The organism is Streptomyces sp. NPDC048290 (genome assembly GCF_040652095.1).
GTDB lineage: Bacteria > Actinomycetota > Actinomycetes > Streptomycetales > Streptomycetaceae > Streptomyces.
Map to the genome: position 1 here is coordinate 1 of NZ_JBEZLM010000018.1, position 200852 is coordinate 200852.

The window sequence follows — 200852 nt, forward strand, 5'->3', positions numbered from 1 at the left end:
GGGCGGTGTCCGTGCTGGAGGTAGGCGTGCAGGATGTCGGGGGTGTTGGCGAAGAAGTTGGGCCGCATGTAGGAGGCGGTCTCGCCGGAGAGTTCGGTCAGGTACTCGGTGAGTTCGGCTTTCGAGTTCCGCCAGGTGAAGTAGGTGTAGGACTGCTGGAATCCGGCCTGGGCGAGGGCGTGCATCATCGCGGGGCGGGTGAAGGCCTCGGCGAGGAAGATGACGTCGGGGTCGGTGGTGTTGATGGTGCCGATGACGCGTTCCCAGAAGAGGACGGGTTTGGTGTGGGGGTTGTCGACGCGGAAGATGCGGACCCCGGTGCTCATCCAGTGGCGCAGGACGCGGACGGTCTCGGTGACGAGTCCGTCGAGGTCGGCGTCGAAGGCGATGGGGTAGATGTCCTGGTACTTCTTGGGCGGGTTCTCGGCGTAGGCGATGGTGCCGTCGGTGCGGTGGTGGAACCACTCGGGGTGTTTGTCGACCCAGGGGTGGTCGGGGGAGCACTGGAGGGCGAAGTCCAGGGCAATCTCCAGGCCGAGTTCGCGGCCGGTGGCGACGAAGCGGGTGAAGTCCTCCAGCGTGCCGAGCGCCGGGTGGACGGCGTCGTGACCGCCCTCGGGTGAGCCGATCGCCCAGGGGACGCCTACGTCGTCGGGTCCGGCGGCGAGGGTGTTGTTGGGTCCCTTGCGGTGGGTCGTCCCGATGGGGTGGATCGGGGGGAGGTAGACGACGTCGAAGCCCATCGCGGCGATGGCGGGCAGCCGTCGGGCGGCGGTCGCGAACGTCCCGTGGGGCACCTCGGCAGTGCCCTCCGAGCGGGGGAAGAACTCGTACCAGGAGCCGAACAACGCCCGCTCGCGCTCCACGAGCAGGGGCAGCGGCTCGGAGGCGGTGACCAGGTCCCGCAGGGGATGCCGGGCGAGGACCGCCTCCACCTCCGGCGTCAACGCCCCCGCGAGGCGCTCCAGTACCGGTCGGTCGTCGTCGCGCAGGGAGTGCGCGGCACGCAGCACGGCCGCCCGGTCCTTGCGGTGCGGGACACCGGCCGCCGCGCGCTCATGGAGGTCGGCGCCCTCCTCCAGGACCAGCCCCGCGTCGATCCCGGCGGGCACCTTGATCCGGGCGATCCTGCGCCAGGTGGTGACCGGGTCGCTCCACGCCTCGACGGCGAAGGTCCAGCGGCCCTCGGCGTCCGGGGTCACCTCGGCGCCCCAGCGGTCGGTGCCGGGGGCGAGTTCCCGCATCGGCGTCCAGGGACCGGGGCGGCCCTGGGGGTCGACCAGGACCACGTTCGCGGCGACGGCGTCATGGCCCTCGCGGAACACGGTGGCGGTGACCTCGAACGTCTCCCGCACCACTGCCTTCGCGGGGCGGCTGCCGCCCGCGACCGCCGGTCGGACGTCCCGTACGGGGATGCGCCCGATGGTCGGACTGGTGCTCATGGGTCCTCACCTCCGTCGTGCTCGAAGCCGGGCCATGGGCGGCCCGGCTGGGGGGAACTGCGGTGTGGGAGGACTACCTCCCAGCGCTGGTGGGCAGGGCCGTGGGTGGGCCCCGCCGGGCGGCCCGGCCGATGTGCCGCCGCCCGTTCTGCTCCAGCAGATACGCGGTCAGGGTGGTGCGCAGATAGCGCTCGGCGGCGTCCGCGGCCTCGCGCGCGCACCGCTTGCCCATGAGCACGCACAATGTGTAGCCCGAGTCCTCGAAGACGGCCCGCACCGCGCGATCGGCGGGTGCGGCCAGCATCATCCGTTCCCAGGCCCGGTACCGCCGCAACTGCCGGGTGACCTCGGCCTTGGCGGGTAGCAGCATGGCGCGGTTCACCTTCCGGGCGACGAAGGCACGCTCCCGACCCTCGGGCGCCGCTCGAAGCCTTCACTCATGGTGCACGCGCGGCGACGCAGCGTCTTGTTGGAGCTTCAACGATCTCAGATGTGTATGTATTTGTCTCAAATGTGCGCTCAGATGCGTCGGAGGCGCGCTCGTGTTGCACGAATGGCCTAGCGCGCCCACTGTGGGAGATGACTCAGAAGCGATCGGTGTTCACGCTTCGTGTTCGGGGCCGGGTCCGCGGGACCCGGAGACGCGCGGCCACCGCCGGTGAGGAGCCGACAACGATGAAGACCGCAGTTCCCTGCTACTACCACCTTGACGTGGACATCACCCCGGAACGCGTAGGACAGGTCCAGCGCATCCTGGCGGCCCATCTGCGCCACTGGGACCTCGACCCGCTGGTCGCCCCCGTCTGTGGCAACACCGGACTGCTGCTGGCCGCCATAGCGGCCCATGCCACCGGCACCTCCACCACCGTCGAACTGTGGTGGAACGGCCAGCACCTGATCACCGCCGTCGGCGAGCACGACGACACGCTCCGCCCGGACCAGGAGCTGCGCGGCTGCCTGGAGCGGATCGCCGCGATGAGCGACGGCTGGGGCTGCTGCGCCACCGGCACCGGAAGCAAGGTCATCTGGTTCTCCCAGCGGGCCCGCGACGGCGAGCGCCTCCCCCTGGTGCCGACCGCCCCCGGGCCCCGGCTCCGCGCGGTCCGCCAGGTGCCCCGGTCCGCCCGCCCGGCCACCGCCCTCGCCGCTCCCGCCCCGGGGCGGGGCCGGACGCCGGAGGGGGCGCGGTGACACCGGTGCCGTACCGAGGCGACGGCGACAGCGACGGGGAAGGCGTGCCCGCGTGGAGCGGACACCCCTGTCCACTGGGCGCCACCTACGACGGCGAGGGCACCAACTTCGCCCTCTTCAGCGAGGTCGCCGAACGGGTCGACCTGGTGCTGTACGACGACCAGGGCGGCAGCGAGACCGTCCGCCTGACCGAGACGGACGGTTTCGTCTGGCACACCTATCTGCCCGGCGTCGGCCCCGGCCGCCGCTACGGCTACCGGGTGCACGGCCCCTGGGACCCCGCCTCCGGCCACCGCTGCAACCCCGCCAAGCTGCTGCTCGACCCGTACGCCACCGCCGTCGACGGCCAGATCGACAACCACCCCTCCCTGTACGAACGCGCGGGGGACGCCCCCGACCCCGCCGACAGCGCCGGGCACACCCTGCTCGGGGTGGTCACCGATCCGTCCTTCGACTGGGGCGACGACCGCCCGCCGCGGCGGCCGTACGCGGACAGCGTGATCTACGAGGCCCATGTCAAGGGCCTCACCATGCGCCACCCCGAGCTGCCCCCGGAGCTGCGCGGCACCTACGCCGGGCTCGCGCACCCCGCGATCACCGGGCACCTGGTGTCGCTCGGGGTGACGGCGGTCGAGCTGATGCCGGTCCACCAGTTCGTCCAGGACGGCGTCCTCCAGGACCGGGGCCTGACCAACTACTGGGGCTACAACACCATCGGCTACTTCGCCCCGCACCACGCCTACGCGGCCCACGGCGGCCGGGGTGAGCAGGTCGCCGAGTTCAAGTCCATGGTCAAGGCGCTGCACGAGGCCGGACTCGAAGTCATCCTGGACGTGGTCTACAACCACACCGCCGAGGGCAACGAGCACGGCCCCACCCTGTCCTTCCGGGGCATCGACAACGCCTCCTACTACCGGTTGGTGGACGGCGACTGGGGCCACTACTACGACACCACCGGCACCGGCAACAGCCTGCTGATGCGCCACCCGCACGTCCTCCAGCTGATCATGGACTCACTGCGCTACTGGGTGACCGAGATGCATGTCGACGGCTTCCGCTTCGACCTCGCGGCCACCCTCGCCCGGCAGTTCCACGAGGTGGACCGGCTCTCCGCGTTCTTCGACCTGATCCAGCAGGACCCGGTGATCAGCCGGGTCAAACTGATCGCCGAGCCCTGGGACCTCGGGGAAGGCGGCTACCAGGTCGGCAACTTCCCCCCGCTGTGGTCGGAGTGGAACGGCAGATACCGCGACGCCGTACGGGACTTCTGGCGGGCCGAGCCGCACACCCTCGGCGAGTTCGCCTCCCGGCTCACCGGGTCGTCCGACCTCTACCAGCACAGCAGGCGCCGCCCCCGCGCCAGCGTCAACTTCATCACCGCGCACGACGGCTTCACCCTGCGCGACCTGGTGTCCTACGACACCAAGCACAACGCGGCCAACGGCGAGGACGACCGGGACGGCGAGAGCGTCAACCGGTCCTGGAACAGCGGCGCCGAGGGCGCCACCTCCGACCCGGCCGTACGGGAGCTGCGCGCCCGGCGGCAGCGCACCTTCCTCGCCACCCTGCTGCTCTCCCAGGGCATCCCCATGCTCGGCCACGGCGATGAACTCGGCCGCACCCAGGGCGGCAACAACAACGCCTACTGCCAGGACAACGAGACCTCCTGGATCGATTGGCGGCTCACCCCGGACCAGCGCGACCTGCTGGAGTTCACCCGGCGGCTGATCGCGCTGCGCGCCGCCCACCCGGTGCTGCGCCGCCGCCGCTTCTTCCACGGCGAGACGGTCACCCACGCCGGGCAGCCGCTGCCCGACCTGGTGTGGCTGGCGCCGGACGCCCGGGAGATGACCGAGGCGGACTGGGAGCGCCCGGACGCCCACACCGTCGGCGTGTTCCTCAACGGCGACGCCATCGCCGAGCCCGACCCGCGCGGGCGGCGAGTCGTGGACGACTCGTTCCTGCTGCTCCTCAACGCCTACTGGGAACCCGTCCGCTACCGCCTCCCGGACGCCTCCTTCGGCGACCGCTGGACCGCCCTCGTCGACACCGCCGACCCCCGGGGCGAGCCCGGCCGCACCGGACACAAGGCGGGCGGCGGGCTCACGGTCGAACCGCGCTCCCTGCTGCTGCTCTCACGGGGACCGCTGACTTGAGTGTCCCGCCCGGCTTTGGTGCGGGCGGCTGACATGTGTGTGCCGCCCGGCTTTGGTGCGGGCGGCTGACATGTGTGTGCCGCCCGGTTCTGGTGCGGGCGGCTGACATGTGTGTGCCGCCCGGCTTTGGTGCGGGCGGCTGACATGAGTGCCCCGCCCGCTTTGGCGCGGGCCGCTGACCTGAGTGTCCCGCCCGGCTCTGGTGCGGGCCGCTGACCCGCGACCCCGCCTGGCTCCCGCGCGGGACCTTGGCCCGAGCGCCCCGCCCAGCCCTCGCGGCCCAGCCCTCGCGCGCGGTGCCGACCCGCGCGCCCCGCTCAGGGCGCGCGCTCGGACGTCACCGTGAACTGGGCCCCGTCGGGATCGCGCAGCACCGCGCCCGCGGGGCCGCCGGTGAGGACACTGCCGCCACGCAGCTCGGCCGCCCGGACACAGGCCGCCACATCGGCGACCGCGAAGTGCACCTGCCAGTGCGGGCGGATGGTGGGATCGGGCGCGGCGCCCAGCGCGCCCGACCTGATCCGCGCCACCGCGTGCCCTCCCCGCCGCAGCACCACCTCGTCGCCCTCGTAGTGCACCTCGCAGGAGCCGGGCCGGTCCGACGCCCATTCCAGGACCTCGCCGTAGAAGATCGCCGCGTCGAAGGCGTCCCGGGTGTGCAGCCGGATGAACGCCGGGGCCGAGCGGTGCCACACCTCCCAGTGGCCCACGAGTTCGCCCTCCCACACCCCGAAGGTCGCCCCGTCCCGGTCGGCCAGCAGCGCCGCGCGCCCCGGCGGCAGCGAGATCGGCCCCACGGCCGCCGTACCGCCCCGCTCCTTGGCCCGCGCCACCGCCTGGTCGGCGCTGATCACCGCGAAGTACGGGGTCCAGGCGACCGCCATCTGCCACATCGCCGCCACCGCGGCGACCCCGGCCACCGGCACCCCTTCCACCAGCGCGATCCGGAAGTGGTCGCCGAGGGTGGCGGGCCGCCACTGCCAGCCCAGCACCGCGGTGTAGAACGCGGCCGTCGCGTCCAGGTTCCGGCTGGTCAGACTGACCCAGCAGGGAGTGCCGAAGACGGCCTGCGTGGTGACGAGGTCGGGCGCGGGGCGGGCGGGTGTCGGCTGCTGGTTCATGGGCACGTCCGTCTCTGCTCGGCCGCCGGCCCTCGGCCGTCCGGTTAGACACCAGTCTCATCCGGCAACCGCCACGCGGCCCGCCGAGCGCCCGTCCGGCGGTCACCCCGTTCTCCGGCCGCACGGCCCGCCCCGTACCCCTCCGGCTGTCACCCCGTCTCCGCCAGTACCTCCGCGCGCAGCCGGGCGCAGCACCCGTTCAGCAGCCGGGACACATGCATCTGCGAGATGCCCAGTTGCTGCGCGATCCGCCGCTGGGTCATGCCCCGGTAGAACCGCAGATAGAGGATGGTCCGCTCGCGCTCGGGCAGCGCCCGCAGACACGGCCGTACGGCGGCCAGGTCGACCACGGTGTCGAAGCCCGGGTCGGTGCCGCCCAGGGTGTCGGCGAGGCTGTGGCCGTCGGCGCCGGACGGCTCGGCGTCCAGCGACAGCGCGGTGAAGCACTCCAGCGCCTCCATACCGGCCCGCACCTCCGCCTCGGTCAGCCCGGTGTGCGCGGCGATCTCGGCGACCGTGGGGGAGCGGCCCGGCACGGTCTGCGCCAGCTCGGCCGCCGCCCGGCGCACCTGGTTGCGCAGCTCCTGCACCCGGCGCGGTACGTGCAGGGTCCACAGATGGTCCCGGAAGTGCCGCTTGACCTCGCCGGTGACGGTCGGCACGGCGTACGCCTCGAAGGCGTGGCCGCGTCCGGGGTCGTAGTGGTCGACGGCCTTGACCAGCCCGAGCGCCGCGACCTGGTAGAGGTCCTCCAGGGTCTCGCCCCGGCCCCGGAAGCGGACCGCGATCCGCTCGGCCATCGGCAGCCAGGCCCGCACCAGCTCGTCCCGCAGCTCCTGGCGCGCGGGCCCGTCCGGCATCCGGGTGAGCCGGGCGAAGGCGTCGGCGGTGTCGGGTGCGTCGTGGTGCGGGTGCTGGTTCCTGCCGGTGTCACGCATACGGCGGACCTTTCTCAGCCGAAGCCCCGGGCGGGCACACCTCGGTACCCGTGCGGCAGCACTGACAGGCCGATGCCCGGACAAAACGGTCTCGAAACGAACAAATCAATCATCGAGGAAGGAGCCAGTGCGGGGCCCTCGCTCAAACGGTCGAAACAGGGGCCGTTCTTGACCTCCCCTTGAGGCACTATCTCCTTAGCAGAGCTAACGTTGAAGACATGGATCAGACGGATCAGACGGATCGGATGGATCGGACAGATGGAGCGGGTCTGGTGAATCCGGGCGGCGGCGGACACCTGGACACCCTCCTGGAAGGCCGCCCGGACACGGCACCGGACGGCTTCCCCGAGGAACTCGCCGACGCCCTGGTCGGCGTCCAGCGCCTGATCCGGCGCCGGGTCCGCGCCGAACTGCCGGACGCCCGGCTGCGCGGCGGCGAGGTGGAACTGCTCCGCCTCACGGCCACGCACCCCGGCATCGGCATCTCGGAGGCCGCCCGGAAGCTCGGCCTCGCCGGGAACTCGGTGTCGACCCTGGTCAACCAGCTCGTGAAGGACGGCTGGCTGGTCCGTGAGACCGATCCCGCCGACCGCCGCGCCGCCCGGCTGCTGCCGACCCCGGCCGCCGAGACCCGGCTGGCGGACTGGCGCCGACGCCGCGCCGATGTCGTACGGCGTCAGGTCGCCCGGCTGGACGACACCGACCGGGACGCCCTGCGCGCCGCCCTTCCGGCGCTGCTCCGGCTGACCGACACCCTGCGTGAGGAGGACGCGTGACCACCGACGACGCCGTTTCCTGCACCGGCCTGAGCTACGCCTTCGGGAGCACCAAGGCCGTCGACGGTCTTGACCTGACCGTGCGCGAGGGCGAGGTCTTCGGTCTGCTCGGCCCCAACGGCGCGGGCAAGACCACGGCGATCCGCTGCATCACCACCCTGCTGCCGGTCCCGGCCGGAATGGTGCGGGTCTTCGGACGGGACTCCGCCAGCGACAAGATGGGCGTGCGCCGGATGCTCGGCTATGTCCCCCAGCAGCTCTCCGCCGACGCCGGACTCACCGGACGGGAGAACGTCACCCTGTTCGCCCGGGTCTACGACGTCCCCCGCCGCGAACGCGCCGAACGGGTCCGCCAGGCGCTCACCGCCGTCGGTCTCGCCGATGCCGCCGACCGCCTCGCCAGCACCTACTCCGGCGGCATGGTCCGCCGCCTCGAACTCGCCCAGGCCCTGGTCAGCGCCCCCCGGCTGCTGATCCTGGACGAGCCCACCATCGGCCTCGACCCGATCGCCCGCACCGGCGTGTGGGAGCACATCGACGCCGTACGCGCGGCGACCGGCATGACGGTCCTGGTCACCACCCACTACATGGACGAGGCCGACCAGTACTGCGACCGCGTCGGTCTGATGCACCACGGCAAGGTCCGCGCCCTCGGCACCCCCACCGAACTCCGCCGGGGCCTGGCCGAACGCCGGTCCGGCGCCACCGCCACCGGTCCGCTGCCGACGCTGGAGGACGTCTTCCGGGACGTCGCCGGCGGCGGCCTGGACGACGAGCCAGGAGGTTTCCGCGATGTCCGAAGCACCCGCCGCACCGCAGGCCGTGTCGGCTGACGCCACGCACACCGGCACCACCGGTGACATAGGACTGCTCCTCAAGCCGCCCTCGCCGCGCGCGGGCTGGCGACTGCTGCCCGCCCGGGTCGTCGCGATGTGCGCCGTCGAACTCCAGAAGCTCAGCCACGACCGCACCGAGCTGTACACCCGGGCCGTGCAGCCCGCCCTCTGGCTGCTGATCTTCGGCCAGACCTTCACCCAGATCCACGCCATCCCGACCGGCGGCGTCCCCTACACCGACTTCCTCGCCCCCGGGATCATCGCCCAGTCCGCGATGTTCATCGCGATCTTCTACGGCATCCAGATCATCTGGGAGCGCGACGCCGGAATCCTCAACAAACTGCTGGTCACCCCGACTCCCCGGGCCGCCCTGATCACCGGCAAGGCGTTCGCCTCCGGCGTCAAGGCGCTGATCCAGGCCGCCGTGGTGATCGTGATCGCCGCCCTGCTGGGCGTCTCCCTGACCTGGAACCCGCTCAAGCTCCTCGGGGTCGCCCTGATCGTGATCCTCGGCTCGGCGTTCTTCGCCTGTCTGTCGATGACCATCGCCGGGATCGTCCTCAACCGGGACCGGCTGATGGGCTTCGGCCAGGCGATCACCATGCCGCTGTTCTTCGCCTCCAACGCCCTGTACCCGGTGGCGATCATGCCGGGCTGGCTCCAGGCGATCAGCAAGGCCAACCCGCTGAGCTACGAGGTGGACGCCCTGCGCGGACTGCTGATCGGCACCCCCTCGCATCTCGCGCTCGACTTCGGGGTGCTGGCCGTGGCCGCCGCCGTCGGGATCGCCGCCGCCTCCTCGCTGCTCGGCCGGCTCGCCCGCTGAGCGGACCGCCGACGTGATGTGCAGCACGCACGGACCCCAGCCGCCCCGGCCCGCGCGGGAATCCTCCCTGGGCACGGCTTGATCACCGATCACCCTGGAATATTCCCTGATCACAGCGCCTTCCACCCGTTTGACAGCGTGCCGGACGCACGGATAGGAAGCAGCTCTTGGAGTACGAGGGGTGCAAGGTGTACGAGCCGAACGTGGTCGGGGACTGGCAGGAGTACGACGAGCATGCCGGTCTGCGGGTCCGTGTCCACCGGTTGAACGCCCAGGAACCCCCGCGCGGACGCGACGACGCCGCCGAGGGACTGACGTACTTCACGCTCCGGGTCACCGTCGAGAACCGCGGCTCCGAGCGGTTCGGCGTCCATCTGGAGGACGGCCAGCTCGACATCCGGATCGGCCCCGACGGCGAGAGCGCCTTCGTCGACTGGCGCAACTCCCAGTTCATCGAGGGCTACGACGTCTACCCGCTGCGCCGCGCCACCGCCGTGCTGTTCGCCGCCGGACCCGAGGCCGCGCTCGCCCGGGTCGACGTCCAGGTGCATCTGCGGATCGACGAGGAGTGGACCGACCGCCGGATGTGGTCCGGCGGCCTCGGACTCCAGGAGGACCCGCACGGCACCGGCGGCGGCCCCGCCCGCGAGGGCCTGGCCTGCCAGGTCAGCAACTTCCTGCGCGGTCAGGCCGAGGAGGGCACCGGCTGATCCGCTCGTCCGGACGCTGACGCGGTCGGTGGTGGACCGCCCGCCCCGCCCCGGTCAGTGCGGGATGCCGTCGATGATCTCCCGGGCGCCCTGGCGCAGCAGCGCCACCGCGACCGAGGTACCGAGCGTCGCCGCGTCCAGCCGCCCCGCCCACTCATGGGCGTTCAGCCGGGTCTTGCCGTCGGGTGTGAAGACACAGGCCCGCAGGGAGAGTTCGCCGCCCCGGTCGACCCGCGCGTAACCGGCGATCGGGCTGTTGCAGTGCCCTTGCAGCACATGCAGGAACATCCGCTCCGCTGTGGCCTCCCGGTGGGTGTCCGGATCGCCGAGCGCGCTCACCGCGTCTATCACGTCCGTGTCGCCCTCACGGCACTGGAGGGCCAGCACGCCTGCGCCGATCGGCGGCATCATCGTCTCCGGCGACAGCAGCTCGCTGATCGTGTCCGTGCGCCCGATGCGCTCCAGCCCGGCCGCCGCGAGCAGCAGCGCGTCCGCCTCCCCGGCGGCGAGCTTCTCCAGCCGCCGGTTGGCGTTGCCGCGGAACGGCACACAGTTCAGGTGCGGATAGGTGGCCGCGAGCTGGGCGACCCGGCGCACCGACGAGGTGCCGATCCGGGTCCCGGCGGGCAGTTCGTCCAGGGTCAGCCCGCCCGGGTGGACCAGGGCGTCCCGGATGTCGTCCCGCTTCAGGAACGCGGCGAAGACCGTACCGGCGGGCAGCGGCCGGTCGGCGGGCACGTCCTTCACACAGTGCACGGCGAGATCGGCCTGTCCGGCCACCAGCGCGGCGTCGACCTCCTTGGTGAAGGCGCCCTTGCCGTCCACCTTCGACAGCTCGCCCAGCCACTTGTCACCGGTGGTCTTCACCGGCACGACCTCGGTGCGGACGGCGGGGTGGCGGGCGCGCAGTTCGGCGCGGACCCGCTCCACCTGGGCGAGTGCCATGGGCGAGTCGCGGGAGACGATGCGGATCAGTTCGGGGACCGGCATGGGCCCACGATAGTCCGTCGCAGGACCGCCCACGGCCGGGTCGGCGGGCGGTCCCCCGGACGCCGGAGCGTCAGGCGTTCGGATCGAAGGGGATGCCCGCGGGCTTCGCCGACGACAGATGGGCGGCGAAGGCACTGTCCTTGAGGCCGAAGTTGGCGCTGCCGAAGTTGTACGACACCAGCTTGTCGCGGACACCGGCCGGGTAGCCGTTCCAGCCGACCAGCGGCGGATACTGCCAGGTCCCCCGGTGGTTCTCCGGCGGCTCGTCGCCCGCGCTCGCGGCCCGGAAGCAGTGGGTGCTGATGCCGTCCTTGTGATAGACGATCTTCGGGTGGGTGCCGTCGAAGCGGATCGCCGACGCGTTGTGCACGGTGAACGAGCCGTGGTTGGACGTCGAGACGTATCTCACCTGGTCGTCCTGCACCCACACCACGACATGCTCCCAGTCGTGGCGGTGCCCGCCCAGGCTGACCCCGGGCAGGGCCTGGTCCTTCTCGAAGTACAGCGCGTAGACGATCCCGCACCAGCCGTTGTCGCACTTGTAGCGTGCGTAGCCGTTGGTGTTGTCCAGGTCCCAGGCGTCCCGGCACTGGCCGTTGAGCGCGCCCGTCGGGTTGAGGCCCGGGTTGACCGTGCCGTCGGTGCCGATGGCGGGCGTGGAGTAGCAGCCGTCGGTGTCGTAGTCGTACGCGGGCTGGAACGTCTGCTCGAACCCGTCGGCGTTGGCGGGCAGTCCGGCCGGGGGCGCGGCCTGGGCGGTGGCGGGGTGGACGAGGACCAGCGCGCAGGCACCGGCGAGACCGGCGAGCCAGCGTCTGGCGTGCGGGGCGGACTTCTGCGTGGGCACGGCGGCTCCTTGGGGGGTGCAGCCCAACGGCTGTGGGGGGACGGGGAGTTCAGGGTGCCTCCCGGTCCCCGCCCGCGCCAAGAGCACACGGGCGTCACACGGGTGAAGCGCGGACCAATAGTCGTGGCGACCGCCGAGGGGGGCCGGTCAGCGGAGTTCCTCCGGGAGCAGCGCCGCCGAGTCCTCGGGCGTGACGTCCTGGCGCAGCCGCAGCCACGACGGCTGGCGCAGCAGCCCGGACCGGGTACGGGTGCTGTACCGGACCTCGCCGACCAGCCGGGGCAGCACCCAGTGGACGCCCGTGACCGGCGGCACCGGGTCGAAGGGGCACACCGGGGCGGCGTACCCGGCCAGCAGCGCGGCGAGTTCGGCGCGCTCGGCCTCGTTCCAGCCGGTGCCCACACCGCCGACGTACCGCAGCCGCCCGGTGGCGTCGAACTGGCCGAGCAGCAGGGAGCCGGGCAGTCCGCTCAGCCTGCCCCTGCCGGGCTGCCAGCCGCCCACCACCACGTCGACGCCCCGGGTGTTGCGGATCTTGATCCAGGAGCGGGACCGGACGCCCGGCTCGTACACCGAGTCCAGCCGCTTGCACACCAGCCCTTCGAGACCGTGCTCCCGGGTCGCCCGCAGCGCCCGCTCGCCGTGTCCCACCAGCGCGCCCGGCGTCGACCAGTACGGCCCGGCCAGCTCCAGCGACTCCAGCAGCGCGCGCCGCCGCCGGTACGGCTCCCGCAGCAGCGCCCGCCCCCCGAGATGCAGCACGTCGAACAGCGCCAGATGGACCGGCGTCCCCGCGGCCCGCCGCGCCGCCCGGCCCGGCGCGTGCGCCAGCCCCATCCGGGACTGGAGCGCCTGGAAGTCGGCCCGTCCCTCCGCGTCCAGCGCGAGCACCTCCCCGTCCAGCACGGCCGGGGTGTCCCCGAGCGCCGTACCGAGCCCCGCGAGTTCGGGGTAGGCGGCGGTGATGTCCTCCCCGGAGCGGGCCCGCAGCAGCACGCTCCCGTCACCGGCGAGGTACACCACCGCCCGCTGTCCGTCCTGCTTGGTCTCGTACGCCCAGCGCGCGTCCTGAGCGGCGGACGGCAGCACACCAGGCGTGGCGAGCATGGGGGCGACACGGGGGAGGGACACGCCCACACATGTGGACGGCGTACGGCGCTGTCACGCGCGGGGCGCGACGGTTTCGCCCGAACGGCGGGCAGGGCGCCTTGTGCGGGACCGAGGGGCCCACGTGGTCGGCCCTGTCCCGTGCACATGTCCGCGCCCCGATTTAATTGAGTTAGGCAACGATATGGTAAAGTCGAGGTATGTCCTCGACGTCGCCGCCCACCACCCCCGCCTCCCCGGAAGTGACCGAGATCGAGCGCGCGCTCTCCCGGATCACCTACCTCAGCTCGCGTGCCCGGCAGCACGACCGGCTGATGGCCGTGGCCGGGGTGCCCCTGGACCGCGCCGCCACGGGCGTGCTGCGCCGCATGGCCGACGGCGAACCGCCCCGCCCCGGCGAACTCGCCGCCCGGCTCGGCGTGGAGGCGTCCCATGTGACCCGCACGGTCCAGCAACTGGAGCGCGCCGGATACGTCAGCCGGGTCCCCGACCCGGACGACCGTCGCGCCCAGCGCATCGAGCTGACCGAGGCGGGCCGGGAGGCCATCGCCCGCATCCGGGACGCCGGGGCGCGCGGTATGCAGGTCGCCCTCGCCGACTGGAAACCCGAGGAACTGCGCCAGCTCGCCACGCTGTTCCACCGGATGGTGGATGACTTTCTGGCTCATATGACGGTCGAGGAGGGCGAGGGGGAGGGCGGCGAGGCATAGCCGGACGCCGCGCGTCCGGCGTCGAGCCGTGAGCGGGGCTGCCGTCCGGCCGACCGGCGTCGGGCCATCCACGGGGCTGCCGTCCGGCCGCCCACCCAGCAGCCCTCCGGGTACCCGCCCCGGCGTCAGGATCCACCGGGCTGCCCTCCCCGTACCCGCCCAGCGTCAGGACACCCGCCCAGCCGCCCTCCGGGTACCCGCCCCGCGTCAGCACACCCGCCCAGCCATCCCGGAGGCCCGACTCCGGCTCGCGCAGCCCCTCACCACCGGCAGCACCACCAGCACCATCCGCGGACGCGCCGCAGATGCCCGCCGAGGGCCCGTCCGGTGCCCGCCCCGCGTCAGCACACCCGCCCAGCCACCCCGGGGGCTCCGCCCCAGGCCCGCGCAGCCCCCGCACCAGCAGCCCCCACCACCGGCGGCACCACCAGCGCGCCCAGCGCCGTCCGCAGATGCCTGACGTCCGCGACCGAGCCCAGCGCCGTCCGTCGCCAGCCCGCCACCACTCACCGCCAGCCCCAGCGCGACCCCGCTCGCGCTGCCCAGGTGCCGGGGCGGACGAAGGCGTTCAGCCGCACGAACCCGATCGAACGGCGCACGATCGCCGCCGAGAAGCTCAGGAACGCGAGCCGGTCGCACCCATTCGCCCCGCGGCCGAACAGCCCCCGGTTACCGTCGCGTAGTATCCGCCGCACATTCCCCTCTCCCCTCCGGAGGAAGCCGTGGCTGGACGCGTCGAAGTCGGTGACCGGATCGAGGACTTCGAGCTGCGGGACGAGACCGGTACCGCCCGGCGCCTGTCCGACCTGCTCGCCGACGGCCCCGTCGTGCTGTTCTTCTACCCCGCCGCCCTCACCCCCGGCTGCACCGCCGAAGCCTGTCACTTCCGCGATCTGGCCGCCGAGTTCACCGCGGCCGGCGCCCGTGCCGTCGGGATCAGCGGCGACCCGGTGGAGCGGCAGCAGGAGTTCGCCGGGAAGCACGGCCTCGGGATGCCGCTGCTGTCCGACCCCGACGGCGGCGTCCGGGAACGCTTCGGCGTCAAGCGCGGCTTCAGTCTCGCCCCGACCAAGCGGGCCACGTTCGTCATCGACGGGGACCGGACCGTCCTCGCCGTCGTCCGCAGCGAACTGCGGATGAACACCCACGCCGACCAGGCCCTCGCCGCGCTGCGCGCCCGCCGCGCCTGACGCCGCCCTCAGCACTCCTCGCGGTCGTCCGGATCGCCGCCCCGCCGCCGGTGGGCCGGGGCGCCGATCGCGCGCGGCGTCCTGTGGGAACAGCGGATGCAGCTCGCTCTGGTGCACCGCGGGCAGCACACCCGTCCGACCACGGGTGACCTTCCTTCGACTCGTCAGGCGCCCCGGGCGCCCGGGACCCGGCGGGCCGCCAGGCCGGGGGCCCTGTCGCCGGTGGGTCGCCGCACTGCCACGATCCTCCCAGGGGCCGACACGGAAGACGCGGAAGACGACGACCGACGGAGTGGGAAGCATGACGACAGGGCAGGGCGGGGGCATCGAGGTGCGGCCGGTCGCCGGACACATCGGGGCCGAGATCACCGGTGTCGATCTGGCAGCCGGACTGGACGAGGCGCAGGTCGCGGCCGTCCGGGCGGCGGTACTGCGGTGGAAGGTGGTGTTCTTCCGGGGCCAGCGGCTCGGCCACGAGGCACATGTGCGGTTCGCCCGCCGGTTCGGCGAGCCGGTGGTGCTGCGCCGCCGCGGCGCGGCCTCACCCGCCGGGCACCCGGAGATCGAGACCACCGCGGACCGGCTGGAACTGGGCGGCCGGTACGGCATGGAGCACGACGAATGGCTGCGGCGCCGCCGCCATGTCCCGCTGCGCGGCTGGCACTGCGACCATGGCGCCCGGATCGACCCCCCGGCCGCGACGATCCTGCGCGCCGAGACCGTACCGCCCTACGGCGGCGACACCACCTGGTCCAATCTGGCCGCCGCCTACGCGGGTCTCTCCGGCCCGGTGCGCGCCTTCGTGGACGGACTGCGCGCCGAGCACCGGCTCGGCGTCGGCTACCAGTCCCGCCCCGGCGACGACGCCTACGTCCGCCATCTCCTGGACCATCAGATCGCCAGCCTGCACCCCCTGGTCCGGGTCCATCCGGAGACCGGCGAGCGGCTGCTGTCCGTCAACGGCTACTACGTCGAGCACATCGAGGACGTCTCCCGCGCCGAGAGCAGACTGCTGCTGGAGCTGCTCCTCGAACAGGCCACCCGCCCCGAGTACACGGTCCGGTTCCGCTGGGAGCCCGGCTCCGTCGCCTTCTGGGACAACCGGGCCACCATCCATCTCGCCCCGTCCGACAACGCCCACCTCGGCCATCCCCGGACCATGCACCGGGTGATGCTCGCCGGGGACGTCCCGGTCGGTGTCGACGGCAAGCCGTCCGAGGCACTGGTGGGCAGCGCCCCGGGCCACTGGTGAGCGACGGTCAGGGCGCGGGACGGCCCAGCGCCGGGCCCAGCCTGGTCGCCATGTCGGTGAGGATCTGCGTGTAGTCCTCGGGCTCGAAGTCGAACGGCAGCGCGAACGCCACCTCGTCCACCTCACGGAAGGCGAGGTGCGCGTGCAGCCGTTCGGCGATCTCCTGCGAGGTGCCCACGATGTCCGGCGCGAACAGCAGCCGCGCCGGACCCTGCGGGGCCGCGGTACGGGCGGCGCGCCGGGCCGCGTACGCGCTGTACCTGGCGCGCTGGGCGGGGGTGGCCGAGTCCGTCGGGATCACCACCAGCCCCTGGGAGACCCGGGCCGCCTCGCCGTCCGGGTGCGCGGCCCGGAAGGCACGGATCTGGGCCAGCTGGATCGCCGCGAAGTCCCAGGACCCGGGCGCCATGTCCGGGTCGTCCGGACCTTCGGCCTTGACCACGCTGCTGGTCAGCAGGTTCATCCCGTGCTCGCCCGCCCAGCGGGCGGAGGACAGGCTGCCGCCGCCGTACCACAGCCGTCCGCCCAGGCTGGGGGAGTGCGGCTGCACCCGGTCCGAGTAGACCTCGAACCCCTCGGTGCCGCTGAAGTCGCTGGCGGGCTCGCCCCGCACCAGGTCCAGCAGCCGCCGCACCCGCCCGTACCCGAAGTCCTCGGCGTCGGCGGTGTCCGGGTACAGGGCGTCGCGCACCCGCTCGAAGTGGGTCGGTGTGCCGACACTCACCCCGGGGTTCAGCCGGCCGCCGGACAGCAGGTCGACGGTGGCCAGGTCCTCGGCGAGCCGCAGCGGGTTCTCCCAGCCCAGCGGGATCACCGCGGTGCCGAGGTCGATACGGCGGGTCCGCTGCGAGGCGGCGGCGAGAACGGCGACCGGGGAGGAGATGCCGTACTGGAGGTGGCGGTGCCGTACCCAGGCGCTGTCGAAGCCGAGCTGCTCACCGCGCTCGATGATCTCCAGGGTCGTCTCGTGGCCGCGGCGCGGATCGGCGCCGTCGAACAGCCCGATGGTCAGGAATCCCAGCTTGCGCAGGGGGCGTGGGGTGGGGGGCACGGGTTCCTCCGTCCGGCGGGGGTGGACAGACGTCCGCCGGACGTCAACCGCGCGCGGGACATGGCTGTTCCCGGCGCCCGGGTCACCACTGCCGCGGGGCGGGCGGCTCCCCGAACGGGGCGGCGGCCGTCCCGGCGCCGGTCTCGACGGCGGCGGCCGGGCGGCGGCGGGGCGAACGGGCGGCCGGGCCGGGGCGGTTCCACTCGCCGTCGCCCAGCACCAGCAGCGGGTCGAACATCACCACGACCCCGGCCAGCAGCAGGAACACCACCGGTCCGATCAGCATGGGCAGCGCCAGCGACGAGGCCGAGGCGCCGCTCCAGGACGTGGCCAGCGTGCCGTGCACCTCGACGCTGACCGCGGCCATGCCCGTGTAGTGCATCCCGGAGACGGCGACCCCCATCACCAGGCTGGCGCCGAGGCTGGCCAGGAAGCCGCGGATGGTGACGGCCGCCCACAGCGCGGCGGTCGCGGCGACGATCGCGATCACCACGGACAGGGTCACCGTCACGGCGTCGTAGTGCATCTCACCGTTCATGCGCAGCGCCGCCATGCCCAGGTAGTGCATGGCGGCGACGCCGAGTCCGGTGATGACACCGGCGAGCAGCAGCGTGCCCCGGCCCGCGCCGCGCACCCCGACCAGGAACACGCCGATACCGACCACGACCACCGCGACCAGCAGGCTGAGCAGGGTCAGTCCGGTGTCGTAGCGGATCCAGGTCTCCTGGACGTGGAAGCCCATCATCGCGATGAAGTGCATGGTCCAGATCCCGCAGCCGATCGACGCGGCGCCCAGCGCCAGCCAGCCCGGCCGCCATGTCCGTCCGTCCAGCAGCGACCGGACGGTGCACCGCAGTCCCAGCGCACCGCCCAGACAGGCCATCAGATACGCCGCAATCGGCGTCACCGCCCCATAACGGAAACCGTCCACTGTGCCGTCCATCGCCCCACTCCTCACAGATGTAAATGTTGTGTGGATTATCCATGGGGATGGTGGGGCTGATGAGGGACGGGTGTGTGCTCGCTCGGTGAACTCTTCACCCCGCCGTCCGCCGGACGGGGCCGCGCCCGGAGCGCCGGACCGGTCAGGAGAGCGGGTCCAGCGTCAGCCGGGCCTGCTGCGGGTTCCCGTCGTGCACCAGCGACTCATGGTTGCCGACGTCGTCGAAGGCGAACGCGTACGCCTTGCCGTCCGCCATCCGCTCATGGATGACCCGGGCGTAGTGGTTGGTCACCCCGTCCCGGTAGAAGTTCGCCGCCGACGGGTCCGGCTGGTTGGCGTTGACCAGCAGCGTCGAGCGGTTGAACCCCGCGCACAGGGTGCGGGAGATCGGGCCGCGCACCTGGTCGTTGGGGGCGTCCAGCAGCTTGTGGCAGCCGAAGACACTGTCCGCGTCGGGCTTGCGGAAGCTGGTCACCGTCGCGCCCGCGCCATTGGTGAAGTTCATGACGTCACCCGAGACCCGGCCGAAGTACTTGACGTCCGGCCGGTCCCCGAACGGGGTGACCGTCAGGGTCGTCGTCGAGTACCGCTGCCAGACCCGGTTGATGTAGTCGTCCAGTACGGTCCGGGACAGCCCGCCCGTCTCCATGCCGTACAGCGGGGCCAGCGCGCGCAGCACCGTGCCGTCCGGCCGGGTCTGCACCAGCCCCGACCAGCCGGGCTGGGCCCGCAGCGCCGCGAACACCCCGTTGTAGCCGCCCGCCTTGAGCTTCCCGGTGCTGACGACCCCGCCGTCGGCCCGCTGCACCCCGACCGAGTAGGGCGCGGAGAACATGTCGACCTGGGTGCTGTTCAGCCAGATACCGGCGTCGTTCAGCGTGTACTCGGACCAGTTGAAGAGGATGTTGCGGTTCGGGTCGCTCGGGTTCTGCACGGCGGGCTGCACCAGACCGCCGGTGGTCAGCCGGAAGTCCAGCTTCTGGCCGTAGGAGAAGTAGATCCGGCCCGACAGCTTGGGGATACGGATCGTCTTGGACTGCCCGGCGGCCGGACCCGGGATCGACGCGTCCGGCGCCGGGGTCGGCGGATTGCCCCCGGCGGGCCAGGCATGGAAGGCGCCGGACGCGTCCGCCCAGCCCTGCCGGCCGTCGGGCGCGGTACCGAGCACATAGACATGGACCGCGTCCGCGCGGCCCGAGTTGTTGGTGAGCGACAGCGGGATCGTGGCGGGTACGGCGGCCGTCGCGGGCGCCGGGGAACTCGCGCCGGCCGGTCCGCCGAGCGAGACCAGCGTGACGACCAGCGCGGTCGCCGCCGCGGCGGCCAGGGCGCGGTGCGTGTGGACGGTGGGCACTCTCCACCTCCGTGCGGGTGTGGGGGAAGCGGTGTGGAAGGGGCGTAGCGGGTGGGGGCTGTTCCAAGGTGATCAGTTGGTCCGGACCAGATCTGAGAGCGCTCTCAGATTCTCGCCGCGACGCGGGCATGTCAATGGAGCGGGTGTGGAGAGATGGGGAGCGGAGGGGGAGTGCGGAGACGGGGAGACGGGGTCCCGTCCTATGGGGACCGTCCTACGGGGACCCGCCCTACAGGACCGCCCTACGGGGACCCGCCCTACAGGACCGTCCTACGCGGACCCGCCCTACAGGACCGTCCTACGCGGACCCGCCCTACAGGACCGTCTACGGGGACCCGTCCTACATGAACCCGTCCTACAGGGACCCGCCCTGAAGGGTCCGCCCGAACAGCTCCAGCAGCGCGGCCCAGTGCCGCTCGTCCGCCGCCGCGTCGTACGCCGCGGTGTCCCGCTGGGTGAACCCGTGACCGGCGCCCGCGTACACCTCGCTCCGGTACCGCACACCCGCCGCCGTCAGCGCCTGCTCCAGCCGCTCGATCGCCTCCGGCGGGTTGGAGCGGTCGCCGTCGGCGTGGCCGAAGTACAGCTCGGCCGTGATCCGGTCGGCCAGCAGTTGCGGACTGTCCGGGTCCGTGGACGCCAGGTTCCCGCCGTGGAAACCGGCCGCCGCCGCCACCCGGTCCGGTCGGCTGCCCGCCGTGAACAGGGCCAGCCGCGCGCCCAGGCAGTAGCCCACGACCCCCACCGGCCCGTCCGTGACCGCCGGGTCCTCGGCGAGACGGCGCAGATAGAAGTCGGCGTCCCGCACCGCCCGCTCCGGGGTCAGCGCCCGGATCATCGGCAGGACCTGCTGGAACAGCTCCGGCCGGGCCACCGGATCGATGAACTCCGGCAGCTCCACGACCGGCGCGCGCCCCTGACGGTAGAACACATTGGGCAGCAGGACCGCGTACCCGGCCGCCGCCAGCCGGTCCGCCATGGCGGTCAGCGCGGGCCGCAGCCCGAAGCCGTCCATGTACATCAGCACCCCCGGGTGCGGACCGCCCCCGGCCGGGCGCACCAGATACGCGTCGGCGGTGCCGTCCGCGGCGGGGACGTCGACGTGCGTACTGTGTACGGCGGTCATGGGGATGCCTCCTGTGCGCTCGACGGCGGCGCCCGCGGGCCCGGTGGGGCGGACGCCGGTCATCGTGTCACGGCAGGTGCGCGCGGGCGCCCCGGAGCGTCACTCGAAGCGGGACGTGTCGCCCGCCCCGTACCGGACGATCTCCGCCTCGCCGTCCGAGAAGTCGATCACCGTGGTCGGCTCCGTGTCGCAGTCCCCGGAGTCCACCACCCCGTCCAGCACATGGTCGAGCCGGTCCTTGATCTCCCAGCCCTGGGTGAGCGGCTCCTCCTCGTCGGGCAGCAGCAGGGTGCTGGACAGCAGCGGCTCGCCCAGCGCGTGCAGCAGCGCCTGGGTCACCACATGGTCCGGGATGCGCACCCCGACGGTCTTCTTCTTGGGGTGCTGGAGCATCCGCGGCACCTCCTTGGTGGCCGGGAGGATGAAGGTGTAACTGCCGGGCGTGGACGCCTTGATCGCCCGGAACACATCGTTGTCCACCCGGACGAACTGCCCGAGCTGCGCGAAGTCCTGGCACACCAGGGTGAAGTGGTGCCGGTCGTCCAGATGCCGGATGGCCCGAATGCGTTCGATGCCGTCCCGGCTGCCGATCCGGCACCCGAGGGCGTAGCAGGAGTCCGTCGGGTACGCGATCAGCGCGTCCGCGCGGATGCTGTCGGCGATCTGGCCGATGGTCCGCGGCTGGGGGTTGTCGGGGTGCACGTCGTAGTACTTCGCCATTGGCCGAGCTTATGCCGTGCGGGCACGGACCGGGCGGGCCGCGCGGTACGCCGGACGGGCTCCAGTGGCCCGTGCCACAGCGGCCACCACCGGAGTGTGGGGTACGGTCCCTGGGCGGGACCGGGCCGACACCAGGAACGAGGAGTGGGACGCATGGCCGGCCAGGAAGGGGACGCCAGCGTCCCCGACGGCGACAGAGGCGACAGAGGCGACACAGACGGCGACAGAGGCGACCGCGCGGCACACTGGGCCGGGGAGCTGCTCGACCAGCTACGGCCGGCCGGCCGTGACCCCGCCCGGCTCATCGCCTGGCTCGCGGACGCGGTGGACGCCACGGTGTGCGTCCAGGACGCCCGGGGCAGGCTGCTCGCGGGCCGCCGGGTCCCCCTGGAGCCCGACCTCGCCGCGGCGGTAGCCGACGGACGGCTCGCCTCCGCCGCCCTGGAGGACGCCGGACGCCATCTGCGGCTGGTCCGGGTCGCGCTGCCCCCGCCCGCCGTCGGCGCCGTCCTCGCCGTCGCCCGCACCGCGCCCTTCGACCGGCGTGCCGCCGAGGTCGTCACCCACACCGCGTCCGTCCTGGAACTGCTGCTGCGGGCCCGGGAGTCGACCGTCGCCGGGCGGCGGCTCCAGCGCGCCGCCGCCGATCTGCGCCTCGCGATCCTCCAACTGCTGATGGTCGAGGACATCGTCGCCGCCCGCCGGGTCGCCGCCGGACTGTGGCCCGGCCTCCTCGACACCGACTCGGCCTTCGTCTACGTCGCCGAGAGCCGCCCCGAGGAACGCGACCGGCTCGCCGAGGAGTGTCTGGACGCCACCGGTGAACGGGCCCTGGTGGTGCGCTGCCCCGCCGTCGACGAACATGTGATCCTGGTCGTCCCCGGCGACCCCGAGGTCCGTCAGCTCCGCACCCTCGTCGGCGGCTGGCCCGGCGCCTTCCTCGGCGGCAGCGTCCGCCAGGACCTCGCCCGCACCGCCAGCGCCTACGGCCAGGCGGTCAGTGCGCTCGCCGTCGCCCGTTTCCGCCCCGACCAGGCCGCCGTGTACGCCGAGCGCTCGCACCCCGAACGCCTGATGGACCCGGTGGCGCTGCACGCCTGGTCCACCCGGGTGCTCCGGCCGCTGGACGCGCTGCCCCACCACACCCGCGCCGAACTCCTCGCCACCACCCGGCTCGGCCTTGAGTTCACCGCCGTCAGCGCCGCGAAGGTGCTCGGCGTCAGCCGCAACACCGTGCGCGCCCGCATGGACCGGGTGGAGCAGCTCCTCGGCACCGACTTCTCCGACCTGTCCGTCCGGGCCGCCGTCCATCTCGCGCTGAACAGCCAGGAGGGGCAGCCGCAGAGCACGGCCGACGCACCCCGGCCCGGCCGTCCGCACCTCGGCGACCTGCTCGCCGGGCCCGCGCTGCGCACCTGGTCCCACGACCTGCTGGCCCGGCTCGACGGCGACGGCCGCGATCTGCGCCGCACGGTCCGCACCTGGCTGGCTGCCGGAGCCAACGCCGAGCGCGCCGCCCAACTCCTCGGCGTCCACGCCCAGACCGTCCGCGAACGGGTACGGGGCGCCGAACCCGTACTGGAGCGGCAACTGCTCGCCTCGGGCAGCGATCTGTACGAGGTGGTGCTGTCCCATCTGGCGCTGGGCGAGCTGGTGCCGCCCGCTCTCGACCCGGTGAACTGAAACCAAGAGACAACCCGGGTGCCTGCAAAGTGAAACAAACCGGACTCACCTGTGCACGGTTGAGTGTTCCGGCCGCCCGATCGGGCATCGACACGGTTCACAATCGGCCGGTCGCCGACGTAAGTTCAACAGGCCGTGGACGCCACGACCGGCACGGGGGACCGGTCGGGCGTCCACGGCCCGTATACGGTACGACGCGTTCCGGGGCGCCCCGGACAGGCTCAGCCGCGCAGCCGCACCGGCACTTCCTGCCAGCCGAACGCTATGAACGACGGCACCTGACGCAGCTCCTCGGGCGCCACCGCCAGCCGCATGTCAGGGAACCGTTCGAACAGCGCGGGCAGCGCGGTCAGCGCCTCCAGCCGGGCCAGCGGCGCCCCGATGCAGCGGTGCACGCCGATCCCGAACGACAGATGGTCCTCCGGCCCGCGCGTCGCGTCGAACACCCCCGCGTCCGCCCCGTAGTGCGCCGGATCGAGCCCCGCAGCGGCGTAGGTGGTGATGATCGCGTCCCCCGCCGGAATGGTCACGTCCCCCACCACCAGGTCCTCCACCGCGAACCGCAGCGGCAGCGAGGCGATCGACGGATGCACCCGCAGCGTCTCGTCGATCACCGCGTCCCAGCCGATCTCGCCCGACCGCACCGCCGCGAGCTGCGCCGGATCGCGCAGCAGCGCCACCACCGCGTTGCCGATCAGATTCACCGTCGTCTCGAACCCGGCGCCTATCACCAGCAGCAGCGTGTACAGCAGCTCCTCGTCGCTGAGCCGGTCGCCGTCCTCGTCGCGGACCCGGATCAGCTCGCTGGTCAGATCGTCACCGGGATGCTCGGTGCGGTACCCGATCAGCGCGGGCAGCACCACACCGATCTGCCGCTGCACGGACGCCCCGTGCTCCGGGCTCGGGTCGGAGGTGTCCATGATGGCCGCGATCAGTGTGCCGGTCGCGTCCCGCAGCTCGTCCGGGACACCGAAGAGTTCGCAGATCAGCATCATCGGCAGCGGATGCGCCAGCCCCGCCCGGACATCCACCGTGCCGTCCTGCGCGGCGCCCGCCTCCAGGGCCTCCAGCAACTCCGCGGTGATCGCCTCCACCCGGGGCCGCAGCGCCTCCGTACGGCGCAGGGTGAAACTCGGGGCGACCAGCTTGCGCAGCCGCGCGTGGTCGGCGCCGTACGTGGAGAGCATGTTGACCACGCCGACCCAGCCGAGCACCCACCCCCACGACGGGTGCTCACCGACCTCGGGCCACAGCTTCCAGTGCAGTCGCGGGTCCCGGCTCACCCGCGGGTCGAGGATCAGCTCCTTGAGGACGTCGTAGCCGGTGGGCGCCCAGGCGGGGATGGAGCCGGGCAGATTCACCGGCACCACCGGGCCGCGCTCACGCAGCCGGGCGCTCTCGGCGGGTATGTCGGCCCCGAACGGGTCGAGGTCTATACGGTCGGTCACGGTCACGGCGACTCTCCAGGCTGGTCGGGCGAACGGGGACTGAACCGGACGGGCAGTGCGGTGAGCGAGCGGTGGAACGGGCCGGGACGCCAGGTCAGCCGCTCGCGGGGCAGGACCGGCTCCAGATCGGGCAGCCACTGGGTGAGCCGCTCGATGGCCTCGGTGGTGATCAGCAGGGCGTGCTGTTTGACCGGGCAGGTGTGCGGCCCGGCCGACCAGGACATGTGCGACGCGTCCCGGGGCCGGCCCCCGCCCGTGTCCGCCTGCTCGGCGAAGTGCGCCATCGCCCCGTAGGAGACGACGACCGGCACGGCGGCCCGCACCCAGGTGCCGTGGAAGGTGAGCGCCTTGCGGGCGTAGTGGATGCCGTAGTTGGCGAGCGGCGTCTCGTGGTGCAGCACCTCCACCACCGCGTCCATCACCGGCCGCGCCCCGTTGGTGAGCGTGGAGTAGTACTGCGGATTGCCGAGGATGCGCGACAGCGCGTTGGAGACCAGGTTGGTGGTCGGCTCGTGCCCGGCGCCCAGGGTCAGGAACACCTGCTGGGTCACCTCCTCCGGGGACAGCCCCGCCGGATGCTCCAGCAGCGCGCTCGGCATGTCGTCCCCGTGCCGTCGCACCTTCCCGGCGATCAGCTCCAGCACATACCCGCCGAACTCCTGCTCGCCCTGTGCCGCCTGCGCACCGCCCTCCATCATCTTGCCCAGCGCCGCGTTCAGCCGGTCGCTCTGGCTCTCCGGCAGCCCGAACAGGCTGTTGAACACCAGCGCCATCAGCGGACGGGCGAAGTCCGCCACCAGATCGGCCTCGCCGCGCGGCCCGAACCGGCTCACCAGCACATGCACCGCCCGGTGCACCCGCCCGCGCAGATCGTGCGGCTCGACCAGGTCGAACGAATCGATCAGCGCGGTCCGGTAGCGGACGTGCTCGGCGCCGTCCGCGAACAGGGTGTTGGGCCGCCATCGCATCATGCCCAGCACCGGCGAGTCGTCGGCGACCGTCGACTCCCAGGGCCGGGGATCGTGCGAGAACGTCTCCGTGTCGTGCAGCAGGTCGAGCGCCGCCCGCCGCCCTGTCACCACATACGCCGGCACCCCCGGCGCCAGCTCCGCCCAGCCCACCGGCCCCTGCTTGGCCAGCGCGTTGTAGTAGCGGTACGGGTCGAGCGCGAAGCCGTCCTCCCACAGCCGGACCGGGGCCGACCGCGAGAACGCGTCCTGGGCGGGGGGATAACTGGTGGTCACCGGTGCTCCGCGGGATTGCTGTCGATGAGGTGCTGGACCAGCGAGAGCAGCGCGTCGATCGACGACCCCTGGTCCCGGGCGTCGCACATCATCATCGGGGTGTCGATCTCCAGATCCAGCGCCTCACGCAACTGATCGCCCGAGTAGTGCCGGGGCGCGTCCGGGAAGGAGTTGAAGGCCACCGCGTACGGCAGTCCGCTCTCCTCCACCAGTCCGAGCACATCGAACGAGGCGTCGATACGGCGGCTGTCCACCAGGACCAGCGCGCCCAGCGCCCCATAGGCGATGTCGTCCCACAGCGAACGGAACCGCTCCTGGCCCGGGGTGCCGAACAGATAGAGCACGACCCCGCCCGCCAGCGAGATCCGCCCGAAGTCGATGGCGACGGTGGTCGTCGACTTCTCCCGCACGCCGTCGAGATCGTCGATCTGCGCGGACGCCTCGGTGAGCTGCTCCTCGGTGTGCAGCGGGCGGATCTCCGAGACGGAGTCGATCAGAGTCGTCTTGCCCACCCCGAACGGGCCGGTGACCAGGATCTTGACCAGGTCGCGTGCGGTGTCCGGGAGGTGGATGCCGCCGTCGTGGGCGGTGTCGCTAGTGCTTGAGGGCGCGGAGGCCATCGGCCACTCTCTTCAGCAGATCGGGGGCGAACCGTTCGGCGGGCGGGATCGGCGCACGGGCCAGGACCAGGCCCCGGTCGACCAGACAGGCGGCCAGCACCCGTACGGCGGAGACCGGCAGCCGCAGCAGGGCCGCCGCCTCCACCACGGTGAGCGAGCCCTCGTCCAGGACGTCCAGCAGGGCGAGCTGGGCGGCGGGCAGATCCTCGGGAAGATCCGCTCCGCTGCCCGTGAGCACGGACAGCCGCTCCAGGTGCGGGCGGCTCGGCCGCGCCACACCTCCCGTCGACAGATACGCGGGAACCAGGGGACGGCCGCCGGGGCGGCCCGTCATGCCGGAGTGCCGCCGTCGGTCCCTCGGGGCGCCGCGGCCATCGCCTTCTCACCCAGCCGGGCCACCTGCGAGTGGACCCGGTGGGCGAGCAGGTCGAGCCGTACCTCGGCATCCCCGTACCCGGCGACGACCGTGCCGTGGTCGGTCGGCACGATCAGTACATAGCCGTGCTCCGACTCGATCACGATCTGCCGTACCTCCGCCCGGTCACGGTCGGCGAACGCCGCCGCCGCCGTGCGGGCCGCGCCCTGCACGGTGCTGATGATGGCGGCCACCCGGTCGGCGGACGGCCGGGACAACGCGTCGGTGTATCCGGTCACAAGCCCGTCCCGGGTGAGCAGTACGGCCGCCACCACGTGCGGCACTTCCAGGATCGGTTCCAGCACCCAAGCGGTGTCGCCGGCGTCGCGGCTGGTCATCGGGGTGCTCCCCCTTCATGGTCGGAGTGTTCGGGGTCCTGCCCGGCTGAGCCGTCGAGGTCGTCGGCCGGCTCGCCGTGGGCCGAGGCGCGCGCCGCCGCGGTGCCGGACTGCAGCGCGCCGAGCGCGGCGGCGGCGTCCTCCGGACGGGGCGCGGGCCGTATCGGAGCGGCCGGCTCCCGGCGCGGTGAGCCCTGCGGCGGTACGGCGGGCCGGGAGCGGCGCCTGCGCCGGGGCAGCGCGTCCGGTTCCTCGCCGTCGTGCTCGGCGGCGGACAGATCCAGGTCGCCGCCGTAGCCGTGCGGCAGCCCGTCCCCGGCGAGCGGGTCGGCGTCCCGGAAGTCCAGCGTCTGCCGGTCGGAGCCGCTGCGGGTGGAGCGCGGCGCGCTGGCCGCCGGGGGCTTCTGCTCCGGGTCGATCCGGGTCAGCAGATGGCTGTCGACCCGCAGCACGGCCCGGACCCCGCCGTAGGGCGAGGGCGAGGAGAGATCGACGCCCAGGTCGAACTGGCGGGTGAGCTGGCCGATCGCGGCGAGTCCCATCCGCGGCGGATCACCGAGGTCGGTCAGCAGAATGGGTTCGGAACCGGCCACCAGCCGCTGGGCGCGGACCCGTTCGTCCTGGGTCATCCCGAGCCCGGCGTCGTCCACCGTGATACAGGCACCGTGGTGGACGTGCTCCAGGTTGACGGTGATCTCGGTGTCCGGCGCGGAGTGCCGCAACGCGTTGTCCAGCAGCTCCGCGACGATGATGGCGACCGGCTCCACGGCGTGCGACACCAGGGCCGTGCCCGCCTCCAGATGGTTGTTCACCCGCACCCGGTGATAGCCCGCGATCCGGGACTGACCACCCGTGACGGCGTCCACCACATGGGACTCCTCACGGGCCAGCCCCACCCACGCCCCGCACACCACCGCGGCCACCTGCGCCCGGCGCAGCGACTGCTCGTTCTCGTGGTCGAGGGCGAACAGGGTCTGGGTCAGCTCGGGGTCGTCGTAGCGCTGCTGGAGACCGCGCAGGGCGTCCTGGAGCCGGTACAGCGCCGCCTGGATCTCCCGGGTGGCGCCGCGCATCCCGGCCTGGGCGGCGGCGTCGATCCGGGTGCGCTGCGCCTGCAACTCGATGCGCAGCCCGTTGAGGACGTCCTCCAGGGCGATGCCGAGGGGGGTGCCGGCCGTCTGCGGGCGGGCCGGACCCGGTACGGCGATGTGCGGATGGTTCAGCTGCCGCGCGGCGGACGGCATGCGGTGGTCGGCCAGTTGTTCCAGTTCGGCGATGAACGAGGCCATGGTGTCGTCGAGCCGCCCGCGTAAGGCGGCGATCTCCGCCCGTTGCCGGGCCTGTCTCTTCCGGGACCGCAGCAGGCCGCCGCCGAGGGCGAAGGCGGACAGGGTGCCGGCGGCGAGGGAGCCGACGGCAAGCTCCGGTAGTTCGATCATCTGGGGCGTTCCAGGGAGGTCGGCGCGAACAACGGGCAGGAGCGTGCCGGGGGTTGAGAAGATCCACAACCCCTGTGACGTGATACTCGCAGCACAGTACACAGTGTCATCGGTCGAAATCGCGCACCGGGACGCGACTTCCTGCCGGAATGCCGTCCAGGCCGCCCGGCTCTGCGGCAACTGTCGGAAATGACGGTGAAGTTGAGTGACTTGATGTGTGGAGGTGACAGAGGCTCATTCACGGGCGCGTTGGCCGGAAACACCTCAGTGGGGGATCGTGACCGGTCGGCCGGGACTCAGGGACGACACAGCGTGACCACAGGTCAGGGTCGGTCCCCGTCGAGCAGCCGGGCCAGCCCGAAGGCGAACCGGGCGTCGTAGGAGTCCTGGGCCGGCAGCCGGACCCCGATCCTCGCCAGCGCCGGACAGCCCTCGGCGGCGAGATCGGCGACCGGGAGCCGGACGTCGTCCGCCGGAGCGCTCTGCTCCTCCTGGGTGAGACCGCGCGTGAAGTGGACCAGCGCCCAGCACAGCCGGGCCGCGTCCTCCTCCGGGTGGCCCGCCTCCAGCAGCGCGGCCACCACCACCTCCGCCACCCGCAGGGTGCGGCCCGTCCCGGCGAACGTCCCGGCGACCAGCCGCCCGCCGTCGCGGTGGGCGAGCAGCGCCGCCCGGTAGCGGCCCACGACCACCCGGACCCGCTCGCCGGGGTCGGCGGGCAGCCCGTCCGTGGCGACCGAACCGACCACGGTGTCCGCCATCGGCTCGATCGTCCGTCAGCCGTTCGGCACGATCACCGCGCGGCCGTTGATCCGCCCGTGGTGCAGCCGCTCGTACGCCTCCGGGGCCTCGTCCAGCGAGAACGTCTCCGTGTGCACCGACACCGCGCCCGACCGGGCGAGTGCCAGCACCTCGATCAGCTCGCCGCGGCTGCCCCAGTACGGCGCCGACACCGACACCTCGAACGCCTGCCGTCCGAAGCCCACCGGCAGCGCCCCGCCGCCGATGCCGACCAGCGTGACATCCGCCTCCACGGCCGCCACCGCGCCCGCCGTGGCCACCGTCGGCTCCGCGCCGACGAAGTCGAACACGGCCTGCGCGCCCGTGCCGCCGGTCAGCTCGCGCACCGCGTCCGCCGCGGCGGCGTCCGACAGCACTGTCTCGTGCGCCCCCACCTGCCGGGCCAGCCGCAGCTTGTCCTCGCTCACATCCAGCGCGATCACCCGGGCCGGGGTCAGCGCCCGCAGCAACTGGATCGCCACATGCCCGAGCCCGCCGGTACCGATCACCACGGCCGTCGCACCAGGTGTCAGCTTGGGCAGCGAGCGCTTGATCGCGTGGTACGGCGTCAGCCCCGCGTCGGTCAGCGGTACCGCCGCCACCGGGTCGAGCCCGTCCAGCGGCACCAGATGCCGGGCGTCGTCCACCAGCAGGTACTCGGCCATCGCACCCGGCGTCCCCAGGCCCGGCGGATGGATACCGAGGTCGGCGGCGCGCAGACAGTAGTTCTCCTTGCCCTCCGCGCACTTGGCGCAGGTCCCGCAGCCCCACGGCCCGTACACCGCGACCGCGTCGCCCTCCTGGACACCGGTCACCCCGGCGCCCATCGCCGCGACCGTGCCCACCCCCTCATGGCCGAGGGTGAGCGGCAGGTCGTACGGGAACTGGTCGGCGGGCCAGCTCATCACCGCGATGTCCGAGTGGCACACCCCGGCCGCCGTGACCTTCAGCAGCACCTGGCCGGGGCCGGGCTCGGGGTCGGGGACCGTGACCACCTCGGGGGCGGCGCCTATCGCGCGGTACTGGAGTGCCTTCATGGGTGTCTCCTTCCAGGGCCCGGGGCCCGCTCAGACGGCCGTGTAGCCGCCGTCGACCAGGTGGTAGCTGCCGTGGACGAACGAGGCCCGGTCCGACAGCAGGAACGCGATCAGCTCGGCGACCTCCCCGGCCCGCCCCAGCCGGCCCACCGGATGCAGCCCGACCAGACCGTCGTACGCCGTCCGGTCCATGTTCTTGAGCAGGGGGGTGTCGATGAAGCCGGGGCCCACCGCGTTGACCCGGATGCCCTTCGCCGCGTACTCGGCGCCCGCCGCCTTGGTCAGGCCCAGCACGCCGTGCTTGGCGGCGGTGTAGGCGGGCGAGTGGGGGAAGGCGACCGAGCCGAGGATGGACGCCACGTTGACGATCGCGCCGCCCTTGCCGCCCGCCTCGATCACCGGCAGCTCGTAGCGCAGGGAGTAGAAGACGCCGTCCAGGTTGGTGCGGACGACCCGGTCGTACTCCTCGATGTCGTAGGCGCCGGTCGGGGCGCTGGGGCCGCCGATGCCCGCGTTGTTCACGGCCAGGTCCAGGGCGCCGAACGTGTCGGTGGTGAAGCGGACGGCCGCCTCGACCGACTCGGGGCGGGTCACGTCCAGCGCGGTCGCCGCCGCTTCGACGCCCTGTTCCTTGAGGTCGGCGGCTGCCCTGGCGGCTCCCTCGGCGTTGTGGTCGGCGATCACGATCCGGGCGCCGCCCGCGCCGAGCCGCTGGGCGGTGGCCAGTCCGATGCCGGAGGCGGCGCCGGTGACCAGGGCGGTCCGGCCGGAGAACTCGGTGGCGTAGTCGGTCACGGGAAGGGCGTTCATGGTGCCTCTCGGTGTGCGGTGCGGGCCGCTTCGGCGGCCTCGGCGGTCAGGGCGTCATAGGCCCGCTCCACCAGCGCGGCCAGGTCCGCCGCGCCGGTGTCGTGGTCGTAGGGGCCGCGGACCCACAGGCGGAGCGCGGCCGTCAGGACTCCGGCGGCGGCGTCGGCGAGGACGGCGGGACGGATGTCGTCGGCGCCGCCGAGGCGTGCGGCGAGGATGCGGCTCGACTCCTCCTGGGCGTCCACCCGGATGCGTTCGTACGCGGCGAACAGCGCGGGCTCGGCGTCGAGCAGGGCGAGCAGACGGCGGGTCACCGGGCGGACGTGCCACGCCGGGTCCGTGGTGTCGGCCAGCCAGGTGGCGACCGCGCGGCGGTAGGCGAGCAGCGGGGGCTCGGTGGCGGGGCGGGCGCGCAGCCGGTCGTTGATCCGGCGGCCGTCCTCACGGACGAAGTCCAGCGCCGCGTCCTCCTTGCCGGTGAAGTGGCGGCTGAAGGTGCGGCGGGTGACGTCGGCGCGGTCGGCTATCGCCTCCACGGTGGTCGCCGCGAGTCCGCGCTCCAGGATCAGCTCCAGCGCGGCCGTCGCCAGCGCGTCGCGTGTCCGCCGTGCCTTGCGGCGCCGGCGGTCCGCCTCGGGGGAGGGGGCGGCGATGGCTGCGGGCTCCGTTGCCTTCATGTGTTCGAGGGTACCTGGGAAATGTCCCGAGGGGACATGTGACCCGGTGAGACTTGTGTCCCACCGGGACAGGAGAGTCTCGTTCGTGGGGTCCGTGGGGTCCGTGGGGTCCGTGGGTCAGTGGGTCCGTGCGTCCCCGGGGTCCGTGGGTCCGTGGGTCCGTGGGGTCAGGGTTCCGTGGGGTCAGGGGGCCGCCGGGTCAAGGGGCGATGCCCACGCCGTCGACGCGGCTCCAGGCGCGTTCCTGGGTGGAGGTCAGCGCGGGCCAGGTCAGTCCGCCGGGGCGCGGCAGGACGCGCGAGGCGTACGGGGCCGGACGGTACCCCGGGTCGAAGTGGCAGCCCGTGCCGTGGACCGTGGCGAAGGCGGGGCAGGACGCGGCGACCGAGCGGGCCGTCGGCCGGTGACCGGTGCGCGCCCAGCGGTCCAGCGCGGCGATCGAGGCCGCGTACTCGGCGTCGCTCAGCTCGCTGTGCTCGGTCTCCGTGGTGAACGTCTGCACCAGGTACCGGTCCCGGTGCGCGCCCTTGAGCGTGGCGTGGTACGCCGACTCGTGCTCCACGAACGCGGTCGGGTCACCGATGGCGTGCAGGGTCAGCACCGGGATCGACACCTTGCCGGTCGGATCGCTGTCGTAGGACAGGTCGCGGCGGGCGGTGGGATCGGCGGTGAAGCGCTGGACGCGCGCGTTGAGCGCCTCGTCGTCGTGCGAACCGGAGTAGCGCACCCCGGTGGAGGTGAACGGATTGCGCCCGCCGAGGCGTTCGCTCACGAGGTCGCGGAACGTGAAGGTGGCGAACCGCAGATGGGACTCCAGGGTGCGCTCGGGGATGCCGGTGACGGCGAGGATGTCGTCCAGGTTGCGCTGCTGGAGGGCGGTCCGCTCCGGGGGCGGGGAGGCGAGGCCGGTGCACTCCTGGAGGCGGGCGCGCAGTCCGGCGGCGGTCATCGTGGAGTCGGCGCGCAGGCCCTGCCAGAGCGGGTACTGCGGCTCGGTGGGGCGCGGGTGGTTGCCGCAGTAGTACTGGTGGACGACGCGGAGGTCGACCCGGTGGTCGTAGCCGCGCGAAGCGCCGCCCAGGACGCCGTTGGTCAAGAGCGCGCCGTCGTAGGGGCCGTTGCGGGTGCCGTGGATCTCCGCGACCTTGGCGGCGACGTTCCCGCCCCAGGACTGGCCGTGCACATAGGTGCGGTCGGGGCGGCCGAAGCGGCTGACGAACGCCCGCCGGGCGCTCTCGGTGTCGGCGGCGGCCATCCGGGTCCCATAGCCGCCCCGGCGGTACGAGGAGCCCGCCCACGCGTAGCCCTCCTTCACCATCACCGACCAGCGGGCCAGGTCGTCCTGGCTGCGGGCGGGGTCGGAGGCGGCGCCCAGGTCGGGGCCGCCGTGGGCGTGGACGACCAGGGAGCCGTTCCAGTCCGTGGGGAGCGCGAGGGTGTAGTGGGCTCCGGCGGCGTCCTGGCCGGTGAGGCAGGTGGCCTCGGCCGCCAGGTCGGCGGGGCAGGGGATGGGGGTGGGGGCGGGGGTGGGTGCCTGGGTGGGCGTGGGGTGCGCCGTGGGCGTCGACAGCAGGGTGGCGGCCAGCGCCGCGGCGAGGGCCGGGCCGGTCCGGCGGAGGATGCGTGCACGAGTGGTCATGGCGCCTTTTCCCTTGCGGCTCGCGGGCGCCTCGTCGCGCCTCGGGCAGGGATGCTAGGAACGGGGTCGGCCGTGGGCCACAGGGAAGATCCTTGCGTTCATATTGGTCGTGCCGGTGGGGTTGGTGGGGCGAGTAGGCCGAGTGGGGCCGGTGGGGTCGTCAGTCGAGGTGGTAGCTGTCGCCGTACACCTTCCAGTCGAGGGGGGTGTCGAGGGCGAGGTTGCGGGCGCGCAGGAAGATCCGCTGGGCGGTGTCGACGCGGCTGGTGTCGCTGTGCGCCTCCTCCTGGCGCATCGCCCAGACGCGGGCGTCGAGGAAGGCGTCGAGCCAGCGCACCTCGTCGCCGCCCCGGGCGGGCGGCACGGCCGAGCGCAGAGCGCGGCGGCGGATGCTGCCGAAGCTGGTCGCGTCACCGCCGTCGCCGTGCATCACCAGCGTGTCGTAGTACGCGAACTGGCCGAGGGCCCCGAGCCGGTCCGTCGTGCCCTGGCGGACGGCGGGGTCGAAGTAGACGCGGTCGCGTTCGTCGTTCTGCGCCCGCTGGAACACCCGGTCCTGGGCGGCCCGGCGCCAGTCGCGGGGGTAGTCCGGGTCCAGCCCGGCGTGTGAGTCGGTGCCGTCGACCCGGCGCAGCGCCGGGAGGTAACCGGCAAGAACGTTGCCGGGTTTGCGGCGGGCGTACAGCTCCACCAGGTCCAGCATGTCGCCGGTGCCGGAGCAGAAGCCGATGATGCCGGCCGTGTAGCCCCGGCCGTCGCCGATGTCCTCGATGTACGGGTACTGCGCCGTCCAGTCGAGGGAGGAGTTCTCGGCGCTGGAGACCAGCCGCATGGCGATCTCCTTCTTCACCGGGTCGTCCAGACCGCGCGTTCGCGCCCGCGCGGGGGCCGGGTCGGGGTCGGGGGGCGCCGATGCCGGTGGCGCGGGCTCGCGGAAGGTGAACAGCGGGGCTGTCACCAGCGCCGCTCCGGTGAGGGCGAGGAGGGTGCGGCGGGTGGTGGGGGCGGAGCGGCGGCGGGGGCTCATGGGGTGGGTCACGGGGGCTGGCTCCGAACGGTGGGGGGAGGGGGGTTGGCTGCCTGGTCCGTGGCTCGCGCGGGCCGGGCCCGCGCGAGCCTTCATCGAGAGGGATCGCCAAGGATCGCCAGGGATCGCCAGGGATAGCCAGGGATCGCCTACGGATGCTCTCCGGTGCGCTGCCAGATATCTGATAGGAAAGTTTCCTATCAGGCTGCCCCTGTCGTGCCCACCCTCATGGGCGAGAATTGGCAGGCGCTTTGCCCACCTCCAGCGCTTTGCCCACCTCCAGCCGTGGCCAGTGTGCGAGGTCCGCCGACAGTTGCCGGTCGTGGGTCGCGACCACGACCGCCGCGCTCGTGTCGCGCAGCGCCTGCGTCAACGCGTCGACCAGGGGCGCCGACAGATGGTTCGTCGGTTCGTCGAGGAGTAGCAGTCCGGGCCTTCCGGCCAGCGCCAGCGCCAGGTCGAGGCGCCGCCGCTGTCCCTGCGACAGACGGCCCACCGGAGTGCGCAGCGCCTCGGAGTCCAGCAGCCCGAGCGCTCCCGGCCCACCGCTCTCCACGGCCCCCGGCCCCCCGGCAGCGACCAGCCGGTCCACATGCCGGGCGTACACGTCGTACGCGCTGCGCTCCAAGTCCTGTACGGCGGTCTCCTGGGCCACCAGCGCGACACGGGCGCCCCGCGCGCACCGGACGTATCCCTCGGTCGGCGGCAGCGCGCCGGACAGCACGGACAGGAGCGTCGACTTCCCGGCGCCGTTCGGCCCGGTGACGAGGAGGCGGTCACCGGCGTCCAGGGTCAGGTCCACGGGCGTGGGGAGGCGGCCCGCCACCGTGACGCCGTGGGCGCGGAGTTGCGGGGCGCCGCGCCGGACGCCCGGCTCCGGCCAGCGGGGCACGGGCGGCGGGGGCGGCACGTCCACGGGGTGCGCCGCCAGCGCCTCCTGCTGCCGCCGCAGCGCCTGGACGACGCCGGGCGCGCGGGACTGGCGCTGGTGCTTGCCGGTGCCCTTCTCCGGCCGCCAGCCGGTGGCGAGCCGGTCCTGTGCCTGGGCCACGGCGTCGGTCAACCGGCGGTGCTCGGCCCGCTGTTCCTCGTGGTCCCGCTCCCAGCGCTCGCGTTCGCGCCGCCGCGCCGGGCCCCAGGCGTCGTAGCCGCCCGCGTACAGCCGCGGCCTGCCGTCGCGGGTCGGGTCGAGGTCGAGGAAGCGGTCCGCGACCGCGCGCAGCAGCGCCCGGTCATGGCTGACCAGGGCCAGCGCACCGCTGTGGGCGCGCAGCCGGTGGGTGAGGAAGTCCAGCCCGGTGGAGTCGAGATGGTTGGTCGGCTCGTCCAGCAGCAGGATGTCGTGGTGCGCGCCGAGCAGACAGGCCAGCCGGACCCGGTAGCGCTGACCGACCGACAGGGTGGCCAGCGGGCGGGCGCGGTCCGCGCAGGCGTCCAGCGCCGCCAGCGCCAGGTCGACCCGGCGTTCCGCGTCCCAGGCGTCCAGTGCGGTGGCCGCCTCCAGGGCGACGGCGTACCGGTCGTCGGCCGCCGGGTCGCCGTCGGCCAGGGCGGCGGACGCCTCGTCCAGCGCGGCGAGCGCTGCCCGGGAGGCGGACAGGGCGGCGGACGTCAGTGTGCCGACCGTCTCGCCGTCCTGGACGGTCAGTTCCTGGCGGGCCAGACCGATCGTGCCGGACCGGTGGACGGTTCCGCTGTCCGGTGCGATCAGCCCGGCCAGGATGTGCAGCAGGGTCGTCTTGCCGCGGCCGTTCTCACCGACGACGGCGATCCGGGCCCGCGCGGAGACGGTCACCGACACCGTGTCCAGGACGCGGCGGGCGCCTCGGGTGACGGTGACGTTCTCGGCGCGCAGGTGTGCGCTGCCGCGCGGGGCGGCGTCGGGCGCTGTATTGGATGCCGACGTGGCGGAGGGCAGGGGGGAGGGGTTCAGAGGAGGGGTGTTCAAGGGTGCTCGTGCTCCGCAGCTCGCAGGGAGTCGGGCAGCGGAAAGCGCCGCCCGGCGGGAACCGGGACGGCGAGCGCGAACGCAGAAGCGAGTGGGGCGCCGCCGTCAGCGGGCGGATCGCACCTTCTGGGACCAGATACCTCGTGCCATGCGGATCAGGCTAACAGTGCCCCGAACGTGGCTTCGAGTGATTTTCCGCGGGGTCGGGGTCTGCGGGGTCAAGGGTCTGCGGGTCGGGGTCTGCGGGGTGAGGGGCTGCGGGTCGGGGTCTGCGGGTCGGGGGCCGCGGGGTCAGGGTCCGTGTCCGCCCGGCAGTGGCTGCTCCGCCCAGATCACCTTCCCGGTGGGCAGATAGCGCGTGCCCCAGCGGTCGGCGAGCTGGGCCACCAGGAACAGGCCCCGGCCGCCCTCGTCGGTCATCGCCGCGTAGCGCAGATGCGGGGCCGTGCTGCTGCTGTCGAAGACCTCGCAGATCAGCGTGCGGTCGCGCAGCACCCGGACCCGGATGGGGGCGCCGCCGTAGCGGATGGCGTTGGTGACGAGTTCGCTGAGGATCAGTTCGGTGGTGAACGCGGACTCGTCCAGGTCCCAGTCGCTGAGCTGGCGCAGGACGGCCGCGCGGACCTCGCCGACCGCCGCCGGGTCCGGCGGCACCTCCCACTCGGCGACCCGGTCGGCGCCCAGCGCGCGGGTGCGGGCCACGATGAGGGCGATGTCGTCGCCGGGCCGCTCCGGCAGCCGGGCGTCGACGACCGTGCGGCAGGTGTCCTCGGGGGACGGCCCCGCGTGCTCCAGGGTGGTGCGCAGGATCTCCAGGCCCTCGTCGATGTCCCGGGTGCGGTCCTCGACCAGACCGTCCGTGTAGAGCACCAGCCGGGTGCCCTCGGGCAGTTCGACGTCCGCCGTCTCGAACGGCAGCCCGCCCAGCCCCAGCGGCGGCCCCGCCGGAAGCTCCACGAACTCCACCGTGCCGTCGGGGCGGATCAGCGCGGGCGGGGGATGCCCCGCGCGGGCCATCGTGCACACCCGGGAGACCGGGTCGTACACCGCGTACAGACAGGTCGCGCCGGTCACCGCCGCCGAGCCGTCGGCCGTCTCGTGCTGGTCGATCCGGCTGACGGATTCGTCCAGGAGGTGCAGGAGTTCGTCGGGCGCCAGGTCCAGGGCGGAGAAGTTGTGGACGGCCGTGCGGAGCCGCCCCATCGTGGCCGCCGCGTGCAGCCCGTGCCCGACCACGTCCCCGACGACCAGCGCCACCCGCGCCCCGGACAGCGGCAGCACGTCGAACCAGTCGCCGCCGACCCCGGACTGCGCGGGCAGATAGCGGTACGCGATGTCCAGCGCGTTCTGCTCGGGCAGGGTGCGCGGCAGCAGACTGCGCTGGAGGGTGACCGCCATGGTGTGCTCACGGGTGTAGCGGCGGGCGTTGTCGATGGAGACCGCCGCCCGCGCGACCAGCTCCTCCGCCAGCGCCCGGTCCTCGGCGTCGAACGGCTCGGGCGCCGCGCACCGCCAGAAGTTGACCAGCCCGAGGATCAGCGCACCGGCCCGCAGCGGTGCCGTGATCAGCGAGTGGATGCCGTACTCCAGCACCTGCCCGGTCAGTTCGCGGTCCTGGGCCTGCCAGCCGGGCGCGTCCCGCAGCCGGGGCTCCACCACGGCCTGACCGCTGCGCAGCGCCTGCGCCTGCGGCGACGACGGCACGAAGTGGATGCGCCGGCCCACCGGGTACAGCGGCGCGTCCTTGCGCACCCCGCTGAACGCGGCGCGCCGCAGCTCGGTGCCCGACCCGGGAGGGTCGCCGCCGATCACCGCGTCGAAGAGGTCGACGGAGACGAAGTCCGCGAACCGGGGCACAGCCAGCTCGGCCAGTTCCTCGGCGGTCCGGCCGACGTCCAGGCTGGTGCCGATCGCGACCCCGGCGTCGTACAGCATGTCCAGCCGTTCGCGGGCCACCTCGGCGCGGCCGGACAGGGCCCGCAGCTCGGTGGAGTCGCGCAGGGTCGCGACGCTTCCGGCGGGGCCGCCGCGCAGATCGGTGGGGCGCTGGTTGATGGCGAGCAGCCGGTCGCCGACGAGATGTACCTCGTCCGTCGCGACCCGCCCGGAGGCCAGCAGATCGGCCGTGTCGGGCGCCAGGCCGAGGGCGCTCACATGACGGCCCTCCGCGTCGGCGGGCAGGTCGAGCAGGCGCTGTGCCTCGTCGTTGGCGAGCAGCAGCTCGCCCTCCCCGTCGACGATGGTGACGCCCTCGCGCACCGCGTGCAGTACGGCGTCGTGGTGCTCGTACATCCGGGTCATCTCGCGCGGGCCCAGACCGTGCGTCTGGTGCAGCAGCCGCCTGCTGACCAGCGCGGTCCCGCCGGTCGCCAGGGCCACCGCGACGGCGGCGGCGAACAGCACCAGCGGCAGCTGCTGGTTGGCCGTGCCCCCGACGTGGTCGGTGGTGATCCCGGCCGACACCAGGCCGACGACCCGCCCGTCGGGGTCCTGGACCGGCACCACCGCCTGCACCAGCCGCCCGATCGTCCCGTCGATCTCCTCGGTCACCGGCCGCCCGGCCAGCGCCGGGGCGAAGGTGCCGACGAACTTCTTCCCGATCCGGTCCGGCTTGGGGTGGGTGTACCGCACCCCGTCGGTGTTCATGACGACGATGAAGTCGACCTTGGCCGCCTCGCGCGCCGCCTCCGCCTGTGGCTGGAGCACCGCGGACGGGTCCGGGGCGCGCAGCGCCGCGCGGGTGCCGGGCGCGTTGGCGAAGGTCTGGGCGACGGTCAGGGAGCGGTCGGTGGCCTCACGGGCGCTGTCCATCCGGCCCTGGAGCAGCAGCGCCACCACGGCCGCCACGACCAGTACCACCACGATCGCGACCTGGAAGAGGAAGACCTGACCGGCGACGCTCCGGCCGCTGAGCGCCGAGCGCAGCGCCGCGAGCGGACCGGGCAGCGCGCGGGCCCCCCGGGCGGGACGGCGCGGGGGCGGGGAGGCGGCGGCGGTGCGGGTCACGGGCGGCTCACCGGCTTCCCGGGCAGCGCCGTGGGAACGCTGCGGATGCACTCCGCCGAGGCGACGGGGCGGCCGGGTCTTCGCGGTGCGCCCCAATAGCCGGACCATGTGCCCTGTTTACACTCCTCCGCCCCCTGAGGCGAGAGGTGTCACGCAAGGTCACGGCCCGGGTACGGGTTCTGGTGGAATCACCAGTGCGGGGGGCCGGGGGCGGGGCCGGGGGCCGGTCCGGGGGCGGAGGCGGTCCGGGGGGCGTTCCCGGGCGGGCGCGGTGACACGGGGGCGGGTGGGGGAGCGGGGCGGCGGTCGTGGTGGGGACCGGCGTTATGTGGGCCTTGTTCGGGGGTGGGGGCGGGGTGATGTGGCCGCTGGTCGGGGTCCGGGTCGGGGTGACGAATGCCGCGTTCCGGGTCGGGACCGGCGTCATGTGTGCCCCGTTCGCCGTCGGGGGCGGAGTGATGTGCGCCCCCTTCGCGGGTGGAGTCGGCGTGATGTGAGCCGCTTTTCCGGCCGGGGCTGGCGTCATGTGCGCCCTGTCTCCGGTCGGGCCCGGGTTGGTGTGCGCCCTGTCTCCGGTCAGGCCCGGCGTCATGTGCGCCCCGTCCCCGGTCGGGCCCGGCTTGGTGTGCGCCCCGTCCCCGGTCGCGCCCGGCGTCATGCGCGCCCCGTCCCCGGTCGCGCCCGGCGTGGTGCGCGCCCCGTCCCCGGCCGGGACCGGTGTCATGCGCGCCCCCTTCACGGGCGGGGCCGGTCCTGGGTGCGGCGGGACGCGAGGAGGAGGGCGATGTCGTCGGGGCGGTCCGCGGTGTGCCGGGTCGCCGCGGTGAGTCGGTCGGCGACCGCCGCAAGCCAGCGCGTCCCCGGACGGCTCACCGGGGCGCCGCCCCGCGCGAGGGCGATCCGCAGCGCCCCGATGCCGTCGTCGATGTCCAGGCCGGGCCGCTCGACCAGCCCGTCCGTGTAGAGCGCGAGGATCGCGCCGGGCTCCATCGTCACCTCCGTGACCGGGTAGCGGGCGTCGCCCAGCACGCCGAGGACCACTCCGACCGGGGTGTCCACGCGGTGGGTGCGGCCGTCGGGGCGGCGCAGCAGCGGTGGCGGATGGCCCGCGCGGGCGATCCGGGCCGAGCCGGTCGCCGGATCGAGCCGTACGTAGCAGCAGCTCGCGAACTGTCCCGGGTCCAGGTCGATCAGCAGCCGGTTGGTGCCGTGCAGCACCTCGTCGGGCGGCCGGTCGTCCAGCGCGAACGCCCGTACCGCGCTGCGTAGCTGCCCCATCGTGGCCGCCGCCTGTACGCCGTGCCCCTGGACGTCGCCGATCACCAGCGCCACACCGTCACCGGCCTCCACCACGTCGTACCAGTCGCCGCCCACGTCCATGCCCTGGGTGCCCGGCAGATAGCGGCCCGCGGTCTCCACCCCGGGGTGCGTGGACAGCCTGCGGGGCAGCAGCGCCCGCTGGAGGCCCCGGGCGAGCGCGGCCTCCGTCTCGTAGCGCTGGGCCTTCTCCATGGCGTGGGCGATCAGCCCGGCGAGGGAGGTGAGGACGGTCCGCTCCTCGGTGCTGAAGCGGCGCTCGCGGTCGAAGCCGAGGATGCAGGAGCCGACCCGGCGGCCCGACGCGATCAGCGGGAGGAAGGCGCGGGCGCCCTCCATCGTCTCGACCGGGATGCCCGGGTAGGCGGCGGCGAGTTCCCCCATCGAGTCGAAGAACATCGGCCGGCCGGTGGTGAGGGTCTCGACCCCGGGCAGCCGCGCGTCCAGGCCGACCCCGTCGAACTGGTCGAGGAAGCCGTCCGGGAAGCCGGACTCCCAGGCGAGGTACAGATGCCGGTCCTGGAGCAGATAGATCGCGAGGCGGCGCCCGCCGAACGCGGGCAGCAGCTCCTGCATCACCACCGCTGACACCTGCCGCGCGGTGGCCGCCTCGGACAGCGCGATGGCCAGCACGATCGGCCGGTACACCGGCTCCGCCGGGACGGCCGGACGGACCGCGTCCGCGGACGCCCCCGGTGCCTCCGGTGCGTCCTGTGACGACGGTCCGGCCGGGCTGCCGGTCACCCGGCTGGTCGGTACGACCGTGCAGGTCAGCAGCTCACCGTCGGGGTGGACGGAGAAGGCCAGCCACGCCCCGGCCCCGGCTTCGGTCCCGCTACCGCCGTCGGACGGCGGCCGTTCGACGGGGAAGTGCACCGGGCCCGGCGACAGCAGGGCGGACCGCAGATGGTCCTCGCAGGCGGGCCGGGCCAGCCAGGGCACCGCCTCCCACAGACAGCGCCCGGTGAGCCGGGCGGACGGGACCCCGAGCAGGGCTCCGGCGCGCGGATTGGCGTAGCCGACGACCCCGAGCCGGTCGATGCAGAAGACGCCCTCGGGCAGCCGGTCGGCGGCCTGCTCGGCGGCCGAGCCGCCGTCCGCGACCAGGCCGTGCACCAGCCGTGAGCCGTCCGGCGGCCACAGGTCCACCAGGCGTAAGGAGCCGCCCGCCAGCCGTACGGGCAGCGGCTCGGCGGGCGGTTTGCCGTGCGCCGCGTCCCGCAGGAGCACAGCCAGCCGCCGGGCGTCCGGCGGGGCGAGCCCCGCGGTGAGCGCCGTCTCCGTCTCCGGCGGCGGCTGCGACACCAGCCCCAGCAGGGCCCGTACGCCGTCGTCCGCGGTGACCGCGTCGGTCCGCGGGTCCCAGGTGAACCGGCCGATCCGGGCGGAAGCGGGCGCCTTGGTGGGCGGCCGGGTGCTCAGCGGCTCGCCGTCCCATACGGGAGGCGTCCCCGCGCGGGCCAGGGGACCCAGCCGCCCTCCCAGTTCCTCCGCCAGCCGGGACAGCCGGTCCCGCTCGGTCAGCAGCCCCGTCGCGTCCGTCACCGGCGGCAGCAGCGCGGTCAGCGCGCCGCACACCCCGTCGGTGCCCGGCACCGGCAAGCTGAGCACCCCGAACGGGAACGGCAGCGCCGCCGCGAACTGCGGATAGCGGCGCATCGTCTCGGTGGCGTTGGGCAGCACCACCTGCACCCCGAGCCGGAAGGTGTCCGCGATCGGCACCGGCCGCCCGGCGTGCACCTGCCACCACGGGCGGAAGAGCGGACCGGGGACACCGGTCACGGCGGCCAGCCGCAGGATGTCCGGGTCCGTGGAGCGCAGATACACCCCCACGACCCGCGCGGCCACCGCGCCCGCCGCCTCCGCCGTGACCTCCGTCAGCAGCGCGGGCAGCCGGTCTCGTGTCCCGTGCGGTCGGTCCTCGGCGCTCCCAGTCATCCGGCCCCACCTCGTCCCCGCGCCGCGCAGGCGACACAGCAAGAATGCGCCACCCGCCGCCCTGTCCGCACCCGGACGCGCATCCACGCCCCCCTCGGCCGCACCACGCCGATCCCCCGTCCGCCGCGCGAACGGTAAGGCAGGATAATCCAGCACCGGCGCCGGTGCCGGAAGCCCTGGGACACGGTGAGTGGGAGCGATTCCGCGAAGTACGGAGGGCGGTCCCGGGAGTCTCGGGGAGCGCCGGTGAGGCACCGCGCGGGACGTCCTTCACGCGCGCAGACACGCCCGGACCGCCGACACCGTGCGCCCCGCGTACGCGCGCCCGAACAGCACCACGTGCACCAGCAGCGGGAAGAGCTGGTGCAGCGCGACCCGCCCCGACCAGCCGTCGGCCAGCGGAGCCACCTCCTGGTAGCCGTCCAGGACCGCGTCCAGATGCGGGCAGCCGAACAGGTCCAGCATCGCCAGATCCGTCTCGCGGTGGCCGCCGTGCGCCGCCGGGTCGACCACCCGTACCCGGCCGTCGGCGCCCCAGAGCACATTGCCGTTCCACAGGTCGCCGTGCAGCCGCGCGGGCGGCTCCACGGGTCCCGCCAGTTCCGGCAGCCGGGCGCAGACCCGCTCGACCTCCCGCCCCTCGGCCCCGCTCAGCGTGCCCTGGTCCACCGCGCCGCGCAGATAGGGCAGCACCCGCTCGGCGGCATACCATTCCGGCCAGTGGGCCGCCGGGCTGTTCCGCATCGGAGCCCGTCCGATGTACGCCTCGGACGGTCCGCCGGGCGGCGCGGCGCCGAACGCGGGCGCGCCCGCGCGGTGCAGCCCCGCCAGTTCCCGCCCGAACCGGACCGCCGCCGCGAGGCCGGGCGCCCCTGTGGCGACCCATCCGGTCACCAGCCACTCGGGGTCCTGCCCCAGCACCGACGGCACCCGCACGGTCCCGGCGCCCGCCAGCCACCGCAGCCCCGCCGCCTCCGCGCGGATCGCGTCCGGCGCGTCGCCCCGCTTGACCATCACCGACCGGCCGTCGTCCAGACCGGCCTCGGCGACCGCGCCGGAGACCGGGCGCACCTGCTCGACCCGCCGTCCGGTCAGCCGCCGCGCCGCCTCCGCGAAACCCTCGTCCGCGCTGTCCGCGCTGTCCGCGCTGTTCACGGTCCCGGGACCTCCTTCGCTCGGCGCTCCCGCCCCAGCGTAGGCAGCGGCCGGTACGGGGCTCCATGAACTGCTCCCCCATGCCTTCCGCATCGGGGCGTGCGGGGGGCGGGGGAGGTGTGCCGGGGGCGCCCGGCGCGTCCGGGTCCCTCCCGCGTCGCGGCGAATCCGTCCCAGGGGGTTGCCGGATGTTTGTGTCACCCCTTAAATCATGTTCTGAAGTAAGCCGCGCGGGTGAGGCGTTGCCCCTGCGCGGCGCACCGGCACCCGCACCGAGCACCAGCAATCGCGCACCGGCACCAGCAATCGCGCACCGGCACCAGCAATCGCGCACCGGCACCAGCGATGGCGCACCCGCACCTGTGCACCCGCCCCGTTGAAGAGCACCGCAGAGGAGCCGCATGAGACGCCGTACGAACAGCCCCCCGAGACGCCCTCTCGGACGTGCCGTCAGGCGCGCTGTGAGACATGCCGTCGGGCACACCGTGAGACGTGCCGTCAGGCACACCGTGAGACATGCCGTCGGACACGCCGTCAGACGTGCCGTCAGGCGCGCTGGAGATCCCGCCGCACGCCCCGCCGCCCAACGCCCCGCCGCCACACGCCCCGGCACCAGCCTCAGGCCGCTCGGCTGCCTGGCCGCCGCCCTCGTCGCCACCGCGGCACTGCTCGCCCTGCCCCCCACCGCCGTGGCCGCCGACGCCGTCGCCCCCGCCGTCGCCGCCTGTGGCACCGCCGACGCGGCTCGCGGCCGGCCCGCCTCCGCGTCCTCCGTCGAGCACGCGGGCACCCCCGCGTCCGCCGCCTTCGACGGGGACGCCGGGACCCGCTGGTCCAGCCAGTTCGCCGACCCGCAGTGGGTCCAGGTCGACCTGGGGTCGGTCAAGAGCCTGTGCCGGATCGACCTGACCTGGGAGACCGCCCACGCCAGGGACTTCACCCTCCAGACCTCCACCGACGGACAGGGCTGGACCACCCTGCGGACCGTCACCGGCGCCACCGGCGGGCAGGTGTCGTACGACGTCACCGGGTCCGGCCGCTATCTGCGGGTGCACGGCACCGCCCGCGCCACCGGCTGGGGCTACTCCCTGTGGGACGTCGCCGTGCGCACCACCACGGACGGCACCGGGCCCATCGAGGGCGGCGGCGATCTCGGGCCCAATGTGATCGTCATGGACCCGTCCACACCGGGCATCCAGCAGAAGTTCGACGAGGTGTTCAGCCGTCAGGAGGCCGACCAGTTCGGCTCGGGCCGCTACCAGTTCCTGCTGAAGCCCGGCACGTACCACGGCATCAACGCCCAGCTCGGCTTCTACACCTCGGTCTCCGGGCTCGGTCTCAACCCCGACGACACCCAGATCAACGGGGACATCACGGTCGACGCGGGCTGGTTCGACGGCAACGCCACGCAGAACTTCTGGCGCTCGGCCGAGAACCTCGCCCTCACCCCGGTCAACGGCACCGACCGCTGGGCCGTCGCCCAGGCCGCGCCGTTCCGCCGGATGCACGTCAAGGGCGGTCTCAACCTCGCGCCCAACGGCTACGGCTGGGCCTCCGGCGGCTATATCGCCGACTCGAAGATCGACGGCACGGTCGGCCCGTACTCCCAGCAGCAGTGGTACACCCGGGACAGCTCGGTCGGCGGCTGGACCAACGGGGTCTGGAACCACACCTTCACCGGCGTCGAGGGCGCCCCCGCCACCAACTTCGACACCGGCCCGTACACCACCATGGACACCACGCCGATCTCCCGTGAGAAGCCGTTCCTCTATCTCGACGGCACCGAGTACAAGGTGCGGGTGCCCGCCGAGCGGACCAACGCGCGCGGGGTCTCCTGGCCGGCCAACGCGGGCGGGACGTCGCTGCCGTTGAGCCAGTTCTACGTGGTCAAGCCCGGCGCCACCGCCGCCACCATCAACGCCGCCCTCGCCCAGGGCCTGCACCTGCTCATCACCCCGGGCGTCTACCACCTCGACCGGACCATCCAGGTCAACCGTCCCGACACCGTGGTCCTCGGCCTCGGTCTGGCCACCCTCATCCCGGACAACGGCGTCGACGCCCTGCATGTGGCCGACGTCGACGGGGTGCGGCTCGCCGGGTTCCTGATCGACGCCGGGCCGGTCAGGTCCGACACCCTGCTGCGGGTCGGCGACCCGAACGCGTCCGCCGACCACGCCGCCAACCCGACCACCATCCAGGACGTGTTCATCCGGATCGGCGGCGCGGGCCCCGGCCTCGCCACCGACTCCATGGTCATCAACAGCGACGACGTACTCATCGACCACACCTGGATCTGGCGCGCGGACCACGGCGAAGGTGTCGGCTGGGAGACCAACCGCGCCGACTACGGACTCCGGGTCAACGGTGACGACGTCCTCGCCACCGGTCTGTTCGTCGAGCACTTCAACAAGTACGACGTCTACTGGAGCGGCGAACGCGGGCGCACGATCTTCTTCCAGAACGAGAAGGCGTACGACGCGCCGAACGCCGCCGCCATCACCCATGACGGCATCGTCGGCTACGCCGCCTACAAGGTGGCCGACACGGTCGACACCCATGAGGCGTGGGCGCTGGGCAGTTACTGCAACTACACCTCGGACTCCAGCATCGTCCAGCACCACGGGTTCCAGGTCCCGGTCAAGGCGGGGGTCAGGATGAACCATCTGATGGTGATCTCGCTGGGCGGCAAGGGCCAGTACGCCCATGTCATCAACGACACCGGGGCGCCGACCTCGGGCACCAGCACCGTCCCGTCGAAGATCACGCGCTTCCCGTAGCGGCACCTTCGCGGACGACGTCCGTCCCCGGAACCGCCGATCCGCGCGGGCCCGGGGCGGACGTCAGTGGTGTGAAGCGGACGTCACCGGTGTGAAGCGGACGTCACCGGTGTGAAAAGGCGGCGACCGCGCCTCACCCCCCGGCCGCCAGCACCCCCCGCGCATGTCCCAGGACCGCCGCGAGCCCCACCTCGAACGCCCGGTCCGCGCGGCCCTCGCCGACCGCCGCCAGCACCTCGGCCAGCCGGGGTGTCGGTGTCCGGTCGGACAGCTCCCACATCGCCTCCGGCGCCGCGAGGTCCAGCGCGGAGCCCAGCACCAGGTTCTCCAGGGCGATGACCAGCGGCATCACCGTGTCCGTCGCGAACCCAGCATCCAGCAGCAGGGTCACCGCCCGCTCGTACTGCTCCAGCACCCGCGGTGCCCGCACCGGTGAGGTCATCAGCAGCGGGATCGCCCTCGGGTGCGCGGCGAACGCCGCCCGGTAGGAGCGCGCCCACTCCTCCAGCGCCCGGTCCCAGGGCGTCAGCTCCAGCGCCGCCGCGTCCAGCCCGACGGCCACCCGCTCCCGCAGCAGTTCCACGATGCCGTCCCGGCCGTCCACATGGTGGTAGACCGAGCCCGTCTGCGCGCCGAGCCGCCGGGCGATCTCCGGGACGCTGAAATCGCCCCGCTCGTCCACGAGTCTCAGCGCGGTCGTGGTGATGCGCTCCCGGTCGAGGAGCGGTGTGCGCGGCCGTCCCATGGTCGGCGGTCTCCCTCGTGCTGTCCGATGTGCTGTCGGCGTGCTGTCCGGTGTTCTGTCCGGCGTTCTGTCCGAAGGGGCTTCCCGGATGCCCGAACGGGAGGTTACATTGCGCCAACCGAAAGGCTTTAGGTTTATGGGCCGCGAGCTACCCCACACCGTCGGACCCGACGACCGCATTCCGTGACACCGCAGGTCAGCGCCGCTCTCCCGCGCCGTTCGAAGGGTTCACCCATGTCCGTCCCCGCCCCCGAGGCCGCCGTCCCCCAGGCCGGTTCCGAGGCCGCCGGTTCCGAGACCGCCCCCGGTCTGCGCTCCGGCTCCCTCGGCACCTCCGACATCGCGTTCTTCGTGGTGTCGGCCGCCGCCCCGCTCACCGTGATGGCGGGCGTCGCCCCGCTCGCCCTGGTGCTCGGCGGCGTCGGCGCCCCCGTCGGCTATCTCCTCGCCGGACTCACCCTCGCCGTCTTCGCCGTCGGCTTCACCACCATGAGCCGCCATGTGAAGAGCGGCGGCGCCTTCTACGCCTACATCACCCGCGGCCTCGGCAAGCCCATCGGCATCGGCGCCGCCCTGCTCGCCCTGGTCGGCTACAACGGCATGGAGATCGGCGTCTACGGGCTCCTCGGCACCGCCACCCAGGACACCGTCGCGGCGCTGTTCGGCACGGACATCCCCTGGCTGCCGGTGTCCCTGCTCGGACTGCTGCTGATCGGCTACGGCGGCTACCGCTCCATCGACTTCGGCGCCAAGCTCCTCGGCGTCCTGCTGGTCGCCGAGACCGGCATCCTCGTGCTCCTCGCGGGCGGCGTGCTGATCCAGGGCGGCGCGAACGGGCTCTCGCTCACCTCCTTCGCCCCGGGCAACGTCTTCGTCCCCGGCACCGCCGCCGTCCTCGCCTTCGCGTTCGCCGCGTTCACCGGCTTCGAGTCCACCGTCATCTACCGCCGCGAGGCCCGCGACCCGCAGCGCACGGTCCCGCGCGCCACCTACCTCGCCGTCGGCTTCCTCGGCCTGTTCTACGCCTTCACCGTGTGGATCGTCGTCCAGGCGTTCGGCGACGCCCGGGTCGTCCAGGCGGCCGGGGAGGACCCCGGCGGCCTGTTCTTCGCCGCCATCACCACCTATGTCGGCGGCTGGGCGGCCGACCTGATGCATGTCTTCATCGTCACCAGCGTCCTCGCCTCCCTGCTCGCCTTCCACAACGCCATCAACCGCTACGGCCTCGCCCTCGCCGAGGAAGGCGTCCTGCCTCGCGCCCTCGGCCGTATCCACCCCCGCCACCGCTCCCCGTACGTCGCCGGGATCGCGCAGACCGTGCTCGGCGCGGTCGTCGTCCTCGCCTTCTGGGCGGCCGGCGCCGACCCGTACAGCCAGTTGCTGCTCTGGGTGAACACACCGGGCATGCTGGGACTGATGGTTCTCCAGCTGATCGCCGCGCTCGCCGTGTTCCGCTACTTCCGTACGGTCCCGCACCAGGAGGGCGTCCTGCGCACGGTCGTCGCCCCGGTCGCCGCCGCCGTCCTGCTGACCGCCGCGATCGTGCTGGTCGTCGACCACCTCGACCTCTTCACCGGCGCCTCGCCGCTGGTGAACACCGTCCTGATCGCCGTCGCGCCCACCGTGTTCCTGGCCGGTCTCCCGCTGGCCGCGTGGCTGCGCCGCAGACGCCCGGAGGTGTACGCCGACTTCGCGTCCGAACCGCAGTAACGGCCCCACCGCACCTCGTCCGCGCCACGGCCGTGGCGCCCCACCGCACAAGGGAGTCCCCCGTATGCCCACCGCCGACCTGATCCTCACCGGCGCCCACGTCCGCACCCTCGACCCGGAGCGGCCCGCCGCCACCGCCGTCGCCGTCACCGACGGCCGGATCAGCGCGGTCGGCAACGCACCGGACGTACGCGACTGGCGCGGACCGGGCACGGAGGTGATCGGGCTGGACGGCGCCCACCTCGTCCCCGGTCTGACCGACGCCCACAGCCACCCCGTGTGGGGCCTGGACATGGCCACCGGCACCGACCTGTCCGGGATCGCCGACCTCGCCGCGCTGCGCTCGGTGCTCGCCGGGGCGGTCCGCATCGACGGCTGGGTCATCGGCTTCGGCCTGGACCACAACGCCTTCGAGGGCCGCCCCGTCGACCGGGACCTGATCGAGGACGTCCTCGGCGACGCCCCCGCCTTCCTGCGCCTGTACGACGGCCACTCCGCCCTCGCCACCGGCGCCGCCCTCGCCGCCGCGGGCGTCACCGGGCCGCGTGCCTTCGCCCAGCGCTCCGAGGTCGTCTGCGACAGCGCCGGACGCCCCACCGGCCATCTCGTCGAACACGCGGCGATGGACCTGGTCACCGCCGTGCTCCCGCGCCCGTCCTACGCCGAGCGCCGCACCCGGCTGCTCGACCTGCTCTCCGCGATGGCCGCGACCGGGCTGACCGGCGCCCATGTCATGGACGGCGGCGACCTCGACCTGCTCACCACGGTCGCCGAGGAGACCGTCCTGCCGCTGCGGCTGCGGTTCGCCCCCTGGTGTATGCCCGGCGCCGACGGGGCCGCCCTGGACGAGCTGATCGCCCTCCAGGGCCGCCGCGGACGCCACTGGACCGTCGGCGGCGTCAAGTTCTTCATGGACGGCACCGTCGAGGGCGGCACCGCCTGGCTGGAGCACGCCGACTGCCACGGCCAGGGCACCGAGGCGTTCTGGCCCGACCCCGAGGCGTACGCGGCGGCCGTACGGCATCTGCACACGGCCGGGGTGCGCACCGCGACCCACGCCATCGGCGACGCGGCGGTCCGCAACGTCCTGGACGTGGTGGCGGGCCTCGGCCCCGGCGGACGCGGCGCCCACCGCGTCGAGCACATCGAGACCGTGCCGGACGAGCTGCTGCCGCGCTTCGCCGCGCTGGACGTGGCCGCCTCCATGCAGCCGCCGCACGCCGGGTACACCCGGGCCGACGGCACCGACGAATGGTCCCGGCGGCTGGGCGGAGCCCGCGCGGGACGCGCCTGGCGGCTGCGGGACCTGCGCGACGCGGGCGCCACGGTCGCCCTCGGCTCGGACTGGCCCATCGCCCACTACGACGCCCGTACGGTCCTCGCCACCGCCCTCGCGCCCCGGGGCGCCGCGTCCCGCAGCGCGGGGCTGACCGGCCTTGAGGCGCTGGAGGGCCTCACCACCCACGCGGCCCGCGCGGCGGGCGAGTCGGCCGTCACGGGCCGGATCACCGTGGGCCACCGCGCCGACCTCACGGCCCTGGCGGTCGACCCGGTACGGGCCCCCGCCGACGAGATCACCGACACGGAGGTCCGGCTGACGGTGACGGGGGGACGGGTGATGCACCGGGGGTGATGAGCGGGGTTGTGGGCGGGGCGCTGGGTGGCGGGCCTGTCCTTGACTCCGGCGACTGGGGCGCTGGCTGGTGGGCGGGGCGTTCGCTGCGGCGGCCGGGGTGGCGGGTGGTGGGCGGGTCGTTCGCTGCGGTGGCCGGGGTACTGGCTGGTGGGCGGGTCGTTCGCTCCGGTGGTCGGGGTGGCGGCTGGTGGGTCGGCCGTTCGCGGCGGCGGTCGGGACGCTGGACGGTGGGCGGGCGCTCGCTCCGGCGGCCGGTGCCGCTCGCCGTGGACGGGACCAGCGCCCCGGCGTCCGCGGCGCCGACGGTCAACCGGTCGTTCCCGTAGGCGCGTTGAGTGAGGCTTCCCCCGGCGTTCACCCGGTGTTCGAAACCCGGTTCGCGTCTGTCGGCCGCCCGCCGAGAGGGTCGTCGCCGTCCGTCCACCACCCCAGAAGGGACCGACTGTGACGACGCGTCAGACGCTGCGAGGCACTTGGCTGGTACTCGGCGCGGTGCTGGCCACGGCCTGGGCGACGCCCGCCGGGGCCGCCGGGCCACCCACCGTGCAGCCCCGGGCCGAAACGGCGGCCCTCTACGACGACGAGGCCGGCGGCAACGCCAACGCGGACGACCCGGCGATCTGGCGCAACCCCGCCGACCCGGACCGCAGCCTGGTCGTCGCCACCGCCAAGGAGGGCGGACTGCGCGTCTACGACCTCGCCGCCCGCGAGGTCCAGTCGATCGCCGCCCCGCCCGCGCCCGGCGCGGACGACGCCCCCGGCCGCTTCAACAACGTCGATCTCGTCCTCGGCACCCGGCTGACCGGCGCCCGCGCCGACCTGGCCGTGGTCAGCGACCGGGGCCACGACCGGCTGCGGATCTACCGCGTCGACGGCGACCGCCCCGGCGCCCCGCTCAAGGACGTCACCGACCCGGCCGCCCGCCCCGTCTTCAACAGCACCCAGGACGAGATCAACGAACAGGCCACCGTCTACGGCCTCGCCACCTGGACCGACCCCCGTACCGGCCGCTCCTACGCGCTGGTCAGCCGCCGCAGCCGGACCCAGATCGCGCTGCTGGAGCTGACCCCGGGCCGGGCCGGGACCGTCGGCTACCGCACGGTCCGCACCCTGACCCTGCCGTCCGCCTTCCCCCTCCCCGACGGCACCACCTGGACCCCCTGCGGCGAGCCGGACGAACTCCCGCAGGTCGAGGGCATGGTCGTGGACCCGGCCAACGCCACGCTGTACGCCGGTCAGGAGGACGTCGGCATCTGGCGGCTGCGCGCCGACCTCACCGGACGGCCCGTCCTCATGGACAAGGTCCGTGAGTTCGGCGTGCCCGGCACCTATGACGAGGAGACCGAGGAGTGCGCTCCCGGCGCCGACCCCGGCTTCGGCGGGGCGCATCTGGCGGCGGACGTCGAGGGGCTGACCCTCCTCGACCGGCCCGGCGGCACCGGCCACCTGCTGGCCTCCGGCCAGGGCGACAACACCTTCGTCGCCTACGACCGCCGGGTGAGCACCGGCAACGCCCACCGGGCCGCCTTCCGGATCACCGCCGCCTCCGCGACGCTGGACGGCTCCGAGGTGTGCGACGGGGCCGCCGCGCTCAACGCGCCGCTCGGCAAGCGCTACCCGGGCGGGCTCCTCGTGGTCCAGGACGGCGAGGAGACCCCGGCGGACGGCGACCGCGAGTCCACCGGCTTCAAGTACGTCGACCTGCGGGACGTCAAGAACGTCCTGAACCGCTGACGTACGGGCGCCACGGGGGACCGGTGTCCGTACCGGCACCGGTCCGCCCGCCCCCGCGTTCACGCGTCCGCCGTGATCACCACCTTGCCGACCGCCGTGCCCGACTCCGCGTACCGCAGCGCCTCGGCCGTCTCGCTCAGCGGGAACGCCCGGTCGACCCGGGCCTCGATCCCGCCGGACCGCAGCAGCGCGAACACCTGCTCCAGATCGGTGCGCAGCGCGTCCCGGTAGCGCTCGGGACGGCGGGCCTTCCCGGCCCAGAGATTGAAGAAGTGCGCGCCCCGGCGGTTCGGCAGCGCGTTCCACAGCGCGAGCCGCGCCACCAGCCGGAGCACGGTGAGCGTGCCGTTGCCCGCCCGGTCCCGGGTCGAGGCGCTGCCGTACGCCACCAGCGTGCCGCCGGGGGCCAGCATCCGCCAGGAGTTCCTGACGCTGTCGCCGCCCAGGTGGTCGAAGACCGCCGCCACCCCGTCCGGCGCGAGCGCGCGCACCCGGGCGAGGACATCGCCCCGGTAGTCGACCGGTTCGGCGCCCATCGCGGCCACCGCCGCCTGGTTGCGGGCGGACGCCGTGCCGATCACCCGGACGCCATGGGCGCGGGCCAACTGCACCAGGACGCTGCCCACCCCGCCGTTCGCCCCGTGCACGACCACCGTGTCGCCCGCGCGCACATGGGCCGTGCGGAACAGCATCCGCCACGCCGTCGCCCCGTTGGTGACCAGCGACTCGGCGTCGGCGGGCGCCACACCGTCCGGCACCGGCACCAGATCGCGGCTGTCCAGCAGCATCCGGTCGGCCCAGCCGCCGGTCTTGGTGAGCGCGGCGACCCGGTCGCCCACGGCGACCCCGGGCTGCCCCGGCACCGGCGGGCCCAGCCGCTCGACCACCCCGACGACGTCGTAGCCGGGGACGAAGGGGAAGGGCGGCATGTCGTAGTACTTGCCCCGGCGCATCTGCTGCTCGGCGAACGAGACGCCGCTCGCCTCCATACGCACCAGCGCCTGACCGGGGCCGGGCTCTCCGAGATCGCGCACCCGCACGACGAGCGACTCGGGCTCGCCGACGCCGGGCAGCACGATCTCGGTGGCCTGGGTGACGGTGTTGTCGTTCATGGTGTCCTCCGGAGTTCCGGTCGGGGGAGAAGATGAAGACCATGGATGAGGAGCGGTCATGTGGAGCGGTTGTGAGGAGTGGTCGACCACTCACTCTTTAGGGCTAAGGGAGGGCGACCGTCGGGGGAGGCTGAGCGGTCGCCCGGTGGGCAGGGGGGCGCGGGGGATCAGTAGTGGGTGATGCCCGCCGCCAGCGTGCGGATCCAGGGCGCGTCCACGCCGTCCGCGTCGATCGACACGATCAGATGGCAGAGCATGCCCGTCGCGAAGAAGCCCTGGATCTGCTCGGGGCTGCCGCCGGACGCGCCGCGCACATACTCCACCGCCCGCGCGTATCCGGCCCGGACCGCCTCGCGGACCGTGGGCTCCGAGACCGCGGCGGCCTGTGCGTGCAACTGCACCATCAGCAGATCCTTGTCGCTGATCAGCCGGGCATAGGACTCGCCCATCGAGTCGAGGACCGCCTCCGGCGCGCTGCTCGTGGCCTGGGCCGCGCCCTCCTCCAAGGAGGCCCGCACCCGGGCGAAGCAGTGCTCGACGACCGCCGTGAACAGCGCCTCCTTGTGGGGGAAGAGCCGGTAGACGTACGCCTGTGAGATGCCGGCCGCCTTCGCCACCTCCGAGGTCGTCGTGCCGAAGTAGCCGCGGGCGGCGAACGCCCCGATGGCGGTCCGCAGGACGGTCGCCCGGCGTTCCTCGGCGGTGGAGAGTCGACGCGGTTCCGTGGTCATGTGAGTACTCAACCACTCACACTTTCCGCTGTCAACCGCAGGCCCTCCCGGGACACCGCCCCCGTCCCTGCGTACGGTGGGACGAGGAACCGGCCCCACCCCTGCCAGGAGGCGTGCGATGACGGGTGAACCGAGCTTCTTCGAGATCGGCGTGGCCGACCCCGAGCGGGGACGGGCCTTCTATGGAGCCCTCTTCGGCTGGGAGCTGCGGCCCGGCCCCAGCGGACACGGCCACACGATCGGCACACCGGGGCTGCCCGGCGGTCTGCACGGCGGCGACCAGGGCGCCTCGCCGTATCTCTTCTTCCGGGTGGACGACCTCGACGCGGCCGTCGCCCGGGTCCTCGCCCTGGGCGGCACCGTCGAGGAACTGGGCGACGAGGGGGACGAGTCCACCGACACCGACACCGACACCGACACCGATTCCGAGGCCCGCTTCGGGCGGTTCAAGCTCTGCCGGGACGACCAGGGCTCGGCGTTCGGACTGCACCAGCCGCCCGTCGCGGGATGACCCGCCCCTAGGGGCGATTTGCCGGAACGGCAACATCCTTCGCGCCCGACCGCGCGCCCGGCACAGGATCGTCCCCGGCGGCCCCGACGGGCCGCCCCCGCCCGGCCCTGGAGGAGCGCCCCATGCCGTCCACCGCAGCCCCCACCCCCGACCCCACCCTTGACCATGCCCCCGTCCACCGTCTGGTCCCCACCCCCGCGGGCCGCACCCATCTGGTGGAGCGGGGCAGCGGACCCCTGGTGCTCCTCGTGCACGGCTTCCCCGAGGGCTGGTACTCCTGGCGGCACCAACTGCCCGCCCTGGCCGCCGCCGGGCACCGCGCGGTCGCCGTCGACGTCCGCGGCTACGGCCGCTCCTCGCGCCCCGCCGACCCCGGTGCCTACCGCCTGCTCGACCTGGTGGCCGACGCCGTCGCCGTGGTGGAGGCCCTCGGGGAGCGCGAGGCGGTGATCGTCGGCCACGACTGGGGCGCGAACATCGCCGCGACCGCCGCCCTGCTGCACCCGGCGGTCTTCCGCGCGGTCGGCCTGCTCAGCGTCCCCTACAGCCCGCCCGGCGGACCCCGCCCCAGTGAGATCTTCGCGGCGATGGGCGGCGACGAGGAGTTCTACGTCTCCTACTTCCAGACGCCGGGCCGCGCGGAGGCGGAGATCGAGCCCGACGTACGGGGCTGGCTCGCCGGTTTCTACGCCGCCCTGTCCGCCGGGACCATGCCCGCGCCGGACGCCCCGTCGCCGTACTTCGTCGCCCCCGGCGGCGCGCTGCGTGACCGCTTCCCGGCCGGGACCCGCCCCTCCTGGCTGGGCGCGGCGGAACTGGACGTCTTCGCGGCGGAGTTCGAGCGCACCGGCCTCACCGGCGCCCTCAACCGCTACCGCTGCATGGACCAGGACTGGGCCGACCTCGCCGCGCACTCCGGCGCCCCGGTCACCCAGCCGTCCCTGTTCATCGGCGGCGCCCTCGACGCCTCCCTGACCTGGCTGGCCCCGGCGATCGAGGCGTACCCGACGACCCTGCCCGCGCTGGCGGGGTCCCACATCCTCGACGGGGCCGGTCACTTCGTCCAGCAGGAGCGGCCCGCCGACGTCAACCGGCTGCTGGTCCGCTGGCTGGCGGAGCTGGAGCGCTGAGGGCACCGCCCGCCGCGCCGAGCCACGCGGCCCGTGCCGCGACGGCGTCCGGCAATCAGATCACCCTGGCGCGCCCTTTTCCACGGGCGCCCCTCCACGGGCGAAAAGGGACCAAGCGACGCCCCCCGTCGGGCCCGGAGGCGCCAGGGTTACCATATGAGCGCCTCCTAGCTCGAAAGATACGCCTGTGACTGCGCCTGTGACCGTCAACGACGAGTCGTTCACCAACTGGAAGACCCGCGAGGAGATCGCGGAGTCGATGATCCCGATCATCGGGAAGCTACAGCGCGAGCGGGACGTGACCGTTCTGCTGCACAGCCGCTCCCTGGTGAACAAGTCGGTGGTGAGCCTCCTCAAGACCCACCGCTTCGCCCGCCAGATAGCCGGTGAGGAGCTGTCGGTCACCGACACCATGCCGTTCCTCCAGGCGCTCACCACCCTCGACCTCGGCCCGTCCCAGATCGACCTGGGTATGCTCGCCGCGACCTACCGGGCCGACAGCCGGGGCCTGTCCGTCGCCGCGTTCACCGCCGAGGCGGTCGCCGGGGCGACCGGCGCGAACAAGATCGAGTCCCGTCAGCCGCGCGATGTCGTGCTCTACGGCTTCGGCCGCATCGGGCGTCTCGTCGCCCGGCTGCTGATCGAGAAGACCGGCTCCGGCAACGGACTGCGGCTGCGCGCCATCGTCGTCCGCGACAGCGGCAGCGGCGGCCAGGACCTGGTCAAGCGGGCCTCACTGCTGCGCCGCGACTCCATCCACGGCCAGTTCCACGGCACCATCACGGTCGACGAGGCGAACAGCACGATCATCGCCAACGGCAATGAGATCAAGGTCATCTACGCCGGAAGCCCCGCCGAGATCGACTACACCGAGCATGGCATCGACAACGCCATCCTGATCGACAACACCGGCAAGTGGCGCGACCGCGAGGGCCTCTCCAGCCATCTGCGGCCCGGCATCGACAAGGTCGTCCTCACCGCCCCCGGCAAGGGCGACGTCCCCAACATCGTGCACGGCGTCAACCACGACACCATCAAGCCGGACGAGCAGATCCTGTCCTGCGCCTCCTGCACCACCAACGCGATCGTGCCGCCGCTGAAGGCGATGGACGACGAGTACGGTGTGCTGCGCGGCCATGTGGAGACCGTCCACTCGTTCACCAACGACCAGAACCTGCTGGACAACTACCACAAGTCGGACCGCCGGGGCCGCTCCGCGCCGCTCAACATGGTCATCACCGAGACCGGTGCCGCCTCCGCCGTCTCCAAGGCGCTGCCCGACCTCAAGGCCCGGATCACCGGCAGCTCGATCCGTGTCCCCGTCCCGGACGTCTCGATCGCCATCCTCAATCTCCAGCTCGCCCGGGAGACCACCCGCGAGGACGTCCTCGACCACCTCCGCGAGGTCTCCCTGACCTCGCCGCTCAAGCGGCAGATCGACTTCATCACCGCCCCCGACGCGGTCTCCAGCGACTTCATCGGCTCCCGCCACGCCTCCGTGGTCGACGCGGGCGCCACCAAGGTCGAGGGCGACAACGCGATCCTCTACCTCTGGTACGACAACGAGTTCGGCTACTCCTGCCAGGTCATCCGGGTCGTCCAGCATGTCTCGGGCGTCGAGTACCCGACCTTCCCGGCGGCCGTCACCGCGTAGCCCGTCCCCCGGTATCACCCGCCGGTCCCGCGCGAACCGGCCCGCCTGCGGCGGACCAGTTTGCCTAAAGGTATTAGGCAATTGCATGATGGTCTTCGGTTTCTGAGAGGACGGCCATGGTGCGCGCGGGACTCACGGCGGAACGGCTGACCGAGGCCGGGGCGGAGCTGGCCGACGAGGTCGGCTTCGCCGAGGTCACCCTGTCGGCGCTGGCGCGACGCTTCGACGTCAAGGTCGCCAGCCTCTACTCGCATGTGCGCAACTCCGAGGACCTCAAGGCCAGGATCGCGCTGTACGCCCTGGAGGAACTGGCCGACCGGGCCGCCGCCGCCCTCGCCGGCCGGGCCGGGAAGGACGCCCTGGCCGCCTTCGCCGATGTCTACCGCGACTACGCCCGCGCCCACCCCGGCCGCTACGACGCCGCCCGGCTCCGGCTCAGCCCCGAGGCCGCCGCCGCGAGCGCCGGAGGCAGACACGCCCAGCTGACCCGGGCCGTCCTGCGCGGCTACGACCTCACCGGCCCCGACCAGACCCACGCCGTCCGGCTGCTGGGCAGCGTCTTCCACGGGTACGTCAGCCTGGAACTCGCCGGAGGCTTCAGCCACAGCGCCCCCGACTCCCAGGAGTCCTGGGAACGGATCGTCGACGCCCTCGACACCCTGCTGCGCACCTGGCCCGCGCCCACCCCGTCCCGTCCCGCGAGCGAGGCACCCCGCCCATGAGCGCCCCCACCGGCCCCGGGTGGATCACCACCCCCCTCACCGCCGACCTCGTACGCGGTGCCCTCGAACTGGAGCGCACCCCGCGCGGTCTGCTGCCGCACCGGCTGCCCGCCGCCGCCCGCGCCCAGAGCCCCGACGCCCAGATCGCGCTGGCCGAGTCCCAGCCGTCCGGCGTCCGGCTCGCCCTGCGCACCGAGGCCACCGCCCTCGAACTCGACACCCTCGCCACCAAACGGGTCTACGTCGGCGCCCCGCCCCGCCCGGACGGTCTCTACGACCTGACGGTCGACGGCCGACTCACCGCCCAGGCCACCGCCACCGGCGGCAACACCCTCACCCTCGACCTGGCCACCGGCTCCGCCGACCTCGCCGCCGGCCCGCCCGGCACCGTCCGCTTCACCGGACTGCCCGCCGGGCCCAAGGACATCGAGATCTGGCTGCCCTACAACGAGATCACCGAGCTGATCGCGCTGCGCGGTGACGCGCCCATGGCGCCGCTGCCCGACCGGGGCCGCCCGGTGTGGCTGCACCACGGCAGCTCCCTCAGCCATGGCTCGGACGCCGCGAGCCCCACCACGACCTGGCCCGCGCTCGCCGCCTCGCTCGGCGGGGCGGACCTGGTCAATCTCGGGTTCGGCGGCGGCGCCCTGCTCGACCCCTTCACCGCCCGCGCCCTGCGGGACACCCCGGCCGATCTGCTCAGCGTCAAGATCGGTATCAATGTGGTCAACACCGATCTGATGCGGCTGCGCGCGTTCACCCCGGCGGTGCACGGGTTCCTCGACACCCTGCGCGAGGGTCACCCCACCACGCCCCTTCTGGTGATCTCCCCGCTGTACTGCCCGATCCACGAGACCACCCCCGGCCCCACCGCCCCCGACCTCGACGCCCTCGCCCGGGGCCAGGCCCGGTTCGTCGCCACGGGCGATCCGGCGGAGGTGCCGTTCGGCAAGCTCACCCTGAGCGTGATCCGCGACGCGCTCGCCCGGATCGTCGAGCAGCGGGCCGCCGACGACCCCCATCTCCACCACCTGGACGGCCGTGCCCTGTACGGACCGTCCGACGCCGACGACCTCCCGCTCCCGGACCGGCTCCACCCGGACGCGGCGACCCATCGTGTGATCGGTGAACGCTTCGCGGCCCGTGCCTTCGCGCCGGACGGCCCGTTCGCGCCCGGCGCCTGACGCACGGGGTCCCTCTCCTCCAGGGTCGGGCCGTCAGTGGGACGCGCCGGAGATCGGCAGCCGTTCGGTGAACGTCCGGCCGCCGTCCCGGGACTCGTACACCCCGTCCTGCGTGGCGGCCAGGACGCGGTCGGGGTCGACGGCGGTCAGGGCCTGCGGCGCTCCGCCGGGGACCGTGCCGGACCGGGTCCAGTTCGTGCCGCCGTCGGTGCTGCGGTGCAGGCCGCCGGTCTGGTCGAGGCCGTACAGGGCGTCCTCGCGCGGCCAGGACACGAAGCCCAGGACGGGGGCGGCGCCCGCGCCGAACGTCCGGCCGCCGTCGGTGCTCCGGGCGACCCCGGACTCCGTGGTGGCCAGCACCCGTTCCGGGTCCTCCGGGCTCACCGCGATGTCCAGGGCCGCCAGTTCGGTCCGGGTGTCCCAGGTGGTGCCGTCGGCGCTGACCCGCAGGACGCCGTTGGTGCTGTCGTAGCCGTACACCGTGTCGTGGGCGTACTCCAGGGCGTGGAAGTCGGTGGTGCCGGCCAGTGAGCGGGTCTGCCAGGTGCGCCCCGAGTCGGTCGACTCGATCAGACCTCGGTTGGCGGGGCCGTCGCCGCCCGGCGCCGGATGGCCGCTGCCCAGGAACCTCCCGGGCCCGGCGACGGTGAACCCCATGTAGTCGGCCCGGTCGCTCACCCGCCGGGCGGCGCCGTCCGCGGCGACGGCGACCACGCCCTCGTGTGTCGCCACGTACAGGTGTTCGTCGGACGGGTCGATGCCCAGCCCGTGCACATGGCTGACCGTGACCCCGCCCGGTCCGCCGTCCGCCGGTTCCGGTGCCGTGCCGGTCCCGGACGAGCAGGCGGTGAGGGTGACCGCGAGGGCGACTCCGGCGGCGGCAGCGGCGGCGAGGGAGCGGAGCGGGGTGCGCATGGGGAGGTTCTTCCGGTGGACGGCGGGGGCGGTCCCGGTGGAGGCGGGATCGGTCCCGACATCCTATGTCCTAAGTTAATTAGGAGATGGGGTGGGGGGTGCGGCGGTGCGGGCGGGACGACGGGACAGGCCCCGGCCGCCGGGCGCGTGGCCTGGCTGCCGGGGCCTGTCGGGATGGATAGGGGCGGGTACGGCTGAACGGCGTGCGGGGTCAGGCGGCCTTGCCGCCGGTGCAGGCCGCGCCCGGCTCCGGGGTCTGCGGGCCCTGGACGTACTTCTCCAGGAACTCGTCGATCCGCGCGTCCGACGCCTTCGTCACCTTCAGCTGATGACCCCAGGCGGAGAGCGTGATCGGCGACGCGGTGTCCTCGTACGGGCTGATCATCGTGTACGGGGTGTTCCGCACCTTCTCGGTGAGCGCCTTCACATCGGCGTCCGCGGCGTCGGCGTTGTACGTGATCCAGACCGCGCCGTGCTCCAGGGAGTGCACCGCGTTCTCGTTGGTGACGGCCTCGGTGTAGACATCGCCGTTGCAGTTCTGCCAGACCGCGTTGTGGTCGCCGCCGACCGGCGGGGTCATCGGGTAGTCGACCTGCTTGTCCACATGGTTCTGGCTCAGGTCGTCCCAGCTCTGCTCGCCCTTCACCGGGGCGGCCTGCTCCTGCTCCTGCTGATTGGCGGTGTCCAGCAGCCACCAGCCGCCGCCGATCAGACTCACCACGATCGCCGTGGACACGGTGATGGTGATGATGCGTCCGCGCCGCTCGCGGGCCTTCTCGGCGCGGCGCTGCTCCTCTATTCGGGCGCGGCGGGCGGCGGTCTTGGCCGCCTTGCCGCCGGGCTTGCCCTGGCCCGGCTTCTTGCCGCCGGCCGTGTTCTTGCCGTCGGGGGACTTCTTGCCGTCGTTCGCGTTCTTGGAGGTGGCCGAGGCCATGGTGACGTCCTTTGTGCGCAGCGGAGAGTGACGGATGCCGGTGAGGGACCCGGTGGAACGGTCAAAGCCGTGGGAGAACGGCGTCCGGGATCAGGACCGCAGCACTTGCAGGACATGCAGATCGGGCGGCCGGGGCGGCGGCGCGTACCGGGGCGCGGGTGCGGGCGGCACGGCCGGGCCCAGGAGCACCCGCGCGGGCAGGCCCAACGGCTGGGGCTGGGGGACCGGACCCGTGGTCGGGGTGTCCGCCACCGGGGTTCCGTCACACTGCTGATGGCCCGGGGAGAGACAGGGCAGATCGATGACACGGCCGTTCGCGCCGACGACCTGGCCCCGGGAGCCGTTCGGGTCGGCGGCGAGCCGCCGGGCACCGGGGGAGTCCGGCGCCGGGACGCCGTACACGGCGGCGTGGTCGGCGGACCGCATCTGCGGCGCCTTGCCGGTACCGGCGCACAGACAGGCCACGCCGAACAGCGTGGCCAGGGCCACGAGCAGACCCAGCACCACGGAACCGGAACGCCGCCGCACGCTCATGGCCGGGCGGCCCCTCGGGGGCGGAAGTGACAGAAGGAACGGTTGACCACGCACGCATCATAGGAGCAGGTGGGGCCGAGCGGTGAGGGGGCGGTCGAACAAGTGCGCGTGGGGATGTCATGGGCGTTGCGTGCGGGGGCCGCCATCGGTGGGCGTGCGCTTGCGGTGGCCCCGCCGTCCGGCAGGTGCGGGCTGTGGGTCGCCGCTGTGCCGTCGGGTGCGGGTTGGCGGCAGTCGTCGTCTGTCGGGCGGGTGCTCGCGGTAGTCGTCGTTCGTCAGGTGTGGGCTGTGGGTCGCCGCTGTGTGTTGGGTGCGGGTTGGCGGCAGTCGTCGTCCGTCGGGGGTGTGCTCGCGGTAGCCGTCGTCCGGCAGGTGTGGGCTGTGGGTCGCCGCTGTGCCGTCGGGTGCGGGTTGGCGGCAGTCGTCGTCCGTCGGGCGGGTGCTCGCGGTAGTCGCCGTGCGTCGGGTGACCGCTTTCCGTCGGCGCCGTCCGGCAGGCCCGCACTGCGTCACCGCGACCCCCACCGCCCGCCCCCTCGTACGCCGAGGCACGTACGCGCGCTTACTCCCGCCGTGGGACGACCCGTGACCCCGGGGGCGGGCACGGTGGGTGCGTGAAACTCAGCCGTCCCGCACGCCGGGCCTCCCTCGTCGTCCATGTCGTCGCCTCCGCGAGTTGGCTCGGGCTCTCGCTCGGACTGCTCGCCCTCGGCACCACCGCGGCCGGCACCGGGAACGCGGTGACGGTGGAGGCGTCCGTCCGGTCCATGAAGCTGTTCGCCGACTGGCTGCTGCTGCCCATCGCCCTGCTCACCCTGGCCAGCGGGCTGCTGCTGGCGCTGGGCACGCCCTGGGGACTGGCCCGGCACCGCTGGGTGTTCACCAAGTTCTGGCTGACCCTCGCCACCACCACCGCGACCGTGTTCGCCCTGCGCCCCGGCGTGGACGCCGCCGTCACCGCAGTGGCCGCCGGGCACGCCCTGCCGGACGCCACCGAGGTGCTCGCGGGCCCGGTCGTCTCCCTGACCGCCTATGTCTTCATGACCGGTGTGTCCCTCCTCAAGCCCTGGGGCCTGACCCGCCGGGGACGGCGGCTGCGGGCGGCGGCGAAGAACACACCGGGACCCGTACCGGCCGTTCCCGTGGGGGATGTCGCTCAGCCGGACGGATCGATCTCCACCACCCGCGCCCACGACGGCGGCGCCGTCGGCCGGTAGTCGGGGACCGACTCGTCCACGTCCCGTGGGGGCCGGGGGAACAGCCCGATGACGGTACGGCACGGCGGGCGCGTGCCCGGCCACGGCGTCTGACCGTCGGTCAGCGCCACCACCACGTCCGGCCGGGGCCGCGTCCGCAGCGCCCTGGTGAACCCCGCCCGCAGATCGGTCCCGCCGCCGCCCGTCAGCGCGATCCCCTCCGACCGGCACAGGGTGTGCACCCGGTGCGCCGCCGCGTCGCACGGCACCACCCGGACCAGGTCCCGCCGCCCGCCCAAGGCCCGGCAGATCTCGGCGACCTCGCGCAGCGCGCCGCCGAGTTCACGGTCACTGACCGAACCGGAGGTGTCGATGACGACCGCGACCTGGGGCGGTCTGCGCCGCAGACCCGGCAGCACCACACCGGGCAGCCCGGCCGACCGCCGCGCGGGACGCCCGTACGAGTAGTCCTCCCCGGCACCGCCGCCCGACGCCGCCGCCCGGATCGCCGCGCCCAGCAACTGCCGCCAGGGCTGGGGCGGCTGGAACGCCTCCTCCGCCCACCGCCGCCACGACTTGGGCGTGTTCCCCGGACGGGCGGTGATGCCCTGCGCCACCCGGAACCGCACCGCGTCCCGCTCCCGCGCGCTCAGCCCGTGCGCCCCGTCCGGACCGAATTCCCAGGACCGGTCCAGCCCGTCCGCGCCGCCACCGCAGTCGAGCCACTGGAAGTCCTGGGTCGCCGGGCCCAGCCGGAACAGCCGCAGATACTCCTCCATCAGCAGATCCCCGGGCAGCCGCAGCGCGCGCGGTACGGCGATCCCCTCGGGCACGGCCAACCCATCGCCGTACACATCGTCGTTGATCTCCAGATCCGCCGCGATGTTCATCCGCAGCCGCTCGCCGGGACCGGTCAGATGGTGTTCGTGGGCGAAGCGGTCGCTGCGCCCATGGTGGTCCCGCAGCAGATGGGACACCTCGTGCACCCATACCCCGGCCAGTTCCTCCACCGGGGTGCGGTCCACGAACGCCGGGGACACATAGCAGCGCCAGTGCCGGTCCACGCCCATCGTGGGCACGTCCCGCGACGGGACGACCCGCAGGGCGAACAGCGCGGTGGCGAGATAGGGGCGGACCCGGGCGGCGTGCAGCCGGGCCGTGTAGAGCTTGTCGAAGTCGAGGGCGGGGTCGGGGTCGATCGCCTGGCCGTCCGTGGGTTTCGGTGAGTGGGGCGAAACGGTCATCGGCCCACCCGCCCCGGCAGCGCCGCCGCCGCGATCCGGTCGGCCCGCCGGGACAAGGTCACCACGCCCGTGAGCCGGTCGATCTCCGCCGGGACGTCCCAGTCCGGCTGCCGCAGCGCGGCGAGCGTGGACGCCGGTACGACCAGCAGGTCCGGGGCGCCACCGTCCAGCGCGCGGACCAGCAGCGCCCAGGCCGCGTCCCAGCGTTCCCGGGTCGGCCGGTTGCGTACGGCCTGGACGACCCCGTCGAGCACCGCCTGCCGCAGATCCCCGCGGACGGGCAGGTCGGCGCCCGCCGGGTCGGCGAGCAGCGTCTCGGGGTCGGGCAGGTCCATCCGGTCGACGGCGGCCAGCAGTTCCAGCCCGGGACCGTCCCCGACCGCGCCTCTGACCAGCAAGGACAATACGTCCCGGGAGGAGTCGGCGGCGGTCGCGAAGGCGATGAGCCGCAGCGCCATGTCCCAGCTCCGTGGCGAGGGCCAGGCGCCGCCCCGGCGGACCTCGCCGCCGGGCAGCCGGTGCACCAGCGCGGGCCGTGCCGCGAGGAGCCCGCACACCGCGCGCCGGGCGAAGTCCACGGCGCCGGGCAGCCGTTCGGGGGCGAGCCGGGGCAGAGTGGCACGGGGCCAGACGCCGCCCAGACCCCGGACGACGACCTCGTGGTCATGGACCCACTGGAGGTGCACGAACCGGTTGGCCAGCGGCGGACTCAGCTCCCAGCCGTCGGCGGCCGAGGCGCGGGGGTTGGCGGCGGCCACGATCCGCACCCCGGGCGGCAGCCGCAGCGCGCCGACCCGGCGCTCCAGCACCAGGCGCAGCAGCGCGGCCTGGACGGCGGGCGGCGCGGTGGACAGCTCGTCCAGGAAGAGCAGTCCCCGCCCCTCCCGGACCAGCCGCACCGCCCAGTCCGGCGGGGCCATCGGGACGCCCTGCACCGCCGGGTCGTCACCGACGACGGGCAGCCCGGAGAAGTCCGACGGCTCGTGCACACTGGCGACGACGGTGGTCAGGGGCAGGTCCAGGGACGCGGCGAGCTGCTGGAGCGCGGCGGTCTTGCCGATGCCGGGCTCCCCCCACAGCAGGACGGGCAGATCGGCGGCCACGGCGAGGGTCAGCGCCTCCAGTTGGAGATCGGGCCGGGGCTCGGTGGTGGTGTCGCCGAGCAGCGCGAGCAGCTCACCGGCCACATCGAGCTGACCGGCGGCGGACGGGGGCAGGGCAGGCGTCAAGGTCATGGGGCATCACCAGGGGTGTCGTACCGGGGCACGGCGCGGATCGGCGCCACCGGAGGCGGACGGGGGGTTGGGTGGGGCGGGCTGCTGTGCGGGGGATCAGTGGACCTGCGCGTAGCGCGGACGGCCGCGTGCGACTCTGGGCCGCCGCGCCGGTGACGCGGGAGGGGACGGCGGGGGATGGCTCAGGCCCGCGCGGAACAGCCCGTAGGTGAGCCGCTGCCGGGCCGCCGACTCCAGGGCCTCGCGCAGCGCCCCGTCCCGCAGTGACGCGGCCCGCCCGAGCAGGTGCTCCACCACGGTCAGCGCGCCCTCGGTGTCGCCGTGGCGCAGCCGCTCCCGGACGTCGACCAGACAGTCGGGCCGACGGTGTGCCTGGTCGATGGCCTGGAGACAGGGCAGCGGTGCCCCCGTCAGCGCGGCGAGCAGCTCCTCGCGCCGGATCTCGTCGGGTCCGTGGTCCAGCGGTACGAGCACCCCGTCGACCAGCGCGATCCGGTGCTCGGCGCCCCGGCACGCGACAGGCCGGGGTCCCGTGTCCCGGTCGGGCGGGGCGGGCGACGGCACATGCCCCGGTACGAGCGCGGCGGCGACCAGCGGATGCAGCCGGTCCGGGTCGATCGCCCCGGCGCGCAGCAGCGCCACATCGGGCGCCTCCCAGGTGGCCGCGTCCGGCAGCACCGGGACCCGGCCGCCACCACCCCGGCCCGGTGCCACGGGTTCGGTCCGGCCGTCGGGGCGCACCAGGAACCGGTGCCGGGCACCGGCCCGCACCAGCACCGCCGTCCCGTCCGGCAGTCCGTCGGCGCGGAGCAGCAGCCGGGCCTCGTCAGCCCACCGCCCCACCGCCGGCCGCCGCTCCACCGCGGGCCGCTGCTCCACCGTCGGCCACTGCCCCACCGCCGACTGCCGCCCGCCGGGCGGCACACCGTCGTCCACCGTGCCCGACGCGGACCGGGCAGCCAGCTCATGCGCCCGGCGGGCGTCCCAGAGGTGGCGGTGCAGATCGAGCCGGAAGCGCGGCTGCGGACGGGGATGGGGGTGGGGCGGCTGCCGGGCGGTGTCCGTGGTGCGGGCCGGGTCCCACACGGCGAGGCTGATCCGCTGACCGGAGTCGGCCCAGGCGGGCACGGTACGCGCCACGAGCCACAGCGCGCCCGTACCGTCCCGGGCGGCCGTGCCGTAGCGGGCGAGGGCGACGGTCAGTCCGGGGCGGAGCAGCCCGTCGGGAGCGATCCTCGGCAGGTGCCAGCGCAGCAGATCGGGCGCCAGGTGCCGCAGGTCGTCCCGCAGCCGGGCGGCCACCTCGTGCCCATGGGAACGGGCCACGGAGCGGACCCGCAGATCGACATCGACCCGGGCGGCGGCACAGGCCCCCGCCCAGTCCCCGGCGAGCCGCCGGGCGGTCGCGGTCGCGATCATCGAGGGCGGCACGGCGAACTCGCGCACGCGCGGCCAGAAGACATTCCGGGACTCCTCGTCCACATGACCGGTGAGCATCAGCACTCACCTGGCGTGGACGGGACCCCCGATCTGATAGGGGAGCAAGTAGTCATCGCGGGGAGCCTAGCCCGCCGTGACCGGCCCGGCCACCGAATTGTTGCCTGAAGGAAATCCGCAGGTCAGGGCCGTTGTCAGTGGCCGGACGTAGTATTTCCGGCATGACCAGTCGACCCGCCCCGGACCAGTCCCTGCGGGACCTCGCTCGGCTGCGGAGCGTCAAGGACCGGATAGACCGGGAGTACGCGCGGCCGCTCGACGTCGAGGCCCTCGCGCGGGGTGCGCACATGTCCGCGGGGCATCTGAGCCGGGCGTTCCGCCGTGCCTACGGCGAATCGCCGTACAGCTATCTCATGACCCGGCGGATCGAGCGCGCGATGGCGCTGCTGCGCCGCGGCGACCTCAGTGTCACCGAGGTCTGCTTCACCGTGGGCTGCTCCTCGCTCGGCACGTTCAGCACCCGCTTCACGGAGCTGGTCGGCGTGCCGCCCAGTGTCTACCGGCGCCGCGCGGAGAGCGTGACCCAGGGCATCCCGTCCTGTGTCGCCAAGCAGGTCACCAGACCGGTCAGGAATCGAGAAGCGCCCGTCCCGGCCCGCGGTTAGCGTGAACGCCATGGACATCAGCATTCACGCCACCTTCCTCCCGCACGACGACGCGGACAAGGCCATCGGCTTCTACCGCGACACCCTCGGCTTCGAGGTCCGCAACGACGTCGGGTACGAGGGGCTGCGCTGGATCACCGTAGGCCCGCCCGGACAGCCCGAGATCAACATCGTGCTCTTCCCGCCGGGCGCCGACCCGGGTGTCACGGAGGACGAGAAGCGCACGATCACCGAGATGATGGCCAAGGGCACCTACGCCAGCCTCATCCTCGCCACCGGGGACGTCGACGGCACCTTCGACCAGCTCCAGTCCGCCGCCGAGGTCGTCCAGGAGCCCACCGACCAGCCCTACGGGGTCCGCGACTGCGCGTTCCGCGACCCGGCGGGCAACATGATCCGCATCCAGCAGACGAAGTGAGCGCGCGGGGGGTTCACGGGGTGGCGGCCGGGGTGCCCGGCCGCCGGGTGCGGTTACGCTGACCTACCGATCGGCGTCGGCCGATCCCGTCGCGGGGCGCCGGAGGGGGCGGCACCGTGCGACGCCGGACCGCAGGTGGCGTACGCGTGGTACGCGTACCGGACATGTACCGGGCGTGTACGCCGTACCGGGCACGCGCGCCGTACCCGACCCGCGTGCGACCGTGACCACCCCCCCCCGTGAACAGGACCATCCGCGATCGTGCCCGTGCCGTACCAGGACCGTACGGGCCGCCCGCGTCGACAGTGGGAGACCGAAAGACCATGGCCAAGAGGACGGACTCGCAGTCGCCCGAGTCGTACGCCGCCGACAGCCACGACCTGATCCGGGTGCACGGCGCGCGGGAGAACAACCTCAAGGACGTCACCATCGAGATCCCCAAGCGCCGTCTGACGGTGTTCACCGGGGTCTCCGGCTCGGGCAAGAGCTCGCTGGTGTTCGACACCATCGCCGCGGAGTCCCAGCGGCTGATCAACGAGACCTACAGCGCCTTCGTCCAGGGCTTCATGCCCAATCTGGCCCGGCCCGAGGTCGACGTCCTCGACGGACTGACCACGGCGATCACCGTCGACCAGCAGCGCATGGGCGGCGATCCGCGCTCCACCGTCGGCACCGCCACCGACGCCAACGCGATGCTGCGGATCCTCTTCAGCCGGCTCGGCACCCCGCACATCGGTGGGCCCGGCGCCTTCGCCTTCAACGTCCCCTCGGTCCGGGCGAGCGGCGCCATCACTGTCGAGCGCGGCGGCAAGGCCAAGGCGGAGAAGGCCACCTTCTCCCGCACGGGCGGCATGTGCCCGCACTGCGAGGGCCGCGGCAAGGTCTCCGACATCGACCTCACCCAGCTCTACGACGACTCCAAGTCGATCTCCGAGGGCGCCTTCACCATCCCCGGCTGGAAGTCGGACAACGTCTGGACGGTCGGGGTCTACGCCGCCTCCGGGTTCCTCGACCCCGACAAGCCGATCCGGGACTTCACCGCCCAGGAGTTGCAGGACTTCCTGCACCGCGAGCCGACCAAGGTCAAGGTCAACGGGGTCAACCTCACCTATGAGGGCCTCATCCCGAAGATCCAGAAGTCCTTCCTGTCCAAGGACAAGGACGCGATGCAGCCGCACATCCGGGCGTTCGTGGAGCGCGCGGTCACCTTCACCGACTGTCCCGAGTGCGGCGGCACCCGGCTCGCGGAGGCGGCCCGCTCCTCGAAGGTCAAGGGCATCAACATCGCCGACGCCTGCGCGATGGAGATCCGCGACCTCGCGCGCTGGCTGCGCGACCTGGACGAGCCGTCGGTCGCCCCGCTGCTCGCCAAGCTCCAGCACACCCTGGACTCCTTCGAGGAGATCGGCCTCGGCTATCTCTCCCTGGAGCGGCCGTCCGGCTCGCTCTCCGGCGGCGAGGCCCAGCGCGTCAAGATGATCCGCCACCTCGGTTCGTCCCTCACCGATGTCACCTATGTCTTCGACGAGCCCACCGTGGGCCTGCACCCGCACGACATCCAGCGGATGAACGACCTGCTGCTGCGGCTGCGCGACAAGGGCAACACCGTGCTGGTGGTGGAGCACAAGCCGGAGACCATCGCCATAGCCGACCATGTGGTCGACCTCGGCCCCGGCGCGGGAACCGGCGGCGGCATGGTCTGCTTCGAGGGCTCCGTCGACGGCCTGCGGTCCAGCGACACCGTCACCGGCCGCCACCTGGACGACCGGGCCCGGCTCAAGGAGACCCTCCGCACGCCCAAGGGCACTTTGGAGATCCGCGGCGCGCGCGCCAACAACCTCCAGGACGTCGACGTCGACATCCCGCTCGGGGTGCTCTGTGTGGTGACCGGGGTCGCCGGGTCCGGCAAGAGTTCCCTGATCCATGGCTCGATCCCGGCCGGGGAAGGGGTCGTGTCGGTCGACCAGAGCGCGATCCGCGGCTCCCGGCGCAGCAACCCGGCCACGTACACCGGGCTGCTGGAGCCCATCCGCAAGGCGTTCGCCAAGGCCAACGGGGTCAAGCCCGCCCTGTTCAGCGCCAACTCCGAAGGCGCCTGCCCGACCTGCAACGGCGCCGGGGTGATCTACACCGATCTGGCCATCATGCAGAGCGTGGCCAGCACCTGCGAGGACTGCGAGGGCAAGCGGTTCCAGGCGGCCGTGCTGGAGTACCGGCTCGGCGGCCGGGACATCAGCGAGGTGCTCGGGATGCCGGTCGCGGAGGCCGAGCGGTTCTTCGCCGATGGGGAGGCCAAGACGCCCGCCGCGCACAAGATCCTGGAGCGGCTGGTGGACGTGGGCCTCGGCTATCTCACCCTCGGCCAGCCGCTCACCACGCTGTCCGGCGGTGAGCGGCAGCGGCTGAAGCTGGCCGTGCACATGGCGGAGAAGGGCGGCGTCTATGTGCTGGACGAGCCGACGACCGGTCTCCACCTGGCCGATGTCGACCATCTCCTCGGACTGCTGGACCGGCTGGTGGAGTCCGGGAAGTCCGTCATCGTCATCGAGCACCACCAGGCGGTCATGGCCCACGCGGACTGGATCATCGACCTCGGCCCGGGTGCCGGTCACGACGGCGGGAAGGTCGTCTTCGAGGGCACCCCGGCCGATCTGATCGCCGGGCGCTCCACGCTGACGGGCGAACACCTGGCGCAGTACGTCGGCGGCTGACCGGACGGCGGAACAGGATGAGGGGGCGTACCGGCGTCCACCCCCTCATCCCCGGCCCCTCAGCCGCTGTCTACTTCTGGCAGGTCACATCCCGGCCCGGCAGCCTGCCCGTGTCCAGATAGGTGTTCACCTGCCGGTCGGCGCAGGCGTTGCCGTACTCGCCGAAGATCCCGTGCTGACCGGCCCCGGCCACGGTCACCAGGCGCGACGACGGCCACTGCGCCCGCACCTGCCGGGCGCTCTCGTACCGGGTCCGGGTGTCACCGGTGGCGTTGACCAGCAGCGCGGGCACATCGTTGTCGATCACCGTCGGCCGCTCCACCGGGGCGTCCCAGAACTCGCACGCCGAGATGTTGCGGGCGATCGGCCCGACGACCGGTGACACCGTCCGCGCCGACTGGACGGCCTTCCAGTAGCTGCCGATCCCGCGCCGCTCGGCGACATCCCCGCAGATGATGGCCGTCTGCACACTGGCCGCCGCCGACCCCTGGCCGGTGAGCAGCCCGGTCAGCACCTCCTCCAGCACCGGATCGGGCCGCACGTCGGGCTCGCGGTCGGCGGCCCTGACGAGGGTGACGGCCATGTCGGCGAGCACGGCCCGGTTCTCCGGCAGATCGCTGAACAGCGGGATGAAGAAGACGAGCGGCGCGAAGTGCTCGTCGACGGTGAAGTCCCCGACCCGCAGAGGCTCCTCGGCGGCGGCCCGCAGCACCCGGTCCACCGTGGCCAGCACCTCGGCGCGGGTCGCGCCCAGACCGTAGTCCGCGTCCCGTTCGGCGGCCCAGTCCGCCCAGGCCCGCAGCGCCCGCTGACCCACCCGCTCGTTGCCCGCCAGCAGGGTCTGGCTGTACTGGGCGGCGGACGGCACCCCGTCCAGCACCATCCGGTCGGTACGGCCCGGGAACATCCGGGTGTAGACCTGGCCGAGGTAACTGCCGTAGGAGTAGCCGAGATAGGAGATCTTCCGCTCGCCCAGCGCGCCGCGCAGCACATCCATGTCCCGGGCGGTGTTCCGGGTGGTGACGTACGGCAGGACGTCCCCCTCGGTCCGTTCGCAGCGCTCGGCGAGATCGCGCTGGACGGCGACCGACTCGCGGAACGCGGCCCGGTCCATGCCCGCCGAGAACACGGCCGTACCGATGTCCCAGCCGCAGTCGAGCGGGGTGGAGCGGCCCACGAAACGCGGGTCGACGCCGATCAGGTCGTACTGCTCGGCCACCGCGCCCATCGCCCGGCCGACGGTCAGCGGCATGTCCAGACTGGCGCCGCCGGGACCGCCGTTGTTCAGCAGCAGCGGGCCCACCCGCTCATCGGGGTCGGTGGCGGCGAGCCGGGAGACGGCGACGGTCAGGGTGCGGCCGTCGGGCTCCGTGTAGTCCAGCGGGACGGTGAGTTCGGCGCACCGGGCACCGGCCGCGTCGAGCCGCTGCCCCGTCTCGTCGTCCGGGCCGAGGGCGCACGCGTACCAGTCGAGGTCCTGGGTGTAGTACCGGTCCAGCCCCGTCGGCTCGGCCGCCGAAGCGGGCAGGGCGGCGGCACCGCACACCAGGGCCAGTGCCCCGGCGACGGCCAGTCCGGTTCGCTGTGTCGTTCGCATGAGCCCACGCTAGGCGGCAAGGGCATTCCGGCACTTTACGGGCGCCCCCCGCTTTCCCCTGGGGGCTAACCCCACCACCGGCGGAAACCGGAAGACGCCAAGTCCCCTACCTGAAGCGCTACTTGGGGTCCTCGGTCACCTGGTCGAAGCGGCCCAGGAAGCGGAACCGGCCGCCCTGCGCCCGGTACAGAAAACCGGACTGCTCCAACTGGATCAGATGCGTACCGTCGTCGGTGAACCGCAGCGGCTTCGCCACCCCCTCGTACGACGACACGAAGACCCGCTCCGCCAGTTCGCCCGGCTGGACCGACGCCCGGGAGCCGAACGCGCCGAGCGCCCGCGCCAGCAGCCCCACCGCGTCGTACGCCTCGACCGCCCAGCGGGCCGGTGCCGTGTCGTACCGCTCGCGGTAGGCGGCGGTGAACGACCGCGCCGCCGGTGTGTCCGCCGACTGCGGCTCGGCGTACGACGCCCCGAACACCCAGCCGTCGGCCGCGGCGCCCGCCGCCTGAAGGAACTCCGGCCGCAGCACCGGCTCGAAGGCGACCCGCGCGCCCGTGAAACCGGCCCCGGCGACCGCACGCGCACAGGCCGCCGCCCGCCGCGCCGACGTACCGGCGTACACCACGGCGTCCGCGTCCGCCGCCAGCGCCTCCCGCACGGCGGGCCCGAAGTCGTCCTCGCCCGCCGCGACCTGGTACACCGACACGGTCCCGCCGTCGTCCCCGTTCGGCGCCGCCTCCCCCATGTCCAGCCGCATCTTCCGCGCGACCGCGCCCCCCGCCTCGTCCTCCACCACCGCCGTACGGTGACTGTCCCGCACCCGGGTGAGATAGCTGATCAGCGGCAGCGTGCGGTACGTCGACGGCGCCCGGGTCAGCACCAGGGTCCGGTTCGTCGCCGAGGACAGGCCCGCCTCCTCGGCGTCCGTGGACACCAGGACGAACGGCATGGACGCCGCCTCGAACAGCGGCGCGGCCACCCGCAGCGTCCCGGTGGTGGTCGGTCCGAGCACCGCGCACACTCCGGCGGTGTCCGCCAGGTCCCGCGCCACGGTCCGCGCCCGGTCCGGGTCGCCCCCGTCGTCGTGCACCGCGAGCTTCAGCCGGAACGCGAGTTTCGCACCGGCGTTGTGGGCGGCCACCGCGAGCCGCGCCCCGCGCTCCTGGGCGGTGCCGACGGCCTTCCCGGCGCCGGACAGATCGCCCTGCACCGCGATCAGCCGGGTCGGCACCTCGGGGGCGGCCGGGTCCCCGTTCCCGCTCGCCGGGTCACGCCGCAGCAGCAGTACGGCCGCCGCGCTGCCGGACGCCGCGACCGCCGCCAGCGCCGACCCACCGATGAGCAGCGCCCGGCGCCGGGTGGGATGCCGTCCGGGGTCGTCGTCCCGGTGGGCCGGGGCGGCGGCCGGGGGACGCGGCGGCGGGTCGAGCGCCCGCGCGGAACGGTCGGCGACCAGGCGGACGATGTCGGGGGGCAGCCAGTTGCCTCCGGCGGTGGACCAGGGGGGCGTTGCCGGGCCCTGCGCGCCGGGCGGGACGCCGGGTGGGGCGTCCCGGGGGCTGTCCTGGGGAGTGGCCCGGGGGGCGTCGCTCGGTGTGCCGTCCGGTGTGTCGTCCGGCGCCTTGGCCGGTGCGGTGGCCGGTGCGGTGGGCGGTCCCGGCGCGGGGCGTGCCGCGCCGGGCTCACTCGGGGAGGGCCAGCCTGCCAGGCGCGGGTCGGGTGTTGTCGTGTGTCTGGGGGCGGGGTCGCCTCGCGGCGGGGCCGGTGCGGTGGTGTGTCCGGGGGTGGGGTCGCCGTCGTGCGGGTCGGGTGTTGTCGTGTGTCTGGGGGCGGGGTCGCCTCGCGGCGGGGCCGGTGCGGTGGTGTGTCTGGGGGCGGGGTCGCCTCCCGGCGGGGCCGGTGCGGTGGTGTGTCCCGGGACGGATTCACCGTCGGACGCGTCCGGCCTCCCCGCGCGCGGGTCCGGTGTCCCCGTACGTCCGGAGGCCCGGCCGCCGTCGGCTGGTTCCGGTTCCCCCGTACCCGCGGATACGGTCCTGCCCCCGGCCAGCTTCCCTCCCGCCGTGTCCCCGGACGCCACTCCGCCGTCTGACCCACCGTGTCCCGGCGGGCCGAAGCCCCCTTCCCCCACGCCCCCTTCGGAGACGCCGCCTTCCCCCGCGCCCCGCTCACCCGTCGCCCGTTCGCACACCTCCGCCAGCGTCGCCGCCGTCGGGCGTTCGCCGGGGGACTTGCGCAGGCAGCGCGTGATCGTCGCCGCCAGTTCCGGGGGGAGCGCGGTGTCGAGGCCCATGAGGTCCGGGGTCTCGTGGACCGTGCGGTACAGCACCGCGCTGGGGTCGCCCGTGCCGAACGGGCGGCGCCCCGTCGCCGCGTACGCCAGGACGCAGCCGAGGGCGAAGACATCGCTGGGCGCGGCCACCTCGCCCGCCGAGGCGCGGGCCTGTTCCGGGGCGAGGTAGCCGGGCGTGCCGACCACCGCGTCCGGCGCGGTGAGCGCGGTCGCGCCCGCGCCCTGGGCGATGCCGAAGTCGATGAGCCGGGGCCCGTCCAGGGCGAGCAGGATGTTGCCCGGTTTCACATCCCGGTGCACCAGGCCCGCCGCGTGCACCTCGGCGAGTGCCCGCCCGAGCCGCGCGCCGAGCACGGCTACCGTACGGGCGGGCAGGGCGCCCACCGCGGCGACCGCCTCCGCCAGTTCGGGGCCCGCGACGAACGCCGTGGCCAGCCAGGGTTCGGTGGCCTCCGGGTCGGCCGCCGTGACCGGGACGACCCAGCGCCCGGACAGCCCGCCCGCGAGCCGCACCTCGCGGCGGAAGCGGGCCCGGAACGCCGGGTCGGCGGCGTGCTCGGCCCGGATCACCTTCAGGGCGACGGGCGCCCCGTCGGCGGCCCGTGCCAGATAGACCGTGCCCATGCCGCCGGTGCCCAGCCGGGCGAGCAGCCGGTGCCCGCCCAGGGTCTCGGGGTCCTCGGGCCGTAGTGCGCGCATTCCTCGATCCTCGCCGTGGGTGCCGCTCAGGTGGGCAGTTGCACCGGCCCGACAGGGCGGAACCGTCCGCCGTCGACCCGGTAGTGCGGGATCTGCGTGGCCTCGACGACATGGGTGTCGTCGAACGCCAGCAGGGCCGTGAACCCCTGGTAGCGGGAGGCGGCGAGGGCGTCGGCCAGCTCCTCCCGGCCGCCGTCGGCGGCCAGCGAGGTGAGCCGGTCGGCGAGCAGCCGGGTGGCGTCGTACGCCTCGGCGGCGGTGAGCGCGGGCGCGCTGCCGTAGCGGGCGCGGTAGGCGGTGGCGAAGGTCTTCACCCGGGGGTCGCCCGGGTCGGTGAAGGGGATGAGCGCCTGCCATCCGTCGGCGGCCGGTCCCGCCGCCCGCAGGAAGGTGTCGTTGGCCGAGCCCAGGTCGAGGAACCGCTCCCCGGCGAAGTCCCGTTCGGCCAGGGCGCGGGCCACGGCGGCACCACGCTCGGGGGTGCCGGTGTAGTACAGGGAGTCGATGCCGTCGCCGAGCATGTCGTCCAGGACGGAGGCGGGGTCGGCGAAGTGGGGCACGACCCGGGTGTGGAGGTCCATCGACAGACCACCGGCCGCGCCCCGGGCGAGATGGGTCATCTCGTAGCCGGTGATGCCGCCCGCCCGGTCGATCAGCAGCCCGGGTGCCCGGCCCCCGGCGGCACCGATCGCGAGCATGGTCCCGTAGGCGGTGTACGGGGCGATGGGGACGGTCCGGAAGTACCACTCGGGTGGGGCGACCAGGGCCTGCTGGGAGGCGGCGAGGGACAGTTCGGACACCGTCAGCACGGGCAGCCGGGCGCTCTCGTAGATCGCCATACAGGCCGCCACGGAGGTGAAGCCGGTGGGGCCGAGCACGGCGAGCACCTCCTCGCGGCCGGTGAGCCGACGGGCCGCGGACTCGGCGCGGGCGGCCTCGCCCTTGTCGTCGACCACGTCGAGCACCAGCGTGAACGGCCGGTCGGCGGCGGCGTTGAACTGCTCCACGGCCAGCCGTGCCGCCCGCTCCTGGGCGACGCCCGTCGCCTTCTGCGGGCCGCTGAGGTCCGCGTGCACCCCGATGACCCGGGTGGGTCCGCCGTCCTGCCCGGCGTCGTCGTTCCCGTCGTCGCGGCTGGTCGCCCAGACGACGGTGCCGCCGCCCGCCGCCAGCAGCGCGGCGGCGCCCCCGGCGAGGGCGAGGAACCGGCGCCGTCCGGGGCGCGCGGCGGGCGCGCCGGGACCGCCGGGGACGAGGGTGGGTTCGATGCCGGGCAGGGCGAGGAGCGCCTGGGAGCGCTCGGCGACCAGGGCCACCACCGGGTCCGGCAGCCAGTCGATCGCGCCTTCGGGGGCGTCCTCCACCAGGGCCGCGTCGACCTCGGCGGCGGTGGGCCGCCCGGCGGGGTCCTTGGTGAGACAGTTCCGCAGCAGCCCGGCCAGCGCCTCGTCGGTGACGCCGGTCAGATCGGGCTCGTCGTGGACCGTGCGGTACAGCAGGGCGTCCACCGCGCCGGTGCCGAACGGCGGACGGCCGGTGGCGGCGTACGCGAGGACACAGGCCAGCGAGAACACATCGCTCGGCGGTCCCACGGCATGGGCGCGCGCCTGTTCCGGGGAGAGGAAGCCGGGGGTGCCCACCACCACCCCGGCGGTGGTGAGTTCGGTCGCCTCGGCGGCGGTGGAGCGGGCGATGCCGAAGTCGATGAGCCGGGGCCCGTCCATCGCGAGCAGCACATTGCCGGGTTTCATGTCCCGGTGCACCAGGCCCGCCGTGTGCACCGCGGCCAGCGCCCGCGCCAGTACCTTGCCCAGCACCCGCACCGCCCGCGGCGGCAGCGGCCCGTACGACCCCACGGCCTCCGCCAGCGCCGGGCCGGGGACGAACGCCGTGGCCAGCCAGGGCGACGCGGCCTCCGGGTCGGCGCCGAGCACCGGCACCACCCAGGGGCTCTGGACCTGGCTCGCGGAGGCGACCTCGCGCCGGAACCGGGCCCGGAACTCCTGCTCCTCGGCGAACTCGGGCTGGATGACCTTCACGGCGGCCAGTGCCCCGTCGGCGCCGCGCGCGAGGTACACCACGCCCATGCCGCCCGCGCCGAGCCGGCCGAGCAGCCGATAGGTGCCGAGCTGGGACGGGTCGGTCGGAAGGAGACGCTCCATCACTTGTCCTCCTGCGTCCCGGCGCCGGCGGAGGGCGACGCCGACCCCGACTTGCCCTCGACCGGCCGCCCCAGTTCCTCCTGGGCCCGCTGAAGCATCCTCGGCAGTGCCTGTTCCACCAGCTTCATGAGCGCCCGCTGGTCGTAGCCGCGTCCCCCGCACACCGAGGTCGCCGCGGTCACCGGCCCGAACGTGGCCTGCGACCACCAGTACTCGTAGGGCCCGCCGTGCTCCTCGCTGACGCACTTGCCCATCTCGATCAGCGAGTCCTCGCTGTACAGGTTGTTGCCCTCGCCCCACCGGGAGGCCAGGGAGATCAGCCCCGTCAGCCGCTCACCGTCGGAGAGGACCTGCTCGCCGCAGCCCACCGCCTCCTCCAGCATCGCGGCCTGCTCCCAGCCCGCCAGTTCGGGCGTGCGGTGCACGGTCACGGTGGTGGAGATCCGCACCAGGCCCTTGCCCCCGGCCTCCGGCACCTCGAAGTGCCGGGTGAGGGTGGACAGGACGGTGTCGGGCAGCGGCTCGCGCTGCCATACGCAGTCGTCGCCGAGCACCGCCCAGCGGCTCGGGTCGCTCTCGTAGGGTTCGGCCCGCTGGACCTCCCCGGTGGGGAACAGTTCGGTTCCCGCGTTGAGTTTCCCGGCGAGCGTCCGCGCCTGGGCGGCGGTCTTCGGCTGCCGCGCCGGGTCCGCCTCCTGGAGCTCCGGCGGGGACTCGCGGCGGCTGTCCGGCGAGGCCACCGTCACCCCGCCGCCCGTACCCCCCTTGGTCTCCGCCTCGTCCCCGTCGCCGCCGCCGGTGCATCCGGCCAGCAGCACTCCGCACACGGCCAGGGTCCCCCACCCCAGCCGGGCTTTTCGATACGTCAAGGTCTTCGCCCCCCACGTCCTGTGGTGCACCCCGTGTGCTCCCCCCGTGCGCCCGCGCCCTCGGGCGCCGGTCCGCGCCTGTAGCGATGCTCACCGCACGTCCCACGGTTCCCGCGGAGTGCGCGGCGGGGCCCCCGGACCCCGGCGCCGACGAAATCGTATCCCCGTACGGGCCAACGCTCGCCTTGAGTCCAGCAGTTGGCGGGCGGGTGCGGGGGACAACCGGAATCCGCGCTTCTTCCGCTCGCTGTGAAAAAACTTTCGACTCTTTGTGGACGAAGTATGGACCGTGCGGGCGAAAGTCCCTAGTGTCTCCGCCGAGTCGCCCCCCTTACGCCCCCCGAGCGCCAGGAGGAACCGTGAGAACCCGGCCGTACCGTCGTCTCTCCAGACGCACCGCGAGCGTCGTGCTCGCCCTGCTCGTCGCGGGCAGCTTCGCGCCCGCCGTCGCCGACACCCCCGCCCCCGACAGCCGGGCCCGCGCCGCCGCGGCCGACATCCCGCCCCAGGAACCCGGCGTCACCCTGCGGGTGTTCGACCTCCAGGCCCCCCTGAAGAAGCTCTGCCAGCTGAAGGAGGGCCAGACCCCCAACGTCGACAAGCTGATGCCGGTCGTCGACTGGTCCACCGAGGCCGACTTCGGGCTGGCCAACAACTTCATGTCCCAGGCCCTCGGCTATCTCAACGTCCCCGTCGCCGGGGCGTACGACTTCCGGCTGATCAGCGACGACGGCTCACGGCTGTTCCTGGACGACAAGCTGGTCATCGACCACGACGGACTGCACGGCGCCGAACCCAAGGACGGCACCGCCCAACTGAGCCCCGGCGCGCATCCGCTGCGGATCGAGCACTTCGAGGCGGGCGGCGGCCAGCAGGTCACCCTCCAGTGGAAGCCGCCGGGCGCGAGCGACTACACCCTCGTCCCCACCTCCGCGCTCAGCACCGACGCCGGGGTCGTCCGGGTCACCGCGCCCGGCCGCAAGGAGTGCGTCAGCGGGCAGGACAGCCCCGGCGACGGCCTTCCGCTGGCCGGGGTCCACCCGAACTACACGCTCACCGACCTGCGTCCGGCCGGTTTCGAGCCCAAGGTGTCCGCGATGGACTGGCTGCCGGACGGCCGCCTAGCGGTCTCCACCTGGGGCGAGAGCCAGACCACCGACGGCGAGGTCTACCTCCTCAGCAATGTCACCGGCGCCACCGGCCCCGACAAGGTGAAGGCCAAGAAGATCGCCTCCGGGCTGCGCGAGCCGATGGGCATCAAGTACGTCGACGGCAAGCTGTACGTGTCGGAGAAGCACCAGCTGACCGAGTTGAACGACACCGACCGCGACGAGGTCACCGACACCTACCGCAAGGTCGCCGCCTGGCCCTACGGCGGCAACTTCCACGAGTTCGCCTTCGGCCTCCTCTACGACAAGGGCAGCTTCTACCTCAACCTCTCCGTCGCCATCAACTACGGCGGCGCCACCACCGATCCGCAGCCCGCCAAGGACCGCGGCACCACCATCAAGGTGGACAAGCGCACCGGCAAGGTCAGCTATCTCGCCGGGGGTCTGCGCACCCCGAACGGCATCGGCTGGGGCCCGAAGAACGAGATCTTCGTGACCGACAACCAGGGCGGCTGGCTCCCCGCGTCCAAACTGGTGCAGATCAAGAAGGACGGCTTCTTCAACCACTACACCCGCGCCCAGGACGGCACCGCCACCATCCCGGGCCGCTTCGACGCCCAGCCGGTCACCAAGCCGGTGCTGTGGCTGCCGCAGAACGAGATCGCCAACTCGCCCAGCACCCCGCTCACCCTGAAGAAGGGCCCCTTCGCCGGACAGTTGCTGTTCGGTGACGTCACCTACGGCGGGCTCCAGCGCGCCAGCCTGGAGAAGGTCGACGGCCAGTACCAGGGCGCGGTCTTCCGGCACACCCAGGGCCTGGAGGCCGGGGTCAACCGGATCAGCGTCGGCCCCGACGGCGCGATCTACACGGGCGGTCTGGGCGCCGAGGGCAACTGGGGCCAGGAGGGCAAGCTCCGCTTCGGCCTCCAGAAGCTCACCCCCAACGGCACCAGCGCCTTCGACATGCACTCCATGCGCGCCACGGACGACGGTTTCGTCCTCAAGTACACCCAGCCGCTGTCCCAGGCCACCGTCGACCGCATCGCCCAGAACCTCGCCCAGAGCTACGAGGTCCGCCAGTGGCGCTACTCGCCGACCCCGCAGTACGGCGGCCCCAAGATCGACGAGGAGCCGCTGACCGTCGCCGGGGCGTCCGTCTCCCGCGACCGCACCCAGGTCCGCCTGGAGATCCCCGGACTCCGCGCCGACCGGGTCGTCCACGTCCGCTCCCCGCGCCCCTTCACCGCGGCGAACGGCGAGGCCCTGTGGAGCACCGAAGCCTGGTACACCCTGAACGCCATCCCCGGTGACCGCTCCACCCCCACCGAGTACGAGGCGGAGGAGGCCAAGCTGTCCGGCGGCGCCGGGTTCGACACCGAGCACCGGGGCTACTCCGGCGGCGGCTTCGTCGACAACTACGGCACCGTCGGCGCCACCACCACCTTCCAGGTCGAGACCGCCAAGAAGGGCGCCTACGACGTGGGCCTGCGCTACGCCAACGGCCCCAACCCCTTCACCGGCACCAAGAAGATCAGCGTCTACGTCAACGGGGAGAAGGTCCGCCAGACGGCGCTGCCGTCGACCGGCTCCTGGACCACCTGGGCCACCCACACCGAACGGCTGACCCTGCGCAAGGGCGCCAACACCATCGCCTACCGCCATGACGAGGGCGACGACGGGCATGTCAACCTCGACATGATCCACCTGGGCACCCCGGGCGCCCGGATCGATCTGCTGGACGAGGACGGCAGCCTCTCCCAGTGGCAGCACACCGACGGCCGCGCGGTCGCCTGGCCGCGCACCCCCGAGGGCTCGGTCGAGGTCTGCTGCGGCGACATCCGCACCAAGCGGTCCTTCGGCGACTACAAGCTGCATGTCGAGTTCCGGGTGCCCAAGCTGCCCGACGACGTGACCGGCCAGGACCGCGGCAACAGCGGCGTCTACCTCCAGGAGCGCTACGAGATCCAGGTCCTGGACTCGTTCGGCGTCCCGAAGCTGGCCGCGAACGAGGCCGCCGCGATCTACCAGCAGAAAGCCGCCGACCACAACGCGTCCACGGCCCCGGAGACCTGGCAGTCCTACGACATCACCTTCCGCGCCGCCCGCTACGGCGCAGACGGGCAGAAGACCGAGGACGCTCGGGTGACCGTGGTCTGGAACGGCGTCACGGTCCATGACGATGTGGCGATCACCGGTCCGACCGGTGGCTCCATCCCGGAGGGCGCCTTCACCGGGGCGGTCCGGCTCCAGGACCACGGCAACAAGGTCCGCTACCGGGACATCTGGATCCAGCCCCTGGGCTGACGCCTTCCCTGAGTCCGTTTACCTGGGACCGCTTCCCTGGGACCGCTTACCTGGGACCGCTTCCTTGGGACCGCTTCCCTGGGACCGCTTCCCCGGGTCGCGGTGAGGGCCTCCGGCATCATGCCGGAGGCCCTCACCCATGTGCGGGACGGAGTCGTCCGCGGTATTGCCTGACAGGCGAAATAAATCGCCTCACGGGTTGACCTGGCGTTCCGTGCGGCCGATGCTGTGTGCACTCGGCCCACCGGGGCCGTGACCTGCGGGAGAAGGAGCGAGATGGCGACGTTCGTGCTGATCCACGGTTCCTGGGGCGGCGGCTGGTGCTGGGACCGGATGCGGCCCCTGCTGGAGGACGCCGGGCACCGGGTGCTGACCCCGACCCTCACCGGCTTCGCCGAGCGGCGTGCGGAGGGCGCCCCTGAGGTGGGCGTCAACGCCAACGCGCGGGAGATCGCCGCACTTCTGGCCGAGCGGGACCTCACCGATGTGATCCTCGTCGGCCACAGCTACGGCGGCATGGTCATCACCGGAGTCGCCGCCCTCGCCCCGGACCGTGTCGGACGGTTCGTCTACGTCGACGCGTTCGCGCCCCGCGGCGGCGACTCCGCGTTCGGACTGCTGCCCTGGCTCCAGGACGCGTTCGTGGCCCCCGAGGGCGGCCCCGACTGGCAGGTCGCCCCGCTGGACCCGCGCGCACTCGGCGCCGACGAGGACGGGGCTGCGTGGCTGGAACGCCATCTCGCGCCGATGCCCCGGCACACCCACGCCGAGCCGCTGCTCGCGGGCGCCGACGAGGTGCTGGCGCGCACCCCCGTGACATACATCCACTGTGCGGCACAGCGGTTCTTCGACGGGACCGCCGCCGACGCGGCCGAGCGGGGCTTCGACCTGGTGACCCTGACCGGGGTCGGCCACGCCGAAGTGCTCATCGCGCCCGGCGTGCTGGCCCGCGAACTCCTCGGGCTGGCCTGAGCGGCTCGCGCGCGGCGGTCGGCAGCGGTCGCAGTGGTCGGCAGTGGTCGGCAGTGGTCGGCGGCGGTCAGCGGCGGGTCTTCGCGGCGGGCACCGGATGGTGCATCGGTGTGGTCGCCGCCGTCGAGACGACCAGCACCGTCGCCGGACGGTCGCCCTTGTTGGTCAGCCGGTGCACCTTGGACGAGTCGAAGTGGACGGAGTCCCCGGCGCCCAGCGCGATGTCCGTGCCGGACAGCCGGAAGACCACGTCCCCCGACTCGACATGCAGCCACTCCTCGCCCGCGTGCCGGGCGTCCTTGATGGACTTGCCGGGCTCCACCTCGACCCGGATCACCGCGATCGTCGAACCCGGCCCGCTGAGCACGGTGTAGTGCCCGTCCTGCCCGGGGTGCGACCGCGCGTCCGCGGCGCGGACGAGATGGTGGTCCTCCAGCTCCTGTTCCTGGATCAGCTCGCTGACCGACAGCCCGTACACCCGGGCGATCTGGAGCAGACTCCCGATCGACGGCTGCCGGGTCCCCTTCTCCAGCCGGGACAGATGGGTCACGGAGATACCGGTCTGCTCGGAGAGCGTCATCAGGGTGATGCCCCGCTCACCGCGCAGATCCCGCAGCCGGTGACCGACCCAGGTGTCCACCTCGTTCTCGTGCGCCATGCCCGTAACATACACGTCCCCCAGGCAACACTTCTTGCCGAACTGGCAAACCATCTCAGACCGTGCTCCTCCCTCCTGACCTGCGGAGTTTGACGTTGACACCGGCGTCAGCGTTTAGCGTCGGCGACGGTCGCGCTCACCGGCGTCCCCTCGCGGGGCGCTCATGGCGCGGCCGAACCAGCCGCCGGCTCCAGCGGGCGGCACGTCAGTGGAGGAGTGCGCAGAGATGGTCGTCAACGAGAGGTACCGGCGGTTCGGGGCGGGCCGGGTCCAGGGGGTCGCCGCACTCGCCGTCGGCGTGCTGCTCGTCACCCCGGTGGCGGCGTCGGGCAGTCCGCAGGCGTCCCCGGGTGCGGGCGGCGGACACGGGGCCGCCAAGCCCACCGTCGTCCTGGTGCATGGCGCCTTCGCCGACTCCTCCTACTGGAACGGGGTCGTCGAACGCCTCCAGCGCCAGGGCTATCCGGTCGTGGCCGCCGCCAATCCGCTGCGCGGGCTCCCGGTGGACACGGCGGCCGTGACCAGCGTCCTGGACCAGATCGACGGCCCCGTCGTCCTCGTCGGCCACTCCTACGGCGGCGCGGTCATCAGCGAGGCGGCCACCGGCGACCCGGATGTCGAGGCGCTGGTCTATGTCGCGGCCCTCATGCCGGAGAAGGGCGAGGTGATCAGCGAACTGACCGGGAAGTTCCCCGGCGCCATCCTGGAACCCGCCATGAACCGGGTGCCGTTCCGGACCGCCGACGGCGGCACCGGCTACGACTTCTACCTGGACCCCGACCAGTACCACGAGGTCTTCGGCGCGGACCTGCCCAGAAGGACCACGTCCCTGATGGCCGCCACCCAGCGCCCGTTCAGTGAGGACGCCTTCGACGACAAGGCGACCTCCGCCGCGTGGAAGACCATCCCGTCCTGGGCGATCGTGGCGACCCAGGACCGGGCGCTCGCCCCCGCCGTGATGCGCTTCGAGGCCGAACGGGCGGGCTCGCACACCGTGGAGCTGAAGACCTCTCATCTGCCGATGGTGTCCCGGCCGAAGGAGGTCGCCGACGTCATCGTGGACGCCGCGCGCAGCGAGGTGCCGTCCGGCCGGAACTGACTGTGTGGTTAGGGTGTTCGGGGGGCGACGGCCGCTCCCCGGCCCGGTACGGGCGTGGCGCATGACGAGTGATCCGACGGCGAAGGATGTGCGGCAGATGAGGGTGGGCGAACTGGCCCGGCGCAGCGGAACGTCCACCCGGACCCTGCGCTACTACGAGGCACAGGGCATGTTGATGTCGGCCCGGCTGTCCAACGGGTACCGGGAGTACGACGAGTGCGCCATCGAGCGCGTCGCCCAGATCCGCACCCTCCTCGACGCCGGACTGTCCACCCGGGTCATCAAGGTCATCATCCCCTGCTTCGAAGGCGCCGGACCGGAGCTGACCCCGGTACCGAGCCCCGAACTGGCGGGACGCCTGGCGAACGAACTCGCCGAGATGGACCACCAGATCGCCTCGCTGACCCGCAGCCGTGACACGATCCGCGGCTATCTCGAAGCGGCGCTGCCGTCCGGCGCCCGACCGCGCCCCCCGGCCACCGGCTCCGGGAGCCCGGACGGCCACTCCCGCACCGCCCGGCGCCGGACCGGCCGACTGGCTCCGCTGGCCACGGGGCGGCCGTCCGGTCACTGACCGGGTCCGGCGCCCGGTCGCCCGGGATCGCCGGGTCCTCGCTCAGTCCGGGACCACGGCGAAGCCGTCGACCTCGATCAGCCACTCCGGCATTCCGAGGCTCTCCACGCCCAGGAACGTACTCGCCGACACCGGCCACACCCCGTCGAAGGCCCGTGCCCCCGCGGCGAAGACGGGACCGATCAACTCCGGCCTGTGGCCCACCACATGGATGGTGTTCTTGAGCAGATGCTCCGGGGCGGCGCCCGCGGCCTCCAGGGCGGCCCGGAAGTTGCGGAACGCCTGCTCGGCCTGGGCCGCGTGGTCGCCGGGACCGACCAGCCCGCCGTCCGCGTCGAGCGCGATCTGCCCGGCGATGGCGACCAGACGGCCCCGGCCGGTCGCCGCATGGCTGTAGAGGCCCTGGACCGGGGGAGCGAGGGCGGCGGGGTTCAGGCGCTGGATGGACATGGTGTCTCCGTCTGCGGCGAGGGCGGTACATAGGGCTGGGCGGGGGCGGCCGGACTCATGGCGGCGGCGTCACGTAAGGACGGGCGCCACGTGGGGACCGGCGCCACGTCGGGACGGGCGCCACGTCGGGACGGGCGCCACGTCGGGACGGGCGCGCCGCGTCAGGACCGGCGTCACTTCAGGACGTCCGGTTCCTCCTCCGTCACCAGGTCCGCCAGCAGCGCGAAGTTGTGCCGGGCCATATTGGCGTTGCTGAACTGGCGGTGCGCGAGCCGTACTTCCTCGTCGCTCATGATCCGGGGCGTGCCCGCCGCGTCGGCCAGCAGTTGCATCTGGGCCGCGCGCTCCATGGTGATGAACCACCAGGCGGCCTCCTCGACGGACCGCCCCACGGTCAGCAGCCCGTGGTGGCGCAGGATCGCCGCGCGGGCGCCCCCGAGGCGTTCGGCGATCCGCTCGCCTTCCGCCCGCTCCAGCACCAGCCCCTTGTACTCGTCGAACAGCACATGGTCGCCCGCGAAGGCGCAGGACTCCTGGACGATCGGGTCGAGGAGCTTGTCGAGCGCGGCGAACGCCCGCCCGTGGAGGGTGTGGGCATGGCAGACGGCGGTGACGTCCGGCCGCGCCCGGTGGATCGAGGAGTGGATCCAGAACGCGGCCTTGTTGGTCCGCCGCTCGCCCTCCACGACCCGCCCCTCCTCGTCGATGAGCAGCAGATCGCTCACCTTGATCCGGGAGAAGTGCACGGCGTACGGGTTGACCCAGAAGCGGTCCGGGAACTCCGGGTCGCGGGCGGTGATGTGGCCCGCGATGCCCTCGTCGAAGCCGTAGCGGGCGAAGATCCGGAAGGCGAGGGCGAGTTGTGTCTTGCGGTGCTGCCGCTCGGCCGCCACGGAGTCCTTCGCGTCGGCCAGCCGGGGTATGTCCAGCTCGCCGATGTCGTCCAGATCCTGGGCGTCGGGGCCGTGCGTCGACACGGACATGTGCTCATGCCTCCCTGTCTCGGGGTACCGCCTGCGGACGGAACACGTTCAGCGTGCGCCGGACGGGCGGCGGAAGTCAACCCAGGAGGCAAATCGATGTGCCTACTGGGCAAACTTCCGGGTGGGTGGGGAACCGGCCGCCGGACCAGCGGGTCGCCGTCCGCTCAGCCGTCCCGGCGCCACGCCCCCAGCACCATCAGTGTCTTCGTCCCGATCACCGGACCCGCCCGGCGCAGCCGGTCGATGACCTCGCGCAGATGCAGGACGCCCGACACCCGCACCCGTACCAGCGCGTCGGGGTCGCCCGCGACCGTGAACACCTCCAGCACCTCGGGGACGCTGGTCGCGGCCATGGTGATCAGCTCGACCTCGACGTCCCCCGCGAAGCGCAGCTCCACGAACGCCTCGAAGCCGGAGCCGAGCTTGTCGTGGTCGAGGATCACCGTGTAGCCCGCGATGACGCCGACCCGCTCCAGCCGGTCGATCCGCCGCTTCACGGCCGACGGGGAGAGGCTGACGTGGTCGGCGATCTCGGTGACCGTGCGCCGCCCGTCCTGCACCAGCAGGTCGATGATCATGCTGTCGACGCTGTCGACGTGTTCGGTACCGGGCATGGGGGCCGCCTTGGGGTCGTGGGACGGGCACGCGGATCGCGCAGGGTCCAGGATGCGCGGATTTCCTGCGCGGAAGCGCGGTCCGGCGTCCTGTTCTTTGCGTCCGTGTCAATTTCCGTGCAGCTTAATTGCGGCCTGTCGGAGCGGATGCCGACTGTGGTCGTCCACGGGGACCCGAGGGCGACTGCCCGGAGGGGACCGGCCGGCCGCGTCACAGGCCCCCCACCCCGTGCCCCCGGCCCGGCGCCGGTCGATCACCCGGCCCTGTCCTGCCGGTTCCGGTCGGCCGGCGCCGTCCATCCCGCCGTAGCCGAGAAGAGAGCCGCGATGCCACGAGAGTCAGCCAAGTCCGCCGCAGCCGCCACGGTGGTGGACGGACCGATCCAATTCCTGTCGCCCGAGGGGGTGCTGGAACCCGACGGGCGGCTCGCGCCGCCCACCGGGGCGGATCTGCCCGCCCTGTACCGGGACATGGCCCTGGCCCGGCGGCTGGACGCGGAGGCCATCGCGCTCCAGCGGCAGGGCGAGCTGGCCATGTGGCCGTCCCTGCGCGGTCAGGAGGCGGCCCAGGTGGGTGCCGCGCACGCGTTCCGGGACCAGGACATGGTCTTCCCGACGTACCGGGAGCACGGGGTGGCCCGCTGCCGGGGACTGGACCCGGTCGCCCTGCTCGGGCTCTTCCGGGGCACCACGCTGGGCGGCTGGGACCCCTTCGAACGGCGCTTCCAGCTCTACACACTGGTCATCGGCGCGCAGACCCTGCACGCCGTCGGCTATGCGATGGGCCTGGTCCGGGACGGGGCCGTGGCGACCGGTGACGACAGCCGCGACAGTGCCGTGCTGGTGTTCCTCGGCGACGGTGCGCTCAGCGAGGGCGAGACCAACGAGGCGTTCCTGTGGGCCGCCGCCCAGCAGTTGCCCGTGGTGTTCTTCTGTCAGAACAACCAGTGGGCGATCTCCGCGCCGTTCCGGGTGCAGAGCCGGGTGCCGGTCGCCCAGCGCGCCTCCGGTTTCGGCTTCCCGGGCATCGCGGTGGACGGCAACGACGTACTGGCCTGTCTCGCCGCCACCACCGAGGCCCTCGACCGGGCCCGCTCCGGTGGCGGACCCACCCTCGTCGAGGCCGTCACCTACCGGGTCAACGCGCACACCACCGCCGACGACGCCACCCGCTACCGGCCGTCCAGCGAGGACGAGGAGTGGGCCGCCAAGGACCCGCTGGACCGGCTGCGCCGCCATCTGACCGCGAACGGCCTGGCCGACGACGCGTTCTTCGCCGATGTCGAGCACCAGGAGCGGTCGTTGGCCGAGCACCTGCGGGCCGGGTGCCGTGAACTGCCCGCGCCGGACCCGTCGACGCCCTTCACCCACACCCACGCCACCCTCACCGACGAACTGCGGCGCCAGCTCGCCGACCACCTCGACTCCGTGGCCGGTGGCCAGGAGAGCGGAGCCGTCCGATGAGGATCTCCATGGTCAAGGCCCTCAACAACGGGCTGCGCGCGGCCCTGGACGGCGACCCCAAGACGCTGCTGATCGGGGAGGACATCGGACGGCTCGGCGGGGTGTTCCGGGTGACGGACGGACTCCAGAAGGACTTCGGCGAACAGCGGGTGGTCGACTCGCCGCTCGGTGAGGCGGGCATCGTCGGTACCGCCATCGGCCTCGCGATGCGCGGCTACCGACCGGTGTGCGAGATCCAGTTCGACGGGTTCGTGTACCCGGCCGTCAACCAGATCGTCAGCCAGCTCGCCAAGCTCCGGCACCGCTCGGGCGGCCTGATCACCCTGCCGGTCACGATCCGTATCCCCTACGGCGGCGGCATCGGCTCCATCGAGCACCACTCCGAGTCCCCCGAGGTGTACTTCGCGCACACGGCGGGCCTGAAGGTGGTCACCTGCTCCACCCCGCAGAACGCGTACGACATGCTCCGTCAGTCCATCGCGGACGACGACCCGGTGGTCTTCCTGGAACCCAAACGGCACTACTGGGGCAAGGGCGAGGTCATCGACGGCACCCCGCCGCCGCTGGAGCGGGCGCAGATCGTCCGGCCCGGCACCGACGCCACCCTCCTCGCCTACGGCCCGACGGTCGCCCTGGCGCTGGAGGCCGCCGGGGTCGCCGCCGAGGAGGGCCACAGCGTGGAGGTGGTCGACCTGCGCAGTCTGTCGCCGCTGGACATGACGACCGTACGGGAGTCGGTGCACCGTACCGGGCGGGCGCTGGTCACCCATGAGGCGTCGCTGTCGCACGGCTTCGGCGCCGAACTCGCCGCCCGGCTCCAGCAGGAGGAGTTCCATCACCTGGAGGCGCCGGTGCTGCGGATCACCGGCTACGACACGCCGTACCCGCCCAGTCGGCTGGAGGCCGACTGGCTCCCGGGGGTCGACCGGATCCTCGACGCCCTCGACCACAGCCTGAGCTACTAGAAAGGGGGCCGGTCACCATGGACGAGCATGTCTTCCTGCTGCCCGACGTCGGCGAAGGACTCACCGAGGCCGACATCCTCCAGTGGTCCGTGCGGGTCGGTGACACCGTCGAGGTCAACCAGACCCTCGTGGAGATCGAGACCGCCAAGGCGGCGGTGGAACTGCCGTCCCCCTACGCGGGGGTGGTCGCCGTCCTGCACGCCGCCGAGGGCGAGACCCTCCCGGTCGGGCAGCCGCTCGTCACCCTCGTCTCCCCGGCCGCCGCGCCGGTCGGCGGTGGCGGCGCCGACAGCGACGGGGAGCCCCTGCTCGTGGGCTACGGGCCGCGCGAGGGGAGCGGCGGGCGGCGACGGCGGCGCGGCGCCACGCCCCCGGGGCCGCCGTCGGCCGCCGTGCCGACCGGGTCGGCCACCACGCCCCAGGGGTCCGTGTCCGCCGCCGTGCCGACCGGGCGGGCCGCCGCCAAGCCCCCGGTCCGCAAGCTCGCCAAGGACCTGGGCGTGGACCTCGCCACGGTCACCGCGACCGGGCCCGGCGCCACGGTCACCCGCGACGACGTACGCCGGGCCGCCGCGGAGCCGTCCCCCGTCCCGGCGGAGGGCGGGGCCCCCGCGAGGACCCGGGAGACCCGGGTCCCGATCCGGGGGGTGCGCAAGCACACCGCCGCCGCGATGGTCGCCTCCGCGTTCACCGCGCCGCATGTCACCGAGTTCATCACCGTGGACGTGTCGGCGACCATGCGGCTGCGCGAGACGGTCGCCGCCCGCCGGGAGTTCCGGGCCCTGCGGGTCACCCCGCTGCTGTTCGTGGCGCGGGCGCTGCTGCTGGCGCTGGGCGGCACGCCGGACGCCAACGCGAGCTGGGACGAGGCGGCGCAGGAGATCGTCCTCAAGCACGATGTGCATCTGGGGATCGCCGCGGCGACGGACCGGGGGCTGATCGTGCCCACCATCAAGCACGCCGACCGGATGTCGCTGCGCGAACTGGCCCAGGCGCTGGCCGAGCTGACGGAGACGGCCAGGTCGGGGCGGACCAGCCCGCAGTCGATGACGGGCGGCACGATCACTCTCACCAACGTGGGGGTGTTCGGGGTGGACACCGGAACGCCGATCATCAACCCGGGGGAGGCGGCCATCCTCGCCCTGGGCGCCATCCGCCGGGCCCCGTGGGTGGTGACCGACGCGTCGGGCGCGGAGCGGATCGAGCCGCGCTGGGTGACCCAGCTCGCGCTGTCCTTCGACCATCGGCTGATCGACGGCCGGCAGGGCTCTCAGCTGCTCGCCGACATCGCCGCGGTGCTCCACGACCCGGGTCTTGCGATGCTCTGAACGGACCGTGCTGTTCACATAGTTGAACATCGCGCACATGGGTGTCCATGGTGGCGGTGGGCATGTCAAACTCGCTCGACGTCTCCGTGGCCCCGCCCTGTGGGAGGACACCCATGAGCATCCCCCGACGCACGGTTCTCTCGGTCACGGCCGCCACCACGGCGGCCACCGCCTTACCGGTCCCCGCCGTCGCCGCGGAGACCGGTGAGCAGGCCCCGGCCCCCGCACGGGCCGGGGCCGCCCAACTCGCCGTCCTGCGCTCCGCCGCCGACTACGCGGTGCAGAAACTGCGGGCCGTCGCACCGGGGGTGAGCGCCTTCCCCGTCGGCACCCGGTTCGAGAAGTGGGTCTACTCGCAGAACGGCGACTGGGTCGGCGGCTTCTGGCCCGGCACCCTCTGGATGGCCCACCTCCACAGCGGCGACACCCGCTTCCGGGACCTCGCCGTCGACGCCGCCCGCCGCCTCGCCCCGCGCCAGCACGACACCACCACCCACGACCTGGGCTTCCTCTTCACCCCGTCCTGGGTCACCGCCTGGCGGCTGACCGGCGACCCGGCCTGGCGCACCGGCGCCCTGCGCGCCGCCGACACCCTGATCCGGCGCTACAACCCGCGCGGCCGGTTCCTGCGCGCCTGGGGCGGCCTGGACGATCCGCACAACGCGGGCCGGGTGATCATCGACACGATGATGAACCTCGACCTGCTCGCCTTCGCCACCGGACAGACCGGTGACCGCGCCTACCTGGACATCGCCGTCGAGCACGCGAAAACGACCCAGCGGGTGTTCCCGCGCCCCGACGGCTCCACCCCGCACGTCTATGACTTCAACCCCGACACCGGCGCCCCCATCGGCCCCCAGACAGTCCAGGGCTACAGCCCCACCTCCTGCTGGTCACGCGGCCAGGCATGGGGCCTGTACGGGTTCACCACCCTCTACCGGCGCACCGGCGACCCCCAGTTCCTCACCACGGCCCGCCGCCTCGCCGACTACGCCACCGGCGCGCTGGGCGCCGACCACGTCCCCGTCTGGGACTACCTCGCGCCCCAGCAGCCGTACGACATCAAGGACGCCTCCGCCGGGGCGGTCATGGCGTGCGGGCTGCTCGACCTGGCCGCCGCGACCGGCCGGGACGCCTACCGGCAGACCGCGCTGCGGATCCTCACCGCGCTCGCCGAGACCTGTCTGACCCGCAGATCGGCCCGCGCGGACGCGGTGGTCGCCCGCTGCACCCGCAACCGCCCCGCCGAGGACGGCGTCGAGATCTCCCTGCCCTACGCCGACTACTACCTGCTGGAAGGCATCCTGCGCGTGCTGCGCCCGGACGCCCTCGACCGCGCCATCGACCTGTCCCTGCCCTAGCGCTGACGCCCGGTCACAGCTGTACGACCAGGTCCGCGCGGTGGGCCGTGGCGGTGACCGCTGCGGCGTTGCGCTGGTCGCTGCCCTCGGCCCAGGCGCGGGCGGCGGACGGGGACTTGCCGAACGCGATATGACGCCGGATCAGCCGCGCCAGCCGGACCCCGTCGTCCAGCTGGAGGTACCAGGCCGCGTCCAGCAGGGGGCGCACCTGGTGCCAGGGAGGGGTGTCGAGCAGCAGATAGTTGCCCTCGGTGAAAACGAGGGGGACGGTCGGCGGCACGGCGACCCCGGCGGCGATCGGTTCCTCCAGATCGCGGCGGAAGGACGGCGCGTACACCACATCCGGGCCGGGTGCGCGCAGCCGCCGCAGCAGGGCCGCGTACCCGGCGGCGTCGAAGGTGTCCGGTGCGCCCTTGCGGTCCCGGCGGCCGAGCGACTCCAGCACCGCGTTGCTGAGGTGGAAGCCGTCCATCGGCACCAGGACGGCGGTGTCCGGGCCCAGCGCGCCCACCAGCGCCTCGGTCAGCGTGCTCTTGCCCGCGCCGGGCGGCCCGACCAGACCGATGACGGTACGGGGCGCGCCCTCGGCCAGCGCACGGGCACGGGCGGCGAGCCGCTCGACGTCGCCGTCGGTGGAGGGCGGTTGCGGGTGAGGGCCCGTCATCGGGCCGCGGCCTCCGGGGTCATCGCGGGTCCGGGTCCGCCCGGGTGGGTGCACACCACCGCCACCAGCGTGAACGACGCGAAGAACGGCCCCTGGAAGAGCCCCTCGAACCACCGGCGCCCCCGCTCCCGCGCCACCCGCCCCTCGTCGATCGCCCGCTCCATGTTCCGCCCGAGCCCCAACGCGTAGTCGGCCTCCGCCACATCCGTGAAGTGCGGGGTCTCGGCGAACACGGTCTCCACCTGGAACCCGGCGCCCCGCGCCAGCCGGGGCAGCGCCCGCCCGATCGTGGCGTTCCGCACCGCCACCGACGCCGTGTACCGGGTGAACGCGCGGCTGGTCTCCAGATCGCCGGAGTCCACCACGAGCGTGTCCCAGTCGGGTTCGGCCAGCGCGATCCGCGCCCCCGGCCGGGTCACCCGGTACAACTCGGCCAGCACCTCCGCCGGGTCCGCCACATGCATCAGCATCCGGTCGGTCCGCGCCCGGTCCACCACGCCGGACGCCACGGGCAGGGCGTGCGCGTCGCCCTCGCGGAACTCCACCCCGGCCAGGTCCGCCGTCCGCTCCCGCGCACGGGCCAGCATGACCGGGTCCCGGTCGACAGCGATCACCGTGCCGTCCGCGCCCGCCCGTCCGGCCAGTGCGGGCAGATCCGTACCGGGCCCGCACCCCACGTCGAGCACGGTGTGCCCGGCACGGACGTCCAGCAGTTCGAGCAACCGCGCCTTGTACGCGCGCCCGGCGTCACGCTCGGCGGCCCGCAGCATGTAGGCGGCCTGGTCGGGACGGGACACACCCAGGGAGGAAGACATGGGGACCAGTCAAACATCCCGCGCTCCCTCGCCGTACGGCCTTTCGTCCCGTCCGGTGTCAGGCTCCGGTCGGGCCGTCGATCCGGCGTGCGGTGCGCCGGGTCCGTAACACGCGTTCCTCCGCCGCCGCCCGGTGCAGGGACGTCGGCCAGTGGGGGGTGCCGGGTGGGGGCGGGGAGGCCAGCAGACGGGTGAAGGTGGCCACCTCCGCCCACTGGCGGAAGCGGTGATGGACCGTCTGCCAGGCGCCGTAGCGGGACGGCAGGGTGCGCCAGGGGCTGTTCGTGCGGAACCGCCACAGCACACCGTCGAACTGGGCCCGCAGGCCCCCGGGGTACGGGCCCCGCTCGCCGACCGGGAGCAGCGGTTCGACCGCCGCCCACTGGGCGTCCGTGAGGTCGTCCGCCGGGGGCGGGAGCGGGGCGTCCATACGGGTCAGCAGCGCGCGGACGGTGTCCACCACGTCCCGCACCATCGCGGGGGCCGCGCCCGGCCGGGCGTGCGCGCTCATCCGGATCGCGGGGGAGCGCGGCAGCGCGGGGTACTCCACCAGACCGTCGTAGCCGCGGGCGGTCGCCGCCAGCAGCGCCACCCCGAGTCCGGCCCGGGTCGCCTCCAGCACCCCGGTCAGATAGCCCGCCTCGCAGATCACCGACGCCGGGATGGCGTGCGCCGACAGCACGTCCAGGGCCTGGCGGCGGACCGCGCAGGGCTCCTCGATCGCGGCCAGCGGCACCGGCGCCGGAGCGGGCGGCGGACTCCAGCCGGGCGCCGCGTACCACTTCAGCGGCAGCCCGCCGACCGGCGTACCGTCCACGGCGACCGCCTCCGTGACATACACCGCCACATCCACCGACCGGCGGTCGACGGCCGCCACCAGCCGGGCCGAGCGGTCGATACGGAACCGGACCTGACAGCTCGGCAGCGTGCGCTGCACCGCCTCGGTGACACGGGGCAGGATCTGGTCGGCCACATGCTCCGCCGAGCCGATCACCACGGTCGTGGGTTCGGCGCCGAGCAGCCGCCGGGCCGCCTCGTCGTGCGCCGCGAGGATGCCGCGCGCCTCGTCCAGCAGCAGCCGGCCCGCCGGGGTGAACCGGGTGGCGCGTCCGCTGCGCTCCACCACCGGACGGCCCAGGGTTTTCTCCAGCCGCCGCACATGCTGGCTCACCGCGGACTGGCTCAGGGTCAGGGACTCGGCCGCCCGGCGGAATCCGCCCTCGTCCGCCACCGCCACGAGACTGCGCAGCGCGATGATGTCAAAGACCGGTCTCATGGCCGCAAGCTAACACCAACTGATAAGCAATCACGGTCACTTGGCGCTCGACCTGTTCCCTGTCAAGGGCCCGGCGGGAACACGGGGGGAAGCTGGGGAGGGGCGCCGGGATCTAGGGGTTGGCCGCTTCCCCGGGCGGTGGCAGCGTGCCGTCCACACGCCCCGCCCACCGCAGGAGATCCCATGACCGGCCCCCGCACCGACGACCTCACCCCTGTCCTTGTCACCGGCACCTCCTCCGGGATCGGTCTGGCCACCGCCGTCGGGGCCGCCGTCGCCGGGTACCAGGTCGTCGCCGGACTCCGGGACCCGGCGCGCGGTGATGCCCTGCGGGCCGCCGCCGACGCCGCCGGGGTGAGCGGGCGGCTGCGGACCGTCCGGCTGGACGTCACCGAACCGGAGTCCGTCGCCGCCGCCGTCAAGGAGACCGTCGACACATACGGTCGGCTCGACGCGGTCGTCAACAACGCCGGGGTCGGGCGGCTCGGCACCGTCGAGCAGATCGGCGTGGACGCCTTCCGCGCCGTACTGGAGACCAACTTCCTCGGTGTGGTGGAGGTGACCCGGGCCGCGCTGCCACACCTGCGGGCGACCGGCGGGCGGCTGATCGCGGTGTCCAGCCTCGGCGGGCTGATCGGGCAGCCCTTCAACGAGGCGTACTGCGCCGCCAAGTTCGCCCTGGAAGGGTTCCTGGAGTCACTGGCGCCGGTCGCCGCGCGCACCGGCGTGACCGTCACCGTCGTCGAACCGGGCCCGGTGGCCAGCGAGTTCGTGACCCGGCTCGCCCCGTCCGTGCCCGCGCTCATCGAGCGGGCCGGTCCCTACGAGGCGGCGTTCCACTCCTACCTGGGCGCCACCGCCCAGCTCTTCGAGCAGGCGCAGAGCGCGGCGGACGCGGCGGCCGTCGTGGTGGACGTGCTCGGCGCCGAACGGCCTCCGTTCCGGGTGCAGACCTCCGACGCCGCGCGGTCGCTCGCCGCGCTCAAACTCGCCGACCTCGACGGCTCCGCGGTGCAGGCCGTCACCAGGGCCTGGCTGGACTGAGTGACGGGCGGGTGGGTGCGGTGGGCGTCATGGCGGTGCGGGGTTGATGGGCGGGTGGGTGCGGGGGGCTGTGATGGCCGTGCCATCACCTGCGTGGCGTTGAGGATCGGGCTGTCATGGCGGTGCCATCACCTGCGTGGTGTTTGACGGCTGGGCCGGTGCGGTGGGCCGTCACGGTAGCGCCACCACCTGCGCGGCGTGCGAGAGGCCCGCGCCGAAGCCCACCAGCAGGGCCAGCCCCCGGCTGGGCACCGCGCCCCGGGCGAGCAGCTCCTCCATCGCCAGCGGGATGGACGCCGCCGAGGTGTTCGCCGTACGGACCACGTCACGGGCCACGACGACATGGTCCGGCAGGCCCAGCCGGGCCGCCGCCGCGTCGATGATCCGCAGATTCGCCTGGTGCGGGACGAACGCCGCGAGGTCGTCCGGGGCGACCCCGGCCGCCGACAGCGCGGCGCGTCCCGCCCTCGGCACGGTCTCCACCGCCCACCGGAACACCGCCGGGCCGTCCATGCGCAGCGTCGGGCGGGGGACACCGGGCGCCTGCCAGGGGGCCGAGTGGGCGATCGCCGTGTGCCGCGCCCCGTCCGCCCCCCACACCACCGGACCGATGCCCGGTGCGGCGGCCGGGCCCACCACCACCGCTCCGGCACCGTCCCCGAACAGGAACGCCGTCCCCCGGTCCGCCGGGTCCACGATGTCCGTCATCCGCTCCGCCCCCGCCACCACCACATACCGGGCGTTGCCCGCGCGGATCAGCGAGTCCGCCGTCGCCAGCGCGTGCACGAAGCCCGCGCAGGCCGCGCCGACATCGACGGCACCGGCCGCCGACGCGCCGATCCGGTGGGCGAGCCGGGGCGCCGCCGGGGGCGACTGCTCCAGCACGGACATCGACGCCAGCAGCACCGCGTCCACCGCCCCGGGCGCCACACCGGACTGCGCCAGCGCCTTCAGCGAGGCGCTCGCCGCCATCTCCACCACCGTGTCGTCCGGCGCCGCGAACCGCCGCGTCACGATGCCCGACCGGCGCCGGATCCAGTCGTCGCTGGAGTCGATCGGCCCGGCCACCTCGTCGTTGGACACCACCCGGGAGGGCCGGTAGGCGCCGACGCCGAGAATCCGGGCGCCGGGGCGCGCCGGACCGGCGCCCAGCCTTCCGCGCGCCTCGCCGGTCACCGTCCGGCCGCCGACGCCGCCGCGAACTCGCCCTCGGTGTACCGCCGCCGGGTCTCCCGGCGCTGCACCTTGCCGCTGGAGGTCTTCGGCAGCGCACCTCTCCGCACCACGACGACCGTGTCCGGCTCCAGCCGCTGGCCCTCCCGTACGGCCCGCCGCACCCGGGCGCGCAGTCCTTCCGCGCCCCCGTCGCGCAGGGCGCGGCCGTCGGCCTCGACCACCAGGACGAGGAGTTCGGCGCTGCCGTCGTCCACCGAGAAGGCCGCGGCGCAGTTCGGCCGCAGCGCCGGGTCGGCGTGCTCCGCCGACGCCTCGATGTCCTGCGGGAAGAAGTTGCGGCCCTTGCGGATGATGACGTCCTTGAGGCGGCCGGTGACGAACAACTCCCCGTCGTGCAGGAAGCCCAGGTCCCCGGTGCGCAGCCAGTCGCCCTCGTGCTCCGCGCCGGTCAGCCGGGCCCGGAAGGTGGCCGCGCTCTCCGCGCCGCGACCGTGGTAGCCGTCCGCGACGCATGGACCCGAGACCCAGATCTCGCCCACCGTGTCCTCGGGCAGCGCGGTGCCCGTGCCGGGGTCCGCGACGCGGACCGTCGTCGCCCCCACCGTCGTACCGCAGCCGACCGCGTCCACGACGGACGGGTCCACGACCGACGGGTCCGGACCGGCGGGTGCGTCGTCGACCGGGTGGGCCCGGCCCGTGCGCAGGGACTCCGCGTCGAGGCGGAGCAGTGTGGGCGGGCGGTCCTCACGGCTGCCGGTGGCCTTCAGGGTGTTCTCCGCCAGGCCGTAGCCGGGGCACATGGCCTCGGCGCGGAACCCGGCGGCGGCGAACGTCCGGGTGAACGCCCGGACCGCGCCCCAGCGCACCGGCTCGGCCCCGTTCGCCGCCACCCGCAGCGAGGACAGGTCGAGACCGTCCCGGACACCGCTCTCCGCCGCGTCCCGGACGCACAGCTCGTACGCGAAGCTCGGCGCGGCCGTGTGACTGCCCCGGAACCGGGAGATCGCCTCCAGCCAGCGGCCCGGCCGCCGGATGAACGCCTCCGGGCTCATCAGATACGCCGGAATCCCCGCCCACAGCGGCAGCACCACCCCGAACAACATGCCCATGTCGTGGAAGAGCGGCAGCCAGTTCACCACCGCGCTGTCCGGGCGGCACGGCCACAGCAGATCGGTCTCCGCCACGTTCGCCCGGAAGTTGGCGTGTGTGACCCTGACGCCCTTCGGGTCGCCGGTGGAGCCCGAGGTGTACTGGAGCAGGGCGATGTCGTGGGCGGCGGGCGGAGCGGCCGGTTCCTTGGGCGGTGCGGCTCCCGGTACGTCGGTGGCGACCAGGGTGAGTCCGGTGAGCTGCTCGGAGTCGCCGAACCGCTCCTCCAGATCACGCTGGACGGCGGACGTGGTCAGCACGGTCGTCGTCCCGGCGTCGTCGGCGATCCGACGCAGCCGGGTCAGGCCCCGGGCCCGGGACGGCACCTGGACGGGGGCACCGGCCACGCCCGCGTACATGCAGCCGAGCAGCGCGGCCACGAAGTCGAGACCGGACGGATACAGCAGTACGGCCGCCGGGGCGGCGCCGGTGGTGGACTTCCCGGCGGCCCGTACCGCCGCGATCTCGGGCCCGGTGGCCAGCGCCCGCGCGCGCTCGTCGAGTTGGCGGTACGTCAGTGATCGCTCGGGCTCCTCGCCGTTGCGCAGAAAGACGTACGCGGTGTCGTCGGGGCGGGTGCGGGCGCGGAGCCGCAGTACCTCGGGGAGTGTGGGCAGTGCCGTGGCCGTACGCGGGGCGGTGGACGTGGTGGGGGCGGTCATGGGTGGGCGTACCTCTTCTCGCTGTCCTGGTCTCGCTGTCCTGGTCGTGGGCCGGTCGCGTGGGCTGGTCGCGTGGGCCTGGTCTCGATGGCCGGGCGGGCGCCGGGAGTCCCGGCGCCGTGGTCAGCCCACGGCCACGGGCTGCCGGGGGGACGGGACGCGCAGCGGGCTCAGCCGCTCCTCGCCGAGCGCGGCCCGGGTGCCCGGGTCCGTGACGCCGAGACCGGGGGAGGGGGCCAGCGCGAGCACCCCGACCTTGCCGGTGTGCCGGTTGGTCTGCACCAGGCGTGCCGCCTCGCCCACCTCGGCCAGCGGGAACACCTCCGACAGCACGGGCGCCACCGCGCCCCGCCCGACCAGGCGCATCATCTCGGAGGCCTCGTTGAGGTTCATGCCGTGACTGCCCACGATCCGCTTGAGGTTCATCCAGAAGTAGCGGTTGTCGAAGGAGTGCTCATAGCCGGTGCTCGACCCGCAGGTCACGACCGTGCCGCCGCGCCGGGCCACGATCACGGAGATCCCGAAGGTCGCCCGGCCGACATGGTCGAACACCACATGCGGGTCCTCGCCCAGCTCCGCCCGGATCACCCGGCCCAGCCGCTTGGCCGCCGCCACCGTGTCCGCGCCCGGCGCCACCGGGCCGCCGATCCCGATCTCCGTACGGTCGATCACCACATCGCAGCCGAGCCGCCTCAGCAGCTCCGCCTTCTCGGGCGAGTTGACCACCCCGACCGCGATGCCCCCGCCGTTCTTCACCAACTGCACCGCGAACGCCCCGAGCCCGCCCGTGGCGCCCCAGATCAGCACGATGTCGCCCTGCTTGATCCGAGCGCCCCGGTCACCGACCAGCATCCGGTACGCGGTCCCGCCGCACAGCGGTACGCACGCCGCCTCCTCCCAGGTCAGATGGCCCGGCTTGGCCAGCAGCTGACTGGCCCGGACGACGGTGTAGTGGGCGAGGCCACCGAAGTTGGTCTCATAGCCCCACGCCTTCTGATCGACGCCGAGCATCCCGTCGTGCTGGGTCACCGGGTCCTGGTCGTCCACCACGGCCGCGTTGACCGCCACATGGTCGCCGGTCCTCCAGCGCCGCACCCCGGCCCCGACCCGCACGATCACCCCGGCCGCGTCCGACCCGACCACCTGGAACGGCTGGTCGTGCCGGGCCGCGTACCCCCCGCCGCGCGCGAACCGCTTCAGCGCGCCGAACGTCGACACCGGCTTGAACGTCGCCGACCAGACGGTGTTGTAGTTGATGGAGCTGGCCATCACCGCCACCAGCACCTCGTCGGGCGCCAGCGCCGGCATCGGCACCCGGCCCACCCGCAGCGACCGCCGTACGTCGGCGTCGGCCACGCCGTCGAAGATCCCGACGTCCTCCTGCCGGATATGGGCGGCGACGAAATCCGCCGGAACCGGGATCCGTTCCAATTCCTCGGCGGAGGCGCCCCGCACCACCGCTTCCGTCAATGCGTCCATCGCCTGCTCTTCTCCCTGTGTCCGGCGTCCTGGTGGTGTTTGTCACCGACGCTAGGCGGCGGGAATCGAGCGACGAAACCCCTATGCGGGCGGACTGGGGTGAGGGTGGGGGAGGGGCAGTTCAGTGGGGTGTCGGGAGAGGTGAATGTGCAGGTGGGCGTGGTGGGTTGGGGTTCTAGGGGGAGGGTAGGGGTGGGCCCGGCGAATTCCGTGCGGCGAGAATGGGGATCGGCGCCGGGGAGGTGAGATCCGGTTCCTGTACGGATATCGGCGGCGGTTTTCTTCGGCGGGATGTCTTCCCGGCCGTATTTCATGGAAAGGGGTCGGCGCGAGGCATGAGTATTCCTGTCGCCGTGATCGGAATGGCCTGCCGGCTGCCCGGCGCACCCGACCCGGACGCCTTCTGGGAGCTGCTGCGCGGCGGGGGAAGCGCCCTCGGCCCCGCGCCCGTGGACCGCCTCCCGTCCGGGGGACATGCCGGTGGTTTCCTCCCCGACGTCGACCACTTCGACGCCGACTTCTTCGGTATCGCCCCGCGCGAGGCCGCCGAGATGGACCCGCAGCAGCGGCTCGCCCTCGAACTCGCCTGGGAGACCCTCGAAGAGGCCGGGATCGTCCCCGCCGACCTCTTGGGCACCCGCGTCGGCGTCTACCTCGGCGCCATGGCCCACGACTACGCCCTGCTGCGCCACCAGCCCGACGCCGCCCCCCTCACCCGCCACACCCTCACCGGGCTCAACCGGGGCCTGCTCGCCAACCGGATCTCCTACACCCTCGGCCTGCGCGGCCCCAGCCTCACCGTCGACACCGCCCAGTCCTCCGCCCTGGTCTCCCTCCACCTGGCGCTGCGGGCCGTCCGCGCCGGCGACTGCGCGCTCGCCCTGGCGGGCGGCGTCCAGCTCAACCTCGCCCCGGACAGCACCACGGCCGCCGCCCGCTTCGGCGGACTCTCCCCCACGGGGCACTGCCATCCCTTCGACGCCCGCGCCGACGGCTATGTACGCGGTGAGGGTGGCGGTCTCGTCCTGCTCAAGCCGTTGACCGCCGCGCTCGCCGACGGCGACCAGGTGCACGCCGTGATCCTCGGCAGCGCCGTCAACAACGACGGCGCCACCGACGCGCTGACCGTCCCCAGCGCGGACGCCCAGCGGGAGGTCGTCCAGGAGGCGATCCGCGACGCCGGAGTCACCCCGGGCGAGGTGCAGTACGTCGAACTGCACGGCACCGGCACACCCGTGGGCGACCCGGTGGAGGCGGCGGCGCTCGGCGCGGCGCACGGCGGTGACCGACCGGACGGACGGCCGCTGGTGGTCGGGTCGGTGAAGGCCACCGTGGGCCATCTGGAGGGCGCGGCCGGGATCGCCGGTCTCCTCAAGACGGTGCTCGCGCTGCGCCACCGCGCCCTCCCGCCGACCCTCGGCCATGAGACCCCCCATCCCCGTATCCCGCTCGCCCATCTCGGCCTGCGGGTACCGCGCGTCACCGAGCCCTGGCCCCGACCCGGGCGACGGCTCGTCGCCGGGGTCAGTTCGTTCGGCATGGGCGGTACCAATTGCCATGTGGTGCTGGCCGAACCGCCGTCCCGGGCGCCCCGGCCTCCGGGGGCTCCGGGGGCTCCTGTGACGGAGGCGCTGGAGGCCGGGGTTCCCGGGGCGGAGACCCCGGGCAGTCCCGTCGCCGTCACCCCCTGGCCCCTCTCCGCGACCACCCCCACCGCCCTCCGGGCGCAGGCCGCGCGGCTCGCCGCCCATGTCCGGGCCCGCCCCGGCCTCACCGCCGCCGCCGTCGGCCACGCCCTCGCCACCACCCGCACCCACTTCCCCTACCGCGCGGTGGCCCTCGGCACCGGCCGGGAGGAACTGCTGGACACCCTGGACGCCCTCGCGAGCGGCGCGCCCGCCCCGTCGGCCGTCCTGGGCCATGCGCCGGTACGGTCGCCCGAACGCCCCGCCACCGCCTTCCTCTTCCCCGGCCAGGGCAGTCAGCGGCCCGGCGCCGGACAGGGGCTCTACGCCACGGCCCCCGTGTTCGCGGTGGCGCTGGACGAGATCTGCGACCTGTTCGCGCCCCACCTCGAACGGCCCCTCCGGGACGTGCTGTTCGCCGCCCCCGGTACCCCGGACGCCGCCCTCCTCGACCGCACCCGCTACACCCAGGCCGGACTGTTCGCGCTGGGCACCGCCCTGTACCGGCTGCTCGCCCGGCACCTGCCCGCCCCGGACGCGGTCCTCGGCCACTCCATCGGCGGCCTCACCGCCGCCCATGCCGCCGGGGTCCTCTCCCTCCCCGACGCCGTCACGCTCGTCGAGGCCCGGGGCCGGCTGATGGAGGAGGCCCGTGACGACGGGGCGATGATCGCCGTCGAAGCCACCGCCGACGAGGCGGAGGCCCGGCTCGCGGACCACACCGGACGGCTGTCCCTGGCCGCCGTCAACGGACCGCGCTCGCTCGTGGTGTCCGGGGACGCGGACGCGGCCGAGGAGTTCGCCGCGCACTTCGCCCGGCTCGGCCGCCGGACCCGGCGGCTGACGGTCAGCCACGCCTTCCACTCAGCGCACATGGACAGCGCCGTCGACGCGTTCCGCCGGGTCGCGGCCACCCTCGCCTTCCACCCGCCGACCCTCCCCGTCCTCTCCGACCGGACCGGCCTGCCCGCCACCCCCGCCGACCTCGCCTCCCCCGACCACTGGGCCGAACACCTCCGCCGCCCGGTCCGCTTCCACGACGCCCTGCTGCGGCTGGCCGCGCGGGGCGTCACCCAGTACGCGGAACTGGGACCCGGCTCCGTCCTCACCGCCCTCGCCCGCGCCACCGGGCCCGTGACGGCGGTCCCGCTGCTGCGCGGCGCCGGGGACGAACACCGCGCCCTGCTCACCGGGTTCGCCGCACTCCATGTCGCCGGGACGGACCCGGACTGGACCGGCGGCACCGGCCCGGCCCGGCGGGACCGGGCACCCCTGCCGACGTACGCCTTCCAGCGCCGCCCGTTCCACTTCGCGGGCACGCCTGCCGCCGCGAGCCCGGCGCTGCCTGCGCCGCCGCCTCGGCCCGTGCCCCCGTCCGTGCCCCGGCGCCCCGCCACCGACCCTCTCGCCGACATTCGCGCCACTGTTGCGGAAGTCCTGGGGCTGCCCTCCGGGCAGGACGTCGAGCCGGACCGGACGTTCAAGGCGCTCGGCCTCGACTCCCTGGGCGCGGTGGAGTTCGCGGACCGGCTGTCGCGCGCCCACGGCACGGACCTGCCGCCGACCCTCGTCTACGACCACCCCACCCCGCTGGCCCTCGCCACCCACCTGAGCGCGCGCCCCGACCCGGCCCCGCGGGGAATCGCGCCCGCCGACCCCGACGACGACCCCGTCGCCATCGTCGCCCTGGCGGGCCGCTGGCCCGGTGGCGCCGACACACCCGAACGCCTGTGGCGGCTCCTGGCCGACGGCACCGACGCCACCAGCGGCTTCCCGGTCGGCCGGGGCTGGGACGAGGACCTCTACGACCCCGACCCGGACCGCCCCGGCCGCTCCACCGTCCGGCGCGGCGGCTTCCTCCACGACGCCGACCGCTTCGACGCCGACTTCTTCGGGCTCACCCCCCGCGAGGCCGACGCCATGGACCCACAGCAGCGGCTGCTGCTGGAGACGTCCTGGGAACTCCTGGAACGGGCCGGGATCGACCCCGCGACCCTGCGCGCCACCACGACCGGCGTCTACGTCGGCGCCTCCCAGCAGGAGTACGGACCCCGGCTGCACGAGGCCGACGGCCCCTCCCAGGGCTACCGGCTGACCGGCTCCGGGATCAGCGTCGCCTCCGGCCGCATCGCCTACACCTACGGGCTCGAAGGACCCGCGCTGACCGTCGACACGGCCTGCTCCTCCTCCCTCGTCGCCCTGCATCTCGCGGTCCGGGCGCTGCGCTCCGGCGAGTGCGCGCTCGCCCTGGCGGGCGGGGCGACGGTGATGGCGACGCCCGGCATGTTCACCGAGTTCAGCCGTCAGCGCGGGCTGGCGCCGGACGGCCGCTGCAAGCCGTTCGCCGCCGCCGCCGACGGCACCGCCTGGTCCGAAGGCGTGGGCCTGGTCCTGCTGGAGCGGCTCTCCGACGCCCGCCGTGCCGGACGCCGGGTGCTCGCCCTGATCCGGGGCAGCGCCGTCAACTCCGACGGCGCCAGCAACGGCCTCACCGCGCCCAGCGGGCCCGCGCAGGAACGGGTGATCCGGCAGGCCCTGGCCGACGCGCGGCTCACCCCGGCCGACATCGACGCCGTGGAGGCCCACGGCACCGGCACCACCCTCGGCGACCCCGTCGAGGCCCGCGCACTGCTGCGCGCCTACGGCCGCGACCGGTCCCCGGACCGTCCGCTGCTCCTCGGCTCCCTCAAGTCCGCCCTGGGCCACACCCAGGCCGCCGCCGGAGTCACCTCGGTCATCAAGATGGCCGAGGCCCTGCGCCACGCCACCCTGCCCGCCACGCTCCACGTCGACCGCCCCACCCCGCACGTCGACTGGAGCGCCGGAACGGTCGAACTCCTCACCCGCACCACCCCCTGGCCCGCCGAGCACGGCCGCCCGCGCCGCGCCGCCGTCTCGGCCTTCGGCATCAGCGGCACCAACGCCCACCTGATCCTGGAGGAACCCCCCGCCGAGCCATCCGACGCCGCCGAGGCATCGGACGCCGCCGAGCCATCCGACGCCGTCGAGCCGCCGGAGCCCCATGCCCCCGACACCCGGGCCTCCGACATCCGGGCCTCCGACACCCCGACCCCCGCCGCCCCGCCCCCCGTCGCCTGGGTCCTCTCCGCCCGTACCCCCCAGGCGCTCAAGGACCAGGCCGCCCGCCTCGCCGCCGCCCCGACGGACGCGTTCGACCCCGCCGACGTGGCCCACGCCCTGGCCCGCAAGCCACGCTTCGAGCACCGAGCCGTCGTGGTCGGCCGCGACCCGGACGCCCTGCGCACGGCCGTCCGCGCCCTGGCCCAGGACACCGCCACGGCGCCGGACCCCGCGGCACGGCGCTCCACCGCCCCCGCCCGCCTCGCCTTCCTCTTCACCGGCCAGGGCAGCCAACGCCCCGGCACCGGCCGGGAGCTGTACGCCGCGCACCCCGTCTTCGCCGCCGCCCTGGACGAGATCTGCGCCGCGCTGGACGCCCACCGCCCCGCCACCGCCGTACCGCTGCGCGAGACGCTGCTCGCGCCGACCCCCGCCGCCGCCCGGGAACTGGACCGCACCCGCACCACCCAGCCCGCCCTGTTCGCCCTGGAGGTGGCCCTCTTCCGGCTGCTGGAGTCCTGGGGCGTGCGGCCCGACGTGGTGGCCGGGCACTCGATCGGCGAACTCGCCGCCGCCCACACCGCGGGCGCCCTCGCGCTCGGCGACGCGGCGGCACTGGTCACCGCCCGGGGGCGGCTGATGCAGGGCCTGCCCGGCGGCGGCGCGATGGTCGCGCTGGAGGCCACCGAGGACGAGGTGCGCGCCGCCCTCGACGGACGGACGGCCCGGGTCGGGATCGCCGCCGTCAACGGGCCGTCGGCGACCGTGATCTCCGGCGACGAGGCGGAGGTGCTGGCGGTCGCGGAACGGTTCCGCGACCAGGGCCGCCGCACCCGGCGGCTGCGCACCAGCCACGCCTTCCACTCCCCGCTGATGGACCCCGTCACCGACGAGTTCGGGCGGCTCGCCGACCAGCTCACCGCGCGCCCCTTGCGGATTCCCCTGCTCAGCGCCCTCGACGGGAACCTGTACAGCGCGGACCGGCCGCTCCCGCCCGGCCACTGGGCCGCCCACCTGCGCGGCACCGTCCGCTTCCACGACGTCCTGCGGCGGCTGGCGGCGGACGGGACGACCACCTACCTGGAACTCGGCCCGGACGCGGTCCTCACCGCGCTGGCCCAGGACGCCCTGCCCGCCCCCGCCCCCGCCGACGACCCGCCCGCCCTCGCCGCCGCCCTGCGCCGGGACCACCCGGAGCCGGAGACCCTGCTCACCGCGCTCGGCACGCTGCACGCCCGGGGCGCCCACGTCGACTGGAGCGCGGTCGCGGGTCGTTCGGGCCCGAGCCGGGTCGTCCTGCCGACGTACGCCTTCCAGCGGCGCCGCCACTGGATCGACGCCGCCGCTCCCCGTACCGCACCCGGCGACGACGGGTTCTGGGCGCTGGTGGAGCGCGGGGACACGGCCCCCCTCGCCACCGCGCTCGGTCTCACCGGGACCGGGCAGCGGGCGGCCCTGGACGCCGTACTGCCCGCGCTGGCCGCCTGGCGCGCCGGGCGCGAGGCGTCCGCCGACGGCGGTCGGTACCGGGTGCGGTGGCAGCCGGTGACGGTTCCGGCCGCGCGGTCCGCGCGGGGCCGCTGGCTGCTGTTCGAGCCCGACCGCGCGGACGGCGACGCCCACGACGGGTGGGGGCCGCTCCTGGAGCGGGCCCTCACCGACGCCGGGGCGCACGTCGAACGGGTCCCGGTGGCGGCGGACGGCGCCGACCGCGCCACGCTCACCCGGCTGCTGGCCGAGGCCACCGACCGGTTCCCGGACCGTCCGCCGTCCGGCGCGCTCTCCCTGCTCTCCCTGGACACCGCCCCCGCGGACCCGTCCCTGCCCGCCCTGCCCCGCGCGCTCGCCGCCGCCACGGCCCTCGCCCAGGCCTGGGACGGCGCCGGTGGACGCGGACCGCTGTGGACGCTCACCCGAGGGGCCGTCACCACCGGCCCCGACGACACCGGCCCGCCCGACCCGGACGCCGCCGCCGTCTGGGGGCTCGCCGTCGTCGCCGCCACCGAGACTCCCGGCTGGGGCGGGATCGTGGACCTGCCCGAGCGGGCCGACGCCGACGCCGCCGACCGGGTCGTCACGGCCGTCACCGGGGGACACCGGGAGGCCGAACTCGCCGTACGGCCCGAGGGGCTGCTCGCCCGTCGGCTCGTCCCCGCCCCCGACACTCCGCCCACCGGACGGTGGCGGCCCCACGGCACCGTCCTGATCACCGGCGGCACCGGCGCCCTCGCCCGGCACACCGCCCGCGCACTGGCCCGCGACGGCGCCGACCACCTGCTGCTGATCGGCCGACGCGGCCCCGACGCGCCCGGCGCCGCCGCCCTGCGCGACGAACTCACCTCCCTCGGCGCCCGCGTCACCCTCACCGCCTGCGACCTCACCGACCGCGCCGCGCTCGCCGCGGTGATCGCCGCCGTACCGCCCGAGCACCCCCTGACCGCCGTCTTCCACACCGCCGCCGTCCTGGACGACGCCCCCCTCGACGCGCTCACCCCCGCCCGGCTCGACCGCGTGCTCCGGGTGAAGGCGCTCGGCGCCCGGCACCTGGACGACCTCACCCGGGACCTCCCGCTGAACGCCTTCGTGCTGTTCTCCTCCGCGACCGCCGTCCTCGGCACCCCGGGCCAGGCCAACTACGCCCCCGGCAACGCCTACCTCGACGCCCTCGCCCACCGGCGGCGCGCCGCCGGACTCCCCGCCACCTCCCTGTCCTGGGGGCTGTGGGCGGGCGACGGCATCGCCGGGCCGGACGGCTCGCGGCTGATCGCCCGGCGCGGACTGCTGCCCATGGCACCCGAGGACGCCCTGCGCGCCCTGCGACGGGCCCTCGACGGCGACGAGACCCATGTCGTCGTCTGCCGTGCCGACTGGGCCGCCCTCGCCGCCCTGCGCGCCCATCCGCTCCTCGAAGCGCTCGTCCCGGCGCCCCCGGAGACCGCCCCGCAGGCCGTTCCGCAGGCCGGTCTTGCCGCCGAACTGGCGGCGGCGCGCGACGGGCAGGAGCGGCGCCGCCTGCTGCTGCGGTTCGTCCGGACGCAGGTCGCCGAGGTCCAGGGCGGCCGGGCGGCCGACGCGGTGGACGTCCACCGGGGCTTCAAGGCGCAGGGCTTCGACTCCCTCACCACCGTCGAACTGCGCAACCGGATCAACCGGCACACCGGGCTGACCCTGCCCACCACCGTCGTCTTCGACCACCCCACCCCGCACGCCCTGGCCGACCTGCTGTACGAGCGGCTGGCCCCGGCGGAGACGGAACAGCCGGGCGAGACGGGCGAGACGGGGCAGCTGGGGGAGTCGGGCGCGACGGGTGCGCCAGGGGAGACGGCGGACGTGCCTACGGCGCTGTCCGCCGCCACCGACGACGAACTCATGGACTTCATCGGCAAGGAACTCGGCATCTCCTGAGCCGGCAACGCGCACGAAAGGGTGGACGGATTCATGACCGACAGCCGCATACGGCACCTCCTGGAGCGGGTCACCGCCGAGCTGCACGCGACCCGCGGCAGGCTGCGCGAGGCCGAGGAGAGCGACGGCGAACCCATCGCCGTCGTCGGCATGGGCTGCCGCTTCCCCGGCGGCATCGACTCCCCGGAGGACCTGTGGCGGCTGGTCGCCGACGGCGGTGAGGTCGTCGGTGACTTCCCGGCGGACCGGGGCTGGGACCTGGACGCCCTGTTCGCGCCGGGCGCGGACGGCCCGGCCGCCCCGCACGGCACGTCCAGCACCCGCCGGGGCGCCTTCCTCGACACGCCCGGCGCCTTCGACGCCGACTTCTTCGGCATCTCACCGCGCGAGGCGCTCGCCGTCGACCCCCAGCAGCGGCTGCTGCTGGAGACGGCCTGGGAGACCTTCGAACGCGCGGGCATCCGGCCCGACACCCTGCGCGGCAGCGACACCGGCGTCTTCGTCGGCACCAACGGCACCGACTACGCGCCGCCGCCCGGCCAGGTCCCCGGGGACCTGGAGGGCTACATCCTGCCCGGCAACGCGGCGAGCGTCGCCTCCGGCCGGATCTCCTACACCTTCGGCTTCGAGGGCCCCGCCTACACCGTCGACACCGCCTGCTCGGCGTCGTCCGTCGCCGTCCACCTCGCCGTACGGTCCCTGCGGGGCGGCGAGTGCGGACTCGCCCTGGCGGGCGGGGTCACGGTGATGACGACCCCGTCGACCTTCGTGGAGTTCTCCCGCCAGCGGGGCCTGTCCCCGGACGGCCGCTGCAAGGCGTTCGCCGGGGCGGCCGACGGCACCGGCTGGTCCGAGGGCGCCGGACTGCTGCTGCTGGAACGGCTGTCGGACGCCCGCCGCCACGGCCACCGGGTCCTGGCCCTCGTCCGGGGTACGGCCGCCAACCAGGACGGCGCCTCGCACGGACTGACCGCGCCCAACGGCACCGCACAGCGCCGGGTCATCCGCCAGGCCCTCACCGACGCCCGGCTGACCCCCGCCGACGTCGACGCGGTCGAGGCGCACGGCACCGGCACCCGGCTCGGCGACCCCATCGAGGCCGCCGCGCTGCTCGCCACCTACGGCCAGGACCGGACCGACGGCGAACCGCTCTGGCTGGGCTCGGTGAAGTCCAACCTCGCGCACACCCAGGCCGCCGCGGGTGTCGCCGGGATCATCAAGATGGTGCAGGCCCTGCGCCACGCCGAACTGCCCAGGACCCTGCACGTCGACACGCCCTCGCCGCATGTCGACTGGGAGTCCGGCGCCGTCCGGCTGCTCACCGAGCACCGCCCCTGGCCGCCCACCGGACGGCCCCGCCGGGCCGGGGTGTCCGCGTTCGGCATGAGCGGCACCAACACCCACATCGTGCTGGAACAGGCACCCGAGGACACGGGGGAGACCCCGGCCACCGCGCCCGAGCCCCTCCCGTTCCCCCTCCCGCTTCCCCTGCTGCTGTCCGCCCGCACTCCCGCCGCCCTCACCGCCCAGGCCGCCGCCCTCGCCGCCCACCTGCGCACCTCCGCCTCCCTGCCCGCCGTGGCCCGGGAACTCGCCCAGGGGCGGGCCGCGCTGGAGGAGCGGGCCGTGGTCGTCGGCGCCGACCGCGACACTTTGCTCGCCGGGCTCGACGCCCTCGCCGCCGACCAGCCCGCCCCCGGCGTCGTCCGCGCGGGCGCCGCCACCGACCCGCGCACCGTCCTCGTCTTCCCCGGCCAGGGCTCCCAATGGCCCGGCATGGCCCGCGCACTCCTCGCCGCCTCGCCGGTGTTCGCCGCCGCCGTCGCCGACTGCGCCCGCGCCCTGGAACCGTTCACCGACTGGTCCCTGACGGACGTCCTGCACGCCACCGAGGGCGCCCCCGGCCTCGACCGGGTGGACGTCGTCCAGCCCGCCCTGTGGGCGGTGATGGTCTCCCTGGCCCGGCTCTGGGAGTCGTACGGGATACGGCCGGACGCCGTCGTCGGGCACAGCCAGGGCGAGATCGCCGCCGCCCAGGTCGCCGGGGCGCTGACCCTTCAGGACGCCGCCCGCGTGGTGGCGCTGCGCAGCCGCGCCATCGGGGAACTCTCCGGCGGTGGAGGCATGGTGTCGCTGGCCCTGCCCCTGGACCGGGCCACCGCCCTCATCGCGCCCTGGACGGACCGGATCGGCGTGGCCACGGTCAACGGCCCCGCCGCCGTCGTCGTCGCGGGCGAACCCGCCGCCCTGGACGAACTCCTCGCCGTCTGCGCCCGCGACGACATCCGCGCTCGCCGGATCGCCGTCGACTACGCCTCCCACAGCCCCCAGGTCGCACGCGTCCGCGACCGGCTGCTCACCGACCTCGCCCCGGTCACCCCGCGCCCGGCCCGCGTCCCCCTGCTGTCGACCGTCACCGGCGACTGGCTCGACACCACCACCATGGACGCCGCCTACTGGTACACCAACCTCCGCGAGCCGGTCCTGTTCGAACCCGCCGTCCGACGCCTGGTCGCGGCCGGTCACACCCTGTTCGTCGAGGCCAGCCCGCACCCGGTGCTCACCACCGCCGTCCAGGACACCGCCGAGGCGGCGGGCGCGGCGTCCGTGGCCGTCACGGGATCGCTGCGCCGCGACGACGGCGGCCCCGTCCGCTTCCTCACCTCCGTGGCCCACGCCCACGCGCACGGCGCCACCGTCGACTGGACGCCGGTCCTGCCGCCCGGCGGACCCCGCGCCGACGACCTCCCCACCTACCCCTTCCAGCGCAGCCCCTACTGGCTCGCCCCCACGGGCGGACCGGCCGACCCCGCCGGACTCGGCCTGCGCCCCGGCGGCCACCCCCTGCTCGGCGCGGTCCTGCGCCCGGCCACGGACGACTCCCTCCTGCTCACCGGACGGCTGTCCGCCCGCACCCACCCCTGGCTCACCGACCACACCGTGTACGACCGGACCGTCGTCCCCGGCACCGCCCTGCTCGAACTGGCCCTGCGCGCCGCCGACGAGACCGGCGCGGACACCGTGGACGAACTCGTCGTCGAGACCCCCCTCGTGCTGCCCGCCACCGACGCCGTCCATCTCCAGATCGCGGTCACCGCCCCCGCCGCCGACGGCCGCCGCGCCTTCACCGCCCACTCCCGCCCCCAGGACGCCGACGACACCACCGACTGGACCCGCCACGCCACCGGCCACCTCTCCCACACCGTCCCCGAACCCGCCGCCCCGCCCGGCACCTGGCCCCCGCCCGGTGCCGTCCCCGTCTCCCTCGACGGCCTCTACGACCGGCTCGCCGCGTCCGGCGTCCTCTACGGACCCCGCTTCCAGGGCGTCCGCGCGGTCTGGCGGCGCGGCACCGAACTCTTCGCGGACATCGCCCTCGCCGAGGAGGAACGGGTGGCGGCGGACCGGTTCGGACTCCACCCGGCGCTGCTCGACGCCGGATTCCATCCCTGGGCGCTGCGGGGCGCCGCCGGGTTCCTTTCCGCCGCCCCGGACGCCGGGCCCGGCGCCGCCCCGGACCGCGCCCAGTTGCCGTTCGCCTGGACCGGCATCCGCCTGCACGCCTCCGGCGCGACCGCCCTGCGGGTCCGGCTCGCCCCGACGCCCGACGGCGGACTCGCCCTGGACGCCCACGACCCGGCCGGCGCCCCGGTGATCTCCGTGGCCTCCCTGTCGTACCGCCCCGTCGACCCCGCCCGCCTCACCGGCCCGAGCGGTGTCCGGCCCCTGCGCCTGACCTGGCGCCCGCTGCCGTGGCCCGTAGCGGCCGACACCGCGCCTCCGCCCGTCTTCCTCACCGACGCGCAGGGCCCCGCCCAGGTCGCGGACGCGATCGACGCGGGGCGCCCGGCCCCGGAGACGGTCTGGTACGAGGTCCCCGCGAGCCCTGGAAGCCCTGCGAGCCACGTGAGTCCTGTGAGTCCCGGAAGCCCCGCGCCCCTCGCCGACCAGCCGCCCCCCGACCGCGCCCGGACCGTCCTCCACCAGGTGCTCGCCGTCGTCCAGGACTGGCTGGCCCGCCCCGCGCTGGACGGCGTACGACTGGCCGTCCTCACCACCCGCGCGGTGTCCGTCGACGGCGAGGCACCCGACCCGGCGACTGCCGCCGTCTGGGGCCTGCTGCGCTCGGCGCAGTCCGAACACCCCGGCCGTCTGCTGCTGCTCGACGGCGACGGCACCGACGCGACCCGCGCCCGGCTCACGACCGCCGCGACGGCGGGGGAGGAGCAGCTCGCCCTGCGCGACGGCGCCGCCTTCGTCCCCCGGCTCACCCGGGCGACCCCCGCGCCCGCCCGCGCGTTCACGGCACCCGGCGGGACCGTCCTGGTCACCGGCGGTCTCGGGCTCCTCGGCCGGCTGATCGCCCGTCATCTCGTCACCGCCCACGGCGTACGGCGGCTCCTGCTGACCGGACGGCGGGGCGCGCGGACGCCGGGCGCGGCGGAAGCCGTCGCCGAACTGACCGGGCTCGGCGCCGCCGTCACGGTCGCCGCCGCCGACGCGGCCGACCGGGACGCCCTGCGCGCCGTGCTCGACGCCGTCCCGGCCGAGCACCCGCTGACCGCCGTCGTGCACGCCGCCGGAACCCTCGACGACGGTGTCCTGGCCGCCCAGACCCCGGCCCGGCTGGACGCCGTACTGCGCCCCAAGGCCGACGCCGCCTGGCTGCTGCACGAGCTGACCCGGGATCACGACCTCACCGCGTTCGTGCTGTTCTCCTCGGCGGCGGGCGTCCTCGGCACGCCGGGCCAGGCCACCTACGCCGCCGCCAACACCTTCCTGGACGCCCTCGCCGCCCAGCGCCGCGCCCAGGGGCTGCCCGCGACCTCCCTCGCCTGGGGACTGTGGGAGCAGCACAGCGACCTCACCGGGCACCTGGGCCGTACCGACCACGAGCGCAACGCCCGCCACGGCACCCGCCCCCTCACCACCGCCGAGGGCCTCGCCCTGTTCGACGCGGCCACCGCCACCGACGAGTCGCTGCTCGTGCCCCTCGCCCCGCGCCACGGCGCCGACCCGGCGCACCTCCCGCCCGTCCTGCGCGACACCGTACGGACCCGGCGGCCCGCCGCCCGCGCGAGCGCGCCCGACGACTCCGGCACCCCCCTCGCCGCCCGGCTGCGCGCCCTGGACCCGGATGCCCGCGAGGAGTCCGTGACCGCGCTGGTGCGCGCCGAGGCGTCGACCGTCCTCGGTCGCGACGACCGTACGGCCGTCGCCGCCGACCGGGCCTTCAAGGATCTCGGCTTCGACTCGCTGACCTCCGTCGAACTGCGCAACCGGCTCGCCGCCGCGACCGGACTGCGGCTGCCGCCCACCCTGGTCTTCGACCACCCCACGCCCAAGGCCCTCGCCCGTCATCTGTTGGCCGGGGTCCTCGGTGCGGCCGAGCAGCCGCCGCCCGCCCCCGTCACCCCGCCCGCCCCGGCCGCTGACGATCCGGTCGTCGTCGTCGGCATGGGCTGCCGGCTGCCCGGCGGGGTCGGCTCGCCCGACGACCTGTGGGACCTGGTCGCCGACGGCCGGGACGCCATCACGCCCTGGCCCACCGACCGGGGCTGGGACCACGAGGCGCTCTACGACCCCGACCCCGACCGGCCCGGCCGCACCTACACCCAGCACGGCGGATTCCTGCACGACGCCGCCGACTTCGACGCGGACTTCTTCGGGATCTCCCCGCGCGAGGCGCTCGCCATGGACCCGCAGCAGCGGCTGCTCCTGGAGACGTCCTGGGAGACCTTCGAACACGCCGGGATCGACCCCGCCACGCTGCGCGGCAGCGGCACGGGCGTCTTCGTCGGCGTCATGTACAACGACTACGCCGCCCGGCTGCACACCCTGCCGCCCGAACTGGAGGGCTACCTCCACAACGGCAGCGCCGCGAGCGTCGCCTCGGGCCGGGTCTCCTACACCTACGGCTTCGAGGGCCCGGCGGTGACCGTCGACACGGCCTGCTCGTCGTCGCTGGTGGCGCTGCACCTGGCGGTGCGGGCGCTGCGCGCCGGGGAGTGCGATCTCGCGCTCGCGGGCGGCGTCGCGGTGATGGCCTCGCCGTCCGGCATGGTCGCCACCTCCCGGCACCGCGCGTTCGCCCCCGACGGCCGGGTCAAGGCGTACGCGGCCGGGGCCGACGGCACGAGCTGGGCGGAGGGCGTCGGACTCCTGCTGGTGGAACGCCTCTCCGACGCACGGCGCCGCGGCCACCGGGTGCTGGCCGTGGTCCGGGGTACGGCGGTCAACCAGGACGGCGCCTCCAACGGCCTGACCGCCCCCAGCGCCAGCGCCCAGCAGCGGGTCGTACGGCAGGCCCTCGCGGACGCCGGACTCGACCCGCGTGATGTGGACGCGGTCGAGGGCCACGGCACCGGCACCACCCTCGGCGACCCCATCGAGGCCCGCGCCCTGGTCGCCGCCTACGGCCAGGACCGGCCCGCCGGACGGCCCCTGTGGCTGGGCTCCCTCAAGTCCAACATCGGGCACACCCAGGCCGCCGCCGGGGTCGCCGGGATCATCAAGACGGTCCAGGCCATGCGGCACGGCGTGCTGCCCCGCACCCTGCACGTCGACCGGCCCTCCCCGGACGTCGACTGGGACACCGGCGGGGTACGCCTGCTGACGGAGGAGCAGCCCTGGCGGCCGGCGGCGCCCGGACTGCCGCTGCGTGCCGGGGTCTCGTCCTTCGGTGTGAGCGGCACCAACGCGCATGTGGTGCTGGAGGCGCCGGACACGGTTCCCGAGCCCCAGGAGGCGGGCGCGCCGGTCGCCATGCCGGTCCCCCGGGAGGCTGCCTCGGCGCCCCGGGAGGCCATCCCGGCGCCCCCGGAGGACCCCGCCGCCGACCCCCTCGTCCTGCCCTGGGCCCTCTCCGCCCGCACGCCCGCCGCCCTCGCCGCCCAGGCCGAACGGCTGCTCGCCGCGCTGACGGAACGGGAGGGAGCCGCTGGGGGCGCCGCCGTGAGTGCCGCCGGGGATGCCGTGGTGAGCGCCGCCGGGGATGCCGCCGTTCGCGCCGCCGTGAGTGCCGCCGCCCCCGACGTGGCCCACACCCTCCTCGCCCACCGCCCCCTCTTCGAGCACCGCGCGGTCCTCGTCGCCGACCGCGCCACGGTCACCGAGGGACTCGCCGCCCTGGTGCGGGGCGAGCCCGCCGGGAACCTCGTCCGGGGCACCGCCACCGAGGACATGCGGACGGTGTTCGTCTTCCCCGGACACGGCTCCCAGTGGCCCGGCATGGCCCAGGGCCTCCTGGACACCTCCCCGGTCTTCGCGCGGCGGATCGAGGAGTGCGCGGAGGCCCTCGCCCCGCACCTGGACTGGTCGCTCCTCGACGTCCTCCGGGAACACCCGGGAGCCCCGGGCCTCGACCGCGCCGACATCGCCCAACCCGCCCTGTGGGCGGTCCTGGTGGCGCTGGCCGCCCAGTGGGAGGCGTACGGGGTCCGCCCGGACGCGGTGGTCGGACACAGTCAGGGCGAGGTCGCGGCGGCCTGTGTCGCGGGCGTCCTCACCCTGGAGGACGGCGCCCGGATCGTCGTCGAACGCAGCCGTGTCCTGGCGTCGCTGGCCGGGAAGGGCGGGATGGCCTCCTTGGCGCTGCCCGCGGACGAGGTGGAGGAGCGCCTCGCGGCCTGGCCCGGACGGCTGTCCCTGGCGACGGTCAACGGACCCTCCGCCGTGGTCGTCGCGGGCGACGACGACGCCCTGGACGATCTCCTCGCCCAGTGCGCGGCACGCGGTGAACGCGCCAAGCGGATCAGGGCGGCCACGGTCGCCGGTCACTCCCCGGTGATCGACGAGGCCCGCGCCGAACTCCTCGAACGGCTCGCGTTCGTCGCCCCGCGCGAGGGTCACACACCGCTCTACTCGACGGTCACCGGCGCCCTCGCCGGACCCGGCGAGCTGGACGGCACGTACTGGTACCGCAACATCCGGCACACCGTGCGCTTCGCGCCCGTCGTCCAGGAACTGGTGGCCAAGGGCCGCACCCTCTTCGTCGAGGTCAGCCCGCACCCCGTGCTGACCGGCGCCGTCCAGGACACCGTGGACGCGGCGGACGTCACGGACGTGGCCGTCACCGAGACCCTGCGGCGCGGACAGGGCGGACCGGACCGCTTCCTCGCCTCGGCGGCCGTGGCGCACACCCGTGGAGTGCCCGTCGACTGGACCCCCGCGTTCGGCCCGGCCCGCCCGCGCCGGACGGACCTGCCCACGTACGCCTTCCGCCGCCGCCGCTTCTGGCTCGACGCCGGAACGACCCCGGTCACGGCGGCGCGCACACCGGCCGCCGCCCCGGACGACGGCGAGGTGACGGACCGCTCCCTGACGGCCAGGCTCGCCGCCCTCGCGCCCGCCGAGCGCCACGCGGAACTCGTGGACCTGGTGCGCCGGCAGACCGCTGGTGTCCTGGGCCACGAGGACCCCGCCGAGGTCGGCGCCGACCGGCCGTTCAAGGACCTGGGGCTGGAGTCGCTCACCGCCGTCGATCTGCGCAACCGGCTGGCCGCCGCGCTCGACCGGCGGCTCCCGGCGACGCTGGTCTTCGACCACCCGACCCCCGCCGCCGTCGCCGCCCGGCTCGCGGAGCTGCTGCCACCGCCGCCCGCGTCCGACCCCACCGCCCGGCCCGCCGGGGACGTCCTCGCCCTGCTGGAGCGCGCCGCGCCCGACGCCCCCGACCTGCCCGCCCTCGCCGCCCGGCTGCGCGCCCTGGCGGCCCGCTGGAGCGGCGAACCCGACCTGGATTCCGCGACCGACGACGAACTCTTCGCCCTGATGGACGGCGAGAGGGACGGGACGTACGAGGCCGACGAGATCAGCGAGGCGTACGAGGCCGACGGGACCGGCGGGACGTACAAGGCCGACGAGACCGCAGAGGCGAACAAGACCGACGCGACCGGCGAGACGAGCGGGTCATGAGGCGCCCCGCGCGGGACGCCGTACGTACCGAAGGGACCCACCGTGGCCGATGAGGAGAAGCTGCGCCGCTATCTGCGCCGCGCGCTCGACGAGAGCCGTGCGGCCCGCAGCCGCCTCGACCAACTGGAGTCCGCACTACGCGAACCCGTCGCCGTCGTCGGGATGGCCTGCCGGCTGCCCGGCGGCGCCGACTCCCCCGACGCCCTCTGGGACCTGGTGGCCGACGGACGCGACGCGATCACCCCGTGGCCCACCGACCGGGGCTGGGACCACGAGGCGCTCTACGACCCCGACCCCGACCGGCCCGGCACCAGCTACGCCCGGCACGGCGGATTCCTCTCCGCCGCCGCCGACTTCGACGCCGAGTTCTTCGGGATCTCGCCGCGTGAGGCGCTCGCCATGGACCCGCAGCAGCGGCTGCTGCTGGAGACGTCCTGGGAGACGTTCGAACACGCCGGGATCGACCCGGCCGCCCTGCGCGACAGCGCCACCGGCGTCTACGTCGGACTGGCCGGACAGGACTACCACACCCGCCTCGACCGGATCCCCGCCGAACTGGAGGGCCACCTCGGCATCGGCAACCTCGCCAGCGTGGCGTCCGGCCGCCTCGCCTACACCTACGGCTTCCAGGGCCCGGCGGTGACCGTCGACACGGCCTGCTCGTCGTCGCTGGTGGCACTGCATCTCGCGGTCCGGGCGCTGCGCGGCGGCGAGTGCGAACTCGCCCTCGCGGGCGGCGCGACGGTGATGGCGACGCCTGCCGGGTTCGTGGCGTTCTCCCGGCAGCGCGGGCTGTCCCCCGACGGCCGCTGCCGCGCCTTCTCCGCCGCCGCCGACGGCACGGGCTGGGCGGAGGGCGCCGGACTGCTGCTGCTGGAGCGGCTCTCCGACGCGCGGCGCCGGGGCCACCGGGTGCTCGCGGTCGTCCGGGGCACGGCGGTCAACCAGGACGGCGCCTCCCACGGGCTCACCGCCCCCAACGGCCCCGCGCAGCAGCGGGTCGTGCGCGCGGCCCTGGCGGACGCCGGGCTATCCCCGCACGCCGTGGACGCCGTCGAGGGCCACGGCACCGGCACCACCCTCGGCGACCCCATCGAGGTCCAGGCCCTCCAGGCGGTCTACGGCCAGGACCGGCCCGCCGGACGGCCCCTGTGGCTGGGCTCCCTCAAGTCCAACATCGGGCACACGGCGGCGGCGGCCGGAGTCGCGGGCGTCATCAAGACGGTCCAGGCGCTGCGCCACGGCACCCTGCCCAAGTCCCTGCACGCGGACACCCCCACCACGGAGGTCGACTGGACGGACGGCGGCGTACGGCTGCTCGCCGAGGCCCGCCCCTGGCCCGGCGCGGACCGCCCGCGCCGGGCCGGGGTGTCGGCCTTCGGCGTCAGCGGCACCAACGCCCATGTGCTGCTGGAACAGGCACCTCGGGACGCGGCGCCGGACACCCTGGAGAGGGAGCCGGGCGGGAACGCCGTACCGCCCGGGACGGGGGTCGGTTCGGCTGGGGACCCTGTCCTGCCTGGGTCGCGGGTCGGATCGGTCACGGCCCCTGTCCTGCCCGGGTCGGGGGACGGATCGGCTGGGGACCCTGTCCCGCTCGGGTCGCGGGACGGATCGGTCACGGCCCCCGTCCCGCCCGGGTCGCGGGGCGATTCCGTCACGACCCCCGTCCCGCCCAGTTCGCGGAGCGATACGGCCACGCCCCCTGTCCTGCCCTGGACCCTCTCCGCCCGCTCCCCGCACGCCCTGCGCGCCCAGGCCGACCGGCTCGCCCGGCACCTGGAGGAGCACCCCGGCCACCGTCCCGTGGACGTGGCCTGGTCCCTGGCCACCCGCCGCACCGCCCACCGCCACCGCGCGCTGCTCGTGGCCACCGACCGCGCCGAGGCCCTCGCCGCCCTCCGCGACCTGTCCGCCTCATCCACCTCCTCCGCCCCGTCTGCCCCATCCGCCCCGTCCGCCGCCGAACCGGGCCGCACCGCCTTCCTGTTCACCGGGCAGGGCAGCCAGCGGGCGGGCATGGGGCGGGAGCTGTACGCCCGGTTCCCGGCCTACGCCCGCGCCTTCGACGAGGTCACCGCCGCGCTCGACACGCACCGGACGGCGGTCCCCACGGCCCGGTCCGTACGGGAGGCGGTCCTGTCCCCGGACCACGGCGGGCTGCTGGACCGTACCGAGTACGCCCAACCCGCGCTGTTCGCCGTGGCGACCGCGCTGGTGCGGCTGCTGGAGTCCTGGGGGGTGCGGCCCGACGTGGTGGCCGGGCACTCGGTGGGCGCGCTGGCCGCCGTCCACGCGGCCGGTGTGCTCTCCCTGTCCGACGCGGCCCGGCTGGTCACCGAGCGCGGGCGGCTGATGCAGGCCCGGCCGGAGGGCGGCGCGATGGTGGCGGTGGAAGCCACCGAGGCGGAGGTGCTGGAGGCGCTGGAGGAGGTGCGGCGGACCGTGGCCGTCGCCGCCGTCAACGGGCCGCGCTCGGTGGTCCTGTCCGGCGACGTGGAACCCGTCCTCGCCGTGGCCGCCGGATTCCGCGCCCGGGGCCGCAGAACCGCCCGGCTGCGGGTGAGTCACGCCTTCCACTCCCCGCACATGGACGGGATGCTCGACGCGTTCCGCCACGCCGCCAAGGCCGTCGACTACCGGCCCGCCACGCTCCCGGTGGTCTCCGACCTGACCGGGGCCCTCGCGGACGACACCGAACTGGGCTCCGCCGACCACTGGACCCGGCACGCGCGGGAACCCGTCCGGTTCCTGGACGCCGTCCGCGCGACACAGGCGCTGGGCGCGACCCGGTTCGTGGAGGTGGGGCCGGACGCCGTGCTCACCGCCCTCGCCGGGGACGCCCTGGACGGGACACCGCTGCTCGCCCCGCTGCTGCGCGCGGGCCGCCCCGAGGCGTCGACGCTGCTGTCGGCGGTCGGACGCCTGCACATGGCCGGGACGCCGGTGGACTGGCGGCCCACCTTCGAAGGGCTCGCCGCCCCCCGACCGGTGGACCTGCCCACGTACGCCTTCCAGCGGCGGCGCCACTGGCTCGACGCGACCGTGACCCGGAGCACCACCACAGGCACACCGCCCGCGCCGGACCGGGCGGTTCCCGACCCCGCCCCGGACTGGGCGACCCGGCACGCCGGACTCACCGGCCCCGCCCTCGACGCCGCCCTCCTGGACCTCGTACGCACCACCGCGGCCGGGGTGCTCGGGTACGCGGCGGCCGACGAGGTGGAGGAGGGGCGGCCGTTCGTGGAGGCCGGGCTCGATTCGCTGTCGGCCGTCGAACTGCGCGCCCGGCTCGCCGCGGCCACCGGGCTGCCGCTGGGCGGCGCGCTCACCATCCGCTTCCCGACCCCCCGCGACCTCGCCGCCCACCTGGGCGCACTGCGCCGTGAGCGGCCGGAACCGGGGGAGCGGCAGGGGCCGCTGACGGAGGTGTACCTGAGGCTGTGCGGCGCCGGGGAGACCGGCGCCGCGACCGAGGTGATCGTCGCCGCGGCCCGCGCGCGGACCACCTTCACGGCGGCCGACCGCGCCCGGCACGCCCTCGATCCGGTCGTCCTGGCCCGGGGCGCCGCACCGACGCTGCTGGTCTGCTTCCCCGCGCTCACCGCGCTGTCGGGGCCGCACGAGTACGCCCGCTTCGGCCGGTCCCTGGACGGTCGCCGGGACGTCCTCGCCGTCCCCGCGCCCGGCTACACCCCGGACAGCGGGCTGCCGGACTCGGCGGACACCTTCGTCGCGCTCCAGGCGGACACCGTGGAACGGCTCGTCGGGGACCGGCCGTTCGCGCTGCTGGGCCGCTCCCTGGGCGGCTGTGTCGCGCACGCCGTGACCGAGGAACTGGAGCGCCGGGGGACCGCCGTGCCGTCGGGCCTCGCGATGGTCGACACCTATCCCATGGACACGGCGTCGCTGCCCGGCATGGAGTGGTGGATGCCCGCGATGATCAACGGCATGGTCGCCCGCTTCGACGCGTTCGAACTGGGCCTGAGCGACGACGGCCTGACCACGATGGGCGGCTACCTCCGGACGTTCGGCCCGTGGCGGCCCCGGCCGGTCACCACGCCGACGCTCCTGCTCCGGGCGACCGCGCCGCTGCCCGGCACGCCCGCGGAGCCGGGGGACACCCGTGCGTTCTGGCGGCTGCCGCACACCGCCACCGACATCCCCGGCGACCACTTCTCCGTCCTGGAGGACCACGCGCCCACCACCGCGGCGGCGGTCGAGGACTGGCTCCACGCCCTTGACGGCACCGGGTGAAGAGCCGACGGAAGACCCCTCTCTCCCTCTTGAACCCACCAAGGAGTCACCCCGGCCATGACCACCCCGTCCCGTCCCCTCCATCTCGCCGTCGCCCTCGACGCCACCGGCTGGCACCCCGGCGCACCCGCCCCGGACGGCAACTCCTACGGGCCGGACCACTGGACCGCGCTCGTCCAGGAGGCCGAGCGCGGACTGCTGGACTTCGTCACCCTGGAGGACCCGCCGAGGCGTCCGGCGACCGGGCCGCTGCCGCACCGGCTGGACGCCCTGCTGCTCGCCGCCGCCCTCGCCGGGCGCACCGAGCACATCGGCCTCGTCCCGACCGGCGTCCTCGACCGCGCCCAGCCGCTGCACATCGCGCGGGCCGTGGCCACCCTGGACCACCTCACCGGCGGCCGGGCCGGTTGGCGGACCCAGGTGACCCCGGCCCGGCCGATCCCGCTCGACGCCCTGTTCACCCCCGAGGTGCAGCGCCCGATGGCCGAACTCTTCGAACGGGCCGCCGATCTGGTCCGGGTGGTACGCGCCCTGTGGGACGGCACCGCCGACGAGAAGGAGCTGCGGACCCTGGCCCCCGGCAGGTTCGCCCCGGCCGACCCCGACCCGCACGGCAGCTTCGCCGCGCTCGGACCGCTCGGCGGCGACGCCGGGGACTGGCTCACCCTGGACGGCCCCGCCCTGGCCCCACCCGCGCCCCAGGGACACCCCGTGGTCTTCACCCTCGCCCACATCAGCCTCCCGTTCCGCTACGGCGCCCGCGCCGCCGACGTGGTCTCGGTGACCCCGCACAGCGCCGCCGAGGCCGCCGCGACCGTCGCCGAGATCCGGTCCTTCCAGGACACCGCCGGACGGTCCGCCGAGACCGTGCACGTCTTCGCCGACCTGGTGGTCCTCCTCGACCCCGAGCCGGGCCGGGCCGCCGCGCGCAAGACGGCACTCGACGCGGCCCACGGCACGGAGTACACCTCCGACGCCGAGATCTTCACCGGAACCCCCGCGGAACTCGCCGACCTGCTCCTGCACTGGCAGCGGTCCGGCCTCTCCGGCTACCGACTACGCCCCGCCACGCTCCCCCACGACCTGACGGCGATCACCCGCGCACTGGTGCCGGAACTCCAGTCCCGGGGGGCGTTCCGCACGGCGTACGAGGCGGGGACGTTGCGGGGGTTGCTGGGGCTGGCGTGACGGGCGGGGGCGCTGTCCGGCGAGCACCGGCGGGTGACCGCGCCCCCGCCCCGCCACCCCTACGGCCGTCTCCCCCCACCCCCCGCCCCCGCCGTTTCCCCCGCCCCCCGTTCCACCGTCGTCAGCAAGGACAGCGGGAGGTGCGCGCGGCCCTTCACGCGGAGTTTGCGGTAGGTGTGGGTCAGGTGCTGCTCCACCGTGCTGACCGTGATGAACAGCTTCTCCGCGATCTCCCGGTTGGACAGTCCCGCCACCGCGAGTGCCGCGACCTGTGCCTCCGAACCGCTCAGCCCGCCGGCCCGGCCGACCGTGCCGCGCTCCGGGCGGACCGGGGGTGCCTCACCGGCCGCCGCCAGTCGCCGGGACAGCGGGGCCAGGCCCTGGTCGTCGGCGATGTCCAGGGCCTGCCGGGCCACCATGCGGGCCCGGCCGCGCTGACCCGCGCGGGAGTGCACCTCGCTCAGATCGACCAGCACCCGGGCCAGTTCCAGCCGGTCACCGGCGTCCTCCAGCAGATCCGCGGACTCCCGCAGCAGGGTCGCCCGGCGCCGGGAGTCGGCCACCGACGCCGCCGTGTGCAGGGCCATGCCCCGCGCCCGGCGCTGGCCCGCCGGGACCATTCCCAGCTGCTCCACCGCCAGCCGCCGCGCCTCCTCCGTGCGGCCGAGCCGCAGCAGCGCGGCCACCGCGTCACCGCGCCACGGCACGAACGCCGGGAGGTCGATGTCCCACTCCCGCATCAGCCGCCCGCACCGCGTCAGATCGTCCAGCGCGCCGTGCAGCAGATTCACCGACAGCCGCCACCGGCCCCGGGCGTGCAGATACTGCACCCCGAACCGCGTCTCGAACAGCTGCTCGGGCAGCGCCGCCACCGGCGGACCGCCCGCCTCCGCCCGTCCCGTCGCCGCGGCCACCAGCTCCAGCGTCGCCAGCGGCGACCCGATCAGCGCGCCCCAGCCGCGTACCGACACCAGCCCGAGGGCCTGCCGGGCGCACCGCTCCGCCAGCCGCACATCGCCCTGCCGCAGCGCCGCCTCGGCCCGCAGCGCCGCGAACAGTGCCTGCCAGGTCGGGACGTCCCGCCGCGCGGCCTCCCGCAGCAGCCGGTCGCCCCAGGGCGCCGCGAGATCCGGCCGGTCGGCGTAGACCAGCACCGACAGCGCCTGGTGCACGGCGTCGAAGCTGGTGTCGTCCAACGGGGTTGTCTGGAGGAGCAGTTCGGCGCTGCGTACGGTGTCCGGGGCTGGGCCCGAGCGCAGCAGCCGGTTCAGCACGCCGGGCATGCCCGGCACCGGCCCTTCCGTACCCCGCAGCAGGGCCCTGGGGGAGGGCCGGGTCCGGGGCGCGGGGCGGGGCAGCAGCGCCGGGTGCGAGGCGGACAGCCCGTGCCGTACGGCCTGGTACGCGGCGGTCTGGCGGGCGTCCAGCAGATCCGCTGACCGCTCAAGGCGGCGCAGCGCGAGGGCGATCTCGTCGCTGCCGCCGGTCCACAGCAGCCGCCCCAGCAGGGCCACGATCTGGCAGCCCGACAGCCGTCCCTCACGCAGCGCCGCGACGAGCGGGCGCAGCCGCCGGCAGGCGGTGTCGGGGTCGGTGCGGAAGTCGACCAGACTGCGCAGCACGGTCACCGTCACCCGCCGCTCCTCGTCCGCCGCCGCGGCGGTCACCGGCATCCGCTGTCCCCGCTCCGCCGCGGCCGTCGACGTCCGCCGCCGGTCCTCGTCCGCCGCCGCCTCCGCCACGTCCAGATACGCCTCCGCGCCCGTCGTGTCGTCCCGGCGCAGCGCCTCCTGCGCCGCCTCCAGCGCCACCGCGAACGCCCATGGCTCCGCGCTGTGCCGGGCCGCCGCCAGATGCACGGCCACCACCGGCGCCGGTTCCCCGGCCGTGTGCAGCAGCCGGGCCGCGTCCCGGTGCAGCAGCGCCCGCTCCGCCGCGGGCATCCCGGCCAGTACGGCGGCGCGGGCGGCGGGGTGCCGGAACCGGCCCGCGTCCAGGACCCCGGAGGCGTCCAGCGCCGCGAGCGTCCCGGCCGGCGCGGGCCCCGTACGGCCCGTCAGCCCCGCCAGACGGGCGGCCGAACCCGAGGCGTCCAGCACCGCCAGCGCGCGGGCCGTGTCCCGGAACCCGGCCCCGGCGCGCCGGACACAGGCGTCCACGGCCCGGCCGTACTCCTCGCCCGCGACCGGGTCCGCCGTACCGGGCGGGGCGGTGCCCGGTGCCCGCGCCGTCCGGTCGTGGTGGTCCTCGGCGAGGGCCCGCAGCAGCAGCGGGTTGCCGCCGCTGAGCCGGTGCCAGGACCGGATGTCATGGCCCGGCCCGACCAGTTCGCCGACCAGTTCGCCGGTGCCCGCCGGGGACAGCGGCCGGACCCGCAGCCGGGTGACGTGCCGCTGCCGGACCAGCGCGGTGCGCCAGGACAGCTCCGTGGTGCTCGCCTCCGCCGCCGCGTCCCGCTCGGCCACCACCAGCAGCACCCGGGTGGAGCGCAGCAGCCGGCCCACATAGGTCAGGGTGTCCAGCGAGGCCGTGTCCGCGAAGTGCACATCGTCGACGATCACCACCACCGGTGTCCGCTCCGACAGCGCCCGCAGCACCTGCCAGTGCGCCTGGCTGACCCGCGCCGGGGTCGGCCGGTGGCTGAGCAGATCCGCGTCGCACGCGGCCAGCGCCCCGCCGCCCTCGTACGGGCGCAGCGCCCGCTCCCGGTCGGCGGCGGAGAACTGCTGGTGGCGGAAGATCTGCCCCATCACGCCCAGCTCGACGTCCCGTTCCGAACACCGGGCCGTCGCGTGCAGCACCGCGGCCCCGGCCGCCGCCGCCAGTTCGCCCAGCGTGTGCAGGAGTTCCGTCTTCCCGCTCGCCACCGGCCCGCTCAGCACGGCCACCGCGCCGGTGCCCGAGCGACAGCCCGTCAGCAGCTCGCGCAGTCGCGTCACCTGACTCTCGCGTTCCACCAAGATCACAGCTGGCTCCCCATCCGACCTCGTGCGGTGGTGTCGTACATGGCGCGGAGGGCTGCGCTGACCTCCGCGCCGGGCTTCTGTCAGTGCTCGTGCGGCAGCAGCCGGGAGCGGATCACCGCCGCGATCCGCTCCACCTGGTCCGCGACGAAGAAGTGGCCGCCCTCGAAGGTCAGCACCTCGGTCGGGCCGTCCGTGTCCTCCTGCCAGGCGTGCGCCTCGGCCTCGGTGACCTTGGTGTCCGCCGCGCCGGTCAGGACGGTGACCGGGGCCGAGATCCGCGGGCCGGGACGGTGCCGGTAGCGCTCGATGGCCCGGTAGTCGCCGCGCAGGGTCGGCAGCACCAGCGCCAGCAGCTCGGGTTCGGCCAGCAGCTCCGGCGGAGTGCCGCCCTGCCGGACGATCTCCGCGGTCAGCTCGTCGTCCCCCGCCAGATGCAGCGTCTCGCTCTCCCGCACGGTGGACGGCGCCCGCCGCCCCGACGCGAACAGCGCGACCGGCCCGCTGCCCGTCGTGGCCGTCAGCCGCCGGGCCGACTCGTACGCCACCACCGCGCCCATGCTGTGCCCGAAGAACGCGGTCGGTGTGGCGCCCCAGGCCGGGCCCAGCACCGCCGCGACCGCGTCGGCCAGCGGCTCGATCTCGGTGAACTGCCGCTCGTCCCGGCGCTCCAGCCGCCCCGGGTACTGCACGGCCGCCACCTCCACCCGGGGGTGCAGCAGTTCGGACAGCCGCCGGAAGTACCCGGCGGACCCGCCCGCGTGCGGGAAGCACACCAGACGGATCGCCGCGCCGGGCGACGGATGGAAGTGACGGAGCCAGCGGTCGGTGTCGAGATACGGATACGTCGTCATGTCCGTGATTCTTGTCCTTCCCGCGGCTGTCCGGGGCGGGGCAGCGAACTCAGCAACTCCCGGGTGTAGGGGTGCGCCGGACGGGCGAACACCTGCCCGACCGGTCCCGACTCCACCAGCCGCCCGTCCTTCATCACCACGACCCGGTCACTGACGTGATGCACCACCCCGAGGTCGTGCGAGATGAACAGCAGCGCCACACCCAGCTCCCGCTGGAGCAGCGCCAGCAGATCGAGCACCTGCGCCTGGATCGACACGTCCAGCGCCGACACCGGCTCGTCGCACACGATCAGCCGGGGCCCGGTGGCCAACGCCCGCGCGATCGCCACGCGCTGGCGCTGCCCGCCGGACAGCTCCAGGGGCCGCCGCTCCGCCAGCCGGGCCGACAGCCCGACCTGCTCCAGCAGTTCCGCCACCCGCGCCGCCCGCGCCCGTCCGCGCGGCACCCCGGCCCGCGCCACCGCCTCCGTGAGGACGCGCCGCACCCCGTGCCGGGGATCGAACGACCCCAGCGGGTCCTGGTGCACCACCTGGATCCGGGACCGGCGTCCCCGACGCTCCCGTTCCGGCAGCCCGCTCCACGCCGCCCCCTCGAACCGCACGTCCCCCGCGTCCGGTCGGACCAGCCCCAGCACCATCCGGGCCGTGGTCGACTTCCCCGACCCGGACTCGCCGACCAGCCCCAGCGTCTCCCCACCCGCGATCCGGAACGACACGTCGTCGACGGCCGTGTACACACCACCGTCGGCCGACCGGAAACGCTTCACCAGCCCCCGCACGTCGAGCAGCGGCCCGGCGGTCGGAGCGGCGGTCCCGGTGGGCCCGGCCGCCTTCTCAAGAACGGTGGCGGTGCTCGCGGCGGGCCCGGTGGCCTTCTCCCGGCCCGCGTCCGGATACCAGCACAGCGTCCGGTGGACGTCCGGCGTCGGTGACGGGAGTTCCGTGCGGCAGCGGTCGTCCGCCGACGCGCAGCGGGCCGCGTACGGGCAGCCGTCCGGATCCGCCGCCGCGCCGTCCGGCGGGGCCGGGACCGACAGGGGTGTGCCCTTGGCGGCGAAGGTGGGGACGGCCGACAGCAGGGCCCGGGTGTAGGGGTGCCGGGGGTCCTTGAGGACGTCCCGCGCGGGACCCTCCTCCACGATCCGCCCCCCGTACATCACCGCCACCCGGTCGGCGAGCCGGGCCACCACCGCCAGGTCATGGCTGATCAGCAGCAGGGCCGTCCCGGCGCCGACCAGCCGTGCCAGCAGATCGAGGATCTGGGCCTGCACGGTGACGTCCAGGGCCGTCGTCGGCTCGTCCGCGACCAGCAGTTCCGGCGCCCCGGACAGCGCGGACGCGATCAGCGCCCGCTGCCGCAGCCCGCCCGACAACTGGTGCGGACGCTCGGCCGCCCGGCGCGCCGGATCCGGCACTCCCGCCTCCGTCAGCAGCTCCAGGGCCCGTTCCGCCGCCGCCGCGCCCCGCGCCAGACCATGGGTGGTCAGCGTCTCGCGGATCTCGGCGCCCACCGTCCGCAGCGGGTCCAGCGAGACCAGCGCGTCCTGGAGCACCAGCCCGATCCGCCGCCCCCGTACCGTCCGCCACCCGCGCTCGGACAGGGCGGTGAGGTCGACGCCGTCGAAGGAGAGCCGCCGGGCCGCGACCTGGGCCCGCGCGCCGGTCAGCCCCAGCAGGGTGCGGGCGGTGACGCTCTTGCCGGAGCCCGACTCGCCGACCACCGCGAGGCATTCGCCCCGGCGCAGGCCGAACGACACGTCCCGCACGGCCCTGACGCCCTCGCCCCGCCCGAACGTCACATCCAGGCCCTCCACGTCCAGCAGGGGTTCCTCCACGGCGCTCATCGCGCTGACCTCCGGGTGAAGCGCTCCTGGACATGACGGCCGACCACGTTGACGGCGATGACGGTCACCGTGACGGCGGCACCGGGGAACACCCCGATCCACCACGCCGTCTGAAGGAAGTCCCGCCCCGCCGACAGCAGCGCCCCCCACTCCGGCGACGGCGCCGCCGGACCGAGCCCGAGGAAGCTCAGCCCGGACGCCGCGATCAGGGCCGTACCGAAACCGACGGCGGCCAGAGTGAGCAGCGGCGCCAGCGCGTTCGGCAGCACATGGCGCAACACGATCGTCCGCCGGGGCAGCCCCAGCGCCACCGCCGACTCGACATAGCCGGAGCGCCGCACCACCAGCGCCTCCGCCCGCACCAGCCGGGCGTATCCGGGGACGAACGCGATCCCGATCGCCAGCATCACATTCACCGTGCCCGCCCCCAGCACCGCCACGATCAGCAGCGCCAGCAGCAGCGCGGGCAGCGCCAGCAGGGCGTCCGCCACCCGCATCAGCACCTGGTCGGCGATCCGCCCGCCCAGCGCGGACGCCAGCCCGAACGCCGCGCCCAGCACCACCGACAGCAGCGTGGAGCCGAACCCCAGCAGCAGCGAGGGCCGGGCCCCGTAGAGGACGCGGGTGTACAGGTCGCGGCCCAACTGGTCGGTGCCGAACCAGTGCCCGGCACCGGGGCCGCGCAGCGCGGCCGGTGGGTCGGTCGCGGTGGGCGAACCGCCGGTGAACAGGCCCGGCGCCACCGCCACCAGCACCACGAGCAGCAGCAGTCCGCCCGCCACCAGCACGCTCACCGGCGGCCCGGTCCGGCGCCGCCGCCGCGCCGGGGCGGACACGGCGACGACGGGTCCAAGAGCGGGGTCGGCGTCGGGGAGGAGAGTACGGGTCATGTCACGCGCTCCTGAGCCGTGGGTCGACAACGGGGTACAGCAGATCCACCACCGTGGAGAGGACGACGAACACCAGGGCCGACAGCAGCACCACCCCGATCACCACCGGCATGTCCTTGGCGGTCACGGCCTGGAGCACCAGCGAACCGATGCCGGGCCGCCCGAACACCGTCTCCACCAGCACCGCCCCACCGATCAGCGAACCGGTCAGCCAGCCCGTCAGGGTCAGCAGCGGCAGCGCCGCGTGGCGCAGCGCGTGCCGCAGCCGTACCGCCCACTGGCCGACGCCCCGGGCGCGGGCGGTGACCACGAACGGCTGGGCCAGCGCCGCCTCCAGGCCCTCCCGCAGCACCTGGGCCATCACCCCCGTCAGCGGCAGCGCGAGGGTCACGGCGGGCAGCACCAGCGCCGCGAAGCCGTCGGCGCCGGCCACCGGGAACAGCGGCAGCCGGAACGAGAACGCGGTCAGCAGCACGATCCCCACCCAGTAGGCCGGGGTGGAGGCCGCGACCAGTTCCGCGACCGACGCCAGCGCCCGCAGCCCCGGCCGCCGTCCCGCCGTGGCCACCGCCGACAGCACCGCGAGGAGCACCGCCAGCACCAGTGCCGCCGACGCCAGGTGCAGGGTCGGCACCAGCTGATCCCCGATCAGCGCCCACACCGGCCGCTGGAGCTGGTACGACTCCCCGAGGTCGCCGGTCACCAGCCGCCCCAGATAGCGCGCGTACTGCTCGGCGACCGGCAGATCGAAGCCGTACTCCCGGCGGATCTCCGCCCGTACCGCCGGGGAGCCCGCGTTGGAGGGGCCCAGCAGCACCGACACCGGGTCGCCGGGGACCAGCCGCAGCGCCACGAACACGAGGGTCGCGGCACCGGCCAGCACGGCGGCGGCCGACACCAGCCGGGCCAGCGCGGCACGGGCGAACCGGGCCGCCGCCGACGCCGTCACCGGCCCGGCGGCGGGGCGCCCCGTCACGCGCCGTCCAGCCAGGCGTCGTAGTACGTCAGCCAGTTGCTGGCGCTGAACGTCAGACCGCCCACGGCGGTGTCCGCGCCGACCAGGGAGACCTGGGTGTACAGCGGGACCACCAGCGCGAGGTCGACGGCCCGCCGCTGCGCCTTCGGGTACACCTCGGCGTGCACGGTCTCGTCCAGCGTGGCCCGGCCCTCGTCGGTCCAGGTGTCGAGCTGGGCGTCCTTGACGAAGGTGGCGTTGATGCCGCCCTTCGCCGGGGCGCTGGCGGAGTTCAGGAACAGCCACAGCACGTCCGGGCTGAACCGGGGCCAGCTCAGATCGACGATGTGCGCCTTGCCGCCGTACACCTGGGTGTTGTAGGTGCCGAGGTCGAGGCTGGGCCTGCGGACCTCGACGCCGATCTCCTTCAGGTCCGCCTGGACGGCCTGGCCGAGGACGTCACGGCCCTCCCGGGTCGCCTGGATGGAGAGCTGGGGCCATTCGACGGTGAGCCGCTTCCCGTTCCTGGTGCGGTAGCCGTCCGCGTCCCGCGCCGTCCAGCCCGCCTCGTCCAGCAGTCGCCCGGCCAGCTCCGGGTCATGGGGCCAGCTGTTCTCCAGGGTCTTGTCGTAGTACGGGGTGGTGGGGCTGATGGGGCTCCAGGCGCGCGGGTACTGGCCGAACGTCACCGTCTTCACATCGGTGTCGATGTCGATGCCGCGCTGCACCGCCTCGCGGACCCGCTGGTCGTCGAAGGGGGCCAGGGAGCTGTTGAGCCAGAGGTTGTAGTTGCCGCCCGGGTTCTGCCGGGTGAGCAGCTCGAACCCGGAGTTCGCCTTGAGCGCCGCCACGTTCTGCGGCGGCACCGCCTTGGCGACCTGCACCTGACTGCTGGTCAGCGCGCCCGAGCGGACCGAGGCGGTGGGCAGGAAGCGGAACTCCAGCTTGTCCAGGTGCGCGGGCCCGGTGTGGGCGGCGGTGGCGGGCGCCCAGTCGTAGTCCGGGTTACGGGTCAGCACCGCCGACTGGCCCTTGGTGTACCGGGTGAACAGGAACGGTCCGCTGCCCACGTTGACCGGCCCGCCTGCGGCGAGCCTGCCCGCGTCCGACGCGAGGGTCTTGGGCGAGTAGAAGCCCAGGTACGGCGTGCTGGCGGCCTGGAGGAACGGGGCGAACGGCGCGGAGAAGGTGACCTTCGCCGTGTCCTCGTCGACGACCTCGGTCCCGGTGTAGGGGCCGAGCAGGTTCACCGCGTACAGCGACTTGGTGGAGTCGGCGGTGATGTGGTCGAAGTTGGCCTTCACGGCGGCGGCGTCGAAGGGCGTGCCGTCGGTGAAGGTCACATCGGTGCGCAGATCGAAGGTGTACGTCCGGTAGTCGTCGGACACCTCCCACTCGGTGGCCAGCCAGGGGTGGAAGGCGCCCGAGGCGTCCTGCGACACCAGGGAGTCGACCACCTGGCGCTGGATCTCGGCGGTGATGTCCTGGGTGCTGGCGTGCACGTCCCAGGAGACCGGCTCGGTGTCCACGGCGGTGGTCAGCGTGCCGCCCCGCACGGGAGCACCGGAGCCCGAGCCGCTGTCACCGCCCCCGCCCGACGAGCAGGCGGTGAGCAGCAGCAGCCCGGCGATCCCGGCGGCCAGCGGCCGGACCGTCCGGGACGGCAACCGCTGGGACGGCGACCGGAGGGACGGGAACCGGGCGGACGGCAGCCGCAGGGACGGCAGCCACGGGTACGGCAGCCACGGGTACGGACGGGAGCGCGGGCGCATGACGGGACCTCGGAGTCGGACGCGGCGGAACGGGACGGACGGTCGGCGCGACGCGCCGGAGGGTCGGGGGAGCGGGCCGGAGGGTCGGCGGGACGCGCCGGACGGTTGGGAGAACGCGCCCGACGGTCGGGGAAACGGTCCGGGGTCAGTCATCCGGCGCCTCCGCCGCGAGGGCCGCCGCGCCGATCAGCGGCAGTGCGGCGTCCTCGCCGGGGGCGTGCACCCCGGCCGACTGGATGTCCCGGAAGTGCCGCTCCAGCGGGTTCTCCTGGGCGAGCCCGGAGTTGCCGAGCAGCCGCAGCCCGGTCTCCACGGCACGGGTGACCTGCCGTACGACGACCACCTTCGCGGCGAGCGCGTCGAGCCCGCGGACCGGTTCGCCCCGGTCGACCTGTCCGGCCACCCCGAAGATCAGCTGCTCGGCGCTGGTGAGCAGGGTCTCGATCTCGCCCGCCCCGCGTTCGAACCGGCCGGTGGTGGCCAGCGCACGGCCCAGCGCGGACGGCACCCGGGCGTGGGCGAAGGAGTGCACGGCGCTCTGCGCGGCCCGCGCGACCCCGAGATACAGCGCGGACGACAGCAGCAGCGGCACACTCCCGGGCAGTGTGCCCGGCGGGGGAGCGGCGCCGGGCGGGGCCAGCTCATGGATGTGGTCGGCGGGGATCTCGACGTCGGTGAACGCGACCTCGTGGCTGCCGGTGGCCCGCATCCCGAGCTGCCGCCAGGTGGGCTCGATCTCGATGCCGGGCGCGGTGGCCGGGACGATGAACGTGCCGACGCGCGGCTCGGGTTCGTCCGTCGCCGCCCACACCAGGAACCAGCTCAGCCCCTCCGCGCCGGTGACGTACCGCTTGCGGCCGGTGAGCGACCAGCCGTGCGCGGTGCGCCGGGCGGTGGTCGCGGGCAGCCCCCGGGTGGACGACCCCAACTCCGGTTCCGCGCGGGCGTGGTTGAGCAGCGTGGGCCGTTCCGCGGAGTCCGCCAGCACCCGCCGGTACAGCTCCTCGGGCCAGGGGCTGCGGGGCTGCACCAGATGCGGGACGACGGTCATCCCGGCGATCAGCGCGACCGACGGGTCGCCACGCCCCAGGGCCAGCAGAATGCGGGTGATGTCGGTGAACGACCCGCCGGGGCCGCCGTGGCGGCGGTCCACTCCGGCGGTCAGCAGACCCGCCTCATGGACCAGCCGGAGGGACTCGCGGGGGAAGGCGCCGGTGCGGTCGTACTCCGGGGCGCGGGCCGCGAGGGCGGCGCTCACCTCGTCGAGCCGGCCGAGGTCGAAGCCGGGCAGCCGGGCGGTCGTGGCGGCGGAGGGGGACGGCGGGGCGACGCTCATGACGCCCCCGCGGGAGCGAGGTCGGTCGGGCGGACGGGCACGGGGGCCACAGGCATGGGCGTGTCCTTGGTGTCGGGTGACGCTCCGGCCACCGGGGGTGAGCGGAGCGGGGGACGACGACACGGCCCACCGGAGGCGGCCGGCGAAGGACCGGGCGCGACCGTGGGGGAGCGGCGGGAGAACCGTGTCAGAGAGCGCGGGCGGCGGCCCGCGGTCCGCCCCACGCGTCCCGGCTCACCGTGGCACGGTGGCGGAGCGGGTACGGGGGAGGACGAAGGGGATCGGGATCAGCGACAGCTGGTGGACTTGACTCTGCCGAAGTCCACGACGCGGCACTGCGTCAGACCGGGCGTCAGAAGGTCGTCGCGGCCAAGGAGGAGCGCACCGGCGGCACACCGGCCGGAATCCGTCGCAGTCTCGGGCCCGAACATGCCTTTGAGCATGCAGGATGATCACCGGTCACGTCCAATGCCGATTTCTGATCAAGTCTGATCGCCCGCTGCGATCGATGCGATCGCTCTGCGTCGAGGGCTGGTCCCCTTCGGGTTGGGGGAGCGCGCATGGGGGGATATTTGCGCGATATGTCCCTCACGGATTGCCTTCGGGTGTTCGCGGAGACGGGGGCGGGCCGTGCTCGGGGGCTGTTCCCTGTTTCGATCAAGGGCGCGGCGAGCACGCGAGCGGCAGCGGCGGCGAGGCATCGCGGTGGCACGGGAGGGCCGGAGGTCGTGCTGCATGACGCGCTCGCGGGTCGGCTGGTGCTGACGGGGGTCCTGCTGGGCAGACCGGGGCGCGGCGCCCGGAGCCGGGCACTGCCGTCCACCTCCAGGCGACCGGCGGCGCCGCTCAGTAGACGTCCCGGACGTACCGCTTCTCGGCGGCCAGCCGCCGTACATACGCCGCCGCCTCCTCCGGGCCCATGCCGCCGTGCGTGGCGACGATCTCGTGGAGCGCCCGGTCGACGTCCGCGGCCATCCGCCCGGCGTCGCCGCAGACGTAGAAGTGGGCGCCGTCGCGCAGCCACTGCCACAGTCGCGGGCCGTGCTCGCGCATCCGGTCCTGGACGTAGACCTTGGCGCGCTGGTCGCGGGAGAAGGCCAGGTCGAGCCGGTCGAGATGGCCCGAGGCGCGGTACTCCTCCAGCTCCTCGCGGTAGTAGAAGTCGGTGGCCCGGCGCTGCTCGCCGAAGATCAGCCAGTTGGGCCCCCGGTGCCCGCGCGCCCGGCGCTCCTCCAGGAATCCCAGGAAGGGCGCCACCCCGGTCCCCGGACCGACCATGACCATGGCGGCGGCGGGGTCGGCGGGCGGCCGGAAGTGCGGCGCGCGCCGGACGAACACCTGCACCGGCCCGTCGTCCGCGTGGTCGGCGAGATACGCCGAGCAGACCCCGGTACGGTCCCGTCCCCGGCTGCCGCCGTAGCGGACCACGGAGACGGTGAGCCGTACCTCGCCGGGGTGGGCGAGCGGGCTGGACGAGATGGAGTAGAGCCGGGGCTGGAGGCGCGGCAGCACGTCCGCCCACTCGGTGGCCGAGGCGCGGACCGGGTGTTCGGCGAGGACGTCGGCGGCCTGCCGTCCCCAGCTCCAGCGGGCCAGCGCGTCCTTGTTGTCCGGGCGCAGCAGCCGTTTGAGGTGCTGGCCGCCGCCGCGTCCGGCCAGGAACCTGAGCAGTGCGGTGCCGGTCCGGGTGATGTCGAGGCGGGTGCGCAGCGCCTCTTCGAGGGGCAGTGGCGACGGGTCGCCCAGGTCGACCGGCTCGTCGGGGCCGAGACCGGTCAGCGCGAGCCACTCGGCGACCAGCCCGGCGCCGTTCACCGGCCACACCCCGAGGGCGTCCCCGGCGTCGTAGGCGAGTTCTCCGCCCCGGGTGTCGAAGGCGAACTGCCGGACCTCCTTGCCCGAACCGGGCAGGCTGAGCAGCCGGTTGCCGATCAGCAGGGTGGCGAAGGGGGCGGCCCGGGTGGGCACGGCGGCCGGCGCCGGGGGCCGGGGCGGCGCCTGGGCGGATGCCGGCGGAGCGGACGTCGGTGGGGCGGATGTCGGTGGGGCGGATGTCGGCGGGGGAGGGTCGTCCGGCGTGGTCAGGGCGCCGAGTACCTGGCCCAGCCAGCGTTCGGCGGTCTCGGCGAAGTCGGGTTCGCAGTCGGCGCGTGGGGCGAGCCGGGTGGCCCCGAGGGCGTCGAGCCGTTCGTCCAGCCGCCGTCCATGGCCGCAGAAGTCGTCGTATCCGGAGTCGCCGAAGGCGAGCACCGCGTAGCGCAGACCCTCCAGGCGGGGCGCGTCCGGCGCGGACAGGGCCCGCCAGAAACCGGAGCCGTTGTCGGGGGCGTCGCCGTCGCCGAAGGTGCTGGTGACCAGCAGGGCATCGGTGCCGCCGCCGGTGAGCCGGGCCGGGGTCGCCTCCTCCATCGGCAGCAGCTCGGCGGTCCGGCCCGCGGCGGCGAGCCGGGCTACGGCCCCGGCGGCGAACTCCTCCGCCGTGCCCGTCTGGGACGCCCACATCACCAGCAGCCGCCGGGCGGGCCCGCCGGTGTCCGGCGCCGGGGGAGCGGTCGCCCGGGAGTACAGCCCGGCCAGGACGCCGTCCACCCACAGCGCGTGGTCCGGCGCGAAGGGGGCGCCCGGCGGCAGCACGGGCACCTGCCCCGTGGACGGCGGCGTACGGGCGAGGCCCAGGAGGAACCCGGACAGGTACTGCCGCTCGGGTGCGGTGAGCGGCGCGGGGGCGTGCTCGCCGAGTCCGAAGACCCCGGCGAGGACGGGGACGGGGACGGGGACGGGGGAGTCGGCCGGGGCGTCCTCCCCCATCCCACCGGCCGCGTCCCCCCGCCGGAGGGCCGGCTCCGGCGCGGCGACCGGTGTGAGGGTGACCGCGCAGACCTTGAACTCCGGCTGGAAGGACAGCGGATCGACGGCGTCGCTGGTCACGGCGTTGACGCTGAGATCCGCGCCGAACAGGTCGTTCCAGTGGAAGGGCGCGAAGCAGTCCCCGGGGCGGACCCGGTCGGTGACCCGCGCGGGCAGTACGGCCCGTCCCCGCCGGGACGCGATCTCCAGCCGGTCGCCGTCGCCGACACCGAGCGCGGCGGCGTCGTCGGGGTGGACCTCCACGAACGGGCCGGGGTCCAGCCGGTTCAGCCGGGCGACCTTGCCGGTCCTGGTCAGGGTGTGCCACTGGTGCTGGACCCGGCCGGTGTTCAGGGTGAACGGGTAGTCGTCGTCGGGGAGTTCGGCCGCCGGGAGGTGCGGCCGGGCGAAGAACCGGGCGCGGCCGTCGGGGGTCGGGAAGGCGAGCCGGGGCCGGGTGCCGTCGGCCCGCTCCAGCAGGGTCTGGCTGACCCCGTCGTTGCGATAGCGGACCGGGTTGCGGTCCGGTCCGCCGGGCGCGGCGGGCCACTGGACGGGTCCGGCGCGCAGCCGGTCGTAGTCGATCCCGCGCAGGTCCCAGCCGGTCTTCGGGTTCCAGGCCCGCTTCAGCTCCTCGAAGACCTCCTCGGCGCCGCCGTAGGTGAACGCCTCGGCGAAGCCCAGCGCGCACGCCACCTTGGCGATCAGCAGCCAGTCCGGCAGCGCCTGCCCCGGCGGGTCGACGGCGTCCGGGACGAGGGTCAGGTTCCGCTCGGAGTTGACCATCACCCCCGCGGACTCGGCCCACAGCGCGGCGGGCAGCACGACATCGGCGTACGCGGTGGTCTCGGTGTCGGCGAACACGTCCTGGACGACGACCAGTTCGGCCGCCTCGAGTCCCGCGACGACGGTGGCGCGGTGGGCCACCGAGGCGACCGGGTTGGTGCAGATGATCCAGCACGCCTTGATCTCCCCGTCGGCCATCCGCCGGAACATGTCGACCGTGCCCGTGCCGGTCTCCGTGCGCAGCGATCCGGCCGGAACGCCCCACAGCTCCTCCGTGAACGCCCGCTCGCCGTCGTCCAGTACGGACCGCTGGCCGGGCAGCCCCGGGCCCATGTACCCCATCTCGCGCCCGCCCATGGCGTTGGGCTGACCGGTGAGCGAGAACGGGCCGCTGCCCGGACGGCAGATCGCGCCGGTCGCCAGATGCAGATTGACCAGCGCGTTGGTGTTCCAGGTGCCGTGCGTGGACTGGTTCAGGCCCATCGTCCAGCAGCTCATCCAGTTCCCGGCGGCGCCGATCCACTCCGCGGCGCGCCGCAGATCGGCCTCGGGGACCCCGGTGATCCCGGCGACCCGCTCGGGCGGATAGTCCGCGAGGAAGGCGGGCATCGGCTCCCAGCCGTCGGTGAACTCGGCGATGAAGGCGTCGTCCGTGTGCCCGGCGGCGACCAGCAGATGCAGCAGCCCGTTCAGCAGGGCGAGATCGGTGCCGGGCCGCACCGGCAGGAACAGATCGGCCTTGTCGGCGGTGGCGGTGCGCCGCGGATCGACCACGATCAGCCGGGCACCGGCCGACCTGACCCGCTCCATCAGCCGCAGGAACAGCACGGGATGGCAGTCGGCCATGTTGGACCCGATCACCAGGAACACATCCGCGTGGTCGAAGTCGTCGTACGAGCCGGGCGGGCCGTCCGCGCCCAGCGACAGCTTGTAGCCGGTCCCGGCGGACGCCATGCACAGCCGTGAGTTGGACTCGATGTACCGGGTGCGCACGAACCCCTTGGCCAGCTTGTTCGCCAGATACTGCGCCTCGAGGGACATCTGGCCGGAGACATAGAAGGCGAGCGCGTCCGGCCCGTGCGCGTCCAGCACCGCCCGCAGCCGCTCCGCGACCGCCGCGACGGCGTCGTCCACGTCCGCCGCCACCACGGGGGCGCCCCGCTCGGGCCGGGTCAGCGCGGTGTCCAGCCGTCCCGGCGCTGCCATCATGTCGGCACTGGTCGCGCCCTTGGTGCACAGCCGTCCCGCGTTCGCCGGGTGCGCCCGGTCCCCGGCGGCCCGCGCCACCCGGCGCCGCCCGTCCACCGGGTCCCGGTCCAGCTCCAGCACGATCCCGCAGCCGACCCCGCAGTACGAGCAGACCGTACGGACCCCGCCCTGAGTCGAACCCGCTGCCACTGAACCCCCACCGTGCGGTGCCTGCGCCGTCCCCGGCACCGTACGGAGACCGGATTTCCGTCCCGTCACACTCCGGGAGCGAGAGGAGTTACGGGGCCCGCACCGGTCGTCGGACCGGGGTGTGAGGCGCACGCCCTGCCGCCCGCCCCCTGTGGTTTACTTGTTCTACTTCAATGCGAACAATCACCGTGGATGGCCGATGCCCAGAACCGTCGTCCGCACCCCACCCGAGGCCGGGAGTCCCATGACCGCCATCACCGCGATCCGCAGATACGCCCTGCCCGCCCTCCCCTTCGGCGTCGCCACCGCCGGCTACCTCGGCGTGTTCCTCGCCGGGTACGACCGGCTGCCCGGCCGGATCGCCACCCACTTCTCCGGCGACGGCACCGCCGACCGCTTCCTGGGCCGGGGCGTCGCGCTCGGCGCCGGAGCGGCGCTGCTCGTCCTGCTCGGGCTCCTGTTCACCACGCTGACCGTGGCCGCCCGCGACGGCGGCAGCGCCCGTACGACCGCCGCGCTCGGCGCGGGCACGGCGATCGCCCTCGGCTATCCGCTGACCGTCACCGTGCTGGCCAACCTGGACGCCGGGGACCCGGCGGACGTCCGGCTGCCGCTGTGGCACGTGGCCGTGCTGCTGCTCGCCGGGGGCACCGCCGCCGCCGTCGTCTGGCGGCTGATGGGCGCGGGCCCCGCCCCGGCCCCCGCCCGCCCGGTGCCCGCCCTGCCCCTGGCCGACGGCGAGACGATCGCGTGGAGCCGCACGATCCGGTCCCGCGCCCTGCTCTGGCCCGGCGCCGCCCTGGCGCTGCTGGGCCCGCTCGCCCTGCTGCTCGGGCCCTGGCCGCTCGGTCTGGTGCTGATCGTCGCCGGTCTGGCCGGGGTGGTCTCGGGCACGGTCCGGGTCACCGTCGACCGCCGCGGGGTCACCGTCGCGCCGACCCTGCTGCCCGGACCCCGGCTCGCCCTGCCGCTCACCGACGTCACCGGCGCCACGAGCGTCCAGGTCCACGCCGTCGCCGACTTCGGCGGCTGGGGCTACCGGGCGCGGCCCGGCCGCCGGGGCGTGGTGCTGCGCTCCGGTGAGGCACTGTCGGTACGGACCGGCGGCGGACGCGAGTACGTCGTCACCGTCGACGACACGATCACCGCCGCCGCGCTGCTCAACGCGCTGGTCGAGCGCCGTACCGGGGAGCGTGGCTGAGGATGCTGTTCCGGGTACGGCCCGGCTCGCCGGTGCCGCTGGGCGAGCAGATCGCCGCCTGTGTGCGCGGGGCCATCGCCGACGGCACGGCGCTGCCGGGGGAGCGGCTGCCGCCCGCGCGGGAGGTCGCCGAGTCGCTGGGCGTCAATGTGCACACCGTGCTCCGCGGCTATCAGCGGCTGCGCGACGAGTCCCTGATCGAACTGCGCCGGGGACGCGGGGCGGTGATCACCGCGGCGCCCGACGCCCCGGACCGGGCCCGGCTCACCGAAGGCGTCCGCGACCTGATCGGCCAGGCCCGCGAGCTGGGCCTCACGGACGAGGAGTTCCTCGGCGTCGTCCGCGCCGCACTGAACGGTGGGCCGGAATCCCCCGTGGACCGATGAACGGAAGGCCGGATTCCGGGGGGCCGGTGGCAGAGCTTACGGAATCACCACATAGATTCTCATATCATCACCCGCGCTCGGCCGTCTCTCCCGAGGAGGCCGGGCGCCGTGACGGCGCCGGGTGACCGACCGACGCCGTGACCGCCACAGACGAGGAGACCCCGTGCTGCGCTCAGCCCCCGCCGGCCCGCCCGCCGCCACCGACGGCACCGCCGACGCCTCCCGGGCCGCCCGGCGCCGAATAGGCCGGGCCGCGCTCGTCACGGGGGCTGCGGCCGGGGTCGGCTTCGGCGGGCTCTACCTCGTGGGACTGCTCGCCGCCGGTGACAACGTTCCCGACGGGGTCCGGGTCAGCGGCGTCGACATCGGCGGAATGAACCCCACCGAGGCACGCGCGGCGCTGGAGAAGGGCCTCGCCGGACAGTGGGCCGAGCCGATACCCGTGCGCGTCGGCGAGCGTTCCGCCACCGTCGACGCGCACACCGCCGGTCTCACCCTGAACAGCGAGGAGACCGTCACCGAGGCCGCCCGCTCGGGCAACGACCCGGTCACCGTGATCGGCCGCCTGTTCACCAGCGCCGACCGCGATGTCGCCCCCGTCGTCTCCGTCGACCAGGACAAGACCCGCGCCGCCCTCACCGAACTGGCCAAGAAGCACGACCGCAAGGCCCGCGAGGGCGCCGTCGGCTTCGACCAGGGCGAGACGACCCGGGTCGAGCCGGTCACCGGACAGAAGCTGAACGTGGCCGACGCCGTAGGCGCGCTCTCCTCGGTCACCCCCGGCGCGGTCACCGAACCGGTTCGGCTCCCCGTCGACACCACCGACCCGAAGGTCGGCGCCGACGAGGTCGAGCGGGCCCTCAAGGACTTCGCCGAGCCCGCCATGTCCGGCCCCGTCACCCTCACCACCGACGCCGGACGCGTGGAGATCACCCCGGCCGTCCTCAGCGAGCACCTCACCGTCAAGCCCGACAAGTCGCACCGACTCGTCCCCGCCCTCGACGGCGCCGGACTCCTCGCCGACCCCACCGTCGCCAGCGGCCTCGCCCAGGCCACCGACCAGGCCGAGAACGCCAAGCTGCGCCTGGAGGGCGGCCGGGTCGTGGTGGCCTCCGGCGGCCAGTCCGGCCAGGAGGTCACCGCGAAGGCCCTCAAGGACGCCGTGCAGCCGCTGCTCACCAAGACCGGCACCGACGCCCGCACCGGCCCGGTCGCCGTCGAGGAGGTCAAGCCGAAGCTGTCCGGGGACAACCTCGCCGCCCTGGGCATCAAGGAGCAGATGTCCACCTTCACGGTCAACTTCGAGCCCGAGCCCTACCGGGTCACCAACATCGGCCGGGCCGCCGAACTGATCGACGGCTCGGTCGTCCTGCCCGGCGACACCTGGAGCATGAACGGCACGGTCGGCGAGCGCACCGAGGCCAACGGCTTCGTCGAGGGCATCATCATCAACAACGACCGCTACGAGCGCGCCGCGGGCGGCGGTGTCTCCGCCGTCGCCACGACGATCTTCAACGCGGTCTTCTTCGCCGGGGTCGACCCGGTCGAGCACGGCGCCCACTCCTTCTACATCGAGCGCTACCCGGAGGGCCGTGAGGCCACCGTCGCCTGGGGCAGCCTCGACCTGAAGTTCCGCAACGACTCCGGCAACGCCCTCTACATCGACGCCAAGGCCACCGACACCTCCATCACGGTCAGCTTCTTCGGCACCAAGAAGTACGACGACGTCGAGTCCGTCACCGGCCCGCGCACCAACATCCAGGAGCCCGGCACCCGCGAGGGCGCCGCCGAGAAGTGCGTCCCCCAGACCCCGCTGGAAGGCTTCGACGTCGCCGTCGACCGGGTCTTCAAGAACGACGGCGCCGAGGTCAAGCGCGAGACCTTCAACACCCGGTACACGCCCCGCGACGAGGTGACCTGCGCGGGCTGACCACCGCCCGGATCCGGGAACCGCCCGTCAAGACGGCACATGGACACGCATCACCTGGGCGGGTCCGGGTACGCAACGCCGATGAGGCTGAGTGTGATTGACGCCGGTTCCCACACCGTGCGGCTGGTGGTCGCGGACACCAAGGACGGGGTACCGCTCCCCGTGCACACCGCGAAATGGAAACTGCGCCTGTCCGAACAGGTCGACCCCGACGGCGTGTTCGGCCAGGCGGCCACGGAGCAACTGGCGGACGCGGTCGCCAGGGCCGCCCGGACCGCCGCCCGCTGGGGCGCCCCGCGCCCGCTGGCCTTCGCCACCGCCGTGGTGCGCAACGCCCCCGACCGCGCCGAGGTGCTCGCCGCCGTCCACGCCCGCACCGAGGTCGGAATGCGCGTCCTGCCCGGCGAACTGGAGGCCGAACTGACCTTCCTCGCGGTACGGCGCTGGATGGGCTGGCGGGCCGGACCGCTCGCCCTGTTCGACATCGGCGGCGGCTCCTTCGAGGTCGCCTTCGGACGGGGCCGCACCCCGGAGTTCGCCATCTCCCTGCCGCTGGGCGCCCGCCGGCTGACCGACGAGTTCCTGGCCCGCACCGATCCGCCCGCCACCGCCGAGGTGCTCGCCCTGCGCCGCGAGGTACGCCATCACCTGCGCGACGCCGGGGCCCGCATCCGCTGGGAGCACCCGCACACCGCCGTCGGCACCTCCCGGACGTTCCAGCAGCTGGCCCGGCTGTGCGGCGCCCCGCCGGGCCGCCGGGGCCCGTTCGTGCAGCGCGAGGTGGAGCGCGCCGATCTGCGGTCCGCGATCGACCGGCTGGCCGCGCGGTCCGCCCTCGGCCGCTGCGAACTCCCCGGGATCTCCGCCCCGCGCGCCCGGCAGAGCCTGGCCGGGGCGATCGTCGGCCACACCGCGATGAAGCTGAGCGGTCTGAAGACCCTCACCGTCTGCCCCTGGGCCCTGCGCGAGGGCGTCCTCCTGCGCCACCTGGAGGACGGCCCCGGCTGGTGGACGACCCTGGCGGACCACACCGAGCCCCTGCCGCGGTACGACCAGGTGCCGTGAGCCCCGGCTCGCACCCCGGCGCGGAAACCTTCCTGCACGGAGCGCGCCCACGCGGGGACGGCTCCTCGCGACGCCGGGCGCGAGCCACCCGGGGGGCCGTCCGGCGCCGGGTGCGAGCCACCTGGGGGCCAGTCCGGGGCCGGGCGCGAGCCACCTGGGGGCCCGTCCGGCGCCGGGCGCGGGGGCCGTCCCATGCGGGACATGGCTCACCCCGTGCAGGAACCGCCCTCGCCGGTCTGCCCCACCCTGACGCGGGACCCCCACCCTGACGCGGGAGCCCCCCCCGCGGGAGCCCCCCCCGCGGGAGCCCCCCCCGCGGGAGCCCCCCGTGTGGGAGCCCCCCGTGTGGGAGCCCCCCGTGTGGGAGCCCCCCCGCGCGGGAGCCCCCCCCGGGCGAGGCGCCTCCACGCCCCGCCCCGGGGGGGGCTCCCCCTACCGTCCCCCTCACCCCGTCCCGACCCTCCTCCCCGCCGTTGCCCCCGGCGGCAGGAACGTCACCTGTGGGGACCCCGTGCGGGGATGGATCGTGACCTCGCCCGTCACCCCGTACACCTCGGCCAGCAGCCGGGGTGTGAGGACCTCGGTGGGTGGGCCGGACGCGGCGACGCGGCCCTCGTGCAGGACGTACAGCCGGTCGCAGTAGTACGCGGCGAGGTTGAGGTCGTGCAGGGCGACCAGGACGGTGGCGGGCAGCTCCCGCAGGGTGGCGAGGATCTCCAGTTGGTGGCGGATGTCCAGGTGGTTCGTCGGCTCGTCCAGCACCAGCAGCGCGGGCTGCTGGGCGAGCGCGCGGGCGATCAGCACCCGCTGCCGCTCGCCCCCGGACAGCTCGTCGAAGGGCCGGTCGGTGAGCGCGGACGCGTCCACCGCGTCCAGCGCCGCCGCGACCAGCCGCAGATCGTCCGCCGAGTCCCCGTCCAGGAGCCGCTTGTGCGGAGTGCGGCCCATCGCGACCACCTCCCGGACCGTCAGATCGAAGTCGGCGCCCGCCTCCTGCACCACCGCCGCGACCGTACGGGCCAGCCGCCGCACCGGCAGCGACCAGGCGTCCGCCCCGTCCACCCGCACCATCCCGGCGGTCGGGCGCAGCACCCGGTACACCGCCCGCAGCAGACTGGACTTGCCGCTGCCGTTCGGGCCGACCAGACCGATCACGTCCCCCGGCCCCGCCTCCAGCGACACATCCTCCACCAGCCGTCGGGCGCCCGCGCTGAGCGTGACCCCGTCCACCACCAGTTCGGCCGGGCTCATACCCCTCCTCGATGCGTTCCTCGATCCGTACCGCGCCGGGCGTCCCGGCGCATCAGCCACAGGAAGAACGGGCCGCCGCACAGCGCGGTCAGCACCCCCACCGGGATCTCCAGCGGCGCCGCCACCGTCCGCGCCGCCACATCGGCCCAGACCAGGAACACCGCCCCGCCCAGCGCGGCCGTCGGCAGCACCCGCCGGTGGTCGCCGCCCACCAGCAGCCGCACCACATGCGGCAGCATCAGCCCGACGAACCCGATCGGCCCGGCCGCCGCCACCAGCACCCCGGTGACCAGCGACAGCAGTACGAACATCCGCGCCCGGAACCGGGCCACGTCCAGCCCCATCGTGGTCGCCGCCTCCTCACCGGCCAGCAGCAGATTCAGTTTCCGCGCCTGCGCCAGCAGCACCGCGACGCCGACCGCCAGCGCCGCCACCGGCAGCCACAGCGCGCCCCAGTCGACCCCGCCGAGCCCGCCCAGCGTCCAGGCCAGCACCTCCCGCGCCTGATTGCCCCGGTCCGCGGTGAGCAGCAGCAGATGCATCGCCGCGGTGAGCACGGCCGCGATCGCCACCCCGGCCAGCACCAGCCGTACCGAGGTGATCCGGCCGCCGGTCCGGGCCGTGACGTAGACCAGCATCAGTGAACCCAGCGCGCCCGCGAACGCGGCCACCGGCAGCGACACCGGCCCCAGCACGGTCACCCCGAACACGATCACCACGACCGCCCCGAGCGACGCCCCGGAGGACACCCCGAGCAGATACGGCTCGGCGAGCGGATTGCGCAGCAGCGCCTGCATCGCCGTACCCGTCACCGCGAGCCCCGCGCCGACCACCGCGCCCAGCAGCACCCGCGGCGCCCGGACGTCCAGCACGATGGTCTCCCGCGCCCCCGACCAGTCCGGCACCACCCAGTCCGCGCCGAGCGCGTGGGTGACGATGCCCCACACCTGTCCCGGCGGCACCGGCACCGACCCGATCGCCAGCCCCGCCGTCAGCGAGACCAGCAGCAGCACGGTCAGCGCCAGCAGCGTCCCGGTCGGCGTCGGCCGCCGCCCGCCCGCCCGCCGCGCCACGGCCCCGTCGGCGGCGGACTTCGTGACCGGCAGGGTCACCGGAAGCTCTCCGGGTGCAGCGCGCGGGCCAGGTCCTCCACGGCGTACGCCGACCGGACACCGACCAGCGTGGCGGTCAGCGGCAGCACCACGAACCGCTCGTCGCGCACCGCCGGTACGTCCGCGAGCGCGGGCTGCGCCCGCAGGAACTCCTTCTTCCGCTCGATGCTCCCGGCCCCGGCGTAGTCGTAGATCGCGATGACCTCCGGCCGGCGCTCGACGACCTGCTCCCAGGAGACGTCCCCGAAGACCTCGTCCAGATCGGCGAACACGTTCTCGCCGCCCGCCAGCCGGATCAGCTCACTGCCCAGGCCCTTGCCGCCCGCCGTGAACGCGGACTTGTCGCCGCTGTCGTACACGAACACCGGTACCCGGTCCGCGCCCTCGACCGCCGTGGCCGCCCCGTCGACCCGGCCGCGCAACTCCGCGACCAGGTCGTCCGCCCGCTCCGGCACACCGAAGACATCACCGATGGTGCGGATCTCGTCGTAGGTGTCCCGCATCGTCACCGACTGGTTCGCGGCGCAGTACTCGCGGTTGAGGTAGGTGTCGATACCCGCGTCGGCGAACGCCTCCCGGGAGCGGCCCTCGTTGTCGGCGAACGCGCTGCCGTAGCCGCCGTAGACCAGATCGGGTTCGGTGTCGAGGATCGTCTCGAACGACGGCTCCTTCTCCGCCAGTTCCGGTATCGCCTCGAAGTCCGACCGCAGCGCGGGCAGTACCGCCGAGTCGGGGAACGCGGTACCGACCATCCGGTCCCTCAGGCCCAGCGCGAGCATCAGCTCCGCCGGATGCTGGTGGATCGTCACCACCCGCTCGGGTGGCGCGTCGTAGGTGGTCCGCACCCCGCAGTTCTCCACGGTGAGCGGAAAGCCGTCGGCCGGGGCGGCCGACGGACCGGCGGCCCCGGCCGGGTCGCCGGACCCGCCGCACCCGGCGGCCAGCAGCACCGCCGACAGGGCGAGCGCCGCGGCCAGGCGGCGACGGACGGGGACGGGCAGGGGGGTACGGGAAGGACCGTCGTGCACGATGTGCCTCCTGGGGAGTCCGCGCTCCTCGGAACGGGCCCGCGACAGGCCAGTGTCCTGACTCCCGGAGCGACGCCCGTGTCCGCCTGCCCACGCCGCGCGCCCCGGTCACAGTGGCGGGACCGTGCCGGACTCGCACCGGCTTCCTGATTCCCGTCGCGGTTGATGGGTGACGCGGTGATCCTACGATCCGCGCACCACGGCCAGAAGGCCGCGGACCTCACACCGCGCGGACCGCCCGCAGCACCAGCCGTTCCGCGGTCTCGTCATAGGGCCGTCCGTCGAAACCGCCGAAGACCTCCACCCGGCCGAACCCCGCCTCCTCCACCAGCCGCCGCAACTCCACCGCGCTGTACACGAACCACACCAGCCTGGCCCGGGTCACCCGCTCACCGCGCACCAGCACCCAGTCGCTGCGCAGCCGCGCCCAGTCGTCCAGCACGGTGTCCGTCTGCACCATCAGATCCTCCCCGCGCCGCACCACCTTCGGCGGGCTCACCCGCCCGGCCAGCAACTCCTTGCCCGCGAGATCCAGCACCAGCGTGCCCCCTGGAGCCAGACAGTCGTACATGGTCCGCAGCATCCGCGCGTTGTCGGCCGGGTCCTCGAAGTACCCGAACGACGTGAACATGTTGAGGACGACATCGAAGGCGCCCGGCGCCCGGTACGTCCGGGCGTCCGCCCGCACATGGGTCACCTCGACGCCCGCCCCGGCCGCCCGCTCGCGGGCCCGCTCCAGCATCGGCAGGCTCCGGTCCACCCCGGTCACGGTATGGCCGCGCAGCGCCAGCGGCACGGTGAACACCCCCGGACCGCAGCACAGGTCCAGCACCCGGGAGGCGGCCGGGAAGGACAGCAGCGGTGAGCTGTCCAGCAGTTCGGCGGCCTGGGTGTGACGCTGCTCGGAGAAGAGGAAGTCATGGAACTCGGTCCAGAAGTCGTCGTCCTGGAACCCACCGGTCCGTGTCATCCGGGCTCAGTGCTCCTTCGTGGGGGAGGGTGAAAGGGAGGGGGAGGGGCGGCGCAGGAGGAGCAGCAGTGGGGGCAGCAGGACGCACTGGGCGGCGGCCAGCAGCCAGAACGAGCCGGTGGACCCGGCCTGTTCGCCGAGCCCGTACAGCTGACCGCCCACCACCCCGCTGGCGCACGCGCCGAGCCCCGCCGCCAGCCGCTGCTGGCCGAAGACGACGGCGTCGGAGCGGGAGCTGCGGCCCAGCGCCTCCAGATCGTTCTTGAGGAACAGCACGATGTCCCCGAGCGTGATCAGCGCCCCGCCCGCCAGCAGTGCCGCCCGGCTGCCGACCGCCAGCACCGCGAGACCGGCCGCCAGCCCCGCGAACCCGACCGTGAGGGCGAGCGCGTACGGCATCCGCCGGATCAGCCCGGACGCGAGCGGCTGGACGACGATCACCAGCGCGAAGCACAGCAGCAGCACCAGGCTGTAGAACGCGCCGGACGCCCGTTCCACCGCGTACACCGCCAGGAAGTGCTGGAAGAAGAAATACAGATAGAACGCCAGCAGGTTCGCGGCGAACGGCAGCACCGCCACCCCGGTCAGCAGCCCGCCGGACGTACCCGCCGCGCGCCGCTCTCCCACCGCGGGCAGCCGCGCGTGCCCGAGCGTGACCAGCGCGAACAGGGCGGTCACGGCGACGAACAGCCAGCCCGGCGACGACAGTACGAACGGCCCCGCGATCAGCGGACCCACCGCCATCCCCGCGTTGAGCGCCGCGTTGCCCGCCGACAGGAACGCCGGGCGGCGCTCCTCGGCCACGCCGTGCACGAGATACGCCTTGTTCGCGGGGAGGTACAGCGCCGCGCCGCAGCACGTCAGGATCAGCGCCGGAACCGCCAGCGGCGGCCAGCGCAGCGCCGCCAGCATCCCGGCGAACCCGGTGGTACGGGTCACCAGCGCCCACAGCATGGTGCGGCGCAGCCCGATCCGGTCGGCGAGCGCGCCGCCCGCGATCCCGCCGGAGAACTGCACCAGCGCCGCCGCCGCCAGCACCACCCCGACCGTGCCGAGCCCCATCCCGAGCCGCTCATGCAGGAACACCGACATGAACGGCAGCACCATGAAACTGCCGAGCGGGATCAGGAAGGAGCTGAGCAGCAGAAAGCGGAGCGGTCCGCCGAGTCCGCCGATCCAGCGGGCCGGACCGCCGGTCCGGTTCTCTCCGGGCGCTCGGACTCCGGGTCCGTCCGATGGGTCGGCTGCCGGACCCGCCCGACCTGCTCTCCCCCCGGTCCCCGCAGGGCCGTCGTCGCCTTCAGGCACCGGATGCCCGGGGCGGGAACGGTTCTGTGCGTACGCGGAGCGTGTTCGCCGCGGCCACCGCCCGGTGTGTGGCCAGTTCCGCGGTCTCCGCCTCCGCGTACACGATCCCGGCATAGCCGCGGCTGTCCGCCAGATGCTCGATCGCGTCGCCCGGCGCCTTCACCGGGTACCAGGCGGGCGCCCCCGGCAGATCCGCCAGCCGGTCCAGTCCGGTGACCCCGGTGAAGACACCGGGCGCGGCCGGGTAGCCGAGGACGAACGCCACCGCCGGACCGCCGGGCGGGTCCGTGTCCATGAGCGCGGGACGCCGGCCAAGCGCGGTCTCGACCATCGCCTCGTACACATTGAGCCCGAGCGCCCGGCACAGGCCCTCGCCGACCAGCGCGCCGCCGATCCGGGGGTTGATCTCCACCAGCTCCGGTCCTTCGGCGGTCAGGACGAACTCCACATGCGCGAACCGGTCGGTGTAGCCGACGGCGGCCAGCAGCGCGTCGAGCCAGCCCTCCAGCGACGTCCGCCGCGCCTCGGGGAACGCCACCGGGAACGCGGTGATCTCCTCCCGGAAGTACGGCTCCGGGGACATCAGCCTGCTGGACACCCCGAGCAGCCGGGTCCGCCCCGCCCAGGTGAGGGTCTCGGCGCTGTAGACCGGCCCGGCGAAGTAGGGCTCGGCGAACAGCCGCCCCTTCAGCGGCCGGTCCGCCGACTCGGCGAGCGCGGTGTCGAGTGCGCTCTCGTCCCGCACCAGCCACACGTTCTGGCTGCCGGTGCCCGCCGAGTCCTTCAGCACGGCGGGCAGCCCGATCTCCTTGAGGAGCAGGTCCCGCGCCGCCCCGCCGCCGTCCACCGTCAGCGCCCGGCCCCGGGTCAGTCCGGCGCCGTGCAGCAGCTCCCGCACGGCCGCCTTGTCGCGGGTCAGACGCAGCACGGCCGGGTCGAGGCCGGGGAGTGCGAAGCGGGCGGCCAGTTCGGCGCCGACCAGCGTCCAGGTGTCCGTGGAGCTGATCAGCCCGCGCAGGGACGGCGTGCCGCGCAGCCGCTCCGCGACCCCGTCCACGTCGAAGGTGTCGGTCTCCACCACGTCCAGCGCACCGGACGGCAGCCGCTCCAGCTCGTAGGCGTAGTAGGCGGGGTCGCGGGTGAGCAGGGTCAGCTGCTCGCCCAACGTGTCGGCGGCGCGGACCAGATGACCGAGTCCGAAGGTGAGGGACTCCAGCAGGACGACGCTCACGCGGCCCGCTCCTTCCACGCGGCGGGGCAGGGGGTGCGCTGCCAGGCCATGGTCGACCAGGGCATGGACAGCTCCTCGGGCTGCGCGATCTCCACGGGTTTCAGCGCCGCCGGGTCCAGCGCCTCCCGGTGCCGGGCGAAGACCCGCTCCACATAGCGGTGCCCGGTGTCGGCGCCGATCACCAGATGCAGCCGGTCGGGATGGCGGCGCGCCTCGTGCCCGGCGGCCAGGAAGGCGGCGCCGGTGGACAGTCCCGCGAACACGGCGTGGTCGCGCAGCAGGGCGACCGCCCCGGCCATGGCGTGGGTGAAGTCCAGCCAGTGCAGGGCGTCGTAGAGATGGTGGCGGACATTGTCGAAGACGATGGACGAGCCGATCCCGGCGATGATCGCCTCCGGGTCGTGATGGTCCTGGCTGCCGAAGGTGACACTGCCGAACGGCTGCACCCCCACCAGCCGCACCGCCGGGTCGGTGGCGCGCAGCCGCTCCACCAGCCCGCCGGTGGAGGCGCCCGAGCCGACCCCGCCGACCACGGTCAGTGGCCGGTCCCCGAACGCGGCGGTGATCCGGTCGGCGACCTCGTGGTAGCCGAGGTAGTGGATGTCGTCGTGGTACTGGCGCATCCAGTGAGTGCCGGGCCGGGTGGCGAGTATCTCCCGCACCCGCCGTACCCGCAGCTCCTGGTCGAGTTGGAGGGTGCCGGACGGCCGGACCTGCTCGACGGTCGCGCCGAGCACCTCCAACTGGGCGCGGGTGGTGGTGTCGACGGTGGTGGAGGCGACGATGTGGCAGCGCAGTCCATAGCGGTGGCAGGCCAGCGCCAGCGCGTAGGCGTAGATGCCGCTGGAGCTGTCGAGGAGGGTCTGGCCGGGGCGGATCGTGCCCCGGTCGAGGAGATGGCGGACGGCGCCGAGCGCCGAGTAGATCTTCATCGACTCGAACCGGATCAGCACCAGGCCGTCGGTGAGCCGTACCAGGTCGGGGATCTTCAGGGCGTCGGCGATATGCGGGTGGATCACCCGTAGCCTCCTTGGGCGAAAGAGCACTGGTGGCCGAGCGAGTGGAAGAAGGCGGACAGCTCCGACTTGACGTCGGCGCCGGGGCGGTGCGCGAAGAGATAGCCGATCAGACAGCCGGTGTGGGCGACGAAGACACCGTCGGCGCCGAACCACTCCCGGTGGGCGAGCACGGCGTCGAAGGACGCCTTGGGCAGCACCTCCTGGGAGAGCCCGGCACTGATGGTCGCCGCCTGTGCCACGGCCCGGGGGTCACCTGTGGAGAATCCTTTCAGCAAGGTGTCGAGACCCCGCTCGTAGCGGGGTCCGTGCCGCCGGTAGTGGGTGAGGAGCCGGTCGGTGACGGCGGCGGTGTCCACCGTGCCGGGTTCGGTGATGTACGCGGTGTGGAAGCCGAGGCCGGTGCCGAGCCGGCGCACCACCCGGTGCCGGCCGCTGAGATGGAGCGCGAACTCGTCCAGGAACACGCTGTCGGCCCGCTCGATCCGGGCCAGCACACCGAGCACCACATCCAGGTCGTAGGCCAGCCCGAACAGCCGGAACAGACAGCGCAGGGTGGCCACGATGTCCGCGGTCGAACTCGCCATCCCCACCCCGACCCGCAGATCGGAGTGCACGCTCCAGCGGCCCGGCGGCAGGGTCAGCCCGAACCGGTCGAGAAACAGCCCGGCCGCGGCGGCGGCCTTCGCCCCGAGCACCCCGGGCGCGCCGGGCGCCCCGGACTCCCCGGACGCTCGTGGCTCCCCGAGCACCCCGGACTCCCCGAGCATCCCAGGCGCGTCCTCCTCGGGTGTGAAGTGCACCCAGGAGTGCCGGTCGACCGGGAACGACACCAGCGCGATGTCCGGCACCGGCCCGGCCCGCAGCGGCCCCTGGTACAGCTCGCCCAGCGTGCCGTGGCAGACCCCGGAGACCGTGCGGGTCAGCGGCTGCCGGACGACGTGGACGCCCGGCGTACGGCCCGGAACCGGACGCGGCTGATTCCCCCCGAAAACGGGCACACGTGTGCTCACGTACGGTTCCTCCTGCTGGTCGGAGCCTTGACCGCGACCGGGAGCGAGATGCGGCGGAACGTACGCCGGGCGGCACTCATGAGCGTAAGCGGGTGGATACGGCCGCGTCAGGAGTGCACAGAAGGGTTGACCTGATGCGGTCGGTTGTCCTGATGTGGCGGGTGCCCCTGGGCCTGCCGGTTCCGGTGACACGCCCGTTGACCGGGTGCGGGGTGGGTCGGCGGCGGACGGGAGGGGCGGCGGGGAGGGGCCGGCCGGATGGGGACCCGGCGTTCCGGAGTGGACCGGTCCCACGCCGATGGCTCGGACGACGCGCACGCGCCCCCCGCCCGCCATGGCCGGCCCGCCCCCGGTGTCCTTCGAGCGGGCCGGGCGCGGGGTCAGCGCCGGTGCGCGGAGATGACCTGGAACAGCCTCGGCTGCACATCGGACGCGATGAGCGCGGCCTCGTCCATGTGCACCCGGGCCTCCGGGTCGGCGAGCATCGCCCGGTAGTGCTCCTCGGACTCCCACTGCGCGTAGTTGACGACCCGCTCGCCGTCCTGGGAGGCGTGGAAGTTGGCGCAGAGGAAGCCCGGCCGGTGCTTCATGGTCTCCTCGGTGGCCCGCGCCAGCAGGGCGATCAGCTCGCCCTGCCGCTCCGGGGCGACCGTGAACATATTGATCAGGGTGGCCACCGGCCGGGCGGTGTCGATATACGCGGTAATGGTCATAGACCTAGCTGTCCCCTTACCGCACGGTGGGGATGCGGAGGCGCCCCCGCGTTCCCCCGATCGAAGGAGCGCACACTGGAGCTGGAGGGGGCGACCGAGAAGGAGGCTGAGGCCATGGCCTGGGCATCATGGACCACCCCCGGGGTCTTCAGCGGCCGGGGCGGCGTACACACCGACGAGTCGGGAATCGTCAACGGCGATCTGACCGTGCACACCACCTGGGACGGCGCCGAGGCCGATGTGACCGTCCAGTACACCGGTACGTCGGACTGGTTCACCCTGGTCGGCAGCCCGGTGCGGTGTCCGTCCGAGGAGCACAGCCGGGCCCTGCACCAGGCGGTGGTCGCGGCCGTCAGGGCGGGCGGCGGAGCCACCCTGACCCGGGTCGCGGTGGGCGAGCTGGGCCCGACGGCCCCACCCGCCCGCGCCCTGTGGCCGACCCGCTCGGCACGGATCTGACCACACCCAGACACCCGACACCAGGCGCCGAGGACCAGGCGCCGAGGACCCGACACCAGGCACCCGACACCCGGCACCGGTCAGCGCGGTCCCGCCTCCGGGGGCGGGGCGAACCGGACCGGGGCCCGGAAGCGTGCCCGGCGCGCGGCCCGGCGGAACGTGGTGAGCACCGCCGGGCCCGCGAGCATGATCGCGACGAAGTTGGTGACCGCCCGGCCCGTGTCCCAGCCCAGGGACGTGGCGATGTCGAACGCGATGTACCGCTGCCACTGCTCGGTGAACGGCAGCCCCGGCAGATAGGCGATCGAGCTGTGCGGATCGACGGAGAACGGCCAGAACGACAGATTCAGCAGAAACCCGAAGAGATACCCGGACAGCGCCCCGTACACCGCCAGCAGCAGCACCTCGCGCCGCCCGCCCGCCCGGGGCAGGAACCCCGCCAGCATCCCCACGAACGCACACCCGAACATCTGGTACGGCATCCAGGGCCCGACCCCGCCCGTGATCAGCGCGGACGCGAACAGCGACGTACAGCCGAGGGTGAAGCCGAAGCCGGGGCCGTACACCCGCCCGGCCAGGACCAGCACGAAGAACACCGTCTCGATCCCGGCGGTCCCGGCGCCCAGCGGACGCAGCGCCGCGTTCACGGCGGACAGCACGCCCAGCATCGCCAGCGCCTTGGAGTCGATACCGCCCTCGGCGATCTCGGACAGCACCACGCACAGCACCAGGATCAGCAGCACACCGAAGATCAGCGGAGGTGTGTACTGCGAGCCGAACGTGCCCGGCGCCACCAGGAACGGCCAGAAGAACGCGACGACCCCGAGCAGCGCGGCGAGCGTCATCATCACACCGGCCCGCCCGCTGAGCCGGATGGCGACGGCGCTCACCCGTCCTCCCCGTCCACCGGTACGGCGGTCACCTGATCCACCGTCAGATAGGGCAGTGGCGCGAGGATCTTCGCCGTCTGCGGGGCGAACACCGGCGACGCCACGATGACGTCCGCCGTCGGTCCGTCGGCCACCACGTCCCCCTCGGCCATCACCACCACCCGGTCGGCGGCCCGCGCCGCGAACTCCACGTCATGGGTGGAGATCACCACCGAGGTGCCGTCCGCCGCGAGGGCGTCCACGATCCCGATCAGCGCCGACTTCGCCCGGTAGTCGAGACCCCGGGTCGGCTCGTCCAGCAGCAGCACCCGGGGCGCCGCCGACAACTGGACCGCCAGCACCAGCGACAGCCGCTGCCCCTCGGAGAGATCACGGGGATGGGTGGTGTCCGGGATGCCCGGCGCGAGCCGGTCCAGGATCTCCCGGGCCCGTCCACCGCCGGACGCGCCGGACTCGGCGTCCGCCTGGTCCAGCTCCTGCTTCACACTCTCCAGATACAGCAGGTCGGCGGGGGTCTGCGGGACCAGACCGACCAGCTCACGGGCGCGCGCGGCCGATACCGCGTGCGGATCGATGCCGTCCTTGCCGCCCCCGGCCTCCTTGCCGTTCCTGGCTTCCTTGCCCGCCGTGCCCGGTGGGTCCGTCACCCGTACGCTGCCGCCCGTGCGGGGCCCCGAGCCCTGGAGCGCCCACAGCAGCGACGACTTCCCCGACCCGTTGCGCCCCATCAGCGCCGTGATCTCCCCCGCCCGCAGATCGAGATCGACCTCCCGTACGGCCGGCACACCCTTGTACGTCACCGTCACCCCGCGTGCCCGCAGCAGCCGGGGCCGCTCGACCGCCGGGGCCGGGCGCACCGGCGCCGGGACGTGCCCGGCGAGCCGGGTGCGCAGCGGGGCGGCGGCCCGGCGGGCGTCCCGCACCGACAGCGGCAGCGGCGACCAGCCCGCCGCCCGGCCCAGCTCGACGATCGGCGGGGCGATGGCGGACGTCCTGAGGATCTCCGCGGCCGGTCCGATCCGGGCCCCTCCGTCGCCGGGCAGATGGATGACCCGGTCCGCGTACTGCACCACCCGCTCCAGCCGGTGCTCCGCCATCAGCACGGTCACCCCGAGGTCGTGGACGAGCCGGGTGACGGCGGCGAGCACCTCCTCGGCGGCCGTCGGGTCCAGCGCCGACGTCGGCTCGTCCAGCACCAGCACCCGGGGATGCGCGGTCAGCACCGACCCGATCGCGACCCGCTGCTGCTGCCCGCCGGACAGCTGGTACAGCGCCCGGTGGCGCAGATCCGCAAGACCCAGCAGATCGAGGGTCTCCTCGACCCGCTTGCGCATGGTCGCCGGGGGGATCGCCAACTGCTCCATCGCGTAGGCGAGTTCCTCCTCCACCGTGTCGGTGACGAACCCGTCGGCCGGGTCCTGGCCCACCACGCCCACCACGTCCGCCAGTTCGCGCGGCGGATGGTGGGCGGTGTCCCGGCCGTCGACGGTGACCCGCCCCGACAGCGTGCCCCCGGTGAAGTGCGGCACCAGCCCGTTGACCGCGCCCAGCAGGGTCGACTTGCCGGTGCCGGTGTGGCCGACGACGAGACACAGCTCGCCCTCCTCCACCGTGAGGTCCACGTCCCGCAGCGCCGGTCCGGGTGTGTCGTCGTACTGGAGGGTGACCTGGTCGAAGGTGATCACGGGCGTTCGGCTCTCTCGGTCGTGCGGGGGCGGACCGGCTCCGGGGGCGGTGCCACGAACCCCGCCGTGCCCGCCAGCAGGATCGCCAGGGTCGGGACGAGCGGCAGCTCGGGCCAGCTGAGGGGATAGAACGTCGGATTGAGCTGGGCGGGGTCGTAGCCCAGGCTGCTCAGCAGCAGCACGGCGGCCAGCAGCCCACTGCCCGCGACCGCCCACTCGGGCAGCCGCCACGGATCGGGACGATAGGTGGTACGGGTGACGCGCCGCCCGCCGAGCCGCAGCCCCGCCACACACAGCAGCGCCCCGACCGCCATCGCGGGCAGCCCGAGGAACGCGGGCGCCGTCGCGTCCAGCAGCCCGTACGCCCCCGCGCACAGCCCGCACATGCCGAGCAGCAGCAGCGCCCCGGTGATCCGCCGGGAGCGGCGGGTCGCGGTGCCCGCCCGGCCGTAGCCCCGGGAGTCCATGGCGGCGGCCAGCCGCAGCGAGCGCTCCAGCGCGTCCTCCAGGACCGGCACCACGATCCCGCGCAGCGCCCGCAGCCCCTGGGTCCGTCCGGCCCGCAGTTTCCGGGCCCGCGCCACCCGCTGGACGCTCAGCACCAGTTGGGGGGCGACACTGATCGACACCGTGACCGCCACGCCCAGTTCGTACAGGGCGCCGGGCAGGACCCGCAGGGCGCGCTTGGGGTTGGCGAGGGTGTTGGCGGCGCCGATGCAGCACAACATGCACGCCAGCCGCAGCCCCTCCGTCGCCGCCGACAGCAGCGCCTCCAGCGACACCGGGCCGCCGAGCTGGATACCCGCGTACCAGTCGGGGGTGGGGATGTGCGGCAGCGCGAACAGGAAGTGGTCGGTGGGCTGGATGCCGGTGGCGAAGATCGCCCGGAACACGATCCGGATCGCCACCACGGTCAGCGCGAGATACAGGTAGTACTTGAAGCCGCGCGCCCAGGGCGCCTCCGTGCGGCGCGCGGAGACCACATAGCCGAGCACGGCCAGCACCAGGAACAGCAGCAGCGGATTGTTGGTGCGGCTGGCGGCGGTGGCCAGCGCCAGCGCCCAGATCCACCAGGCGAGCGGATGCAGGATGCGCGGCAGACGGCGCCCGCGCGGGTCCGGGAGGGGATCGGACCCGGCGGGCGCCGCCGCCATGGCCGTCGTACGGGACACCGGGGTCACTCGGTACGACGGCGGCGGGCCGCGAACACCGCGGCGCCGCCCACCAGGACGACCAGGGCCGCGCCGGTGACCACCGGCACGATCGAACCGGAGTCGTGCGGGGCGTCGGCCGCCGGGGCGGCGTCGACCACGGTCGGTCCGGGGCTGGTACGGGGCGCGGCCAGCGCGGGGGCGCTGTCCGACGGACTGGCGGAGGGACTCGGCGTGGGGGACGGGGACGGGCTCTTGGCGGGCCTCTTCGGGCTGGGCTTCGGGGACGGCGACGCCTTCGGCGGCCTCGGCGGGGCGGTGGTGCGCCGCTCGGGCGCCGGTCCGGTGTCCACGCCCGGGGGCAGCGCGGGCGCGTTGTCGTCGCTCGCGGGCGGCGCCGCATTGCCCTGCGGGCGGGTGTTCTTGGCGCGCAACTGGTCGGGGGTGACGGTGGGACGGCCCTCGGTGCCCTCGATGTTCGTGCCGCCGAAGATCCACAGATCGACGCTGCCGGGCTTGGGCTTGTAGAGCATCGCGCCGAGCTGGCTGTAACTCCAGTCGTTCTGGCCCGGGTCGGCGTGCCAGTACGACCAGTACGCGGAGGCGGGCGGGGTCAGGACACAGTCCTCCTGGGCGGCGGTCGGATACTGCCTGCCGTTCTGGTGGCCGCTGTAGCCGATGCGGCAGATGAACGCCGGACCGTCGTGCCCGGTGCCGGTGGTGCGCCAGCCGCCCTGGTTGAGGAGTTCGTAGCCGGTGGTCGGGGTGGTGCCGCAGGACCGCAGGATGGGCCCGCCCCAGTCGCTGAAGTCGACCGCCAGCACCGCCCCGGAGCTGGTGGTGCACCGGCCCATCGGCTGCGGGTCGGCCGCCGCCGGGGCGGTGGTCGCGGTGAGCGCGGCGCCGGTGAGGGCCAGGGCGGCCGTCACCCGGGCCGCGAGCGCCGTCGGCCGCCTCATCGTCCGTCTCCCGTCCCGGCGGTGCGGCGCCGGGCCACCACCACGACCCGCCAGCCCGCCAGCACCAGCAGTGCGGCGATGGCGGCGAGCATGGTGACCTGGACGCCGGTGGAGGCGAGGCCCCCGCTGCCGCCGTCCGCGGTGAAGTCGCCGCCGCCCGTGCCGCCACCGGACTCGCCGGGCGTCACGATGTCCGGGGTGGACCCGCTGGGCCGGGGCGTGGGCTGCGGCGAGGTGCCCTCCAGGGACTGTTCCAGATAGGCGAACGAGATGCCGGTCGCGCCGCCCACCGCCTGGGTGGACGCCCGCAGATCGGAGCCGCGCTGGCCCTCGGCGGCCACATTGAAACCGCCGTCGCCGTTCTGCTGCGCGGCCAGGAACTTCCGGGCCGCCGCGATCTCCTTCGGATAGGCGCCCGCGTCCAGGGACAGCCCCTGGATCGCCAGGGCCGTGGAGTTCACGGAGGTGCCGATCGAACTCTTGAAACCACCGCTGGACTGCTGCTGGTCCGCGATCCACCGCAGCGCCTTGTCGACGGCCGCGTTGTCACCCGCCAGATCCAGCGCCATCGCGGCCATCGCCGTGGAGTCCACGTCCGAGTCGCCCGTGGACGGGATCAGGCTCGGCCAGGCGCCGCTGTCGTCGTGCTGAAGCCCCGCGAGGTACGCGATCGGCTCGGCCGCCGCGTCCTCCTCGCCCGCCCGCAACTGCGCCATGATCCCCAGGGACTGGGAGAACACGGACGTGGCGTACGTGTAGTTGCCCTTCGCGGCACAGGAGCGGTCCGGTGCCGCGCTGGCCTTCGCGCACACCGCCGTCTCCAGCGCGCCGATCAGGTCCTGTCCGGCGAAGTCGCGCGGGTCACGGCCGACGGACTCGGCGAGCAGGGCGGTCTTGCCGATGAAGCCGCCCGAGGCGTACTCGGTGCCGATCTTCATGTAGTCGCGGATCGTGCGTCCCTCGCCGTCGGTGCCCCGCTCGTCCAGGAAGTCGACGATGCCGCGCAGCGCGTCGTTGTCCAGGCCGGTCGCGGCGAGCGCGTAGGCGCCGTCGATGGTCAGCCCGAAGTCGGCGCGGGAGACGGCGGGTCCGGCGGTGTAGTACCGGCCCTGCTTCAGCTGGGCGGCGCTGGTGAGGTAGGCGACGCCCTTCTTCAGGTCGGGGCCCGCGCCGGGCGGCGGGGTCCGGGTCGGGGTGGGCGAGGTGGTGGTGGGCGGGCCGCTGGGCTCCGGCTCCTTCACCGTCAGATCGGCCAGGCTCTTGCCGGTGCCCGCGAGCACCGCCAGCGCCGTCGGGTACAGCTGAGGGTCGGTCTGCGCCTCCTCGAAGCCGAAGCCGCCGCCCTCGGTCTGCTCCCGCGACAGCCACGCCACCGCCGCGTCGGCCTGCTTCTTCATCCCGAGCACCCGTAGCGCCTGCGCGGCGTACGCGGTGGAGATGACGCCCGCGGTGGGGGAGTCGGTGTACGCCGGGAACCCGCCGTCCGCGCGCTGGTTCTTGACGAGATAGGCGAGGGCCTTGTCCACGGCCGCGTCCTGCCCGCCCGCCGTGTGCAGGGCGAGGGCGACCAGACCGGTGGTCCCCGCGTCGCCGTCGCAGTACTCGCCCGGCCGGATGAGGACGCTGGTCACTCCGCCGTCACGGCACTGGAGCTGGGTCAGCCGCTGGACGGTCGCTGCGGGCGGCTCCTCGTCGGCGCGCGCCAGGGCGAGGACGCCCAGCGCCTGGCCCTCGGTGTAGCCGCTGTCCCCGAAGTCGCCCTTGCCGGTGCAGCCGGGGGCGGGACCGGACTCGGGGCCCGCCGGGCAGATGTGCGCCACCAGGTCGCCGATCAGATCATGGCCGCCGAAGTCACGCGGATCGCGTTCGGTGACCGACGCGAGCAGCGCGAGACGGGCCGCGCTGGTGGCGTCGGGCGCCTTGTCCGTGCCGTTGGGGTAGGCGACGGGACCGGCGGCGGAGGCCAGGAAGTCGGTGACCTTGCCGACGGTCTCGCTGTCGCCCTCGGCGGCGGCCAGCCCGAACGCCGTCAGCGCGGTCAGGAACGGATTGGCGTCGGTGGCGCCCTCGTCCACGATCCGTTCGCCGTCGGTGAGACGGCTCTTGAGCCAGTCGGCGGCGCCGTCCACGTCGATCTCGCCGGGCGCGCCGGTCAGCGTCGGACCGGGCGGTGTCGGGGTGGGCCCGCCGCCTCCGGCGCGGACGTCGTCGGGGCTGAACGTGGGACGGCCGGTGGTGCCGCCGACGTCCGTGCCGCCGAACACCCAGGCGTCCACGTCACCGTCGTTCAGCCGCCGGTCCATGGCCCCGTACTGGGAGTAGGACCAGTCGTCGTCCCCCGGCTCGGCCACCCAGTACGACCAGTAGGCGGTGGCGGGCGGGGTCAGGACGCAGGACTCCTTGTCCGGCGTCGGGTACTGGGTGCCGGAGTCGAACGGGCCGTAGCCGATGCGGCAGATGAACGCGGGCCCGTCGTGGTCGGTGCCCGCGGTGCTGAACCCGCCCTCGTGGAGCAGGTCGTAGCCGGTGGTGGGGGAGGTGTCGCAGCCCCGCTCGACCTCGCCGCCGAACGGGCCGAAGTCGACGGCGACGATCGCGCCCTTCGTGGCCGTGCAGCCGTCGATCGGATCGGCCGCCGCGGGCGAGGAGACGGTGAAGAATGTCACGCAGGCCGCGACCAGCACCAGCAGTGCCGTACCGGCCGCCGTCCAGGGCCCCGGTCTGCCGCCCGTGCGCCGCTCTCTTCGCTCTCCGGTCCGCATCGCGGTCCCCCTCGTCCTGTCCCCGCGGGGCCCGGACGTGGGTCGAGGGCCCTCGCGGTACAGGCCGGGCCCGCGCGAGAAGCCGTCGCACCACGCCGTAGTCCACGACGGCGTCTGTTGCTCGATCACGCCCCAGGTGCTCCGGCTCGCCCGGCGCGGCCGGACCTACGGTTGCGGGTCAGCGCCGGAATCCGACCGGCTTCCCCTGGAACTCTTTGCGTATCGACCGGATTTGAGCACGGTTCGCACAGGGCGTCAAGACGCGGCAGAAACCACCCTGCCGGGTGATTTTGGCCCTATGGCGACCGGCACCCCCGTCAGGTACCGTCCCGCACTGCCGAGTGGGGGAACCCGGTGCGAATCCGGGGCTGACGCGCAGCGGTGTGGAACGGCGGGAGGCCGGTCCGAGCCCGAATGCCCACCCCGGCGCCCTTTTCCGGCAGCCCGTTCACGCGTCCAGGACGGCGGCCCCCGCCTCGGCCGTCCGGCCGCGGCGAGGCCGGCGTCCCCTGATCCCTGGAGCACGCCATGGCCCCGCGCCTCGCTCACCGCCGTACCGCACTGCGCCGGCTCACCCTCACCTCCGCCGCCGCCCTCGGCGCCTTCGCCCTCACCACCCTGCCCGCCGCCGCGACCGCCACCCCCGCCCAGATCGCCACCTCCAAGACCAACGGGGTCGCCTACCTCGACAGCCTCCAGGCGGCCGACGGCTCCTACGCCGGGTCGGGGCTGTCCAACGAGTGGGCGTTCAGCGCGTTCGCCGCGGCCGGTACCGCCGCCGTGGACGTCGTACCGGGCACCGACACCAGCAAGAACGCCAGAACCGTCTACCGCAATCTGCTGGCCACCAGCGGCTGGCCGTCCGCCTCCCCGGTCGTCACCGACTACGAGCGCGGCACCCTCAACGCGTACGCCGCCGGGATCGACCCGGCCCGCGTCTCGGCCTCCCGCAACCTGATCGCCGACATCTACCGCTACTGGCAGACCGCCGAACCCGGCTACTTCGGCCCGTCGGCCAACTTCAACGGCACGGTGTTCGCCGCGCTCGCCCTGAACGGCGCCCGCACCCAGGCCGGGCAGATCCGCGTCCCCCAGTCCCTGCGGGACGCCATGGTCACCCGTATCCGGGCCAACCAGCACAACGACGGCGGCTGGAACTTCAGCAAGGCCGAGGGCAACCCGACCCAGCTCGCCGCCGCCAGCGACATCGACATGACCGGCGCCGCGATGGCCGCGCTGTGCGTGTCCGGCGTCCCCAACACCGACCCCGACATCACCCAGGCCAAGGCGTTCCTGAAGAGCAAGCTGGTGTCGAACAGCGGGGCCTTCCTCGCCATGTTCGGGGCGAACACCGACTCCAACGGCTGGGCGGTGTCCGGCCTTAACGCCTGCGGCATCAACCCGCAGACCGGTGACTTCCTCACGCCGATGGGCAAGACACCGGTGGACTTCCTGATCGCCCAGCAGTTCAACCCGGGCGGCGGCTTCAAGTACCTGCCCAGCGACACCGCCCCGTCCGCCTATGCCTCCATCGACGGGCTGCGCGCGGTCGCGGGCGGCGGCTTCACCTCCGCCCCGCCGCTGCCGACGACGGTGGGCGCCCCGCAGTGGGTGGGTCAGTCCACCTTCACCTCCGGCACCGCCACCAAGCTGGCGCTGACGGTCGACGACGGCAGCGGCACCCTCAAGGTCTGCTCGGTCGCGATCACCCCGACCGGTACGACCACCACCCTCGGCGCGGTCCTGGACGCCGCGGCCTCCGCCGCGACCCCGGCGGGCTGTGTCACCTCGGTCACCCCGGCCTCCGGCACCGGCACGGTCACCGCGCTCAACGGCAAGGCCAACAGCGGCTCCAGCACCTGGAAGGTCAGCACCGACGGAGCGGCGTTCACCGCGGCGACCCGGGGCGCCACGGTGAACGTGGGCGACACCCTCGCCCTGCGCTGGGGCGTCTGAGAGGCGCGGGCCGGGGACGCGGTGACGTCCCCGGCCCGCACCGCCGCGCTCTAGAACGTGGTCCAGGTGAAGGCGACCTTGTCCCCCGCGTTCAGCTTGAACTGGCAGCCGCCCACCGGGGTCGGGGTGCCGTTGACGGAGATGTTCCAGTAGGCGACCCCGCCGCCGGTGACGTCCTTGATGGACTCCACGAAGAAGTCCTCGAACGACGGGTACCAGGTGCCGTCCCACGTGAAGTGGTGCTTGCGGGCCGCGTCGTCGAGCGCCGCGGTCGGCGTGGGCACGGCGCTCGGGTGGGCGCCGCCGTTGGTGCCGTCGCATCTGTGGGTACCGCCGGTGGCGGTGGTCACCTCATGCCCCTTGGTCTTGACCTTCCCCTTGAACAGCAGCCCGTCCGGGCCCTGCACGGTCAGGGACACCTTGACCGGGGCGTTGGTGTTGGTGGCGGTGCCCGCGTGGGCGACGGCCGGGGCCGAGGAGAGGGCGAGCCCGAGGGCGGACGCGGCGACGAGGGTCCGGTAGGACCGGGAGACGGTGGATGTGCGGCGCATGGCTGTGCCTTCCTGGTGCGGCGGACCGCCCGCGCGACGGAAGGCACCGGCCACGACGGGTCGGCGCTCCCGGCTTCACGCTGCGGACCATGACAGTGGAAGCGGTATGTCACGCACGCCGGGTGTTCCGACTCACGGCCGCCGTGGGGCCGTTCACGGTTGCAGGCCAGCGCCGGACTTCCACCGGCTTCCCCCGCACGTGCGCCTCTTCGGTTGTGGCGCCCGGCCGCTGGGGACCGGACCCGGTGATGCTACCGGCGCGGGACGGCCGCGGTCAGGGGAACTCCGGGACGGCGGTCGGGAGGACGGGCGGGGGAGGGGGGACCGGGGCGGGGAGGGCGGACCCCGCCGGGGGGAGGGGGACCCTGATATCGCCAGCCCTGACACCACCGCCCCGCCGAAGCCGAGCCGAAGCCGCTGCCGATACCGCGCCTCCGCCGAAGCCGCCGCCCCCGCCGAGAGCGCCCCGCCGAAGCCGCCGCCCCGACCGCCCGCCCCGCCGCTCACGTCCCGTTCAGTGCCACCGTCGGATGCAGCCGTGACGCCCGCACCGCCGGATACAGGCCCGCGAGTGCCCCGATGCACAGCGTCGCGGCGAGCCCGCCCACCGGCGCCCACACCGGCACCACCGGCCGCCAGCCCTGCGCCAGCGCGAACCCCCAGGTGGCGGCCGTGCCCAGCACCGCGCCCGCCGCCCCGCCCAGCGCCGACAGCAGCAGCGACTCCATCAGGAACTGCACCCGCACCGCGCCCCGGGTGGCACCGAGCGCCCGGCGCAGCCCGATCTCCTGACGCCGCTCCAGCACCGAGATCACCATCGTGTTGGCGATCCCGACCCCGCCGACCAGCAGCGCCACCGCGCCGAGCCCCAGCATCAGCGCCGTCAGCCCCCGGTCCGTGGCCGCCTTCGCGGCGAGCGCGTCCGACGGCCGGGACACCTTGATGTACCCCTCCGCCCCCGGGCTCACCGTGCGCGCCAGCACCGCCCGCACCTCGTCGACCGTGGCGTCCGGCGACCGCTCGAACACCATCGAGGGCCGCCCGTCGAACCCGAAGTACCGCTCCGCCGCCGGGAACCCGACCAGCGCCACCCGGTCCAGGTTCGGCACCAGCTCCACCGGCTCCAGGATGCCGACGACCACCATCTGCTCGTCGTCCATCACGATCGTCTCGCCCGGCGCGGTCACCCCGAGCCGTTCGGCGGCCAGCGCGCCGAGCACCGTCACCGGCAGCCGCTCACTGGCCCGGTCCAGCCAGACGCCCCGCGCCACCTCCGCGTTCAGCGCGGTCAGCAGATCGGTGCGGGCCGCCTGCGCGGTCACCCCCGCCGTCCGCTCCTCGGGCACCACGGCGCTGCGCCGGATACGGGCGTCCACCTGACCGGTCGCGGTGGCGTGCTCGACCGGACCGATCCGCTCCACCATCGCCACCGCCGACTTCGGCAGCCGCACCTCCCGCGCCCCCGTGTCCGGGATGACCTCCGCGGTCAGCAGATTGGTGCCGAGCCGGTCCAGGCGGGCCATCAGATCCGCCTTGCTGGACTGCGACAGCCCCACCACCGCGACCATCGTGGCGATCCCCAGCGCGATGCCCAGCGCCGACAGCACCACCCGGGTCCGCCGGGACCGCAGCCCCACCGCGCCCAGCCGCAGCACATCGGCCGGGAGCAGCCGGGACGGCACGGGCGGGCGCGGTCGCCCGGTGAGCGGCCGGGTCCGCCGCACGCTCCTCACCGGACCTCCCCGCGCGAGTCGGCGACGATCTCCCCGTCCCTGACCTGGACACGGCGGGGCAGCGACCGGGCGATCCCCGGATCATGCGTGATCACACAGACCGTGGTCCCGGCCGTGTTCAGCTCCCGCAGCAGCCGCATCACGGTCTGCCCGGACGCGCTGTCCAGCGCCCCCGTCGGCTCGTCCGCCAGCAGCAGTTCCGGCTCCCCGACCAGCGCCCGCGCGATGGCCACCCGCTGGCGCTCACCGCCCGACAACTCGGCGGGCCGATGCCCGAGCCGGTGCCCGAGACCGACCCGCTCCAGCGCGGCACGGGCCCGCGTCCGCCGCTCCCGGCGCGGCACGCCCGCGTACAGCAGCCCGTCCGCCACGTTGTCGACGGCGCCGACGCCCGCCACGAGATGGAAGTGCTGGAAGACGAACCCGATGTGCCGGGCGCGCAGCGCCGACAACTGGGCGTCGCCCAGCGCGCCGACCTCGTGCCCGGCGACCCGGACCGTGCCCGACGTGGGCCGGTCCAGGGTGCCGATCACCTGGAGCAGCGTGGACTTGCCGGAGCCCGACGGTCCCACGATGGCGAGGAGTTCACCGTCCCCGACGGTCAGGCTCACCCCGCGCAGGGCGTGCACCCCGCCCGGGTACGCCTTCGTCACCTCGGACAGCTCCACCACGGGAGCCGGGACGGACGCCGTCATGAGCGGGCCACCCCGACCTTCGTGCCCGCCGCGATCCCGGCACCGCTCACCTCGATCAGCCCGTCCGCCGTCATGCCGGCGGTCACCCGCACCATCCTCGATGTGCTCCCCTCCACCACCTGGAGGCCGTAGCCGCCGTTGGTGCCGCGCAGCGCCACGATCGCCTCCACCGGCACCACCAGCACATCCTCCCGGCGCTCACTGACGAACCGGACACTCGCGCTCACCCCGGTGTCCTCGCCCCGGGCCGCCGCCGCCCCGCCGTCGAGGACGATCTCCACGGTGATGACGTCCTGCCCCACCGGCTCCGCCCCGTCCTCCGGGCGGGCCGTCCCGCCGACCTTCCCGGCCGCCTTCTTCCCGCTGGGCAGGGTCACCTCCACCCGGGTGCCGGGCGCGGCGAGCGCCCCGTCCGCCTGGTCCAGCTCCGCCCGCACCACCGGCCGGGTCGACGCCACGGTCAGGACGGCCGCATCCGGGCCGACCTGGTCGGCGAGCGCCGCGTCCGCGCGCACCACGGTGACCTCCTCCGGCTGGAACACCACGTCCCCCCGGCCCACCCGGCCGCTCGGCGTCCGGTTCAGATCCTCCTGCCAGCGCTTCACCGCCGCCGCGGTGGCCGCGTCGTAGCGCGGATCGACGTACAGGCCCGCGCCATAGCCGAGCGCGACGAGATTGCGCTCCAGTTGCAGCACATCGCTGCCCCGGTCACCCGGCTTCATCTCGCGGAACGCCGGGACTGGACCGTAGAGCAGGGTCACCGGCTTGTCGTCCAGCTCGTACAGGGCCTGTCCCTGGCGGACGGTGGCGCCCTCCTCGGCGGCCACCGTCACCGTCCCCTCGACCGGTGCCTTCACCGGGCGGCGCTGCGCGAAGTCGATCCGCCCGTCCACCGTCTTCGCCTGCTCCAGATCGGTCCGGGCGACCGCGACCGTGTCCGGCGGCAGCGCGCTCGCCGCGCCCCCGCCGTCGTCGCCGCGCCCGCCGTAGGCGACCGCGCCCGCGACGGTCGCGGCGACGGCCACCGCCGCACCGCCGATCAACAGAACCTTGCGTGCCATCTACTGCATCCCGTCCAGACCTTCGAGCAGCTTGTCCTTGCAGGCCCGGCGGGCCTCCTTGTACGCCGGTGAGTCCTGGTCGAACGCCGGGTCGGCGGGGTTGGGGTCGCCGCCGGGCATGACCCCGCCGCCGGACATGGTGGGGTTGGTGAACCGGGACACCCCGTTGTCCCGCATGCACTTGGCGTGCGCCAGCATCGACTCGAAGTCCCGCTGCGGATCGCGCGGCGGCTCCAGGGCCATCGCCGCGGACAGCTCGGGGAAGCACACGGCGTCCTTGCCGCCCTTGTACTCCTCGCCCCCGCCGTTCGGGTCGACGACCTCGTCGATCTTCGCCCAGTCGAGATAGCCGCTCAGCCGGGGATCGGGGAAGTCTTCCACCCCGCCCTTGGTGCGCATGCACTCGACGTAGGTCATCTGCGCGTCGTAGAACGCGCCCTTGCCGGTGTCGGCCGAGCCCGCGGGCGCCGAGGGGTCCGGCGCTGCGGGCGCCGACTCCCCGGCGACCGAGGCGACCGGCTCGTCCGCCGCGCTATCGCCGCCCCCGCCGCACGCGGCGAGCAGGACGAGCAACGGCACCGCGCACGCCCCGGCGAACCGGCGCCGGGAACGGGCGGAGAAGGTGTGGTGACTGATCATGCCGACCACCGTCGGCCCCGCACATGGTGACCCGTCCATCGCCGCATGATGAACACGTAACAAAGCGCCGCCGTCGCCCCCCGGCCCCCCACCACCGCTCTGAGCAGCGCAAACCGTCACGCATAATCGACGCCATGCCCCATGTGCTGCTGATCGAGGATGACGTCTCCGTGCGCGACGGCATGGAACTGGTGCTGCGCCGCCACGGCTACGAGGTCCGTACCGCCGCCACCGGCGAGGCCGGTCTCGCGCTGCTCGCCGACCCCACCACCGTGGAGATCGCCGTGCTCGATCTGATGCTCCCCGGCATCGACGGCTTCGAGGTGTGCCGCAGACTGCGGGCCGCCGGTTCCACCGTCCCGGTCATCATGCTCACCGCCCGCGGCGACGACACCGACATCGTGCGCGGCCTGGAGGCGGGCGCCGACGACTATGTCGTCAAACCCGTCACCGCGCCCGTCCTGGAGGCCCGGATCCGCGCCGCCCTGCGCCGCGCCGAACCCACCCGGGACGCACCGGGCGAGCAGCACGCCGGACTCGTCATCGACCGCGCCGGGCTCACCGTCACCAAGCGCGGCACCTCGCTCGCCCTGCCCCCGACCGAACTGCGGGTCCTGCTGGAGATGTCCGCCGCCCCCGGCCGGGTCTTCACCCGCGAACAGCTCCTGCGCTCGGTCTGGGACCACGGCTTCCTCGGCGACTCCCGCCTCGTCGACGCGGCGGTCGGCAGACTCCGCGCCAAGATCGAGGACATACCCGCCAAGCCCCGCTACATCCAGACCGTGCGGGGCTTCGGCTACCGGTTCGGACCGGTGTGAGGCGCCGCGAGAGGGCCGGGACGCGGCGCGGCGGCCTGGGCGGGCTGCGCGTGCGGCTCGTGGTGGTGTTCGTCCTGGTCGCCGCCGTCAGCGCGGTCACCGCGACCGCCCTCGCCTACCGCGAGTCCCGTACCGCCGTCCTCCAGCGCAAGCAGGACGCCGTCCGCGACGACTTCCGCCACCGGCTCGAACAGGCCGCCGCCGACTTCGACATCCCGCCCGACGAGATCTCCCTCACCCGCCTCGCCACCGGCCTCGCGGACGGACTCGGCAAGGGCGCCGTCGTCGTCGCCGAGTACCGCTCCCTGACCGCCGCCTCCGACGCCCGCGCCGACCCCGGCCGGATCAGCCCCGCCCTGCGCGCCGCGGTCCGCACCGAGAACCGGCTCAGCTTCCAGCGCGTCCAGTGGCGCGGCGACCCCTACCTGGTGCTCGGCACCCCCGTCACCTTCGACACCGGCGCCCCCTCCGGCCTCGACGTCTACGCCATCACCTCGCTGGACGCCGAACGCGACGCCACCGCCGGACTCCTCGACGCCGTCCGCGACGGCCTCGTCCCCGTCCTGCTGCTCGCCGTCGTCCTCGCCCTGCTCGCCGCCCGGACCGTGCTGCGCCCCGTACGGGAGCTGGGCCGCGCCACCCGGCAGCACGCGGCCGGTGACCTCGCCACCCGCGCCCACGTCCGCGGCAACGACGAACTCGCCCTGCTGGCCGCCGACTTCAACGACACCGCCGACGCCCTCGAACGGTCCGTCGGGGAACTCCGCGACCAGGAGGCGCGCGCCCGGCGCTTCGTCGCCGACGTCTCCCACGAACTGCGCACCCCGCTCGCCGCGCTGACCATGGTCGTCACCGTCCTCGACGAGGAGGCCGCGCGGCTCCCCGGGGACGCCGCCCGCGCCGCCCGCACGGTCAGCGCCGAGACCGCCCGGCTCACCCGGCTCGTCGACGACCTGATGGAGATGTCCCGCTTCGACTCCGGCGCCGCCCGCCTCCACCTCGCGGACACCGACCTCGCCGAAGCCGTCCGCGCCACCCTCTCGCTGCGCGGCTGGACCGACCGGGTCCGCACCGACCTGCCCGACGGCGTCCGCGCCCCGGTGGACCGGGTCCGGATCGACGTCACCGTCGCCAACCTGGTCGGCAACGCCCTGCGGCACGGCGCCGACCCGGTGACCGTCACCCTCACCGGCGACCGGGACCGCGACCTGATCACCGTCACCGTCACCGACGAGGGCCCCGGTCTGCCGCCCGACACCCTCGCCCAGGTCTTCGACCGCTTCTACAAGGCCGACAGCGCCCGCACCCGCTCCGAGGGCAGCGGACTGGGCACCGCCATCGCCCTGGAGAACGCCCGGCTGCACGGCGGCACCGTCGAGGCCGCGAACCGCCCCGGCGGCGGCGCGATCTTCACCCTCCACCTGCCTTGGCACCGACCCACCACCGAGGAGCCCACCCGATGATCCGGCCCCGCCGCGCCGAGGAGGCCGCCTGATGATCCGGCCCCGCCCCGCCCTGGCGGCCCTGATCGGCGCCCTCGCCCTCACCGCCTGCGGCGTACCGCCCACCGGCGTACCGCCCACCGGGGTCCTCGACGGCGGCGACCCCGCCGGGGGGCTCACCAAGGGACTGCGCCTCTACTTCGTCTCCCATTCCGGGCGCCTGGAAGCGGTCTCCCGTCCCGGCATCCGCGTGCCCGACGCCGAGAACCTCATCAACATCGTCAAGTACCTCGCGGACCTCACCGACGCGGAACGCGCCTCCGGACTCACCTCCCTGGTGGAGGACGCCGGTGTCCAGGAGGTGACCGCCGGGGACGGGACCGTCACCGTCGACATCGCGGAGCGGTACTGGGACCCGTCCTCCCGCCGGGACCGCAACATGACCGGCCAGCTCGTGTGCAGCATGGCCCGCGCCCGCGCCCTGGCCGACCCCACCGGCGCCACCCGCACCGACGACATCCGGGTCACCGTGCGCCCGGAGAACCAGCCGGGCCGCGAACACGTCTGCTCCGACTTCCTCGGGACGCAGTGAACCCCGTCCCCGCGTACCCTCCGAACCACCACCACGGCACGGACGGGAGCAGGCGATGCTGTTCACCCGGGAAGCACTGGAGAAGATCGCGTCCGGCGAGACCGACCTCGCCTTCCGCCGCTGGCGCAGCCCCGCCGTACGCCCCGGCACCCGGCTGCGCACCGCCGTCGGACTGGTCGAGATCACGGCCGTCGAACCGCTGGACCCCGCCGAGGTGACGGACCGGGACGCCCACCGGGCCGGCTATCCCGACCGGGCCGCGCTGCTCGCCAGCCAGCGCGCGGGCGACGACCGGCGCCTGTACCGGGTCGCCCTGCGGCCCGCCGGTCCCGACCCGCGCACCGCGCTGCGCGAGGACACCGGCGGCCTCACCCCGGCCCGGCTCGCCGAGATCGTCGCCGACCTGGACGGTATCGACGCCCGCAGCACCCGCGGCCCCTGGACCCGGACCGTGCTCCGCCTGATCCACGACCATCCCGCGACCCGGGCCGCCGACCTCGCCGCCCGGGTCCACCGCGACACCCTCCCCTTCAAGGCGGACGTCCGCCGCCTCAAGGAACGCGGGCTGACCGAGAGCCTGGAGACCGGCTACCGGCTCTCACCGCGCGGCGAACGGGTCTGGCGCCATCTCAGGGAACAGGACGGCGGGCCGGGCTGACCAGATGGTGTCCCCTCAGCCCGTCCCGCCGTCCACCTCCACCACACAGTGCCGCAGCTCATAGCTGCCGATGCCGTCGATGTAGCCGATCGCCGGAGGGCTCGCCATCCGCACACCCGGGACCCCGAACAGCCGGGTCAGGAACACATCCGTCTCCAGCAGCGCGATATGCAGCCCCGGGCACTTGTGCGGGCCGTCGCCGAAGGCCAGCCCCGGCGCTCCCGCCCCGTCCCGCATGGCCCGGCCCGGCCGTACACAGCGCGGCCGGGACCCCACGGTCCGCTCGTCGACATTGGTGTGGTCGACGAGGATGTCGATCCGGTCCCCGGCCGGGACCGTCACCCCGGGCAGCTCCAGCGGCTCGGTCGTCCGGCGGCTCAGCCGCCCCACCACCGGCTCCAGCCGCAGGATCTCGCCGAGCACCGCCAGCCGGTCCGGTTCGTCCGCCGCCCGGTAGTGCGCCAGCAGATCCGGCTCCGAGAACAGATGCCAGGCCGCCGCGCTGATGAACTCACGGGTGGTCACCATGCCCGCTGCCGCGAACGTGAGGCACTCGCCCAGGATCTCCGTGGACGAGCAGCCGTCGTCCAGGAGATGGGAGATCAGATCGTCCCGGCGCTCCCGCCGCCGGGCGCGGACGGCCGGGCGCACATCGCCGACGTACACCCGCAGCCAGTTGGCGTTCTGCCGCAGCGTCCAGTAGATGCCGTGCCAGCTGGTCAGCCCCGGCGTGCCGAACCGCTCCGGGAAGAACCGCTCCAGGCGCTCCTTGATGCCGGGGCGGCTCTCCGTCAGCCCGATGACCGCGCACGCCACCTCGATGGCCAGGTCGAAGCTCAGCTCGGACAGCCGGGCCCGGCCGTCGGCCAGCAACCGGTCGACCTGGGCCTGCGCGACCCGGACCATGGTGTCGCGGTAGTGCTCGTCGACCCGGCGCGGGATGAAGAACCGGGCCGTCTGGCGCCGGTGCTCCCGGTGTTCGGGGCCGTCCCGGTACAGGACCGGGCGCCTGATGTGCGACGGCAGCTTCGCCACCATCTCGATCCCCAGCCCGGCCTGCACGGTCGCGGTGCTGCGCAGCACGGCACGCGCCTCGTCGTAGCCGCGCACCTCCCAGATCCCGTCCGTGCCGCGCGCGACCGGACACTCCGCCGACGGCAGTCCCCGCTCGATCCGGCGGAACCCGAACCCCCTGTCCTCCCCGGCCTCGTCCGCCCCGGTCCTGACCGACTCGCCCTCCTCGCCGCCCACGAGCGGCACCTCCCTCACCTCGGTGGGCCGTGCTCCGGGGTTCTTTCCCGCCCCGGCGGGACGGGAAGCGGCGCCCGGGGGGCGCACGGGGAACCGGCCACCGGGCACCGGCACCCCTGGCGCCCCGCCGGGCACCGGGCCCGGCGGAGGGACCCTCAGCGGCTCAGCACTCCGGCACCCCCGGCACCTGGTTCTGCGGCACGCTCAGATAGATGTTGGTCATGTAGCCCCCGTACTGCGGCAGATACGCCCACCAGTCATTGGTGTACGGCGGGACGCTCACCTGCTGGCCGCGCCGCTGGCAGCCGACCAGGACCTCCGCCCCGGCGGGCAGGGTGGTCAGCGCGCCGGACGTGGTGGTCGTCCCGGACCGCACCCGCACCCCGCTGCCCCAGGTGCCGACCCAGGTGCCCGAAGGGCGGGTGGCGCCGGGCACGTTCAGGGACCGGGTCAGCCGCCCGACGTCGGTGTACGCCCGGCCGTAGGCGGTGCCCGCGGGGTGCAGGGTGAGGACGGCGACGATGGTCCGGTCGCCCGTGCCGACCACGCCCGTGGTGTGCAGCGCGGGACGGGCCAGGTCGACGTCCGCGGCGGCGGTCGTGGACGGCTGCCCGGACGCGCCGGGTTCCTCCGACGTCCCGCGCTCTGCGGCCCCGGTGGGCTCTCCGGACGTGGCGGGTGACTGGGTCGCCGCCGCCGCTGCCGTGCCGCAGCCGCCCGAACTGAACCCCGACCAGCCCTGCTTGACCGCCCACGGCCGCTCGAACGCGCCCGGGATGCCGAAGTGCTGGTCGTAGCCGTCGGTGGCGCAGCGGGTCGAGCCGCGCAGATCGCCCATCAGATAGTCGCGGACCGCCGCCGGGGCGGTGTCCAGGATGTACCGGTAGATCGTCACCGTGTCACGCGCGGACAGCGCGGTGTAGCCCCAGTAGCCGGGGTGGGTGGCCGGGGGCCGGGCGGTGTCGGTGAGGCCGAGCCGGGTCACCATCCGGTCGACGATCGCGCCGCCGCCGTTGTTCGCCCAGAACGTGCTGGCCGCCGCGTCGTCGCTGCCGCGCAGCATGGCGTCGACCCGGGCCCGGTCGGCGGCCGGGAGGGCGTCCGGGGTGCGGTTCCAGAGCAGGTCCAGGGCGATCAGCAGCTTCACCACCGACGCCGACCGGAACTGCCCGGCGGAGTTGAGCTGTTCGGTGAAGGTCCCGGTCCGCCGGTCGAACACGGCGACCCCCGCCGTCACCCCGGCCGGGACCTCCGCCCGCGCGGACCGCGCCGATCCGGCGGCGGGGGAGTCGCCGGTGGGGGTGGCGGTGCCGGAGGCGGTGGTGGTGGCGCAGACGAGCGCCGCGAGGGCGGCGGCGCCCACGCTCAGCATCTTCATCTTCATGGTCGTCCTCGGGTCGTGGGGGAGGTGCGGTCGGCGGTACCTCCCCAGGACGGCCGCGCCCGGCCCGCCGTATGAGGCCCTCGTCCCGGTGATCCCGCGCGGCACGGACCTCTCATACGAGCGCCGCGCCCCGCCCGTCCCCCGGGTGCGGAGCGTGTGCCGCCATGCGCGGCGCACGCGTCCCGCACACCGTCCGCCGCCGCCCGGTCCCGGGCCGGCCCTCCAGGGAGCGACCCCACATGGCATCCACCACGTTCCGCCGCGCCGTCACTGTCCTGGCCGTCGGCGCAGCCGCCGTCACGGCCACCCTCACCGCCCCCGCGCACGCGGGTGTGCGGGGCTTCTACGTCTCGCTCCAGACCCAGAGCAACGTCCGTCCGGCGCCCAGCACCCAGAACACCCCCGTCCTCAACACCGGCCCGACCAGGGACCGGTACTACCTCGACGGTGTCTGCTACGTCCATGGCCAGCGGGTGACCGCCGGGGGCTACACGACCGACGTCTGGTACCGGGGCACCGTCCATGACTCCGTCATCGGCTCCGGCGGCCCGTACCGCAACGTGTGGGTGTGGGGCGGCAATGTCAACATCGGCCAGGACCCCTCGGACTCGGTGGGCATCTGCTGAGCCGGCCATACACAGACACGCCCTGGGGCCGGACGGCATCGCGTCCGGCCCCAGGGGCGGTTCAGGAACCGGTCAGCACTCCCGCACACCGGGCAGCCACGCCGCCGGGTGGTCGATGTAGATGTTGCTGACATAGCCGCCCAGGCCCGGGATGTACGCCCAGGCGTCGTTGGTGTAGCCCTCGGCGGTCACCACGTCACCGCGCTTCTGGCACTCCACGAAGACCGGCGTGGGCCCGGTCAGCGTCCGTACCACCGCCGCGTTCAGCCGGGCGTCGGCGCGGACCCGTACCGAGGTGCCCCAGGTGGTGAAGTTGGTGCCGGGTGTGCCACTGCCCGGGGTACAGGGCAGACCCACCCCGCGCTCCGCGAGATACGGCTTGGGGTCCATGCCCCGGGTGCTGGACGTGGAGCTGTGCGCCTCGAAGTGCAGATGGGGACCGGAGGAGTCGCCCTCCGAACCCATCCGGGCGATCAACTGCCCGCTGCTCACCCGCTGGTTCACCGAGACGAGCCGCTCGTACATGTGCCCGTACTCGGTGACCGTGCCGTCGTCGTGGCGGATGCGGATCCACTGGCCGTAGCCGCTGGCGGGACCGGACACGATGACCGTGCCGGGGCCGGTCGAGTAGATGGGCGTGCCCCGGTTGTTGGCGATGTCGACGCCGTCGTGACCGGAGTGCCACCACTGGGTGACCGTCCCGGCCGCCGGACACGAGCCGGCGTACCCGGCGGGCGCCGCCGGGGCGGCCTGGGCGGCACCGGAGGTGAGCGGGACGAGGGCGGTCGCGGCCACGGTGGCGGCGAGCAGCCCGAGGGACAGGGAACGGTTGGCTGAGCGCATGACGATTTCTCCTCCGTACGGAAAAGGGCAGGGAAGTGACGGGCGGGGAAGGGGACGGTGGGATGCCGGTCAGCAGGCCGGGACGCCGGGCAGCCAGGCCGCCGGGTCGTCGATGTAGATGTTGGAGATCCAGGCGCGGTACGCCGGGAGGTAGGACCAGGCGTCGTTGCTGTAGCCCTCGGCCCGCACCAGCTCACCGCGGGCCTGGCACTGCACATCCACCGCGGTCGGCCCGGTCAGCCGCCCGGTCACCGGTTCCCGGGTGTGCGGCTGGGGCCGCAGCCCCACGCCGGTGCCCCAGGTCATGAACCGCTTGGTCCCGGCGGGCGGCTGCGCGCCCCCGGTGATCCGCAGGGCGCCCGCGTACTGCGCGGTGAGCCGTACGTCGCTGACCATCACCAGCGTTCCCGACTCCCGGGCCTCGACCATCCTGCCGCCGCCGAGATAGAGGGCGATGTGGTGGACGCTGCCGAGGTCCGCCGGGTTCGACCCCCACAGCAGCAGATCGCCCGGCTGGAGCGGGCCGAGGCCCTGGTCGCGGGTGAAGCGGGCGGTGGCGCCGCTCCAGCGGGCCTGGTTCCAGGAGCCCTCGGGCAGCGAGATCCCGGCGCCCTGCCAGGCCGCGTACTGCATCAGATGCGAGCAGTCGAAGCCCTTCACCTGGCTGTCATGGGCGCCGGGACCGCCGCCCGGATAGTCCTGGCCGTACGTCGGCCCGTGGATCGAGCCGCCGCCCCAGGAGTAGGGCACGCCGAGCTGTGAGCAGGCGGCGGCGACGATGGCCCGCGCCTGCTCGGAGGCGTCGGTGAGCGGACGGCAGTCGGCGGTGGCCGCCGCCGGGACGGCGGCCGGAGCGGCGGTCGCCGTCCCGGTCGCCGTACAGGTCAGCGCGGCGGCGAGCAGCAGCCCTGAGGCCACCGCCGTCGTGCGGGTGGTGCGGCGCATTACGGGTTCCCCCTGAAGTGGTCCATGTGCGGAACGGTTGACGCCACGGGGCTGGGTGGCCGGAGCGGCGCGGTCACCCGGGACGGTCGGTCGGTCCGGTCCGGGTCACCGCGCGGGCCGCCCGGCCCGGTCGGTCCCTGCCGTCGGGCCGGGCTCCTCGCCCTGCGCGGGGGAGACGGACGGGACGCCCGGTTCGTATGCGTCGAGCACGGCCCGGATCTTGGCGAGGCCGCGCATCCGGTTGCGCTGGACCGTGCCCCGGTGCGCGCCGAGCCGCTCGGCCGCCGCGTCGTGCGTGAGTCCCTCGATGTCGACCAGGATCACCGCCGCCGCCTCCTTCGCGGACAGCCCGCGCAGCAGCCCGGTGGCCACCGTCTCCGCCTCCCGGCGGGCGAAGCCCCCGTCCCAGCCGCGGTCGGGCAGCCGGTCGGTGCAGTGCTCCTGGCGCGAGGGGTGGCGCCACAGGTCCCGCAGCAGGTTCAGCGCCGCCGCACAGGTGTAGGCGTACGGCTGGTGCTGCCGTACCAGGGTGTGTGAGCGGGCCCGGCGCGACAGCCGCAGATAGGTCTCCTGGACGAGGTCGTCGGCGTCGTGCGGATCGCCGGTCAGCGCCAGCAGCCGGCGCCGCAGCCGGGGCATCACGGCGGTGAACGCCTCGTCGAACTCGGCGGCGGTCATCCGGTCGGCGGGCCCGGCCGCCGGGTCGGTGCCGCCGCCGGGCGGGGTCGGCGCGGTGGGCGCCGCGAGGGGCGGTGCGGTCAAGGGTGTCGTGGGCGACGACGTGGTCATGGTCGCCGCGATACAGGTGCTCTCCATGGTGGTTCCCCCGGTCGGTGTCCGTGTCGGACGGTGCCGGGCCCGCGCGGGCCCGGAGTACTACGGGTGGTGGCCCGGTTCGACGGGTCCGTAGCGGGCCGCGGGCGCCGCGGTCGTCAGCGCCCAGTACCGGTCGCCGTACGACCAGTGCCACCACTCGGTCGGATAGTTGACGAACCCCGCCGCGGTCATCGCCCGGCCCAGGACCGTCCGGTTCGCGCGGGCCTCGGCGTCCAGACCGGGCGCGGCGGTGCGGCAGCGGCCCCCGCTCTCCTCCGGTGTGGCGTTCACCTCGGTGCCCAGCGGGAGTTCGGCGCCGTCGGCGGTGCACAGCGTCAGATCCACGGCACCGCCGCTGACATGCGGGGCGACCTCCGGCGGTGAGATGTACGCGCTGGCCAGCTCGCGTATCCGGGCGGGTCCGGCGGCCGGGTGCGCGGCGCGCAAGGTGGCCGCGTAGGAGTCGAAGTAGCGCCGCTGGAGCGCGGGCGGCCGGAACCCCTCCACCAGCAGCAGCCGGACACCGTCGGGCAGCGCGTCCTGGGCGAGCAGCAGCCGGCGCAGCACATCGGCCCGCACCCGCGCGTACGCGCCGTCGTCGTCCGCCTGGCGCCCGTCGACCCGCAGCGCCGCGCACTCCCGTACGTCGACCAGGGGTTCACCGGTGTCGGCGACCGCGATCGCGGCGACCCGGGGGTCCGAGAGCAGGATGAGATCCGTCACCCGACCAGCGTGGCGGGCCGCTCTGCAAGAACGCTGCAGAAGTGCTGCAAGGCGGCGGGACCCGGGGGCGGCGGATGAGTGCGGGCGCTCGCGGCCTCTCCGGAGTACGGGGAATTGCGGGCGGGACTTTCCGGCCGAATGGCCCGCGCGCTCATACGGAGTGGCGTTCCCCGCCGTCCCCCGATGGAAATCGGACAGTCTCCTTTTCGAATCGGGAGGAATTCACACCGGAAAACCAGTGTCTTTCGGCCATGTGCCGCCCTGACCGCGCCGCCACCGGAAAACCGGCGACGCGGTGCTCCGCATGTCTGTCGGTACCGGCCGGTATGTTTTCCCCGACGTTCGGGAACGTGAAATCGGGGGACACGATGGACGTTCGCTTGCTGGGGCCGGTCGAGGTATGGAGCGGCGGTCATCGGATTCCGCTCAGCGGTGCGAAACCGACCGCCCTCTTCGCCGCACTCGTCGTCCATCTCGGAGATGTGCTCTCCGCCGGACGGCTGGTCGATCTCGTCTGGGAGGAGGAACCGCCCGCCACCGCACGGGCACTGGTCGCCTCCCACATCTCCGGACTGCGCCGCGCGCTGGCCGGCTGGGAGGGCGCCGACGCCGTCCGCACCCGCTCCCCGGGATATGTCGCCGAGTTCCCGCCCGCCGCCGTGGACGCCCGCCGCTTCGCCGAGCACTGCGCCGCCGGACGCGCCGCCGCCCGCGAGGGCCGCGCCGAGGAGGCCGTCGACACCCTGCACCGCGCGCTGCGCCTGTGGCACGGCCAGGACGCCCTGGAAGGACTCGGCCAGAGCTTCGCCCGCGTGGAGGCCCTCCGACTGACCGAACTCCGCCTGGAGGCACAGGAGTTCCGCTTCGCCGCCGAACTCGCCCTCGACCGGCGTACCGACCTGGTCGCCGAACTGGTCGCCCATGTCGCCGCGCACCCGCTGCGCGAACGCCCGCGCGGCCAGCTGATGACCGCCCTGTTCCGCACCGGCCGCGCCGCCGACGCCCTGCGCTGCTACGAGGAGGGCCGCCGCCTGCTGCGCACCGGACTCGGCGTCGACCCCGGCCCCGAACTGCGCGCCCTGCACCACGCCGTGCTCCGCGCCGACCCCGCCCTCCTCGGCGCCCCGCCCCGCCGCACACCACGCCCCGCCGCACCGGAACCGCCCGCCGCCCGGCCGGAACCCCCGGCGCCCGCCCGGCCCCCCGTCCCCTCCCAACTCCCGCCGGATGTCGCCGACTTCATAGGGCGCACCGAACAGATCACCTGGGCCACCGCCCTCCTCGAACAGGTCCGCGACCCCCGCCGCACCGCCCCGCCCGTCGGAGTGATCACCGGCCGCTCCGGCACCGGCAAGACCGCCCTCGCCGTCCATGTCGGCCACCGCACCGCCGCCCTCTTCCCCGACGGACAGCTCTTCGTCGACCTGCGCGCCGCCGACTCCGAGCCGGTGCGCACCGCGGACGCCCTGGCCCGGCTGCTGCGCGCGCTCGGCATCGACCCCGACACCCCGGCCCACGACGAGGAGGACCTCCTCGGCCTGTACCGCACGAGCATCGCCCGCCGCCGGATACTGCTCATCCTCGACAACGCCGTCAGCGAGGCCCTGCTGCGTCCGCTGCTGCCGCCCGGCGGCGGCTCCGCCGTCCTGGTCACCGGCCGCCGCCGACTCGTCGCCCTGGAGGGCGCCGCCCATCTCGATCTCGGTGTGCCGTCCGAGTCCGAGGCCCTCGACCTGCTCGCCCGGGTCGCCGGACCGACCCGCCCCAGCCTCGAACGGGACCGCGCCGCCGAGATCGTCACCCTGTGCGGCAGGCTCCCCCTCGCGGTCCGCATCGCCGGAGCCCGGCTCGCCGCCCGCCCGCACTGGACCCCCGCCCGGCTCGCCGCCCGCCTCGGCGACGAACGCCGCCGCCTCGACGAACTCCAGGCCGGTGACCTGGAGGTCCGCGCCAGCCTCGGACTCGGCTACGCCGACCTCGACGCGCAGGAACAGCGTGCCCTGCGCCGACTGGCGCTGATGGACCTGCCCGACTTCGCGGCCTGGGTCGCCGGACCGCTGCTCGACATCCCCGAGCACGCGGCGGAGGACGCCGTCGAACGCCTGGTGGACTGCCACTTCGTGGAGGTCGTCCGCACCGACGAGACCGGCCGCACCCGCTACCGCATCCACGACCTGGCCCGCGAACACGCCCGCGAGCACTGCCTCGCCGACGACCCTCCCGCCGAACGGGAGTCCGCGGTACGGCGGCTGGTCGCCCGCTGGCTCACCATGGCACACGACGCGGCGGCCCGCGGCCCCGGCGGCGCGTCCCGCCTCCTGCCGTCCGGCACGGACACGCCGACCCGGAGCGCCGACGCGGACGCGGGCACGGACGGGGACGACGCCGGAGCCGGGGGAGGGCCGAGCGCCGGACTCGGGGGCGTGCTGAGCGCCGTACCCGTCACGGCCGTACCCACCACGGCCCTACCCGCCACGGTCGAACTAGCCCCCGCACCCCCCGCCACCGGACTGGACGGAACCGAGGAACCCGCCGCCTGGTTCGCCGCCGAACACCGCTGCTTGCTCGCCGCCGTCCTGCACTGCGCCGAACACGGCATGGCCGGAGCCGCGCGGGAACTCGCCGCAGCCCTCATGGCGGCGTCCGCCGCGCTCTACAACCAGTTCGACGCCTGGTCCCGCTCCCACCACGCCGCCCTGGACGCCGCCCGGCGCGGCGGGGACGTCGAGGGCGAGGCATGGCTGCTGCACGGCCTGGGCCAACTCCGCCTGGAACAGGACCGGTTCGACGACGCCTACGCCTTCTTCGCCACCGCCCTGACCCGTTTCGAGGAGCGGGACGTGCCGCGCGGCCGGGCGCGGGCGCTGGCCGGGATGGGCGCCGCCCGCCGTGAACAGGCCCGCTTCGCCGAGGCGCTGACCCTGCTCGGCGCGGCACTGGAGCACCTTCGCGAACCGGCGGACCGGGCGTCGATGGCCCACGCGCACTACGGCATCGGCTGTGTCCACCGCGACCAGGGCCGCTTCACCGAGGCATGGGACGCGCTGAGCGAGGCGCACCGGCAGTACGCCGCCGCCGGTGACCGGCACGGTGAGGCGCTCGCCCTGCGCGCGCTGGGCCTGGTCCACCGGGCGCGTGGCGACCTCCCGGCCGCCCGGATCCTGCTGGGCGAGTCCCTCGCCCTGTTCGACGCCACCGGCGACGCGTTCGGCGTCATGTACGCCAGCCAGTCCCTCGCCAAGGTGGAGTTCCGCCAGGGCCTCATGGACCGCGCCCGGCAGCGCCTGGACCGCTGCCTGGAGATCACCCGGGAACGTCAGGACCTGTTCGGCGAGGCCCTCGTCCTGCGCACCCTCGGCGAGTGGCGGCTCGCGGCGGCGGACCCCGAGGGCGCCACCGTCACCCTGCGGGAGTCCCTCGCCCTGTGGGAGCGGCTCGCGCTGCCCCTGTGGCGGGCCCGCACCCTGCGTGACCTGGCCCGCGCCGCCCTCGCCGGAGGCGACCGCGCCCGGGGCGACCGCCTCGCCGCCGAGGCCCACCGCGTCTTTACCCACCTCGACAGCCGCGAGGCCCACGAACCCCTGGAGACCGCGCGACCGGGCTGACGTCCCGCGACGGTCATACGAACCCGCCCCTCCCGGCGTCGCACCGACGACCGGCGCGGGGTCATACGAATACGTCCCTCCCCGCGTCGCACCCACGACCGGCGCGGCACCCGCCGCCCGCGACCACCCCAGGGAGAGGACCCCCCACCCCATGTCCACCCTCACGAAGACCGCCCGCCCCCTGCGTCTGCTGGCCGCGCTGCTGACCGCCGCCGCCGCGCTGCTGATCGCCGTCGCCCAGCCGGCCGCCGCGCATCCGCCGAGCGGCTCGGTCCACATCTGGGCCAGCGACGTACGGGTCCGCACCTGCCAGAGCACCACCTGCGACCTCGCCACCACCGAACGCCTCACCCGGGTCACGGTGAAGGCGTACTGCCAGGTCGACGCGGGTCCGTCCGGCCGGGTCACCGACGGCTCCTACACCAACACCTACTGGGTCCAGGTCATCACCCCGGGCCGCACCCTGGGCTGGATCTCGGCGGTCTATGTCAGCGGCGGCGCCAACAACGGCCCCGTCCCCGGCGCCCCCGTGGACAGCCCGTCCGACCCCACGATCGACTGCGAGTACCTCTGACCCTCCGGCCGGCTCCCGGTGTCCCGCACGGCCCGGGAGCCGCCTCACACCGGCACATACACATGGTCGTAGCCGAAGTACGCCGGACCGGCCAGGGCGAGACCCTCCGGGGTACGCCAGCGCTCGTCACAGGGCGCGCCGACCACGCTCACCCGCATCCCGTAGCGCAGCGCCTCGGTGGTGACCGGGGCGCCGCTGTCGGTGTCCAGGACACAGATCAGGTCGGGGACGCTGACCACGACCCCGCCGTCCCGCCGGGCCACCAGGTGCTCGTTCTGGAACGCCAGCTCCATCCCGTGCCCCGCGTGGTCGCCGAGACCGTCGAGCAGCGCCTCGCCCCGGGCGAACCCGCCCTCCGTACGCCGCCGTACATCCGTCACCTTCCCCGTGAAGACCAACCGCCCGGAGAGGATGTCCGCCGCCGCCCGGACCGGGTCGGTGTGCGCGTCGGTGGCCTGGCGGATCGCCCGGCCGAGCCGCTCGCACAGGGTCATCGTGCCCCGCACCAGATGGTCCTTGACCTGACGCCCGGTCAGTACGTAGAGGCTGATGCCCGCGCTGCACCCCATCTCCACCGTCACCGTCCGGGCCAGCCGCTCCGCCCAGCCGTTGTCCACGGCCCGCAGGCCCAGTGTGTTGCCGCGCTCGTCGGCGAGCGCCATCGGCGAGGCGGCGACCCCGCCCAGCGTCGGCAGCAGCATCTGCAACTCGGGGAACGCCCGTCCCATGCCGTCGGCGTCGATCAGCGGCAGCCCCAGCTCCGCCGCCGCGGCGACGGGGATCATCGAGTTCAGCCCGCCCGCCTCGATGGACACCGTGTGGGTGGCGCGGCGGCCGATGAGTTCCTCCACCATGCGCAGCGCGCGGGTCGTCTCCGTCCCCGAAGGGACCTTCTCCACCAGTACGGTCGGCGCGCCCATGAACGCCGTCGGCACCACCACCGCGTCGTCGGGCACCTCGTCCACCGCGACCAGGCGCACCGGCCCGTGCCGTCGCACCGCCTCCTCGGCGAGCAGCCGCCCCACGTACGGGTCGCCCCCGCCGCCGGTGCCGAGCACCGCGGCACCGCGCGCCATGTCCGGCAGTTCCCGGCCGCTGATCTCACGCATCGCCGTCTCCGCTCCGTCCGCGCCCCGCCCCGTCAAGCCCCAGTTCGCCGACCGCCTTGACCCGGACACGGGTCGCGTTGCCCGGGAGGTAGGCGAGGGGGACCTCCTCGACGTCGACGATCTCGACCGACCCGGGCCGGGCGCCCGCGGCGACCGCCCGGTCCACGGCCTCCTGCCGGGCCTCGTCCAGGGCCGCCTCCCGCCGCCGCCCGTCGTCCACCCGGAACACCCGGTCGACCTCCCCGCCGACCTGGGCGATGGCCGCGCCGATCGCGTTGGCCATGGCGAAGTGCTCGGGCCGCAGCACCCGCGAGGCGCCCGGCAGGTCGTCCGGCACCAGGATGCTGCCGCCGCCGACCGCGACCACCGGCACCGGCCGCGCCGACACCCGCATCCGGTCCACCAGCTCCGCCAGCCGCTCCCCGATCCGCGCGAGACCGTCCCCGACCAGCGTCCGGCTCAACCCGCCGACCAGGGACGCGTCCCCGATGTCGGCCCGCCCGGCGGCGACCGCGAGATCCGTGGCCGTGAGCTGGTCGCCGCCGAAGACCAGCGCCCGTTCGGTGAGCCGGTAGCCGACGCTCGCCGGTCCGGTCGTGCGGCCGTCACCGGAGACATGGCTGCCGCCGCCGATCGCCACCGACAGCACATCGGGCATCCGGAAGTTGGTCCGCACCCCCGCCACACTGACCTCCGCCGACGCCTCACGGGGGAAGCCCTCCCGGAGCACGCCCACATCGGTGGTGGTGCCGCCGACGTCGACCACCGCGCAGGACAGCGCGCCGGACAGGAACGCCGCGCCCCGCATCGAGTTGGTGGGACCGGACGCGAACGTGGCCACCGGATGGCGGCGGGCGTACTCGATGTCCATCAGCGTGCCGTCGTTCTGGCTCAGGAACACCGGGGCGGTGATGCCCGCCTCGGCGACCGTCCGGGCCAGCCCGCCCGTCACCGTGTCCGCGACATCGGACAGCGCCGCGTTGATGACGGTCGCGTTCTCCCGGCCCAGCAGCCCCATCCGGCCGATCTCGTGGGACAGGCTCACCGGCGCGCCGGGCACCTGCTCGGCGATGATCCGCGCCGCCCGCAGCTCGAACTCGGCGTTCACCGGCGAGAACACCGACGACAGCGCGAACGACCGCGCCCCGGCGGCCACCGCCCGCTCCAGCACCGCCCGGAACTCGGCCTCGTCGAACGGCTCGATCTCCCGGCCGTCGTACTCGTGCCCGCCGTGACAGAGATGGCTGTGCCCGCCGACCGCCGAGCGCAGCGGCTCGGGCCAGTCCACCAGCGGCGGCAGCGCGCGGGTCGCCGGGAGCGCGAACCGGATCGCGGCGGTCGGCGTCAGCCGGTCGCCCTCCACCAGCGCGTTGATGAAATGGGTCGTCCCGATCATCACGGCGGCCACCTCCGCCGGATCGAACCCGGTGTCACCGCGCAGCCCGGCCAGCGCGGTGACGATCCCTCCGGTCACCTCGGCCGTGGTGGCGGTCTTGACGGCACCCGCCACCCGGCCGTCCCGGATCAGCACGGCGTCGGTGTGCGTACCGCCGACGTCGATCCCGATGCTGAGCATGGCCGCCTCCTCCTTCCGTATCCCGCCCGGACCCGCCCGGACCCGCCCGGACCCGCCCGGACCCGCCCGGACCCGCCCGGACCCGCCCGGACCCGCCCGGACCCGCCCGGACCACCGGCCGTCCGGCCCGCGCGGACGCCTCCACCGGGCAGCATGCACAGCCGGAACCGACCCGGGCGCCCCCGACACACCTCCGGGCTCAGGAGCCGCCCGGATCGGTCACGGGCGCCAGCTCCTCCCCGCCGTTCAGCCGCGCCCGGACCCGGACCTCCGCGCCCGCGTCCGCCCGCTGCGCCAGCGTGCGGCCCTCGCCGTCGGCGCTCACCTCCCCGGTGACCTCGATCCGGGTGACCTCACGGCTCCCCGCGGCCAGCAGATACGAGGTGCCCGAGCCGGGCGCCCGCCAGGTCGTGGCGGCCACCACATGCTGCCCGAACCGCCCGCACGCCGCCGTCGGCCCGGCCCGCCCCACCACCCGCGCCGGATCCCCGCTCCCCCCGGCGGGCGCCCTGAACTCCACCGCGACCTCGCCCGCACCGCTCCACATGGACGCCCGGCGACAGGACCACACCGCCCGCCCCGCGTCCTCCGGCAGCTCCTGCTCCGCGAAGTCCCACTCGTTCACCGCCCGCACCCCCCGCCCCCGCAGCTCCGCCAGCCGGCAGGCGCCGCGCGCCCATCCGGCCAGCGCCTGCGCGCCGACCGCCTCCCGCGGCTGACGGGCCGGGGCACCGGACGACGGCGGCGGGGTGTAGCCGAGATGGACGGGGCTCGGATCACCGAGGTCGGTGACGAGGAACGCGTGCCGCTCCACGATCCGTTCGGAGGACCGCAGCCACAGCACGGGCCAGCCCTCGCAGCTCCCGCCGCCGGGCGGCACCGGCACGGGCGCCGTCAGCCCGTCCTCGACCGCCAGCGGCCGGGTCCGCGTGTCCGGCCGCAGCAGATCCCGGGTACCGGACTCGGCGATCCACGGCGCCAGCAGATACCGCGCCGTGTCCGGCCGCCGGACCAGCGCCACCGCCGCCGCGGTCGTCACATCGGCGTCGTCGGCCCGCGCGAAGTCCAGCGCGGCCACCCCGTCCCGCTCGCCGTAGCGCACCAGCCGCTGAGCGTCGTGGAACAGCACGACCGTCTCCCCGTCGACCTCGCCCGCGTACAGCAGTTGCGGCGCCGGACCGGGCGCGCCCCTCGACGTGCCCGGAGTCGCGCCGACCCGCACCTCACGCGCCGGGTCCGCCCACACCGTCAGCGCCCGCCCCAGCAGCCGCCCGTCGGCCACCCGGCCGCCCCGCGCGGGCCACGCCGTGAAGTCGACCCGCCCGGTGTCGGCCCACACCTCGGACGCCACCCGTACCAGACGGTCCGCCGACTCGGCACCCGCCGGAGCCACCACCGTCACCGCCCCGGGCCCGCCGCCGCCCGGCACACCGGCCGCGACCAGCGTCCCGGCGGCGGCCACCAGCACAGCCGCGCCCAGCCCGGCCCACCGGACCCGGCGGCGCCTGCGCAGCAGATCCGTCGGCCGCAACTGCACCGTGCACGCGTCGAACTCCCGGGACCGCAGCAGCGCCTCGGCCCCGTCGCCCGCCCGCTCCTCCACCGCGTACGAGGCGCGCACCGCCTCCTCGGGCGCGCCGGCGCCTGCCTCCCGCAGCAGCCCCGCCACCTCGTCGTCGCCCAGCCCCTCCAGCCGGCGCAGCACGAACGCCGCCCGCCCCGCCGCCGGAACCCGCGCCATGGCCTGCGCCAGCGTCACCTCCTCCACCGAACCGGCCCGGGGAAACAGCCGCAGCCCCCACACCACCGGCAGCACCGGCCGCGGCCCCACCCGCCGACGCCGCTCGTAGGCCAGCGCCGCGCGCAGCACCCGTACCCGCAGCCAGAGCGCGGGCCGCGACGCGGGCACCCGGGCCGGGCCGCCCCGGGTCCGGGCGGGCAGCGCCCGCTGCACCAGACCGTGCGCCACCAGGACCCGGCGATGCCGGGTGAGCCGTGGCGGGAGGGTCAGATAGGCGAGGACGACGAGCCGCGTGTACTGCTCGACCAGCGCCGCCTCGGCCTCGTCGAGACCGATACGGGCGCGCTCACCGGATGCGGCGCTGTGACGGGAGGTGGACATCTCGGTACTGCCCCCAAGGGCTGAAGGTGATGGTCACGTCCCTACGGCAAACGAGTGAATCAGGGGTTGGTCACCGCACCCGGCGGCACGGTCAGCGACACCGCCAGTTCGACCAGATACCGCTTGGTGACCCGCCCCCCGTACCGTCCGTCGATCAGCCCGGCGACACACTCCAGCAGTCCGCGCCGCGCGTCCGAGGGCAGCGCCCGGTGCCCTGAGTACGTCCGGAGCAACTCCAGGTACTGCCCGGTGGTGTAGGTGATCTCGGGTTCATGACGGCGGAACACGGTCGGCCCGAACCGCCCGGACCGCGCCACCTCCGCCGCGTGCCCGGCCCCGTCGTACACGGCGGCGTCGGCGGGCCGTGACCCCGGCACCGTGCCCGGATCGAACCGCTCATAGCACCGCTGCACCTCGACGAAGAACTCCTCGGTCCCACCCCGCACATGCTGCGTCCGTACGACGGCCAGCGCGCCGCCGGTGCGCAGCGCGTCGGCCGCTCGCGCCATCCGCAGCGCCGGGTCGAGCCAGTGGAACGAGGTGGCCGCGAGGACCAGATCGAACGGCTCGGCGGGCAGCGGCCAGGTCTCGAAGTCCGCCGTCACCACCTGCGCGTCCGTCCCGGCCAGCTTCCGCCGGGCCACGGCCGCCATCCGCGCGCCCGCCTCCACGGCGACGACCCGGCAGCCCCGCCGGACCAGCGGCACCGTCGCCTGCCCGGTACCGCAGCCGACCTCCAGCACCCGGCTGCCGGGACCCGCGCCCGCCAACTCGGCGAGATCGTCGTACAGCGCCGCCGGATACCCGGGGCGGGCCCGGTCGTACAGTTCCGCGTCCTCGTCGAAGATCCGGGAGAGCCGGGACCGCCGGGACTCCTCGGGCCGGTCGTCGGGCGGGGGGTGGGATGCCATGCCGGGCACGCTACGGGGACAGCGGCTCGGGGGGCGTCCCGTTTTCGCCCGGCCTCAGTCGCGGGCCAGTGCGGCGACCGCGTCGCCGATCGGGGTGGTGCCGGTGGTGAGTTCGACGATCGTGCGGTTCAGGCCCGGCTCGTGCAGGGCCGCCTCGATGAACGCGGCCACGTCGGCCCGGGGCACGTCCCCGTACTCGGCGGCCGGGCCCGCGGTGACCAGGCCGGTGCCCGGGGAGTCCAGGAGGGTGCCCGGACGGACGATCAGCCAGTCCAGGTCCGTACGGGACAGAAAGACATCGGCGGTCTTCTTCACCTTGAGGTAGTGCTCGAAGCCGTCGCTGCGCGGACGGTCCCGCAGGGCGTCCGGGAACACCGACACCAGCACGAACCGCCGTACGCCCGCCGCTTCGGCGGCCCGCGCCGCCTTCTCCAGGCCCGCGCCGTCGATCAGTGAGGTCTGGTCCGCGCCCGTGCCGTGCGCCCCGGCGGAGAACACCACGGCGTCGTGCCCCGCGAACCGCTCCGCGAGCACGGCCACCGGGTCAGCGATCAGATCACCCGGCACCGGGACCGCCCCGGCCGCCCGGACCGTGTCGGCCTGCGCGGGCGCGCGATGCATACCGCTCACCTCGTCGCCCCGCGCGATGAGCAGCTCCGCCAGCCTGCGGCCGACACCTCCGGCCGCGCCGATCTGGAACACCTTCATGACGGTCCGCCTTTCTGCCGTACTGCCGAGAGGGGTTGCCCCGGCTGTGCCGGGGGCGCCCCGACCGCCACCGTACGCGGGGGGACGCGGGTGTCTTTCACCACGGGGGGCGGTGACCGTCACCGCACGCGTGGGCGCGCGGGGCCGTCCGCACAGCGGCGCCGGTCCGCACGCGCGGGAACGCGGCCGGGCGACCTGGCGGCCGAGGGCGCCGGTGCCTCATCCCACCGCTCGCGCGGGAACGCGGGCCCGTTCGCACAGCGGCGCCGGTCCGGCCGGCTCATCCCACCGCGCGCGGGCACGCGGGGCCGTCCGACCGGTGTCAGGCGTCCGGCTCCGGACGGGACCGCACTCCGTCCAGCAGCACGGCCAGATAGCGCCGGGCCGTCTCCGCGCGCTCCCGCTCCCCGCCGTGCACCTGCGCGGCGTAGGCGATCCCGCACATCAGCGGCACCAGATCGTCACCGGTCAGATCCGGCCGTACGGCACCGGCCTCCCGGGCGCGGGCCAGCAGCTCGGCGCCCACCGACCACAGGGCACGCTTGAGTTCGGCGGTGCGGGGCAGCGCGTCCCCGGGCGCGGCGGTCACCGCGGCGAGCGAGGCGTCCAGGACCTGCGCCTCGATCGTGCGGGTCAGGAAGACGGTGAGGGCCCGTCCGGGATCGTCGTCCGCCAGCGCCTGCCGTCCGCACGCGGTCAGCGACTCCAGACAGGGCGTGGCGACGGTCTCCAGCAGCGCCTCGGCGGTGGGGAAGTGCCGGTACACCGTGCCGACACCGAGCCCGGCGCGCCGCGCCACGTCGTTGAGCTGGAGCGGGGTGCCCTCGTCGACGAGCGCGCGGGCGACGGCGACGATCCGTTCCCAGTTGCGGGCGGCGTCCTTGCGCAGCGGTGCGGTCGACATGGCACGAGCCTAACCGGAGGCCCGGACGGCTCATCCGGACCCGGTGTACCGCTCGCTCAGCCGCCGTACGGCCCCGGCGACCCGGGGGTCGGTCGCGGCGCGGAACGGGGCGACCGGCCGGACGTCCGGCCCGATGACGACGCCGGTGCGGCCCGTCAGGGAGGCGTCGGTGGCGGCGAACACCGAGGAGCGGGCCGCGTCCTCGGCGGGACCCGACGTGGACCGCTCGAACCGGCGGCGGACCAGCGGCCACAGCAGCCGCAGCCCCGGCGACACGATCGCCGGGTCGCGCAGGGTGCCGTCGGTCATGTCGGTCGCCGCGCCGCCCGGATCGGCCGCGAACACGGCGACACCGGTCCCGTCGAGCCGCCGGGCGAGGTCCAGGGTGTGGGCGAGGTGGGCGAGCTTGGCGCGGCCGTACCAGTGGAAGCCGTAGTAGCCGCCCGGGGGTTCGGCCCCGTCGAAGACCCGCTTGGCGACACCGACCGCGCCGGAGGTGACGTTCACGATCCGGCTCGGGGCTCCGGCGCGCAGCGCGGGCAGCAGCGACTCGGTGAGCAGATAGGGGGAGAGGTGGTTCACCGCGAAGGACGCCTCGATGCCGTCGACGGTCTCACGGCGGTCCGGGAACATCGCGCCGACGTTGTTCACCAGCACGGTCAGCGGACCGTCGGCCAGGACGCGGTCCGCGAGCGCCCGGACCGCGTCCAGCGAGGCGAGGTCGGCGGCGAGGAAGCGGGCGGGCAGGGCGGGAGCCTCGGCCTCGATCCGTGCGACCGCGCGGGCGCCGCGCTCCGCGTCCCGCCCGACCACCGTGACCTCGAACCCCGCGCGGGCGAGCCCGAGCGCGGTCTCGACGCCGATCCCGCCCGTGCCCGCCGTGACCAGCGCCCTGCGCCGCGCACTCTCCCGCACCGCACCCACCTGCCCCTTCGCCTCTGCCATCGCCGTATCCGGATAGGTAATCCGTTTCCCGTCGGCGTCACCATAACAGATCCGGATAGGTGATCCGTTTCTTGGTCCGGGGGTCCGCCGGGGGACACCGGTGGTGAAGCGAGAGGGCCGAGCGCGGGCCGCTGCTCCCGTACGCCGGTACCCGCCGGGATGGGCCGCCCGGAGACTGGATGACATCTGTGCCTGTGTCCGTGGCCCGAGGAGCCTCATGCCGTCCCAAGACCCGCCGGTGCTCACCTGCCCCTTCGACTTCAGCGACGCGCTGGACTACGACCCCTCCCTCGCCGACCTGGCGAGCAGCGGCCCCGTCAGCCGTATCCGGCTGCCGTACGGGGAGGCCGGGGCCTGGCTGGTGACCAGCTTCGCCGGGGTGCGCCAGGTGACCTGCGACCCGCGGTTCAGCCGGGCGGCGATCGTCGGACGGGACTACCCGCGCATGACACCGGAGCCGATCGTCTCCCCGGAGTCCGTCAACGTCGCCGACCCGCCGCACGCCACCCGGCTCCGGCAGGCCGCGGCGCTGGCCTTCACCCGGGACCGGGTGGCCGCCATGCGCCCGGCCGTGGAACGGGTCGTCGCCGATCTGCTCACCGCGATGGAGGCCGCCGGACCGCCCGCCGACCTGGTGACCCGGCTCGCGGTACCGCTGCCCCATCTGACCATCTGCGAACTGCTCGACGTCCCCGAGGCCGACCGCGACACCCTGCGCGACCACACCCTGCGGCTGCTCGCCACCGACCCCGAGACCCGCAAGCACGCCGCCGGAGCCAAGGCCGCCCTGCGCGCCTACTTCGCCGCACTCGTCCCCGAGCGGCGCCGCCACCCCGGCACCGACCTGCTCAGCACCATGGCGGGCGCCCCGGTCGCCGAGGGCCAGGAACCGCTGAGCGACGACGAGTTGGCCGTCCTCGCCGTCACCCTCATCCTCAGCGGCAACGACACCGCCACCTGCCAGATCGCCGACATCGCCTATCTGCTGCTGACCCGCCCCACCGAGCGCGCCGCCCTCACCCGCGAACCGGCCCGCGTCCCGGCCGCGCTGGAGGAACTCCTGCGCTACATCCCGTTCCGCAAGGGCGTCGGCATCCCCCGGATCGCCCTGGAGGACACCCAGGTCGAAGGCACCCTCATCCGCGCCGGGGACTACGTCCATGTCTCCTATCTCGCCGCCAACCGCGACCCCGCCGTCTTCCCCGACCCGCACGCCCTCGACCTCGACCGCCCCACCCGACCGCACATGACGTTCGGCTGGGGCGGCCACCACTGTGTGGCGGCGCCACTGGCCCGCGCCGAACTGGACGCCGCGATCACCGGCCTGCTCACCCGCTTCCCGGACCTGCGCCTCGCCACCAGCCCCGCCGACATCCGCTGGGACACCCAGACCATCCGCCGCTGGCCGCTCAGCCTGCCCGTGACCTGGTGAGCCGGACCGCGGGCGTCACGAACGGCCGGTAGCCGCCGCCCGGAACAGCGGCTCGCCCCGGTGCAGCCGCTCCCGCACCCGACGCGGATCGGGACGGCTGAGCGTCGGCGGCTCCTCCCGCCGCCACAGACGCCGCCGCCCGCCCGGCTCCCCGTACACCTCGGGAACCAGCAACTCACGGGCCGCGCCCAACTGCTCGGGCGTGGGCTCGTAGGCGTCGATCTCGGCGCCGAGCGTGCCCCGCCGGTAGTGCGAGAACTTGTCGTCCAGGACCAGGGCACGGGCGTGGACGGCCCCGGCGACCTCGAAGGTGAAGTCGTTGTAGTACCCGTACACCAGCCCGTCCGCGCGCAGATCGCCCCCGACGTGGAGCGCGCCCCGCGACAGCAGATCGCCGACGACCAGGTCACCGAGGACGACGAGCAGGCCCAGCCCGGTGACATGGTCGTCCAGGAACCCGTCGACGGTCAGGTCGCCCTCCACCACCAGCGCGATGTCCAGCCCGGTGTCACCGGGCAGCCGCAGATCACCGGGGTGGTGGCGCCAGTCGTGGTCGTGCCGGAGGAAACCGGCGATCTGACCGCGCGTACGGTCCGCGATCCGCCCGGGGTCCGCCAGCCGCGCGAAGCCGCCCGGCCACGCGGACAGCGTCAGCACCGGGCACCTCCGGTGACATCACGGTCGGTCGATGGCACTTCCGGCATGGCACGCACCTTTCCTGTCCTGTACGTCGGTGGGACGCCACCAGCCACTGACAACACGGAGGGGAGCGGGTGCGCACCAGCGGGTGTGGACCGCGTACGGCGTGTCCGCCGGAGCGCGCGCCCCCTTCTACCACAGCGCACCGACGCCCTCCCCGGTTGCCGTCAATACCCCCGAAGTTCCGCACCCCGCGTCACGGCGGGTCTACTGTCGGTGAGCGCGACCTGAGACACGCGACAGAAAGGCGGGGACTCCCGTGCCCTCACCCTGCGACCCCGCGTACGCGCCGGCCGGCGACGTGGGCGCGGCGCTCATGATGATCGACTCCCAGCTCAAGGCCATCTACGACGGCAAGAGCGGCAACGACCCCGAACAGCGCGCCCTGGTCGCCCAGGTGACCGCGTCCATGGGGGCCGAGGGAGCCGACGACGTCCTGGACGGCGTGTGCTCCATCATCTACGTCTTCATGAAGTGGCTGCGCCTCGCCCACGAGGCCCAGGGCAAGGACGTCATCGAGTACGTGGTGCCCTCGCTCGTCACCTCGATGACGATGATGCGCCGCAGCGTCAGCCCCGAGGCCATCCCCACCATGGCCGGACTGCTCATCGCGGCCGGCACCGGCCTGAGCCCGAGCCTGTGGCGCCGCCAGTACGGCGACTGGACGAAGACGGAACTGACCCCCCTGGAGGCCACGGCCGTCCTCCTCGCCGAACACATCAACCACCTCACCGACAACCGCGACTTCGCCACCCGCCTCATCAACCAGGCCCTCACGGACGTCGAGGCCGACTACGAGGCGCGGTACGGGGACCCCGACGGGGACCCGTCGTACGGCGGCCCGTACGACGACTAGGACCAGCCGTTCACTGCCGAGCGCGCCACACGGCCCCCCCGCAGGACTAGGGATTTTCCCGTACCCCCCGACCCATGCTGGGCCGCATGCCGGAGCACAGAGAAGCCGCACAGGACGTGACCTGACACGCCCCCACCCGTAGGCGTACCTGACAGGTCACCGAGGGGCGGTCGCCCATCTCCCCCCGGGCGACCGCCCCTTTCGCCTGCCCGCACACCGCGCAACCCGTGAACCGGGCCCCCGTCCCGTCGTACGCGCCACCGTACGACCCGGCGGCGGGCCCCGTGGCGTCCCGCTTCGCGACCCCTGTCGAGGTGAGTTGAGATGAACGACCAACAGGACAACGAACAGAAGCTCAGGGACTACCTGAAGCGGGCCACCGCCGACCTGCGGCACACCAGGCGACGCGTCCAGGACCTGGAGGCCGCCGCCCACGAACCCATCGCCGTCATCGGCATGGCCTGCCGCTACCCCGGGGACGTCACCGACCCCGACAGCCTCTGGCAGCTCCTCCTCGACGGACGCCACGGCATCGGACCCTTCCCCGACGACCGGGGCTGGGACCTCGACGCCCTGCGGGCAGCCGCGTCCGGCGGCGGATTCCTCCACGACGCCACCGACTTCGACGCCGAGTTCTTCGGTATCTCACCCCGCGAAGCCGTCGCCATGGACCCGCAGCAGCGCCTCGTCCTCGAATCCAGCTGGGCGGCCGTCGAGAGCGCGGGACTCGACCCGACGACCCTGCGCGACACCGACACCGCCGTCTTCATGGGCGCCATGGCCCAGGAGTACCGCGTGCTGGCCGTGGCGGACGCGTTGCCGGACGGACGGCGTACGTCTCGGCTGCGGGTGTCGCACGCCTTCCACTCCCCGCTGATGGACCCGATGCTGGACGACTTCCGGGACGCGCTGGCCTCGGTGACCTTCCATGAGCCCCGTATTGCGCCGATCAGCATGCCGTGCGGGCCCATGCCGCCCTGCGCTGACGGTCGGTTTCGCGCTCAGCCCGCCCAACTCCTCATACAGCCGGTCGGCCAGCTCGCCGATGTCCTGCACGCACGGCTCCCGGCGCCGGTCCTGGCGCCCCGGATACTGGAGCGCCACCACGTCTGCGCCCGGCGTGAACCGTGTCGACACCGGATGGAAGAAGCTCGCCGAACCCCCCGCGTGCGGAAAGCACACCAGCCGGACATCACTCCCGGCGGACGGGTGGTACCGGCGGATCCAGGCATTGGTGGCGTCGTCGGCGACAGTCGACATGACATCCCTTCCCCGCGCTCCGCGCGTACGTCGATCGGCGCGGCGGCCGGTGGCACAGCCGTGCGCCACCCCCGCCGGACCCCAGTCAAGGGCTTCCGGCACCCGCAAATCACTAAACTTCCCGTGTCCCGCCGCCGACTGGCGGGATCAGGGGTTCTCCCCGGTCCCGTCGATCTACAGTGACAGGACCAGTACTGTCGGTGTACGTCCCATCAGTTGACCTGTGAGGTACTCGCGAACCATGGCGACCGAAACGTTTGAGTTCCAGGTGGAGGCGCGGCAGCTGCTCCATCTGATGATCCACTCCATCTACTCGAACAAGGATGTCTTCCTGCGGGAGCTGGTCTCCAACGCGTCCGACGCGCTGGACAAGCTGCGCCTGGCCGCCCTGCGGGACGACTCGCTCGGCGCCGACATCTCCGATCTGCACATCGAGATCGACATCGACAAGGACGCCCGTACGCTCACCGTGCGGGACAACGGCATCGGGATGTCGTACGACGAGGTCACCCAGCTCATCGGCACCATCGCGCGCTCCGGTACCGCCGCGTTCCTCAAGGAGCTGCGCGAGGCGCAGGAAGGGGCCGGGGGCGACGGGCTGATCGGCCAGTTCGGTGTGGGCTTCTACTCCTCCTTCATGGTGGCCGACGAGGTGTCCCTGCTCACCCGCAAGGCCGGGGAGAGCGGCGGCACCCGCTGGTCGTCCCGCGGCGAGGGCACCTACACGCTGGAGGCGGTGGCCGACGCGCCGCAGGGCACCTCGGTGACCCTGCACGTCAAACCGGCTGATCCGGACGACCAGTTGGGCGACTTCACGGAGCCGTGGAAGATCCGGGAGACGGTCAAGCGCTACTCGGACTTCATCACCTGGCCGATCCGCCTGGCTACGACCCCACAGCCGGAGGAGGTCGACGGCGAGGAGACGCCGGAGGCACCCGCGGCTCCCGTGGCGGAGACCCTCAACTCCATGAAGGCGCTGTGGGCCCGCCCCCGCGACGAGGTCTCCGACGACGAGTACCACGAGCTGTACAAGCACATCAGCCACGACTGGCGCGACCCCCTGGAGACGGTCCGCCTCCAGGCCGAGGGCACCTTCGAGTACCAGGCGCTCCTCTACATCCCCGCCCAGGCACCGCACGACCTGTTCACCCAGGGCCACCAGCGCGGCGTGCAGCTCTACGTCAAGCGCGTCTTCATCATGGACGACTGCGAGGAACTCCTCCCGCCCTACCTGCGGTTCGTCAAGGGCGTGGTGGACGCCCAGGACCTCTCCCTGAACGTCTCCCGGGAGATCCTCCAGCAGGACCGGCACATCCTGATGATGCAGCGCCGGCTGACCAAGAAGGTCCTCGCCACGGTCAAGGACCTGCGCACCAACGCCCCCGACCGCTACGCCACGTTCTGGCGGGAGTTCGGCGCGGTCCTCAAGGAGGGCCTGATCACCGACTCCGGCAACCGTGACGCCATCCTGGCCGCCGCGTCCTTCGACACCACCCATGACGCCGACGAGCCGACCAGCCTGGCGGCCTACGCGGAGCGCATGAAGGAGGGCCAGAACGACATCTACTACCTCACCGGCGACTCCCGCACCGCCCTGGAGAACAGCCCCCACATGGAGGCGTTCCGCGCCAAGGGCATCGAGGTGCTCCTGCTCACCGACCCGGTCGACGAGGTGTGGGTCGACGCGGTGGGGGAGTACGACGGCAAGGGGCTGCGCTCGGTCGCCAAGGGCGAGATCGACCTCGACACCGCCGAGGACGACGGCGAGGCGGCGGACGCCGGGAAGGAGAAGCGCGACGAGGAGTACGCGGCGCTGCTCACCTGGATGACCGGGCAGCTCGGCGAGGAGGTCAAGGAGGTCCGGCTCTCCACCCGGCTCACCGTCTCCCCGGCGTGCGTGGTCTCCGACTCGAACGGCATGACGCCCGCGCTGGAGAACCTGTACCGGTCCATGGGCCAGGACGTCCCCACCGCCAAGCGCATCCTGGAGCTGAACCCCGGCCACCCGCTGGTGAAGTCCCTCAACGACGCCCACACCCAGCGTCCCGAGGACCCGGCCCTCCCGGAGACCGCGGAACTCCTGCACACCCTCGCCGTCCTCGCGGAGGGCGGTCGCCCCGCCGAACCGGCCCGCTTCGTGAAACTGATGGCGGACCGCCTGGAACGCACCCTGTAGTTCCCGCGCCCTCCGCCCCGGCCCCGGCCGTCGCCCAGCCGCGACGCCCGGGGCCGTCGGCTGTCGGTGGGGGCGCCGCCCCGAACTTGGCGCGGATGTGCAAGGCGCTGTCGCGCAGAGGCAAGGACATCCGCGGTGCCGTACCGGACGATCGGAGTACGTTCCCCGCGCGGGAACGGCGCGGGCGCGGGACCGGAAGGCCATGGAACGGGGGGCCATGGTACGGGGGCCATGGGACAAGGGGGGCCATGTATTCCGAGTCGACCGCCCCGTGCGGGCGCGACGGCGGCCGTCCGACGCTGGGGTACGGACGTCGGAGGCCGCCGTCGTGCACGCTCAACGCCCGCTGCGTGAGGTGCGGGGCTACGACATCGCCGTGGACGGCCGGTTCGGCGTCGACACGGATCTCGCCCTCGCGTTCCGCCCACCGCGCTCGCCCGGCGACCGGCGTCTCGGGCCGACGGAGACCCGCGTCAGACGGTTCCGCGTCTCGACGGCACACCGTGGACGGCGCCGAACAGCCGGCTGAAGCGCGCCGGACCGCTCCATGGACATCCGTCGCGGCTCACTTCACCTCGGTCAGCAGCCCCGTCTCCACATCGAAGACGAAGCCCCGTACGGACTCCTTGTGCGGGACGAACGGGTCGGTCTCGATCCGCCGGACCGATTGCCGCACATCGTCCTCCAGATCGGCGAACGCCTCCGGCGACCAGGGCGGACGCAACCCGGTCGCCTTCTCGATGTCCCGTTTGAAGTCGTCGTCGCGGAACGTCTGCATCCCGCAGTCGGTGTGATGGATGAGCATGACCCGGCGGGTGCCCAGCAGCCGCTGACTGATCACCAGCGACCGGATCGCGTCCTGGGTGACCGCGCCGCCCGCGTTACGGATGACATGAGCGTCGCCCTCCTTCAGCCCCAGCATCGCGAAGACATCGAGCCGGGCGTCCATACAGGCCACCACCGCCAGCCTGCGGGCCGGGGGCAGCGCGAGGGCACCCCCGAAATGGGCGGCGTACGCCGCGTTGTTGACCAGTGACTCGTCCACGACCGACATGGCGTGACCTCCCGCTAGGCCGCGCGTATGCCGCGCGGTACGGGGAGAAACTACCGACAGTGACGGGAGATAGGTGGGATGTCGGGGCGGGGGTCGTGGTCCGTGTGCGCCGCGTCGGACGAGACCCCGGCCACGTAGCGGGTAGCCCAAGGCGGCTCCCGCCCCCGGCCGGGGCCCGCCGGGCGCTGTCCATCGCCCCCCGGCGGACCCGCGGTCAGCTCTGCTCGGTGCTCAGGCAGCCTTGAGCGTGGCCACGTGCCGTGCGCGTTCCTCAAGGTCCCGGACTCCCGTGACACCGCGATGAGCGGGCAGTGCCTTGAGCATGGTCGTCAAGTGCTTGTCGCCGCGAGCGGAGGACAGCGTCATGTGGTTGTCGAGGAAGGTTCCCCAGGTGACGCAGGCCGCTTCGACGTGCCGCATCCGGAGCTGACGTTCCGCGATGACGCCGAGGCAGTGCAGACGGCCCTGGCGTTCCAGGGCCGAGCGGGCGGTGTTCGAACGCCGCAGCGAGGTGATCGAGCCCTCGTGGTCGCCCAGGTACCAGCGGACATGGGCCTCGTGGAAGAAGTAGGCGGCGGTGTCGTAGCCGCCCACGGCGTCCTTGCGGTCGTCGGCGCTGGAGAGCGCAGTCTCGGTCTCGCGCAGCCTGGCGAGCGCGGTGCTCCGGTCCTTGGTCATGGCGGCGGCGGCGGCCTGCTGCCCCCGGAGGAACGCCACGAGGCGCGGGCCCGCGGACGGGGCGGCCTCGGCGGCGGCATCGGCCAGTTCCAGCCCCTTGGAGCCGTGACCGAGATGGGTGGCCTGAAGGCTCATACCGCGCAGTGTGCGGCAGTAGGTCACGTGGTCCTCGGCGGCACCGGCGAGTTCGAGGGCACGCTTGTAGTACTTCTGCCCGAGGCCCTGCTGATCCTCGTACATCGCCATCCAGCCGGTCAGGTACACGAGATCGGCGACGGCGGCCCGCATGTCGCGCACGACCGCGTCCGCGCCGTTCGCGCGGAGGTAGGGGCCCGCCGTGTTGACCAGGAAGGCGGCGGCCATCGGGCGGGCGTGCGCGGCACCGACCTGGTCGAGGATGTCGGCGATCTTCTCCGTCATCGTGCGTACGGTCGCGACGTCCGAGCGCCCGATATGCACGGTCCGGCCGGCTCGCACGGCTTCCAGGCGGCCCGTCGCGTCCTCGAAGCGGGGCACGGCCAGCGCCGCCGCGTACATTCCGCCCTTGAGGACCCCCCGGCGGGACGGGTCCATGTCCGCTCGGCTCAGGTCGATCACTCCTGTCACCGCGTCCTGGTCGGCGACCGGGGGGTTCGGCCAACCGATCTCCTCACATGTGACGGGCCGTCCCACCAAGCGGGAGAACGCCTCTACGACGGCGGGTCGCACTTCGGCCCTGGGGACGGACCCGGCGAGCCAGTGGGAAACGGACGACTTGTCGTAGCGCAGGGTCAGTCCGAGTTCACGGCCGGCTGCATTGATCCTGCGTGCGAGTTGCTCGTTCTCGATTCCCTCCGAGCGCATCAGCTCGGCCAGAGCGGCGTTCGGTGTTCGCAGGCGTCGAGCCATCGATGACTCCCAAGGTGTTCAACCAGTTCAACCGAGACTCCACTGTGCCGCCTTACCCCGAATCGCGCATCGCGATTGAGTGAGTATCAGCCGCACGGGGGCCCGCTCCCGAAGGCATGCGACCCGGCACCCCCCTGAACCGGGCCACTCGAACGACGACGAAGAGGCCGACGACGATGCCGACAACAGCCCACCCTCGCGCGGCTCCTCACCGCACCGGAACAGTGATGGACCAGCGGATCGAGGTCACACCGCGAGACCGTGGCGCCCCGCCCCGCCCGGAGGACTCCGCCCTCGTCGGCTTCCTGCGCCGGATCGCCGCCGCGAAGCTACGGCACGCCGGACTCCCCGAACTCATGGACGACGTGACCCTCGTCCTGTCCGAACTGGTCACGAACGCGCTGTGCCACAGCGGCACCCGGCAGATCCAGGTCCTGCTGACGCTCCGGAACGCCTCTCTCCTGGTGGAGGTCATCGACGGAATGCCCGGCGACGCGACCCCCGTGACACAGCCGGACGAGCCCGCGGAGTCCGGGCGGGGCCTGCTGCTGGTCCAGGCCACCGCCGCCGGGCGCCACGGAGCATGGGGGACCAGCGACGGCGGAGCCCGGACCTGGTGCCGGCTCGCGGTGCCCGGGGAGGGAGCCGGGTGATGGTGCCCGCTTCCCCCCACGGCCGCGCTCGTGCTGCCTGGACCGCCTGCCTGGTGGGCCTCCCTGACTCACCGGCAGGCGCCACTCCGCCCGTCGATCCCCACCAGGTCATGCGGGCGGAGACCGTGGGGCCCCTGAACGGAAGCAGGGAGCCCCACCGCCAGGCGCGAACTGTCACCGGTCCGGACGGCGGACCGGCGGGCCGCGCGCCATGGTCGTCCCGCCGCTGAGGGGCGACCGGGCCGCGGTCCCCGTCTGACGCCGTCACCTCGTCAGGCAGGTACCGCGGCCACCGCGAGCACCGCGGGGGGAGTCCCTCCGTCCCGTGGGACCGCGCAGGTGCCGCTCGGGCCGCTCGGCCCGTCAAGCGGTCCCGTGCATAGGCTTCCCCGAGGCCCTGCTTACCAGCGTTCCGGCTGACTCCCAGAGCGCTCCGCCCCCACTCCCGGATACTCCTTCATCGAAGGACGGACCGTGCTCGGCACCACATTGATCGCCGCGTCGCACGGTGTGCCCTCCATCGCGCCGTCGGTGCCCGCCAGGGTGACCTGGGTCCAGCCCCGCCGGTCGTGGGCCATCGCCGCCGTGCACACCACCTGCCGCAGGGCGGTGTCGTCCAGGGAGGCGAGCGGCAGCGGCAGCCGTAGGGTCAGCCCGAACTCGCTGTCGATGGACGCCCCCACCGGCGGTTCCGCCGGGAGACGGACCGTCGTGCTGGTCAGCCCGGTCAGGCTCTCGTCTTTCGTCGGGCCCTCGAACAGCGTCTGTACCGCCTCCGCGACCAGGACCCGGTCCTCCACCGGCCCGCCGCCCCAGTCCCGTTCCCGGAACACCGGCACCAGCCGCCCGCTGGGGGAGCGCAGGAACACCATGGTCCAGCTCTCCGGGGACAGGTTCAGGTCGATCACCGCGGGGCCGCCCGCCTCCACCGGGTCGGTCCCGCTGATGCCGCACCCCGTCAGCAGTACGCCGGCCAGGGCCACCGCCGCACCGGCCCGGGTACGTTCCCATGCCCTCACGCCCGCTCCTCCCGCCGGGAATCCGGTTCGGCGCCGTCTAGGGGGTGTCTGACGGATCTCCGTGGCGTCGCGACGCCCGGCACGCACTCTCGCCGCACCGGACAAAAGCCCTAGTAGCTCCGCTACGAGGGC

The 200852-nt window shown here is 74.1% G+C and carries 149 protein-coding genes, 3 pseudogenes and 4 riboswitches; of the genes and pseudogenes, 55 read left to right on the forward strand and 97 right to left on the reverse strand.

Annotation, left to right across the window (positions count from 1 at the left end; translation table 11 throughout):
- A partial coding sequence (locus tag AB0D49_RS27555; RefSeq protein ID WP_362762148.1) for a maltotransferase domain-containing protein occupies window positions 1-1442 on the reverse strand: 1442 nt, incomplete at its 3' end.
- A gap of 73 nt (window positions 1443-1515) precedes the next feature.
- Window positions 1516-1812 (reverse strand): DUF5133 domain-containing protein, encoded by a 297-nt coding sequence (locus AB0D49_RS27560; RefSeq protein ID WP_355743018.1) that lies wholly within the window; start codon window positions 1810-1812, stop codon window positions 1516-1518.
- 305 nt (window positions 1813-2117) lie between these two features.
- On the opposite strand from AB0D49_RS27560, the gene AB0D49_RS27565 reads away from it, so the two are divergent.
- Both AB0D49_RS27565 and glgX read left to right on the forward strand, forming a co-directional pair.
- Entirely contained in the window at window positions 2118-2633 is a 516-nt protein-coding gene (locus AB0D49_RS27565; protein WP_362762151.1) for a pep a2, read from the forward strand.
- A 5-nt stretch (window positions 2634-2638) separates the two neighbouring features.
- Window positions 2639-4789 carry a glycogen debranching protein GlgX gene (gene glgX, locus AB0D49_RS27570; RefSeq protein WP_362762153.1) on the forward strand — a complete coding sequence of 717 codons (2151 nt, stop codon included), beginning with the start codon at window positions 2639-2641 and terminating at the stop codon, window positions 4787-4789.
- A gap of 317 nt (window positions 4790-5106) precedes the next feature.
- On the opposite strand, the gene AB0D49_RS27575 is transcribed toward glgX, so the two are convergent.
- Both AB0D49_RS27575 and AB0D49_RS27580 read right to left on the reverse strand, forming a co-directional pair.
- On the reverse strand, window positions 5107-5910 hold the full coding sequence (locus tag AB0D49_RS27575; RefSeq protein ID WP_362762155.1) for a VOC family protein: 804 nt from the start codon (window positions 5908-5910) through the stop codon (window positions 5107-5109).
- Window positions 5911-6059: 149 nt separating this feature from the next.
- Complete coding sequence (locus AB0D49_RS27580) at window positions 6060-6848, reverse strand: RNA polymerase sigma factor SigF (RefSeq protein WP_362762157.1); 789 nt, start codon at window positions 6846-6848, stop codon at window positions 6060-6062.
- 218 nt (window positions 6849-7066) lie between these two features.
- Between AB0D49_RS27580 and AB0D49_RS27585 the strand changes: the two genes are divergently transcribed.
- The 4 genes from AB0D49_RS27585 to AB0D49_RS27600 all read left to right on the forward strand — a co-directional run bounded on the left by AB0D49_RS27585 (window position 7067) and on the right by AB0D49_RS27600 (window position 9996).
- Window positions 7067-7624, forward strand: a complete 558-nt coding sequence (locus AB0D49_RS27585) for a MarR family winged helix-turn-helix transcriptional regulator (protein ID WP_362762159.1) — start codon at window positions 7067-7069, stop codon at window positions 7622-7624.
- Window positions 7621-8457 carry an ATP-binding cassette domain-containing protein gene (locus tag AB0D49_RS27590; protein ID WP_362762161.1) on the forward strand — a complete coding sequence of 279 codons (837 nt, stop codon included), beginning with the start codon at window positions 7621-7623 and terminating at the stop codon, window positions 8455-8457. Before AB0D49_RS27585 ends, AB0D49_RS27590 begins: the two co-directional genes overlap by 4 nt.
- A complete protein-coding gene (locus AB0D49_RS27595) occupies window positions 8417-9286 on the forward strand; it encodes an ABC transporter permease (RefSeq protein WP_362762163.1) in 870 nt (289 codons plus the stop codon). The genes AB0D49_RS27590 and AB0D49_RS27595 overlap by 41 nt, the downstream gene beginning before the upstream one ends.
- Window positions 9287-9474: 188 nt before the next feature.
- Window positions 9475-9996, forward strand: a complete 522-nt coding sequence (locus AB0D49_RS27600) for a hypothetical protein (RefSeq protein WP_362762410.1) — start codon at window positions 9475-9477, stop codon at window positions 9994-9996.
- 54 nt (window positions 9997-10050) lie between these two features.
- On the opposite strand, the gene hemC is transcribed toward AB0D49_RS27600, so the two are convergent.
- From hemC to ligD, 3 genes are all read right to left on the reverse strand, one after another.
- Window positions 10051-10986 (reverse strand): hydroxymethylbilane synthase, encoded by a 936-nt coding sequence (gene hemC / locus AB0D49_RS27605; RefSeq protein ID WP_362762165.1) that lies wholly within the window; start codon window positions 10984-10986, stop codon window positions 10051-10053.
- Between the two features lie 70 nt (window positions 10987-11056).
- Window positions 11057-11833, reverse strand: a complete 777-nt coding sequence (locus AB0D49_RS27610; RefSeq protein ID WP_362762167.1) for an NPP1 family protein — start codon at window positions 11831-11833, stop codon at window positions 11057-11059.
- Between the two features lie 147 nt (window positions 11834-11980).
- Complete coding sequence (ligD, locus tag AB0D49_RS27615; RefSeq protein ID WP_362762169.1) at window positions 11981-12964, reverse strand: non-homologous end-joining DNA ligase; 984 nt, start codon at window positions 12962-12964, stop codon at window positions 11981-11983.
- 176 nt (window positions 12965-13140) lie between these two features.
- Here ligD and AB0D49_RS27620 point away from each other — a divergent pair, with 176 nt between their 5' ends.
- From AB0D49_RS27620 to AB0D49_RS27630, 3 genes are all read left to right on the forward strand, one after another.
- On the forward strand, window positions 13141-13650 hold the full coding sequence (locus AB0D49_RS27620) for a MarR family transcriptional regulator (RefSeq protein WP_362762171.1): 510 nt from the start codon (window positions 13141-13143) through the stop codon (window positions 13648-13650).
- 722 nt (window positions 13651-14372) lie between these two features.
- Complete coding sequence (locus AB0D49_RS27625; protein WP_362762173.1) at window positions 14373-14840, forward strand: peroxiredoxin; 468 nt, start codon at window positions 14373-14375, stop codon at window positions 14838-14840.
- Between the two features lie 301 nt (window positions 14841-15141).
- Window positions 15142-16092: a TauD/TfdA family dioxygenase gene (locus AB0D49_RS27630; protein ID WP_362762176.1), complete on the forward strand. Its 951-nt coding sequence runs from the start codon at window positions 15142-15144 to the stop codon at window positions 16090-16092.
- 7 nt (window positions 16093-16099) lie between these two features.
- On the opposite strand, the gene AB0D49_RS27635 is transcribed toward AB0D49_RS27630, so the two are convergent.
- The 5 genes from AB0D49_RS27635 to AB0D49_RS27655 form a co-directional block, all read right to left on the reverse strand.
- Window positions 16100-17143, reverse strand: coding sequence for an LLM class flavin-dependent oxidoreductase (locus AB0D49_RS27635; protein WP_362762178.1), 1044 nt, complete (start codon window positions 17141-17143; stop codon window positions 16100-16102).
- An 82-nt stretch (window positions 17144-17225) separates the two neighbouring features.
- Window positions 17226-18086: an MHYT domain-containing protein gene (locus AB0D49_RS27640; RefSeq protein ID WP_362762180.1), complete on the reverse strand. Its 861-nt coding sequence runs from the start codon at window positions 18084-18086 to the stop codon at window positions 17226-17228.
- 142 nt (window positions 18087-18228) lie between these two features.
- Window positions 18229-19389 carry a glycoside hydrolase family 64 protein gene (locus AB0D49_RS27645; protein ID WP_362762412.1) on the reverse strand — a complete coding sequence of 387 codons (1161 nt, stop codon included), beginning with the start codon at window positions 19387-19389 and terminating at the stop codon, window positions 18229-18231.
- A 406-nt stretch (window positions 19390-19795) separates the two neighbouring features.
- Window positions 19796-20566, reverse strand: a complete 771-nt coding sequence (locus tag AB0D49_RS27650) for a dienelactone hydrolase family protein (RefSeq protein WP_362762182.1) — start codon at window positions 20564-20566, stop codon at window positions 19796-19798.
- 99 nt (window positions 20567-20665) lie between these two features.
- The gene (locus tag AB0D49_RS27655) at window positions 20666-21286 is read right to left on the reverse strand and encodes an L-threonylcarbamoyladenylate synthase (protein ID WP_362762184.1); all 621 of its coding nucleotides are present in this window, start codon (window positions 21284-21286) and stop codon (window positions 20666-20668) included.
- Between the two features lie 153 nt (window positions 21287-21439).
- Here AB0D49_RS27655 and AB0D49_RS27660 point away from each other — a divergent pair, with 153 nt between their 5' ends.
- Window positions 21440-22969, forward strand: a complete 1530-nt coding sequence (locus AB0D49_RS27660) for a helix-turn-helix domain-containing protein (protein WP_362762186.1) — start codon at window positions 21440-21442, stop codon at window positions 22967-22969.
- Window positions 22970-23190: 221 nt separating this feature from the next.
- Here the strand turns inward: AB0D49_RS27660 and AB0D49_RS27665 are convergent, their stop codons facing one another.
- The 16 genes from AB0D49_RS27665 to AB0D49_RS27740 all read right to left on the reverse strand — a co-directional run bounded on the left by AB0D49_RS27665 (window position 23191) and on the right by AB0D49_RS27740 (window position 43807).
- Entirely contained in the window at window positions 23191-24423 is a 1233-nt protein-coding gene (locus tag AB0D49_RS27665; protein ID WP_362762188.1) for a cytochrome P450, read from the reverse strand.
- Window positions 24420-25661 (reverse strand): cytochrome P450, encoded by a 1242-nt coding sequence (locus AB0D49_RS27670; RefSeq protein ID WP_362762190.1) that lies wholly within the window; start codon window positions 25659-25661, stop codon window positions 24420-24422. Before AB0D49_RS27670 ends, AB0D49_RS27665 begins: the two co-directional genes overlap by 4 nt.
- A complete protein-coding gene (locus AB0D49_RS27675; RefSeq protein ID WP_362762192.1) occupies window positions 25658-26281 on the reverse strand; it encodes an ATP/GTP-binding protein in 624 nt (207 codons plus the stop codon). Before AB0D49_RS27675 ends, AB0D49_RS27670 begins: the two co-directional genes overlap by 4 nt.
- Window positions 26256-26615 (reverse strand): DUF742 domain-containing protein, encoded by a 360-nt coding sequence (locus AB0D49_RS27680; RefSeq protein ID WP_355733893.1) that lies wholly within the window; start codon window positions 26613-26615, stop codon window positions 26256-26258. Before AB0D49_RS27680 ends, AB0D49_RS27675 begins: the two co-directional genes overlap by 26 nt.
- A complete protein-coding gene (locus AB0D49_RS27685) occupies window positions 26612-27034 on the reverse strand; it encodes a roadblock/LC7 domain-containing protein (RefSeq protein WP_362762194.1) in 423 nt (140 codons plus the stop codon). Before AB0D49_RS27685 ends, AB0D49_RS27680 begins: the two co-directional genes overlap by 4 nt.
- Entirely contained in the window at window positions 27031-28473 is a 1443-nt protein-coding gene (locus tag AB0D49_RS27690; protein WP_362762196.1) for an ATP-binding protein, read from the reverse strand. The genes AB0D49_RS27685 and AB0D49_RS27690 overlap by 4 nt, the downstream gene beginning before the upstream one ends.
- Before the next feature lie 323 nt (window positions 28474-28796).
- Window positions 28797-29234: a TetR/AcrR family transcriptional regulator C-terminal domain-containing protein gene (locus tag AB0D49_RS27695; RefSeq protein WP_362762198.1), complete on the reverse strand. Its 438-nt coding sequence runs from the start codon at window positions 29232-29234 to the stop codon at window positions 28797-28799.
- A gap of 15 nt (window positions 29235-29249) precedes the next feature.
- On the reverse strand, window positions 29250-30290 hold the full coding sequence (locus tag AB0D49_RS27700; protein WP_362762200.1) for an NAD(P)-dependent alcohol dehydrogenase: 1041 nt from the start codon (window positions 30288-30290) through the stop codon (window positions 29250-29252).
- A gap of 30 nt (window positions 30291-30320) precedes the next feature.
- A complete protein-coding gene (locus AB0D49_RS27705) occupies window positions 30321-31100 on the reverse strand; it encodes an SDR family oxidoreductase (RefSeq protein WP_362762201.1) in 780 nt (259 codons plus the stop codon).
- Window positions 31097-31777: a TetR family transcriptional regulator gene (locus tag AB0D49_RS27710; RefSeq protein ID WP_362762203.1), complete on the reverse strand. Its 681-nt coding sequence runs from the start codon at window positions 31775-31777 to the stop codon at window positions 31097-31099. The genes AB0D49_RS27705 and AB0D49_RS27710 overlap by 4 nt, the downstream gene beginning before the upstream one ends.
- A 199-nt stretch (window positions 31778-31976) precedes the next feature.
- On the reverse strand, window positions 31977-33416 hold the full coding sequence (locus tag AB0D49_RS27715) for a hypothetical protein (protein WP_362762205.1): 1440 nt from the start codon (window positions 33414-33416) through the stop codon (window positions 31977-31979).
- A gap of 160 nt (window positions 33417-33576) precedes the next feature.
- Window positions 33577-34443: a chitosanase gene (locus AB0D49_RS27720; protein WP_362762413.1), complete on the reverse strand. Its 867-nt coding sequence runs from the start codon at window positions 34441-34443 to the stop codon at window positions 33577-33579.
- A 226-nt stretch (window positions 34444-34669) separates the two neighbouring features.
- A complete protein-coding gene (locus AB0D49_RS27725; protein WP_362762206.1) occupies window positions 34670-36391 on the reverse strand; it encodes an ABC-F family ATP-binding cassette domain-containing protein in 1722 nt (573 codons plus the stop codon).
- A gap of 291 nt (window positions 36392-36682) precedes the next feature.
- Window positions 36683-39505 carry a SpoIIE family protein phosphatase gene (locus tag AB0D49_RS27730; protein ID WP_362762207.1) on the reverse strand — a complete coding sequence of 941 codons (2823 nt, stop codon included), beginning with the start codon at window positions 39503-39505 and terminating at the stop codon, window positions 36683-36685.
- Window positions 39506-40132: 627 nt separating this feature from the next.
- Entirely contained in the window at window positions 40133-42652 is a 2520-nt protein-coding gene (locus AB0D49_RS27735; RefSeq protein ID WP_362762209.1) for a SpoIIE family protein phosphatase, read from the reverse strand.
- A gap of 270 nt (window positions 42653-42922) precedes the next feature.
- The gene (locus tag AB0D49_RS27740; protein ID WP_362762211.1) at window positions 42923-43807 is read right to left on the reverse strand and encodes a fructosamine kinase family protein; all 885 of its coding nucleotides are present in this window, start codon (window positions 43805-43807) and stop codon (window positions 42923-42925) included.
- A 665-nt stretch (window positions 43808-44472) separates the two neighbouring features.
- On the opposite strand from AB0D49_RS27740, the gene AB0D49_RS27745 reads away from it, so the two are divergent.
- Window positions 44473-46584, forward strand: a complete 2112-nt coding sequence (locus AB0D49_RS27745; RefSeq protein WP_362762415.1) for a discoidin domain-containing protein — start codon at window positions 44473-44475, stop codon at window positions 46582-46584.
- A gap of 133 nt (window positions 46585-46717) precedes the next feature.
- Here AB0D49_RS27745 and AB0D49_RS27750 read toward each other — a convergent pair whose 3' ends face one another.
- On the reverse strand, window positions 46718-47329 hold the full coding sequence (locus AB0D49_RS27750) for a TetR/AcrR family transcriptional regulator C-terminal domain-containing protein (RefSeq protein WP_362762213.1): 612 nt from the start codon (window positions 47327-47329) through the stop codon (window positions 46718-46720).
- A gap of 234 nt (window positions 47330-47563) precedes the next feature.
- On the opposite strand from AB0D49_RS27750, the gene AB0D49_RS27755 reads away from it, so the two are divergent.
- From AB0D49_RS27755 to AB0D49_RS27765, 3 genes are all read left to right on the forward strand, one after another.
- A complete protein-coding gene (locus tag AB0D49_RS27755) occupies window positions 47564-49039 on the forward strand; it encodes an APC family permease (RefSeq protein ID WP_362762215.1) in 1476 nt (491 codons plus the stop codon).
- 64 nt (window positions 49040-49103) lie between these two features.
- Complete coding sequence (locus tag AB0D49_RS27760; protein WP_362762217.1) at window positions 49104-50672, forward strand: amidohydrolase; 1569 nt, start codon at window positions 49104-49106, stop codon at window positions 50670-50672.
- A 498-nt stretch (window positions 50673-51170) separates the two neighbouring features.
- Window positions 51171-52409, forward strand: coding sequence for a phytase (locus tag AB0D49_RS27765; protein ID WP_362762417.1), 1239 nt, complete (start codon window positions 51171-51173; stop codon window positions 52407-52409).
- A gap of 59 nt (window positions 52410-52468) precedes the next feature.
- On the opposite strand, the gene AB0D49_RS27770 is transcribed toward AB0D49_RS27765, so the two are convergent.
- The gene (locus tag AB0D49_RS27770) at window positions 52469-53521 is read right to left on the reverse strand and encodes a medium chain dehydrogenase/reductase family protein (RefSeq protein WP_362762219.1); all 1053 of its coding nucleotides are present in this window, start codon (window positions 53519-53521) and stop codon (window positions 52469-52471) included.
- 167 nt (window positions 53522-53688) lie between these two features.
- Window positions 53689-54252, reverse strand: coding sequence for a TetR/AcrR family transcriptional regulator (locus tag AB0D49_RS27775; RefSeq protein WP_362762221.1), 564 nt, complete (start codon window positions 54250-54252; stop codon window positions 53689-53691).
- 118 nt (window positions 54253-54370) lie between these two features.
- Here AB0D49_RS27775 and AB0D49_RS27780 point away from each other — a divergent pair, with 118 nt between their 5' ends.
- The 5 genes from AB0D49_RS27780 to AB0D49_RS27800 all read left to right on the forward strand — a co-directional run bounded on the left by AB0D49_RS27780 (window position 54371) and on the right by AB0D49_RS27800 (window position 59453).
- Window positions 54371-54763: a VOC family protein gene (locus AB0D49_RS27780; protein WP_362762223.1), complete on the forward strand. Its 393-nt coding sequence runs from the start codon at window positions 54371-54373 to the stop codon at window positions 54761-54763.
- A gap of 122 nt (window positions 54764-54885) precedes the next feature.
- Window positions 54886-55893: an alpha/beta hydrolase gene (locus AB0D49_RS27785; protein WP_362762225.1), complete on the forward strand. Its 1008-nt coding sequence runs from the start codon at window positions 54886-54888 to the stop codon at window positions 55891-55893.
- 199 nt (window positions 55894-56092) lie between these two features.
- Window positions 56093-57547, forward strand: a complete 1455-nt coding sequence (locus tag AB0D49_RS27790) for a glyceraldehyde-3-phosphate dehydrogenase (RefSeq protein ID WP_362762419.1) — start codon at window positions 56093-56095, stop codon at window positions 57545-57547.
- Window positions 57548-57663: 116 nt separating this feature from the next.
- The gene (locus tag AB0D49_RS27795) at window positions 57664-58269 is read left to right on the forward strand and encodes a WHG domain-containing protein (RefSeq protein WP_362762227.1); all 606 of its coding nucleotides are present in this window, start codon (window positions 57664-57666) and stop codon (window positions 58267-58269) included.
- Window positions 58266-59453, forward strand: a complete 1188-nt coding sequence (locus tag AB0D49_RS27800; protein WP_362762229.1) for a GDSL-type esterase/lipase family protein — start codon at window positions 58266-58268, stop codon at window positions 59451-59453. Before AB0D49_RS27795 ends, AB0D49_RS27800 begins: the two co-directional genes overlap by 4 nt.
- 33 nt (window positions 59454-59486) lie before the next feature.
- Here AB0D49_RS27800 and AB0D49_RS27805 read toward each other — a convergent pair whose 3' ends face one another.
- From AB0D49_RS27805 to AB0D49_RS27815, 3 genes are all read right to left on the reverse strand, one after another.
- Window positions 59487-60368: a F510_1955 family glycosylhydrolase gene (locus AB0D49_RS27805; protein WP_362762230.1), complete on the reverse strand. Its 882-nt coding sequence runs from the start codon at window positions 60366-60368 to the stop codon at window positions 59487-59489.
- A gap of 211 nt (window positions 60369-60579) precedes the next feature.
- A complete protein-coding gene (locus AB0D49_RS27810; protein ID WP_362762232.1) occupies window positions 60580-61302 on the reverse strand; it encodes a DUF3105 domain-containing protein in 723 nt (240 codons plus the stop codon).
- A gap of 90 nt (window positions 61303-61392) precedes the next feature.
- Window positions 61393-61836 carry a hypothetical protein gene (locus AB0D49_RS27815; RefSeq protein WP_362762234.1) on the reverse strand — a complete coding sequence of 148 codons (444 nt, stop codon included), beginning with the start codon at window positions 61834-61836 and terminating at the stop codon, window positions 61393-61395.
- A gap of 614 nt (window positions 61837-62450) precedes the next feature.
- Here AB0D49_RS27815 and AB0D49_RS27820 point away from each other — a divergent pair.
- The gene (locus AB0D49_RS27820) at window positions 62451-63053 is read left to right on the forward strand and encodes a DUF2269 domain-containing protein (protein ID WP_362762236.1); all 603 of its coding nucleotides are present in this window, start codon (window positions 62451-62453) and stop codon (window positions 63051-63053) included.
- Here AB0D49_RS27820 and AB0D49_RS27825 read toward each other — a convergent pair.
- The 3 genes from AB0D49_RS27825 to AB0D49_RS27835 form a co-directional block, all read right to left on the reverse strand.
- Window positions 62993-64276: a VWA-like domain-containing protein gene (locus AB0D49_RS27825; protein ID WP_362762238.1), complete on the reverse strand. Its 1284-nt coding sequence runs from the start codon at window positions 64274-64276 to the stop codon at window positions 62993-62995. The two genes, AB0D49_RS27820 and AB0D49_RS27825, sit on opposite strands and share 61 nt — an antisense overlap.
- Window positions 64273-65511 carry an AAA family ATPase gene (locus tag AB0D49_RS27830; protein ID WP_362762240.1) on the reverse strand — a complete coding sequence of 413 codons (1239 nt, stop codon included), beginning with the start codon at window positions 65509-65511 and terminating at the stop codon, window positions 64273-64275. The genes AB0D49_RS27825 and AB0D49_RS27830 overlap by 4 nt, the downstream gene beginning before the upstream one ends.
- A 96-nt stretch (window positions 65512-65607) precedes the next feature.
- Entirely contained in the window at window positions 65608-67008 is a 1401-nt protein-coding gene (locus tag AB0D49_RS27835; RefSeq protein ID WP_362762242.1) for a hypothetical protein, read from the reverse strand.
- A 161-nt stretch (window positions 67009-67169) separates the two neighbouring features.
- Between AB0D49_RS27835 and AB0D49_RS27840 the strand changes: the two genes are divergently transcribed.
- The 3 genes from AB0D49_RS27840 (at window position 67170) to AB0D49_RS27850 (ending at window position 70742) form a co-directional block, all read left to right on the forward strand.
- Complete coding sequence (locus tag AB0D49_RS27840; RefSeq protein ID WP_362762244.1) at window positions 67170-67613, forward strand: helix-turn-helix transcriptional regulator; 444 nt, start codon at window positions 67170-67172, stop codon at window positions 67611-67613.
- A gap of 10 nt (window positions 67614-67623) precedes the next feature.
- A complete protein-coding gene (locus AB0D49_RS27845) occupies window positions 67624-68031 on the forward strand; it encodes a VOC family protein (protein ID WP_362762246.1) in 408 nt (135 codons plus the stop codon).
- 323 nt (window positions 68032-68354) lie between these two features.
- Window positions 68355-70742: an excinuclease ABC subunit UvrA gene (locus AB0D49_RS27850; RefSeq protein ID WP_362762248.1), complete on the forward strand. Its 2388-nt coding sequence runs from the start codon at window positions 68355-68357 to the stop codon at window positions 70740-70742.
- Window positions 70743-70812: 70 nt separating this feature from the next.
- Here the strand turns inward: AB0D49_RS27850 and AB0D49_RS27855 are convergent, their stop codons facing one another.
- The 5 genes and pseudogenes from AB0D49_RS27855 to AB0D49_RS27875 form a co-directional block, all read right to left on the reverse strand.
- Complete coding sequence (locus AB0D49_RS27855; RefSeq protein ID WP_362762249.1) at window positions 70813-72339, reverse strand: alpha/beta hydrolase; 1527 nt, start codon at window positions 72337-72339, stop codon at window positions 70813-70815.
- 118 nt (window positions 72340-72457) lie between these two features.
- Window positions 72458-74533 carry an ABC transporter substrate-binding protein gene (locus tag AB0D49_RS27860; RefSeq protein WP_362762421.1) on the reverse strand — a complete coding sequence of 692 codons (2076 nt, stop codon included), beginning with the start codon at window positions 74531-74533 and terminating at the stop codon, window positions 72458-72460.
- 6 nt (window positions 74534-74539) lie between these two features.
- Window positions 74540-75334: pseudogene (locus AB0D49_RS27865) on the reverse strand (serine/threonine-protein kinase); the annotation flags it as partial.
- Window positions 75335-75360: 26 nt separating this feature from the next.
- The gene (locus AB0D49_RS27870; RefSeq protein ID WP_362762252.1) at window positions 75361-77496 is read right to left on the reverse strand and encodes an ABC transporter substrate-binding protein; all 2136 of its coding nucleotides are present in this window, start codon (window positions 77494-77496) and stop codon (window positions 75361-75363) included.
- A complete protein-coding gene (locus tag AB0D49_RS27875) occupies window positions 77496-78365 on the reverse strand; it encodes a hypothetical protein (protein WP_362762254.1) in 870 nt (289 codons plus the stop codon). The genes AB0D49_RS27870 and AB0D49_RS27875 overlap by 1 nt, the downstream gene beginning before the upstream one ends.
- A gap of 359 nt (window positions 78366-78724) precedes the next feature.
- Between AB0D49_RS27875 and AB0D49_RS27880 the strand changes: the two genes are divergently transcribed.
- Together AB0D49_RS27880 and AB0D49_RS27885 are read left to right on the forward strand one after the other, a co-directional pair.
- Window positions 78725-81778, forward strand: a complete 3054-nt coding sequence (locus AB0D49_RS27880) for a family 16 glycoside hydrolase (protein ID WP_362762255.1) — start codon at window positions 78725-78727, stop codon at window positions 81776-81778.
- 276 nt (window positions 81779-82054) lie between these two features.
- Window positions 82055-82750 carry an alpha/beta fold hydrolase gene (locus tag AB0D49_RS27885; protein ID WP_362762256.1) on the forward strand — a complete coding sequence of 232 codons (696 nt, stop codon included), beginning with the start codon at window positions 82055-82057 and terminating at the stop codon, window positions 82748-82750.
- A gap of 67 nt (window positions 82751-82817) precedes the next feature.
- Here the strand turns inward: AB0D49_RS27885 and AB0D49_RS27890 are convergent, their stop codons facing one another.
- Complete coding sequence (locus tag AB0D49_RS27890) at window positions 82818-83408, reverse strand: cupin domain-containing protein (RefSeq protein ID WP_362762258.1); 591 nt, start codon at window positions 83406-83408, stop codon at window positions 82818-82820.
- Window positions 83409-83634: 226 nt separating this feature from the next.
- Here AB0D49_RS27890 and AB0D49_RS27895 point away from each other — a divergent pair, with 226 nt between their 5' ends.
- Both AB0D49_RS27895 and AB0D49_RS27900 read left to right on the forward strand, forming a co-directional pair.
- Window positions 83635-84507: an alpha/beta hydrolase gene (locus AB0D49_RS27895; RefSeq protein ID WP_362762260.1), complete on the forward strand. Its 873-nt coding sequence runs from the start codon at window positions 83635-83637 to the stop codon at window positions 84505-84507.
- A gap of 61 nt (window positions 84508-84568) precedes the next feature.
- The gene (locus AB0D49_RS27900; protein ID WP_362762262.1) at window positions 84569-85081 is read left to right on the forward strand and encodes a MerR family transcriptional regulator; all 513 of its coding nucleotides are present in this window, start codon (window positions 84569-84571) and stop codon (window positions 85079-85081) included.
- 42 nt (window positions 85082-85123) lie between these two features.
- Here the strand turns inward: AB0D49_RS27900 and AB0D49_RS27905 are convergent, their stop codons facing one another.
- The 3 genes from AB0D49_RS27905 to AB0D49_RS27915 form a co-directional block, all read right to left on the reverse strand.
- Complete coding sequence (locus tag AB0D49_RS27905; RefSeq protein ID WP_362762264.1) at window positions 85124-85531, reverse strand: RidA family protein; 408 nt, start codon at window positions 85529-85531, stop codon at window positions 85124-85126.
- Between the two features lie 173 nt (window positions 85532-85704).
- Window positions 85705-86514: a class II aldolase/adducin family protein gene (locus AB0D49_RS27910; protein ID WP_362762265.1), complete on the reverse strand. Its 810-nt coding sequence runs from the start codon at window positions 86512-86514 to the stop codon at window positions 85705-85707.
- Between the two features lie 164 nt (window positions 86515-86678).
- Complete coding sequence (locus AB0D49_RS27915) at window positions 86679-87128, reverse strand: Lrp/AsnC family transcriptional regulator (protein WP_362762267.1); 450 nt, start codon at window positions 87126-87128, stop codon at window positions 86679-86681.
- A gap of 327 nt (window positions 87129-87455) precedes the next feature.
- Between AB0D49_RS27915 and AB0D49_RS27920 the strand changes: the two genes are divergently transcribed.
- The 4 genes from AB0D49_RS27920 (at window position 87456) to AB0D49_RS27935 (ending at window position 92246) form a co-directional block, all read left to right on the forward strand.
- On the forward strand, window positions 87456-88592 hold the full coding sequence (locus tag AB0D49_RS27920) for a thiamine pyrophosphate-dependent dehydrogenase E1 component subunit alpha (protein ID WP_362762269.1): 1137 nt from the start codon (window positions 87456-87458) through the stop codon (window positions 88590-88592).
- Entirely contained in the window at window positions 88589-89557 is a 969-nt protein-coding gene (locus tag AB0D49_RS27925; RefSeq protein ID WP_362762271.1) for an alpha-ketoacid dehydrogenase subunit beta, read from the forward strand. The genes AB0D49_RS27920 and AB0D49_RS27925 overlap by 4 nt, the downstream gene beginning before the upstream one ends.
- Window positions 89558-89574: 17 nt before the next feature.
- Entirely contained in the window at window positions 89575-90885 is a 1311-nt protein-coding gene (locus AB0D49_RS27930; protein WP_362762273.1) for a dihydrolipoamide acetyltransferase family protein, read from the forward strand.
- Window positions 90886-90998: 113 nt separating this feature from the next.
- The gene (locus AB0D49_RS27935) at window positions 90999-92246 is read left to right on the forward strand and encodes a glycoside hydrolase family 88 protein (RefSeq protein ID WP_362762275.1); all 1248 of its coding nucleotides are present in this window, start codon (window positions 90999-91001) and stop codon (window positions 92244-92246) included.
- A 13-nt stretch (window positions 92247-92259) separates the two neighbouring features.
- On the opposite strand, the gene AB0D49_RS27940 is transcribed toward AB0D49_RS27935, so the two are convergent.
- Genes AB0D49_RS27940 through AB0D49_RS27950 form a run of 3 tightly spaced genes read right to left on the reverse strand, consistent with a single transcriptional unit; the run spans window position 92260 to window position 95001 of the window.
- Window positions 92260-92910: a nucleoside/nucleotide kinase family protein gene (locus AB0D49_RS27940; protein ID WP_362762277.1), complete on the reverse strand. Its 651-nt coding sequence runs from the start codon at window positions 92908-92910 to the stop codon at window positions 92260-92262.
- Window positions 92907-93725, reverse strand: a complete 819-nt coding sequence (locus tag AB0D49_RS27945) for a methyltransferase domain-containing protein (RefSeq protein WP_362762279.1) — start codon at window positions 93723-93725, stop codon at window positions 92907-92909. The genes AB0D49_RS27940 and AB0D49_RS27945 overlap by 4 nt, the downstream gene beginning before the upstream one ends.
- A gap of 58 nt (window positions 93726-93783) precedes the next feature.
- On the reverse strand, window positions 93784-95001 hold the full coding sequence (locus tag AB0D49_RS27950; protein ID WP_362762281.1) for a transposase: 1218 nt from the start codon (window positions 94999-95001) through the stop codon (window positions 93784-93786).
- Between the two features lie 183 nt (window positions 95002-95184).
- Here AB0D49_RS27950 and AB0D49_RS27955 point away from each other — a divergent pair, with 183 nt between their 5' ends.
- A complete protein-coding gene (locus tag AB0D49_RS27955) occupies window positions 95185-96045 on the forward strand; it encodes an SDR family NAD(P)-dependent oxidoreductase (protein ID WP_362762283.1) in 861 nt (286 codons plus the stop codon).
- A gap of 171 nt (window positions 96046-96216) precedes the next feature.
- Here AB0D49_RS27955 and AB0D49_RS27960 read toward each other — a convergent pair whose 3' ends face one another.
- The 3 genes from AB0D49_RS27960 to ccrA form a co-directional block, all read right to left on the reverse strand.
- Window positions 96217-97221, reverse strand: a complete 1005-nt coding sequence (locus tag AB0D49_RS27960) for a beta-ketoacyl-ACP synthase 3 (protein WP_362762285.1) — start codon at window positions 97219-97221, stop codon at window positions 96217-96219.
- Window positions 97218-99032: a fatty acyl-AMP ligase gene (locus tag AB0D49_RS27965; RefSeq protein WP_362762287.1), complete on the reverse strand. Its 1815-nt coding sequence runs from the start codon at window positions 99030-99032 to the stop codon at window positions 97218-97220. The genes AB0D49_RS27960 and AB0D49_RS27965 overlap by 4 nt, the downstream gene beginning before the upstream one ends.
- A 123-nt stretch (window positions 99033-99155) precedes the next feature.
- Window positions 99156-100511, reverse strand: a complete 1356-nt coding sequence (gene ccrA / locus AB0D49_RS27970; protein WP_362762289.1) for a crotonyl-CoA carboxylase/reductase — start codon at window positions 100509-100511, stop codon at window positions 99156-99158.
- 335 nt (window positions 100512-100846) lie between these two features.
- Here ccrA and AB0D49_RS27975 point away from each other — a divergent pair, with 335 nt between their 5' ends.
- The 4 genes from AB0D49_RS27975 to AB0D49_RS27990 are packed head-to-tail and all read left to right on the forward strand — an operon-like array spanning window position 100847 to window position 123043.
- The gene (locus AB0D49_RS27975) at window positions 100847-108682 is read left to right on the forward strand and encodes a type I polyketide synthase (RefSeq protein WP_362762291.1); all 7836 of its coding nucleotides are present in this window, start codon (window positions 100847-100849) and stop codon (window positions 108680-108682) included.
- A 33-nt stretch (window positions 108683-108715) separates the two neighbouring features.
- Window positions 108716-117598 (forward strand): type I polyketide synthase, encoded by an 8883-nt coding sequence (locus AB0D49_RS27980; protein WP_362762293.1) that lies wholly within the window; start codon window positions 108716-108718, stop codon window positions 117596-117598.
- 42 nt (window positions 117599-117640) lie between these two features.
- The gene (locus tag AB0D49_RS27985; RefSeq protein WP_362762295.1) at window positions 117641-121855 is read left to right on the forward strand and encodes a beta-ketoacyl synthase N-terminal-like domain-containing protein; all 4215 of its coding nucleotides are present in this window, start codon (window positions 117641-117643) and stop codon (window positions 121853-121855) included.
- Between the two features lie 57 nt (window positions 121856-121912).
- Window positions 121913-123043 carry an LLM class flavin-dependent oxidoreductase gene (locus AB0D49_RS27990; RefSeq protein WP_362762297.1) on the forward strand — a complete coding sequence of 377 codons (1131 nt, stop codon included), beginning with the start codon at window positions 121913-121915 and terminating at the stop codon, window positions 123041-123043.
- A gap of 59 nt (window positions 123044-123102) precedes the next feature.
- On the opposite strand, the gene AB0D49_RS27995 is transcribed toward AB0D49_RS27990, so the two are convergent.
- The 8 genes from AB0D49_RS27995 to AB0D49_RS28030 all read right to left on the reverse strand — a co-directional run bounded on the left by AB0D49_RS27995 (window position 123103) and on the right by AB0D49_RS28030 (window position 138688).
- A complete protein-coding gene (locus tag AB0D49_RS27995) occupies window positions 123103-126009 on the reverse strand; it encodes an AAA family ATPase (RefSeq protein ID WP_362762299.1) in 2907 nt (968 codons plus the stop codon).
- A gap of 80 nt (window positions 126010-126089) precedes the next feature.
- Window positions 126090-126860 (reverse strand): alpha/beta fold hydrolase, encoded by a 771-nt coding sequence (locus AB0D49_RS28000; protein ID WP_362762301.1) that lies wholly within the window; start codon window positions 126858-126860, stop codon window positions 126090-126092.
- Window positions 126857-128704 (reverse strand): ABC transporter ATP-binding protein, encoded by a 1848-nt coding sequence (locus AB0D49_RS28005; RefSeq protein WP_362762303.1) that lies wholly within the window; start codon window positions 128702-128704, stop codon window positions 126857-126859. The genes AB0D49_RS28000 and AB0D49_RS28005 overlap by 4 nt, the downstream gene beginning before the upstream one ends.
- Window positions 128701-129594, reverse strand: a complete 894-nt coding sequence (locus tag AB0D49_RS28010) for an ABC transporter permease (protein WP_362762305.1) — start codon at window positions 129592-129594, stop codon at window positions 128701-128703. Before AB0D49_RS28010 ends, AB0D49_RS28005 begins: the two co-directional genes overlap by 4 nt.
- A 1-nt stretch (window position 129595) precedes the next feature.
- Window positions 129596-130570 (reverse strand): ABC transporter permease, encoded by a 975-nt coding sequence (locus AB0D49_RS28015; protein WP_362762307.1) that lies wholly within the window; start codon window positions 130568-130570, stop codon window positions 129596-129598.
- Window positions 130567-132321: an ABC transporter substrate-binding protein gene (locus AB0D49_RS28020; RefSeq protein WP_362762309.1), complete on the reverse strand. Its 1755-nt coding sequence runs from the start codon at window positions 132319-132321 to the stop codon at window positions 130567-130569. Before AB0D49_RS28020 ends, AB0D49_RS28015 begins: the two co-directional genes overlap by 4 nt.
- A gap of 145 nt (window positions 132322-132466) precedes the next feature.
- The gene (locus AB0D49_RS28025; protein ID WP_362762312.1) at window positions 132467-133657 is read right to left on the reverse strand and encodes an acyl-CoA dehydrogenase family protein; all 1191 of its coding nucleotides are present in this window, start codon (window positions 133655-133657) and stop codon (window positions 132467-132469) included.
- An 846-nt stretch (window positions 133658-134503) separates the two neighbouring features.
- A complete protein-coding gene (locus AB0D49_RS28030; RefSeq protein WP_362762314.1) occupies window positions 134504-138688 on the reverse strand; it encodes a bifunctional nitrate reductase/sulfite reductase flavoprotein subunit alpha in 4185 nt (1394 codons plus the stop codon).
- A gap of 244 nt (window positions 138689-138932) precedes the next feature.
- Here AB0D49_RS28030 and AB0D49_RS28035 point away from each other — a divergent pair, with 244 nt between their 5' ends.
- The 4 genes from AB0D49_RS28035 to AB0D49_RS28050 all read left to right on the forward strand — a co-directional run bounded on the left by AB0D49_RS28035 (window position 138933) and on the right by AB0D49_RS28050 (window position 143270).
- The gene (locus AB0D49_RS28035) at window positions 138933-139889 is read left to right on the forward strand and encodes a DUF1648 domain-containing protein (protein ID WP_362762316.1); all 957 of its coding nucleotides are present in this window, start codon (window positions 138933-138935) and stop codon (window positions 139887-139889) included.
- Window positions 139890-139891: 2 nt separating this feature from the next.
- Window positions 139892-140275, forward strand: coding sequence for a GntR family transcriptional regulator (locus tag AB0D49_RS28040; RefSeq protein ID WP_362762318.1), 384 nt, complete (start codon window positions 139892-139894; stop codon window positions 140273-140275).
- A 241-nt stretch (window positions 140276-140516) separates the two neighbouring features.
- Window positions 140517-142205: a VanW family protein gene (locus AB0D49_RS28045; protein ID WP_362762423.1), complete on the forward strand. Its 1689-nt coding sequence runs from the start codon at window positions 140517-140519 to the stop codon at window positions 142203-142205.
- An 81-nt stretch (window positions 142206-142286) separates the two neighbouring features.
- Complete coding sequence (locus AB0D49_RS28050) at window positions 142287-143270, forward strand: Ppx/GppA family phosphatase (protein ID WP_362762320.1); 984 nt, start codon at window positions 142287-142289, stop codon at window positions 143268-143270.
- A 444-nt stretch (window positions 143271-143714) separates the two neighbouring features.
- On the opposite strand, the gene AB0D49_RS28055 is transcribed toward AB0D49_RS28050, so the two are convergent.
- The 9 genes from AB0D49_RS28055 to AB0D49_RS28095 form a co-directional block, all read right to left on the reverse strand.
- Window positions 143715-144521 carry an ABC transporter ATP-binding protein gene (locus AB0D49_RS28055; RefSeq protein WP_362762322.1) on the reverse strand — a complete coding sequence of 269 codons (807 nt, stop codon included), beginning with the start codon at window positions 144519-144521 and terminating at the stop codon, window positions 143715-143717.
- Window positions 144518-145594, reverse strand: coding sequence for an iron ABC transporter permease (locus AB0D49_RS28060; protein WP_362762425.1), 1077 nt, complete (start codon window positions 145592-145594; stop codon window positions 144518-144520). The genes AB0D49_RS28055 and AB0D49_RS28060 overlap by 4 nt, the downstream gene beginning before the upstream one ends.
- Window positions 145595-145629: 35 nt before the next feature.
- Complete coding sequence (locus AB0D49_RS28065) at window positions 145630-146661, reverse strand: ABC transporter substrate-binding protein (RefSeq protein WP_362762324.1); 1032 nt, start codon at window positions 146659-146661, stop codon at window positions 145630-145632.
- Between the two features lie 32 nt (window positions 146662-146693).
- A riboswitch (cobalamin riboswitch) is annotated at window positions 146694-146850 on the reverse strand.
- 31 nt (window positions 146851-146881) lie between these two features.
- Window positions 146882-147631: a class I SAM-dependent methyltransferase gene (locus AB0D49_RS28070; RefSeq protein WP_362762326.1), complete on the reverse strand. Its 750-nt coding sequence runs from the start codon at window positions 147629-147631 to the stop codon at window positions 146882-146884.
- A 6-nt stretch (window positions 147632-147637) separates the two neighbouring features.
- On the reverse strand, window positions 147638-148723 hold the full coding sequence (locus tag AB0D49_RS28075; RefSeq protein WP_362762328.1) for an MFS transporter: 1086 nt from the start codon (window positions 148721-148723) through the stop codon (window positions 147638-147640).
- Window positions 148724-148931: 208 nt separating this feature from the next.
- On the reverse strand, window positions 148932-150170 hold the full coding sequence (locus AB0D49_RS28080) for an ATP-grasp domain-containing protein (RefSeq protein ID WP_362762330.1): 1239 nt from the start codon (window positions 150168-150170) through the stop codon (window positions 148932-148934).
- A complete protein-coding gene (locus AB0D49_RS28085) occupies window positions 150167-151189 on the reverse strand; it encodes a cysteine synthase family protein (RefSeq protein ID WP_362762332.1) in 1023 nt (340 codons plus the stop codon). The genes AB0D49_RS28080 and AB0D49_RS28085 overlap by 4 nt, the downstream gene beginning before the upstream one ends.
- Window positions 151186-152199 (reverse strand): hypothetical protein, encoded by a 1014-nt coding sequence (locus AB0D49_RS28090; protein ID WP_362762334.1) that lies wholly within the window; start codon window positions 152197-152199, stop codon window positions 151186-151188. The genes AB0D49_RS28085 and AB0D49_RS28090 overlap by 4 nt, the downstream gene beginning before the upstream one ends.
- Window positions 152200-152579: 380 nt before the next feature.
- Window positions 152580-152912, reverse strand: coding sequence for an antibiotic biosynthesis monooxygenase family protein (locus AB0D49_RS28095; RefSeq protein ID WP_362762336.1), 333 nt, complete (start codon window positions 152910-152912; stop codon window positions 152580-152582).
- A gap of 114 nt (window positions 152913-153026) precedes the next feature.
- Here AB0D49_RS28095 and AB0D49_RS28100 point away from each other — a divergent pair, with 114 nt between their 5' ends.
- Window positions 153027-153371, forward strand: coding sequence for a hypothetical protein (locus tag AB0D49_RS28100; protein ID WP_362762338.1), 345 nt, complete (start codon window positions 153027-153029; stop codon window positions 153369-153371).
- Between the two features lie 80 nt (window positions 153372-153451).
- Here AB0D49_RS28100 and AB0D49_RS28105 read toward each other — a convergent pair whose 3' ends face one another.
- Genes AB0D49_RS28105 through AB0D49_RS28125 form a run of 5 tightly spaced genes read right to left on the reverse strand, consistent with a single transcriptional unit; the run spans window position 153452 to window position 160818 of the window.
- Window positions 153452-154219 (reverse strand): ECF transporter S component, encoded by a 768-nt coding sequence (locus tag AB0D49_RS28105; RefSeq protein ID WP_362762427.1) that lies wholly within the window; start codon window positions 154217-154219, stop codon window positions 153452-153454.
- 38 nt (window positions 154220-154257) lie between these two features.
- Complete coding sequence (locus AB0D49_RS28110; RefSeq protein WP_362762340.1) at window positions 154258-155946, reverse strand: ATP-binding cassette domain-containing protein; 1689 nt, start codon at window positions 155944-155946, stop codon at window positions 154258-154260.
- Entirely contained in the window at window positions 155943-157100 is a 1158-nt protein-coding gene (locus AB0D49_RS28115) for an energy-coupling factor transporter transmembrane component T (RefSeq protein ID WP_362762429.1), read from the reverse strand. The genes AB0D49_RS28110 and AB0D49_RS28115 overlap by 4 nt, the downstream gene beginning before the upstream one ends.
- 23 nt (window positions 157101-157123) lie before the next feature.
- Window positions 157124-158056, reverse strand: coding sequence for a hypothetical protein (locus AB0D49_RS28120; RefSeq protein WP_362762342.1), 933 nt, complete (start codon window positions 158054-158056; stop codon window positions 157124-157126).
- A complete protein-coding gene (locus AB0D49_RS28125) occupies window positions 158053-160818 on the reverse strand; it encodes a prenyltransferase/squalene oxidase repeat-containing protein (RefSeq protein WP_362762344.1) in 2766 nt (921 codons plus the stop codon). Before AB0D49_RS28125 ends, AB0D49_RS28120 begins: the two co-directional genes overlap by 4 nt.
- A 113-nt stretch (window positions 160819-160931) precedes the next feature.
- Window positions 160932-161077, reverse strand: a riboswitch (cobalamin riboswitch).
- Between the two features lie 85 nt (window positions 161078-161162).
- Window positions 161163-161238, forward strand: a riboswitch (cobalamin riboswitch).
- Between the two features lie 108 nt (window positions 161239-161346).
- On the opposite strand from AB0D49_RS28125, the gene AB0D49_RS28130 reads away from it, so the two are divergent.
- Window positions 161347-162774 carry a hypothetical protein gene (locus AB0D49_RS28130; protein WP_362762346.1) on the forward strand — a complete coding sequence of 476 codons (1428 nt, stop codon included), beginning with the start codon at window positions 161347-161349 and terminating at the stop codon, window positions 162772-162774.
- Window positions 162775-162824: 50 nt separating this feature from the next.
- Here AB0D49_RS28130 and AB0D49_RS28135 read toward each other — a convergent pair whose 3' ends face one another.
- From AB0D49_RS28135 to AB0D49_RS28155, 5 genes are all read right to left on the reverse strand, one after another.
- Window positions 162825-163325: a DUF4430 domain-containing protein gene (locus AB0D49_RS28135; protein ID WP_362762348.1), complete on the reverse strand. Its 501-nt coding sequence runs from the start codon at window positions 163323-163325 to the stop codon at window positions 162825-162827.
- A gap of 98 nt (window positions 163326-163423) precedes the next feature.
- A riboswitch (cobalamin riboswitch) is annotated at window positions 163424-163543 on the reverse strand.
- 285 nt (window positions 163544-163828) lie between these two features.
- Window positions 163829-165058 (reverse strand): ABC transporter permease, encoded by a 1230-nt coding sequence (locus tag AB0D49_RS28140; protein WP_362762350.1) that lies wholly within the window; start codon window positions 165056-165058, stop codon window positions 163829-163831.
- Entirely contained in the window at window positions 165055-165753 is a 699-nt protein-coding gene (locus tag AB0D49_RS28145; protein ID WP_362762352.1) for an ABC transporter ATP-binding protein, read from the reverse strand. The genes AB0D49_RS28140 and AB0D49_RS28145 overlap by 4 nt, the downstream gene beginning before the upstream one ends.
- Window positions 165750-166814: a peptidoglycan-binding domain-containing protein gene (locus tag AB0D49_RS28150; RefSeq protein WP_362762354.1), complete on the reverse strand. Its 1065-nt coding sequence runs from the start codon at window positions 166812-166814 to the stop codon at window positions 165750-165752. Before AB0D49_RS28150 ends, AB0D49_RS28145 begins: the two co-directional genes overlap by 4 nt.
- Window positions 166815-167453 carry a hypothetical protein gene (locus tag AB0D49_RS28155; protein WP_362762356.1) on the reverse strand — a complete coding sequence of 213 codons (639 nt, stop codon included), beginning with the start codon at window positions 167451-167453 and terminating at the stop codon, window positions 166815-166817.
- 134 nt (window positions 167454-167587) lie between these two features.
- Between AB0D49_RS28155 and AB0D49_RS28160 the strand changes: the two genes are divergently transcribed.
- Genes AB0D49_RS28160 through AB0D49_RS28175 form a run of 4 tightly spaced genes read left to right on the forward strand, consistent with a single transcriptional unit; the run spans window position 167588 to window position 170963 of the window.
- The gene (locus tag AB0D49_RS28160; RefSeq protein ID WP_362762358.1) at window positions 167588-168271 is read left to right on the forward strand and encodes a response regulator transcription factor; all 684 of its coding nucleotides are present in this window, start codon (window positions 167588-167590) and stop codon (window positions 168269-168271) included.
- The gene (locus AB0D49_RS28165) at window positions 168268-169734 is read left to right on the forward strand and encodes an ATP-binding protein (RefSeq protein WP_362762360.1); all 1467 of its coding nucleotides are present in this window, start codon (window positions 168268-168270) and stop codon (window positions 169732-169734) included. The genes AB0D49_RS28160 and AB0D49_RS28165 overlap by 4 nt, the downstream gene beginning before the upstream one ends.
- A gap of 31 nt (window positions 169735-169765) precedes the next feature.
- Complete coding sequence (locus tag AB0D49_RS28170) at window positions 169766-170305, forward strand: hypothetical protein (protein ID WP_362762362.1); 540 nt, start codon at window positions 169766-169768, stop codon at window positions 170303-170305.
- A gap of 55 nt (window positions 170306-170360) precedes the next feature.
- Window positions 170361-170963 (forward strand): hypothetical protein, encoded by a 603-nt coding sequence (locus AB0D49_RS28175; protein WP_362762364.1) that lies wholly within the window; start codon window positions 170361-170363, stop codon window positions 170961-170963.
- Window positions 170964-170978: 15 nt separating this feature from the next.
- Here the strand turns inward: AB0D49_RS28175 and AB0D49_RS28180 are convergent, their stop codons facing one another.
- Window positions 170979-172124: a cytochrome P450 gene (locus tag AB0D49_RS28180; protein ID WP_362762431.1), complete on the reverse strand. Its 1146-nt coding sequence runs from the start codon at window positions 172122-172124 to the stop codon at window positions 170979-170981.
- A 253-nt stretch (window positions 172125-172377) separates the two neighbouring features.
- Window positions 172378-173598 carry a hypothetical protein gene (locus AB0D49_RS28185; protein ID WP_362762366.1) on the reverse strand — a complete coding sequence of 407 codons (1221 nt, stop codon included), beginning with the start codon at window positions 173596-173598 and terminating at the stop codon, window positions 172378-172380.
- Between the two features lie 239 nt (window positions 173599-173837).
- Here AB0D49_RS28185 and AB0D49_RS28190 point away from each other — a divergent pair, with 239 nt between their 5' ends.
- Complete coding sequence (locus AB0D49_RS28190) at window positions 173838-174224, forward strand: hypothetical protein (RefSeq protein WP_362762368.1); 387 nt, start codon at window positions 173838-173840, stop codon at window positions 174222-174224.
- Window positions 174225-174296: 72 nt separating this feature from the next.
- On the opposite strand, the gene AB0D49_RS28195 is transcribed toward AB0D49_RS28190, so the two are convergent.
- The 4 genes from AB0D49_RS28195 to AB0D49_RS28210 form a co-directional block, all read right to left on the reverse strand.
- A complete protein-coding gene (locus AB0D49_RS28195) occupies window positions 174297-175067 on the reverse strand; it encodes a M23 family metallopeptidase (protein WP_362762370.1) in 771 nt (256 codons plus the stop codon).
- A 69-nt stretch (window positions 175068-175136) separates the two neighbouring features.
- The gene (locus tag AB0D49_RS28200; protein WP_362762372.1) at window positions 175137-176012 is read right to left on the reverse strand and encodes an NlpC/P60 family protein; all 876 of its coding nucleotides are present in this window, start codon (window positions 176010-176012) and stop codon (window positions 175137-175139) included.
- Window positions 176013-176117: 105 nt separating this feature from the next.
- Entirely contained in the window at window positions 176118-176828 is a 711-nt protein-coding gene (locus tag AB0D49_RS28205; protein WP_362762374.1) for an RNA polymerase sigma factor, read from the reverse strand.
- 60 nt (window positions 176829-176888) lie between these two features.
- Window positions 176889-177551, reverse strand: coding sequence for a M15 family metallopeptidase (locus AB0D49_RS28210; RefSeq protein WP_362762376.1), 663 nt, complete (start codon window positions 177549-177551; stop codon window positions 176889-176891).
- Window positions 177552-177919: 368 nt separating this feature from the next.
- Between AB0D49_RS28210 and AB0D49_RS28215 the strand changes: the two genes are divergently transcribed.
- Complete coding sequence (locus AB0D49_RS28215; RefSeq protein WP_362762378.1) at window positions 177920-181156, forward strand: BTAD domain-containing putative transcriptional regulator; 3237 nt, start codon at window positions 177920-177922, stop codon at window positions 181154-181156.
- A 151-nt stretch (window positions 181157-181307) separates the two neighbouring features.
- On the forward strand, window positions 181308-181730 hold the full coding sequence (locus AB0D49_RS28220; RefSeq protein ID WP_362762380.1) for a hypothetical protein: 423 nt from the start codon (window positions 181308-181310) through the stop codon (window positions 181728-181730).
- A gap of 44 nt (window positions 181731-181774) precedes the next feature.
- Here AB0D49_RS28220 and AB0D49_RS28225 read toward each other — a convergent pair whose 3' ends face one another.
- The 7 genes from AB0D49_RS28225 to AB0D49_RS28255 form a co-directional block, all read right to left on the reverse strand.
- Window positions 181775-182839, reverse strand: a complete 1065-nt coding sequence (locus AB0D49_RS28225; RefSeq protein ID WP_362762382.1) for a DUF917 domain-containing protein — start codon at window positions 182837-182839, stop codon at window positions 181775-181777.
- Window positions 182832-184415: a hydantoinase/oxoprolinase family protein gene (locus tag AB0D49_RS28230; RefSeq protein ID WP_362762384.1), complete on the reverse strand. Its 1584-nt coding sequence runs from the start codon at window positions 184413-184415 to the stop codon at window positions 182832-182834. The genes AB0D49_RS28225 and AB0D49_RS28230 overlap by 8 nt, the downstream gene beginning before the upstream one ends.
- Before the next feature lie 199 nt (window positions 184416-184614).
- Window positions 184615-186537 carry a hypothetical protein gene (locus AB0D49_RS28235; RefSeq protein ID WP_362762386.1) on the reverse strand — a complete coding sequence of 641 codons (1923 nt, stop codon included), beginning with the start codon at window positions 186535-186537 and terminating at the stop codon, window positions 184615-184617.
- Window positions 186538-186596: 59 nt separating this feature from the next.
- Window positions 186597-187448, reverse strand: coding sequence for a class I SAM-dependent methyltransferase (locus AB0D49_RS28240; protein ID WP_362762388.1), 852 nt, complete (start codon window positions 187446-187448; stop codon window positions 186597-186599).
- Window positions 187449-187502: 54 nt separating this feature from the next.
- Window positions 187503-188156 carry an NAD(P)H-binding protein gene (locus tag AB0D49_RS28245; protein WP_362762389.1) on the reverse strand — a complete coding sequence of 218 codons (654 nt, stop codon included), beginning with the start codon at window positions 188154-188156 and terminating at the stop codon, window positions 187503-187505.
- Window positions 188157-188478: 322 nt separating this feature from the next.
- Window positions 188479-189060: a TetR/AcrR family transcriptional regulator gene (locus AB0D49_RS28250; RefSeq protein WP_362762391.1), complete on the reverse strand. Its 582-nt coding sequence runs from the start codon at window positions 189058-189060 to the stop codon at window positions 188479-188481.
- A gap of 30 nt (window positions 189061-189090) precedes the next feature.
- Window positions 189091-190005 carry an SDR family NAD(P)-dependent oxidoreductase gene (locus tag AB0D49_RS28255; protein ID WP_362762393.1) on the reverse strand — a complete coding sequence of 305 codons (915 nt, stop codon included), beginning with the start codon at window positions 190003-190005 and terminating at the stop codon, window positions 189091-189093.
- A 217-nt stretch (window positions 190006-190222) separates the two neighbouring features.
- Between AB0D49_RS28255 and AB0D49_RS28260 the strand changes: the two genes are divergently transcribed.
- Window positions 190223-191437, forward strand: coding sequence for a cytochrome P450 (locus tag AB0D49_RS28260; RefSeq protein WP_362762395.1), 1215 nt, complete (start codon window positions 190223-190225; stop codon window positions 191435-191437).
- A gap of 15 nt (window positions 191438-191452) precedes the next feature.
- On the opposite strand, the gene AB0D49_RS28265 is transcribed toward AB0D49_RS28260, so the two are convergent.
- Window positions 191453-192094: a hypothetical protein gene (locus AB0D49_RS28265; RefSeq protein ID WP_362762397.1), complete on the reverse strand. Its 642-nt coding sequence runs from the start codon at window positions 192092-192094 to the stop codon at window positions 191453-191455.
- A gap of 301 nt (window positions 192095-192395) precedes the next feature.
- Here AB0D49_RS28265 and AB0D49_RS28270 point away from each other — a divergent pair, with 301 nt between their 5' ends.
- Together AB0D49_RS28270 and AB0D49_RS28275 are read left to right on the forward strand one after the other, a co-directional pair.
- Window positions 192396-192992: a hypothetical protein gene (locus AB0D49_RS28270; protein WP_362762399.1), complete on the forward strand. Its 597-nt coding sequence runs from the start codon at window positions 192396-192398 to the stop codon at window positions 192990-192992.
- Window positions 192993-193316: 324 nt separating this feature from the next.
- Window positions 193317-193793 (forward strand): annotated as a pseudogene (locus AB0D49_RS28275) (beta-ketoacyl synthase N-terminal-like domain-containing protein); the annotation flags it as partial.
- Window positions 193794-193976: 183 nt separating this feature from the next.
- Here the strand turns inward: AB0D49_RS28275 and AB0D49_RS28280 are convergent.
- Window positions 193977-194252: pseudogene (locus AB0D49_RS28280) on the reverse strand (thioesterase domain-containing protein); the annotation flags it as partial.
- A gap of 241 nt (window positions 194253-194493) precedes the next feature.
- Here AB0D49_RS28280 and htpG point away from each other — a divergent pair.
- Both htpG and AB0D49_RS28290 read left to right on the forward strand, forming a co-directional pair.
- Window positions 194494-196428, forward strand: coding sequence for a molecular chaperone HtpG (gene htpG, locus AB0D49_RS28285; protein WP_362762401.1), 1935 nt, complete (start codon window positions 194494-194496; stop codon window positions 196426-196428).
- A gap of 328 nt (window positions 196429-196756) precedes the next feature.
- Window positions 196757-196957 (forward strand): hypothetical protein, encoded by a 201-nt coding sequence (locus tag AB0D49_RS28290; RefSeq protein ID WP_362762403.1) that lies wholly within the window; start codon window positions 196757-196759, stop codon window positions 196955-196957.
- Window positions 196958-196993: 36 nt separating this feature from the next.
- Here AB0D49_RS28290 and AB0D49_RS28295 read toward each other — a convergent pair whose 3' ends face one another.
- Window positions 196994-197482, reverse strand: coding sequence for a carbonic anhydrase (locus tag AB0D49_RS28295; RefSeq protein WP_362762404.1), 489 nt, complete (start codon window positions 197480-197482; stop codon window positions 196994-196996).
- Window positions 197483-197713: 231 nt separating this feature from the next.
- Window positions 197714-199048, reverse strand: coding sequence for a hypothetical protein (locus tag AB0D49_RS28300; protein WP_362762405.1), 1335 nt, complete (start codon window positions 199046-199048; stop codon window positions 197714-197716).
- Window positions 199049-199275: 227 nt separating this feature from the next.
- On the opposite strand from AB0D49_RS28300, the gene AB0D49_RS28305 reads away from it, so the two are divergent.
- A complete protein-coding gene (locus tag AB0D49_RS28305; RefSeq protein ID WP_362762406.1) occupies window positions 199276-199701 on the forward strand; it encodes an ATP-binding protein in 426 nt (141 codons plus the stop codon).
- A gap of 401 nt (window positions 199702-200102) precedes the next feature.
- Here the strand turns inward: AB0D49_RS28305 and AB0D49_RS28310 are convergent, their stop codons facing one another.
- The gene (locus AB0D49_RS28310) at window positions 200103-200720 is read right to left on the reverse strand and encodes a hypothetical protein (protein WP_362762408.1); all 618 of its coding nucleotides are present in this window, start codon (window positions 200718-200720) and stop codon (window positions 200103-200105) included.
- Window positions 200721-200852: the final 132 nt, after the last annotated feature.

What these genes read in the sequence shown, in the direction of transcription:
- AB0D49_RS28100 (WP_362762338.1), top strand. Translation starts at nt 153,027, where the DNA reads ATGGCCTGGGCATCATGGACCACCCCCGGGGTCTTCAGCGGCCGGGGC.
- AB0D49_RS27945 (WP_362762279.1), bottom strand. Translation starts at nt 93,725, where the DNA reads ATGTCTTCCTCCCTGGGTGTGTCCCGTCCCGACCAGGCCGCCTACATG.
- AB0D49_RS27870 (WP_362762252.1), bottom strand. Translation starts at nt 77,496, where the DNA reads ATGGAGCGTCTCCTTCCGACCGACCCGTCCCAGCTCGGCACCTATCGG.
- AB0D49_RS27780 (WP_362762223.1), top strand. Translation starts at nt 54,371, where the DNA reads ATGACGGGTGAACCGAGCTTCTTCGAGATCGGCGTGGCCGACCCCGAG.
- AB0D49_RS27965 (WP_362762287.1), bottom strand. Translation starts at nt 99,032, where the DNA reads ATGACCGCCCCCACCACGTCCACCGCCCCGCGTACGGCCACGGCACTG.
- AB0D49_RS28020 (WP_362762309.1), bottom strand. Translation starts at nt 132,321, where the DNA reads ATGCGCCCGCGCTCCCGTCCGTACCCGTGGCTGCCGTACCCGTGGCTG.
- AB0D49_RS27700 (WP_362762200.1), bottom strand. Translation starts at nt 30,290, where the DNA reads ATGAAGGCACTCCAGTACCGCGCGATAGGCGCCGCCCCCGAGGTGGTC.
- AB0D49_RS27990 (WP_362762297.1), top strand. Translation starts at nt 121,913, where the DNA reads ATGACCACCCCGTCCCGTCCCCTCCATCTCGCCGTCGCCCTCGACGCC.
- AB0D49_RS28120 (WP_362762342.1), bottom strand. Translation starts at nt 158,056, where the DNA reads ATGAGGCGGCCGACGGCGCTCGCGGCCCGGGTGACGGCCGCCCTGGCC.
- AB0D49_RS28220 (WP_362762380.1), top strand. Translation starts at nt 181,308, where the DNA reads ATGTCCACCCTCACGAAGACCGCCCGCCCCCTGCGTCTGCTGGCCGCG.
- AB0D49_RS28160 (WP_362762358.1), top strand. Translation starts at nt 167,588, where the DNA reads ATGCCCCATGTGCTGCTGATCGAGGATGACGTCTCCGTGCGCGACGGC.
- AB0D49_RS27825 (WP_362762238.1), bottom strand. Translation starts at nt 64,276, where the DNA reads ATGACCGTTTCGCCCCACTCACCGAAACCCACGGACGGCCAGGCGATC.
- AB0D49_RS27795 (WP_362762227.1), top strand. Translation starts at nt 57,664, where the DNA reads ATGGTGCGCGCGGGACTCACGGCGGAACGGCTGACCGAGGCCGGGGCG.
- AB0D49_RS28215 (WP_362762378.1), top strand. Translation starts at nt 177,920, where the DNA reads ATGGACGTTCGCTTGCTGGGGCCGGTCGAGGTATGGAGCGGCGGTCAT.
- AB0D49_RS27910 (WP_362762265.1), bottom strand. Translation starts at nt 86,514, where the DNA reads ATGTCCGTGTCGACGCACGGCCCCGACGCCCAGGATCTGGACGACATC.
- AB0D49_RS27680 (WP_355733893.1), bottom strand. Translation starts at nt 26,615, where the DNA reads ATGACGGGCCGCCCCGGCGGCCGTCCCCTGGTTCCCGCGTATCTGTCG.
- AB0D49_RS27920 (WP_362762269.1), top strand. Translation starts at nt 87,456, where the DNA reads ATGCCACGAGAGTCAGCCAAGTCCGCCGCAGCCGCCACGGTGGTGGAC.
- AB0D49_RS27815 (WP_362762234.1), bottom strand. Translation starts at nt 61,836, where the DNA reads ATGAGCGTGCGGCGGCGTTCCGGTTCCGTGGTGCTGGGTCTGCTCGTG.
- AB0D49_RS28260 (WP_362762395.1), top strand. Translation starts at nt 190,223, where the DNA reads ATGCCGTCCCAAGACCCGCCGGTGCTCACCTGCCCCTTCGACTTCAGC.
- AB0D49_RS27710 (WP_362762203.1), bottom strand. Translation starts at nt 31,777, where the DNA reads ATGAAGGCAACGGAGCCCGCAGCCATCGCCGCCCCCTCCCCCGAGGCG.
- AB0D49_RS27905 (WP_362762264.1), bottom strand. Translation starts at nt 85,531, where the DNA reads ATGTCCATCCAGCGCCTGAACCCCGCCGCCCTCGCTCCCCCGGTCCAG.
- AB0D49_RS28125 (WP_362762344.1), bottom strand. Translation starts at nt 160,818, where the DNA reads ATGCGGACCGGAGAGCGAAGAGAGCGGCGCACGGGCGGCAGACCGGGG.
- AB0D49_RS27935 (WP_362762275.1), top strand. Translation starts at nt 90,999, where the DNA reads ATGAGCATCCCCCGACGCACGGTTCTCTCGGTCACGGCCGCCACCACG.
- AB0D49_RS27900 (WP_362762262.1), top strand. Translation starts at nt 84,569, where the DNA reads ATGACGAGTGATCCGACGGCGAAGGATGTGCGGCAGATGAGGGTGGGC.
- AB0D49_RS28000 (WP_362762301.1), bottom strand. Translation starts at nt 126,860, where the DNA reads ATGACGACGTATCCGTATCTCGACACCGACCGCTGGCTCCGTCACTTC.
- AB0D49_RS27560 (WP_355743018.1), bottom strand. Translation starts at nt 1,812, where the DNA reads ATGCTGCTACCCGCCAAGGCCGAGGTCACCCGGCAGTTGCGGCGGTAC.
- AB0D49_RS27885 (WP_362762256.1), top strand. Translation starts at nt 82,055, where the DNA reads ATGGCGACGTTCGTGCTGATCCACGGTTCCTGGGGCGGCGGCTGGTGC.
- AB0D49_RS27845 (WP_362762246.1), top strand. Translation starts at nt 67,624, where the DNA reads ATGGACATCAGCATTCACGCCACCTTCCTCCCGCACGACGACGCGGAC.
- AB0D49_RS28170 (WP_362762362.1), top strand. Translation starts at nt 169,766, where the DNA reads ATGATCCGGCCCCGCCCCGCCCTGGCGGCCCTGATCGGCGCCCTCGCC.
- AB0D49_RS27715 (WP_362762205.1), bottom strand. Translation starts at nt 33,416, where the DNA reads ATGACCACTCGTGCACGCATCCTCCGCCGGACCGGCCCGGCCCTCGCC.
- AB0D49_RS28155 (WP_362762356.1), bottom strand. Translation starts at nt 167,453, where the DNA reads ATGATCAGTCACCACACCTTCTCCGCCCGTTCCCGGCGCCGGTTCGCC.
- AB0D49_RS27890 (WP_362762258.1), bottom strand. Translation starts at nt 83,408, where the DNA reads ATGGCGCACGAGAACGAGGTGGACACCTGGGTCGGTCACCGGCTGCGG.
- AB0D49_RS27940 (WP_362762277.1), bottom strand. Translation starts at nt 92,910, where the DNA reads ATGACGGGCCCTCACCCGCAACCGCCCTCCACCGACGGCGACGTCGAG.
- AB0D49_RS27705 (WP_362762201.1), bottom strand. Translation starts at nt 31,100, where the DNA reads ATGAACGCCCTTCCCGTGACCGACTACGCCACCGAGTTCTCCGGCCGG.
- AB0D49_RS27830 (WP_362762240.1), bottom strand. Translation starts at nt 65,511, where the DNA reads ATGACCTTGACGCCTGCCCTGCCCCCGTCCGCCGCCGGTCAGCTCGAT.
- AB0D49_RS27580 (WP_362762157.1), bottom strand. Translation starts at nt 6,848, where the DNA reads ATGCGTGACACCGGCAGGAACCAGCACCCGCACCACGACGCACCCGAC.
- AB0D49_RS27575 (WP_362762155.1), bottom strand. Translation starts at nt 5,910, where the DNA reads ATGAACCAGCAGCCGACACCCGCCCGCCCCGCGCCCGACCTCGTCACC.
- AB0D49_RS27975 (WP_362762291.1), top strand. Translation starts at nt 100,847, where the DNA reads ATGAGTATTCCTGTCGCCGTGATCGGAATGGCCTGCCGGCTGCCCGGC.
- AB0D49_RS27730 (WP_362762207.1), bottom strand. Translation starts at nt 39,505, where the DNA reads ATGGTCCGGCTATTGGGGCGCACCGCGAAGACCCGGCCGCCCCGTCGC.
- AB0D49_RS28130 (WP_362762346.1), top strand. Translation starts at nt 161,347, where the DNA reads ATGGCCCCGCGCCTCGCTCACCGCCGTACCGCACTGCGCCGGCTCACC.
- AB0D49_RS27735 (WP_362762209.1), bottom strand. Translation starts at nt 42,652, where the DNA reads ATGACTGGGAGCGCCGAGGACCGACCGCACGGGACACGAGACCGGCTG.
- AB0D49_RS28305 (WP_362762406.1), top strand. Translation starts at nt 199,276, where the DNA reads ATGGACCAGCGGATCGAGGTCACACCGCGAGACCGTGGCGCCCCGCCC.
- AB0D49_RS27800 (WP_362762229.1), top strand. Translation starts at nt 58,266, where the DNA reads ATGAGCGCCCCCACCGGCCCCGGGTGGATCACCACCCCCCTCACCGCC.
- AB0D49_RS28150 (WP_362762354.1), bottom strand. Translation starts at nt 166,814, where the DNA reads ATGGCACGCAAGGTTCTGTTGATCGGCGGTGCGGCGGTGGCCGTCGCC.
- AB0D49_RS28205 (WP_362762374.1), bottom strand. Translation starts at nt 176,828, where the DNA reads ATGGAGAGCACCTGTATCGCGGCGACCATGACCACGTCGTCGCCCACG.
- AB0D49_RS28145 (WP_362762352.1), bottom strand. Translation starts at nt 165,753, where the DNA reads ATGACGGCGTCCGTCCCGGCTCCCGTGGTGGAGCTGTCCGAGGTGACG.
- AB0D49_RS27685 (WP_362762194.1), bottom strand. Translation starts at nt 27,034, where the DNA reads ATGACCAGCCGCGACGCCGGCGACACCGCTTGGGTGCTGGAACCGATC.
- AB0D49_RS27775 (WP_362762221.1), bottom strand. Translation starts at nt 54,252, where the DNA reads ATGACCACGGAACCGCGTCGACTCTCCACCGCCGAGGAACGCCGGGCG.
- AB0D49_RS28200 (WP_362762372.1), bottom strand. Translation starts at nt 176,012, where the DNA reads ATGCGCCGCACCACCCGCACGACGGCGGTGGCCTCAGGGCTGCTGCTC.
- AB0D49_RS28010 (WP_362762305.1), bottom strand. Translation starts at nt 129,594, where the DNA reads ATGACCCGTACTCTCCTCCCCGACGCCGACCCCGCTCTTGGACCCGTC.
- AB0D49_RS28195 (WP_362762370.1), bottom strand. Translation starts at nt 175,067, where the DNA reads ATGCGCTCAGCCAACCGTTCCCTGTCCCTCGGGCTGCTCGCCGCCACC.
- AB0D49_RS28245 (WP_362762389.1), bottom strand. Translation starts at nt 188,156, where the DNA reads ATGAAGGTGTTCCAGATCGGCGCGGCCGGAGGTGTCGGCCGCAGGCTG.
- AB0D49_RS28005 (WP_362762303.1), bottom strand. Translation starts at nt 128,704, where the DNA reads ATGAGCGCCGTGGAGGAACCCCTGCTGGACGTGGAGGGCCTGGATGTG.
- AB0D49_RS27660 (WP_362762186.1), top strand. Translation starts at nt 21,440, where the DNA reads ATGGCCGGCCAGGAAGGGGACGCCAGCGTCCCCGACGGCGACAGAGGC.
- AB0D49_RS28035 (WP_362762316.1), top strand. Translation starts at nt 138,933, where the DNA reads ATGACCGCCATCACCGCGATCCGCAGATACGCCCTGCCCGCCCTCCCC.
- AB0D49_RS28135 (WP_362762348.1), bottom strand. Translation starts at nt 163,325, where the DNA reads ATGCGCCGCACATCCACCGTCTCCCGGTCCTACCGGACCCTCGTCGCC.
- AB0D49_RS28075 (WP_362762328.1), bottom strand. Translation starts at nt 148,723, where the DNA reads ATGTCGGTGTTCCTGCATGAGCGGCTCGGGATGGGGCTCGGCACGGTC.
- AB0D49_RS27655 (WP_362762184.1), bottom strand. Translation starts at nt 21,286, where the DNA reads ATGGCGAAGTACTACGACGTGCACCCCGACAACCCCCAGCCGCGGACC.
- ccrA (WP_362762289.1), bottom strand. Translation starts at nt 100,511, where the DNA reads ATGGACGCATTGACGGAAGCGGTGGTGCGGGGCGCCTCCGCCGAGGAA.
- AB0D49_RS27675 (WP_362762192.1), bottom strand. Translation starts at nt 26,281, where the DNA reads ATGGCCTCCGCGCCCTCAAGCACTAGCGACACCGCCCACGACGGCGGC.
- AB0D49_RS27650 (WP_362762182.1), bottom strand. Translation starts at nt 20,566, where the DNA reads ATGACCGCCGTACACAGTACGCACGTCGACGTCCCCGCCGCGGACGGC.
- AB0D49_RS28255 (WP_362762393.1), bottom strand. Translation starts at nt 190,005, where the DNA reads ATGGCAGAGGCGAAGGGGCAGGTGGGTGCGGTGCGGGAGAGTGCGCGG.
- AB0D49_RS28175 (WP_362762364.1), top strand. Translation starts at nt 170,361, where the DNA reads ATGCTGTTCACCCGGGAAGCACTGGAGAAGATCGCGTCCGGCGAGACC.
- AB0D49_RS27930 (WP_362762273.1), top strand. Translation starts at nt 89,575, where the DNA reads ATGGACGAGCATGTCTTCCTGCTGCCCGACGTCGGCGAAGGACTCACC.
- AB0D49_RS27950 (WP_362762281.1), bottom strand. Translation starts at nt 95,001, where the DNA reads ATGAGACCGGTCTTTGACATCATCGCGCTGCGCAGTCTCGTGGCGGTG.
- AB0D49_RS27850 (WP_362762248.1), top strand. Translation starts at nt 68,355, where the DNA reads ATGGCCAAGAGGACGGACTCGCAGTCGCCCGAGTCGTACGCCGCCGAC.
- AB0D49_RS27810 (WP_362762232.1), bottom strand. Translation starts at nt 61,302, where the DNA reads ATGGCCTCGGCCACCTCCAAGAACGCGAACGACGGCAAGAAGTCCCCC.
- AB0D49_RS27835 (WP_362762242.1), bottom strand. Translation starts at nt 67,008, where the DNA reads ATGCTCACCGGTCATGTGGACGAGGAGTCCCGGAATGTCTTCTGGCCG.
- AB0D49_RS27720 (WP_362762413.1), bottom strand. Translation starts at nt 34,443, where the DNA reads ATGAGCCCCCGCCGCCGCTCCGCCCCCACCACCCGCCGCACCCTCCTC.
- AB0D49_RS27690 (WP_362762196.1), bottom strand. Translation starts at nt 28,473, where the DNA reads ATGATCGAACTACCGGAGCTTGCCGTCGGCTCCCTCGCCGCCGGCACC.
- AB0D49_RS27755 (WP_362762215.1), top strand. Translation starts at nt 47,564, where the DNA reads ATGTCCGTCCCCGCCCCCGAGGCCGCCGTCCCCCAGGCCGGTTCCGAG.
- AB0D49_RS27840 (WP_362762244.1), top strand. Translation starts at nt 67,170, where the DNA reads ATGACCAGTCGACCCGCCCCGGACCAGTCCCTGCGGGACCTCGCTCGG.
- AB0D49_RS27955 (WP_362762283.1), top strand. Translation starts at nt 95,185, where the DNA reads ATGACCGGCCCCCGCACCGACGACCTCACCCCTGTCCTTGTCACCGGC.
- AB0D49_RS28050 (WP_362762320.1), top strand. Translation starts at nt 142,287, where the DNA reads ATGAGGCTGAGTGTGATTGACGCCGGTTCCCACACCGTGCGGCTGGTG.
- hemC (WP_362762165.1), bottom strand. Translation starts at nt 10,986, where the DNA reads ATGCCGGTCCCCGAACTGATCCGCATCGTCTCCCGCGACTCGCCCATG.
- AB0D49_RS28300 (WP_362762405.1), bottom strand. Translation starts at nt 199,048, where the DNA reads ATGGCTCGACGCCTGCGAACACCGAACGCCGCTCTGGCCGAGCTGATG.
- AB0D49_RS27695 (WP_362762198.1), bottom strand. Translation starts at nt 29,234, where the DNA reads ATGGCGGACACCGTGGTCGGTTCGGTCGCCACGGACGGGCTGCCCGCC.
- AB0D49_RS27750 (WP_362762213.1), bottom strand. Translation starts at nt 47,329, where the DNA reads ATGGGACGGCCGCGCACACCGCTCCTCGACCGGGAGCGCATCACCACG.
- AB0D49_RS27770 (WP_362762219.1), bottom strand. Translation starts at nt 53,521, where the DNA reads ATGAACGACAACACCGTCACCCAGGCCACCGAGATCGTGCTGCCCGGC.
- AB0D49_RS28025 (WP_362762312.1), bottom strand. Translation starts at nt 133,657, where the DNA reads ATGAGCGTCGCCCCGCCGTCCCCCTCCGCCGCCACGACCGCCCGGCTG.
- AB0D49_RS28185 (WP_362762366.1), bottom strand. Translation starts at nt 173,598, where the DNA reads ATGAAGATGAAGATGCTGAGCGTGGGCGCCGCCGCCCTCGCGGCGCTC.
- AB0D49_RS27595 (WP_362762163.1), top strand. Translation starts at nt 8,417, where the DNA reads ATGTCCGAAGCACCCGCCGCACCGCAGGCCGTGTCGGCTGACGCCACG.
- AB0D49_RS28250 (WP_362762391.1), bottom strand. Translation starts at nt 189,060, where the DNA reads ATGTCGACCGCACCGCTGCGCAAGGACGCCGCCCGCAACTGGGAACGG.
- AB0D49_RS28040 (WP_362762318.1), top strand. Translation starts at nt 139,892, where the DNA reads ATGCTGTTCCGGGTACGGCCCGGCTCGCCGGTGCCGCTGGGCGAGCAG.
- AB0D49_RS28225 (WP_362762382.1), bottom strand. Translation starts at nt 182,839, where the DNA reads ATGCGTGAGATCAGCGGCCGGGAACTGCCGGACATGGCGCGCGGTGCC.
- AB0D49_RS27785 (WP_362762225.1), top strand. Translation starts at nt 54,886, where the DNA reads ATGCCGTCCACCGCAGCCCCCACCCCCGACCCCACCCTTGACCATGCC.
- AB0D49_RS27630 (WP_362762176.1), top strand. Translation starts at nt 15,142, where the DNA reads ATGACGACAGGGCAGGGCGGGGGCATCGAGGTGCGGCCGGTCGCCGGA.
- AB0D49_RS27895 (WP_362762260.1), top strand. Translation starts at nt 83,635, where the DNA reads ATGGTCGTCAACGAGAGGTACCGGCGGTTCGGGGCGGGCCGGGTCCAG.
- AB0D49_RS28055 (WP_362762322.1), bottom strand. Translation starts at nt 144,521, where the DNA reads ATGAGCCCGGCCGAACTGGTGGTGGACGGGGTCACGCTCAGCGCGGGC.
- AB0D49_RS27925 (WP_362762271.1), top strand. Translation starts at nt 88,589, where the DNA reads ATGAGGATCTCCATGGTCAAGGCCCTCAACAACGGGCTGCGCGCGGCC.
- AB0D49_RS27565 (WP_362762151.1), top strand. Translation starts at nt 2,118, where the DNA reads ATGAAGACCGCAGTTCCCTGCTACTACCACCTTGACGTGGACATCACC.
- AB0D49_RS27980 (WP_362762293.1), top strand. Translation starts at nt 108,716, where the DNA reads ATGACCGACAGCCGCATACGGCACCTCCTGGAGCGGGTCACCGCCGAG.
- AB0D49_RS27855 (WP_362762249.1), bottom strand. Translation starts at nt 72,339, where the DNA reads ATGCGAACGACACAGCGAACCGGACTGGCCGTCGCCGGGGCACTGGCC.
- AB0D49_RS27585 (WP_362762159.1), top strand. Translation starts at nt 7,067, where the DNA reads ATGGATCAGACGGATCAGACGGATCGGATGGATCGGACAGATGGAGCG.
- AB0D49_RS28115 (WP_362762429.1), bottom strand. Translation starts at nt 157,100, where the DNA reads ATGGCGGCGGCGCCCGCCGGGTCCGATCCCCTCCCGGACCCGCGCGGG.
- AB0D49_RS28240 (WP_362762388.1), bottom strand. Translation starts at nt 187,448, where the DNA reads ATGGCATCCCACCCCCCGCCCGACGACCGGCCCGAGGAGTCCCGGCGG.
- AB0D49_RS27640 (WP_362762180.1), bottom strand. Translation starts at nt 18,086, where the DNA reads ATGGACGGCACAGTGGACGGTTTCCGTTATGGGGCGGTGACGCCGATT.
- AB0D49_RS27915 (WP_362762267.1), bottom strand. Translation starts at nt 87,128, where the DNA reads ATGCCCGGTACCGAACACGTCGACAGCGTCGACAGCATGATCATCGAC.
- AB0D49_RS28295 (WP_362762404.1), bottom strand. Translation starts at nt 197,482, where the DNA reads ATGTCGGTCGTGGACGAGTCACTGGTCAACAACGCGGCGTACGCCGCC.
- AB0D49_RS28095 (WP_362762336.1), bottom strand. Translation starts at nt 152,912, where the DNA reads ATGACCATTACCGCGTATATCGACACCGCCCGGCCGGTGGCCACCCTG.
- AB0D49_RS28230 (WP_362762384.1), bottom strand. Translation starts at nt 184,415, where the DNA reads ATGCTCAGCATCGGGATCGACGTCGGCGGTACGCACACCGACGCCGTG.
- AB0D49_RS27760 (WP_362762217.1), top strand. Translation starts at nt 49,104, where the DNA reads ATGCCCACCGCCGACCTGATCCTCACCGGCGCCCACGTCCGCACCCTC.
- AB0D49_RS28070 (WP_362762326.1), bottom strand. Translation starts at nt 147,631, where the DNA reads ATGACACGGACCGGTGGGTTCCAGGACGACGACTTCTGGACCGAGTTC.
- AB0D49_RS27620 (WP_362762171.1), top strand. Translation starts at nt 13,141, where the DNA reads ATGTCCTCGACGTCGCCGCCCACCACCCCCGCCTCCCCGGAAGTGACC.
- htpG (WP_362762401.1), top strand. Translation starts at nt 194,494, where the DNA reads ATGGCGACCGAAACGTTTGAGTTCCAGGTGGAGGCGCGGCAGCTGCTC.
- AB0D49_RS28235 (WP_362762386.1), bottom strand. Translation starts at nt 186,537, where the DNA reads ATGTCCACCTCCCGTCACAGCGCCGCATCCGGTGAGCGCGCCCGTATC.
- AB0D49_RS28105 (WP_362762427.1), bottom strand. Translation starts at nt 154,219, where the DNA reads ATGATGACGCTCGCCGCGCTGCTCGGGGTCGTCGCGTTCTTCTGGCCG.
- AB0D49_RS28190 (WP_362762368.1), top strand. Translation starts at nt 173,838, where the DNA reads ATGGCATCCACCACGTTCCGCCGCGCCGTCACTGTCCTGGCCGTCGGC.
- AB0D49_RS27805 (WP_362762230.1), bottom strand. Translation starts at nt 60,368, where the DNA reads ATGCGCACCCCGCTCCGCTCCCTCGCCGCCGCTGCCGCCGCCGGAGTC.